232 protein-coding genes, 20 tRNA genes, 4 rRNA genes, 33 pseudogenes, 2 riboswitches and 1 other annotated feature (1 of these 292 cut by a window edge) are annotated in these 230,686 nt (G+C 36.4%); of the genes and pseudogenes, 61 read left to right on the top strand and 228 right to left on the bottom strand.

Annotation, left to right across the window (positions count from 1 at the left end; all coding sequences use genetic code 11):
* The 12 genes and pseudogenes from spoIIAA to H1D32_RS14630 form a co-directional block, all read right to left on the bottom strand.
* On the bottom strand, nt 1-160 hold the start of the coding sequence (gene spoIIAA, locus H1D32_RS14685; RefSeq protein ID WP_261179029.1) for an anti-sigma F factor antagonist. It extends 191 nt beyond the left edge of the window; 160 of the gene's 351 nt are visible here — the first part of the coding sequence; its start codon is at nt 158-160; its stop codon lies off the left edge, out of view.
* Between the two features lie 234 nt (nt 161-394).
* Nucleotides 395-1,558: a D-alanyl-D-alanine carboxypeptidase family protein gene (locus H1D32_RS14680; protein ID WP_261179028.1), complete on the bottom strand. Its 1,164-nt coding sequence runs from the start codon at nt 1,556-1,558 to the stop codon at nt 395-397.
* Nucleotides 1,559-1,906: 348 nt separating this feature from the next.
* Nucleotides 1,907-3,208: a pyrimidine-nucleoside phosphorylase gene (locus tag H1D32_RS14675; protein WP_261179027.1), complete on the bottom strand. Its 1,302-nt coding sequence runs from the start codon at nt 3,206-3,208 to the stop codon at nt 1,907-1,909.
* Between the two features lie 95 nt (nt 3,209-3,303).
* Entirely contained in the window at nt 3,304-4,125 is an 822-nt protein-coding gene (locus H1D32_RS14670; protein WP_261179026.1) for a purine-nucleoside phosphorylase, read from the bottom strand.
* Nucleotides 4,126-4,139: 14 nt separating this feature from the next.
* The gene (locus tag H1D32_RS14665; protein WP_261179025.1) at nt 4,140-4,943 is read right to left on the bottom strand and encodes a purine-nucleoside phosphorylase; all 804 of its coding nucleotides are present in this window, start codon (nt 4,941-4,943) and stop codon (nt 4,140-4,142) included.
* A gap of 1 nt (nt 4,944) precedes the next feature.
* The gene (gene deoB, locus H1D32_RS14660) at nt 4,945-6,141 is read right to left on the bottom strand and encodes a phosphopentomutase (protein ID WP_261179024.1); all 1,197 of its coding nucleotides are present in this window, start codon (nt 6,139-6,141) and stop codon (nt 4,945-4,947) included.
* 207 nt (nt 6,142-6,348) lie between these two features.
* Complete coding sequence (gene xerD / locus H1D32_RS14655; protein ID WP_261179023.1) at nt 6,349-7,239, bottom strand: site-specific tyrosine recombinase XerD; 891 nt, start codon at nt 7,237-7,239, stop codon at nt 6,349-6,351.
* 275 nt (nt 7,240-7,514) lie between these two features.
* Nucleotides 7,515-7,748 carry a YqzK family protein gene (locus tag H1D32_RS14650; RefSeq protein ID WP_261179022.1) on the bottom strand — a complete coding sequence of 78 codons (234 nt, stop codon included), beginning with the start codon at nt 7,746-7,748 and terminating at the stop codon, nt 7,515-7,517.
* Nucleotides 7,749-8,041: 293 nt separating this feature from the next.
* On the bottom strand, nt 8,042-8,491 hold the full coding sequence (fur, locus tag H1D32_RS14645) for a ferric iron uptake transcriptional regulator (protein ID WP_261179021.1): 450 nt from the start codon (nt 8,489-8,491) through the stop codon (nt 8,042-8,044).
* Between the two features lie 127 nt (nt 8,492-8,618).
* Nucleotides 8,619-9,261: pseudogene (spoIIM, locus tag H1D32_RS14640) on the bottom strand (stage II sporulation protein M).
* Nucleotides 9,262-9,842: 581 nt separating this feature from the next.
* The gene (locus H1D32_RS14635) at nt 9,843-11,015 is read right to left on the bottom strand and encodes an endonuclease Q family protein (protein WP_261179020.1); all 1,173 of its coding nucleotides are present in this window, start codon (nt 11,013-11,015) and stop codon (nt 9,843-9,845) included.
* 1 nt (nt 11,016) lies between these two features.
* Nucleotides 11,017-11,534 (bottom strand): annotated as a pseudogene (locus H1D32_RS14630) (NUDIX hydrolase).
* Nucleotides 11,535-12,103: 569 nt separating this feature from the next.
* On the opposite strand from H1D32_RS14630, the gene mciZ reads away from it, so the two are divergent.
* Entirely contained in the window at nt 12,104-12,241 is a 138-nt protein-coding gene (mciZ, locus tag H1D32_RS14625) for a Z-ring formation inhibitor MciZ (RefSeq protein WP_261179019.1), read from the top strand.
* 3 nt (nt 12,242-12,244) lie between these two features.
* Here the strand turns inward: mciZ and H1D32_RS14620 are convergent, their stop codons facing one another.
* Entirely contained in the window at nt 12,245-13,315 is a 1,071-nt protein-coding gene (locus H1D32_RS14620; protein WP_261179018.1) for a DUF3866 family protein, read from the bottom strand.
* Between the two features lie 145 nt (nt 13,316-13,460).
* On the opposite strand from H1D32_RS14620, the gene H1D32_RS14615 reads away from it, so the two are divergent.
* Complete coding sequence (locus H1D32_RS14615; RefSeq protein WP_261179017.1) at nt 13,461-14,375, top strand: aldo/keto reductase; 915 nt, start codon at nt 13,461-13,463, stop codon at nt 14,373-14,375.
* A 246-nt stretch (nt 14,376-14,621) separates the two neighbouring features.
* On the opposite strand, the gene H1D32_RS14610 is transcribed toward H1D32_RS14615, so the two are convergent.
* The 3 genes and pseudogenes from H1D32_RS14610 to H1D32_RS14600 form a co-directional block, all read right to left on the bottom strand.
* Nucleotides 14,622-15,260, bottom strand: a complete 639-nt coding sequence (locus H1D32_RS14610; protein WP_261179015.1) for a TlpA disulfide reductase family protein — start codon at nt 15,258-15,260, stop codon at nt 14,622-14,624.
* The gene (gene crcB / locus H1D32_RS14605) at nt 15,261-15,662 is read right to left on the bottom strand and encodes a fluoride efflux transporter CrcB (RefSeq protein ID WP_261179014.1); all 402 of its coding nucleotides are present in this window, start codon (nt 15,660-15,662) and stop codon (nt 15,261-15,263) included.
* Nucleotides 15,659-16,036: pseudogene (locus H1D32_RS14600) on the bottom strand (fluoride efflux transporter FluC); the annotation flags it as partial. The pseudogene H1D32_RS14600 and the gene crcB, both read right to left, overlap by 4 nt.
* Before the next feature lie 266 nt (nt 16,037-16,302).
* On the opposite strand from H1D32_RS14600, the gene H1D32_RS25030 reads away from it, so the two are divergent.
* Together H1D32_RS25030 and H1D32_RS25450 are read left to right on the top strand one after the other, a co-directional pair.
* Nucleotides 16,303-16,743 carry an undecaprenyl-diphosphate phosphatase gene (locus tag H1D32_RS25030; RefSeq protein ID WP_314733418.1) on the top strand — a complete coding sequence of 147 codons (441 nt, stop codon included), beginning with the start codon at nt 16,303-16,305 and terminating at the stop codon, nt 16,741-16,743.
* Nucleotides 16,740-17,131, top strand: a pseudogene (locus tag H1D32_RS25450) (undecaprenyl-diphosphate phosphatase). The gene H1D32_RS25030 and the pseudogene H1D32_RS25450 overlap by 4 nt, the downstream one beginning before the upstream one ends.
* A gap of 47 nt (nt 17,132-17,178) precedes the next feature.
* Here H1D32_RS25450 and H1D32_RS14590 read toward each other — a convergent pair.
* Nucleotides 17,179-18,171, bottom strand: coding sequence for a CobW family GTP-binding protein (locus H1D32_RS14590; RefSeq protein ID WP_261179013.1), 993 nt, complete (start codon nt 18,169-18,171; stop codon nt 17,179-17,181).
* Nucleotides 18,172-18,401: 230 nt separating this feature from the next.
* On the opposite strand from H1D32_RS14590, the pseudogene H1D32_RS14585 reads away from it, so the two are divergent.
* A pseudogene (locus tag H1D32_RS14585) lies at nt 18,402-19,432 on the top strand (permease).
* Nucleotides 19,433-19,610: 178 nt separating this feature from the next.
* Nucleotides 19,611-20,566 (top strand): annotated as a pseudogene (locus tag H1D32_RS14580) (TIGR03943 family putative permease subunit).
* Nucleotides 20,567-20,683: 117 nt separating this feature from the next.
* On the opposite strand, the gene trpB reads toward H1D32_RS14580, so the two are convergent.
* Nucleotides 20,684-21,856, bottom strand: coding sequence for a tryptophan synthase subunit beta (gene trpB / locus H1D32_RS14570; RefSeq protein WP_261179010.1), 1,173 nt, complete (start codon nt 21,854-21,856; stop codon nt 20,684-20,686).
* A 71-nt stretch (nt 21,857-21,927) separates the two neighbouring features.
* A pseudogene (gene cimA, locus H1D32_RS14565) lies at nt 21,928-23,544 on the bottom strand (citramalate synthase); the annotation flags it as partial.
* Nucleotides 23,545-24,151: 607 nt separating this feature from the next.
* A riboswitch (purine riboswitch) is annotated at nt 24,152-24,253 on the top strand.
* Between the two features lie 128 nt (nt 24,254-24,381).
* Here cimA and H1D32_RS14560 point away from each other — a divergent pair.
* Genes H1D32_RS14560 through H1D32_RS25010 form a run of 3 tightly spaced genes read left to right on the top strand, consistent with a single transcriptional unit; the run spans nt 24,382 to nt 26,516 of the window.
* On the top strand, nt 24,382-24,972 hold the full coding sequence (locus tag H1D32_RS14560; RefSeq protein ID WP_261179009.1) for a xanthine phosphoribosyltransferase: 591 nt from the start codon (nt 24,382-24,384) through the stop codon (nt 24,970-24,972).
* Nucleotides 24,973-24,999: 27 nt separating this feature from the next.
* The gene (locus tag H1D32_RS25015) at nt 25,000-25,641 is read left to right on the top strand and encodes a hypothetical protein (protein WP_314733415.1); all 642 of its coding nucleotides are present in this window, start codon (nt 25,000-25,002) and stop codon (nt 25,639-25,641) included.
* A 56-nt stretch (nt 25,642-25,697) separates the two neighbouring features.
* Nucleotides 25,698-26,516: a hypothetical protein gene (locus H1D32_RS25010; protein ID WP_314733414.1), complete on the top strand. Its 819-nt coding sequence runs from the start codon at nt 25,698-25,700 to the stop codon at nt 26,514-26,516.
* Nucleotides 26,517-26,647: 131 nt separating this feature from the next.
* On the opposite strand, the gene H1D32_RS14550 is transcribed toward H1D32_RS25010, so the two are convergent.
* A complete protein-coding gene (locus tag H1D32_RS14550; RefSeq protein WP_261179008.1) occupies nt 26,648-27,388 on the bottom strand; it encodes an SDR family NAD(P)-dependent oxidoreductase in 741 nt (246 codons plus the stop codon).
* 114 nt (nt 27,389-27,502) lie between these two features.
* Between H1D32_RS14550 and H1D32_RS14545 the strand changes: the two genes are divergently transcribed.
* Entirely contained in the window at nt 27,503-27,778 is a 276-nt protein-coding gene (locus tag H1D32_RS14545) for a ubiquitin-like small modifier protein 1 (protein ID WP_261179007.1), read from the top strand.
* Between the two features lie 3 nt (nt 27,779-27,781).
* Nucleotides 27,782-28,042 carry a MoaD-like domain-containing protein gene (locus tag H1D32_RS14540; protein ID WP_261179005.1) on the top strand — a complete coding sequence of 87 codons (261 nt, stop codon included), beginning with the start codon at nt 27,782-27,784 and terminating at the stop codon, nt 28,040-28,042.
* A 154-nt stretch (nt 28,043-28,196) separates the two neighbouring features.
* Here H1D32_RS14540 and H1D32_RS14535 read toward each other — a convergent pair whose 3' ends face one another.
* Nucleotides 28,197-30,020 carry an aldehyde ferredoxin oxidoreductase family protein gene (locus tag H1D32_RS14535; RefSeq protein WP_261179004.1) on the bottom strand — a complete coding sequence of 608 codons (1,824 nt, stop codon included), beginning with the start codon at nt 30,018-30,020 and terminating at the stop codon, nt 28,197-28,199.
* A gap of 164 nt (nt 30,021-30,184) precedes the next feature.
* Between H1D32_RS14535 and H1D32_RS14530 the strand changes: the two genes are divergently transcribed.
* The 3 genes from H1D32_RS14530 to H1D32_RS14520 all read left to right on the top strand — a co-directional run bounded on the left by H1D32_RS14530 (nt 30,185) and on the right by H1D32_RS14520 (nt 33,161).
* Nucleotides 30,185-31,219, top strand: a complete 1,035-nt coding sequence (locus H1D32_RS14530; protein ID WP_261179003.1) for a ThiF family adenylyltransferase — start codon at nt 30,185-30,187, stop codon at nt 31,217-31,219.
* A gap of 83 nt (nt 31,220-31,302) precedes the next feature.
* Complete coding sequence (locus tag H1D32_RS14525) at nt 31,303-32,010, top strand: class I SAM-dependent methyltransferase (RefSeq protein WP_261179002.1); 708 nt, start codon at nt 31,303-31,305, stop codon at nt 32,008-32,010.
* A gap of 515 nt (nt 32,011-32,525) precedes the next feature.
* Entirely contained in the window at nt 32,526-33,161 is a 636-nt protein-coding gene (locus H1D32_RS14520) for a 3'-5' exonuclease (protein WP_261179001.1), read from the top strand.
* A 463-nt stretch (nt 33,162-33,624) separates the two neighbouring features.
* On the opposite strand, the gene rrf (H1D32_RS14515) is transcribed toward H1D32_RS14520, so the two are convergent.
* The 22 genes from rrf (H1D32_RS14515) to H1D32_RS14410 all read right to left on the bottom strand — a co-directional run bounded on the left by rrf (H1D32_RS14515) (nt 33,625) and on the right by H1D32_RS14410 (nt 41,968).
* Nucleotides 33,625-33,740 (bottom strand): 5S ribosomal RNA (gene rrf / locus H1D32_RS14515).
* 51 nt (nt 33,741-33,791) lie between these two features.
* Nucleotides 33,792-33,875 (bottom strand) — tRNA-Leu (locus H1D32_RS14510).
* A gap of 15 nt (nt 33,876-33,890) precedes the next feature.
* A tRNA-Lys gene (locus H1D32_RS14505) sits at nt 33,891-33,966 on the bottom strand.
* A 19-nt stretch (nt 33,967-33,985) separates the two neighbouring features.
* Nucleotides 33,986-34,058 (bottom strand) — tRNA-Thr (locus H1D32_RS14500).
* Between the two features lie 46 nt (nt 34,059-34,104).
* Nucleotides 34,105-34,180, bottom strand: a tRNA-Val gene (locus H1D32_RS14495).
* 287 nt (nt 34,181-34,467) lie between these two features.
* Nucleotides 34,468-34,542 (bottom strand) — tRNA-Glu (locus H1D32_RS14490).
* Between the two features lie 18 nt (nt 34,543-34,560).
* Nucleotides 34,561-34,651 (bottom strand) — tRNA-Ser (locus tag H1D32_RS14485).
* 79 nt (nt 34,652-34,730) lie between these two features.
* Nucleotides 34,731-34,807 (bottom strand) — tRNA-Ile (locus H1D32_RS14480).
* 137 nt (nt 34,808-34,944) lie between these two features.
* A tRNA-Gly gene (locus H1D32_RS14475) sits at nt 34,945-35,018 on the bottom strand.
* 169 nt (nt 35,019-35,187) lie between these two features.
* Nucleotides 35,188-35,264 (bottom strand) — tRNA-Pro (locus H1D32_RS14470).
* A gap of 100 nt (nt 35,265-35,364) precedes the next feature.
* Nucleotides 35,365-35,441: transfer RNA gene (locus H1D32_RS14465), tRNA-Arg, on the bottom strand.
* Nucleotides 35,442-35,641: 200 nt separating this feature from the next.
* A tRNA-Gly gene (locus H1D32_RS14460) sits at nt 35,642-35,716 on the bottom strand.
* 7 nt (nt 35,717-35,723) lie between these two features.
* Nucleotides 35,724-35,798: transfer RNA gene (locus H1D32_RS14455), tRNA-Gln, on the bottom strand.
* A gap of 18 nt (nt 35,799-35,816) precedes the next feature.
* A tRNA-His gene (locus H1D32_RS14450) sits at nt 35,817-35,892 on the bottom strand.
* Between the two features lie 17 nt (nt 35,893-35,909).
* Nucleotides 35,910-35,983 (bottom strand) — tRNA-Trp (locus H1D32_RS14445).
* 19 nt (nt 35,984-36,002) lie between these two features.
* A tRNA-Tyr gene (locus H1D32_RS14440) sits at nt 36,003-36,087 on the bottom strand.
* 34 nt (nt 36,088-36,121) lie between these two features.
* Nucleotides 36,122-36,212 (bottom strand) — tRNA-Ser (locus H1D32_RS14435).
* A 22-nt stretch (nt 36,213-36,234) separates the two neighbouring features.
* Nucleotides 36,235-36,311: transfer RNA gene (locus H1D32_RS14430), tRNA-Met, on the bottom strand.
* A 29-nt stretch (nt 36,312-36,340) separates the two neighbouring features.
* A tRNA-Ala gene (locus tag H1D32_RS14425) sits at nt 36,341-36,416 on the bottom strand.
* Nucleotides 36,417-36,657: 241 nt separating this feature from the next.
* Nucleotides 36,658-36,773: ribosomal RNA gene (rrf, locus tag H1D32_RS14420) — 5S ribosomal RNA — on the bottom strand.
* 236 nt (nt 36,774-37,009) lie between these two features.
* A 23S ribosomal RNA gene (locus H1D32_RS14415) occupies nt 37,010-39,950 on the bottom strand.
* A gap of 464 nt (nt 39,951-40,414) precedes the next feature.
* Nucleotides 40,415-41,968, bottom strand: a 16S ribosomal RNA gene (locus tag H1D32_RS14410).
* Together the 16S, 23S and 5S rRNA genes with 18 tRNA genes alongside form the textbook arrangement of a ribosomal RNA operon.
* 428 nt (nt 41,969-42,396) lie before the next feature.
* Between H1D32_RS14410 and H1D32_RS14405 the strand changes: the two genes are divergently transcribed.
* The 4 genes from H1D32_RS14405 to H1D32_RS14390 all read left to right on the top strand — a co-directional run bounded on the left by H1D32_RS14405 (nt 42,397) and on the right by H1D32_RS14390 (nt 46,152).
* Nucleotides 42,397-43,449, top strand: coding sequence for a sulfite oxidase (locus tag H1D32_RS14405; RefSeq protein WP_261179000.1), 1,053 nt, complete (start codon nt 42,397-42,399; stop codon nt 43,447-43,449).
* A 422-nt stretch (nt 43,450-43,871) separates the two neighbouring features.
* The gene (locus tag H1D32_RS14400; RefSeq protein WP_261178999.1) at nt 43,872-44,621 is read left to right on the top strand and encodes a hypothetical protein; all 750 of its coding nucleotides are present in this window, start codon (nt 43,872-43,874) and stop codon (nt 44,619-44,621) included.
* A gap of 143 nt (nt 44,622-44,764) precedes the next feature.
* The gene (locus H1D32_RS14395; RefSeq protein WP_261178998.1) at nt 44,765-45,631 is read left to right on the top strand and encodes a CPBP family intramembrane glutamic endopeptidase; all 867 of its coding nucleotides are present in this window, start codon (nt 44,765-44,767) and stop codon (nt 45,629-45,631) included.
* A 125-nt stretch (nt 45,632-45,756) separates the two neighbouring features.
* Nucleotides 45,757-46,152 (top strand): hypothetical protein, encoded by a 396-nt coding sequence (locus tag H1D32_RS14390; RefSeq protein WP_261178997.1) that lies wholly within the window; start codon nt 45,757-45,759, stop codon nt 46,150-46,152.
* Between the two features lie 198 nt (nt 46,153-46,350).
* Here the strand turns inward: H1D32_RS14390 and H1D32_RS14385 are convergent, their stop codons facing one another.
* Together H1D32_RS14385 and H1D32_RS14380 are read right to left on the bottom strand one after the other, a co-directional pair.
* A complete protein-coding gene (locus H1D32_RS14385) occupies nt 46,351-47,283 on the bottom strand; it encodes a manganese-dependent inorganic pyrophosphatase (protein WP_261178996.1) in 933 nt (310 codons plus the stop codon).
* Between the two features lie 128 nt (nt 47,284-47,411).
* On the bottom strand, nt 47,412-48,752 hold the full coding sequence (locus H1D32_RS14380; RefSeq protein ID WP_396126200.1) for a solute carrier family 23 protein: 1,341 nt from the start codon (nt 48,750-48,752) through the stop codon (nt 47,412-47,414).
* Nucleotides 48,753-48,883: 131 nt separating this feature from the next.
* On the opposite strand from H1D32_RS14380, the gene H1D32_RS14375 reads away from it, so the two are divergent.
* Nucleotides 48,884-49,402 carry a BsuPI-related putative proteinase inhibitor gene (locus tag H1D32_RS14375; RefSeq protein WP_261178993.1) on the top strand — a complete coding sequence of 173 codons (519 nt, stop codon included), beginning with the start codon at nt 48,884-48,886 and terminating at the stop codon, nt 49,400-49,402.
* Between the two features lie 42 nt (nt 49,403-49,444).
* Here the strand turns inward: H1D32_RS14375 and H1D32_RS14370 are convergent, their stop codons facing one another.
* Both H1D32_RS14370 and H1D32_RS14365 read right to left on the bottom strand, forming a co-directional pair.
* On the bottom strand, nt 49,445-50,857 hold the full coding sequence (locus tag H1D32_RS14370) for a sigma-54 interaction domain-containing protein (protein ID WP_261178991.1): 1,413 nt from the start codon (nt 50,855-50,857) through the stop codon (nt 49,445-49,447).
* Nucleotides 50,858-51,103: 246 nt separating this feature from the next.
* Nucleotides 51,104-51,226, bottom strand: a complete 123-nt coding sequence (locus H1D32_RS14365; RefSeq protein WP_261178989.1) for a hypothetical protein — start codon at nt 51,224-51,226, stop codon at nt 51,104-51,106.
* A 264-nt stretch (nt 51,227-51,490) separates the two neighbouring features.
* Between H1D32_RS14365 and H1D32_RS14360 the strand changes: the two genes are divergently transcribed.
* Nucleotides 51,491-52,501, top strand: a complete 1,011-nt coding sequence (locus H1D32_RS14360) for a DUF3231 family protein (RefSeq protein ID WP_261178988.1) — start codon at nt 51,491-51,493, stop codon at nt 52,499-52,501.
* 77 nt (nt 52,502-52,578) lie between these two features.
* On the opposite strand, the pseudogene asnB reads toward H1D32_RS14360, so the two are convergent.
* Nucleotides 52,579-54,425, bottom strand: a pseudogene (gene asnB / locus H1D32_RS14355) (asparagine synthase (glutamine-hydrolyzing)).
* 466 nt (nt 54,426-54,891) lie between these two features.
* Between asnB and H1D32_RS14350 the strand changes: the two are divergent.
* The gene (locus tag H1D32_RS14350) at nt 54,892-55,071 is read left to right on the top strand and encodes an H-type small acid-soluble spore protein (RefSeq protein WP_261178987.1); all 180 of its coding nucleotides are present in this window, start codon (nt 54,892-54,894) and stop codon (nt 55,069-55,071) included.
* A 165-nt stretch (nt 55,072-55,236) separates the two neighbouring features.
* Here the strand turns inward: H1D32_RS14350 and H1D32_RS14345 are convergent, their stop codons facing one another.
* From H1D32_RS14345 to H1D32_RS14320, 6 genes and pseudogenes are all read right to left on the bottom strand, one after another.
* The gene (locus H1D32_RS14345) at nt 55,237-55,737 is read right to left on the bottom strand and encodes a low molecular weight protein-tyrosine-phosphatase (protein WP_261178986.1); all 501 of its coding nucleotides are present in this window, start codon (nt 55,735-55,737) and stop codon (nt 55,237-55,239) included.
* Between the two features lie 266 nt (nt 55,738-56,003).
* Nucleotides 56,004-56,291, bottom strand: a complete 288-nt coding sequence (locus tag H1D32_RS14340) for a hypothetical protein (RefSeq protein ID WP_261178985.1) — start codon at nt 56,289-56,291, stop codon at nt 56,004-56,006.
* 132 nt (nt 56,292-56,423) lie between these two features.
* Nucleotides 56,424-56,759 (bottom strand): YolD-like family protein, encoded by a 336-nt coding sequence (locus H1D32_RS14335; protein ID WP_261178984.1) that lies wholly within the window; start codon nt 56,757-56,759, stop codon nt 56,424-56,426.
* Nucleotides 56,760-56,776: 17 nt separating this feature from the next.
* A pseudogene (locus H1D32_RS14330) lies at nt 56,777-58,037 on the bottom strand (Y-family DNA polymerase).
* 130 nt (nt 58,038-58,167) lie between these two features.
* Complete coding sequence (locus H1D32_RS14325) at nt 58,168-58,737, bottom strand: TetR/AcrR family transcriptional regulator (RefSeq protein ID WP_261178983.1); 570 nt, start codon at nt 58,735-58,737, stop codon at nt 58,168-58,170.
* Nucleotides 58,738-58,867: 130 nt separating this feature from the next.
* On the bottom strand, nt 58,868-59,662 hold the full coding sequence (locus H1D32_RS14320; RefSeq protein ID WP_261178982.1) for an SDR family NAD(P)-dependent oxidoreductase: 795 nt from the start codon (nt 59,660-59,662) through the stop codon (nt 58,868-58,870).
* A gap of 171 nt (nt 59,663-59,833) precedes the next feature.
* Nucleotides 59,834-60,046 (top strand) — a binding site (T-box leader).
* Between the two features lie 203 nt (nt 60,047-60,249).
* Between H1D32_RS14320 and proB the strand changes: the two genes are divergently transcribed.
* The 4 genes and pseudogenes from proB to H1D32_RS14300 all read left to right on the top strand — a co-directional run bounded on the left by proB (nt 60,250) and on the right by H1D32_RS14300 (nt 64,574).
* A complete protein-coding gene (proB, locus tag H1D32_RS14315; RefSeq protein ID WP_261178980.1) occupies nt 60,250-61,356 on the top strand; it encodes a glutamate 5-kinase in 1,107 nt (368 codons plus the stop codon).
* Between the two features lie 12 nt (nt 61,357-61,368).
* Nucleotides 61,369-62,615: pseudogene (locus H1D32_RS14310) on the top strand (glutamate-5-semialdehyde dehydrogenase).
* A gap of 62 nt (nt 62,616-62,677) precedes the next feature.
* Nucleotides 62,678-63,529, top strand: a complete 852-nt coding sequence (gene proC, locus H1D32_RS14305) for a pyrroline-5-carboxylate reductase (protein WP_261178979.1) — start codon at nt 62,678-62,680, stop codon at nt 63,527-63,529.
* 232 nt (nt 63,530-63,761) lie between these two features.
* Nucleotides 63,762-64,574: an ion transporter gene (locus H1D32_RS14300; protein WP_261179269.1), complete on the top strand. Its 813-nt coding sequence runs from the start codon at nt 63,762-63,764 to the stop codon at nt 64,572-64,574.
* 67 nt (nt 64,575-64,641) lie between these two features.
* Here the strand turns inward: H1D32_RS14300 and H1D32_RS14295 are convergent, their stop codons facing one another.
* The gene (locus H1D32_RS14295; RefSeq protein WP_261178978.1) at nt 64,642-66,015 is read right to left on the bottom strand and encodes an aspartate kinase; all 1,374 of its coding nucleotides are present in this window, start codon (nt 66,013-66,015) and stop codon (nt 64,642-64,644) included.
* Nucleotides 66,016-66,435: 420 nt separating this feature from the next.
* On the opposite strand from H1D32_RS14295, the gene H1D32_RS14290 reads away from it, so the two are divergent.
* The gene (locus H1D32_RS14290) at nt 66,436-66,741 is read left to right on the top strand and encodes a MerR family transcriptional regulator (RefSeq protein ID WP_261178977.1); all 306 of its coding nucleotides are present in this window, start codon (nt 66,436-66,438) and stop codon (nt 66,739-66,741) included.
* A 108-nt stretch (nt 66,742-66,849) separates the two neighbouring features.
* Entirely contained in the window at nt 66,850-67,680 is an 831-nt protein-coding gene (locus tag H1D32_RS14285; protein WP_261178976.1) for a divergent polysaccharide deacetylase family protein, read from the top strand.
* Nucleotides 67,681-67,940: 260 nt separating this feature from the next.
* On the opposite strand, the gene H1D32_RS14280 is transcribed toward H1D32_RS14285, so the two are convergent.
* Entirely contained in the window at nt 67,941-68,177 is a 237-nt protein-coding gene (locus H1D32_RS14280) for a hypothetical protein (RefSeq protein WP_261178975.1), read from the bottom strand.
* Between the two features lie 161 nt (nt 68,178-68,338).
* Between H1D32_RS14280 and cbpB the strand changes: the two genes are divergently transcribed.
* On the top strand, nt 68,339-68,785 hold the full coding sequence (gene cbpB / locus H1D32_RS14275; protein WP_261179268.1) for a cyclic-di-AMP-binding protein CbpB: 447 nt from the start codon (nt 68,339-68,341) through the stop codon (nt 68,783-68,785).
* A 247-nt stretch (nt 68,786-69,032) separates the two neighbouring features.
* Here cbpB and H1D32_RS14270 read toward each other — a convergent pair whose 3' ends face one another.
* Nucleotides 69,033-69,401 (bottom strand): YndM family protein, encoded by a 369-nt coding sequence (locus H1D32_RS14270; RefSeq protein ID WP_261178974.1) that lies wholly within the window; start codon nt 69,399-69,401, stop codon nt 69,033-69,035.
* A 119-nt stretch (nt 69,402-69,520) separates the two neighbouring features.
* On the opposite strand from H1D32_RS14270, the gene namA reads away from it, so the two are divergent.
* On the top strand, nt 69,521-70,537 hold the full coding sequence (namA, locus tag H1D32_RS14265) for an NADPH dehydrogenase NamA (RefSeq protein WP_261178973.1): 1,017 nt from the start codon (nt 69,521-69,523) through the stop codon (nt 70,535-70,537).
* A gap of 243 nt (nt 70,538-70,780) precedes the next feature.
* Here the strand turns inward: namA and H1D32_RS14260 are convergent, their stop codons facing one another.
* Nucleotides 70,781-71,203 carry an SRPBCC family protein gene (locus H1D32_RS14260; RefSeq protein WP_261178972.1) on the bottom strand — a complete coding sequence of 141 codons (423 nt, stop codon included), beginning with the start codon at nt 71,201-71,203 and terminating at the stop codon, nt 70,781-70,783.
* Between the two features lie 119 nt (nt 71,204-71,322).
* Between H1D32_RS14260 and H1D32_RS14255 the strand changes: the two genes are divergently transcribed.
* Nucleotides 71,323-72,555: a DUF4236 domain-containing protein gene (locus H1D32_RS14255; RefSeq protein ID WP_261178971.1), complete on the top strand. Its 1,233-nt coding sequence runs from the start codon at nt 71,323-71,325 to the stop codon at nt 72,553-72,555.
* 102 nt (nt 72,556-72,657) lie between these two features.
* Here H1D32_RS14255 and H1D32_RS14250 read toward each other — a convergent pair whose 3' ends face one another.
* From H1D32_RS14250 to mce, 10 genes are all read right to left on the bottom strand, one after another.
* Nucleotides 72,658-73,095: a YaaR family protein gene (locus H1D32_RS14250; protein WP_261178969.1), complete on the bottom strand. Its 438-nt coding sequence runs from the start codon at nt 73,093-73,095 to the stop codon at nt 72,658-72,660.
* A gap of 343 nt (nt 73,096-73,438) precedes the next feature.
* Nucleotides 73,439-74,269, bottom strand: coding sequence for a flagellin N-terminal helical domain-containing protein (locus H1D32_RS14245; protein ID WP_261178968.1), 831 nt, complete (start codon nt 74,267-74,269; stop codon nt 73,439-73,441).
* 20 nt (nt 74,270-74,289) lie between these two features.
* Nucleotides 74,290-74,712 carry a flagellar export chaperone FliS gene (gene fliS, locus H1D32_RS14240; RefSeq protein ID WP_261178967.1) on the bottom strand — a complete coding sequence of 141 codons (423 nt, stop codon included), beginning with the start codon at nt 74,710-74,712 and terminating at the stop codon, nt 74,290-74,292.
* A gap of 54 nt (nt 74,713-74,766) precedes the next feature.
* On the bottom strand, nt 74,767-75,063 hold the full coding sequence (locus H1D32_RS14235; protein WP_261178966.1) for an EscU/YscU/HrcU family type III secretion system export apparatus switch protein: 297 nt from the start codon (nt 75,061-75,063) through the stop codon (nt 74,767-74,769).
* Nucleotides 75,060-77,198: a hypothetical protein gene (locus H1D32_RS14230; RefSeq protein WP_261178965.1), complete on the bottom strand. Its 2,139-nt coding sequence runs from the start codon at nt 77,196-77,198 to the stop codon at nt 75,060-75,062. The genes H1D32_RS14235 and H1D32_RS14230 overlap by 4 nt, the downstream gene beginning before the upstream one ends.
* A gap of 263 nt (nt 77,199-77,461) precedes the next feature.
* The gene (locus tag H1D32_RS14225; protein ID WP_261179267.1) at nt 77,462-78,745 is read right to left on the bottom strand and encodes a DNA polymerase IV; all 1,284 of its coding nucleotides are present in this window, start codon (nt 78,743-78,745) and stop codon (nt 77,462-77,464) included.
* Between the two features lie 363 nt (nt 78,746-79,108).
* Nucleotides 79,109-80,572, bottom strand: coding sequence for an NAD(P)/FAD-dependent oxidoreductase (locus H1D32_RS14220; RefSeq protein ID WP_261178964.1), 1,464 nt, complete (start codon nt 80,570-80,572; stop codon nt 79,109-79,111).
* 195 nt (nt 80,573-80,767) lie between these two features.
* Nucleotides 80,768-81,262, bottom strand: coding sequence for a MarR family winged helix-turn-helix transcriptional regulator (locus H1D32_RS14215; RefSeq protein ID WP_261178963.1), 495 nt, complete (start codon nt 81,260-81,262; stop codon nt 80,768-80,770).
* Between the two features lie 412 nt (nt 81,263-81,674).
* On the bottom strand, nt 81,675-82,796 hold the full coding sequence (locus H1D32_RS14210; protein ID WP_261178962.1) for a M20/M25/M40 family metallo-hydrolase: 1,122 nt from the start codon (nt 82,794-82,796) through the stop codon (nt 81,675-81,677).
* A gap of 168 nt (nt 82,797-82,964) precedes the next feature.
* A complete protein-coding gene (gene mce / locus H1D32_RS14205) occupies nt 82,965-83,399 on the bottom strand; it encodes a methylmalonyl-CoA epimerase (protein WP_261179266.1) in 435 nt (144 codons plus the stop codon).
* A 255-nt stretch (nt 83,400-83,654) separates the two neighbouring features.
* Between mce and prli42 the strand changes: the two genes are divergently transcribed.
* Nucleotides 83,655-83,747 carry a stressosome-associated protein Prli42 gene (gene prli42 / locus H1D32_RS14200; RefSeq protein WP_153188176.1) on the top strand — a complete coding sequence of 31 codons (93 nt, stop codon included), beginning with the start codon at nt 83,655-83,657 and terminating at the stop codon, nt 83,745-83,747.
* Nucleotides 83,748-83,798: 51 nt separating this feature from the next.
* Here prli42 and H1D32_RS14195 read toward each other — a convergent pair whose 3' ends face one another.
* From H1D32_RS14195 to H1D32_RS14085, 23 genes and pseudogenes are all read right to left on the bottom strand, one after another.
* Nucleotides 83,799-84,308 carry a L,D-transpeptidase gene (locus H1D32_RS14195; protein ID WP_261178961.1) on the bottom strand — a complete coding sequence of 170 codons (510 nt, stop codon included), beginning with the start codon at nt 84,306-84,308 and terminating at the stop codon, nt 83,799-83,801.
* 49 nt (nt 84,309-84,357) lie between these two features.
* Nucleotides 84,358-85,310 (bottom strand): annotated as a pseudogene (locus H1D32_RS14190) (aromatic acid exporter family protein).
* Nucleotides 85,311-85,466: 156 nt separating this feature from the next.
* Nucleotides 85,467-86,187, bottom strand: a pseudogene (locus H1D32_RS14185) (amino acid ABC transporter ATP-binding protein).
* Nucleotides 86,180-86,839 carry an amino acid ABC transporter permease gene (locus H1D32_RS14180; protein ID WP_261178960.1) on the bottom strand — a complete coding sequence of 220 codons (660 nt, stop codon included), beginning with the start codon at nt 86,837-86,839 and terminating at the stop codon, nt 86,180-86,182. Before H1D32_RS14180 ends, H1D32_RS14185 begins: the two are co-directional and overlap by 8 nt.
* A gap of 29 nt (nt 86,840-86,868) precedes the next feature.
* Nucleotides 86,869-87,666: a transporter substrate-binding domain-containing protein gene (locus tag H1D32_RS14175; protein WP_261178958.1), complete on the bottom strand. Its 798-nt coding sequence runs from the start codon at nt 87,664-87,666 to the stop codon at nt 86,869-86,871.
* 701 nt (nt 87,667-88,367) lie between these two features.
* Entirely contained in the window at nt 88,368-90,305 is a 1,938-nt protein-coding gene (locus tag H1D32_RS14170) for a TRAP transporter permease (RefSeq protein ID WP_261178956.1), read from the bottom strand.
* A 264-nt stretch (nt 90,306-90,569) separates the two neighbouring features.
* Nucleotides 90,570-91,559 (bottom strand): TAXI family TRAP transporter solute-binding subunit, encoded by a 990-nt coding sequence (locus tag H1D32_RS14165; protein ID WP_261178954.1) that lies wholly within the window; start codon nt 91,557-91,559, stop codon nt 90,570-90,572.
* Nucleotides 91,560-91,880: 321 nt separating this feature from the next.
* Entirely contained in the window at nt 91,881-92,939 is a 1,059-nt protein-coding gene (locus H1D32_RS14160; protein ID WP_261178953.1) for a TRAP transporter substrate-binding protein, read from the bottom strand.
* Entirely contained in the window at nt 92,936-94,777 is a 1,842-nt protein-coding gene (locus tag H1D32_RS14155; RefSeq protein ID WP_261178952.1) for a response regulator, read from the bottom strand. Before H1D32_RS14155 ends, H1D32_RS14160 begins: the two co-directional genes overlap by 4 nt.
* Complete coding sequence (locus tag H1D32_RS14150; protein WP_261178951.1) at nt 94,756-95,256, bottom strand: hypothetical protein; 501 nt, start codon at nt 95,254-95,256, stop codon at nt 94,756-94,758. The genes H1D32_RS14155 and H1D32_RS14150 overlap by 22 nt, the downstream gene beginning before the upstream one ends.
* 190 nt (nt 95,257-95,446) lie before the next feature.
* Nucleotides 95,447-95,521: transfer RNA gene (locus H1D32_RS14145), tRNA-Arg, on the bottom strand.
* Nucleotides 95,522-95,821: 300 nt separating this feature from the next.
* Nucleotides 95,822-96,181, bottom strand: a complete 360-nt coding sequence (locus H1D32_RS14140) for a hypothetical protein (protein WP_261178950.1) — start codon at nt 96,179-96,181, stop codon at nt 95,822-95,824.
* Nucleotides 96,182-96,409: 228 nt separating this feature from the next.
* Nucleotides 96,410-96,829 (bottom strand): BrxA/BrxB family bacilliredoxin, encoded by a 420-nt coding sequence (locus tag H1D32_RS14135; RefSeq protein ID WP_261178949.1) that lies wholly within the window; start codon nt 96,827-96,829, stop codon nt 96,410-96,412.
* A gap of 414 nt (nt 96,830-97,243) precedes the next feature.
* On the bottom strand, nt 97,244-98,395 hold the full coding sequence (locus H1D32_RS14130) for a metal ABC transporter solute-binding protein, Zn/Mn family (RefSeq protein ID WP_261178948.1): 1,152 nt from the start codon (nt 98,393-98,395) through the stop codon (nt 97,244-97,246).
* Nucleotides 98,396-98,527: 132 nt separating this feature from the next.
* Nucleotides 98,528-98,998 carry a hypothetical protein gene (locus H1D32_RS14125; RefSeq protein ID WP_261178947.1) on the bottom strand — a complete coding sequence of 157 codons (471 nt, stop codon included), beginning with the start codon at nt 98,996-98,998 and terminating at the stop codon, nt 98,528-98,530.
* Nucleotides 98,999-99,130: 132 nt separating this feature from the next.
* Nucleotides 99,131-100,414 carry a dihydrolipoamide acetyltransferase family protein gene (locus H1D32_RS14120; RefSeq protein WP_261178945.1) on the bottom strand — a complete coding sequence of 428 codons (1,284 nt, stop codon included), beginning with the start codon at nt 100,412-100,414 and terminating at the stop codon, nt 99,131-99,133.
* Nucleotides 100,415-100,431: 17 nt separating this feature from the next.
* Entirely contained in the window at nt 100,432-101,415 is a 984-nt protein-coding gene (locus tag H1D32_RS14115) for an alpha-ketoacid dehydrogenase subunit beta (protein WP_261178944.1), read from the bottom strand.
* Between the two features lie 3 nt (nt 101,416-101,418).
* On the bottom strand, nt 101,419-102,417 hold the full coding sequence (locus H1D32_RS14110; RefSeq protein ID WP_261178943.1) for a thiamine pyrophosphate-dependent dehydrogenase E1 component subunit alpha: 999 nt from the start codon (nt 102,415-102,417) through the stop codon (nt 101,419-101,421).
* A 153-nt stretch (nt 102,418-102,570) separates the two neighbouring features.
* A pseudogene (lpdA, locus tag H1D32_RS14105) lies at nt 102,571-103,991 on the bottom strand (dihydrolipoyl dehydrogenase).
* A gap of 15 nt (nt 103,992-104,006) precedes the next feature.
* Nucleotides 104,007-105,116: a butyrate kinase gene (gene buk / locus H1D32_RS14100; protein WP_396126197.1), complete on the bottom strand. Its 1,110-nt coding sequence runs from the start codon at nt 105,114-105,116 to the stop codon at nt 104,007-104,009.
* Nucleotides 105,117-105,266: 150 nt separating this feature from the next.
* Nucleotides 105,267-106,363, bottom strand: a pseudogene (bcd, locus tag H1D32_RS14095) (branched-chain amino acid dehydrogenase).
* A gap of 30 nt (nt 106,364-106,393) precedes the next feature.
* A complete protein-coding gene (gene yqiS / locus H1D32_RS14090; protein ID WP_396126220.1) occupies nt 106,394-107,278 on the bottom strand; it encodes a phosphate butyryltransferase in 885 nt (294 codons plus the stop codon).
* Between the two features lie 171 nt (nt 107,279-107,449).
* Nucleotides 107,450-109,521, bottom strand: a pseudogene (locus H1D32_RS14085) (sigma-54 interaction domain-containing protein).
* A gap of 171 nt (nt 109,522-109,692) precedes the next feature.
* Here H1D32_RS14085 and H1D32_RS14080 point away from each other — a divergent pair.
* Entirely contained in the window at nt 109,693-109,926 is a 234-nt protein-coding gene (locus tag H1D32_RS14080) for a DUF2627 domain-containing protein (protein ID WP_261178940.1), read from the top strand.
* Nucleotides 109,927-110,294: 368 nt separating this feature from the next.
* On the top strand, nt 110,295-110,783 hold the full coding sequence (locus H1D32_RS14075; RefSeq protein ID WP_261178939.1) for a CBO0543 family protein: 489 nt from the start codon (nt 110,295-110,297) through the stop codon (nt 110,781-110,783).
* A gap of 251 nt (nt 110,784-111,034) precedes the next feature.
* On the opposite strand, the gene H1D32_RS14070 is transcribed toward H1D32_RS14075, so the two are convergent.
* The 23 genes and pseudogenes from H1D32_RS14070 to H1D32_RS13960 all read right to left on the bottom strand — a co-directional run bounded on the left by H1D32_RS14070 (nt 111,035) and on the right by H1D32_RS13960 (nt 134,192).
* Nucleotides 111,035-111,796, bottom strand: coding sequence for a hypothetical protein (locus H1D32_RS14070; protein WP_261178938.1), 762 nt, complete (start codon nt 111,794-111,796; stop codon nt 111,035-111,037).
* Nucleotides 111,790-112,470: a glycosyltransferase family 2 protein gene (locus H1D32_RS14065; RefSeq protein ID WP_261178937.1), complete on the bottom strand. Its 681-nt coding sequence runs from the start codon at nt 112,468-112,470 to the stop codon at nt 111,790-111,792. The genes H1D32_RS14070 and H1D32_RS14065 overlap by 7 nt, the downstream gene beginning before the upstream one ends.
* Complete coding sequence (locus tag H1D32_RS14060; RefSeq protein ID WP_261178935.1) at nt 112,467-112,928, bottom strand: hypothetical protein; 462 nt, start codon at nt 112,926-112,928, stop codon at nt 112,467-112,469. Before H1D32_RS14060 ends, H1D32_RS14065 begins: the two co-directional genes overlap by 4 nt.
* A gap of 4 nt (nt 112,929-112,932) precedes the next feature.
* Nucleotides 112,933-113,808 (bottom strand): putative cytokinetic ring protein SteA, encoded by an 876-nt coding sequence (gene steA, locus H1D32_RS14055; RefSeq protein WP_261178933.1) that lies wholly within the window; start codon nt 113,806-113,808, stop codon nt 112,933-112,935.
* A gap of 8 nt (nt 113,809-113,816) precedes the next feature.
* Entirely contained in the window at nt 113,817-114,062 is a 246-nt protein-coding gene (locus H1D32_RS14050) for a hypothetical protein (protein WP_261178931.1), read from the bottom strand.
* Nucleotides 114,063-114,177: 115 nt separating this feature from the next.
* On the bottom strand, nt 114,178-114,909 hold the full coding sequence (pflA, locus tag H1D32_RS14045) for a pyruvate formate-lyase-activating protein (protein WP_261178930.1): 732 nt from the start codon (nt 114,907-114,909) through the stop codon (nt 114,178-114,180).
* 5 nt (nt 114,910-114,914) lie between these two features.
* Nucleotides 114,915-117,142, bottom strand: a pseudogene (gene pflB / locus H1D32_RS14040) (formate C-acetyltransferase).
* A gap of 447 nt (nt 117,143-117,589) precedes the next feature.
* Entirely contained in the window at nt 117,590-118,384 is a 795-nt protein-coding gene (gene spo0A, locus H1D32_RS14035) for a sporulation transcription factor Spo0A (protein WP_261178929.1), read from the bottom strand.
* Nucleotides 118,385-118,754: 370 nt separating this feature from the next.
* A pseudogene (gene spoIVB / locus H1D32_RS14030) lies at nt 118,755-120,013 on the bottom strand (SpoIVB peptidase); the annotation flags it as partial.
* 112 nt (nt 120,014-120,125) lie between these two features.
* Nucleotides 120,126-121,870: pseudogene (gene recN, locus H1D32_RS14025) on the bottom strand (DNA repair protein RecN).
* A gap of 31 nt (nt 121,871-121,901) precedes the next feature.
* Nucleotides 121,902-122,351 (bottom strand): transcriptional regulator AhrC/ArgR, encoded by a 450-nt coding sequence (gene ahrC, locus H1D32_RS14020; protein WP_261178928.1) that lies wholly within the window; start codon nt 122,349-122,351, stop codon nt 121,902-121,904.
* A gap of 291 nt (nt 122,352-122,642) precedes the next feature.
* Nucleotides 122,643-123,461 carry a TlyA family RNA methyltransferase gene (locus tag H1D32_RS14015; protein ID WP_261178927.1) on the bottom strand — a complete coding sequence of 273 codons (819 nt, stop codon included), beginning with the start codon at nt 123,459-123,461 and terminating at the stop codon, nt 122,643-122,645.
* 3 nt (nt 123,462-123,464) lie between these two features.
* The gene (gene dxs, locus H1D32_RS14010; RefSeq protein ID WP_261178926.1) at nt 123,465-125,354 is read right to left on the bottom strand and encodes a 1-deoxy-D-xylulose-5-phosphate synthase; all 1,890 of its coding nucleotides are present in this window, start codon (nt 125,352-125,354) and stop codon (nt 123,465-123,467) included.
* A gap of 9 nt (nt 125,355-125,363) precedes the next feature.
* Nucleotides 125,364-125,975, bottom strand: coding sequence for a hypothetical protein (locus tag H1D32_RS14005; RefSeq protein WP_261178925.1), 612 nt, complete (start codon nt 125,973-125,975; stop codon nt 125,364-125,366).
* A gap of 908 nt (nt 125,976-126,883) precedes the next feature.
* Complete coding sequence (locus H1D32_RS14000) at nt 126,884-127,777, bottom strand: polyprenyl synthetase family protein (protein WP_396126196.1); 894 nt, start codon at nt 127,775-127,777, stop codon at nt 126,884-126,886.
* A 2-nt stretch (nt 127,778-127,779) separates the two neighbouring features.
* Nucleotides 127,780-128,010, bottom strand: a complete 231-nt coding sequence (locus H1D32_RS13995) for an exodeoxyribonuclease VII small subunit (RefSeq protein ID WP_261178924.1) — start codon at nt 128,008-128,010, stop codon at nt 127,780-127,782.
* 10 nt (nt 128,011-128,020) lie between these two features.
* Nucleotides 128,021-129,364 (bottom strand): exodeoxyribonuclease VII large subunit, encoded by a 1,344-nt coding sequence (gene xseA / locus H1D32_RS13990; protein ID WP_261178923.1) that lies wholly within the window; start codon nt 129,362-129,364, stop codon nt 128,021-128,023.
* Between the two features lie 13 nt (nt 129,365-129,377).
* Nucleotides 129,378-130,237 (bottom strand): annotated as a pseudogene (folD, locus tag H1D32_RS13985) (bifunctional methylenetetrahydrofolate dehydrogenase/methenyltetrahydrofolate cyclohydrolase FolD).
* Between the two features lie 217 nt (nt 130,238-130,454).
* The gene (gene nusB / locus H1D32_RS13980) at nt 130,455-130,850 is read right to left on the bottom strand and encodes a transcription antitermination factor NusB (protein ID WP_261178921.1); all 396 of its coding nucleotides are present in this window, start codon (nt 130,848-130,850) and stop codon (nt 130,455-130,457) included.
* Between the two features lie 343 nt (nt 130,851-131,193).
* Nucleotides 131,194-131,598, bottom strand: coding sequence for an Asp23/Gls24 family envelope stress response protein (locus tag H1D32_RS13975; protein ID WP_261178920.1), 405 nt, complete (start codon nt 131,596-131,598; stop codon nt 131,194-131,196).
* A gap of 54 nt (nt 131,599-131,652) precedes the next feature.
* Nucleotides 131,653-133,005 (bottom strand): acetyl-CoA carboxylase biotin carboxylase subunit, encoded by a 1,353-nt coding sequence (accC, locus tag H1D32_RS13970; protein WP_261178919.1) that lies wholly within the window; start codon nt 133,003-133,005, stop codon nt 131,653-131,655.
* Between the two features lie 12 nt (nt 133,006-133,017).
* Nucleotides 133,018-133,509 (bottom strand): acetyl-CoA carboxylase biotin carboxyl carrier protein, encoded by a 492-nt coding sequence (accB, locus tag H1D32_RS13965; RefSeq protein WP_261179264.1) that lies wholly within the window; start codon nt 133,507-133,509, stop codon nt 133,018-133,020.
* Nucleotides 133,510-133,847: 338 nt separating this feature from the next.
* Complete coding sequence (locus H1D32_RS13960; RefSeq protein WP_261178917.1) at nt 133,848-134,192, bottom strand: hypothetical protein; 345 nt, start codon at nt 134,190-134,192, stop codon at nt 133,848-133,850.
* A 750-nt stretch (nt 134,193-134,942) separates the two neighbouring features.
* On the opposite strand from H1D32_RS13960, the gene H1D32_RS13955 reads away from it, so the two are divergent.
* Nucleotides 134,943-136,175, top strand: a complete 1,233-nt coding sequence (locus tag H1D32_RS13955; RefSeq protein WP_261178915.1) for an IS110 family RNA-guided transposase — start codon at nt 134,943-134,945, stop codon at nt 136,173-136,175.
* Between the two features lie 163 nt (nt 136,176-136,338).
* Here H1D32_RS13955 and H1D32_RS13950 read toward each other — a convergent pair whose 3' ends face one another.
* The 14 genes and pseudogenes from H1D32_RS13950 to H1D32_RS13885 form a co-directional block, all read right to left on the bottom strand.
* A complete protein-coding gene (locus H1D32_RS13950; protein ID WP_261178914.1) occupies nt 136,339-136,911 on the bottom strand; it encodes a SpoIIIAH-like family protein in 573 nt (190 codons plus the stop codon).
* 3 nt (nt 136,912-136,914) lie between these two features.
* Nucleotides 136,915-137,577, bottom strand: a complete 663-nt coding sequence (gene spoIIIAG / locus H1D32_RS13945; RefSeq protein ID WP_261178913.1) for a stage III sporulation protein AG — start codon at nt 137,575-137,577, stop codon at nt 136,915-136,917.
* Complete coding sequence (gene spoIIIAF / locus H1D32_RS13940; RefSeq protein WP_261178912.1) at nt 137,574-138,215, bottom strand: stage III sporulation protein AF; 642 nt, start codon at nt 138,213-138,215, stop codon at nt 137,574-137,576. The genes spoIIIAG and spoIIIAF overlap by 4 nt, the downstream gene beginning before the upstream one ends.
* A 183-nt stretch (nt 138,216-138,398) precedes the next feature.
* A complete protein-coding gene (spoIIIAE, locus tag H1D32_RS13935) occupies nt 138,399-139,553 on the bottom strand; it encodes a stage III sporulation protein AE (protein ID WP_261179263.1) in 1,155 nt (384 codons plus the stop codon).
* A 46-nt stretch (nt 139,554-139,599) separates the two neighbouring features.
* A complete protein-coding gene (gene spoIIIAD / locus H1D32_RS13930; RefSeq protein WP_261179262.1) occupies nt 139,600-139,989 on the bottom strand; it encodes a stage III sporulation protein AD in 390 nt (129 codons plus the stop codon).
* 14 nt (nt 139,990-140,003) lie between these two features.
* The gene (gene spoIIIAC / locus H1D32_RS13925) at nt 140,004-140,207 is read right to left on the bottom strand and encodes a stage III sporulation protein AC (protein WP_129079017.1); all 204 of its coding nucleotides are present in this window, start codon (nt 140,205-140,207) and stop codon (nt 140,004-140,006) included.
* Nucleotides 140,208-140,234: 27 nt separating this feature from the next.
* A complete protein-coding gene (gene spoIIIAB / locus H1D32_RS13920; RefSeq protein WP_261178911.1) occupies nt 140,235-140,747 on the bottom strand; it encodes a stage III sporulation protein SpoIIIAB in 513 nt (170 codons plus the stop codon).
* Nucleotides 140,744-141,670, bottom strand: a complete 927-nt coding sequence (gene spoIIIAA / locus H1D32_RS13915; protein ID WP_261178910.1) for a stage III sporulation protein AA — start codon at nt 141,668-141,670, stop codon at nt 140,744-140,746. Before spoIIIAA ends, spoIIIAB begins: the two co-directional genes overlap by 4 nt.
* A 132-nt stretch (nt 141,671-141,802) precedes the next feature.
* Nucleotides 141,803-142,084, bottom strand: a complete 282-nt coding sequence (locus H1D32_RS13910) for a YqhV family protein (RefSeq protein WP_261178909.1) — start codon at nt 142,082-142,084, stop codon at nt 141,803-141,805.
* A gap of 206 nt (nt 142,085-142,290) precedes the next feature.
* Nucleotides 142,291-142,692 (bottom strand): hypothetical protein, encoded by a 402-nt coding sequence (locus H1D32_RS13905; RefSeq protein ID WP_261178907.1) that lies wholly within the window; start codon nt 142,690-142,692, stop codon nt 142,291-142,293.
* A gap of 222 nt (nt 142,693-142,914) precedes the next feature.
* The gene (gene efp / locus H1D32_RS13900; RefSeq protein ID WP_261178906.1) at nt 142,915-143,472 is read right to left on the bottom strand and encodes an elongation factor P; all 558 of its coding nucleotides are present in this window, start codon (nt 143,470-143,472) and stop codon (nt 142,915-142,917) included.
* Nucleotides 143,473-143,496: 24 nt separating this feature from the next.
* On the bottom strand, nt 143,497-144,567 hold the full coding sequence (locus H1D32_RS13895) for a M24 family metallopeptidase (protein ID WP_261178905.1): 1,071 nt from the start codon (nt 144,565-144,567) through the stop codon (nt 143,497-143,499).
* Nucleotides 144,567-145,004, bottom strand: coding sequence for a type II 3-dehydroquinate dehydratase (aroQ, locus tag H1D32_RS13890; RefSeq protein WP_261179261.1), 438 nt, complete (start codon nt 145,002-145,004; stop codon nt 144,567-144,569). Before aroQ ends, H1D32_RS13895 begins: the two co-directional genes overlap by 1 nt.
* 100 nt (nt 145,005-145,104) lie before the next feature.
* Nucleotides 145,105-145,572: pseudogene (locus tag H1D32_RS13885) on the bottom strand (YqhR family membrane protein); the annotation flags it as partial.
* Nucleotides 145,573-145,872: 300 nt separating this feature from the next.
* Between H1D32_RS13885 and H1D32_RS13880 the strand changes: the two are divergent.
* Nucleotides 145,873-146,190 (top strand): SA1362 family protein, encoded by a 318-nt coding sequence (locus H1D32_RS13880; RefSeq protein WP_261178904.1) that lies wholly within the window; start codon nt 145,873-145,875, stop codon nt 146,188-146,190.
* A gap of 361 nt (nt 146,191-146,551) precedes the next feature.
* Here the strand turns inward: H1D32_RS13880 and H1D32_RS13870 are convergent, their stop codons facing one another.
* The 7 genes and pseudogenes from H1D32_RS13870 to H1D32_RS13840 all read right to left on the bottom strand — a co-directional run.
* Nucleotides 146,552-147,439, bottom strand: a complete 888-nt coding sequence (locus tag H1D32_RS13870; RefSeq protein WP_261178903.1) for a patatin-like phospholipase family protein — start codon at nt 147,437-147,439, stop codon at nt 146,552-146,554.
* Nucleotides 147,440-147,614: 175 nt separating this feature from the next.
* Nucleotides 147,615-148,043 carry a transcriptional regulator MntR gene (gene mntR / locus H1D32_RS13865; RefSeq protein ID WP_261178902.1) on the bottom strand — a complete coding sequence of 143 codons (429 nt, stop codon included), beginning with the start codon at nt 148,041-148,043 and terminating at the stop codon, nt 147,615-147,617.
* 91 nt (nt 148,044-148,134) lie between these two features.
* A pseudogene (gene splB, locus H1D32_RS13860) lies at nt 148,135-149,159 on the bottom strand (spore photoproduct lyase).
* 140 nt (nt 149,160-149,299) lie between these two features.
* Nucleotides 149,300-149,911: pseudogene (locus H1D32_RS13855) on the bottom strand (vitamin B12-dependent ribonucleotide reductase); the annotation flags it as partial.
* 95 nt (nt 149,912-150,006) lie between these two features.
* Entirely contained in the window at nt 150,007-150,816 is an 810-nt protein-coding gene (locus H1D32_RS13850; RefSeq protein WP_261178901.1) for an HNH endonuclease, read from the bottom strand.
* Nucleotides 150,817-151,059: 243 nt separating this feature from the next.
* Nucleotides 151,060-152,229 (bottom strand): annotated as a pseudogene (locus H1D32_RS13845) (vitamin B12-dependent ribonucleotide reductase); the annotation flags it as partial.
* A 372-nt stretch (nt 152,230-152,601) separates the two neighbouring features.
* Nucleotides 152,602-153,384 (bottom strand): annotated as a pseudogene (locus H1D32_RS13840) (ribonucleotide reductase N-terminal alpha domain-containing protein); the annotation flags it as partial.
* Nucleotides 153,385-153,882: 498 nt separating this feature from the next.
* Between H1D32_RS13840 and H1D32_RS13835 the strand changes: the two are divergent.
* Genes H1D32_RS13835 through H1D32_RS25670 form a run of 3 tightly spaced genes read left to right on the top strand, consistent with a single transcriptional unit; the run spans nt 153,883 to nt 154,725 of the window.
* Nucleotides 153,883-154,104, top strand: coding sequence for an aminotransferase class IV (locus tag H1D32_RS13835; protein WP_261178899.1), 222 nt, complete (start codon nt 153,883-153,885; stop codon nt 154,102-154,104).
* Nucleotides 154,105-154,153: 49 nt separating this feature from the next.
* A complete protein-coding gene (locus tag H1D32_RS25675; protein ID WP_261178898.1) occupies nt 154,154-154,477 on the top strand; it encodes an aminotransferase class IV in 324 nt (107 codons plus the stop codon).
* A 26-nt stretch (nt 154,478-154,503) separates the two neighbouring features.
* Nucleotides 154,504-154,725 (top strand): aminotransferase class IV, encoded by a 222-nt coding sequence (locus H1D32_RS25670; protein ID WP_483861131.1) that lies wholly within the window; start codon nt 154,504-154,506, stop codon nt 154,723-154,725.
* Between the two features lie 32 nt (nt 154,726-154,757).
* On the opposite strand, the gene H1D32_RS13820 is transcribed toward H1D32_RS25670, so the two are convergent.
* On the bottom strand, nt 154,758-155,591 hold the full coding sequence (locus H1D32_RS13820) for a lipoate--protein ligase family protein (RefSeq protein ID WP_261178897.1): 834 nt from the start codon (nt 155,589-155,591) through the stop codon (nt 154,758-154,760).
* A 203-nt stretch (nt 155,592-155,794) separates the two neighbouring features.
* On the opposite strand from H1D32_RS13820, the gene H1D32_RS13815 reads away from it, so the two are divergent.
* Nucleotides 155,795-156,166, top strand: a complete 372-nt coding sequence (locus tag H1D32_RS13815) for a rhodanese-like domain-containing protein (RefSeq protein ID WP_261178896.1) — start codon at nt 155,795-155,797, stop codon at nt 156,164-156,166.
* 83 nt (nt 156,167-156,249) lie between these two features.
* Here the strand turns inward: H1D32_RS13815 and gcvPB are convergent.
* From gcvPB to gcvT, 3 pseudogenes are all read right to left on the bottom strand, one after another.
* Nucleotides 156,250-157,700, bottom strand: a pseudogene (gcvPB, locus tag H1D32_RS13810) (aminomethyl-transferring glycine dehydrogenase subunit GcvPB).
* Nucleotides 157,700-159,043: pseudogene (gene gcvPA, locus H1D32_RS13805) on the bottom strand (aminomethyl-transferring glycine dehydrogenase subunit GcvPA). Before gcvPA ends, gcvPB begins: the two co-directional pseudogenes overlap by 1 nt.
* A 26-nt stretch (nt 159,044-159,069) precedes the next feature.
* Nucleotides 159,070-160,166: pseudogene (gcvT, locus tag H1D32_RS13800) on the bottom strand (glycine cleavage system aminomethyltransferase GcvT).
* 266 nt (nt 160,167-160,432) lie between these two features.
* Nucleotides 160,433-160,559, bottom strand: a riboswitch (glycine riboswitch).
* Nucleotides 160,560-160,742: 183 nt separating this feature from the next.
* On the opposite strand from gcvT, the gene H1D32_RS13795 reads away from it, so the two are divergent.
* Both H1D32_RS13795 and H1D32_RS13790 read left to right on the top strand, forming a co-directional pair.
* Nucleotides 160,743-162,434: a DEAD/DEAH box helicase gene (locus H1D32_RS13795; RefSeq protein WP_261178895.1), complete on the top strand. Its 1,692-nt coding sequence runs from the start codon at nt 160,743-160,745 to the stop codon at nt 162,432-162,434.
* On the top strand, nt 162,412-163,203 hold the full coding sequence (locus tag H1D32_RS13790; protein WP_261178894.1) for a YqhG family protein: 792 nt from the start codon (nt 162,412-162,414) through the stop codon (nt 163,201-163,203). Before H1D32_RS13795 ends, H1D32_RS13790 begins: the two co-directional genes overlap by 23 nt.
* Before the next feature lie 228 nt (nt 163,204-163,431).
* On the opposite strand, the gene H1D32_RS13785 is transcribed toward H1D32_RS13790, so the two are convergent.
* The 12 genes from H1D32_RS13785 to H1D32_RS13730 all read right to left on the bottom strand — a co-directional run bounded on the left by H1D32_RS13785 (nt 163,432) and on the right by H1D32_RS13730 (nt 168,224).
* On the bottom strand, nt 163,432-163,611 hold the full coding sequence (locus tag H1D32_RS13785) for a YqzE family protein (RefSeq protein ID WP_261178893.1): 180 nt from the start codon (nt 163,609-163,611) through the stop codon (nt 163,432-163,434).
* 128 nt (nt 163,612-163,739) lie between these two features.
* A complete protein-coding gene (comGG, locus tag H1D32_RS13780) occupies nt 163,740-164,117 on the bottom strand; it encodes a competence type IV pilus minor pilin ComGG (RefSeq protein ID WP_261178892.1) in 378 nt (125 codons plus the stop codon).
* Nucleotides 164,107-164,580 carry a competence type IV pilus minor pilin ComGF gene (gene comGF, locus H1D32_RS13775; protein ID WP_261178891.1) on the bottom strand — a complete coding sequence of 158 codons (474 nt, stop codon included), beginning with the start codon at nt 164,578-164,580 and terminating at the stop codon, nt 164,107-164,109. Before comGF ends, comGG begins: the two co-directional genes overlap by 11 nt.
* A complete protein-coding gene (locus tag H1D32_RS13770) occupies nt 164,540-164,875 on the bottom strand; it encodes a type II secretion system protein (protein ID WP_261178890.1) in 336 nt (111 codons plus the stop codon). The genes comGF and H1D32_RS13770 overlap by 41 nt, the downstream gene beginning before the upstream one ends.
* Entirely contained in the window at nt 164,862-165,314 is a 453-nt protein-coding gene (comGD, locus tag H1D32_RS13765; protein WP_261178888.1) for a competence type IV pilus minor pilin ComGD, read from the bottom strand. The genes H1D32_RS13770 and comGD overlap by 14 nt, the downstream gene beginning before the upstream one ends.
* Entirely contained in the window at nt 165,311-165,559 is a 249-nt protein-coding gene (locus H1D32_RS13760; protein ID WP_261178887.1) for a competence type IV pilus major pilin ComGC, read from the bottom strand. Before H1D32_RS13760 ends, comGD begins: the two co-directional genes overlap by 4 nt.
* Nucleotides 165,560-165,632: 73 nt before the next feature.
* Entirely contained in the window at nt 165,633-166,226 is a 594-nt protein-coding gene (locus H1D32_RS13755; protein ID WP_261178886.1) for a hypothetical protein, read from the bottom strand.
* Nucleotides 166,213-166,623, bottom strand: a complete 411-nt coding sequence (locus H1D32_RS13750; protein ID WP_261178885.1) for a hypothetical protein — start codon at nt 166,621-166,623, stop codon at nt 166,213-166,215. Before H1D32_RS13750 ends, H1D32_RS13755 begins: the two co-directional genes overlap by 14 nt.
* A gap of 98 nt (nt 166,624-166,721) precedes the next feature.
* Nucleotides 166,722-166,949, bottom strand: a complete 228-nt coding sequence (locus H1D32_RS13745; RefSeq protein ID WP_261178883.1) for a hypothetical protein — start codon at nt 166,947-166,949, stop codon at nt 166,722-166,724.
* Nucleotides 166,939-167,199 carry a hypothetical protein gene (locus H1D32_RS13740; RefSeq protein WP_261178882.1) on the bottom strand — a complete coding sequence of 87 codons (261 nt, stop codon included), beginning with the start codon at nt 167,197-167,199 and terminating at the stop codon, nt 166,939-166,941. Before H1D32_RS13740 ends, H1D32_RS13745 begins: the two co-directional genes overlap by 11 nt.
* A gap of 152 nt (nt 167,200-167,351) precedes the next feature.
* Complete coding sequence (locus H1D32_RS13735) at nt 167,352-167,732, bottom strand: ParM/StbA family protein (protein WP_261178881.1); 381 nt, start codon at nt 167,730-167,732, stop codon at nt 167,352-167,354.
* Between the two features lie 144 nt (nt 167,733-167,876).
* Nucleotides 167,877-168,224 carry a hypothetical protein gene (locus H1D32_RS13730; protein ID WP_261178879.1) on the bottom strand — a complete coding sequence of 116 codons (348 nt, stop codon included), beginning with the start codon at nt 168,222-168,224 and terminating at the stop codon, nt 167,877-167,879.
* Between the two features lie 157 nt (nt 168,225-168,381).
* Here H1D32_RS13730 and H1D32_RS13725 point away from each other — a divergent pair, with 157 nt between their 5' ends.
* From H1D32_RS13725 to H1D32_RS13715, 3 genes are all read left to right on the top strand, one after another.
* Complete coding sequence (locus H1D32_RS13725) at nt 168,382-168,522, top strand: hypothetical protein (RefSeq protein WP_261178878.1); 141 nt, start codon at nt 168,382-168,384, stop codon at nt 168,520-168,522.
* Nucleotides 168,523-168,954: 432 nt separating this feature from the next.
* Entirely contained in the window at nt 168,955-169,764 is an 810-nt protein-coding gene (locus H1D32_RS13720; RefSeq protein ID WP_261178877.1) for a replication-relaxation family protein, read from the top strand.
* 2 nt (nt 169,765-169,766) lie between these two features.
* Nucleotides 169,767-170,030 (top strand): hypothetical protein, encoded by a 264-nt coding sequence (locus tag H1D32_RS13715; protein ID WP_261178876.1) that lies wholly within the window; start codon nt 169,767-169,769, stop codon nt 170,028-170,030.
* 44 nt (nt 170,031-170,074) lie between these two features.
* On the opposite strand, the gene H1D32_RS13710 is transcribed toward H1D32_RS13715, so the two are convergent.
* The 11 genes from H1D32_RS13710 to H1D32_RS13660 all read right to left on the bottom strand — a co-directional run bounded on the left by H1D32_RS13710 (nt 170,075) and on the right by H1D32_RS13660 (nt 177,252).
* A complete protein-coding gene (locus H1D32_RS13710) occupies nt 170,075-171,223 on the bottom strand; it encodes a LysM peptidoglycan-binding domain-containing protein (protein ID WP_261178875.1) in 1,149 nt (382 codons plus the stop codon).
* Nucleotides 171,223-171,459, bottom strand: coding sequence for a phage holin (locus H1D32_RS13705; protein WP_261178873.1), 237 nt, complete (start codon nt 171,457-171,459; stop codon nt 171,223-171,225). The genes H1D32_RS13710 and H1D32_RS13705 overlap by 1 nt, the downstream gene beginning before the upstream one ends.
* A 43-nt stretch (nt 171,460-171,502) precedes the next feature.
* Complete coding sequence (locus tag H1D32_RS13700) at nt 171,503-171,784, bottom strand: BhlA/UviB family holin-like peptide (protein ID WP_261178871.1); 282 nt, start codon at nt 171,782-171,784, stop codon at nt 171,503-171,505.
* Between the two features lie 52 nt (nt 171,785-171,836).
* On the bottom strand, nt 171,837-172,130 hold the full coding sequence (locus H1D32_RS13695) for a hypothetical protein (protein WP_261178869.1): 294 nt from the start codon (nt 172,128-172,130) through the stop codon (nt 171,837-171,839).
* Between the two features lie 55 nt (nt 172,131-172,185).
* The gene (locus tag H1D32_RS13690) at nt 172,186-172,353 is read right to left on the bottom strand and encodes a hypothetical protein (protein WP_261178868.1); all 168 of its coding nucleotides are present in this window, start codon (nt 172,351-172,353) and stop codon (nt 172,186-172,188) included.
* On the bottom strand, nt 172,350-172,487 hold the full coding sequence (locus tag H1D32_RS13685; protein ID WP_261178867.1) for a hypothetical protein: 138 nt from the start codon (nt 172,485-172,487) through the stop codon (nt 172,350-172,352). Before H1D32_RS13685 ends, H1D32_RS13690 begins: the two co-directional genes overlap by 4 nt.
* Nucleotide 172,488: 1 nt before the next feature.
* Complete coding sequence (locus H1D32_RS13680; RefSeq protein WP_261178866.1) at nt 172,489-174,432, bottom strand: phage tail spike protein; 1,944 nt, start codon at nt 174,430-174,432, stop codon at nt 172,489-172,491.
* Nucleotides 174,433-174,478: 46 nt separating this feature from the next.
* Nucleotides 174,479-175,474: a site-specific tyrosine recombinase/integron integrase gene (gene xerA, locus H1D32_RS13675; RefSeq protein WP_261178865.1), complete on the bottom strand. Its 996-nt coding sequence runs from the start codon at nt 175,472-175,474 to the stop codon at nt 174,479-174,481.
* A gap of 251 nt (nt 175,475-175,725) precedes the next feature.
* Nucleotides 175,726-175,857: a hypothetical protein gene (locus H1D32_RS13670; protein ID WP_261178864.1), complete on the bottom strand. Its 132-nt coding sequence runs from the start codon at nt 175,855-175,857 to the stop codon at nt 175,726-175,728.
* Between the two features lie 485 nt (nt 175,858-176,342).
* Nucleotides 176,343-176,909: a hypothetical protein gene (locus tag H1D32_RS13665; protein WP_261178863.1), complete on the bottom strand. Its 567-nt coding sequence runs from the start codon at nt 176,907-176,909 to the stop codon at nt 176,343-176,345.
* 178 nt (nt 176,910-177,087) lie between these two features.
* Entirely contained in the window at nt 177,088-177,252 is a 165-nt protein-coding gene (locus H1D32_RS13660) for a hypothetical protein (RefSeq protein ID WP_261178862.1), read from the bottom strand.
* Between the two features lie 56 nt (nt 177,253-177,308).
* On the opposite strand from H1D32_RS13660, the gene H1D32_RS13655 reads away from it, so the two are divergent.
* Nucleotides 177,309-178,031: a hypothetical protein gene (locus H1D32_RS13655; RefSeq protein WP_261178861.1), complete on the top strand. Its 723-nt coding sequence runs from the start codon at nt 177,309-177,311 to the stop codon at nt 178,029-178,031.
* 60 nt (nt 178,032-178,091) lie between these two features.
* Here the strand turns inward: H1D32_RS13655 and H1D32_RS13650 are convergent, their stop codons facing one another.
* From H1D32_RS13650 to H1D32_RS13560, 19 genes and pseudogenes are all read right to left on the bottom strand, one after another.
* A complete protein-coding gene (locus H1D32_RS13650) occupies nt 178,092-179,639 on the bottom strand; it encodes a polysaccharide deacetylase family protein (protein WP_261178860.1) in 1,548 nt (515 codons plus the stop codon).
* 12 nt (nt 179,640-179,651) lie between these two features.
* Complete coding sequence (locus H1D32_RS13645; RefSeq protein WP_261178858.1) at nt 179,652-180,452, bottom strand: phage tail family protein; 801 nt, start codon at nt 180,450-180,452, stop codon at nt 179,652-179,654.
* Nucleotides 180,449-182,293, bottom strand: a complete 1,845-nt coding sequence (locus tag H1D32_RS13640) for a phage tail tape measure protein (RefSeq protein ID WP_261178857.1) — start codon at nt 182,291-182,293, stop codon at nt 180,449-180,451. The genes H1D32_RS13645 and H1D32_RS13640 overlap by 4 nt, the downstream gene beginning before the upstream one ends.
* Nucleotides 182,286-182,915 (bottom strand): Gp15 family bacteriophage protein, encoded by a 630-nt coding sequence (locus tag H1D32_RS13635; protein ID WP_261178856.1) that lies wholly within the window; start codon nt 182,913-182,915, stop codon nt 182,286-182,288. Before H1D32_RS13635 ends, H1D32_RS13640 begins: the two co-directional genes overlap by 8 nt.
* Nucleotides 182,912-183,304 (bottom strand): hypothetical protein, encoded by a 393-nt coding sequence (locus H1D32_RS13630; protein WP_261178855.1) that lies wholly within the window; start codon nt 183,302-183,304, stop codon nt 182,912-182,914. The genes H1D32_RS13635 and H1D32_RS13630 overlap by 4 nt, the downstream gene beginning before the upstream one ends.
* 52 nt (nt 183,305-183,356) lie before the next feature.
* The gene (locus H1D32_RS13625; protein WP_261178854.1) at nt 183,357-183,818 is read right to left on the bottom strand and encodes a phage tail tube protein; all 462 of its coding nucleotides are present in this window, start codon (nt 183,816-183,818) and stop codon (nt 183,357-183,359) included.
* A gap of 14 nt (nt 183,819-183,832) precedes the next feature.
* A complete protein-coding gene (locus tag H1D32_RS13620; protein WP_261178853.1) occupies nt 183,833-184,225 on the bottom strand; it encodes a minor capsid protein in 393 nt (130 codons plus the stop codon).
* A 12-nt stretch (nt 184,226-184,237) separates the two neighbouring features.
* Nucleotides 184,238-184,597 (bottom strand): minor capsid protein, encoded by a 360-nt coding sequence (locus H1D32_RS13615; protein WP_261178852.1) that lies wholly within the window; start codon nt 184,595-184,597, stop codon nt 184,238-184,240.
* Nucleotides 184,598-184,936, bottom strand: a complete 339-nt coding sequence (locus H1D32_RS13610; protein WP_261178851.1) for a minor capsid protein — start codon at nt 184,934-184,936, stop codon at nt 184,598-184,600. It lies immediately after the preceding gene.
* Nucleotides 184,929-185,336, bottom strand: a complete 408-nt coding sequence (locus tag H1D32_RS13605) for a head-tail connector protein (RefSeq protein ID WP_261178850.1) — start codon at nt 185,334-185,336, stop codon at nt 184,929-184,931. The genes H1D32_RS13610 and H1D32_RS13605 overlap by 8 nt, the downstream gene beginning before the upstream one ends.
* A gap of 12 nt (nt 185,337-185,348) precedes the next feature.
* On the bottom strand, nt 185,349-185,645 hold the full coding sequence (locus tag H1D32_RS13600; RefSeq protein WP_261178849.1) for a hypothetical protein: 297 nt from the start codon (nt 185,643-185,645) through the stop codon (nt 185,349-185,351).
* A 76-nt stretch (nt 185,646-185,721) separates the two neighbouring features.
* On the bottom strand, nt 185,722-186,615 hold the full coding sequence (locus tag H1D32_RS13595) for a capsid protein (RefSeq protein ID WP_396126191.1): 894 nt from the start codon (nt 186,613-186,615) through the stop codon (nt 185,722-185,724).
* Nucleotides 186,616-186,662: 47 nt separating this feature from the next.
* Complete coding sequence (locus H1D32_RS13590) at nt 186,663-187,295, bottom strand: hypothetical protein (RefSeq protein WP_261178848.1); 633 nt, start codon at nt 187,293-187,295, stop codon at nt 186,663-186,665.
* Between the two features lie 67 nt (nt 187,296-187,362).
* Nucleotides 187,363-187,620 carry a hypothetical protein gene (locus H1D32_RS13585; RefSeq protein WP_261178847.1) on the bottom strand — a complete coding sequence of 86 codons (258 nt, stop codon included), beginning with the start codon at nt 187,618-187,620 and terminating at the stop codon, nt 187,363-187,365.
* A gap of 12 nt (nt 187,621-187,632) precedes the next feature.
* Nucleotides 187,633-188,742: a phage minor capsid protein gene (locus H1D32_RS13580; RefSeq protein ID WP_261178846.1), complete on the bottom strand. Its 1,110-nt coding sequence runs from the start codon at nt 188,740-188,742 to the stop codon at nt 187,633-187,635.
* A gap of 2 nt (nt 188,743-188,744) precedes the next feature.
* On the bottom strand, nt 188,745-190,229 hold the full coding sequence (locus H1D32_RS13575) for a phage portal protein (protein ID WP_396126190.1): 1,485 nt from the start codon (nt 190,227-190,229) through the stop codon (nt 188,745-188,747).
* A 147-nt stretch (nt 190,230-190,376) separates the two neighbouring features.
* Nucleotides 190,377-191,659: pseudogene (locus H1D32_RS13570) on the bottom strand (PBSX family phage terminase large subunit).
* Entirely contained in the window at nt 191,656-192,255 is a 600-nt protein-coding gene (locus H1D32_RS13565) for a terminase small subunit (protein WP_261178844.1), read from the bottom strand. The pseudogene H1D32_RS13570 and the gene H1D32_RS13565 overlap by 4 nt, the downstream one beginning before the upstream one ends.
* 333 nt (nt 192,256-192,588) lie before the next feature.
* Entirely contained in the window at nt 192,589-192,807 is a 219-nt protein-coding gene (locus H1D32_RS13560) for a hypothetical protein (RefSeq protein WP_261178843.1), read from the bottom strand.
* Between the two features lie 200 nt (nt 192,808-193,007).
* Between H1D32_RS13560 and H1D32_RS13555 the strand changes: the two genes are divergently transcribed.
* Nucleotides 193,008-193,169, top strand: coding sequence for an aspartyl-phosphate phosphatase Spo0E family protein (locus H1D32_RS13555; protein ID WP_261178842.1), 162 nt, complete (start codon nt 193,008-193,010; stop codon nt 193,167-193,169).
* A gap of 72 nt (nt 193,170-193,241) precedes the next feature.
* On the opposite strand, the gene H1D32_RS13550 is transcribed toward H1D32_RS13555, so the two are convergent.
* From H1D32_RS13550 to H1D32_RS13410, 29 genes and pseudogenes are all read right to left on the bottom strand, one after another.
* Entirely contained in the window at nt 193,242-193,715 is a 474-nt protein-coding gene (locus tag H1D32_RS13550) for a sigma-70 family RNA polymerase sigma factor (RefSeq protein WP_261178841.1), read from the bottom strand.
* Nucleotides 193,716-193,735: 20 nt separating this feature from the next.
* Nucleotides 193,736-194,272, bottom strand: coding sequence for a Holliday junction resolvase RecU (gene recU / locus H1D32_RS13545; protein WP_261178840.1), 537 nt, complete (start codon nt 194,270-194,272; stop codon nt 193,736-193,738).
* Between the two features lie 13 nt (nt 194,273-194,285).
* Nucleotides 194,286-194,815 (bottom strand): annotated as a pseudogene (locus H1D32_RS13540) (dUTP diphosphatase).
* 14 nt (nt 194,816-194,829) lie between these two features.
* Nucleotides 194,830-195,315 carry a single-stranded DNA-binding protein gene (gene ssb, locus H1D32_RS13535; RefSeq protein ID WP_261178839.1) on the bottom strand — a complete coding sequence of 162 codons (486 nt, stop codon included), beginning with the start codon at nt 195,313-195,315 and terminating at the stop codon, nt 194,830-194,832.
* Nucleotides 195,316-195,317: 2 nt separating this feature from the next.
* Nucleotides 195,318-195,686 carry a hypothetical protein gene (locus tag H1D32_RS13530; protein WP_261178838.1) on the bottom strand — a complete coding sequence of 123 codons (369 nt, stop codon included), beginning with the start codon at nt 195,684-195,686 and terminating at the stop codon, nt 195,318-195,320.
* Nucleotides 195,687-195,702: 16 nt separating this feature from the next.
* The gene (locus tag H1D32_RS13525) at nt 195,703-196,962 is read right to left on the bottom strand and encodes a DNA cytosine methyltransferase (RefSeq protein ID WP_261178837.1); all 1,260 of its coding nucleotides are present in this window, start codon (nt 196,960-196,962) and stop codon (nt 195,703-195,705) included.
* A gap of 41 nt (nt 196,963-197,003) precedes the next feature.
* On the bottom strand, nt 197,004-197,186 hold the full coding sequence (locus H1D32_RS13520; RefSeq protein WP_261178836.1) for a hypothetical protein: 183 nt from the start codon (nt 197,184-197,186) through the stop codon (nt 197,004-197,006).
* Nucleotides 197,187-197,230: 44 nt separating this feature from the next.
* Complete coding sequence (locus H1D32_RS13515) at nt 197,231-197,497, bottom strand: hypothetical protein (RefSeq protein WP_261178835.1); 267 nt, start codon at nt 197,495-197,497, stop codon at nt 197,231-197,233.
* A gap of 8 nt (nt 197,498-197,505) precedes the next feature.
* Nucleotides 197,506-197,658 (bottom strand): hypothetical protein, encoded by a 153-nt coding sequence (locus H1D32_RS13510; RefSeq protein ID WP_261178834.1) that lies wholly within the window; start codon nt 197,656-197,658, stop codon nt 197,506-197,508.
* Nucleotides 197,655-198,290 carry a GcrA family cell cycle regulator gene (locus H1D32_RS13505; RefSeq protein ID WP_261178833.1) on the bottom strand — a complete coding sequence of 212 codons (636 nt, stop codon included), beginning with the start codon at nt 198,288-198,290 and terminating at the stop codon, nt 197,655-197,657. The genes H1D32_RS13510 and H1D32_RS13505 overlap by 4 nt, the downstream gene beginning before the upstream one ends.
* Nucleotides 198,291-198,438: 148 nt before the next feature.
* Nucleotides 198,439-198,669, bottom strand: coding sequence for a hypothetical protein (locus tag H1D32_RS13500; protein ID WP_261178832.1), 231 nt, complete (start codon nt 198,667-198,669; stop codon nt 198,439-198,441).
* Between the two features lie 18 nt (nt 198,670-198,687).
* Nucleotides 198,688-199,629: a Lin1244/Lin1753 domain-containing protein gene (locus tag H1D32_RS13495; RefSeq protein WP_261178831.1), complete on the bottom strand. Its 942-nt coding sequence runs from the start codon at nt 199,627-199,629 to the stop codon at nt 198,688-198,690.
* Nucleotides 199,630-199,663: 34 nt separating this feature from the next.
* Entirely contained in the window at nt 199,664-200,512 is an 849-nt protein-coding gene (locus H1D32_RS13490) for an ORF6N domain-containing protein (RefSeq protein ID WP_261178830.1), read from the bottom strand.
* Nucleotides 200,513-200,573: 61 nt separating this feature from the next.
* Nucleotides 200,574-201,281: a hypothetical protein gene (locus H1D32_RS13485; protein ID WP_261178829.1), complete on the bottom strand. Its 708-nt coding sequence runs from the start codon at nt 201,279-201,281 to the stop codon at nt 200,574-200,576.
* Entirely contained in the window at nt 201,282-201,665 is a 384-nt protein-coding gene (locus H1D32_RS13480; RefSeq protein WP_261178828.1) for a replication terminator protein, read from the bottom strand. It lies immediately after the preceding gene.
* A 90-nt stretch (nt 201,666-201,755) separates the two neighbouring features.
* Complete coding sequence (locus H1D32_RS13475; RefSeq protein ID WP_261178827.1) at nt 201,756-201,908, bottom strand: DUF6906 family protein; 153 nt, start codon at nt 201,906-201,908, stop codon at nt 201,756-201,758.
* Nucleotides 201,909-202,076: 168 nt separating this feature from the next.
* Nucleotides 202,077-202,778: an MBL fold metallo-hydrolase gene (locus H1D32_RS13470; protein WP_261178826.1), complete on the bottom strand. Its 702-nt coding sequence runs from the start codon at nt 202,776-202,778 to the stop codon at nt 202,077-202,079.
* Complete coding sequence (locus H1D32_RS13465) at nt 202,778-203,662, bottom strand: recombinase RecT (RefSeq protein ID WP_261178824.1); 885 nt, start codon at nt 203,660-203,662, stop codon at nt 202,778-202,780. The genes H1D32_RS13470 and H1D32_RS13465 overlap by 1 nt, the downstream gene beginning before the upstream one ends.
* The gene (locus H1D32_RS13460; RefSeq protein WP_261178823.1) at nt 203,663-205,651 is read right to left on the bottom strand and encodes an AAA family ATPase; all 1,989 of its coding nucleotides are present in this window, start codon (nt 205,649-205,651) and stop codon (nt 203,663-203,665) included. It lies immediately after the preceding gene.
* A gap of 106 nt (nt 205,652-205,757) precedes the next feature.
* Nucleotides 205,758-205,970: a hypothetical protein gene (locus H1D32_RS13455; RefSeq protein ID WP_261178822.1), complete on the bottom strand. Its 213-nt coding sequence runs from the start codon at nt 205,968-205,970 to the stop codon at nt 205,758-205,760.
* A complete protein-coding gene (locus H1D32_RS13450; RefSeq protein WP_261178821.1) occupies nt 205,936-206,187 on the bottom strand; it encodes a DNA-entry nuclease in 252 nt (83 codons plus the stop codon). The genes H1D32_RS13455 and H1D32_RS13450 overlap by 35 nt, the downstream gene beginning before the upstream one ends.
* A 245-nt stretch (nt 206,188-206,432) precedes the next feature.
* Nucleotides 206,433-206,669, bottom strand: a complete 237-nt coding sequence (locus H1D32_RS13445) for a hypothetical protein (RefSeq protein WP_261178820.1) — start codon at nt 206,667-206,669, stop codon at nt 206,433-206,435.
* Entirely contained in the window at nt 206,656-206,913 is a 258-nt protein-coding gene (locus tag H1D32_RS13440) for a hypothetical protein (RefSeq protein WP_261178819.1), read from the bottom strand. Before H1D32_RS13440 ends, H1D32_RS13445 begins: the two co-directional genes overlap by 14 nt.
* Nucleotides 206,900-207,265, bottom strand: coding sequence for a sporulation initiation factor Spo0A C-terminal domain-containing protein (locus H1D32_RS13435; RefSeq protein ID WP_261178817.1), 366 nt, complete (start codon nt 207,263-207,265; stop codon nt 206,900-206,902). The genes H1D32_RS13440 and H1D32_RS13435 overlap by 14 nt, the downstream gene beginning before the upstream one ends.
* Before the next feature lie 88 nt (nt 207,266-207,353).
* Nucleotides 207,354-207,548, bottom strand: coding sequence for a hypothetical protein (locus tag H1D32_RS13430; RefSeq protein ID WP_261178816.1), 195 nt, complete (start codon nt 207,546-207,548; stop codon nt 207,354-207,356).
* Nucleotides 207,545-207,958 carry a hypothetical protein gene (locus tag H1D32_RS13425; RefSeq protein ID WP_261178815.1) on the bottom strand — a complete coding sequence of 138 codons (414 nt, stop codon included), beginning with the start codon at nt 207,956-207,958 and terminating at the stop codon, nt 207,545-207,547. Before H1D32_RS13425 ends, H1D32_RS13430 begins: the two co-directional genes overlap by 4 nt.
* Entirely contained in the window at nt 207,933-208,196 is a 264-nt protein-coding gene (locus H1D32_RS13420; protein WP_261178814.1) for a hypothetical protein, read from the bottom strand. The genes H1D32_RS13425 and H1D32_RS13420 overlap by 26 nt, the downstream gene beginning before the upstream one ends.
* Nucleotides 208,197-208,211: 15 nt before the next feature.
* Nucleotides 208,212-208,391, bottom strand: a complete 180-nt coding sequence (locus H1D32_RS13415; protein WP_261178813.1) for a hypothetical protein — start codon at nt 208,389-208,391, stop codon at nt 208,212-208,214.
* A 15-nt stretch (nt 208,392-208,406) separates the two neighbouring features.
* The gene (locus H1D32_RS13410) at nt 208,407-208,574 is read right to left on the bottom strand and encodes a hypothetical protein (RefSeq protein WP_261178812.1); all 168 of its coding nucleotides are present in this window, start codon (nt 208,572-208,574) and stop codon (nt 208,407-208,409) included.
* A 355-nt stretch (nt 208,575-208,929) separates the two neighbouring features.
* Here H1D32_RS13410 and H1D32_RS13405 point away from each other — a divergent pair, with 355 nt between their 5' ends.
* Complete coding sequence (locus tag H1D32_RS13405; RefSeq protein ID WP_261178811.1) at nt 208,930-209,472, top strand: TIGR02391 family protein; 543 nt, start codon at nt 208,930-208,932, stop codon at nt 209,470-209,472.
* Nucleotide 209,473: 1 nt separating this feature from the next.
* Here H1D32_RS13405 and H1D32_RS13400 read toward each other — a convergent pair whose 3' ends face one another.
* Complete coding sequence (locus H1D32_RS13400; RefSeq protein WP_261178810.1) at nt 209,474-209,752, bottom strand: hypothetical protein; 279 nt, start codon at nt 209,750-209,752, stop codon at nt 209,474-209,476.
* Nucleotides 209,753-209,828: 76 nt separating this feature from the next.
* Here H1D32_RS13400 and H1D32_RS13395 point away from each other — a divergent pair, with 76 nt between their 5' ends.
* On the top strand, nt 209,829-210,008 hold the full coding sequence (locus H1D32_RS13395; RefSeq protein ID WP_261178809.1) for a hypothetical protein: 180 nt from the start codon (nt 209,829-209,831) through the stop codon (nt 210,006-210,008).
* Here the strand turns inward: H1D32_RS13395 and H1D32_RS13390 are convergent.
* Together H1D32_RS13390 and H1D32_RS13385 are read right to left on the bottom strand one after the other, a co-directional pair.
* Nucleotides 210,003-210,281 (bottom strand): hypothetical protein, encoded by a 279-nt coding sequence (locus H1D32_RS13390; protein ID WP_261178808.1) that lies wholly within the window; start codon nt 210,279-210,281, stop codon nt 210,003-210,005. The two genes, H1D32_RS13395 and H1D32_RS13390, sit on opposite strands and share 6 nt — an antisense overlap.
* Nucleotides 210,282-210,346: 65 nt before the next feature.
* Nucleotides 210,347-210,580 carry a helix-turn-helix transcriptional regulator gene (locus H1D32_RS13385; RefSeq protein ID WP_261178807.1) on the bottom strand — a complete coding sequence of 78 codons (234 nt, stop codon included), beginning with the start codon at nt 210,578-210,580 and terminating at the stop codon, nt 210,347-210,349.
* A 261-nt stretch (nt 210,581-210,841) separates the two neighbouring features.
* Between H1D32_RS13385 and H1D32_RS13380 the strand changes: the two genes are divergently transcribed.
* The 3 genes from H1D32_RS13380 to H1D32_RS13370 all read left to right on the top strand — a co-directional run bounded on the left by H1D32_RS13380 (nt 210,842) and on the right by H1D32_RS13370 (nt 212,515).
* Nucleotides 210,842-211,135 (top strand): helix-turn-helix domain-containing protein, encoded by a 294-nt coding sequence (locus tag H1D32_RS13380; protein WP_396126189.1) that lies wholly within the window; start codon nt 210,842-210,844, stop codon nt 211,133-211,135.
* 295 nt (nt 211,136-211,430) lie between these two features.
* A complete protein-coding gene (locus H1D32_RS13375) occupies nt 211,431-211,562 on the top strand; it encodes a hypothetical protein (protein WP_261178806.1) in 132 nt (43 codons plus the stop codon).
* Between the two features lie 80 nt (nt 211,563-211,642).
* Nucleotides 211,643-212,515 carry a hypothetical protein gene (locus H1D32_RS13370; protein WP_261178805.1) on the top strand — a complete coding sequence of 291 codons (873 nt, stop codon included), beginning with the start codon at nt 211,643-211,645 and terminating at the stop codon, nt 212,513-212,515.
* 221 nt (nt 212,516-212,736) lie between these two features.
* On the opposite strand, the gene H1D32_RS13365 is transcribed toward H1D32_RS13370, so the two are convergent.
* On the bottom strand, nt 212,737-214,296 hold the full coding sequence (locus H1D32_RS13365; protein WP_261178804.1) for an SIR2 family NAD-dependent protein deacylase: 1,560 nt from the start codon (nt 214,294-214,296) through the stop codon (nt 212,737-212,739).
* 262 nt (nt 214,297-214,558) lie between these two features.
* Between H1D32_RS13365 and H1D32_RS13360 the strand changes: the two genes are divergently transcribed.
* From H1D32_RS13360 to H1D32_RS13345, 4 genes are all read left to right on the top strand, one after another.
* On the top strand, nt 214,559-215,065 hold the full coding sequence (locus H1D32_RS13360) for an ImmA/IrrE family metallo-endopeptidase (RefSeq protein ID WP_314733425.1): 507 nt from the start codon (nt 214,559-214,561) through the stop codon (nt 215,063-215,065).
* Nucleotides 215,034-215,486 carry a hypothetical protein gene (locus tag H1D32_RS13355; RefSeq protein WP_261178803.1) on the top strand — a complete coding sequence of 151 codons (453 nt, stop codon included), beginning with the start codon at nt 215,034-215,036 and terminating at the stop codon, nt 215,484-215,486. Before H1D32_RS13360 ends, H1D32_RS13355 begins: the two co-directional genes overlap by 32 nt.
* A gap of 110 nt (nt 215,487-215,596) precedes the next feature.
* Complete coding sequence (locus H1D32_RS13350) at nt 215,597-215,842, top strand: recombinase family protein (RefSeq protein WP_261178802.1); 246 nt, start codon at nt 215,597-215,599, stop codon at nt 215,840-215,842.
* A gap of 10 nt (nt 215,843-215,852) precedes the next feature.
* The gene (locus tag H1D32_RS13345) at nt 215,853-217,151 is read left to right on the top strand and encodes a recombinase family protein (protein ID WP_261178801.1); all 1,299 of its coding nucleotides are present in this window, start codon (nt 215,853-215,855) and stop codon (nt 217,149-217,151) included.
* Between the two features lie 397 nt (nt 217,152-217,548).
* Here H1D32_RS13345 and H1D32_RS13340 read toward each other — a convergent pair whose 3' ends face one another.
* From H1D32_RS13340 to comGA, 4 genes and pseudogenes are all read right to left on the bottom strand, one after another.
* On the bottom strand, nt 217,549-219,168 hold the full coding sequence (locus H1D32_RS13340) for an EAL domain-containing protein (protein ID WP_261178800.1): 1,620 nt from the start codon (nt 219,166-219,168) through the stop codon (nt 217,549-217,551).
* Nucleotides 219,169-219,449: 281 nt separating this feature from the next.
* On the bottom strand, nt 219,450-219,776 hold the full coding sequence (locus tag H1D32_RS13335) for a DUF2325 domain-containing protein (RefSeq protein ID WP_261178798.1): 327 nt from the start codon (nt 219,774-219,776) through the stop codon (nt 219,450-219,452).
* 151 nt (nt 219,777-219,927) lie between these two features.
* Nucleotides 219,928-220,887 carry a competence type IV pilus assembly protein ComGB gene (comGB, locus tag H1D32_RS13330; protein ID WP_261179256.1) on the bottom strand — a complete coding sequence of 320 codons (960 nt, stop codon included), beginning with the start codon at nt 220,885-220,887 and terminating at the stop codon, nt 219,928-219,930.
* A 126-nt stretch (nt 220,888-221,013) separates the two neighbouring features.
* Nucleotides 221,014-221,900, bottom strand: a pseudogene (gene comGA / locus H1D32_RS13325) (competence type IV pilus ATPase ComGA); the annotation flags it as partial.
* A 170-nt stretch (nt 221,901-222,070) separates the two neighbouring features.
* On the opposite strand from comGA, the gene H1D32_RS13320 reads away from it, so the two are divergent.
* The 3 genes from H1D32_RS13320 (at nt 222,071) to H1D32_RS13310 (ending at nt 223,612) form a co-directional block, all read left to right on the top strand.
* A tRNA-Gln gene (locus tag H1D32_RS13320) sits at nt 222,071-222,145 on the top strand.
* Between the two features lie 389 nt (nt 222,146-222,534).
* Nucleotides 222,535-223,242, top strand: coding sequence for a helix-turn-helix transcriptional regulator (locus H1D32_RS13315; protein WP_261178796.1), 708 nt, complete (start codon nt 222,535-222,537; stop codon nt 223,240-223,242).
* A 124-nt stretch (nt 223,243-223,366) separates the two neighbouring features.
* A complete protein-coding gene (locus H1D32_RS13310) occupies nt 223,367-223,612 on the top strand; it encodes a DUF2626 domain-containing protein (RefSeq protein WP_261178795.1) in 246 nt (81 codons plus the stop codon).
* A 257-nt stretch (nt 223,613-223,869) separates the two neighbouring features.
* On the opposite strand, the gene H1D32_RS13305 is transcribed toward H1D32_RS13310, so the two are convergent.
* From H1D32_RS13305 to H1D32_RS13295, 3 genes are all read right to left on the bottom strand, one after another.
* On the bottom strand, nt 223,870-224,991 hold the full coding sequence (locus tag H1D32_RS13305; RefSeq protein ID WP_261178794.1) for an SAM-dependent methyltransferase: 1,122 nt from the start codon (nt 224,989-224,991) through the stop codon (nt 223,870-223,872).
* 448 nt (nt 224,992-225,439) lie between these two features.
* The gene (locus tag H1D32_RS13300) at nt 225,440-225,658 is read right to left on the bottom strand and encodes a cbb3-type cytochrome oxidase assembly protein (protein WP_261178793.1); all 219 of its coding nucleotides are present in this window, start codon (nt 225,656-225,658) and stop codon (nt 225,440-225,442) included.
* Nucleotides 225,659-225,781: 123 nt separating this feature from the next.
* Nucleotides 225,782-226,420, bottom strand: coding sequence for an MBL fold metallo-hydrolase (locus H1D32_RS13295; RefSeq protein ID WP_261178792.1), 639 nt, complete (start codon nt 226,418-226,420; stop codon nt 225,782-225,784).
* 87 nt (nt 226,421-226,507) lie between these two features.
* Here H1D32_RS13295 and H1D32_RS13290 point away from each other — a divergent pair, with 87 nt between their 5' ends.
* The 3 genes from H1D32_RS13290 to H1D32_RS13280 all read left to right on the top strand — a co-directional run bounded on the left by H1D32_RS13290 (nt 226,508) and on the right by H1D32_RS13280 (nt 227,298).
* Nucleotides 226,508-226,795, top strand: coding sequence for a hypothetical protein (locus tag H1D32_RS13290; protein WP_261178791.1), 288 nt, complete (start codon nt 226,508-226,510; stop codon nt 226,793-226,795).
* Nucleotides 226,789-226,977 (top strand): hypothetical protein, encoded by a 189-nt coding sequence (locus H1D32_RS13285; protein ID WP_261178790.1) that lies wholly within the window; start codon nt 226,789-226,791, stop codon nt 226,975-226,977. Before H1D32_RS13290 ends, H1D32_RS13285 begins: the two co-directional genes overlap by 7 nt.
* A gap of 147 nt (nt 226,978-227,124) precedes the next feature.
* Nucleotides 227,125-227,298, top strand: a complete 174-nt coding sequence (locus H1D32_RS13280; RefSeq protein WP_261178789.1) for a DUF2759 domain-containing protein — start codon at nt 227,125-227,127, stop codon at nt 227,296-227,298.
* A gap of 208 nt (nt 227,299-227,506) precedes the next feature.
* Here H1D32_RS13280 and H1D32_RS13275 read toward each other — a convergent pair.
* The 7 genes and pseudogenes from H1D32_RS13275 to H1D32_RS13250 all read right to left on the bottom strand — a co-directional run.
* Nucleotides 227,507-227,806, bottom strand: a pseudogene (locus tag H1D32_RS13275) (MTH1187 family thiamine-binding protein); the annotation flags it as partial.
* A 123-nt stretch (nt 227,807-227,929) separates the two neighbouring features.
* Nucleotides 227,930-228,199, bottom strand: a pseudogene (locus H1D32_RS13270) (MTH1187 family thiamine-binding protein); the annotation flags it as partial.
* Nucleotides 228,196-228,558 (bottom strand): hypothetical protein, encoded by a 363-nt coding sequence (locus tag H1D32_RS13265; RefSeq protein ID WP_261178788.1) that lies wholly within the window; start codon nt 228,556-228,558, stop codon nt 228,196-228,198. The pseudogene H1D32_RS13270 and the gene H1D32_RS13265, both read right to left, overlap by 4 nt.
* A gap of 16 nt (nt 228,559-228,574) precedes the next feature.
* Complete coding sequence (locus tag H1D32_RS13260) at nt 228,575-229,159, bottom strand: hypothetical protein (RefSeq protein ID WP_261178787.1); 585 nt, start codon at nt 229,157-229,159, stop codon at nt 228,575-228,577.
* Nucleotides 229,160-229,561: 402 nt separating this feature from the next.
* A pseudogene (thiD, locus tag H1D32_RS13255) lies at nt 229,562-230,151 on the bottom strand (bifunctional hydroxymethylpyrimidine kinase/phosphomethylpyrimidine kinase).
* A 29-nt stretch (nt 230,152-230,180) separates the two neighbouring features.
* Nucleotides 230,181-230,291, bottom strand: a complete 111-nt coding sequence (locus H1D32_RS25440) for a bifunctional hydroxymethylpyrimidine kinase/phosphomethylpyrimidine kinase (RefSeq protein WP_396126219.1) — start codon at nt 230,289-230,291, stop codon at nt 230,181-230,183.
* Nucleotides 230,292-230,433: 142 nt separating this feature from the next.
* Entirely contained in the window at nt 230,434-230,595 is a 162-nt protein-coding gene (locus H1D32_RS13250) for a ubiquitin family protein (RefSeq protein ID WP_261178786.1), read from the bottom strand.
* Between the last annotated feature and the right edge of the window lie 91 nt (nt 230,596-230,686).

The raw sequence follows: 230,686 nt of genomic DNA, 5'->3' as shown, positions 1-230,686 counted from the left end.
TCAGATGTTCTAAATTTAAAATCAAATGCTTATATTTACCTTTTTGTAATTGGTCATCTACTTGGTTACGTAACATTTCACTTGTATGATGATCTAATTCACCATTAATTCTTACACAAAGTATTGAATCTCTTTTCTCCATACTAATGGTCAAACTCACTATTTACTCACTCCTTAAATAAACTTTTCAACCAACAGATTTCATAGAAATAGTTGTGTTAGAAAAGGTTTTCGATAAAGATGAGCCTCAATCCTTCTTCGTGACAAAACTAGTGAGTATTCGGCAAGAAATTTACAAAAGTACCGGAAATTCGCCAAATCATTTATATATAGAAGTTAGGTGGGGGAAGCCCCACCTATGATTACTGTTTATTCAACAAGCGCATTGGCTTTCTTATGGACGGCCACCGAATTTAGTAGTTGTTCGCTTAAATAATTGCCACCATGAAGCCACACCAATTTCTTCGTTTGCAACTAAAGGTACTTCAACTAGAAGTGTTCCTTCTTTTTCTAAGCGCAGAGTTCCAAGCTGATCACCTTTTTTGATTGGAGCTTTCAGATCTTTATCGAGATTAATTACTTCCTCGACGTCATCAATATTTTCACCTTTTTTCGTTAATACAGAAACGCTTTCAGATGTTACAACTTCTACTGTAGGTTTTTGTCCCTTACTTACTTTTGAAGTTGTGATCACGTGACCACGCTCATATAAATTATGGGTAATAAACTGACTGAAAGCATAGTCTAGCATCTCTGTAATTTGGCGATTACGATCTTTAGGAGTTTGTGCTCCCATTACTATTGCAATAACCCGCATATCGTTTTTCTTGGCCGTTACAGTAAGACAGTATTTCGCTTCTCGTGTATAACCTGTTTTTAAGCCGTCAACCCCCGGGTAAAACTTCACTAGTTTATTGGTATTTACTAGCCAAAACTTCTTATCTGTGTCTTGCCGTAGGTAGTCCTCGTACAAACTCGTAAAGGCTAAAATACCCTCATACTTCAATAATTCCTTTGAAATGACAGCGAGGTCATAAGCGGTTGTATAATGATTATCCGCAGGTAACCCGTTAGAATTCATAAAATTAGTATTAGATAAACCTAACGATTTCGCTTTATCATTCATCATTGTAACAAAATTATCCTCAGAACCTGCTAAATGTTCTGCCATTGCAACGGAAGCATCATTTCCCGAAGCAATCGCAATTCCTTTTAGCATTTCCTCTACAGTCATTTCTTCTCCTACCTCTAAGAAAATCTGTGACCCACCCATAGATGCTGCCCGTTCACTAGTTCGAACCTTCTCATCTAGAGTTATTTTCCCTTGATCAAGTGCTTCCATTATTAGAAGCATAGTCATAATTTTCGTCATACTCGCAGGTGGTAGCTGTTCATTACTATTTTTTTCAAACAATATTGTACCAGTGTCTCTCTCCATTAAAATAGCCGATGAAGACTCTTTTGCTAATTGGACCTTTCCTTCTTCAGCAAAGGCAGGTACTTGAAAAGTTGATAATAGTAGTGTAATTGCTAAAAAACGAACAAAAAATCCCCTCATAAACACTATCCCTCCATTCCTATTCCCTAGCATTTTTTCCACTTCCAACTTTTTTATACAAACTTGGAAAAAAATAGTTTATACCTTTGAATCATAAGTAAGCAACGTTAGCACTTACCTGGAATATGGGCTTTTTTATGATTAAAAGAAGAGTGCTAGCGTCCGGAAAAAGTTTATTGTGCTTTTTCCCTGCTTAACCCCGAAAAATATTTTTATTAAATATATTTTCTGTGTTATCAAACCTTTGAATGTTTGAAAAGATGCCCCAAACAACCTTTGAAAATCAGCCTAAAAATGAAAAAAGATGCCCTTCAGCATCTAATATACTGGGCATCTCTAAAAATAAGCTTATCTAATTTCTTTATAAATAAGTGGTGGAGCCGTTACTTTACTTGAAGTAATCGTGTAAGACTCTTCTACCCTTTTACTAACATCATCAACATTCTCTTGGTTACTATGAAGTGTTGCGATTGCTTCTCCAGCTTCTACATAGTCGCCTACTTTTTTCTTAAGCTCAATTCCAACAGCAAGATCGATGACCGATTCTTTTGTGGCACGTCCAGCCCCTAATAGCATTGCTGCAACACCAATTTTATCGGCAATGATACTAGAAATATATCCTGATTGTTTAGCCGGAACATCAATCTGATACCGCGCGGTTGGAAGTTTTGTCACATCATCAACGACTGATGGGTCTCCACCTTGTGCTTGAAGGAATGCTTTTAGAGTTTCAGTACCTTTACCGGAACTTATAGCCTCTTCTAATAGTGTGCGTGCTTCCTCCAAAGTACTAGTTCTTTCAGCAAGAAATACCATTTGGCTTCCAAGACTTAAGCAAAGCTCTAATAAATCCTTTGGTCCTTTTCCATTTAATGTATCAATTGCTTCTTTCACTTCTAGAGCATTTCCGATGGCCAAGCCTAGTGGTTGACTCATATCAGAAATAACAGCAATAGTATTTCTACCTAAATTGTTCCCAATATCGACCATTGCCTTGGCAAGTTCCTCTGCTTGGTCTAAGTCTTTCATAAAAGCCCCAGCACCAGTTTTTACATCAAGTACGATCGCATCAGCACCAGAAGCAATTTTTTTACTCATGATCGAGCTTGCAATTAAAGGGATGGAATTAACAGTTGCGGTAACATCTCTAAGGGCATAGAGCTTTTTGTCGGCTGGAGTTAAATTTCCACTTTGTCCAACGACTGCAACTTTATTTTTATTCACAAGATCAATAAATTGTTGATTTGAGATTTCAACTGAAAAACCATTTACAGCTTCTAGTTTATCGATTGTACCACCTGTATGACCTAAACCACGGCCACTCATTTTAGCAACTGGAACCCCAACACTAGCAACTAGAGGAGCTAGTACAAGTGTTGTTGTATCGCCTACCCCGCCTGTACTGTGCTTATCAACCTTAATCCCCTCAATAGCTGAAAGATCAATTTGATCCCCCGATTCAACCATTGCCATCGTTAAGGCTGCTCGTTCATTTTCTGACATATTTTGAAAGTAAACAGCCATTGCAAAAGCACTCATTTGATAATCAGGTATCACTTCACTTGTATAACCTTTAATAATAAATTCGATTTCAGCTTTAGTTAACTCTTTTCCGTCGCGTTTTTTTTCAATTAAATCAACCATTCTCATAAGTCTCACCCTTTTTTTAGTGTAGAGATTTGAGTTTTGAGTGATGATGCTTCGAAGCCTTTCTTTCATAACTCATAACTCATAATTCATAACTCCTACAGTCTTGGTAATGTCTCTTTAATTAATTTTATGAACTTTGGTTTTGTACGATTTGCTACTTCAACGACCTGTTCATGTGTTACGCCTTCTAACTCTTCACCAATGGCCATATCTGTGATACAGCTTATCCCAACTACTTTCATATCCATATGTCTAGCAACAATTACTTCAGGGACTGTTGACATACCAACAACATCGCCACCAATTTTCCTGAGCATGATTAATTCAGCTGCAGACATATAGGTTGGACCTGACACACTTACATAAACACCTTTTTGTATCTGAATTCCAATTTCTTTTGCGACTTCCTCTAAAACAGGGACATATTCACGAGTGTAAGCTGAACTCATATCAGGGAATCTTGGACCAAACTCACTTTCATTAGGTCCAATTAAAGGGTTCGCTCCAGTCATATTAATATGGTCAGTAATGATCATTAAATCACCAGGGGCAAATGCTGAGTTCATACCACCACATGCATTTGTTACGACAATTGTTTCAACTCCTAATAATTTCATGACACGAACCGGGAAGGTTACTTCCTGCATAGAATACCCTTCATAAAAATGAAATCTTCCTTGCATTGCAATTACTATTTTTTCATTAAGCTTTCCGATGACAAGTTGACCTGCATGCCCCTCTACAGTTGAGACTGGAAAGTTCGGTATTTCATCATAAGGAATGACCACGCTTTCCTCAATTTCATTAGCTAACTCACCTAACCCGGAGCCAAGAATTAGACCGATCGTTGGTTCTGTTTGTATTTTCCCTTGAATAAAACCAGCAGTTTCCTTTGCTTTTTCCAAGACTTGATTCATTTCTCCCACTCCCACTAATTCATTTCTTTAACAATCTCTTTTACAAAACTTAAAAAGTTTGCTTTTACCATTTCTGTTGTTTCGATTACTTCATCATGTGTTAACGGTTGATCTAAAATACCAGCTGCCATATTTGAAATACAAGAAATTCCTAATACTTCTAGACCACTATGTTTTGCAACAATCACTTCTGGTACAGTTGACATTCCAACAGCATCCCCACCTAAAGTACGAAGCATTTTTATCTCAGCAGGTGTCTCATATGATGGGCCTGTATTGCCAACATAAACACCCTCTTTAATAACAATATCCAATGACATAGCTACTTGTTTTGCTAACTTAACAAGTGTTTTGCTATAAGCAGTGGACATATCAGGGAAACGAACTCCTTGTGCAGGGTCATTTGGCCCTATTAGTGGATTATCACCAAAGTTATTAATATGATCAGTTATAATCATCAAATCCCCTGGAGTAAATGTTTCATTAATTCCTCCTGCTGCGTTTGTAACGATCACGCTTTTAACGCCTAACTCTTTCATCACCCGTACAGGAAATGTTACTCTCTCCAACGAATAGCCCTCATAGTAATGAAATCTACCTTGCATCGCAATGACTTGTTTTCCTTCTAATGTACCAATGACAAGTTGACCTGCATGCCCCTCTACAGTCGAAACAGGAAAACCTGGAATTTCATCATAAGGAATTTCAATTGGATTCTCAATTTCATTTGCTAAAATCCCTAGACCTGACCCTAAAATTAAGCCAATCTCTGGTTTTACGGAAACTTTTTTTCTTAAATATTTAACCGCATTATTCATCTTATTCACGTCCCTTTCGTACTTCTTGTAAAAAACTTTTTCCATATTTAGGCATAGGAACTTTGAAGTTCTCTGCAATTGTAGCTCCAATATCTGCAAAAGTACTTCTTGTTCCAAGATCAAAGGCTGTTTTGGCAGCTTTATCATAAACGATCAACGGTACATATTCTCTTGTATGATCAGTCCCTGGATGAACAGGATCATTTCCGTGGTCTGCTGTGATAATTAATAAGTCTTTGTCGGTGAGCTTTTCAAGTACTTCAGGCAGTCGAGCGTCATACTCCTCTAATGCTTTCCCATAACCAATCGGATCCCGACGATGTCCATAAAGTGCGTCAAAATCAACTAAATTTAAGAAACTTAACCCGGTGAAATCCATATCCAATGTCTGAACTAATTTATCCATCCCATCCATATTTGAAATTGTTCTTAATGATTGGGTAATACCCTCACCATCATAAATATCTGAGATTTTTCCAATAGCAATTGAGTCAAAACCTTTATCCTCAAGTTCATTCATAACTGTTCGTCCAAAAGGCTTCAATGCATAATCATGGCGATTCGGTGTCCGTTGCCATGCACCTTGTTGTCCTATAAATGGACGAGCTATTATCCTTCCAACCATGTATTTTTCATCTAACGTTAGTTCTCTAGCGACTTTGCATATGTTGTATAATTCATCAAGAGGAACAACATCTTCATGGGCTGCTATTTGGAGTACAGAATCCGCAGAAGTATATACAATTATTGCTCCTGTTTCCACATGTTCCTGTCCAAGCATATCTAGGATCTCAGTTCCTGAAGCAGGTACATTCCCAATAATCTTTCTTCCTGTTCTTCTTTCAATTTCATCAAGCAGTTCCTTTGGAAACCCATTTGGAAAAGTCCTAAATGGTGTATCAATGAAAAGGCCCATGATTTCCCAATGCCCAGTCATCGTATCTTTCCCATTAGACGCTTCTGCCATCTTTCCAAAGTGAGCTAGTGGTGTTTCCACTTTTTCAATTCCTTGTATTTCTTCAATATTACTTAAGCCTAACTTTGCCATCCTCGGCATATGTAAACCATTCATTTTTTCAGCAATATGTCCTAAAGTATTAGATCCAACATCACCAAAAAGCTCAGCATCTGGTGCCTCACCTATACCTACAGAGTCCATTACAACAAGGAAAATCCTTTTGTAAGAAAAATTGTTCATTAAAAACATCCTTCCTAAAAACATACTTTGATACGAAGAATCTCTATTATTTTTATACTATTCCCGATTATGTATTAAATTAATTTAATGAATAGTATCATAATCATTATATATAGAGGTCAGAAGTCTGACAACATATTTTATGTTGAAGTAGATAATTATTTTAAAGGTTGCTTCAAAAAAACCTTTTTCGATATTATCTACTAACTAAGCTCGTGGATGAAAACTGGCGTACACATCTTTTAACCGCATTTTTGTTACATGAGTGTAGATTTGAGTCGTTGATATATCGGCGTGGCCTAACATCTCTTGAACGGCACGAAGATCAGCACCATTTTCTAACAAATGAGTTGCAAAAGAATGACGTAGAGTATGTGGTGTGAGTTCCTTACTAATGTTTGCTTCTTTACTAACTTTTTTTAAGATCTTCCAAAAACCTTGCCTAGATAAACACTCTCCATGATGGTTCACAAACACAAAGTCATGTTGCTTATTTTTCAGTATACTTGGTCTAGAAGATTTCAAGTATTTGTTTAGAGCTTCTGTTGCTAGCTTTCCTATGGGAATTATTCTTTCCTTATTACCTTTGCCAACGCAACGAATAAAACCCATTGTTAAATGAAGGTCTGAAAGCCTTAATGAACAAAGTTCAGAAACACGCATTCCTGTCGCATAAAGCAACTCTAGCATTGCTTTATTTCGATCATCAAATGGTGATGTTGAATTTGATGATGATAAGAGAGCCTCTACTTCTGCTGACGATAATACTTTTGGCAATTTTCGTTCGCGTTTAGGCGTTTCAATATGAATTGAAGGATCACTTGTTGTTACATGCTCTCGTAACAAAAATTGATGAAAGGAACGTATCGATGCTATCGTTCTAGCAATTGTAGTTGACGCTCTCCCTTGTTCTTTTAAGAAGAATAGGTAGTTCATAATAATAATACGACTTACATCATTAATCGAGGTCATTTGCTCGACATTTAGTAAGTATTGAGTGTATTTTGTAAGATCTCTTCGATAAGATTCAATTGTATTCGCTGCTAAACCCTTTTCAACAATAATAAAATGAAGAAAATCCTCTATTTGGTTTTTCATCGTAACTCCTTTTCCCCAGGCTTCTTGTTTTCAAGTGTAATTAATGTATTCCAAGGACTGAAGCGTTCTCTCCTTTAACTCTACAATAATAATTCGTAGACATTGTAGATCTATGGACAATAATTCAATAAACGTTCCATTTTTTCTGATTACACCCTTAGCAAAGATCCCCCGTCGCTTAGATAATTGGGAACATATCTAAAGAAAGTAAAACCTCGTCTTTCAATCTGGCATTTAGAATAGTTACAAGAAAATGAATTTATGTTTTTTAAATATCATTCACCAAAATGGTAGAAAAACATTAGTCGATCTAAGAAACCGTTTCTATCAACCGGTTCGTTCATTTGCACAACTTTAACCGCTCTACCTTTTGGTTCATCATAACGATGATAACTCTCATATTCTTGACTTACCCATAGAATACCATAATAAAACAATACCGTGCACCCCATAAATAAGAGAAACACTCGAATTGTATCCCAGGCAACTGTAAAAAAATCTCTTATCATTGGTAGCCCTCCTAAGTGCTAAAAATATCTTTAGTACAAGATATGCCAAAAACGAGAGGCTCTATACCTTTATTTAAGAGATAAAATAAAAAATGTAATTTTGTCTTGTGTTTACAAACCTTAAATAAAGGCTCTTTTCGTAAAACATTGTGGCTTTATGGGAATTCATGTTTCTGCGTTAACAACCTTCGAATCTCAGAAAAGATGCCCCCGAGACCTTGATATATCTTGTCATAACTAGCTATTTAAATGAGAAAACAACCTAAATAAAAAACCTTCCAAAATTCGGAAGGTTACTCTGGTTTATTCTCTTGACACCGACTACAAATTCCGTGAAAGGTTAGACGATGATCTTTTACTTGAAAATTCCAATTTTCTTCAACGATTTTTTCAACATCCCCTAATAAGTCCTCTTGAATTTCATCTACTGCACCACATTCAATACAAACTAAATGGTGGTGAAAATGAGCTGCACCTTCTTGACGTAAATCATACCGAGAAACACCGTCACCAAAGTTTATTTTATCTACAACCTTTAACTCACTAAGTAATTCTAGTGTACGATATACTGTAGCTAAACCAATTTCTGGAGATTTCTCTTTTACTAAGAGATAAACATCTTCAGCGCTTAAATGATCTTCCTCGTGCTCTAATAGCACTCGAACTGTCGCCTCTCGTTGCGGAGTAAGCTTGTAGCTTTGAGAATGCAACTGTTTTTTGATACGCTCTATTCTTTTTTCCATACTCTGTGCCCCTCCCGAAAAGCCGATTACCTAGATCAATTATACTCAATAATCGAAAAGGGGTCAAATTAAAATCATTATAAAAAATAGTTTAAAATAAATACCTTTTTATAATGATTACAATATATCACATCCAGTTTACCACCATTCTCAGTAAGTTTGGAGATATATAAGCTTCAAAAGCTGATGCGACAGCTAAAATTGCCCCAACGCAAAGAACTAAGGCAGAATATCGTAAAAACTGCTGAAAAATCGGTTCGTGACTTCTTTTGATAAATTGATGACGGATCATTTTTAGTGAAAACGAAACAGAGGCAGTTGCAATGACAATAAAAGCTGGAACCAGTATAAAGTTTTGAGGCATCACCGATGCGAACGCTAAAAGAAAACCGTTCATCCCCAATTGATTACTAAAAGCCGACCGTAAAACCTACTACTACACCTTTAATAAATAATAATATCAAACTGATCGGTAATCCGATAATTGAAAGTCCGAGCACCCACATTAAGCCGATGTATTTCAAATAGTGAGCAAAACTTTGTGAGAACATAGCTGCTGAGTCTGCTAGTTGCCCTTCTGCTACTTGTCCAAAAAACTGGCTTAAATATATATGTAAGTCATGTCTTTGATTTAGGCTTAAACTATTTACAATTATTGCTCCAAAAATAATTCCCATTAAAAATAAAACAATTGTAAAGATATAAATTGAACGATTTTCTTCTATATGATAAGCAACCATTTGCCCAACTCCGTTTGCCTTCCTCCTCATCGTTCTCCTCCTCAATAATCTAATTAAGTTCTTTCTACTTCACTCTATAAAAGATTTGAATTCTATGACAAATTAATAGAAAAGGTTTTTTGTGTTAGCTGTTTTCTCTAAGATTGTTGCTTTTAAAATAGCTAGTAATGACAAGAATATATCAAGGTTTCGGGGCATCTTTTCTCATATTTAGAAGGTTTAAAAGCAGAAACATGGAGTATTTATTGAATTATTGTCCATAAAACCACAAAGTTTACGAATGGCTGTTTTCGTAAACTTGTGGCTTTTAGGTCGTCTTTTGAGAATAAATAAGCTTTTTGGGACAAATTTATTTGTCCCAATGGCTTATTTATTCTCAAAAGCTTCACGCAAAGCGTGAAGAACCAAGCATTCGCTTGGTTACGACCTAAAAGCTAATAGCAAAAATCTTTTAGAAAAGAGCGTTACGAAAAGAGCCTTGATGTTAACAGTTTTCTAAAAGATTATTATTTTGTGTCGTATCCAATACTTTCCTAGCTTAGATCCGGGAGCTAAGTAAAAAAGGGACTCTTGGAATTTTTTCTTCCGAGAGTCCCTTTTTTTAGCCTACATTACTTTACCTTTCCATACTTCCCACCACCACCAGTTTTGAACGTTAGTTCCCCAGCTCTTGCTTTAAGAATATAATCAGCTATCTTCTTTGAAACAACCATCTCTAGCTGCTCTTTTGTGGCATTATGGATAATATTCATTTCATGTTCAAAATGCTGTCTAAGTTTTTCTAATGTTTTTGGACCTAATGTAGGTATAAATTGTAATGGAATTTGATGGATATATGGTGGACGTTTTCTTTTTGGTATAGCGTTTCCTTGGTTAGCTAGTTCCTTAATTCTTACCGCTACCCCTTTTGTAAATTGACCATGACCACAATTTTGGCACGCTTGGAATTCCCCCTCCGTAACTGGCTCAAAACACCGTTCGCATGTCGTCTGATAATATTTACCAAGCAAAGGGTTTAAACCAAAATTACTCTCAATCTCACGACCAGCTTCACCCTTTAATGCTTTTACTAATTCGTAAAAGCTTGGTTGTTTCATTTTTATTTTTTGATATTCACGTGCTATATTTCCTAATGAGTGAGCATCTGAATTCGTTAAAAATGTATAGTTCTGTAACTCTATGACTTGGTTTGCCATCGTTGTATCTGAACTAAGACCTAACTCTATTCCATCAATCATCCTTGAGTCAAAAACTTCTTCTATGCTATGTTCTACCCCTTTACCGTAGAGACTTTTAAACGGGGTGAAAACATGGGCAGGAATGAATAATCCCCCTTGCTGTTTCACTTGTTCTTGAAGGACCACACCATCCTCATAAATTCTCTGGGTACTTAAGTTAACATTTGTGACTCTTTCGGTTAGCCATAATGAAAAGCGTTCCATTGAATTTAGATATGGAAAAAAAGCGAGAACATGGATCGGACCTTTGCTTCGGCTATCATATACTTCTAATTCTGATCCTAAAATTAAGGTGATTTTTTCTTTATAACAAAGTCCACCCTCTTCTCTTTCATAGATATCACCAGCAACAAGAAGTTGGTTTAGTTGCTGTAAAACTTCTGGTACATGACAATCTATAATCCCAATTAATCCTAAACCTTTTTGATCTGCTGCTACATTTAGGACATTTTCTAGCGTCATTGATTTAGAGGCAGTTATTTTCACTGGTTTTCCTGTTGCGGTTGCTCCTAAATGAATATGTAAATCTACAAAGTATGATTTCAACTTAAACTAAGCCACCTTTAAGTTTTAAGAATTGGATTGCATAAATTGTTTTTGCATCATGAATAATCTGTTGCTCAATTAACTGGTCTGCTTCTTGTATAGAGAGCTCCATTACATCCAAAAATTCATCTTCGTCCCGATTAACTTCGCCAACTTCAATCATATCTGTAAAGTAAACATATACTAGCTCATTAGCAAATCCAGGCGATGTGTAAAAAGAAGTTAGAAGCTTCATGTCAATGGCTCTATAACCAGTTTCCTCTTCTAGTTCTCGCTTTGCGCACGCTAATGGATCCTCATCTTTTTCAAGTTTCCCTGCTGGTATTTCAACAATTGTCTTTTCTAATGGTTTACGAAACTGTTTCACTAACAATACTTTGTTTCCTTTGTTACTGCAATGACTGCTACAGCACCTGGATGATGGACAATTTCCCTTTTACTCGTTTTACCATCAGGAAGCTCAACATCTTTGACAACCAACTCTATAACCTTACCCTTAAAAATAGATTGCGTTGCCAATGTTTTTCATAAAATTCATTGTTCATTATTCTCTCTCCTTTGTTCGCTTTTTATATTTGGCTGTTTTTGCATAGAATGTTGTTTTCAATGGCTATTCTCGTAAAATTTGTTGCTTTTAGATCGTCTTTTGAGAATAAATAAGCTTTTTTGGGACAAATTTATTGTCCCAATGGCTTATTTATTCTCAAAATCTTCACGCAAAGCGTGAAGAATTCGCTTGGTTACGACCTAAAAGCTAATAGCAACAATCATTTTTCAATTACATATAAACCTTAAACATTAAGGTCTCGGGGTATCTTTTCTAATAGTTGTTTTCGCAAAGTTTGTTGCTTAAGTACATACTAAGATTTCACTACTTATTTAGTAAGTAGTGCTCTTTTCTTACTCAATTTATTAGGTAATATCTTCATCCAAGGAATTTCCCCAATTATTTTAGGTTAAAAGCAACACTGTTTACGAGAATAGCCTTATATTTTTGTATCAACTATTCTAAAAAACAAAACTACTTCATACAGTTTACCATAGCTTTCCACCAAAATTGGACAAGCGGATGGAAGGGAGTAGATTATATGAAAATATATGTTCAAGAACAAAAAGTCACATTAGTAGGTAAAGCTTGGCAGATAAAATATATGTTAAAGAAATATATGAAAGAATATACTACTGTTCAAGAATGGATTAATAGCCAAGGAAGATCAAATAAATAAATTTCAAGGATGATCTATAACCCAGTATAAAGCTGCAGCGACACCAAGGAAAAAAATCGGGTCATCCTCATATCGCCTACCCATCGTTTTGATCGGAAATGGGCTCGAGGTATTGCAATGGCTAATCACTTTTTCAAGAGTCTCAAATTCCACCCAATAGGATTGATGTAATTGAGGGAGATCAGCTAGTTGCTTTTCAATTCTTTCTCTCATAGCCTTTTTTACAGCTGGAATAGGTAAAACGCTACTAACATATGTAAATCTTTTCAAAGGTGTTAATGTATGATGGCTAATACCAAGATGTCGTTCCCGACCATCTTTTTCAGATATTCGTGGGATCCAAACCGGTACACCACCTAAACTACCAATTGTATTTGCCCAATTAGCTTGTTCAATCCCGCTAAACCCATAAAGCGTATTGGTTCCTACAACACCTGGACCTAGGGTCACTAAGATAACATCACCCTTTAGAACTTCCGTGGCAAACTGTAATCCCGTATGGAGATTTACAGCTTCATATGTACCTCCGAAAGCCTGACCGATTGTAATTGTAACAAACCGATCATCACTTTTTAGAGTTCTGATATGATGGCTAAAAGTTAACGGAATACTCGCCTCATCACTAATGATAACTACCATTTTGCCATCATTCTTTAGAAAATCCATTCCCCAAAAACAAACTGGTATCATACTATGAAGCTCACCGATTAAGATTTTTTTCCCCTTTAGGCTAAACGGTCGCTTAAATAGATGATGATATGTACTTTCTTGAGCCTCTACTGCAAGGACCGTTTGCTGATTAGGAAGATAACGAGCTTTCATGATATGCCCTTGTGGAAACAATTCTTCCTTCGGGGTAGCCCCATATACAAAAGTAACGATATCCATTCCACCAGTTCCTAAGTTTAGCGCGGTTGAAGTAACATTAACATTTACCTCATCAGCTATTTTTGCCCTTGGAGTTATTGAGAGATATAAAAGTGCTTTCTTTGCTTCTGCAGAAGTTTTTAAGATTTGTATCTCATCATCTTCGTACAAGATCTCTTCCACAGTCACTTTTTTTTCTATATACATAAAACAAAAACTCCTCTTTTTTGATTTATCACAGCCCTGAAAAACATTATTACCTATCCACAGCTAATTAACCTTCCAGGATTTGAAATTCCGTTTAGTCATTGCTATCTTTGAGGGAGTACAAAGATTTAAGGGGGATAAGAAGATGCAAAAAAGAAGCATTGGTAACTCAAAGTTACTCGCATCAACAATAGGCTTAGGTTGCATGTCACTCAGTACAACTAGCCAAGAAAGTGAATATATATTACATAAAGCAATTGATATGGGTGTGAACTATTTTGACACAGCCGATCTATACGATTATGGGCAAAATGAAACATTAATCGGAAAAAGCTTAAAGAAAAAACGCCAAGACATATTAATTGCTACAAAGGTTGGAAATGAGTGGAAGGACCAGAAAGAAGGCTGGACTTGGAATCCAACTAAGAAATATATTAAACAGGCTGTAAAATCTAGCTTAAAAAGATTACAAACAGATTATATCGATTTATATCAACTTCACGGTGGTACCATAGATGATCCAATTGAAGAAACAATTGAGGCATTTGAGGAACTCATTCAAGAAGGCTGGATTCGCTATTACGGTATATCCTCAATTCGCCCTAACGTAATAAAAGAATATGTCAATAAATCAAACATTAGTAGTGTAATGATGCAGTATAGTTTGCTGGACAGAAGACCTGAAGAGGAAATCATGCCTTTATTAGCCGAAAAAAATATTAGTCTGATTGCACGTGGACCAGTAGCCAAAGGACTTTTGAGCGAAGCTTTTTTGACAAAATTGAACGAGGACGGTTACTTAGATTACTCTCAAGAAGAATTATCGCAAGTACTTCCCCGTTTACAACACTTGGCTCACCAACATAATTATGAATTGCAGCAACTTGCGCTTCATTATTGCTTAGGAAATAAGCCTACTGCTACTGTTGTGCCTGGTGCTAGGACATTGCAACAACTTCTAAATAACCTTTCAACTCAAGAAATTGATGGTCTTTCAAATGAATTGCTAAGCAAATTAGAAACGCTTGTCAAAAGAAGCCTTTATACCTTGCATCGCTAAACTAACAAAGGGAAAGCACTAACAATTTAAATAATCTATCCATTAAAGCAGTCGATATTCGAAAAAGTCCTAAAAAGTTAGAATAGATGCCCCTGACATTGATCTATCTTGTGATTACTAGCTAATATAAAAGTGACAATCTTTGAGTAAACCGCCTTATAGAAAAAACAAGCCTTCATTGAATGCTTGTTTTTTCTCGTTTCATATAATATTTTATTACCACAATTTCGAATGAAGTTTTGATAGTTACTCGTACTCTAGTAACTTTTTCACTTCTGTTTCTAACATCGTATAATTCACTTTGCCGCGGATTGGGATAAATATTCGACCTTCCTTATCTAAAATATAGGTGGCAGGTATTGCCCTGACTTGGTACAACGCTTCTACAATTCCTCTTTGATTTAAAGTGTCAATGGGCTGATCAACAAACGTAGGAAAGGTCACATTAAACTCATCCATAAACTCTTCTATTGCCTCTTCATTTCTTTCTAGCGTCTTCATATTAATCCCGACAACAGCCACTCCCTGATCTTGATACTTTTCATGTAATTCTATTAAATCTGGCATTTCGTCTCGACAAGGCGGACACCATGATGCCCAAAGATTTAGAACAACAATCTGACCTCGAAAGTCAGATAAAGCTTTTTCTTCTTTTGTATCCCATAATGGCAAGGTGAAATCTGGGGCAAACATCCCACGTAATAAACCAATTTCATCCTTAGCAATATAAGGTGAGCTTACTGTAGCCTCTTCATCTACATTTTCTTCTTCATTTGGAACTGTCATTTGATCATCTTCTTGTTTCAGATTATCAACCACCACAAATACGATAAAAGCCACAGCGACAATCGTAATCATAAAACTTATAAAACGATTTTTTGCCATTTAATACCCTCCAAAGTAATTACTTGTTAACAACAAAATTGCACCGCTAAAAAAGATAATCGACAAGGCCATTGAAAGCAATACGTAAATAAAAGCTACTATCACCTTGCCTTGTCGTAAAAGGAGCATTGTTTCAACACTAAAAGTAGAAAAAGTTGTGAAAGCTCCAAAAAAACCAAGACCAACGAATAAATAAAGCGGTGCTTCATAAAGGACTGTTACTTCGAGTTCAGCATAATTAGTACCTATAAAAATCCCTAGCCCTAATGAGCCAATTACATTAACAACGAGCATCGCAAGTGGAAACGGTGGCTGTGGAACCTTTCTCATTATATAAAGCCCCACCCCATAACGAGTCATCGCACCAATAGCTCCTCCTGCCATCACGAAAACGAGATTCAATTTGTCTCACCTGCTTTTTTAGTAGAATGGAGACGAGAACTTTGCTTTTCACCAAGTAAATACCCTATAAATGCTAGGAAAACTCCTCCAACTATAGAAGCCAAGAGATAAATAATTGAGTTAAAAACTTCCGGAGCTTGTAAAAGACCATAAAAATCGGCCGCTAATGTAGACATCGTTGTAAATCCACCGCAAAAACCTACTCCAAGACCTACTTTCCAAGTCTCTGAAAATTTCATATGAACGAGCAACCCTGTTAAAAACCCTAATATTAGGCTTCCTATAAGATTTTCCAATAACGTGCCAAGAGGGAATAAGACTGAAACTGTTTGGATATTGATAAAATACCGAAATAACGTACCGAATGCGCCTCCTAGCCCTACCGCAAAAAGGTTTTTACTATCTTACGATTCATGTAATCTCTTCTCTCTACTGTATTTATGCAACTTAAAGTATAAAGAACCTTTATAGAAGTTTCAATGGCGTTTCTAGTTCATGAATTTCATTATTCACTCGATTAAGGTAATTATGAGATTCACACAGTTAAATATGACAAAACAAATAATAAAACACCTTTATTTAAATCACTTTATTTGCTAGAATGGTTATCAGTGATTTTGTTACATAGGAAGGAGACATTATGTCTATATTAGATGCTATCATTTTTGGAATTATTCAAGGTTTAACGGAATTCTTACCTATTTCTAGTACAGCCCATATCGTAATTACACAACTTATTTTAGGAACCACCTTTCCAGGGTTAGCGTTTGAAATTTATTTACATTTAGCTTCTGTATTAGCTGTTATAATTTATTTCCGGAAAGATCTAGTTGCTGTGATTATTGGGTTTTTCAGCTTTTTTAAAACAAGATCAGCTGAAAATCGCGTTCATTTCCTGTTTGCCATTTATATTATTATTGCAACGATCATTACAGGTGTCTTAGGGATCCTACTTGGAGACTTTGTCGGGGAAACAATGAAAACTCCGACTTTTATAGCAGTAACTTTATTTATTACTGGGCTAGGGTTAGTATTCATTGAAAATTTCATCGGTACGGTAACCGTTCAGAAAAAGAAATGACATTCCTTGATTCCATTATCGTTGGAATTGCGCAAACATTGGCTGTTTTACCTGGTATATCTCGTTCCGGTGCAACCCTAATTGCAGCGTTAATGGCCGGTTTAGAGCGTGATACAGCAGTTAGATATTCATTTTACTTGTTATTCCTGTTATCTTAGGTTCAACAGTGTTAGCAGTAGGAGATGTTAGTAGGGATATCTTTACTGCGATTGGAACACCAGCTCTAATCGTTTCATTTATTACAACTTTTTTCTGCTCTTGGTTAGGAATTATTTGGCTAATTGATTTCCTTAAAAGAAGTAAGTTGATTTATTTTGCTATTTATTGTTTCGTAGTAGCAATTCTAGTTTTCCTATTTGTTGAACCATCAACAGTTATGGATGTTTAAGCGACATTAAACAAGGGAGGCCCTCATCTGAGTGGCCTCCCTTATCATTATCTACTGAACGTTTCTGTATATGAACCTTCAATCTTTTTACTGTCAAGATCGACGCCTATTAATATTAAACAAGGATTAATTTTATTTCCTTCCTTCATTCGCGTCAACTTTAATTGCTTTGAAGCATATTGGAATTGGAACAAACCTTCAGTCTCTGTCAATTGAACAATCCCTTTTCCACGGACCAACGTTTCTGGTAGTTGCATTAGCCATTTCTCAAACTGAATCCGATCGACAGGATTAGTCACAGCAATTTTAATTGCTTGAAATGAGTGGTTATTCACAGGGCTGTGAGTCGTACAATGATGTTCATCTGTACAACCGCATTTCCCTAATGGTAATTTCTCAGTACGATGGGTCGTAATTCTTTTTTCCAGTACTTCCTGAATATCCACTTCCCCATAACTTGTTTCTACCAAAAGAGCTTCGTCTTTCTTTAAAGCGCTAATTTTACGTTTTACTTTCTCCGCTAATTTTTCTGATATTAAATCCATTTTATTTAAAATAATGTATGTGCTTGTAGTAACTTGGGATTTTAGGAGAGCACGAACGTCTTTTGAGCTTGAAAAAATACTTTGATATTCAATGTATTTACTTCCATCTATTAGATTAATAATTGAAAATAAATCTACCATATCAATTAAGAGTGGATCCGTTAAACCATCGACAATCTCTATTGGATTAGCGATACCTGTCCCCTCAATAAATAAAAGATCCGGAACATCTTCTTCCTTTAATGACATTAAAAACGAATGAAGCTCTTGCGTAAAGTCACCTTGAATTGAACAGCAAATACACCCATTTAGCATTTCTAGTACATGATCGTCGCGAAACAAATCTTGCTCTACATTAGTGTCTCCGATTTCATTTAAGACGATTGCAGGCTTACGATTGTTATCTTTACAATAGGTAAGTAGATTTTGTAAAACCGTCGTCTTCCCACTACCTAGAAAACCTGTGATAATATAAGTAGGAACTCTTTTTCTCATAATCTCCTCCACTACATGAATTAAACTAAACTTAGCATAAGTTATAAAAAAAACAAATAGGAATCATTACTATTTAAACAAAAGGAATATTAAGGTTCGTTCATAAAAGAGGGATTTTATGATAGAATACTAGATGGTATGAAAAAATGCAGATTTTTTTAGGATTGCTTCGATGCAATCCTAAATCATAAGTCTATATAATCTTATAATCTAAATAGGAGTAGATCCGTATGAACATAAAAGAATCAGTATCATCTTTGGCAAAAGATTTACTCGGTGTTGCCTTATTACTAGTTTTCTTATTGCTCTTTTTTAACATTGAAAAAGTAAAAGGTTCTATTACCTTTTCTAACTTACCTGATAGTATCGTTAATGTTAATACCATTTTTATAAGTATTATCATTGAAGCTTTTCCCTTTATATTATTAGGTGTATTTGTATCCGCGTTAATTCAAATCTATGTTTCCGAAGATACCATTCAACGGTACTTACCGAAAAATGCTCTCGGAGCTTTAATACCTGCCGCAATACTTGGCGCCATCTTTCCGATTTGTGAATGTGCGATTGTACCTGTTGTAAGAAGGTTAATTAAAAGGGTATGCCTTTGCATGTTGGCGTCGTCTTTTTAGTAGGTGCACCGATCCTTAATCCCGTTGTTTTTGCTTCGACATTCTATGCATTTAGGTCTAATCCTACCGTTCTTTATTCTAGAATGGGACTAGCCTTCATCCTAGCAATCCTTATCGGGGCAATCATTTACTTTATTTTCCGTAAAAATAATGACCAGTTAAAATGGACCAAAGAAGAACTAATTGGTAAACAAGTCATTACAAATGTTACACCAGCTAAAAGGGTAAATCGTTTAAAGCAAACAATGTATCATGCTGCGGATGAATTTTTTATGATGGGAAAATATTTGATCGCTGGTGCTTTTATCGCAGCTTTATTCCAAACCTTTTTGGACAGAAGTATCCTCCAAGCACTTGGTTCAAATGATTATTCAGCAACGTTTGTGATGATGGCTTTCGCCTATGTTTTATCCCTTTGCTCTGAAGCCGATGCATTTGTAGCTGCATCTTTTGCAAACAATTTTACAACAAGTTCAATTATCGCCTTTTTAGTTTACGGTCCAATGCTTGATCTAAAAAATACAATTATGCTCCTAGCCTTCTTTAAAACTAAGTTTGTCTTAGTGTTTATGGCAACTGTTACAATTGTAGTATTCATCTCTGTCTTATTGTTAAACTTTTTTATCTTATAATGACACCTTACCAAAGCCGTTTTCTCATAGCTTGTTGTGTTTCCATTTAGAAGTATCTACGAATTTTTGATCCTTTATTATACGCTCTTTTCTAAAAGCAACAAAGTTTACGAAAACAGCCTTATAAAAAAACTGATTTGACCATCAATCTTAAATTTGTCAGAAAGGAAGTGTTCATGTGAATAATAACGGTGACCTTGGTTTCCATGCTTATCTTCGAGGAATTATCCTTTTTGGTTTCGCACTGCTGATTTTAGGGCTAATTATTTCGGATAATATGAAATATTATATTGCACCAAAAATGATGCCTTTCATTTATTTCTCTATCATTGTATTTTTCCTTCTAGGGATCATTCAAATTTTTCGTAGTACAAGGAAAGGACAAGCCGAAGAGGATATCGATTGTGATTGTGGACTAGATCATCAAGTTGCAGGTCCTGTTTGGGCAAAACTACTTATCTACTCAATTTTTATCTTGCCTCTTCTTATGGGGTTCATCATACCAGATCAGGCACTGAACAGTTCAATCGCCGCAAACCGCGGTATCATATATGGTTCAGGAATGAATTTATCGAAACCTGTAGAAGAGCCATCTTCTTCTACACCAAGGACTGATCAATTTTTGAATGATCCTGAAGGATATCTGGCTAGCCTTGATGCCAATGACATCGATGAAGAAATAGAACATTTTCAAATTGAAGATTTCTATGAAGAAGATTGGTTTAGCGAGTATTATGATGAACTAATGTCCGAATTACTTAAGGAATCGGTCATTCAAGTAACAGACCAAAACTATTTAGATGTTATGACTCTCCTTGACTTACACTTAGAAAAATTTATCGGTAAGAAATGGAAATTACTGGATTTGTGTTTCGCGAACAGGATTTTGAAGAAAATAGACTCGTCGTAGCCAGATTTTCAATGACATGTTGTACTGCTGATGCAGGTGTATATGGGACATTAATTGAAACCGAGGATGCTTATCTCTTTGAAAATGATATGTGGATCAAAGTTCGTGGGACTATTCATAAAACTGAGTATCACGGTTATCAATTGCCTGTCATACACTTAAGGGAAGTAACTGTTGTAGCTGAGCCACAATCACCATATGTATACCCGAGCTTTAATAATTAAGGCTATTTTCTCCAAGAACCTCTTAAAAAAGCTAGTAATGTCACGATATCAAGATCTCGGGGCAGGTTTTCTAACATCATAAATGGGATGACTCATTCGTAGTCATCCCATTTGTTTTTACATTTGTTTGAGCAATAAAGCAACCTCATTTACATCTTTATCTCCACGACCAGATATATTTACAATAATGATTTGGTCCTCACCAAGTAGTGGCGCTTCCTTCAACGCAAAAGCAACTGCATGTGCACTTTCTAATGCTGGAATTATTCCTTCAATACGTGCTAACTCCTGAAATGCGTGAAGAACTTCTTCCTTAGAGACGGTATAATACTCGGCGCGTCCACTGACCTTTAAATGGCTATGTTCTGGGCCAATTCCAGGGTAATCCAAACCTGCAGAAATAGAATGTGTTGGTAACGGATTCCCCTCTTCATCCTGTAAAACTAAACATTTAAAGCCGTGTAACACACCTGGAGTTCCTTTTGTAAGGCTTGCAGCTTCTTCAGGCTCTATTCCTATTAAGCGTACATCTTCGTCACCAATATACTCCGCAAAAGCTCCAATCGCGTTACTTCCCCCACCGGCGCAAGCAATGACTAAATTAGGTAAGCGGCCTTCCTTCTCTAAAATTTGACGCTTCGATTCTTTACTAATAATCGCTTGAAAGTGCCTGACAATTGAAGGAAACGGATGTGGTCCAACTGCAGAACCTAGTAAATAAAACGTATTTTCATAGTTTTTGATTAAATCGTTCAGTGCTTCGTCTACAGCATCTTTTAGACGCCCTTGACCTTTATGAACTGCTTCAACTTTTGCACCTAAAAGCTCCATGCGAAACACATTAAGAGCTTGGCGCCGGATATCCTCTGCTCCCATATAAATAATACATTCTAAGCCCAACATTGCACATGCTGTGGCAGTAGCCACACCGTGTTGACCTGCACCTGTTTCTGCAATAATACGGCGGGCCCCCATTCGTTTTGCTAATAATATTTGTCCTATAACATTATTGATTTTGTGTGCTCCGGTATGATTTAAGTCTTCTCGCTTCAAATAAATTTTTGCCCCACCTAGCTTATCCGTAAGCCGCTTTGCAAATGTAAGTGGGTTCTCTCGACCAACGTACTCTTTAAGGTAATAGAGGTACTCATCATTAAAATCTGGGTCATCTTTATATAATATAAAAGCCTCTTCTAATCGATCTAACACTGGTTGTAACTGTGGTGGAACAAAACTTCCTCCAAACTCTCCAAAATAGCCCTTGTTATTAACTGCCTCAACTTTGCTCATCTCGTCTCATCCTTTCTAAATAACTGTGCTTCTCATACTTTCATAAATTCCAAATCATAAACTTCGCATGACTAGTGATTACTTACACCAAGACAGGGTTCTTCCTTCATTGGAGAAACTAATTTAATCTCACTTTCATGCTTCATTAAATAGTATTGAACACTATCAACTAATGCTAGCCAACTCGCTTTAATGATATTACCAGAAACACCAATTGTACTCCATTTTTCTTTTCCATCAGATGATTCTATAAGAACACGAACTTTCGATGCCGTTGCTTCTGTTTCATCAAGAACTCGCACTTTGTAATCAGATAAATACATCTTTTTAATGATTGGATAAAATTGCTCTAACCCTTTCCGTAAAGCATGGTCAAGAGCATTGACAGGTCCATTCCCTTCTGCAGCTGATAAAACTAGCTCACTTTGAACTGCAAGTTTCACAACAGCTTCTGTTGAGAATACATCATCACCATTTTTTTCAATAAATATTTTATAACTATCTAATAAAAAGTAATCTTTCCAGTCATTAAAGCTTTTTCTTACTAGTAATTCAAACGAAGCCTCTGCGGCCTCATATTGATAACCATCATGCTCTTTTTCTTTGATTGTTTCTAACAATTGTTTTGACGTAGGGTCCTGTTTGTTAAGCTTAAAATTCCATTCCTTAGCTTTGAACATAAGATTGCTTTGTCCTGAAAGCTCAGAAACAAGAACCCGACGTTTATTACCTACTAATTCAGGCATTACATGCTCATATGTTTGTGGATGCTTTAGGACTGCATTAACATGCATTCCTCCTTTATGGGCAAACGCACTTTTCCCAACAAATGGCTGATTACTTGGAGTAACCTGATTTGCTATTTCATGAACATACTTGGATATTGAGGTTAAAGTCTTTAACTTAGCAGCTTCAATGCACTGATAGTTAAGTTTCAATTGTAAATTAGCGATAACCGAAATTAAATTAGCATTACCACAACGTTCACCATAACCATTCATAGTGCCTTGGATTTGCCTTGCTCCTGCTTGAACTGCAGCAAGAGAGTTAGCAACAGCTACTTCACTATCATTATGACAATGAATTCCTACTTGGATACTGACCTTGCTACAAACATCTCTTACAATCTCGGTAATCTCATGAGGTAATGTACCACCATTTGTATCACATAACGCAATACAATCAGCACCTGCCAATTCTGCTGTAGAAACTGCTTTTAAAGCATAATGTTTATTTTGTTTATAACCATCAAAGAAATGTTCGGCATCAAATGTTACATGAAGGTTCTTATTTTTAAAAAACTGACCGTTTCTGCAATCATTTGTAAATTTTCTTCTAGGGTCGTTTGTAATGCTTTTTCAACTTGAAAGTCCCATGACTTGCCAAAAATTGCTACCGCTTTAACCGCACTCTCTACGAGTTTTAGGAGGTTTTCATCCTCCTCTACCTTCACTCCGATTCTTCTAGTACTTCCAAGGCGGTGATTTGTTGCGTGGGTGAGTTGAGCTCTTTAGGCCCTTTTAAAAAATTCCATATCTTTTGGATTACTCCCCTGGCCAACCACCTTCAATATAATGGATCCCAAGCTCATCTAGTTTTTTTACAATTTTCAATTTATCATCTACTGACAAACTTACCCCTTCACCTTGGGTACCATCACGTAAGGTAGTGTCATAGAGAAAAACTTTTCTTTCAAACTAACCCCCCCCAATTCAAGCCGATTCGCTTTAACGGTTTTACTCGCTAAAATCTCGTTGATAATGGATAAAAGTATATCACAGCTTTTTTATAATTTCCATGTATTTTCAAACAAATTAAAATATATTGAATATTTACTTTTATATTTGGATTTTTCAATTTAATGGACTATTTTCTAAAACATTGTTACTTTTTAACCTAATTTTATTGGAGAAATTCTTTAGGTGGAAATATCGCCCAATAAATTCAGTTAGAAAAGAGCAATACTTTACTAAATAAGTAGTGAATTCTAGTATGTATGTGTAAAATTCGGATTTTTGGATTTTTACGAAACAAACAAACTTTTCGAAAACAGCCTTTTAATTAGAGGATAATTTACCTGAAACACTAATTTCTCTTCTAATTTATGATTTGTATAACGGGAAAAAATTTATATTTATAAAACTAATTTGTATTAACTAGCAACAATGTTTACGTAAAAAGACTTATTTGAAACCTACGCAAACCAAGAAAACACGTACAAAAATAAATTTTATTTAAAAAATATTCGTAAATTGGTACTTTCCCCGAGAAAATTATGCTATAATCCATACTACAAACAATAAATAAGTTAGATCTCGTATAATAGCAGGAATATGGCCTGCGAGTCTCTACCGAATTACCGTAAATAATTCGACTACGAGTGGATGTAGCAGTAGCTGTATTTTATAAATATAGTTATTTACTATTTTATTCGAGAACTCAAAGCTCGGATTCTTTCATTCACTCCTAGTGGGTAATGATAGAGTCTGAGCTTTTTATTTTTTATCAACTGGAGGAACGCAAATATGAAAGAGTTAAAAGAAGCAATTATTAACAAAGGAGTTGTACTTTCAAAAGGTGTACTTAAAGTAGACTCATTTTTAAATCATCAAATTGATCCAATGCTTGTCATGCAAATTGGCAAACAGTTTGCAAAAAGATTTAAACAAACAAAAATTACCAAGATACTTACCATTGAGTCATCGGGTATTGCACCATCTCTAACAACAGCTTTAGAGTTAAACATTCCCCTTGTATTCGCAAGAAAAAAGAAGTCCCTAACATTAAGTTCAAATCTGTTAACTGCAAAGGTTTACTCCTACACAAAAAATGAAACAAATGAAATTACAGTTTCAAAAGACTTTATTTCTTGCGATGATCATGTATTAATCATTGATGACTTCTTGGCAAATGGCGAAGCTGCTCTTGGACTAGCCACTTTAGTAGAACAAGCTGGTGCAACTATAGCTGGTATTGGCATTGTCATTGAAAAATCATTTCAGCCCGGTCGTGAAAAATTAGAAGCTGCAGGCTACAACGTAGAAGCGCTAGCAAGGTTAGCTTCTCTTGAAAATAATAGAGTTCAATTTCTTGAAGAAAATCTAATAAATAACTAAAAAAGCTAAATTAAAGGAGAGAAAAAAATGTCTACAAAACAAATTCATTATCCATGGTACAAAAAAGAAGATACAGACGCATTCTTCGCCCTTTTTCAGAACAATCTTGCTAACTTTGTCATTATCGCGGTAACAATGTTAGGAATGGGTTTTCCAGCTAGCATTGTATTTGGAAAAGTAATACCTGGTGCCGCTGTTGCAGTAATGGTAGGTAACTTATATTACGCTTATTCGGCAAATAAACTAGCAATTAAAGAAGGTAGATCAAATGTTACAGCACTTTCTTACGGGATAAGTACTCCTGTCATGTTTGTATTCCTATTTGGAGTTTTGGCCCCGGCCAATGTTTTAACAGGTGATCCTGAGTTAGCCTGGAAGATTGCTCTTGCTGCCTGCATGTTAAGTGGCGTGATTGAAATTTTATTAAGTGCTACTGGAAATTGGGTTCGAAACAATATCCCACGTGCAGCTATGCTTGGAGCACTGGCTGGTGTCGCATTAACATTTATTGCTGGTGAAATGTTGTTTCGTACATTCCAAATGCCAGTAGTCGGCCTAGTTGTATTAGCCGTAATACTAGTAGGGTTAATTGGGAAAGTAGCTTTACCTTTTAAAATTCCCGCTTCTCTATTTGCCATTATAATAGGGACTGTACTAGCATTACATTAGGTTATTCTGAGCCAGCTAAAATCTCTGAAGGACTTGCAAACTTTGGTTTTTATCCAATGCTCCCGACGTTTGCCGCTTTTGAAGGCATGGGGCTTCTATTTGGAACGATGATTGCTCTACTAGCTGTTATCTTACCTATTACGATTTATAACGCTGTTGAAACGATGAACAATGTTGAAGCAATGGCGGCTGAAGGAGATAGCTACGACGTAAGAGAATGTCAAGCTGTAGACGGAGCAGGGACAGTTATTGGTGCTTTATTCGGGGGGATGTTCCCAACTACAGTTTACATCGCTTCAGTAGGTTCCAAGTGGATGGGGGCTGGTCGCGGCTATAGTATTCTTAATGCAGTCGTTTTTGGAATTACAGCGATGTTTGGTGTCATCGCTGCTTTATCGGCAATTATACCAATTTCAGTAGTTGCACCTATTCTTGTCTTTGTTGGTATTTCAATGGTTTCAACTGCCTTTGGGACAAATGAGGGAAAATACTACCCGGCAGTTGTTTTAGCTATGCTACCATATTTGGCAAACTTTATTATGTCTCGTTTCAATAATACAGCTGGTGAAGCTGTAGCTAACTTTTCAACTGCCATTGTTCCACTCGGTCAGGGTGCAATGTTCTCAGGGATTATTTTAGGTGCAATTACAGTCTTCATTATTGATAATAACTTTAAAAAAGCAGCTCTATTCTCCTTTATCGGTGCAGGATTATCATTCGTTGGGTTAATGCATGCACCAAAACTAGAGCTAGGTGCTGCTCAGGATTTCATGCTTGGATACATTCTAATTGGCGTTTTCTTTAGCATTTATGCTCTTAAACAAGTTACCGCTTCTGATTCTACTAATTTGAGTTCAGAGAAACGAGCTGCATAACAAAATGAAGTGGCTGTCCAAAACAAAGTGTCAGACACCACTAGGAACCGAAATTAGACATATGATATATCTGTACGTCTATATATAGTAGGATCCGCGTGGTGTCAGACACTTTTGGGACAGCCACCTTACTATTCCTCATATATCATCTTTTTGGTCATACCTCCGTCAATGACCAAATTTGCTCCCGTAATGAAATCATTTTCTTCAGCCGTTATATATAGGCAAGCATTTGCAATATCGCTCGGTTTACCAACCCTTGCTGAAAAGTGTTGTTTATGATCTATCTCTCGTAACTCCTGATAATCCCCCGTTTCAATCCACCCAGGACTAATCGCGTTTACTTTGATATTGTCTATGCTAAGTGACGCCGCTAAAGCGTGAGTCAACGCTAAAATTCCACCTTTTGACGCTGCATAGGCTTCTGAATTCGGCTCTGACATTAATGCTCTCGTCGACGATATATTTACAATCGACCCACCGCCACCATCTTTCATCATCCTAGCCGCTTCTCTAGAGCATAAAAATACACTTCTTAAATTAATATTGATGATTTCATCCCAATCATCAACCGATAATTCATAGGGTGACACCCATTTAGAAACACCTGCATTATTAATTAAAATATGAAGCTGCCCAAAGTTTTCTTTTATTTTTTGAAAAAGTTCCTTAATTTGCTCTGGTACTGCGACATCTGTATTTATGTAGATCGCTTGTCCTCCATTTGCATTAATTTTTTTTGTTACTGCCTCCCCTTCCTCGCGATCTATATCGACAACAACGACTTTATAGTGCCTTTTCCCATAGCTTAATGCAATTTCCCTGCCAATCCCTTTAGCTGCCCCTGTTACAATTACCACTTTCTGCTTCATATGTTCATCCCTTTTCTAAAAATTCGTTACTAGTATGACTCTATTATTTTTACATAATCATTTTTATTGTCAAAAATTACTTTCTCTATAATAATAAGAGAAAGGGGTGATAGAATGGTTATAAAAGTTTTTGCTAATTTCCGAGAAATTTGTGGTGGAAAAACTGTTACTTTGCCTATAGAAGATGGCCAAGCTATTTTTTTAGTATTAACTAAGCTAATTGAACGCTTTCCTTTAATGGCTGAAGAATTATTTACTGAAGATAATAAATTAAAACCGCTCGTTCACGTGTTTATTAACGGAAGAAATATTATTCATTTAGACGGCTTAACAACACTTGTAAGAGAAACAGATCAAATTGCATTATTCCCTCCTGTTGCAGGTGGCTAAATAATGGTAGAGGAAAAATTAGAAATTCGTGGGATATCTAGAAAAGAGCTAATCATTTATTTACTTCAATTAGGGGCGATTGAAAGTGATAACCACCTTTATAGGGCAAATAATTGGACTTGTTATATTTCCGACGAGGATCGGTTTCATATGTTTCAATCTTGGATTCCGAGGGTTGAACTAGTGTTTAGTTCAACAGATCTAGATAGTTTGAAAGAAGTTCTCAAAAACTTTAGAAAAAAAACTTTTCGAGCTGGTGGTTAAAAGCTGACACTTGATCCAGAAAAAATTTGCAATTCATTCCTCGTAACACCCTTAATGAAAAGAGCCCTACATAATTAAATAAAGCTATCTTCAAAGTGTCAGTTCACTAATTAGTAACTGACACTTTGCTTTTGGATAGCTTTATTTCCTGAGATTATGCTTCTACACTTAACTCAATTTCTAACTCTTTAAGTTTTTCTGGAGTTACAACACCATCATTCCAGCCACGTACTTCATTGTATTCTTTCAGCATTTCCGCTAAGTGGCTAACTGCCCCTGCTGAATTGCCCGTTGCAGGCTCGGTTAAGAAACGTTGAGGTAACGTATCGTCTTTCCCATCAAAACCAGCTTGATTGTTAAAATATCTTTCAATATTGTAAACCCTTTCACCAATTCGCAAAATGTCGTCGCCTGTTAGTTCAATTCCGACAACTGCAGAGTATTGTTGCGCATAAAGATCTGCATTTTCAGAGAATGATGAGAATTTACATAGGTCAAGAGAATCAGAGAATGCATGTAGGTCTTGGAATATTTTTAATAATGCGCCTTTTCCTTCTACTTGGAAACGGTCAACAGCTTCAGGGATCCCTGCGATTTCAGCTGCAATCGTGTATCCTCTTAAGTGACAGGCACCACGGTTACTAGTCGCATAAGCCAAACCAATTCCTTGTACACCACGTGGGTCATATGCCGGAATAGCTTGATTTTTAACTACCATCGCTAAATCTGCATTTCCGAATTGCGCGGCAGCTCTACCTGGACCTTCCGCTAAGATGTCACCAATTCCGTCGCGGCTGATAATTTTATCAACCCAAGCGATCATCGTATCAACATCTCCCCACTCAATTTTGTCTTCAATTAATCCTTTTTCATATGCTTCCATAGCCACTGAGAAGATATGACCTAATTCAATTGTATCGATTCCATAATCGTTACATTGATTTATTAAGTAGGCAATAGCTTCTTTATTAGAAGTACCACAGTTAGCCCCTAATGCCCAAGCTGATTCATATTCATAACTTTCAGTTCTTGTTTGGTATTTACCTTCTTTTACTTCAACTTCTTTCTTACAGGCTACTGGACATGCATGACATGTTGGCTCAGCAACTAAAAGTTCATCACGAATGGCTTCACCACTAATTAAATCTGCCTCTTCGAAATAAGTTTCTTGTGAGTTTTTGTAAGGAAGAGCACCAACTTCATTCATAATATTCATAAGTACGTTTGTACCGTATACTGATAAACCACCTTTGTTCGGTGCCGTTAAAGCGCCTTCATTAATAGCAGTTAAACCCGCCTTAATCGCAGCAGGGTACTTTTCCGGTAGAGCAGGTTCTGGCATATTTCCTCTTTGAGATCCTTTAATTACAATAGCCTTTAAGTTTTTTGAACCAGCTACTGCACCAGTTCCACCACGCCCAGCTGCACGATCATCTTCGTTCATCCAACCCGCATAGCGCACCAGCTTTTCTCCACCTTGGCCAATAGCCATCACACTAGTATCTTTTTTACCATAAAGCTCTTGTAAAGCATTTATTGTTTCACGTGTTGTTTTTCCCCAAAGATTAGAAGCATCTCTCAATTCAGCTTTTCCATCTTCTACATATAAATAAACTGGATTTTCGCTTTTTCCTGTAAAGATTAAATTGTCAAAGCCTGCCCACTTTAAACGAGCTGCTGTCCAACCACCTAAATGGGAATCAGTTACAGTACCCGTTAACGGAGAACGCGTAACTGTACAAAGACGGCCACTCATATGAATTCTTGTACCTGTTAGTGGACCAGTCATAACTGCAAGGATGTTATCAGGTGAAAATGGTTCAGCATTGTAAACTTGGTTGTCAACCATATACTTTACACCTAAGCCCCTTGCTCCTACATACTTCTTCACATCAGCTTCATTAAGTTTGCGATACTCAATCTTACCATCGGTTAAATTTACCCACGCTTCGTGATTGCGATAACCACCTAGTTGCATGAAAAAACCTCCTAAAAAAATAATGTGTGAATCAATTAACTAATTCTCCAACTTATACAAAAAATCCTCTTTATCCTACAAAAATTATAAGATAAACTAGTTTTAAATCTATGATTATATGTACGAAAATTTCAATACTAATAGACCAATAGGGAGACTAATAAATGGACAATATTTTTACTAGATATTCGCGTCAATTACTATTTTGGCCTGAAGGGAAAGTTAGTCAGGAACAACTAAGCAAAAAAACCGTAACCATCATCGGAATCGGTGCACTAGGAACTGCACTTGCTAACCATCTTGTTCGTGCAGGCATTAAAGAGCTAAGAATTGTTGATCGCGATATCGTTGAAGAAAGTAATCTCCAGCGCCAAATGCTCTTTGATGAACAAGATGCCCGTAACCATATTCCTAAAGCAATCGCTGCTAAGCAAAAATTATCAGCTATTAATTCTGCTGTAAAAATCGTTGACTATATTGAAGACGTAAATACTAATAATATAGAAGCAATTGTATCCGGTTCAGATTTAATCTTAGATGGCACTGATAATATGAGAATTCGATACCTCATAAATGACATAAGTATTAAATTAGCCATCCCTTGGATATACGGTGGCGTTGTTCATTCCCGCGGAATGACAACGACAATCATTCCTAACAAAACCCCTTGCTTTCGTTGCTTATTCCCCAATATCGAAACTGGCCATGCAGAAACATGTGATACAGTTGGGGTATTAAGTACGGTTGTTCATATCATCGCTTCTTATCAAGCAACTGAAGCATTAAAGCTCTTAATCGAAGATACTGAAGCATTACGTGAAGAAATGATCCAGCTAGATGTTTGGAAGAATGACTTTGATGAATTCCCATTTCAGAACTCCTTAAACAAAGAATGCCCGTGTTGTCAAAAAAGAAATTTTGATTTTTTAAATATGAAGCATTCAGCCCAACTTATTTCTTCCCTGTGTGGACGGGATTCAATTCAAATAGCACCCATGAATGAAGCGATAACATTAAACTTTGACGATATTATTACAAGATGGTCAAACATAGGTAAAATTGAAAAAACTCCCTATCTATTACGAATGAAATACGACGATTATCAGCTTTCACTATTTAAAAATGGGAGACTCTTGATTCACGGGACCACAGATACGATGATCGCTAAACGACTCTACTCTACTTTAGTAGGAGAATAGCTTACTTTTTATGTTTACCTTTGTTCCCTTTCTAAGTCCTACAGCATAGATTAAAGCAAACGTTTTTGAAAGGGTTTGAAAACATGAGGAAATTCACTTACACTGATATGATTGCCCATCTTGGTATTAGCAGTGCTCATCCAGGTGGGTCCATGTTAACGAGGAAAATTTTTGCTTCTGAAAATATTATGCCAGACATGAAGCTTCTGGATATTGGATGTGGAACGGGGGAAACTGCCACTTTCCTAGCAAAAGAATATAATTGTGAAATTATAGCAATTGATACGCATAGTACGATGATAAATAAAGCTAAGAAACGCTTCGATAACGCTGGTCTAGCTATAAAGTTAATTAAGGCTAATGCTGAAAAGCTTCCTTTTAGCGATGGAATTTTTGACTATATTATTGCAGAATCTGTAATTACCTTTACACATTCAAACCTTTCTCTTCCAGAATTCGCTCGCGTCCTAAAAAAGTCAGGAAAGCTACTTGCAATCGAAATGACTGCCGAGGAAAAACTTTCTGCTACCGAGAAAAAAGAAATTTCCCAAGTGTACGGTGTAAAGCAAGTATTATTAGAAACTGAGTGGAAAGAAAAATTCGCTAATGCAGGTTTTTCAGAGGTCATAATTGAGCAAGATAACGAACGAAGCAACCAAATTGTTTCCGATAATAACGATCCCTCTGATTTTATTGATCCAAAATTATTCGGAATTCTACAGTCACATACCGAGCTATTACAAAAATACTCTGGACGATTAGGCTACCGAGTTTTTCGATGTATTAAATAATATGTTTTTCAAAGTGTAAAGCAACTAATCAAACATTAATAACGTTTTTTCATGGGGCTTTATCACGGATATGTAACTACTAAAAACACATCCTCATTTGGATGTGTTTTCTTACCTAGAAAAGCAACTGATCCCATTCACATCTTGAAATACTCCTTTGATTTACTACGTGCTGCTTTACGACGAGGAAGTCCTCTGCGGAGCTTAGCTTGTAGACGAAGGAGCACACACCCAAGTAACCAATCTAAAACCTCATTTAATTTGAACAGTATCCAACTCCTCTGCAAAAACCAAAAATCTTTCTCCAACTGAAAGATTACCTTATGCCATCTTTTTGTACCGCATTATTTTAAACCCTTCCCCTTTAGAAAATATGTGATATATTATATTATTAACACTGACACACTTCCATTAAAGAGCTTCTTGACATGCACACTGAACTGAAATTTAAATACTGATACTTATTTTGGGAAGTATAACAAATAGAATTTTGTAGCGGAAGGAAGGATTTTATTTTGAATGCCATTGTTTTTGATTTGGAGTTAATAAAACGATTTAGAAAAGGACAACTTAGTGAAATTGTTGAGATCGGGGCATGTAAGGTAAGTTTAAATGAAAAAAAAATTATAGACCAATTCCAAATTTATATTACACCTAAAAGCGGGTACGTTTCAAAAAGTACAAGAAAGTTTATTAAGATGACCAAAGAAGACCTAAAAAATGCCGTTACTTTTCACCAAGGAATTCATCAATTTGCTAACTGGCTTGGTGATGATTACTTCTTATGCGCTTGGGGAAAAGACGACAAAGCTCATATAATCAATCAATGTGTCCGAAATAAAATAAATTTAGATTGGTTTAAAAACTATAATGATATCCAAAAACAAATTGGAGAACTATTAGTTGTTGATAATAATAGCCAAATAGGGTTAAAAAATGCATTGAACATAGCTGGAATTGAACCAGTAGGTAAAGCACATAGAGGAATTGACGATGCTATAAATACCGCTCATTTATTATTAAAATTCATTGATACGCTGAAATTCAACAAAAATAATGTAACTAATAAGGAAATATCTCAGCAATTTATTAAAAATAAGCAAACGATCCAACAAAATAAAATTTATCAGGCAAGCGTCTCAAAACAATAATAAAGCGCACTATTCGCCCAAAGGAAAATGACCTTAAAATTGATGTGCTTTTCTTACTAGCACGTCCTACTCTAACAGGGTAGCAGCTGACCTCAATTACATCGTGCAAAACTGTATTGAGCTTCTTCATACAGCTTTGCATCGAGGAAGCCACTTCGAACAAAGCTTGTAGACAAGCAACTGACCTCGTTTACATCGTGAGCTTACCTCTTTGATTAACTACATGCAGCTTTGCGACGAGGATACGACGCTAGGAGTACCGCAGAAGCACACTAGCAAAGAAGCAACTGACCTCGTTCACATCGTGAGTTACTTCTTTGATTAAACTACATGCAGCTTTGCATCGAGGAATTCCGCTTCGGAGCTTAGCTTGTAGACGCAGATGCACATTACCAAGTAATTTATCTCTACTTTTTATATTTAATTAACAAAAAAAACATCCTCATTTGGATGTCTTTTTTTTACCTAGCAACGTCCTACTCTCACAGGGGGAAACCCCCAACTACCATCGGCGCTGAAGAGCTTAACGGTCGTGTTCGGCATGGGAACGAGTGTGACCTCTTCGCTATCGCTACTAGATTATATTTCATTCAAGAAACTTTCATTCCCTGAAAACTATATGTTTTTTCATGGTGCGGGTGAAGGGACTCGAACCCCCACGTCAAAGACACTAGATCCTAAGTCTAGCGCGTCTGCCAATTCCGCCACACCCGCAAATTCAAAAAACTTTGGTGAGCCATGAAGGATTCGAACCTTCGACCCTCTGATTAAAAGTCAGATGCTCTACCAACTGAGCTAATGGCTCTTAGTAAAAAGACTACGAGTGCCGGCCAGAGGACTTGAACCCCCAACCTACTGATTACAAGTCAGTTGCTCTACCAATTGAGCTAGGCCGGCATAATAATGTAAGTTATTTTGCTCTACTTTATTGCGCAAAAAATTTTGGTGGAGGATGACGGGTTCGAACCGCCGACCCCCTGCTTGTAAGGCAGGTGCTCTCCCAGCTGAGCTAATCCTCCGATGTATTGATGATGTCTATTCTACGAAGCCCCTGTTTCTTCCTCTTCAAGTAACTCAAAGATGTGTATGCGTCGAACCAACTCGCAGTTTATTCACAGATGATTTTGCTCGTAGCTGAGCTAATCCTCCGATGTATTGATGATGTCTATTCTACGAAGTCCCTGTTTCTTCCTCTTCAAGTAACTCAAAGATGTGTATGCGTCGAAACAACTCGTAGTTCATTCACAGATGACTTTGCTCGTCGCTGAGCTAATCCTCCGATGTATTGATGATATTTTAAGTTAAATGGTGACCCGTACGGGATTCGAACCCGTGTTACCGCCGTGAAAGGGCGGTGTCTTAACCGCTTGACCAACGGGCCATTTTCTTATTATTCACCTGGCGGAGAAGGAGGGATTTGAACCCTCGCGCCGCTCACACGACCTACACCCTTAGCAGGGGCGCCTCTTCAGCCTCTTGAGTACTTCCCCAAATAAAAATACTTTTAACGACAAGATTTAAGTACTGCCGACTGAAGGATAATTAGTGTCCCCTAAGCAGTATTTAGTATGGTGGGCCTAAGTGGACTCGAACCACCGACCTCACGCTTATCAGGCGTGCGCTCTAACCAGCTGAGCTATAGGCCCATACATTGATTTAATCAAATCCTTGTTCAATATAATACATCTACTCTGTTTAGTACAATATACTGAGTAGTGTGCTCTTGTTCAACCAAAATTGCTCGTCGCTAATCTGCGAAGAAGCTTATTCGACGTAGTAGATTTGGAGCGGGTGATGAGAATCGAACTCACAACATCAGCTTGGAAGGCTGAGGTTTTACCACTAAACTACACCCGCATTCTCTAAATAAAGTTAATTAAAAATTAAACGCCTTCTTGTCATGCCTCTTCCTCTTCTAGATTGTTCAAAGAAGTGTATCCGTCGAGGCAACTCGTAGTATTTTCTGAGATGCTTCGCTCGTGGCTGAGGTTTTACCACTAAACTACACCCGCATGATTAAAATAAATGGTCGGGAAGACAGGATTTGAACCTGCGACCCCCTGGTCCCAAACCAGGTGCTCTACCAAGCTGAGCCACTTCCCGAGATAAAAAATTAGTTTTTACTAACCAACCAAACATGCTCCTGCGCCACTTCGTTTACTCGTCGCAAACCTGCAGTGAAGTTTATTCGAGGTAGTTGGTTTGGTGCGCCCTGAGAGATTCGAACTCCCGACCTTTTGATTCGTAGTCAAACACTCTATCCAGCTGAGCTAAGGGCGCATGTTGTTATTTCATTGTAGTATACTCACGGTGCTTACGGACGATGTAACGCTTTGTAGCATCCTGTTTCTTCCTCTACTCGCCATGCTTCGAAGCTTGATACGTCGAAACAATCGGGGGATAAGGGTTTTGCAGACCCGTGTCTTACCACTTGGCTATGCCGCCAAGCACTCTATTACTCAATATAAAATTGATAATATTGGAGCGGAAGACGAGGTTCGAACTCGCGACCCCCACCTTGGCAAGGTGGTGTTCTACCACTGAACTACTTCCGCATATAAATGGCTGGGCTATCTGGATTCGAACCAGAGAATGACGGAGTCAAAGTCCGTTGCCTTACCGCTTGGCTATAGCCCAATATTTTAAAGATAATTATGGGGCGATCGAAGGGAATCGAACCCTCGAATGCCGGAGCCACAATCCGGTGCGTTCACCACTTCGCCACGACCGCCATAATTTTATTTTTTTTGGCAGGGGCAGTAGGAATCGAACCCACACTGGAGGTTTTGGAGACCTCTGTTCTACCGTTAAACTATGCCCCTAAAGGCAGTTAATTATAAATGGTGGAGGGGGACGGATTCGAACCGCCGAACCCGGAGGGAGCGGATTTACAGTCCGCCGCGTTTAGCCCCTTCGCTACCCCTCCACATATAGTTAGTATTGATATAAGTTCATAAAAATGGAGGAGGAAGAGGGATTCGAACCCCCGCGCCGCTTTCACGACCTATCGGTTTTCAAGACCGAACTCTTCAACCACTTGAGTATTCCTCCATGTCATATATAAAAATTAAATTGGTAGCGGCGGAGGGAGTCGAACCCCCGACCTCACGGGTATGAACCGTACGCTCTAGCCAGCTGAGCCACGCCGCCATGAAAAAGAAATTTACAATCAATTAATATGGTGGAGCCTAGCGGGATCGAACCGCTGACCTCCTGCGTGCAAGGCAGGCGCTCTCCCAGCTGAGCTAAGGCCCCAAATTCTTTCGAAGTTTTTATTATACCACTATAATTTCGACTCTTCAACCTTTTTTGAAGGTTTTAATTTCAAGTATTATAATGTGTGTTGTTACAAATTAACAGATTATTATTCAGTAACAAACGACTAGGAGTTTAATTATATTACAATAATAAATGCATTGCAATACTACTTTTTACTTCTTTATCTCAAAGTTGCTGTCGCAAACAAAAAACACACCCTCAATCGGATATGTTTCTTACCTAGCAACGTCCTACTCTCACAGGGGGAAACCCCCAACTACCATCGGCGCTGAAGAGCTTAACGGTCGTGTTCGGCATGGGAACGAGTGTGACCTCTTCGCTATCGCTACTAGATTTATGAAGTTTTAAGTGTTGAGTTAAGAGTTTTGAGTTTTTTAGGTTTCTCTATAGACGCCCTTTAAACTTTTCACTTAAACTCTGCACTCTCAAGGAAATCATTCCCTGAAAACTAGATAACACACATTTAAGACTTGAGTAAAATTCAATCCGTTTATTTAGAATTTGGTATTTACTGCTTCGAGCTACTTACTCAACTCAAAACTCTACACTCATCACTCTAAACTTTATTATAGGATAAGTCCTCGACCGATTAGTATCTCTCAGCTCCACACGTCGCCGTGCTTCCACCCGAGACCTATCAACCTCATCATCTTTAAGGGGTCTTACTGGATTAACTCCAAGGGAAATCTCATCTCGAGGGGGGCTTCATGCTTAGATGCTTTCAGCACTTATCCCTTCCACACGTAGCTACCCAGCTATGCTCCTGGCGGAACAACTGGTACACCAGCGGTGTGTCCATCCCGGTCCTCTCGTACTAAGGACAGCTCCTCTCAAATTTCCTACGCCCGCGACGGATAGGGACCGAACTGTCTCACGACGTTCTGAACCCAGCTCGCGTACCGCTTTAATGGGCGAACAGCCCAACCCTTGGGACCTACTTCAGCCCCAGGATGCGATGAGCCGACATCGAGGTGCCAAACCTCCCCGTCGATGTGGACTCTTGGGGGAGATAAGCCTGTTATCCCCAGGGTAGCTTTTATCCGTTGAGCGATGGCCCTTCCATGCGGAACCACCGGATCACTAAGCCCGACTTTCGTCCCTGCTCGACTTGTAGGTCTCGCAGTCAAGCTCCCTTTTGCCTTTGCACTCTACGAATGATTTCCAACCATTCTGAGGGAACCTTTGGGCGCCTCCGTTACTGTTTAGGAGGCGACCGCCCCAGTCAAACTGCCCACCTGACACTGTCCCCGAACCGGATCACGGTCCTAGGTTAGAATTTCAATACAATCAGGGTAGTATCCCACCGACGCCTCCACCGAAGCTGGCGCTCCGGGTTCTCAGGCTCCTACCTATCCTGTACAAATTGTACCAAAATCCAATATCAAGCTACAGTAAAGCTCCATGGGGTCTTTCCGTCCTGTCGCGGGTAACCTGCATCTTCACAGGTAATATAATTTCACCGGGTCTCTCGTTGAGACAGTATCCAAATCGTTACACCATTCGTGCGGGTCGGAACTTACCCGACAAGGAATTTCGCTACCTTAGGACCGTTATAGTTACGGCCGCCGTTTACTGGGGCTTCAATTCAGAGCTTCTCCTTACGGATAACCCCTCCTCTTAACCTTCCAGCACCGGGCAGGTGTCAGCCCCTATACTTCGCCTTGCGGCTTCGCAGAGACCTGTGTTTTTGCTAAACAGTCGCTTGGATCTATTCACTGCGGCTCTCTCGGGCTTTAACACCCTATCAGAGCACCCCTTCTCCCGAAGTTACGGGGTCATTTTGCCGAGTTCCTTAACGAGAGTTCTCCCGAGCGTCTTAGAATTCTCTTCTCGCCTACCTGTGTCGGTTTGCGGTACGGGCACCTCTCACCTCGCTAGAGGCTTTTCTTGGCAGTGTAGGATCAGGAACTTCGCTACTTAAATTTCGCTCGCCATCACAGCTCAGCCTTCGCGAGAAGCGGATTTGCCTACTTCTCAGCCTAACTGCTTGGACGCACATATCCATCAGTGCGCTTACCCTACCTTTCTGCGTCCCCCCATTGCTCAAACGGTGAGGAGGTGGTACAGGAATTTCAACCTGTTGTCCATCGCCTACGCTTTTCAGCCTCGGCTTAGGTCCCGACTTACCCTGAGCGGACGAGCCTTCCTCAGGAAACCTTGGGCTTTCGACGGAGGGGATTCTCACCCCTCTTTTCGCTACTCATACCGGCATTCTCACTTCTAAGCGCTCCACCAGTCCTTCCGGTCTGACTTCGCTGCACTTAGAACGCTCCCCTACCACTGACACCTAAGGTGTCAATCCATAGCTTCGGTGATACGTTTAGCCCCGGTACATTTTCGGCGCAGAGTCACTCGACCAGTGAGCTATTACGCACTCTTTAAATGGTGGCTGCTTCTAAGCCAACATCCTGGTTGTCTGGGCAACTCCACATCCTTCTCCACTTAACGTATACTTTGGGACCTTAGCTGATGGTCTGGGCTGTTTCCCTCTTGACTACGGATCTTAGCACTCGCAGTCTGACTCCCGAGGATAAGTATTTGGCATTCGGAGTTTGACTGAATTCGGTAATCCTGTGGGGACCCCTAGTCCAATCAGTGCTCTACCTCCAATACTCTTCCCTCGAGGCTAGCCCTAAAGCTATTTCGGGGAGAACCAGCTATCTCCGAGTTCGATTGGCATTTCACCCCTACCCACACCTCATCCCCGCACTTTTCAACGTGCGTGGGTTCGGGCCTCCATTCAGTGTTACCTGAACTTCACCCTGGACATGGGTAGATCACACGGTTTCGGGTCTACGACCACGTACTCATTCGCCCTATTCAGACTCGCTTTCGCTGCGGCTCCGCCTCTTCAGCTTAACCTTGCACGTAATCGTAACTCGCCGGTTCATTCTACAAAAGGCACGCTGTCACCCGTAAATGGGCTCCAACTACTTGTAGGCACACGGTTTCAGGATCTCTTTCACTCCCCTCCCGGGGTGCTTTTCACCTTTCCCTCACGGTACTGGTTCACTATCGGTCACTAGGAAGTATTTAGCCTTGGGAGATGGTCCTCCCGGATTCCGACGGGGTTTCACGTGTCCCGCCGTACTCAGGATACACTCTGGAGGAAACGAAGTTTCGATTACAGGGCTGTTACCTTGTTTCGCGGACCTTTCCAGATCGCTTCGTCTACTTCGTTTCTTTGTAACTCCGTGTAGAGTGTCCTACAACCCCAAGGGGCAAGCCCCTTGGTTTGGGCTGTTTCCGTTTCGCTCGCCGCTACTCAGGAAATCGATAATTTCTTTCTCTTCCTCTGGGTACTTAGATGTTTCAGTTCCCCAGGTCTGCCTCCTCATAGCCTATGTATTCAGCTATGGGTACCATCCCATTACGGATGGTGGGTTCCCCCATTCGGAAATCCCCGGATCAAAGCTTACTTACAGCTCCCCGAGGCATATCGTTGTTCGTCACGTCCTTCTTCGGCTCCTAGTGCCAAGGCATCCACCGTGCGCCCTTTCTAACTTAACCTAAATTTTTCGCAATAAGCGGCGAATATCTTCGTCGCCTTCATTCCTCAATCATCCTCATGTACGGTTTATGTACACTCCGGTGATTGACTCAATCGGCTCCTCGATCTTCTTGCTTCTTTCGAAAAATTACCTGTTAAAAGGATTTTACGTCGAATTGAATTCTTGACTACTCAAGTTTACTCATAAAGTTTTTACAAACTTTCCGGTAAAACTTAAATGTGTTAGTTGTTATCTAGTTTTCAAGGAACAAAGCAACTGACCTCAATCACATCGTGTGATGCTTCATTGATTAGCTTCATGCAGCTTTGCGACGAGGATACGACGCAAGGAGTACCGCAGGAGCACAATAATGAATATTGAGCAGTTAACTATTTAATTGAGAGATCATTCTCTCAAAACTGAAACACAGCGTCAGCGTACTTTTCTAAAAGAAAAGCATCGACTAGAGTTTTAACTCCATAGAAAGGAGGTGATCCAGCCGCACCTTCCGATACGGCTACCTTGTTACGACTTCACCCCAATCATCTGTCCCACCTTAGGCGGCTGGCTCGCATATTGCGTTACCCCACCGACTTCGGGTGTTACAAACTCTCGTGGTGTGACGGGCGGTGTGTACAAGGCCCGGGAACGTATTCACCGCGGCATGCTGATCCGCGATTACTAGCAATTCCGGCTTCATGTAGGCGAGTTGCAGCCTACAATCCGAACTGAGAATGACTTTATGGGATTGGCTCAACCTCGCGGTTTTGCTGCCCTTTGTACCATCCATTGTAGCACGTGTGTAGCCCAGGTCATAAGGGGCATGATGATTTGACGTCATCCCCACCTTCCTCCGGTTTGTCACCGGCAGTCACCTTAGAGTGCCCAACTGAATGCTGGCAACTAAGATCAAGGGTTGCGCTCGTTGCGGGACTTAACCCAACATCTCACGACACGAGCTGACGACAACCATGCACCACCTGTCACTTTGTCCCCCGAAGGGGAAAGCCCTATCTCTAGGGTTGTCAAAGGATGTCAAGACCTGGTAAGGTTCTTCGCGTTGCTTCGAATTAAACCACATGCTCCACTGCTTGTGCGGGCCCCCGTCAATTCCTTTGAGTTTCAACCTTGCGGTCGTACTCCCCAGGCGGAGTGCTTAATGTGTTAACTTCGGCACTAAGGGCATCGAAACCCCTAACACCTAGCACTCATCGTTTACGGCGTGGACTACCAGGGTATCTAATCCTGTTTGCTCCCCACGCTTTCGCGCCTCAGCGTCAGTTACAGACCAGAGAGTCGCCTTCGCCACTGGTGTTCCTCCATATATCTACGCATTTCACCGCTACACATGGAATTCCACTCTCCTCTTCTGCACTCAAGTCTCCCAGTTTCCAATGACCCTCCACGGTTGAGCCGTGGGCTTTCACATCAGACTTAAGAGACCGCCTGCGCGCGCTTTACGCCCAATAATTCCGGACAACGCTTGCCACCTACGTATTACCGCGGCTGCTGGCACGTAGTTAGCCGTGGCTTTCTGGTTAGGTACCGTCAAGGTACCGCCCTATTTGAACGGTACTTGTTCTTCCCTAACAACAGAACTTTACGACCCGAAGGCCTTCATCGTTCACGCGGCGTTGCTCCGTCAGACTTTCGTCCATTGCGGAAGATTCCCTACTGCTGCCTCCCGTAGGAGTCTGGGCCGTGTCTCAGTCCCAGTGTGGCCGATCACCCTCTCAGGTCGGCTACGCATCGTCGCCTTGGTAAGCCGTTACCTTACCAACTAGCTAATGCGCCGCGGGCCCATCCTGTAGTGTTAGGTAAACCCAACTTTTACTTTCGAGCCATGTGACTCAAAAGATTATCCGGTATTAGCTTCGGTTTCCCGAAGTTATCCCAGTCTACAGGGCAGGTTGCCCACGTGTTACTCACCCGTCCGCCGCTAAGATTTAAAAGCAAGCTTTTAAATCTCCGCTCGACTTGCATGTATTAGGCACGCCGCCAGCGTTCGTCCTGAGCCAGGATCAAACTCTCCATAAAAGTGTTTGATATAGCTCAAAAAATTTTGTTACATTGACGAGATATTTTACTACCTCTTTAATTCGCTTGGCTGTGTGTTCAGTTTTCAAAGAACAATAATACTACCTGGAAGTACATCGTGCAATTTTGCGACGAGTAACCGCAGGAACATGTCATTTTAGCGACAAAATTCATTATATCATATTATAAATTGTTGCGCAACCTTTTTTAAAAAGAAAGTGAAGCGACAAGAAATAAAATTATAACACAATAACAAATTCAATTCAACCACTTTTTTATTAAAACAAGCTTAATAAGTGGCGGATATTTAATATACCAAAATAATTTTGTTTATGCAATAGATTAGCATCTCTTTCTTATTAACACATTTTTCCACTAATCTTCTATATCCTTGATTAAATTCATATTAAATATAGAGAAGAAAAGAGGTGGCACATGAAAATCAGAATAAGCCGTTTTTAACAACAAGAAGTTTAACACCTGAGAACCAAGAAACCCCGATTGAATTTTTAAGAAGTGAACTTATACCTTCAAAGTATTTCTTTAGAAGAAACCACTTTCTATATCCTAAACTTGTTACACAAAACTTTATTTTACCTATTACCGGGAAGGTTATTAATCCATTCACCTTCTATTATCAACATTTACTCAATATGACTCCCACTACAATTACCGGGTTACTTGAATGTGCAGGAAATAAACGTTCTAAGTTTGAACCAAAAGTATTCGGAGAACAGTGGGAGGAAGGTGCTATTAGTCAAGGGCAATGGAGAGGTGTCGCATTGCGTGACTTACTTGCAATAACTGGACTTTTAGATACCGCCAAGGAGGTTTTATTTGAAGGTTACGATTACGGAACACACGAAGGAACAGAGAAAAATGTAAGATATGCAAGGAGCCTCCCTATTGAGAAAGCACTTCATCTAGACACTATTATCGCTTATGAATATAATGGAAGACCACTTACTTATAAGCACGGGTTTCCATTACGATTATTTGTTCCGGGTTGGTACGGAATGGCTTCGGTTAAGTGGCTTAAAAAAATTACGGTTATTGACTACCATTTCAAAGGTCCTTTTCAGGCAAATGATTATGTTTACTATCCAAAAGACAATAGCCCCTCCTTCCCAGTAACAACAGTAAATGTTAATTCTATCATTCAAAACCCTTTAGACCTTGCAATCCTTACTACTGGTAACCATACAATTGAAGGTCTCGCTTGGAGTGGAGAAGGTATCATCACAAAAGTCGAAATTAGTTTTGATGGTCAAAATTGGGTAGATACCCTCTTAACAAAAAGACATGAAGAAAATTACACATGGAGTCAGTGGCATTTTCATTGGAACGCAACAGAAGGCGAGCATACGATTTTGTGCAGAGCCACTGACTCTAAAGGTCGAAGCCAACCAACAGAACCCATGTGGAATAAAAAAGGCTATGGCTATAACGCAATCTCAAAAGCTCGCGTAAAAGTGAAATAAATGAAAAACCAGCTATAAATATAACGGGTTCAGTTTTGGGAGAGAAAATGACAAATAACATTAGAAATAGCGTACAAATTAGCAATGACTTTGTACGCTTATTTTTTATTGAAACATCAACGTTTTGTTAGAATTAACACCTAAATTAGCGGTTGTTTTAGCATACCTTTTGGTAAGAGCCCATAAACTTATGTTCCCCTTCTATTTTATATGCTAAAAGCTGTGCTGATTACTTTGTTAATTTAAGAACACATTAATTTTTGTAGGAATTATGGGATTAAATGTTAAAATAAGAATAAGGAAATTCTTTATTCAACGAGCAGGATAGTTGAATAGGCAACACAAATTTTGAGATTAAAGGTGAAATGGTTTTATCTTAGGGAGGGTGTTATGAGAAAACTGTTATTCTTTTAGTGTTAAGTATGACCGTTCTTTTCGGTTGTGCAACTAATTTAGATAATAACGAAGACGTGGTTGAAAAAAAAGAAAATGAAAGCTCGACAAATGAGAAAAAGAGAGCAACTTATGCAACTAAAACTTACGATTTAAAAATGGGAGCCTCGATAGACTTAATAAATAATCAAGGTATTATGATAGAGGATTATCAAACAGAGTATTCGGAGATTGGTTATAATGCAGGGCGCTTAATTTCAACCGAAGCATTTTCCAATTGCCCTGAAGGACAAAATAAACAATTATATTTACCAACTAAACTTGATATTAACGCAAACTATGCTGAACCTATTTCAGACTCTTGTTACGAACAAATGACAAATCATAGATTTGGAGAAGTAGAGTTTTGGATTAATAAGTTGATTGTAGAAGAAGACATTTATCCGAATCCAGCAGAAGATTTTAAAGAAACACAACTACTTGCTATGCAAAGTGGCAACACAGCACCCGATAAGCCTTATATCGTAACAGACGTTGATTTGACTGACTATCCTGAACTTGCGAAAACGTTTGATTATTACTTGAAGAGTGTAGGAACTCATGGGGAAGATGGATTTGAAAATGAGAGGCTTATCGGCAGAGAATATATTGGTCATTCACTCAATGCTTTTATAGGAAATGTTAGGTATCATGTGAGGATTAATTATCCTCGTAACATTGAAACCGATGAACTAAGAGAGTTGCTATTATTTATGGCGAGTACCTTAACTGTTGAATAATGTCCTTAATCATTTTAAATTAGACAATCTTTATTGTGCTAACGGATGCGATAATTCAAGAAGGGATTAACGTTCTTTATGTGGAATTTATTTACAAATGAGCAGTTTAGGAAAATTACTTAAATTTAAAGGTAGGAGATATTTTGGGACAATATAATAATTTTCGTGGAATAAAAACATGGGTTTTAGTACTTAAAACCTTTGTTTTGTTTATTGTTACATTTATTGTATTTGCTATTATTCAGTTAGCAACTGGGACTGATATGAACAACTTGTTCAATATTACGATACATATACTTCTTATCATTCTGTTCATCCATTCATTAAAGAAGCACAATATATCTATTAAACAAGTCTTAGGAAATTTAAGTATAAATAGTCAACCTTGGTTGCAATTAATCAGTATTAAAGTATTATTAATTATCTTTTCCCTTTTGTCTGTGGTCGCAATTTTTTTCATAATAGGACTAGTTGATTCTAACTTTTTTAAAGAGATGCTAATTGAAGACATTGAAGAAAACCTTGGAATTGTTGGGTTAAACCGAATTATTGTTTTATTTTTATTAGGTATTACATTAGTTCCGATTATGGAAGAACTGTTATTTAGAGGCTATTTGTTGAATAAATGGGGGGAAAGCATAGGTGTCACAAAGGCGGTGATATTCAGTTCTTTTTTATTTGGACTCCTCCATCTCGACACTGGATTTATTGCCCATTTCGTTAGTGCGATTTTTTATAGTTTTGCTTATATAAAAACAAAAAGCTTACTCGTACCTATTATTCTACATGCATTTAATAATTTTGTAGCTGGGAGTATACAATTTATTCCCGATACAGGGCTTCCCTTAATTTATGAAGATATATCCCAGTCAATAAAAGAGATACAAATAGTAATTAGTATAGGAACCATTTTGTTCATCATTCTAACTCCAATTGTTTCTTATGTTTTATACCGTTACATTAAAGGTACACCAAGTGTAACGCCTTATCAAAATAACAAAGCTATGTAAGGTCCTAAGGTATAAAAAATAATATGTAATTTATTCAATTAACGGGAGCATTAGTTTAACAAGCTGTTGCTGCCGTTATGGTGCTAACGAAGCAGAATACTTTAATAAGAGAAAGGTTTGATAAGATGAAAAAAACAACAGTCTTTTCAAGTATAATTGGCATTGTAATTTTAACGCTAATAGCACTAATTCTTCCAAAATATGAGCAAACGGTTGTTTTTTTCAATATCAGGTGGGTTTTAATTTATTCATTTTTATTAAGTGTTTTGTATTTATTATTTGGTATTTTAATTGAGACTAAAAGGTTAATTAAGGTGTTTGCTGAGAGAGTAAGAGTTAATTGTTTACTACTTAGTTTTGTAGTTATTTTATTTTTATTGTTTTTCATTCCTGCTCCATATTGGTTAACACTTCTTCCTAACAATTTTTTCTTTAGTTTTATCTTCAGAATTGAAATTCAAGTTATTTTGAACGTTCTTGCAGGAATATTATTTATCCGTTCATTTGATAAAGAGAATTAATTTGGTACTAACGAATGCGTTCAACAAGGGAAAAAATATGAGTAAAAACGCACAGATGAATATCTGTGCGTTTTCGTTTGCTAATTGTAGTGTAAATTCCTTTGAAATTCGAATGTTAAATCTAATGCTATTTAACCTGTGAATTAACGTATTCCCTCCCAAAACTGAACCCGTTACTATAAATAGCTGGTTTTAACATTACATTTTAGCAAAAATATCAGTTAATACCGGAACAATTTGCTTTTTGCGAGAAACTACACCTTTTAGTAGCGCAGTATTATTGGCTAATGTCACATCATACGCTTGCTCTACAGCCTTAGTTTCATTTCCTAATGCCAGCGCAACGGAATTGCTGTTTAAAATATCAGTGACAACTAATAAAAATAAATCTAGTTCTTTCTCTTTAATTACATTTGTAAGAACCTCTTCTAGCTCCTGTTGACGAACAAGAACATCATTTGTATCAATCGCATTTACTTGGGCGATCTCTACTTTATAATTACCCATTTGAAATTCTTTCGCATCTAATGAAATCAACTGTTCGATTGTTTTATCCCCTAAATTAGCACCCGCCTTCAACATTTCTAAACCGTAAGCCTCAGCATCAACCTCTGCTAGTATCGCTAATTCACGAGCTGCTCTTACATCTTCATCTGTACATGTTGGCGATTTAAATAATAACGAATCAGAGATAATAGCCGATACCATTAATCCAGCAATTTGCTTTTCTATCTTAACTCCATTTTCTTTATACATTTTATTTAGAATTGTAGCTGTACACCCTACCGGCTCACAGCGGTAATATAAAGGATCGCTCGTTTGAAAGTTAGCGATACGATGGTGGTCAATCACTTCCAAAACACGAACTGATTCAATATCATCAGCGCTTTGTTGGCGCTCATTATGGTCTACTAAAATTACACTATTAACCTCATTCGAAACTGTTTGAACCAAACGCGGTGTTTCTACTTGGAAATAATCTAAGGCAAATTGAGTTTCTCCGCTAACTTCACCTAAACGTATAGGTTCAACATCCATTCCTAATTTAGTTTTTAAGTCAGCATATGCAATTGCTGAACAAATTGTATCTGTGTCAGGGTTTTTATGACCAAAAATAAGTACTTTTTCCATATTTCTTCTCCTTTATTATATACTATGGAACAATTTTACCGAAAAAAAGCAGATTTGTCTAAACTCTATTTAGGGCACTAGAAGAAAACATCAAAAAGTAGTCGTAAAATGTTACGACTACTTTCTTTTTAATCTCTCTCTCTTTCAGTTTCTTCCAAACCTGCAAACAAAGCATAATTACCGTAACTTTGCTCCTTGCCTGACAACAATAGGTGTAGGGCAATACCAATAATAGTTGCCAATGCCATTCCAGCAATCTGAACGTTTTCGGTTAACTCAATAAAAGCTCCACCTATGCCCACTACTAAAATCACTGAAGAAATAATCAGATTTCGCTTTTGCCCTAAATCTACCTGGTTGTCAATTAGCATCCTTAATCCAGAAGAAGCAATGATACCGAAAAGTAAAATTGATACTCCCCCCATCACCGCTGTAGGAATTGTTGCTATTAACGCCTCAACTTTACCCATAAATCCAAATAAAATCGCCATTACTGCTGCTCCTGCAATAACAAATACACTGAATACCCTCGTAATCGCTAATACCCCAATATTCTCTCCATAAGTCGTATTGGGTGGGCCCCCAAGAAATGAAGCAATTATCGTTGCAACCCCATCACCTAGAATAGAACGGTGAAGTCCAGGTTTTTTTATAAAATTTTCACCGACTACTTTACTTAGTACCATCTGATCTCCAATATGTTCAGAAATTGTTACAATTGAAATAGGAACCATTAACGCAATAATTGTCCAAGAAAATTTTGGCGTATAAGTAACAAAAGGAACAATAAAATTAGGAACGCGAAACCACGCCGCTTCCTGCACTGCACTAAAATCGACCATTCCAAAAAAGTAGGCTAATACATACCCTCCGACAATCCCAAATAGGATAGGGACCAAGCTAAAAAAGCCTCTAAAAAAGATAGAACTAAAAATAGTAATAGACAATGTCGCGAGTGCAACAGTGAAATGTAACATTGGGTCTACAAAAGCTCCTACCCCGTAATCGTAATTCATTGCCATATTGATCGCTACACTCGCTAACCCAAGTCCAATTACCATAATGACAGGACCAACAACAATTGGTGGTAGTAATTTCATTAGCCAGTTGATACCCGTACTTTTAATAACTAAAGCTACTACTCCATAAACAACACCAGCCATGAATGAGCCAATCATAACACCTTCGACTCCACCGATAGCAGTTGCAGCAATAATAGGTGCAATAAAGGCGAACGAAGACCCTAAGTAAGCCGGAACATTCCCTTTAGTAATTACTATATAGGTCAGTGTCCCTAAGCCACTTGAAACTAAGGCTACAGCTGGACTTAAACCCGTTAAATAAGGAACAAGGATTGTTGCCCCAAACATCGCAAACAGATGTTGAATGCTTAAAATGATCCATTTATTCCATTTTGGCATCTCAGCTATACCAACTTCTCTATGCTTTTCCAAACTATTCCCTCCCATATTTCTTCTAATTTTCCTGTAGCTTTTGTTGTAGTTATAAAATCCATGCAATATTAATAATTAATTTTTATGAAACGAATGCCGCTAACTAAACGTCAAATAGATAGAAAGAAATTGAGGAGTGATAAACAGTGAAAAAAGTTATAAATGTATTAGTAATCCTGTTTGTATGTAGTCTTGTCACTTTTGCCTTAAATGGTTGTTCTTTGTCTGGGGAGGCTATGAATAAAACGAATTTACCAGGCGAGTTTGATTTCCCGCAAAAGAACGAGGAAAATTTTCCAAAGGGGATTATTGCAGGAGCGATTGAGTCTACTCTTACGGAAGCAAAGACTTCTAACACGAATGATAACACCTTATCATTTTTGTATTCATTAATAAATCAAACCGGAAATGAAGTATCCTTCTCTTTCACTAGTGAATTAATGTTCGATTACCAATTATTAAACGCTACTAGTGATATAATCTCACATTATTCTGAAGATCAAAATTCCCTCAAGGAAAAACGCTCTGTATTTATGATTCAAGGAGAGTCACTACAAACCGAAATCAATTTCCACGGACTTGAAAAAGGAACATACACTTTAGAAGTTTGGTTAGTCGATCAAGATGAAGATTATAAAAAATCAATTTTCTTTACCGTTAACTAAGACAAAAACGCAACTATAAAACAGTTGCGTTTTGTTTTTAAATTATAGACTTTCTTTTATATTATATTTACGTAATCGGTATTGTAAGCTTTGTCGGCTTATTCCGAGTATGTTAGCAGTATGCGTAATATTATTGCGGTTATTTTCAAGAACATTTTTAATATATTCCGCCTCTGCTTGCTCCATTTGATCTTTTAATTTTACGGTTAAATCTTCTGGTTTTATAGAACTTTCAGAAGTACTCTGTATTGAACTATGTCCCTGTCTGGTTTTGTTTAAAAAATGATAGGACAAATGACGGTAACTAATTTCGGTTTCATTCGTAATGAGATTCATTGCACCCTCTATAGCATGCTCAAGTTCACGAATATTTCCAGGCCAATCGTATTCTAAAAATAATTGATAAACAGTATCACTAACCTTCCGGACATCTAATTGAAACAAATAATTATATTTTTCGATGAATTTTTGGGTCAATAAAGGAATATCCTCTACACGCTCCCTGAGCGGTGGAATGACTAAGGAGACGACGCTTAAGCGATAATACAAATCTTTACGGAGCCTATTGTTGGCGATCGCTTCAATCGGATCTTCATTAATGGTAGCAATAATTCTTACATCAATGTCTTTGTCTTTTGTATCACCAACTCTTCTTATCGACTTTTCTTGAATGGCTCTTAGTAACTTCGCCTGTAACGCAGGGTTAAGAGAATTTATTTCATCAAGAAGAATTGTTCCCCCCTCAGCCTGTTCGAGCAAACCAGGGTGATCTATTGCTCCGGTAAAAGCTCCCTTTTTTGTACCAAATAACAAACTTTCTATCAGGTTATCTGGCAAAGCTGCACAGTTTTGTGAAATGAAAGGCTTATTAGAACGGTCACTTCCATGATGGATACTTTGAGAAAACAACTCTTTCCCTGTTCCAGTTTCTCCGATAATCAATACCGAAGAAGAAGTCCTCGTCGCCCTTTTACTGTTTTCAATGACTTCTTTTATTGCTTTACTTTCTCCAATAATACTTTCAAAGGTATATCTTGTGTTTCCACCTTTGAGTACATTTTGTTTTAAGCGTTCAAATTTGGTAATATCACTAGCTATTTCAACAGCCGCAATGGTCTTACCATTTTTTACAATTGGATATGTATTGTTAATTGTTGTAATTTCTTTTCCTTTATTCGTAAAATATGTTTGCTTTGCATTTTGAGTAACAGTTCCATGCTCTAAAGCTTGCAGTAAACGACTGTCTTTGCGATTTTTAAACGAAAAAATTTCTAACAAATTTTTATTTAAAACATCCTCTAATTGCATCGATTCTAACTGCATTTTTTTCTGATTATAAATAATCGTATTTCCTTCATTATTGATAACTTGGACCCCTACGTTGATCTCATTAAGGACATTTTCATATATATAAACCAAGTTTTTCAAGTGGGATAAATCTTCTTTACCGTTCATCTCAAAACTTCACCTCCCTTAGATTATATGTAAAAAACATTTTTGATACAAAATGATTTTGCTGTTAACTAGACTAAGGTTTGCTATACAAAAGTACAAAAGTACTTTGGCTTTTTCAATAATTTAAAGTGATGCTTGGGATAATTACTAAAAATATTAGGTAATAATATAGTTGATGTACAACACCCAATCTCACTTCAATGCATAAGGTTTCGAGGAATGAATTTCCATGACTTACTACATGGTTCATGAAACATGTCCATCGAGTGTTTCTCTATATCTTGAGATGGTCATTTTCTTTTTCATTGTAGTTAGAGTAAAAGCAGGCTCAGCACTATGCCCTCTTTTTTGTAGGCTTATTCTAAGCATTAAGCACTCTCCTTTTTATTACCAACAAAGTTCTCGAAAACAGCCTTTTATTATCTTAGTATAATCACATACTTGATTTTGAACAATAAGCTAAAATGGGAACATAAAAGTTTTACTACATAAGTGAATTTCATAATCACCTTACCCGAGCTATATCAATCTAAAATGTAGTTGCAAATGATTTCTACGCACTACATTTGAACTTAGTAGCCGAAAATAATGAATTAAGAAATTTAACATACGTTTCTAAAGGAGGGTATTTTCATGGAAAACAAAAAGCATAACGTAGGACTTACTTCGGCAGAATTAGCAAACCTTTGGTCACAGTATATGAATGACTCCTTAGCTATTTGTTTTTTTACCCATTCAATTGAAAAAGTAGAAGATGAAGCCATTAGGAACATTCTTACTTCTGCTAGAAGCATAGCTGAAAGTCATATTAGTAAAGTCAAAGAATTTCTAACTCAAGAAAAAGTCCCTATACCAAAGGGATTTTCAATAGAGGATGATGTTAACAATAACGCTCCACTGTTATTTACTGATACTTTCCTACTAGTTTATATGCATGTGATGACCTTACACGGAATGACAGGCTATGCTGGTGCTGTCGGCTCATCCGTCCGTTCCGACCAAATAGCTTATTTCGTTCAATGCAATAAAGAAGCAATGGAATTATATGAACGGGTTGTTCAGTTAATGTTAAATAAAGGGATTTACAGTAGAGCTCCACATATTAACCCACCTAGTCAACTTGACTTTGTAAACGATCAAAGCTACTTAACAGGCTGGTTTGGTAAAAAACGCCCCTTAAACGCGATGGAAATTAGTGGGATCAGTTATAACATGCAAAAAACGGTTGTGAAAGTGGTCTTAGAAATTGGGTTTGCTCAAGTTTGCAAGTCTGATGAAGTTAAAAAGTATTTTGAAAAAGGAAAAAACATTTGTAAAAAACAATTTGATACTTTGAGTGCAATGTTATCCACTGAGGATTTAACTTCCCCTACTTCATGGGTATCTGAAATTACAAATTCAACGATTTCGCCCTTTTCAGATAAACTAATGCTCAATCACGTCGTCTCATTATGTTCTGCAGCAGTAGGGTTTTATGGAGCTGGGTTAGCCATCTCTCAACGACGTGACTTAGCAGTGGCATACACAAAACTTATTACAGAGATTGGGCTTTATGCAGAGGATGGAGCTAAACTATTAATCAGTAAAGGATGGCTTGAACAACCACCATTAGCCGCTGACCGAAAGGATTTGGCAAAAAAATAATCTCCCTTTCTTTCTAGATCCTAAACAGAAAATGAAGCAAGCGGCTATCAAATCATCAGCCGCTTGCTTCATACTTTCTATTCTTTTATTTCTACTTTATATTCTTTCAACCACGTGTCAATCTGCGCTAAATGGGCCATTAGCTGTGGACCAGTCATAAGTTGCCCGAACCACGGCTTCTTAAAGGCTGCACCGTCTGTATCAATAATATCTCTAACTTTCTTTTCGTCAACAAATTGTAATAGAGGCGAAGAAGTATCATCGACGATATCTTTCAACCAGTTTTTTACAGCCTTTGTATAGTGTGGATTATGAGTTTTGGGATACGGACTCTTCTTACGATAAAGAACATCGTGTGGCAAGAAACCCTCTAGTGCTTTTCGTAAAATACCCTTTTCTCGCCCTTCTAGGTTTTTCATCTCCCAAGGGATATTCCAGACGTACTCAACAAGACGATGATCTGCAAACGGAACTCTTACTTCAAGGCTTGCCCCCATACTCATACGATCTTTGCGATCTAACAACGTCGTCATAAACCAGACCATGTTTAAATAAAATAATTCTCTACGACGGGCATCCGCAGGGCTTTCCCCTTCAAGGCGTGGTGTTTCAGCTATTGTATCCGAGTAACGATTATTAACATAGTCTTGTAGTTGAAGTTTCTCCCGCCACTCATTTTTAAGGAGCGCTTCACGCTCTAATGTCGAGTGCATCCACGGAAACCCATCACGGTTCATCAAATCTTCACGATGAAACCACGGATATCCACCAAAAATTTCATCCGCACACTCACCTGACAAACCAACAGTTACATCTTTTTTATTTGTTTACAAAACCATAATAAGGATGAATCAATATCAGCCATACCCGGTAAATCTCGGACAAGGACGGCCTCTTTTAAATACCCTGCTAAATCTTCATTTGTAATGACGCATGAATGATGTTTTGTCCCTAGATATTCAGACACTCTTTTAATCCAAGGCCCATCTGCATTTGGTTGAAAATCATTAGCTTTGAAGTATTTATCATTGTCAATATAATCTACGGAATACGTGTGAAGTGGACCTCTACCTTCTTTTTCGAAATATTTTGCAGCAAAAGCTGTTAAAGCACTTGAATCGACACCACCCGAGAGAAATGTGCTGACTGGAACATCTGCTACAAGTTGTCTTTCTACAGTATCTTGTAATAACCATTGAATTTTCTCAGCAGTTTGTTCGACAGTGCCTTCATGCCGCTCACTTTTCAAACTCCAATAACGATAAACTCTTAATCCACCTCTACCATACTTTAACGCGTGCCCTGGGCGTAATTCCTTCATATTATGAAAAACACCGTGACCAGGAGTTCGTGAAGGACCTAATCCAAAAACTTCAGCTAAGCCTTCACGTGTTACCTCTGGCTTTACATCCGGATGAGCCAATATAGCTTTTAACTCCGAACCGAATAAAAAAGAACCGTTTATTTCCTGATAAAATAGTGGTTTCACACCTAGTCGGTCCCTAGCAATGAACAATTCTTCTTTTTGTGCGTCCCAAATTGCAAATGCAAAAATACCATTCAAGCGATCAACACACTCTGGTCCCCACTCGATAAATGAAGTTAGCAAAACCTCTGTATCCGAATGTGACTTAAACTTGTGTCCCCTTTGTAATAATTCTTTGCGTAGATCCTCTGTATTGTATAATTCGCCGTTATAGGCTATTGTGAACACTCTGTTTTCTGCTGACTTTGTCATCGGCTGTTTCCCGCCTTCAGGATCAACCACAACTAATCTTGTATGGCCTAAAGCAGCATGAAGTGTACTCCAAACCCGATAATCATCTGGCCCTCGTCTGCTTAACGTTGCGGCCATTTGTTCTACCGTCTTTACTTCCTTTGTTAAATCCTTATTCCAATCTATCCAACCTGTAATACCGCACATCTATATCAACCCCTCCTAGGGAATGTTGTTTATTAGAAAAGCACAGAGCGCCCGCCTGACGGCGACAAGCAAATGTTCTGACAGTAAAAAAGTGGGTTTTTCACTTTTTTATTTGGCAGGTTATTTGACTCGAGCCAAGGACTTCAATGAGTTACACCTTTGCACCTTTGCGACGAGTAACCGCAGGAGCAGTTGGCGCTCGGAGCTAGACATTCAAATGGACTGAACCTGCCCATACATCAACATATTCACAGATAGGGTTAATCGTTCTTTCGATTATACGATTGGCATGTATTCTTACATAATTTTTCTTACGAATAGTTTTTTCTTTTATTGAGATATTATGGATAGACACAATGAAAGTTCGCTTCACCAACATGATGGTAATTTGACTGGAGTTTTATTTAGATTTGTGAACTTTTGAGGTGAGATTTAGTTACATGCTAAAAAAAAGGAGGATTTATCTATGAATGTAAATCGCGCCAAACAAATTTTAGATTCTGCAAAAGAAATTGAAGTACAGTACAACGGCACTTCTATCTGGATTCAAAATGTTAATAATGAAGACGGTACCGCTCGTGTATACCCACGAAAAAATCCTGAGAATGAAATGACAGTAAGTGTACAAGAGCTTCAAGAACTATAATACCTACGTAAGAAAAGCGCAAGCGTCCTGGGAGCCCCGACAAGCAAATGTTCTTCGAGAAAAAGTGTGCTCTTTCACTTTTATTCTCGAAGGTTATTTGACCTCGAGGGGCTGGACGGTGGAGCTAGACAGTTATTACTTTGAAATTTTATACATTCTTATCTTTTAAAAAAGCTGACCTGAGTCAGCTTTTTTATTAAATCTTTTCTCTTTTCTTATATATGTAAGTAGTTCGGTGCATGCCTGTTCTAGCAAATCATACACTTCTTCAAAATTCCCTGTAAAATAGGGATCCGGTACATCAGAGACCTCTATTTCGGGAATGAAATCAAGTAATCTGCAAATTTCTCCAGATTCCTCTCTTCCTTTTAAGCGATGGAGGTTACCTAAATTTTCTGCATCCATTGCAAGGATATAATCAAATATTTTTAAGTCATCTTGCTGCAATTGCCTAGCAGTAATTTCGGAACTATCGATATTATACGTTGTTAAGATTTCCAACGTACCTTCATGTGGACGTTTACCAATATGCCAACTACCTGTTCCTGCTGAATCTATTAGAAATTTCTCCTCAAGTCCGGCCCTTATTACCTTTTGTCTAAAAATCGCTTCCGCCATTGGCGAACGACATATATTCCCTAAGCAAACAAATAACACTTTTATCATTTTTTTGCCCCTTTATTATTTTTTTCGCATAAAGCCTTTTCTTTTATTATAGCTTTTCCCTATTTTTCTGCAATAACAGTAGAGTGTAAGTGTTTTGCTTCGTTACATGTTAATTATATATTGTGTATTTTATAAATTTTCAACTTTGTGATTTTTCTGTCTTTTAACCCAAAAGGAAATCCCCCCAGCAGAGTGGGAGGATGTGTGAAAAACGTAGTATATATAATAAGTTAATTATTGGATGATCAATTGCTACGTACCTTTTTTTACTTGAAGATTTCTTTATGCTCTTTTTTAATCGTCGCAAGAATAGCCTCTACATTCTTATATTCTTGCCCGACGCGATAGCTCTTAATGTTTCGTAATGAACAGCTGCACTCAGGATTTCCTTGAAGAATTTGAATAATTTCCTCATCATCACATTCTATTTCTTCTAACATGTTTCCTTCGCAGTTACAATCACTGTTTGCGAATTTTTCATAAATAACAAAAAAGTCGTCTTTTGTTTCCTCAGTGAAATACTCTGTTGTTTCGATTAAATCTTGAACGATCACGCCTTCACTTCCCATTCTTATTTTTTAAAATTAACCTTTTGGCACTATTACTATACCACCTTTTCGTGCGAATAGAAGTAACCAAATTGTGAAAGATATATTACAAATTCTTGAACGGAAATGAATGATTATTCAACTAACTTTAATGTCAATTATAGCTTCAAGATAAATTGTAATTCTTTCATCTTTCGTAGCAATTCGAATGCAACGTGACGTAGCGTCAAAATATTCAATCATTCCTACAACATCTATGTAATCATAGGCTTTATAGTATGTGACCGTCACCTTATTTTTCTCTTCCATAGCAAAACAAATGGTTTCATTCATTTCTTCTAATCGTTGTTCATCTATGAAAGGTTTTGTTTTATTATTTTCACTCGTCTTTAAATCTCGAAGCATCGCTACGTGCTCAGGGAGCATCATTGCTGTCCACTTTATATTACCCCGATCTCTAATTATTTTCCTCACCTCTTCTTTACCTGTTTTTAAGCTTTATGGCCACCAACAAGCTTACTACGATGCTTAGTAGTGCCTGCTTTTGTATAGGAAACTGCTCGCAGTAGTTTATCTGAGCCATACTTTTCTCTATTGAATCCATTACATAACCAAGTTCTCTTTGACGAGGCTTGTTAGGCTCGAACAAATTCAATTGAATTTCGTTATCGTTCATTACATTAGAAAGCGCGATAGAAATACTTCGCACAGTTTCATTATGATAGTGCTTATCAAAAAGCAGTAGGCACGCTTTATATATTTCTAATGTAATATTTGTCGCTCCTTGTAGTGTAATTGATCTGTGAAAGCCCCCCCTCCTTCATCTTTACTATAGCCAATACCTAAAGTAACTGTCCTCCCTGCTTTTCTCGCTGTTCTCGCTCTTCTTGCAACTTCTTCACACATTTCTAAAATGACATGTCTAACTTCTTCTCGATCACAATAATCGCGGAGTAAAATTTGACTTTTTCCAAAGCTGATTTGCCCTTCCATAATTGGTGCTCCTAAATCGGAAAGATCAACACCGTTGGCATGATAATATAGCTGGTTTCCCATAATTCCAAAGTTTTTTTCAAGGAGTGCTAGTGGAGCATTGGCTAATTGCCCAATAGAGAAAATCCCTAATCTATTTAATCGCTTCTCGATTTTTGAACCAATTCCCCACATCTCACGTAAAGGCGCAACATTCCAAAGCTTTCTTTTCACATCAGCATATGTCCACTTGGCAATCCCTACCTTTTTTGCTTCTAAATCAAGGCAAACTTTTGCAAGGAGCATGTTTGGGCCGATCCCAATTGAACAACTTAACCCAAACTCCGCTAACATTTCTTTTTTAATCCGTTCGGCAAGAGTCCACTCAGATCCCCAAAGTCGCGTCGTTCCCTTAACGTCAAGAAAGCTTTCATCAACGCTATACGTGTGAATGGCTTCTAAAGGGACATATCGATTAAAAAATTTCGTCAACTTGGTAGAAACCTGAAGATAGGTTGACATTTGTGCATTAACAATTTTAATTCTTGGATCATTTGGAATTTCAAAAAGACGATTCCCAGTTTTAATTCCAAAATCAGCTTTTAAACGTGGAGTTGCCGCTAAAACGATACTTCCATCCCTCTGGGTATCACCTACCACAGCTAAATAGCATGTCAGTGGATCAAGACCTAGAACAATAGCCGAGCAGCTTGCATAAAAGCTTTTCATATCAACACAAAATATTGTTCGCATTGGCAATGAGTGATAGTCGATGTTCATATTTCCGCTCCTTTCTATAAAACTAACTACAAAACAGAACATACATTCTTATTATACTATTCATTATAAACGAATATACGTTCTGTTTTCAATGTGAAAAAATGGTTGCTCCTAGGTAGCAACCATTTACTCACTTATTCGACCCAATTCCAGTAAATAAAATTTCTAGAACCTTTTCACTCCATTTTTCCTCATTTATCTTTAGCGAATTGGGAACTTGGATGGCATTAAAAATCATACTAGCAATAACCGCTGTTTCAATATCACTACGAATCGTCTTTTCACTCTTACCTACTTCTATAAGACTGCTAATTTTGTCATATAAAAGGTCATGATCTCGCTTTAAGTTGGCAAGTGCCATCTCGACTTGTGATGAATGATGTGGATCAATAAAAGGAATGACTAGGACAATTTGATGTAATTGTGAATACTTTAAAAGGATTTTTAAAATCTCTTTTAGTTGACCTACAGCATCCGTTTTCGAAATTTCGCTACATTCCTCAATAATCCCATCCAACATGTGCACTAGGTAATCAGTAATTAATTCTTCTTTACTTGTGTAATATTCATATAAGGTGCTTCTGCCAATTTTCAGCCGCTCAGATAAAGACTTAAAGTGAAATCCCCGGTAACCTTGTTCAATTAGCAATGATTCAGTAGCTGAAAAAAGCGTTGTTTTTTCAACCTTTCTTCTAGCCATTAGCGCTCTCCTTTTTCAAACGATTTTGGTTTCATTATATAACATCGTTTCTCGCAATAACAAAAGATGTGCTTCACCGTATTGTAGAATTCATTCAATTTTTAAAGATCTAGCTGAAAAGTTTTTCAGTTTATTTTTGGTTCAATTTTTTCCCTGCAATTTTTTCAACTAAGCTTGGAAATAGTTGATAAATGGTAGTACCTAATCCCATCCAACCTGGCAAATTTATTTCTCGCTTAGGCTTATCAATTAATTGAAGAATTTTTTCTGAAACATAGCTAGGCTCTAGCATAAATTTCTCAACATTTTTGGCATAGTTTCCGCTGCTATCAGCCCTATCAAAAAATGGAGTTTTAATTGGCCCTGGATTGACTGCACTTACAAAGATGTTTGTATTAATTAATTCCATCCGAAGGCTGTTTGTGATTGCTAAAACCGCGTGTTTAGTCGCTGAGTAGACACTAGATTTAGGCGTCGCAAGCTTTCCAGCCTGTGAGGCAATATTGATAATATGACCTTGGTTTTCCTTCAGCATCGCCGGAAGTACTGCTTTCGTACATGTAATTACTCCGAAAACATTTACTGCAAACATCTCTTCAATGTCAGCTACTTTTGAATCTAAAAACGTATCAAAGATAGCAAAACCAGCATTATTTATTAAAACATCAATCTTTTGATGGTTTTTGAGGATATCATGAAAAGTTTGAGAGACCATAGCATGATTGCTAACATCAAGTGTGAAGTATGGGGCTCTGATGCCTGTTGTTTTTAGAATTTCTGCACTTGCCGATTGTAATTTTTCCGTAGAACGTGCCAGAAGCACTGGTATTCCACCCTTTTGTGCCACATCAATCGCTAATCTCAAACCAATTCCACTTGAGGCCCCAGTAATAACAATGATTTTATTATGTAACGTATGTTTCAATTGCTCCACCTCTAGATCATTATTTTTCCCTACTTTACATCCATAGTAAAATTTATTATAATTCATATCCAAGTAAATTTCATTGTTCTAATAAATGATATTGGTTTAATTCACACAGAAAAAACTATTGACAGCAATAAATAAATGTCAGATAATTAGAAAAACTTAAAATGTAAAGTGTTGAAAGGGACTAGTAAATAAATGCTTTGGCGAAAGAGATTGGGGTTCAGCGGCTGAAAGATCCCATCGTACAAAGTTTATTGAACCTACCCTCGAGTGTTAGGGAAAATCTAACCGTGACCAGCGTTAATGGAATTAAGAGGACATCACGAACTGATGTCAATTAAGGTGGTACCGCGGATGAAAAACTCTTCCGTCCTTATTTTTATAAGGATGGTGGAGTTTTTTATTTGCAGTGAAATAAATTTAACCCGAAATATCAAGCTCTCATGGGAAAGCCCCGAGACCGTGATATATCTTGTCTCTATTTTTAAAGCAACAATTTTTGATAAAACACAACCTAAACGAAAGAGCCATAGAAAAAATATCCAAAAGAAAATATATTGTTCTTAAAAGAGGGGTCTAGGATGAGGAAGCAACGCATTGTCGTAAAAATTGGCAGTAGTTCATTAACATGCAGTAATGGTGGTCTTTCAATTGAAAAGCTTACTGAACACGCCAACGCTTTGGCAAGTCTAAAAAAACTAGGACATGAAGTGATCTTAATTTCATCAGGAGCAGTTGCCGCTGGCTTTACTAAGCTTGGGTATCCAACAAGACCAGTGACAATTGCAGGGAAACAAGCAGCAGCAGCAGTTGGGCAAGGTCTACTCATGCAAGGCTATGAAGAAGTATTCGGACACCATGATATAGTTGTTGCCCAACTTCTATTAACAAGAAATGACTTTGTTAGCCAAGAACAATATAACAATGCCTACGCTGTTCTAACAGAGCTACTCGTGCGTGGTGTCGTACCGATTATCAACGAGAACGATTCTACCTCTGTAGCAGAACTTACATTCGGTGACAATGACATGCTTTCTGCATTAGTAAGTGGCCTTGTTCATGCAGATTTTTTAGCTGTTTTAACAGATATAAACGGCCTGTACGATGAGGACCCTCGTAAAAATCCGGAGGCAAAAAAATATCATTACCTCCCTTCCATAGGAGACGAACTACTAGATCAAGCTAAATCAACTGGCTCAAAAGTAGGTACAGGAGGAATGAAATCAAAAATATTAGCTGCCAAAACGGCAAATTCTCTCGGTGTAAACGTCTTTATTGGAACTGGCCAAGGAACTGAAAAATTAGTGGATATCCTCCTTGGCAAAGGGGACGGCACATATATTGGTTCCACTACGAAAAAATCAGTCAAAAACAAAAAACAGTGGATCGCTTTTCACTCAACAGCAACTGGTAAACTTGTCATTGATGATGGTGCGGCTCAGGCAATCATGACAAAAGGAAAAAGCTTACTACCAGTCGGCATTCAAGAAGTATCTGGAACCTTTCAAAAAGGTGATGTCGTAGAGGTCATCAGTAGTCGTGGAAAAGTAATTGGTAAAGGCCAAGTTAACTACTCTTCCCAAGAGTTACTAACAATTAAAGGAAAAGGAAGCTCTGAGGTTAAAAAAACAACAAACTCTCAAGATGCTGAAGCAATTCATCGCGATTATTGGATCACATTTTCATAGCGGAGGGATAAAATGAATGAGTTAATTCAAAAGGCAAAAAAAGCAAAAGAAGTAACCGGAGCATTGGCGGCGGCTTCCACAGCGCAAAAAAATGAAGCATTAACATATATCAGTCGGGCACTACTCGATAAAATGAATTTTATTTTGCAAGAAAATGAAAAAGATATCGGAGTTGGAAAAGACGCTGGCCTTTCTGAGGGATTACTAGATCGGTTAAGATTAACGGAAGAAAGACTAAAAGACATCGCCACAGCCATCAACCAATTACTTGAACTCGAAGATCCTGTTGGGAACGTTACGTTTGAAGCCATCCGCCCCAATGGCCTGCAATTAAAAAAGTCCGCGTTCCTTTAGGTGTCGTCGGAATGATTTATGAAGCAAGACCGAATGTAACGGTTGACGCCGCTAGCCTTTGTTTAAAAACTGGGAATGCAGTAATCTTACGTGGAAGTTCTACTGCCATTCATTCAAATAAAGCATTAGTTCTAGCCATTCGTCACGGACTTGAGCAAAGTTCACTACCAGTTGAAGCCGTCCAGCTTATTGAAGACACATCACGAGAAACAGCAGAAAAAATGTTTAAGTTAAATGAATATTTAGATGTTCTTATTCCACGGGGTGGTGCCTCCCTTATCCGTTCCGTTGTTGAAAAGGCTTCTGTTCCTGTTTTAGAAACTGGTGTGGGTAACTGTCATATTTTTATCGACGAAACGGCACAAAATCAAATGGCAGTAGATATTGTGGTAAATGCAAAAGCACAACGACCTTCTGTTTGTAATGCTTGTGAAACCGTACTTGTTCATAAAGATTGGGCGAAGCTACACTTTACAGACTTAGTAGATGCTCTTATCAATAAAGGTGTTGAACTACGAGGGGATGAATTAGCAAAGCAATTAGACAAACGCGTGAACTGCGCATCAGACGATGATTGGAAGACCGAATTTTTAAATTTAACGTTAGCTGTTAAGGTTGTTTCATCCGTCGATGAAGCCATAAAACATATTGCCACTTATGGTTCAAAACATTCGGAAGCGATCATCACCGAAACTAACAAACATGTTGAACAATTCTTCACTTATGTAGATGCAGCTGCACTTTATCATAATGCTTCGACTCGTTTTACTGATGGCTATGAATTTGGCTTTGGTGCAGAAATTGGTATTAGTACCCAAAAGCTACATGCTAGAGGACCAATGGGGTTAGAAGCCTTAACCTCTTCAAAATATCTCATTTTAGGAAACGGACAAATTCGTTCGTAATGGGGAATGTGTAATCAATGACCAATAAAGACTTTAATTAAGTAGCACTGTAAATAAACAAAGTGAAGGAGAGGACCCATATGTTAGCGAATAAAAAGGTTGCTTTTATCGGTGCTGGAAGTATGGCTGAGGCAATGATCTCTGGTATTTTAACAAAAAAAATATTACTGCCACAGCAAATTAATGTGACAAACCGAAGTAACAAAGAAAAACTTCTCCTTTTACAGGAACAATACCATGTAAATACTTTTTATAACTATCAAGAAGTACTCCCAAAGATGGATATTATTATTTTTGCAATCAAACCGAAGGATATCGCTGAGACGATCGGTAAAATTAAAGAGTTCACAACAAACAAGCAAATATTCATCTCGATACTTGCAGGTGTATCGACATCATGTATCTCCCAATTACTTTGTCATGAGGCACCGATTATTAGAACAATGCCTAATACTTCGGCTGCTGTCGGCCAATCAATTACCGCCATTTCAGGTGGCAGTTCTGCAAAAGAAGAACATACTATGCTAGCGGAAACATTATTTAAAGCGATAGGCGAAGTCGTGACTGTCGAAGAACAAAAATTGGATGCAATAACTGGTTTATCAGGGTCCGGCCCTGCGTATATTTACTATTTAATCGAGGCCATGGAAATAGGTGCAAAAGAAATCGGATTAGATGAGGAGCTAGCAAAACAATTAATCGCACAAGTGCTTATCGGCGCAGCTGAAAGAATAAAGTCTACAACTCTTTCTTCCAAAACATTATATAAACAAGTAATGAGTCCAGGTGGGACTACTGAGGCTGGCTTTAAAGTTCTTGAAAGCTTTCAATACCAAGAAGCAATGGTGGAATGCATTAAAAGAGCTGCCCAGCGCTCTACGGAACTCGGCAAACAATATTCCGTCGTGAAGTAGCAGTAAATAGTAGATATCAACATTTCTTTCTGTATGTAACGGCCTAGTTCTTAGCTAGGCTATTTTTATTTTCCCAGGAGTATTTGTATGAGTAATTCTAGTATTCTGACCGCTACAACCTTGAACTTATTTCTAAAATGCAATTAAACTGTTTCATCGAGCTCAAATATTTAGTAGAATAAAAGTTAGTGCTAAAAGAAGATTTTATTATCGGAGGAACATTATGTCTGAAATGCCCAACACAGAAACAAAAATGCCTAATTTGCGACGTCAGATACATCAGCTCGTCAATCATAAGTATTTTACCGGAACAATTCTTGGCCTCATTATGTTTAATGCAATAATTGTTGGCCTCGAAACATACCCATCAATTTACGAATCTTACAAAGAATTATTTTACCTAATGGATAGAGCTCTTATCTGGATTTTCACCGTTGAGATCGTCTTACGAATGATTGCTGAAAAAAAATTCATCCATTTTTTCAAAAATAGTTGGAATTGGTTTGACTTTTTAATCGTTGCTGCTGGCCACATTTTTGTTGGCGCACACTTTGTTACGGTATTACGGATTTTACGTGTACTTCGTGTATTCAGGGCCATTTCCATTTTGCCTTCTTTACGTAAGCTAGTCGATGCATTATTGTTAACGATACCTGCTCTAGGAAACATAATGCTTCTAATGAGCATTATTTTCTATATTTTTGCTGTGACTGGAACCATGCTCTTTGCTGAAGTCGCACCAGAGTATTTTGGCTCGCTCCAGTTGTCTTTATTGACATTATTCCAAGTCGTTACATTAGAATCTTGGGCTAGTGGCGTCATGTGGCCAATTTTTCACGAATTGCCATGGGCATGGATTTACTTTGTTTTGTTTGTCCTTGTAGGGACGTTTGTCATATTTAACTTGTTTATCGGGGTTATTGTAAGTAATGTCGAGAAAGCAGATGCGGCGGATAAATTAGAAGAACCTGACCAATTAGCTGAGTTAAGAAACGAAGTAAAGGAATTAAAACAGTTAATTATTAATATGTCACGAGATAAGTAGAAAGTGTAAAATCTAGAGTTGTTTAGCTAAGCTTCGAGGTCTTAAAGGATGAAGAAAAACCCAGTTCTTAAAGAACTGGGCTTTTTGTTTCTACGAAGAAATCGTTATATAATTCTCTGACAGCCTTGTCAGCATCTACAGACTTAACTCCAAATACCATACTGACCTCAGATGAGCCTTGATTAATCATATGGAGATTTACTCCTGCTCTGGCTAATCCCGTTGTCGCTTTAGCTGTAATTCCAACCATTTTTTTCATACCTTCACCGACAATCATCACCATTGCAAAGTCGTGCTCAACGTGAACATCATCGACGTCAAGTTCATTCTCAATGCGAGAAACAATTCTCGCTTCTATCTCTGGTGATAACTGAGAATCTCTAAGGATGATCGATGTATCATCAATACCTGATGGCATATGCTCGTAGGAGAGACCCTGATCCTCTAAAATCTCTAAAAGCTTTCGTCCAAAGCCAATTTCTCTGTTCATTAAGTATTTCCTTACATAGATGGTGCTAAACCCAGTATCGCTTGCTATCCCGACAATTGGGTTGATCATAAAATTCCGCTCGTTTACGACCATCGTTCCTCTAGCAGCTGGGTTATTTGTGTTTTTAATACAAACAGGAACTCCTTTTTTAAAAGCTGGTATTAGCGCTTCATCATGAAACACTGAAAAACCTGCGTAAGAAAGTTCTCGCATTTCGCGATAGGTTAATTCTTTAATTTCCACTGGGTTTTGTACGACATTTGGGTTAGCAGCAAAAACGGAATCTACATCAGTGAAATTTTCGTATAGCTCTGCTTCCACGGCAGCAGCCACAATCGAACCAGTAATATCTGAGCCACCACGGGGAAAAGTTACAAGCGTCCCCTCTTCTGTGTAGCCAAAAAATCCAGGGAAAATTAATACACCCTCTTTGTTTCTCATTCTAGCGTATAAATTCTCATAAGCTTCAGGAAGAACTTGAGCATTTCCATACTCTTTACTTACTAACAAACCTACTTCCTTTGGATCTACATAATGAGCATTCACCCCTAATGATTGTAGATAAAAAGAAAATAGTTTTGCACAATTATCTTCACCACTAGCTTTCATTAGGTCGGTAAACTCCTGATCACCTTCATCTTTTGCAGCTAATCGTGACTCTAAATCATCTGTAATGATCCTAACAATATCCTCTGATAAGTTTAATGCCAACGCAATTTGCTCATAACGACTGACAACTAAACGTAAAGCCTCGTCGACATCACCATTAGTTAATGCCTCATCTGCTAAAGAAATTAATAAATCAGTTACTTTCGTATCTTCCTTAAATCTCTTTCCTGGTGCTGAAACAACGACAATTTTTCTTTCGGTATCTGCCATAACGATATTCGCTACTTTTTTCATCTGTTCAGCGCTTGCTAACGATGTTCCACCAAACTTACAAACCTTCATAATTTCATAGTCACCTCATAATTGTAGTTTTTTCAGTACCAGTAAATTGTTTGTTGAATTGATTAATAATTTAAAATTTTATCACTATAGTCTTTTGGTAGCAAGCAGCGAGATTCTTGCAAAAAAAGCGCCCACTTCCCATATACTCTAGAAGAGACGCCTATCCTTTATTATTTCCATTTTTTAAAAATACTTGTTTTTAGTCTTAACCTTAAAACAGAAAGAACGTTCCTTGATAGATTTTCTTACAAATTCCCTTACCGATTTCTAAAAAGTGGTATAGTGTTATTATTATAAAAGGATCTTTCGTAAACGTACTTCAGTAAAGATCTGTAAGTTTTAATTAAGGAAAAGCAATTGGTTTGTTAAACATCCGAATTTAGCCTAAATGAAATATTTTATAGACAGGAGTTGATAAACTTGTCTTCCTATAAAAATAAAAAAGTTATTACAATTGGCGTCGTGAGCGAGTTAACAGGTTTATCAGAGAGACAAATTCGTTATTACGAAGAACGCAAGCTTATTTTTCCTGATCGATCAAAAGGTGGAACCAGAAAATTCTCTTTTTCCGATGTAGAGCGCTTAGTTGACATTGCCAATAAAATGGAGGATGGTATGCAAACATTTGAAATTAGAAAAATGGAGCAAAAGAAACTACGTGAAAATGAACTTAGAGAGCGCATGCTCCGCGGTCAATTAAATGCAGCTTTTAATATGAGAAAATAATTATGAGGGATCTTTCTTTAGATCTCCTTTTTTTTTGCATCGTTAATAGGCTAAAACTGTTATGAGATGGACAAATTATGTAAGAAATCAGTAATGGAGGAAAGAAAAATGAAACCAACACATATGATTTTATTGTTACTTTGTCTGTTTACGATGGTTATTCCACCAACAATTAATGCTGAAAGTTTAGAAGATGTAAAGGTTGCGATTATTATTGATGATTTTGGTGGTGATGTCAAAGGTGTTCATGACTTTTTTCAAACAAAAATCCCAATAACAGTAGCCGTAATGCCCTTTTTAGAACAATCTAAAAAACAGGCTGAACTCGCCCATAGTTTAGGATTAGAGGTCATGATTCACTTACCACTACAACCTAAAAAAGGAAAGTCTTCTTGGTTAGGTCCAAACCCTATTACAAAGGATTTATCTTTAACTGAGGTAAAAAAGCGAGTGGTTCAAGCGATCGAGAGTGTCCCACATGCAAAAGGTATGAACAATCATATGGGATCACTTATTGTCGAGGATGAAGCAATTATGAGGGTAATACTAGAAACGGCTAAGGAATACAACTTATACTTTATTGACAGTGGCACAGCCCCTAATTCAGTCATACCTAGATTAGCTGAAGAACTTGGTGTTCCTTGGGGAATGCGTGATATTTTTTTAGATGATACTCATTCGTCAAGTAGTCATGTTTATAAGCAAATGAATAAACTTGTAAAAGTAGCTGAGCGCAAAGGCCATGCGATTGGTATTGGTCATGTAGGTGTAAAAGGGGATGCAACGGTAAAGGGTGTCACTGAGGCTGTAAAAAGCCTTAAACAAAAAAATGTTAAAATTGTACCTGCGTCACATCTTTTACAAAGTAAGATTGATAAAAGCCCTGAAAATTTTTGGCATGGCTATCTTCTCATAGATTCTTGCTTAAAAAATAGCTAGTAATGACAAGATATATCAAGGTCTCGGGGCAAACACAAAAGCAAGATTAAACTAATAGCCTATAAAACGTAAGAAAAGCGCAAGGCGCCCGCCTATCGGCGACAAGCAAATGTTCTGTCAGATTAAAAGTGCGCTTTTCACTTTTATATCTGGCAGGTTATTTGACCTCGAGCCGATGGCGCCTGAAGCTAGACACCAAGTACTAAAAACGCATATACATTCTTATCTTTTGAAAAAAACCCTCAATTCTAAGGGTTTTTTCACGTTTGAAATTGAATAATTTTTGCCGGTTGTTTGTTGATGTAATTAATTTCTGTTTTAAATCCTAATTGTTTTTGCTTTAAAAATGTTTCTTTAGTAATAGGTCGAGGCGCTGACCATGCTAAAGAATCGAGATTCTCCCAACTATCATGTGTAATAATTTCCTGCTTATAGTAATAACAATTACCAGAAGGATATTTATCACAGGTATACTTAACCGTTTGCTTCGAATGCATTTCTTCACCTCTAACGTTTTATGAATTCTGTCCAAATAGTCTAGATTTATTCTCTTTTATATGAAGGAGCTTCCAGTTGACAAAAAAATCAATGACTCCTAGTATTAGAGAGTGGAATGTTTATTACTTTTACAACTCTAGATGAAAAGAACGTGATAAAAATGATTCAAGAAACCTTAAAAAATTGTACGTTTTTGGAAGAAAATATTAAGAGCTTAATCATCCCTATCGAGAAAGTAGCACATGTTCAACAAAACAACAGTCTTGAGCACGCCTTATTAGTTCTAGTTAAATCTGGTTACACCGCCATTCCTGTATTAGACAAAGAATCAAAATTAAACGGTATTATTAGTAAAGCGTTAATTCTAGATTCAATCCTTGGACTCGAACGAATTGAGCTTGATCGCCTCCACAACTTTAAAGTTTCAGATGTAATGAGCTCAAAACTTGCTACCATGAAAATGAGTGACACTTTTGCTAAAGCTTTAGCACTTTCGATTAATAACCCATTTATTTGCATGACAGACGCTGACGGAGCGCTTAAAGGAATACTGACACGAAGCTCAATACTAATATATCTAAATCAAGAAATGTTTCAGAAGAAATAGAAGGCCAAGTGGCCTTCTATTTTTAATGCTCTTTTCGTAACGCTCTTTCCTAAAAGATTGTTGCTCAAATTATTATAATCAATGAACCATATTTCTGCGATTAAAACAAGTTCAATGTTAGAAGAGATACCCGAGACCTTAATATAGCTAATCGTTATTAGTTATTTTAAAAGCAACAATTTTTGACCTTTCTTTAACAAAGACTCTCTTTGTAAACTTTGTTGCTTTTCAGTCGTCCTATGACACCCTAATCATAAATTGGTTCACGGTCCTCTCTATCTAGCCTGCCAATTACGTAAATGTGTAGAAACCACTCGCAAACCGCCACAAGAAATGCAACAAATAATGCACCTCCAATAGTGGAAAAATAAAAACCATAAGTAGGTACAATCCAAATCAATACACCCAGAAAAACCGTTGCTCCATCAGTAAGTGTAGCAACCCAATTGCCTTTCAATGGTAAAGTAAACATATCACCAAGAACGTAGGTAACAACAGCTAATATTGCTGACAATGTAACTAATGATAGAAAAGAAAATCCATAAAATAGTAACACCATTGTGATAAGAATACAATAAATGATAAATTTGATAATGATCGGTTTGATGTGATTCATAAACCTTCTCCTTTTTACTCTAGCTTTTTTTTAGTATGGATTAAAGTACCTATTTTCATTAGTGAGTTGGGAAGATTTGTGATAACATTTAAGTAAACGAATAAAAGGAGGGTTCATCCGTGTCTTCACTGCTTTTTTCACCTTATGAACTTAAAAACATCACTTTAAAAAATCGCCTAGTAATGGCTCCTATGTGTATGTATATGGCTGATAATAAGAAGGGATTCGTTACAGATTGGCATGTTACTCACTATGGAAGTCGTGCAATAGGACAAGTAGGTTTAATTATTATTGAAGCAACAGCGGTAACACCGCAAGGAAGAATTTCAGATCAAGACCTGGGTATTTGGGATGATGCCCACATTGAAGGTTTGAAGCGCTTGGTGGATCATGTACACGAACTAGGTGGGAAGATTGGTATTCAGTTAGCGCATGCCGGTAGAAAAGCAATGGTAAAAGGTCCAATTTTTGCTCCATCTCCCATTCCATTTAACGAAACGATGCAAACCCCTGAAGAAATGACGGAAGAGCAAATTTTTGAGACGGTCGAGGCCTTTAAAAAAGGGGCAGAACGAGCTAAGCAAGCTGGTTTCGATGTAATTGAGATCCATGCTGCACACGGGTATTTACTCAATGAATTCTTATCTCCATTAACTAATCACCGTGATGATGCCTTTGGAGGCACTCCCGAGAGACGTTATGAGATATTAAAACATGTAATTAACAATATAAAAACAGTCTGGGAAGGTCCACTTTTCGTTCGCATTTCCGCAAATGAATATGCAAAGGAAGGAAATAGCTTAGATGTCTTTGTTGAATATGGCAAAAAAATGAAAGCACAAGGCATAGACCTAATTGATTGTAGCTCGGGAGCCGTTGTTCCCGCAGCAATTGATGCTTACCCTGGCTATCAAGTTCGCTATGCAGAAACCATTCGTCACCAAGCTACTATTCCTACTGGCGCAGTAGGCCTGATAACAACAGGAAATCAAGCAGAAGAAATTTTACGAAATGAAAGAGCTGACCTTATTTTCATCGCTCGACCATTTTTACGAGACCCCTACTTACCAAGAACATTTGCTAAAGAACTTAATACTTCTATTGAAGTACCTAAATCGTATGAACGTGGCTGGTAGTTAAATATCATTATTTGCAGAAAACACCTTCTCTTATTTTAGAAGGTGTTTTCTTATTGAGCGTTGCCGACCTCTAAACATAAAATAAGGCTGTTTTCCAAAGTTTGTTGCTTTCGTAAAAATCCCAAAAGCCGGATTTTTACACAATAACACTAAAAATTCACAACTTATTTAGTAAGTAGTGCTCTTTTCTTACTCAATTTATTGAGTGATATCTTCATCTATGAAATTTTTCCAATTATTTTACGTTAAAAAGCCACAATGTTTACGAAAAGAGCCTAAATAAAGACCAATCTTTGTAATAAATCCTGGAAGATATGATTCAAACCTAACCTTATCGGTCATTATCGTTACTTTCCCATCTTCTTCTTCAAAGGAATGAGTATGCTCCCAACTTTTAAAAGGGAATGGTAAAGACGTACTTTTATCGATGAAATAATGACCTTTATCAACCTCAACATAGGTTAACAGCCATTTTGTTTTGAAGAGATAAAAGTTTAAGTCAAGTTCAGTTTTGCTACCCTTCTTCACTCCCTCATAAAGGATAATCGTAATTTTCGGGAAAGCAATGATCCGAACTAAATTATTAATATCATTAAAAAAATTCCATGCTATGTTTTTATCTATAGGCAATTTCGTCTTAAAAACAAATTCTCCTTTAGCCAATTTAGTCCCACCTTTTGCTTATCATAGCGCATTTTTTGAACAAATTGTGAAATATTGCTTTATAATTATGTAAAAGTTTAGTACGATATAACTGACATCAAATTTAGGAGTGTTTTATCATGAGCTTTCGATTTCAAAAACGAGTGAAGATAGCACCAGGTCTACGATTAAATATAAGTAAGCGTGGAGTTAGTACCTCGGTTGGAAGACGTGGCAGTAGTATTACATTGGGACGTAGCGGACTTTATGGCAACATCGGTATCCCAGGCAGTGGCCTCTCTTATCGAACAAAATTAGATAAAGCAATTGGACACTCTTCAAGCCAAAAAAACGGAAAACAGGATATTTCTGGAGCAGTCACATTAAATTTCGATAAAGAATCTCAATCCCTCGTTTTTGTTGATGAAGAAGGCCAAAGAGTACCACCAGCAATTGAAAGAGAAATCAAACGCGATTTTCAAGATGATATTCAAAGAATATATGACCAAAAAGAAGAAGAGATAAATTCACATACAAAACAGCTGCTTAATCTCCACAAAGAAATTTTACATGAAAGATCACCAGACGAACTTAGAGAATTAGCACGGAAAACAGTGACTCTTGATGTACAAAAGCCAAATAACAAGGAAATCTATGAAGAATTAAAAGTTGAATTTGAGGAAAATTTAAGTTTCCTTGAGAGGCTCAGTTTACTGCTCCCTAAAAAGCGAAACCTTTTTATAGAAAAGGTGAAAAGTGAAGCTAACCAACAATACGAGCATGAATTAAAATTATATGAGCAAGCAAAAGAAGAATACGAAGAAGCAAAACTCAAACGATCAGCAAAAGTAGAGAGGGTTATTAGCGGTGATATTGGTGGGATGGAACTTTGGCTAGAAAGCTTCCTAGCTATGCTAGATTTTCCATTAGACACAAATGTTTCTTTTGAAATCATTACGCCCAATACTGTCTACCTGGATGTAGATTTACCACAAATGGAAGAAATCCCATTAACAAAAGCAGAAATACTAAAGTCTGGAAAAGTAAAGATACAAAAAAAATCACAACGCGAACTGCGTGAACACTACGCGATCATGGTTGGTGGCACCGCCCTTTACTTATGTTCCTATGTCTTTTCACTTTTACCTACTTGTGAAACCATTATCATATCAGGCTATACTCAAGTCAAAAACAAGACTACTGGCCATTTAGATGACTATTATCTTTATAGTTTAAAAGTTGATAAATCTGTCTTTTATTCCCTAAATATTAGCGAAGTGCATCCAATATCTGCTTTTGAAAACTTCCAACCAATTATGAATACAACAAAAACGTTTATTTTTAGAGAAATTACACCATATGAACCGGTTTAGAATCAAAAAAGGGATCAATATCCCTTTTTTGATTTAGTATCGTTTTAGTCCCAAACCCATTGTCTCTGATTTTAGAAACTTTCCACAATCAACTCTACACTCCTATGCGTAGACATTAACAATTAACCCTTTAATTTCACCAACCATATCAAGTATTTCTAAACCACTTTTCTCCTTTTTTAGAACAGCATCAGTTAATTCTAGTAGTTTCCGATCTACTTCTTTGACGATTTTGTAGACTTTCGTTCGACCACGACGATTAAACCCTCGACGTTCCTCAAGGCTTAAGCCAAGTTTTACTGCATCCTCCATAAATTCTTTTACAAGAGCTTTATATTTGCGGAGTTCGTCAACCGAGCGAAAATCCGCCAAGACTTTTCCTTGATCATCAATATCTCTCATTAATTTATCAAGCTTTGCATAGGCTTGTTCGTCTCGACCTCTTTGCATGACTTCTGTAAATGAAGTACTTGCTTGTGGAGCCGCTTTTTTTGCTTCGGGTTTATTTATACCTGTCCGTCCGACTCTTTGTACGTCCATTTTTTTCACCACTTTAGCGTTAAGATATAAATGATTATAGCATACGTAAACAAAATAACATTTCATTTTTTTTTAGAAGCTCTAATCGTATAGATTGTTGTTTTTTAATCGCTCTTTTCTAAAAGATTGTTGCTATTAGCTTTTAGGTCGTAACCAAGCGAATGCTTGGTTCTTCACGCAAAGCGTGAAGCTTTTGAGAATAAATAAGCATTTCCTTTTCTAACTTACAACTTGATTTTTACTTTGCGCAAGGAATATGTTTTAGAAAGCCACAATGTAAGAATTGGCCTTTAGTAAAAAGAAGCAAGATCATTAAAGACCTTACTTCCTAGTAAACTGATGATTATTGCAATAATTGAAGCACACCTTGTGGTAATTGGTTTGCTTGAGCAAGCATTGCAGTTGCGGCTTGATTAATAATATTGTTACGTGTAAACTCAGTCATTTCAAGCGCCATATCAGCGTCACGAATTCGCGATTCAGATGCAGTTAAATTTTCATGAGTCACTTGTAAATTGTTAATTGTGTGCTCTAGTCGATTTTGAATCGCACCTAGTTTCGAACGACTTTCAGAAACTTTCGTAATTGCCGCATCGATACTAGTTATAGACGTATTAGCTGCTGCATGCGAATTCACAAGAATTGCTGCCTTAGAAACATTTAACCCAGTATTGTCAGAAGTCATTTTTGCAATAGTAAGAGTAACCTTTTGATTGGCGTTTGCACCAATTTGGAAGTCTAACCCTGCCGTCGCAAACGTTCCATTTAATAATTTCTTTTGGTTAAATTCTGTTCTCTGTGAAATTGCCTCGATTTCATCAACCAATTGATCAATCTCACCTTTTATCGCTTGTCTGTCTACTGCTTCATTTGTATCGTTAGCTGCTTGTACTGTTAATTCACGCATCCTCTGAAGCATCGCATGGATTTCTTGCATCGCACCCTCTGCAGTTTGAATTAATGAAATTCCGTCTAATGCATTTCTTTCAGCTTGTTTAAGTCCGCGGATTTGGGAACGCATTTTTTCGGAAATTGCAAGACCTGCTGCATCATCCGCAGCACGGTTAATACGTAGACCTGATGATAGCTTCTCAAGGTTTTTTGATGTTTTAAATTGGTTTCCCGACAAATTCCGATATGCGTTCAACGCTTGAATATTATTATTAATTTTCATTTTACATAACTCCCTTTAACTTAATTATCGTAGAGTGAATGTTGTTCATATGCACTCGTTTTTTGTTTGCTAGTTTTAACTTGAGTATCTTTATTAACAACCAGTGCCTTATTCCAAGCGGATGAAAGCTCTTTTAAGAGGATTAATAGTTCATCAATGATGATTATATCCTTGTTAAGATTGGCTTTTATTAGGCGATCTGCCATGTAGTTATATACTGCATCTAATTGATCTGCAACTATACCAGCTTCATAGTTGAGTCCAGCACCCAAACGTTCCAATATATCGTTGGCTTTTTGAAGTTTTTCATTTGCTGAATTATAATTCTTTTGAGCAATAGCGCTTTTTGCGTCTTCTAGATTTTTCATACAAGCCTCGTATAGAAGTGCAGTAATCTCTTGTGGTGATTTCTTATGAAGCGCCTCTTTTGTTATGAGTGTCATTTGTTCCCCTCCAAAACCTGTCTACTTATTGTATCGGTAGAAAAATGTCGAAGTTTAATAGTTATTCTCCATTTCTTCAATTAATAATAAGATTTCTGCCATAACTGCGTATAGTTGAGGCGGAATATTATCCCCTAAATCCATGTCTAGGAGATTTTCAACAAGCATTGCATCTTCTTGCAAATAAATATTATTTTTATTAGCAAGTTCAATTATTTGATTTGCAACATAACCTTTCCCATGTGCAACTACTTGGGGGCCAAAAGAATTCTCATCATAGCGAATGACCGCTGCACTTCGACCATTCACCATTTTTCTTTGTTTATTATTAAAGTGTTTTGAAACCATCATATTTTGTAATCAAATCCCTTCTCAGTAAAAGTTGCTGTAGTTCTTTCCGTAATCTCTTTATCCAGCTTTGACTCTTGTTGTTTATTTTCTAAGGCATGTAATTTCGTAAAGGTAAGGTTTGCAATGTTAAACCCGACGTACTTTAATTTTTCTTTACAAGCTTCTGCTAATGGCTCGATCCTCTCCTTGAATGAAGGCTGATCATTTTTTATTGTTAAGGAAAGGTTCCGTTCTATAGCTGTAACTAAAATACCGACTTCCCCTAACTTCTTAGTTTCAATTAAAAAATATAGGCTACAATTTTCCCAATCAACTTGCTGACCTTCATTTCTTGAATTGACGAATACTTGTAAATTCTTCACCTCGTCTTGTAATAAAAGAGGCAAGTTAAAAAACATACTTTGAAGATTACTAGTATCTGACTTGCTAAGGAGTTGTTGACCTGTGATGTTTAAAAGTGCTTGACTAGTTTGCTGAGAAACACGACCTTGCTCTGCTTCTTGTTTCATTAACTGCATGAGAGCTTGTTTCATATTTTGATTTAGATCGCCATCACCATGTTTTCCACTAGCCAACAGTTGTGCTACCTCAGTATCCCTGTTTAACCCAAGTCCACGGATAAGTTCAAAGGTTTGTCTAGCTGATGCCTCTTGCATTGTTGCTCTTTGAGTTAATTCATCTATTTGTTTGACTATTTGCTGTGATCCCGTACGAACTATAAGGTTTTGCTCTTCCTTAGAGATAAAGTGTTTAACCTTTACTTCAGAAGGTTTAAACTCTAGTCTTTCAATCATACTTTTTACTTCTTGGACGATTTTATTTGCTTCCTGAAAGTTTCCTTTATTTAATAGTTTTTTAGCTTCAGCCAACTGACTACTTGCCTGCATTAAGCTTTTTTCTGTTTTCATATCCGTTAAAAGCATCATTTCACTTTTTAAAATGGCATGATCTAGCTTCTTAATCGTAGTTTCAAGCAAAGGCTTAACTTGAGGGACTGCTTGACTTTTGAAGCTTTCGCTCAAACGTTGTATATTATCTAGATTTCTCATCATTTCTCTTTGCAGTGATTTGAATTCCCCTCGAGCTCTTGCTAACTTTTCAGTAATCGTTTGAACGATAAAATCTTTACTACTTACCTGCTGAGTTTGAAAAGCTTCATTTAACATGTACTGTTGTACTTCTGGTTTTGGAGCGGCTTGATCTAATTTAGACACCGAATGTTCAACAGCTGTAAAAGCTTGCATCATTAGTTCCCTTGCTGCAAGTTCTCGCCCTTCTTCTTTTAGTTTCATCGCAGCTTCTATCGCTTCGTTTAACTTTTCGTTGATCGGACGTGCAAACACATCTTGCACAATTTGATTTTGAAGGAGACTTACAGCATTTAGGAAATTAGCTTCTCTTTGCACAGTCACTTGCATTTGTTTTAATAACTCAGACGGTTTGTTTCTCTCTTGCTCTTGAAGATTAGCACTGATCTGCTCTCGTACTTCAAGCACCTGTTCACTAATTGTTCTTCCTGGCACTGTAACAATTTCCTTTTGTTCTTTGTTAATTTGAAAATTTTGATCATGAACCTTTGCAATATTTGTTAAAACCTCATGTAACGGGCGACCATTAAGGGCTTCATGAACAGAACGTAAATGACTCGTCGTTATCTCTAAGCGTTTATTTACAACTGCTTGAACAGTGCTTAATCGTTGTTCACTAGTTCCTTTTTCTTTATCTACAAATTCCCTTAGATTGTGAACAGACTCTCGATTTAATGGCATATCTTTATCTAGAATCATTTGAGTTGCCTGCCTCAATTCAGCCGAAGGGTTGGCAACACCAAGGTTGCGTAAAACTTGATTTATGTTCGATCCCTCTGCATGTTGGCTCGCAGCGGGTGCTGTGACAATAGCTTTCACCTGAATATATTGATCTAATTGCCCGTTTATTTGAACTGTCACTCTATCGTGCATAGGGCGATGTCCTTCAAATTTGACCTGAATTTCTCGTCCACGTATTTGTAATATCGCTTCGTTTTCTGGACCTCTTTCTTTAATGGTTGCTCTATATATTTCACCTTGCTTAAATTCAAGGTTTTTTTCATGGGCTATGACGGGGTTGCTGCTAGCCTGATTGGTAATTTGCATTTTTACACTCTCCCACGTTATTGCTTCTAACAATTTTATCGGTTCAATGGCATACATTGTTTAGTACAAGAGTTTGCTTTTCCCTAGGAAAAAGTTGCGCTTTTCCCTACTTAGCCCAAACAAAAGCTACTGACCTCGTTGACAACATGTGTTATATCTTGAGTTACTACATACAGCTTTTCCTCGAGGAGCTGGACGGCAAGAGCTAGAGATCACGTACTAAAAACGAAAAAATAAACGGAAGAACTTCTCAGCTCATCCGTTTATTGACTATCATCATCTCGGTTCTCAAAGAAAAAATCTTTTTCTAGACTCGTCCCCCGCTTGCTTTTATCCGTTAACCGGTCTTCTTTCGTTACTCTTAATTGAGAACCTTTAAGTAATGCTTCTTCACCAAAGCGATCTCTAAGCTTATCAACAATTTTTGTCAGTTCATATTTTTTTACATCTTTTTCATAGTTAAATAAATCTAATTGTTTAAAAGCGTGCTTTTTTTCTACTAGTTGCTGGGCCGTAATTCCTAAAAGGCGGATCGGTTCACCATTCCAATGTTTTGTAAAAAGTAACAATGCTACCTTATAAATATCTTCGTGATTATCAAGAGGATTTACAACTGTTTGGCTTCTAGTCACTGTTTTTCGATCAAAATAGCGAATCGTTATTTGGATCGTTTCTGCGCAAACCTCTTTTCTAGCCATTCTTCTTGCGACTGAATCTGCTAAATTAGTTAAAATTAGCTTTATTTTATCTAAATTTGTGGTATCCCTTGGAAGTGTTGTTGAATTACCGATACTTTTAAAGTCATACACAGCATCTGGATCTACAAGGCGGTTGTCAATTCCATTTGCACGAGCATGAATTTTTTCACCATTGATCCCCAAACTATGTTTTAACTTATTGACATCACTTTTTGCCAAGTCACCAATGGTGAAAATTCCAATTTTGTTTAACTTTTCAGCCGTCTTATTGCCGATACCATGCATTTCCCCCACCTTCAAAGGCCATAGTACCTTTTCCACTTCCCGTTTTCGTAATACCGTTATTCCTAAAGGTTTTTTCATATCACTAGCCATCTTAGCCAAAAATTTATTAGGGGCAATTCCGATGCTACTAGGTAAATTCAACTCCGTTAATAGTCGTTGTTGGATCGCTTGAGCTATGAATAATGGTGATCCTAAGTGATGACATGCAGAAATGTCCATATAGCCTTCATCAATAGACACCGGTTCTACTAAAGGTGTATATTCTTTTAATAACTGAAAAATTTGCAATGATGCCTTTCGATATCGGTCAAAGTTTGGTGTCATTACGATTAATTCTGGACAATGCTTTTTGGCTTCCCAAATAGGCATTGTTGTCTTAACCCCTTTCGCCCTGGCTTCGTAACTACTTGTTACGATAATGCCACGCCGTTCTTTTGCATTTCCAGCTATAGCCACAGGCTTCCCTTTTAGCGAGGGGTCAAAAGCCATTTCCACTGACGCATAAAAACTATTCATATCAACATGAAAAATAACACGTCCATCTTTTGGGTAGAACTTTTTCATCATAAACACCTTTTTTAGTTTATAGTTTTGAGTTTTGAGTTTTGAGTTTTGAGTTTATAGTTTTGAGTTTTGAGTTTTGAGTTTTGAGTTTTTTGGGGAAACTCAATGATGTTTCATAAGTAATAAATCTTTCTACAATTGAGTGAATTTCATATTAACTTAATCGAACTATATCATTCTAAATATAGTTGCAAATGGGTTCTACGCAATTGCATTTAGAAATTAGTAGCGAAAAAAATGAATGATGAAATTCATTGAATTGAATCTACTCACAATTATTGTTTACTTTTAGTTTATACATAAAAAAGGACCCGCACAAGATGTGCGGGATTAGTGTTAATTCTGTATGTAAGAGAAGCAAACTTACACTTTTAACTGAGGTTGTAGTTGTTCAGCGCGTTTTTTTATTATTGCTCGGGCAATATGGACACCATTGGCCCCTGCTTGCGCTAAACCACGTGTTACTCCACCACCATCGCCTCCTGCATAAAGGCCTGAAATTTGTGTTTCGAAGTCGTTTGTTAAAATCGGTCTAGCTGAGTAAAACTTAGCTTCCACTCCGTAAAATAAAGTATGCTCTGATGCAATTCCCGGAGTAACATGATCAAGTGCTTCCATCATTTCAATCAAACTTTTCATCGTATTATATGGAAGAACTAGACCTAAGTCTCCTGGGACAGCTTCTTTTAATGTTGGCTCTAAAAAGCCTTCTTGGATCCTTTTTTCTGTTGAACGTCTGCCTTTTAGAATATCCCCATATTTCTGGACGATAACAGAACCATCAGATAAATCATTCGCTCGTTTAGATACTTCCTTTGCAAACGAAATTGGTTCATCGAAAGGTTCTGTAAATGTGTGAGATACAAGTAAAGCAAAGTTTGTATTTTCACTTCCTAGCTTAGGGTCCTTATATGCATGACCGTTAGCTGTCATGATTCCACTATGATTTTCGACAACTACATGACCAGATGGGTTTGAACAAAATGTTCTTACAGTAGTTCCAACTGACGTATTATAAACAAATTTCGCTTCATATAAATGATGATTAATTTCTTCCATGATGACATCTGAAGTTTCGACGCGCACCCCAATATCTACTTGATTGTTAATCATTCTATAATCACGCTTTTTCAACAGGTTACCTAACCATTCTGAACCGTCTCGCCCTGGTACGATGACAACTTGGTCTGCTGCAATTTCTTCACCATTTTTCAGCACAATACCTGTCACTTTAAAACTATCATTCACCTTTTCTGTCATAATATCCTCGACTTCAGTTCTAAAGCGCATCTCTACTTTGTCCTTTAAAAATTCATAAATACTAGTTAAGATTTCTAGATTCTTCTCAGTACCTAAATGCCTAACGATCGCACGCAGAAGTTTTAGCCCTGCCCCCATTGCCTTACGTTCAATTTCCCGAACTGCTAATGTTGTAGGATCAGTACTTTCCTCTGGTGCTCCATGTTTTAAGTTGATAGCATCAACATATTTTATTAATTCAAGAACTTCTGATGGTGCTAAATATTCTTGCATCCAACCACCAAAAGCAGTAGTAATATTAAATTTTCCATCAGAATAAGCACCTGCCCCACCAAAGCCAGCGGTGATCGAACATGCTGGCAGACATCCAGCAAAGTCCTTTCTCCCTTTTGGTGGCGGGCATTTATCTATTTTTTTTTCATTTATAGGACATCGACGATTGTAAATAGAGTGCCCTTTATCAATAAAAAGTACATTTAAATCGGCTTTCTGCTCTAACAATTCATATACAGTAAAAATTCCGGCCGGACCCGCCCCAACAACTACTACGTCATATTTCTTCATCATATGTCCCCCTTGTGCTATAAACCTATCAGTCTTTTTCTGAAAACTTTTAACCTTTACTATCTTACAAAACAAAATAAAAAAAAGCAAGAGAAAGACGAATATATTATAACGACATACGCATTATAGTTCGTGTTTTTCTCTTACCTCTATATTATCAATAATAATTTATATACTTTTTTATATTATATACGAACGCTACAAGAATTTCTCCTGATAAATCTTAGTTGTCTTTTCCACCCACTGAACATATTCTTCACCATGATAGTTTCTATTAAAATCAATGATAATACTCATTAACTTATTAAACCCCTCTTCATCTTCCTGGCGAATTTGGTTTATATAGTTTAAAAATTGAAATTCAGCAGTGGCAGTTGACGATTGTCGTTTCTTTCCTTCTTCTGTAAGAATTACATATGAAACTCGTAAATCATGATCATCTTTTTCTACGGTAACTAAACCTTTCTCCTTAAGTCTTTTTACGACTTGCATAACTGTCGAGCGGTCCCATAAGCCATTAGTTGCAATCGTTGTAATTGAAGCTCGTCCTTCAAAATAAATCATCCATAGCGTATGTAGCTCAGCTTGAGTCAGTCCAACTGACTTTGCGGCTTTTTGCCAATCAATTTCAATTACTTTAGTAGCTCCCCTAAAATGATTAAGCATTGTGTGTAGGTTCGTCAAATTTTCCATAGAATTCCTCTTTCTCTATTCTAATATAATGCTGTTTATTCAATATTTTACCATAAAAAACGATAATTGGAATAGTATAATTTAAGTGTTATTTAGTAGTTCATAAGTTTTGATTTTTATAGAATGGCTCTTTTCGTAAACTTTGTTGCTTTTAGGTCGTCTTTTGAGAATAAATAAGCTTCACGCAAAACGTGAAGAACCAAGCATTCGCATGGTTACGAACTAACAGCTAATAGCAACAATCTTTTAGAAAAGAAGACCCTGAGACCTTGATATATCTTGTTGTTTAAAACAACACTCTTTTGGAAAACAGCCTTATATAAATAGGCTGACCTAAAGCCGTTGTTTTCCCATTTTCAAAAAAGGGAAAAATAACCAGCTTAAAGTCAGCCTAAGTAACTGTGATATGATGTTATTTTTTAGCTACCTCTTTAACAATAGCTACTACTAGTTCAGCAGTTTTTTCTAGCTCTTCAATTGGCATCTTCTCATTTGTTGTATGAATTTCTTCGTAGCCTACAGCTAAATTAACAGTAGGGATACCGAAGCCTGCAATGACGTTTGCATCACTTCCTCCTCCACTAGTTTCGAGTTTTGCTACTCGATTGATTGAGGTTACCGCTCTCTTGGCTACTTCTACAACATGGTCTCCATCGCCATATTTAAAACCAGGGTACATAACGTCAATTACGACTTCTGCTTTACCACCCATTTCTAACGCAACAGACTCGAAAGCATTCTTCATTTTTTGAACCTGAGCTTCCATTTTTTCAGGAACTAAAGAACGAGCTTCGGCTAAGATACTCACGTGATCACAAACGATATTCGTTTGTGTGCCACCTTCAAATCGACCGATATTCGCGGTTGTTTCAAAGTCAATCCTGCCTAGTGGCATTTTAGCAATTGCTTTGGCTGCTATCGTAATTGCAGATACCCCTTTCTCCGGAGCAACGCCAGCGTGAGCAGTTTTACCTAAAACTGTTGCTTGCACCTTTGCTTGGGTTGGTGCGGCTATAATGATATTCCCTACTTTTCCATCACTATCTAAAGCATAGCCATATTTCGCGTGAATTAATGAAGGATCTAGTTCTTTTGCGCCCTTTAATCCCGATTCCTCACCGACTGTGATTATGAATTGAATTAAGCCATGTTGAATATTTTCTTCTTTTAAAACTTTGACTGCTTCGAGCATAGCTGCTAAGCCAGCTTTATCATCAGCTCCTAGAATTGTTGTACCATCCGTTTTAATATAACCATCTTCAATGATTGGGGTTACACCATTTCCGGGAACAACTGTATCCATATGAGAAGTAAAATAAATTGGATCAATTCCCACTTCTGTTTCTTTTAACGTACAAATTAAATTCCCAGCTCCATGCCCGGATTTTGCGGTTGTGTCGTCTTCAAAGACATCAACACCTAGTTCAGAAAACTTGGCTTTTAATACATCAGCAATTTCTCGTTCGTATTTTGTTTCTGAATCAACTTGCACTAACTCTAAAAATTCATTAACTAAACGCTCTTTATTAATCATATGTAGAACCTCCAAGTAAAGCTTTTTGTCATTTTGAGTGGCGAGGGTTAGGTCATTTCGATAATGTCTCAAAACATTAATTACATTCAATCCTCATCCTCAAAACTGTTGCTTCTATTTGTATTTATTTTATCATTGAATGCTTTTCTCGTAAAATATTGGAGTTACTTACTTTTTCTCACAAAATTCATACAAAACACCTAGAGCAGACTTTGGATGTAAGAAGGCAACTTGCGCATTTGCAGCACCTGGCACAGGCTTCTCGTTTATTAGTCGCACTCCATTTTGCTTCAATTCGTTAAGCCGATCCTCAATATCATCTACCGCTAAGGCAACGTGATGGATCCCAGCCCCTCTTTTATTAATAAACTGTGCAATGGGGCTTTCTTCACTTAAGGGTTCTAACAGTTCTAGCTTTGCTTCACCAATTTTTAAAAAAGCAACACGAACTTTTTGAGTGGAAACTTCTTCAATTCCAAGCAGTTTTAGCTGCAATTGATCCACATAAAAAGGTAGTGCCTCATCAATAGAATTCACAGCGATACCTATATGGTCAATTTTTTTGGGAACTTTTACTTGTTCAACGACAACCGTTTCGAGTATTTCCTCCAATGTTTTCTGTTTCCAATCTGGATGTATCTTAATTAATGCTTTTGTTGCTTCTAACCATTGATTAACAATAACTTCATCTCCCATAGTTTCATCCCCCATTAAATGATTTTGTTATCACTTCTCTAGAATTTAATAAAAATCCTGCTTCCTATACTAATTAGGTAAATCTATTTAGATAATAGGCTTGTTTTATTTTCAATTTCACAGTAAAATATGATTGTAAAATTCATTTGGGAGGTAATAATAATGCCCCGAAAATATCGTAAAATTATCATTTATATTATGATTGCTACAATGCTTATTGGAACGCTCTTTACAGGAGCAGCAATGTTTTTCTAACACGAATTAGGACAAAGTCAAAGAGATACAACAATTGTATCTCTTTTTTTGTTACTCAATGGCACCTTGTTCTTGCCCAAGGCTGACAAAGTCCTTTTCTGAACTTGTAATAAAAATTTTTGTTCCATAGGGAATTTTTTGAAAAAGCTCTTCTATTTCTTCATTAAACATTCGAACACAACCACCGGTAATATAGTGACCAATGGAGTTGGGATCATTATTACCGTGGATCCCATAAATTCTTCCATCCGTTTCTTCTGCATTAAATCCAATCCACCTGGTACCTAATGGATTTTCTTTCGTACCACCTTCAATATTCTTCCTTCGGTAATAAGGATTAACCGCTTTAACAACAACAGAAAATTCGCCTTCTGGGGTTAACTCGTCCGTTTTACCTGTTGAAACTTGATAAACTTTTTCCACTTCTCCCCCAACAATATAAGCCATTTCGTTAGTTCTTTTATTAACAATAAGATAAGGATCTCCAACCAAAGGATTTTGACCAAGTGGCCAAATCGGCGAAATCACTAATAAGAGTATGACTAAAAGTTTGGAAGCCATAGATAAACCTCCTAGTTTTTCTCCTTATTTTACGTTAAATAGCTTTAGGCTATGCTTTTTCAATACGAAATTGCCTTTTAATTATTAAATATTGTTCAATTTCTTTGATAAAAGAATACAAGGCAGAACGAATCTCAAACTCCTGCCGGTCTTTTGGAAGTTCCATTTCTTTCAACTCATTCTGAAGCTCGTTTAGTTTTTGTAAAAAGTCAATTGAGCTTACTTTTGGATTCACTTCCTTACTTAACTCTTCAAGAAATTCGGCAATTTTTTTCCCCTTGGCAACAGTTTGATCTAAAGATGAAATTAACGGCATCACTCGTTCAATGATTTCAAATTGCTTTTCACGCATCTTAAAATAATGGTAGTATTGATCTTCATAACGAAGTAAATGATTTTCAATATTTTGTAAGGCGATGCCTTTGCCTTCATCTAATATTTGTGCTGTCTCGGTAATTTCTTTCCCATCCCAATTGCTTTCACCCTCTTTAAGGTAAATCGCAAATTGAAAAAGATTTCTTTAAAATTATTTTCAATTCTCATTTGAACCTTTTTTAAATTTTTTTCAACACTTGGCATATAAGCATTCATTAACAGAGCTATACCCACTCCATATAATTATTAGGCCAAATTCATTGATGATAATCGGAATTGTTACTTCCCCAAGAGTATATAAATGAAAGATAATGACTGAGCTAGTGGCAATACCTTCTTGAGCCTTCAAATATACAACACTTGGGATAAAGGACACTAATAAGATTGCCACTGCTAGGGGTTATAACCAATAACCTCAAATAAAATAGCCCCATAAAGCATACCAATGCAACAGGCTAAAAAACGTTGCCATGATATTTGTAAGGATTGACGCCTCGTTTTCTGAATACACAGGATCGTAATAATTCCAGCTGACGCATAAAAGGTCAAGCCAAATGCTTGTGCGAGAGCAATTGAAAGTGATGCCCCAGTAGCTGTTTTTAAGGTTCGATATCCAATTTTAAACATGGTGGTGTCCTTTCTAGACAAAATTGTTTGCTCTTATTATACAGTGAAATTTCCTTATTGGTAAGAAAAGGCTGGCCGCCTGAATCTAGACATCAAGTACTATAAACGTTATCTAACAAAAAAACAGGGGTGACAAAGTCATCCCCTTAAGAGTAATTATAATATTTTATCTAAAAACGCCTTTGCACGATCTGTTTTTGGATTAGCAAAAAATTCCTCTGGTGGCGTATCCTCTAAAAGCCTGCCTTCTTCTAAGAAGAATACACGATCGGCAACTTCACGAGCAAAACCCATCTCATGCGTAACGATCGCCATTGTCATCCCACTTTTAGCTAAAGACTTCATAACATCTAATACTTCTTTTACCATTTCAGGATCAAGGGCAGATGTAGGTTCATCGAATAGCATAATTTCTGGTTCCATTGCTAATGCCCTAGCAATGGCGACACGTTGTTTCTGACCACCTGAAGTCTTACGGGATACTCGTTAGCTTTTTCTTCTAGTCCAACTCGTCTTAATAATTCTAGGGCTTTCTCGTTTGCTTCTGCTTCCTTAAGACCTTTTACTTTCATTGGTGCATACGTAATATTTCGAATCGTATTCATATGAGGGAATAAGTGAAAATGTTGAAAAACCATCCCTATTTTTTGACGCACTTTCATAATATTTATCTTTGGGTTCGTAATCTCTTGGTCACCAATCCAGATTTGACCTGATGTAGGTGTTTCCAGTAAATTTAGGCAACGTAACAAGGTTGATTTACCTGACCCAGACGGTCCAATAATGGCAACCACATCACCTTTTTCAATGTCGGTACTAATATCTTTAGTACGTTTAACTTCCCGAATGATTTATGAAGATTTCTAACTTTAATCACTACGTCTTAGCCTCCTCTCAAGAACTCTACCTAAGAGAGTCAATACCATTACGAGAATATAGTATAATAACGCAGCAAATATCAACGGTTCGAAGGCGATATATTTTTCAGCTGAGACAATTTGGGATCTTCTCATGATATCTAAAACACCAATTGTAGAAATAATGGCAGATTCTTTTGTTAACGTAATAAATTCATTTACTAAGGCTGGTAAAATATTCTTGATGGCTTGAGGTAAGATAATGTTTGTTAGCATTGGTCGATACGGTATACCTAATGCCTCCGCTGCCTCTTTTTGCCCTTTATCGACAGCTTGAATTCCAGCGCGAATGATCTCAGATATATATGCAGCTGAGTTTAATCCGAAGGTTAACACCGCTGCTTGATAAGGAGTAATATCATATCCAATCACCTGTGGTGTTGCAAAATAAATTAAAAATAATTGCAAAATCAATGGTGTTCCTCGAAAAACAGATGTATAAGCATCTGCAATCCATCTCAGAATAGCAAATTTACCGATCTTAAGTATCGATAAAATAGTTCCTAAGATAAATCCAAATATAAGTGAAACACTAACTATTTGTAACGTGACCCATATCCCTTTCAGTATAAAAGGGATAGAAGGCACGATTTGGGAAAAATCCAAATTCATGCCTATCTCATTCCTCTCTATTTATAAAATTATTCTTGTCGGAACCATTTAATAATTAGCTTTTCCATTTCTCCGTTTTCTATCATTTCACGAAGTACTTCATTAAACTGATCCTTTAATTCACTACCTTTAGGGAAAGCAATAGCTGAACCTGCTTCGCCTTCTTCTTCAATAAGAAATGCAGCTAAGTCAGTATTTGCTTTTAAGTGTCCTTCGGCAACTTTGTCTTCAATAATTGCTGCATGGATACGATTTGACTTTAGCTCTTGGATTAAATCAGTAATCTTATTTCTTTCTAATACTTCTACATCTCCAACTTCATCAGCAATATCATTAGCTAATTCAACTTGAATTGACCCTAACTGAACTCCTAGTTTTTTCCCAGCAAGATCTTCAAGACTAGTAAGCCCACTATCAGCCTTACTTACAATCATTTGTTCAGCTACATAATAAATATCAGAGAAATCTACGTTTTTAAGACGGTCTGCAGTTGGCGTCATTCCCGCTAAAACAAAATCAACTCGGTTATTTGTAAGTGCTGGAATTAAACCATTAAAATCCATATCTTGTATTTTTAGCTCAAAGCCAAGTTGTTCAGCAATATACATTGCAATATCTACGTCAAAACCAATAATATCATCACTTACTGCAGTATCGATGAATTCGTATGGAGGATAATCAGCAGATGTCCCCATTACTAACGTTACCTTTTCCTGTGGTGCTTCCCCACCAGTTCCCTGTTGCTCCTTGTTTTCATCACCTGTTCCACACGCCGCCAATAACCCAACTGTTAATACACATGATAATGCAAATTTTAAAATCTTCATCTTTCGTACCTCCTATGTTTCTAAGTAATTATAGTAGTTTTCATTAATGATTATTCATACTTATGTATAATAACACGTTCTATTAAAATGTCAATAATGTTTTTTTATATCGTTCTTTTCTAAAAGATCGTTACTATTTGCTTTTAGGTCGTAACCAAGCGAATGCTTGGTACTTCAAACTTTGCGTGAAGCTTTTGAGAAAATATAAGCCATTGGGGCAAATAAATTTGTCCCAAAAAACTTATTTTTTCTCAAAAGACGACCTAATGCAACAAAGTTTATGAAAACAGCCTTTTATATTTAATTTTGTTAAATTACCAGAAAGAAAGAATTCCTGCCTTACTACTTCGGTTAAATGTCGATTACTGTTTGGATTTCTATTCCTTATCTCATTCATGGTGATTTAGTTACAGAATAATAAATATCAATATGCTAAGAAAAGCGCAAGCGCCCTGTTAAGCCCCGACTAGCAAATGTTCTTCGAGAAAAAAAGTGTGCTCTTTCACTTTTATTCTCGAAGGTTATTTGACCTCGAGGGGCTGGGCGGTGGAGCTAGACAGTTATTACGTTGAAATTTTATACATTCTTATCTTTAAAAAAAGTGTCAGGTACCACAGTAGTTAGATGTAAGAGTTTACACGTATCTAACTACTTGGTAACTGACACTTATGGATTTTAATTTTATGCGATACTTTCCTTATTCAATGGATTTGTTTGTCTTTTTGGATAAATCTTTGATAAACAATCGCAACAACAACAATTGCAACTGCAACAATATCCATGATTAAACCAGCATTAATGAGACATAAAGAGCCTGCAATGAGTAGTATCCTCACTATAATTCCAGTTTCTTTTTTAGCAAACCACCCTTGAACACATGCAGCTAATAAGTAAATTCCTACGGAAGCGGTGACAAATGACCAACCGATACTTACACCACTACCTTCCATCATTAGCTGTGGCGAATAATAAAACATAAACGGTACAATAAAGGCGGCTATCCCTAGCTTAAAGGCAGTAATTCCGGTTTTAAAAGGGTCTGTTCCAGCCACTCCAGCTGCCGCATAGGCTGCTAAGGCTACTGGAGGTGTGATAGCTGACATTACCGCAAAATAAAATACAAACATATGGGCTGTCAATAATGGAATTCCGATTGAAATTAAACCAGGTGCAACTACTGATGCTGCTACTGCATAGGCTGCAGTTGTCGGCATCCCCATACCAAGAATAATAGAGATTAGCATCGCAAAAATTAACGCAAGTAAGATATTTGTATCAGCAACTCCTAGTAACATTGAACTAAACCTTTGGCCGACACCAGTTAGGGCAATTACACCAACAATTACACCCGCTGTTGCACAAACCGCTAATAGCTGGATCGTATTTTTCATCCCAAGAACTAACGCTTCGATTACCTCTTTTGGTCCCATTTTATTATTGGGTGTTATCCAACTAATAAGTAGACAGGCAAGGATAGATATTGTTCCCGAACGAATAACACTATAACCACTTAATAGACTTCCGATTAGTAGAATAATGGGAATGAATAAATATGCCTGTTTGAATATTCCTTTTAGAGAAGGTAAATCCTTTCTAGGTATTCCTTTCATCCCATTCTTTATCGCTTGAAAATCGACCATAAAATAAACAGATATGAAGTAAAGCAAGGCTGGTATTGTAGCAGCAATGATAATTTCTGAATACCTAATCCCCGTTAATTCTGCCATAATGAAGGCACCTGCCCCCATGATTGGGATCATGATTTGGCCACCAGCAGATGCGGTCGCTTCGGTCGCAGCAGCAAACCTACCTGTATACCCGACTTTTTTCATTAATGGGATTGTTAATGAACCCGTGGCAACTGCGTTACCTGCCGATGTTCCGTTCATCATACCCATTAATCCACTAGAGATTACAGACACCTTTGCTGGTCCGCCACGCATTCCTCCAGCTAAAGAGAATGAAAAATCGATAAAATAACGGCCTACCCCTGACAATTGTAGAAAAGCTCCAAAAATAATGAACAATAAAATATATTTTGAAGAGACATCTAAGGTAACACCGAAAACACCATCTAAACCAAATATATACGTAACAAATCGATCCCAAGCATAACCGCGGTGCTTTAAAATCCCTGGTAACCAAGGACCTAGAAAGGCGTATAGCACAAAGATACTTGCCAAAATCGGTAATGTCCAACCACTCGTTCTTCTAGTAATCTCAAAAACAATGGCCAATCCAATTAATGCTACAATTGAATCCATAAACGTTGGCATGACACCGAAGCGGAAGAGCAGCGTTGATAAGTTCATATAAATATAACTAGTAATAAAAATGATAGCCAGAATAAGTACCCAATCAATCAACGCAATTTTATTAGACCCGTTTTTACGAGGTTTAAATAACATTAACGCTAGTACCGCACCAAAAGCTAAATGGACACTACGGAACACCCACGGATCAAGTGGATAAAAATTTAAAACAAATAGATGAAAAAGTGCACCAACTACTGCGATCACTGTGAAAATCATTTTCATGTTTCCCGTTAAGTCTCTAGAGTTATTTCCTACGTCTTCCATCTTTTCGATCTCTTTCGCCTGCTCTTCAGTTAAAATCGATTTTCTCTCTTCAGTTGTCACAATTAACGCCTCCTTTTTTAGCCAATTCCCTTTATTCCAATATTCTTTAAAAGAATTGTTACTTACTTTTTAATTCGCTCTTTTCAGAAGAAAGAGCGAACTATTAGACTAATAGTTTCTCTTAACTCATATTGCTCATTAACTAAGCTCATTTTTAGTCATAAGCAACAATTTTTTTAAATAACGAAGAACAGTTATTGGCTATTAGTAAACTTGGCTTTCCACCAATCAAATGACGAAAAGCCTTGTTCTACTAAACTAGAATTATTTTTTTACAGAGTCCGGAATTTTAATGCCGATTTCCTCATAATAACGGATTGCTCCAGGATGTAGAGGAACTACAGTATTATTTAGAATCGCTTCAGGAACGGCTTCTAAAGCTGCTTTTGCTGTTGTTACCATATACTCATTATTTTCATGGTATGTCTTTACAAGATCATAAACAAATTGCTCGTCAGCATCTTTATGAACAATACCGAAGTTAAACATTGCAATTGTTTCAATATCTTCTAAAACTTGCTCATATGTTCCACCAGGAATTGTGTACTTATCGAAATAAGGTAGTCTTTCAATGACTTGATCGCGTTGGGTTCCTGTGATACCAAATAAATTAACTTCTTTTTGTGCAAGGACTTCTTGTACAGCTGGGATAGGAACACCTGCTGCAAATCCGATGACATCTAATTGACCGTCCATTTGCTGACTGACCATATCACTTGCCCCTGCTTGAACAGGTCTTGCATCAATTCCTAATGCATCATGAATAATTGGGAGATATGTTCCTGAAGTACCACCAGATGGTCCTACCCCAACATTACGCTTAGTTTTTATATCATCAATTGATTTCACGTTAAGGTCGACAGACCACCAATGGAATGGTGTTGTATACATTGGAAAAGCAATTCGAACATCATCAAGCTTTTGTCCATTTGTCCAGTCGCCTTCCCCCATATATCCTTCGTACGCTGGACCTAATGTTACTAATCCAATATCATAATCCTTGTTCTGAACCAATTGCATGTTATGAACAGGTCCCCCACTTACTTCTACATTAGACGTAATTCCAAGTTCTTTATTAAGTAACTCACCTAGCCCCGAACCGTAAATGTAGTACAAACCACCTTGGGAAGCGGTACCAATTACTACTGTTGTTGGATAGCTTGCTGCTTTATCAGCACCCCCACCACAAGCTGCAACGAACAATAATGATATTCCAGCTAATGCAGTTAATAAAGTACGTTTAAACTTTTTCATTGTTATCCCCCTTTATATTCGTTATTTTCTAACTATTCAAAATTATACAACGTAGTCATAAATTCGTCATAATTTGAACATAAAGGTCTTTTTGTTCTTTTTGTTCATGAAAGCGCTTACTATTTATATAAGGCTCTTATCGTAAACTTAGTGGCTTTGTGGGCAATAATTAAATAAAATATTCGATGTCATTCTAGCTATATTAACAGCAATAACTTTAGAGAAAACAGCACTATAAAAAAATAAGACTACTCCAATAAATATCACTTTTGCTCATTTAAGGTTCACCTAAATGCGATAGTAATAATTCGTTGGATAGTCTTATAGTTCTTTATCAATTTGTAACCTTTTTAATTCATCCATTAGCTCTTTACCAATGATCGTTTCATATTCGTCATAGAGTGGTTTTAATACTTTTCTCCATTGATCCTTTTCCTCTTCTGATTGTTCATGGATTTCAGTGATCCCGGTACTAGAAATTCTTTGCAACATATCATTATTTAGTTCCATAGCATGTTTACGAAGCCACATCGTTACTTCATCCATTGCCTCTTGAATACTTGATTGGTGCCTCTCGGGAAGGGTACTCCAAAATTCTGGCTCTACTAAGACAACATAACCCAAATAATTGTGATTGGATATCGTCATATATCTTTGCTGTTGATAAAACCCTTTCGAATAGATATTTGAAAGCGTATTTTCTTGACCATCAACAATCCCATCACGTAAGACATTATAAACGTCATTAAACGGGTATGTCACTGCCCGAGCTCCAAGGATACGATATGTTTTAAAAAGAGCTTCACTAGGCATTACTCTAAATGAGAGCCCAGTAATATCCTCTGGATAAATAATCGGTTTCACATTATTTGTTAACTGTTTAAATCCGTTATCCCAAAAAGCAATTCCCATAAACCCTTTTTTGGCAAAACTCTCAAGTAAAAGCTCTCCAATTCTACCTTCAAAAGCTTGTTCAACCATTATTTCATTATCAAAGAGGTAGGGTAAATCTAGAGCTGTCCACTTCCGATCATGAATGGTTACTTCTGAGAACGCTGGAGCAATAATATGAACATCACCTTTTTTGAGCGCTTCAAACTCCTCTTGAGCATCATAGAGGACTCCATTTGGAAAAAGTTGAATCTCTACCCAGCCATCGGTCTTTTCTTTAACCAACTCGGCAAAATATGCTGCTGCATGTCCCTTAGGGGTATTCTTAGCAACAACATGACTAAACTTCAACGTATATTTTTCATTAAGACCCACTAACTCTTCATCTACGGCTACAATTCTTGAGGAGTCAGGAAGACCAAATCCAATATAAAAAGCAGTAAGAATTCCTACGAAAAGAAATGTAATAATGGTAGCTAATCCCCTCATGAAGAACCCTCTTTAACCTTTTTTATTAGTTGATACAGCTGGATTGGTCTCCCTATCGTTCCATAGGTTAATTCCATTTCCACCTTTTGGGCATTTTCTAAATAATTCAAGTACCTGCGAACAGTAACTCTTGCTAACCCTATTTCTGATCCTATTTCTTCTGCAGATTTTGGACACTCAATTTGCTCTAAATAATCGATGATTTGTTTTAAAGTCATCGCATGTAACCCTTTTGGTAATTCACTTTGTTTAGTATTTTCTTTTTGTTGCATCACTTCATCTAGTTTATCCTGAGAAAATTTCTCGTTTTGTTTTAATTGATGATACATATCATGATACTGTTGTAACGCCTGCTTCAACCGATCAAATGTAAATGGTTTAACAATGTAGTCTACCACACCATGCCTTAACAACTTCTTTACTGTTTCTGTATCATTTGCTGCTGTAACAGCAATAATATCAACATCTAGTTGTTCATGTCTTAATTTAGCAATCGTTTTTAAGCCGTCTTCTTTAGGCATAAATATATCTAATAAAACTAAATCTGGGTTTAGTTCTTTGACCTTTTTTCGTCCCTCTGTGCCATTTAGAGCTACGCCTATGACTTTAAATCCTTTTACTTTTTCAATAAACATTCGATTAACTTCTTGAACCATAGGATCATCTTCAATTAACAATATTCGAATTGTTTTTTCTTCATTACTTTGCCGCTTCATATCGAACCCCCACTTCCTTTTCATTGGAATATGTAGCGTAAAGACTGTCCCTTTTCCCTGCTTACTATCAATATCAATAATACCGTCTACCCGATCAATAATAGCATGAACAAGGAAGAGGCCTATTCCTCTGCCTTCTTTTTGTTTTGTCGAGAATCCTCTTTTAAACATCTTTTCCTGTATGTCTTCTAGGATACCGTCTCCACTATCACCTACTTCGATAGTTAAGAATTCTCCTGTCTCTTTGATAGAAAAACTGATTTGTTTTAGTTCCTTATTTGTTTCTATTAACTCATCGATACTATTATCTATTAAGTTACCACATATGATAACAAGGTCATGGATGGTCGTTCCTTCTGGGTAATTTATAAAGTTGCTTTCATGATTAAACTTTAGTTTTATCCCTAATTCTTTACACCTGCTATGTTTACCTAGCAATAACCCAGCAAGACTATCATCATGTATTTGATGCGTAATTAACGATGTTAGTTCAGCTTGTTCTTCAGAAAGCTCAAATATATAATCTAAGGCTTTCTTACCCTGATCAAGTTGTATTAATCCTGCTACTGTGTGAAGCTTATTAGAATATTCATGCGCTTGAACTCTTAAAGCATCAACAAAAGCTTGTACTCCTGTTAGCTCTTGAGCAAGTCTTGTTACCTCCGTTTTATCTTGAAAAATTGCCAAGGCACCAATTGTTTTCCCTTGAACAGTAATTGGAATTCGATTGCTCAATATTGCCCGATCATTAATAAAAAACTCTCGCTGTAATAAAGGTTTTCCAAGCCTTAATACTTCCGGGAGTCTCGTGTCGGGTATCACGTTCTGAATTTTCTCTCCAACTACGTCTCCATTTACATTCACTATTTCTTTTGCTGCTTGATTAATTACAGTAATCCTTTCGTTTTGATCAATAGCAATGACACCGTCCCGAATTGCGTTGAATGTCGCTGTTCTTTCTACTAACAATCTCGCTAATTGGTCAGGTTCGATCTGGAAGGTTTGTTTTTTGATATGATTTGCTAGTAACCACGCACCCCACATCCCAAATATTACGGCAAATAAAAAAACGTAGGACATTGACTTTCCAATTTCCTTAATTAGTTGACTATGACTAGGCAAAACATTACCAGCAACAACAACACCAACTTGTTCACTCTTTTCATTGATAATCGGTACAAAAGATCGAACTGTAATTCCATGATCTCCTGAAGCAATAGAGGTATATATGTGTTCAGAAAATGCGGGTCTTCATCTCCACCAAAAAATTTTGTACCTATCCGCTCCTTAATTGGGTGAGTTAATCTAACTCGATCCATGTTTAAGATAATAATATAATCAGCATTATTTATAACTCTAAACCTTTCAGCGATTGGTTGGAGAATGTCAGAAGCATCTTTACTATTAATTTCATCTTGAATAAGCTTATATTGAGAGACTAATTGTGCGGTAATTAATGTTCTCTTTGATAACTCTTCTTCCTTTGTTTTCGCCATATAACCTAATAGAATAATACCACCAATTAATAACGAAAAGATAACGACACCTAAGGATAGAAAAGTTATTTTCCAGCGTATTGGTAAATGTTTAAATCCTAACATTACTGCCTCCCAATTCTTTACCTAGACCTGAATTTAATAGCGCTTTCAATTTTATTTAAATATACCACAATATAATTTAATTAACTTAAAATTAAAAAAATTTCTCTAAAAGTTTTGAAGTTAAAGTTCTCTAAACAAACAAAAAAGACTTCAAGAAAATATTTTCCTTGAAGTCTTTATAAGTTATGTATGGCGCGCCTACCAGGATTCGAACCCAGAATCCGAGAGCCGAAATCTCGTGTGATATCCATTTCACTATAGACGCAATTTATTAAGGGACAATAAAAAATATACCATATATAATAGTTGTGTGTCAACAATTTCATTTTAAGGCTCTTTTCTAAAACATTGTTGCATATTAACCTAATAAATTGAAAAATTCCTTCGATGAAGATATTACCCAATAAATTTAGTAAGAAAAGAGCAATACATACTAAATAAGTAGTGAAATTTTAGTATGTATGTGTAAAAATCCGACTTTTGGGATTTTTACGAAAGCAACAATTCTTGCGAAAACAGCCAATTTTAAAGAGCGGAGTGAGATACATTCACTTCCGCTCACTATTTAGGCCTTTAGCTTTTCATGGTCTTGGAACATAGTTTCAAAACGCTCATTTAACTGTTCTTCAGTATAGCCAAGTCTGTATAATCTTGCAGCAAAATTTTGTGCCCATAAGGATGAGCGTTCTGCTATCTTTTTGTATTTCTTCTGCTTGGCAGCCTTTGATTCTTTCGCACGGCTTTCAGCGTTTGACATTAAGTTTTCAATAATAAATAAACCCTTCCAAACATCTTCTTCTGCTAAGTCATCAGAAGCCTCACTAAAATGCTTAATTACAGTCTTATAATACTGATCGAATTCTTCAAAAGGGATTTCTTCATCCATATTTAAGTATTCATGAATTTTTACATATAACTCTTGCACTGTTGCACTCTCCTTTTAATAACTACTTAGAAATTGTTGCGCTTTTTCCAAGTGAAAGACGGTAGCTTGTATAAACTACACATATACAAGTTTAAATTATAGCACTAGAAAAACTTGACTTCAAGGTAATTCTCGATCAATAAAAATGAGGCTGACCCTTAGCTAGTATTAGTCTCCACTACAATCTAAAACGTAGTGAGCTAAACTTTGGACAGCCCCATTTGTTACTTATAGATATTCGTCAAAATACTTCTCAAGTTTTTGAACAACTTGAACAGGCTCGTGACCTTCAATTTCATGTCTTTCGATCATTGCTTTAATTTCACCATCTTTAATAATTGCAAACGATGGTGACGATGGGGCAAAGCCTTTAAAGTAGGTTCTGGCTCTTTCAGTTGCGTCTTTATCTTGCCCTGCAAAAACAGTAACAAAGTGATCTGGTTTTTTCTCGTAATTAGCCATATATGCAGCTGATGGACGAGCAATTCCACCTGCACAACCACAAACTGAATTAATGTAAACCAAAGCTGTTCCTTCTTTTCCTAAAACAGCATCCACTTCTTCTGGAGTAGTTAATTCTTTATAACCTGCATCAACCATTTCTTTTCTTGCGCCATTAATAACATCATTGTAAAAACTAAATTCCATGTAGTTCACCTCTTTTTTATATTAACACTATAGCTATATTGTACACGTAAGATCTAGATTTACAAAGCAATATGTATTATTAATATAAGCAAATTCATGTTTTGAAATACACTTCATAGAAAAAAGTGGCTTAGCTTACTGTCAATACTAACAAATATAGCTCTTCTCTTTATTAGATTTTTCTACAAATACTAATACCAAGGAAGAATTATAGAAAGGCTGTTTTCGCAAAGTTTGTTGCTTAAGTAAATACTAAGATTTCCCTACTTATTTAGTAAGTAGTGCTCTTTTCTTACTCAATTTATTTGGGGATATCTTTATCTAAGGAATTTTCACAAAAAAAGCAACAATGTTTTAGAAATGAACCTATAGAAAAAAGTCCGTCATGAATTGACGAACTTTTCTTATACAAATCTATCTTAATGCGGTTCTTAAAGTTTCAATATTATTAGCCATGAGACTGAAATAATCGGCACCATTTTCTACGTCCTCTTCAGTTAGCGCCTCTAGATTGTGTAACCATAGAACTTCAGCACCAACTTGTGAACGAACAGTCTCAGCGATGTTCATCGGAATATTTTGCTCAAATATTATAAAGTTAATTTCGTTATGTTCTACAAATTCAATAACCTTGGTTATTTGTCTAATTGACGGTTCATTTGTAGGTGAGATCCCCGAAATACCTACTTGTTTAATTCCGTAGCGCTCAGTCCAATAGCCATAACCGGCGTGAGAAACGACAATGGTATCTTTTGAAACCTCTTCAACCATCTTCTTAAATTCTCCATCTAAGGCTTCTAATTGTTCCTTTAAAGAAAGGAAATTACTTTCGAAATCTTCACTAGCTTCAGGTAATAACTCTACTAGTGCATTTTTGATATTCTCTGCAATTTGAATCGAACGAATTGGATCTAACCAAATATGAGGATCTTCTTCTCCATGTTGATGATTGTGATCATCATCAGAGTGATCTTCGTCATGGTCATCTCCGTGATCATCGTGACCGTGATCGTCATGATCGTGTCCGTCATCCTCGTGACCGTGATCATCATGATCGTGTCCGTGATCGTCATGATCATGTGCGTCATCCTCGTGTCCGTGATCGTCATGATCATGTCCGTGATCATCGTGACCGTGATCGTCATGATCATGGTTGTGTTCGTCAAATTTTAATAAATCTACATTTTCTGACGCCATTAAAATTTTTACATTTCCAGATTTTAAAACTTCAGCTGCAGCATCAGCAAAACCCTCAATTCCTGCTCCATTGTATATGTACAAATGAGCATTCGAAACGTCTACCATTGTTTTCGGAGATGGTTCAAATGTATGAGCGTCTGCTCCTAAAGGAATTATACTTTTGACATCAACATATTCTCCCCCAATTTTTTGCGTGAAATCCATCAGTGGAAAAATAGTAGTATAGACTTGTAAAACTTGCATTTCATCGGCAACATCTGGATCAACTAACGTATGATCTGTGGGTTCTTCCTCTTTAGCTCCACACGCTGATAAAAATGTCGTAAGTACTAATATGATTGCAAAACTTATTGATCGAAATTTCATTTTAATCCCCTTTCGAAACGATTACGTTTTATCTACAAAAAGAATTATATCGTAACAATTACGATTTGTAAACAAAAATACCTCTCCAGAAAAAGACAAAAGGAGACAATATCTATTGTCTCCTCAAATCACCTACTTAAGTTCTTTTAGTCGTTTTTTTAATAGTACATTTAATTCTTTTTGGTGCTCAATTACTTGTGGGACAATCTTCTTTAAGGCAGCATCATCCCTTTTTTCTACAGCATCTAAAAATTGTGTTTGAATTTCATCATGTTTCTTTAACCAAGCTTCATCGTAGAAATCTCCGACGTCTTTACCCGATTTTACAAGTTCACGATATTTTTTAAATAGGGCCTCTCGTTCAGTGATGACATCCTTCAATACTTTGACATGCTTAGGTGCATACTTTTCGGCTAATAACTGATAATAAAAATTAAAATGTGGTTTAATGGCTTTGTGCTGATATTTCACTTGCTCCATATGTGTACAAGCTTCACCCTCTGTTTCATCCTCAGCATAGACATTTAAGCTATTGATGCTAGTTAATAATAGAGTAGCAACGATAACTACATAGAGTAGTTTGCTTTGTTTTATTCTCTCCATTACAAATCCACCTTTCTAAATTATATGTAACAGTCTCTAGCATTCCCAATTCAGTTCAAACCATGTATTACTATTCAATTCAAAAAAGGCTTTATTAAGTGAGAAACACTCACATAATAAAGCCTAAGTTATTTAATAAAGCTGTGTATTCTCTTTCGTAATAGACTGCAAATTTTCTTTTACTCTTGCTAAAAATCTCCCACAAACTAAACCATCTAAGACACGATGATCTAACGATAAGCATAAATTTACCATATGGCGAATTGCTATTGCATCATTATCTAATACCACTGGACGTTTTACAATTGATTCAACTGACAAAATAGCGGCCTGAGGGTGGTTAATAATAGGAGTTGAAAGAATTGAACCAAATGATCCTGTATTATTAACTGTAAATGTTCCACCTTGCATATCACTACTAGAAATCGTTTTGTTTCTTACTTTCCCAGCAAGTTCGTTGATTTCTCGAGCAATTCCCTTAATCGTCTTTTCATCCGCATGTTTAATTACTGGTACGTACAGGGCATCTTCCGTTGCAACTGCAAGAGAAATGTTGATGTCCTTTTTCTGAATAATTTTATCACCAGCCCACATTGAATTAAGTTGTGGAAACTCTTTTAACGCCTCAACAACAGCCTTAATAAAGAAAGGTAAAAATGTTAAATTATATCCCTCTTTTTGTTTAAAGCCCTCTTTCACACTGTTTCGATAATGAACAAGGTTTGTTACGTCTACTTCTACCATTGTCCATGCATGTGGTGCCTCGTGCTTACTTTTCACCATGTTTGCAGCAATAGCTTTCCGAACACCTGAAACTGGAATTTCTATATCTCCCGGTGCAGAAGCAGGGATTGATGAAGATACTGGATCTTTTGCCACTTTTGCAGTGACTATTGGTGCTTGTTCCATAGGTTTAACAGCTACTGGCTTCTCTTCTATAACTGCGTTAACTTTCGGTTCTGGAATAATTCCACCTTCAATCATTAATTGAAGATCTTTCCTAGTTATACGTCCACCTCGACCTGTCCCTTGAACTTGACTTAAATCGATGTTGTGTTCCCCAGCTAATCGAAGTACCGCTGGAGAAAAACGTTTTTTCTCACTTGTATCCTCAGAAACACTAATAGCCTTTTTTGAAACTTCTGGTGCTGACGAAGGTGGTGGTTCAACTGCTTCACCTTCTACAGTTATCGTACAAATAACACCACCAACTTCAATTGTTTCATCTTCACCGGCAATTAGCTCTTTAACTGTTCCAGTAAAAGAGGAAGGAACTTCAGCATTAACTTTGTCAGTCATTACTTCAGCAATCGGATCGTATTTATTTACTTTATCTCCAGGCTTTACAAGCCACTTACTAATCGTACCTTCTGTAACACTTTCGCCAAGTTGAGGCATTTTAATTTCTGTTGCCATGCTTTTACCTCCCTCTCTTAAAATTCCGCTAAATCTCGCATCGCTTTTTCGACTTTATCAGGATTGATCATAAAGAATTTTTCCATTGTTGGTGCATAAGGCATTGCTGGTACATCTGGACCAGCTAAACGCTGAATTGGTGCATCGAGATCAAATAAACAATGTTCAGCAATAATTGCTGCAACTTCACTCATGATGCTACCCTCTTTATTATCTTCAGTTACAAGAAGTACTTTTCCAGTTTTCTTAGCAGCGTCAATAATTGCTTCTTTATCTAATGGATAAACCGTACGTAAATCAAGGATATGCGCTGAAAAACCATCTTTTGCTAACCGTTCCGCTGCTTGTAAAGCAAAATGAACAGCTAAACCATAGGTAATGACCGTAATATCATCACCTTCTCGTTTTACATCTGCTTTTCCAATTGGAATCGTGTAATCCTCTGTAGGTACCTCTCCTTTAATTAAACGATAAGCTCGTTTATGCTCAAAGAAAAGTACAGGATCGTTATCACGAATTGCTGCTTTAAGTAACCCTTTTACGTCGTATGGAGTCGAAGGCATGACAATTTTCAATCCAGGGATACCAGCAAACATTGCTTCTACTGATTGGGAATGATAAAGAGCACCATGAACACCACCGCCATAAGGAGCACGGATAACAATTGGACAATTCCAGTCATTATTAGAACGATAGCGAATTCTTGCTGCTTCTGAGACGATTTGATTTACTGCTGGCATGATAAAATCAGCAAATTGTATTTCAGCAATTGGTCTCATGCCATACATGGCTGCACCAATTCCTACACCTGCAATCGCAGACTCGGCTAGAGGTGCATCAATCACACGTTCTTCACCAAACTGGTCATGCAATCCATTTGTTGCTCTAAACACACCACCGCGAGTACCAACATCTTCTCCTAGAACGAATACTTTATCATCTCGTTCCATTTCCTCTTTTATCGCTAAAGTAACGGCATCAATATAAGAAATAATCGGCATCCCTTATTCCCCCTCTCCATAAACATATTTTAACGCTGATTCTGCATCCGCATACGGTGCTGCTTCTGCATATTCAGTTGCATCATTTACCGCTTTGGCAATACGCTCATTAATCTCTAGCTCGTTAGTTTCTGTTAGGATATTTAACTGTTGTAAATATGCCTTAAAGGTAAAGATAGAATCCTTTTTCTTTGCTTCTTCAACTTCTTCTCTAGAACGGTATGCTCGATCATCGTCATCACTCGAGTGAGGTGTTAAACGATAAGAAACTGTTTCAACTAAAGTAGGACCTTCACCTCTACGACCACGGTCTGCTGCTTCTTTAACAGCTTCGTAAACAGCAATTGGATCATTTCCATCAACTGTAACACCTGGCATACCATAGCCAATTGCACGATCTGATACTTTCTCACAAGCTAATTGCTTATGGATCGGTACTGAAATCGCATATTTGTTATTTTCACACATTAAGATAACCGGAAGCTTATGAACCGCTGCAAAGTTTGCGCCTTCATGGAAATCACCTTGGTTTGAAGAACCTTCTCCAAATGTCGTAAAAGTAACAAAATCTTTGCCTTGCATTTTGCCTGCTAAAGCAATTCCAACCGCATGAGGAACCTGTGTAGTAACAGGAGAAGATCCAGTTACAATTCTATTTTTCTTCTGACCAAAGTGACCAGGCATTTGTCTACCACCCGAGTTTGGATCCTCTGCCTTTGCAAATGCTGACAACATTAAATCACGTGCAGTCATTCCAAAGCGTAATACAACCCCCATATCACGATAGTACGGTAAAATATAATCTTTTGCTTTGTCTAAAGCAAATGCCGCACCAACTTGTGCCGCTTCTTGTCCTTGACAAGAAATAACAAATGGAATTTTCCCAGCACGATTAAGCAGCCACATTCTTTCATCTATTTTTCTTGCAAGTAACATTGTTTCATACATTTCAAGCACATCATTGTCAGTTAAACCTACTGCTGCATGACGGTTTTCTGTCATTATAAGACCCCCTTTTATTATGTAAATCAAGTTGTGAAACGACGCCCAAATCGTATTTAACACAACTTCATTGTTTGTAGTTTTGAGTTTTGAAATTAATCGAAAGCTTCAAAGACTTGCTTTTACAACTCAACACTCTTAACTCATAACTTTTTAACCGTGAATTGCTTTTCCATCTACTGCCAATGCCGCTTCACCAATGGCTTCTGATAGCGTAGGATGTGGATGAATTGTATTTGCAACTTCCCAATGAGTTGCATCAAGTACTTTTGCTAAAGCTGCTTCAGAAATCATATCGGTCACATGAGGCCCAATCATGTGAACTCCTAATAAATCTTCTGTTTCTTCATCAACTACAAGTTTCACAAATCCATCTGTTTCACCAAATACTAAGGCTTTACCTATCGCTTTAAATAGGAATTTTCCTGTCTTGACTTTGAAACCCTTATCTTTCGCTTCGTTCTCTGTGTATCCGACACTTGCAATTTCAGGTGCACTGTATACACATTTGGCAATCAAAGAATAATCCAAATGATGTGGATTTTGATTCGCCATATGTTCTACTGCAATAATACCTTCATGAGAAGCAACATGAGCTAATTGTAAGCCACCAATTACGTCACCAATTGCATAAATATGCGATTCATTTGTTTGGTAAAACTCATTCGTTTAATAACCCCATTCTCAATTCGGATGTCCGTGTTTTCAAGGCCAATTCCCTCAATATTTGCTTGCCTACCAACAGAAACAAGTAACTTTTGTCCAGTGAACGTTTTGGTTTCACCTTTGTGTTCTGCTTGGATCGAGACTCCTTCACCTTTTACAAGCGTTTCTGGAAGAACTTTGGCACTTGTTACAATCTTTACGCCTTTTTTCTTCAGAGACCGTTGTGCCTCTTTGGAAATTTCGTGATCTTCGGTAGGTAATATACGATCTGCATATTCAAGTACCGTTACCTTTACCCCAAAGTCGACTAGCATTGAAGCCCACTCTATCCCGATTACTCCACCACCAACAATTACAATTGTTTCTGGTAAGGATTCCATTTGCAAAGCCTCGTCACTAGAAAGTACGTATTGCCCATCAATTTCAAGACCTGGTAATGACCTTGGTCTTGAACCAGTAGCAATTAGAACATTCTTCGGTATAAGCATTTCATTTTCTTGACCATTATTCATCTCGACTGAAATTGTTCCTGGTGTAGGTGAAAAAATAGAAGGTCCTAAAATACGACCTAGTCCCTCGTATACATCAATTTTCCCTTTTTTCATGAGGTGTTGTACACCCTTATGAAGAGTATCAATAATATGTTGCTTTCGTTGCTGTACTTTATCAAAGTGTAAGGTTACGTCATTTGCACTGACTCCAAATTCGAGGGAATTCTTCATCGTTGAATATACTTCTGCACTTCGAAGTAGCGCCTTGCTTGGAATACACCCTTGATGTAAGCATGTTCCACCTAATTTACCTTTTTCTACAACGGCGACTTTCAACCCTAACTGCGATGCTTTAATTGCAGCCACATAGCCTCCAGTACCAGCTCCTAGGATAACCAGATCATATTCTTGAGCCATTTTTACCACCTCATATTACTTATTTTGCCTCTCTTTTATCACTGTTAAATTGGGATAAGTCTTTGCAATTTCTTCCCCTCGTAAAACTCGAAGTGAGCCTTCTACTAATGCTTGCAATTCATTCTCACCAGGATGTACGATAACATCTGCGATCCAGCTTATTCGATCCGTAATGGTTCTCACAAACTCTTTCCCATAAGCGAGACCTCCTGTTAACACAATCGCATCCACTTCTCCGTTTAAGACAGCACTTGCTGCTCCAATTTCTTTCGCTACCTGATAAGCCATCGCATCATATACTAATTTCGCCTTCTCATCGCCAGTCGCAATCATCTTTTCAACTTGAATGGCGTCATTTGTTCCTAAATACCCAACAAGTCCACCTTGACCAACTATTTTCTTCATTATTTCTGCTGCGTAATACTGCCCTGAAAAGCACAATGAAACTAAATCCCCTGCAGGGACTGTTCCAGCTCGCTCTGGAGAAAATGGGCCTTCACCATGTAAACCATTGTTAACATCGATTACGCGGCCATTCTTATGAACACCCACAGTAATACCGCCACCCATATGAGTAACAATCAAGTTCAGGTCTTGATAATTTTTATTTAGATCTTTCGCAATTCTTCTAGCAACTGCTTTTTGATTTAAGGCATGAAAGATACTTTTCCTTTCGAAATCTACAAGACCAGAGATTTTTGCAATTGGCTCCATTTCATCCACAACGACTGGATCGACGATATATGAAGGGATATTTAACTGTGTAGCAATTTCGTACGCTAAAATCCCACCTAAATTTGATGCATGTTCTCCTGCAAAACCCATACGTAAATCTTTTAACATTTTTTCATTAACCTCGTAAGTACCACCTTCAATAGGGCGGAGTAATCCACCTCTTCCGACAACGGCACTTAATTTCGAAATGTTAATCCCCTCTTCGTGAAGAGTTGCTAGAATGGTCTCTTTACGAAATGAGTATTGATCAATAATTTTTTCATAAGACTGAATCTTTTCAGCATCATGACGGATTGTTTTTTCCATTAAAGAACGTTCATTATCGTAGACCCCAATCTTCGTTGATGTTGAACCTGGGTTTATAGCGAGTATTCGATATTCATGTTGCAAAAAACTTACCTCCAACTAATTAAATTTCTCCCCATTTAAAGCGATAGAGGCTAACTTATTAGCCTCAAAAGAAAAACATAAGTCCTGTTTAAATATACTTATCTTTTCAAAACTCCTCTAAAGTCAACCTCTATCTATTTCATCTGGGAACTAACGACGTCTACTTAAAATGCTGTGCTCATTGACTAAAAATTGTTTACGTGACTGACGCATCGTTGCAATTCTTTCTTCAGCCATACGATCAGCAGCTAAATAAGTAGGGATACCATCACGTTTTGAGATTTCAAAAATTGTTTCAATTTTATCATAAATTGTTTCAACTCTCTTTAGTGCACGTTCACGGTTATATCCGTATAATTCATCCGCTACGTTAATAACACCACCCGCATTTATTACATAGTCAGGTGCATAAACAATTCCTAATTCAGCAATTTGGTCACCATGTCTTGTCTCTTTCAGCTGATTGTTAGCAGCACCAGCGATAACCTTTGCTTTTAATTGCGGGATTGTTTCATCATTAATAATAGCTCCTAGAGCACAAGGAGAGAAAATATCACATTCAACACTGTAAATATCATTAATATCAACAGCTTTCGCATCGAAATCTTCAACCGCTCTTGCAACAGCCTCTTTATTAATATCAGTTACGATCAGCTTAGCTCCTTCTTCGTGCAGATGCTTACAAAGTGTATAAGATACATTTCCTACACCTTGAACAGCAACTGTAAGTCCCTCTAATGAATCAGAACCAAAAGCTTCTTTTGCAGCCGCTTTCATACCAACGTATACGCCATAGGCAGTTACTGGTGAAGGGTTACCTGAAGAACCAAAAGCAGGAGAAATCCCTGTTACATAATCAGTTTCTTCATGAATTAAATCCATGTCAGCGACTGTAGTCCCAACGTCTTCGGCTGTAATATAACGACCATTTAAACCTTGAACGTAACGACCAAAAGCTCGGAACATCGCTTCATTTTTATCTTTACGAGGATCACCAATAATTACAGTTTTCCCCCACCGAGGTTTAATCCTGCTGCTGCATTCTTATAAGTCATTCCTTTAGCTAAACGAAGAGCGTCCTCAAATGCTTCTGCTTCAGAATTGTATGTCCACATTCTTGTTCCGCCTAATGCAGGTCCAAGTGTTGTATCGTGAATAGCAATTATTGCTTTAAGACCTGATTGTTTGTCCTGACAAACAACCACTTGCTCGTAATCATACATTTCCATATACTTAAATAATTCCATCGTTTTTTCCTCCCTATTTCCACTCTTTTTTTAGCTAACTGAACGAACTGCCAACGCTAATGAATACAGCTTACTTTCTGCAGAATCAGCTCTTGATGTCAATACAATTGGCGCCTTTGCTCCGGTAATCACTGCTCCTACTTTTGCCTTAGCAAAATAAACTAACGACTTGTAAAGGGCATTACCTACCTCAATGGTAGGCACCATGATGATGTCTGCATTCCCCGCAACTTCCCCTTTAATTCCCTTTAACTCTGCTGCTTGCATTGAAATGGCATTATCTAACGCTAGAGGGCCATCAACAATGCAATTCTTTATTTGCCCTCTTACATTCATCTGCGAAAGTATTGCACCATCAACAGTAGCACCCATATTTGGATTTACCGTTTCTACTGCCGAAATAACAGCTACCTTAGGCAATGATAAACCTAACCTATTTGCCAAACCCACCGCATTGTTAATAATTTCAACTTTTTGATTTAAATCTGGTGCAATATTCATAGCAGCATCTGTTACAAAGATAAGACGATCGAAGCCCTGAATTTGAAAAGCGGCTACATGCGATAATACACTTCCTGTTCTTAACCCGTATTCTTTGTTAAGAACTTCCTTTAGAATCACTGAGGTTGACACCATTCCTTTCATCAATACATCAGCGATACCAGCGTTTACACCTTGGACAGCAAATTTTGCAGCCTCTTTTTCATTTTTCGCGTCAACAATTTTAACGAATTGATTAACTTCATAACCTGCAATCCTTTTTGTAAGGAGAGATTTAATCTTTTCTTCGTTTCCGTATAAGATGAAGGTTGCGATCCTTTTTTCAACTGCTTTTACTACAGCTTCAATTACCTCTTCATCTTCTGCAGCTGCAACAGCTACAACCTTCTCAGGAAGTTGAATTGCATCTTCCATAAATTGATCTAAACTCACTAAATCTCCGCCTTTCATAATCGTTACCACGGGTTACACTTTTTCAATGCAATATTCATGCCATTTTCGCAAATAACGATAGTCAGCGTCCTTTGTACACTTTTTGTTCACAAATCCATATGTAACCGTGCAACTTTTATCATACCATGCAAATTATTGCATGTCATTTATTTCAATGTTGTATTTCTCCATTTTATAATAAAGATTTCTAATCGATAATTCCAAACTCTTAGCAGTTGCCGTTTTATTTCCCTTATGGTTTTGTAAAGCTCGAATAATTTGTTCTTTTTCAAACTCTTGAACTTTTTGAGCTAATGAAAAAGATTTTGAACTCTGTTTCACTTCCTCTACGTACTGACTATTTTCTTTAGGATCAACATCGAGTGGAGGTATATGAAAATCATCGATCTCAATTTCATTAAAACGCATAAAGATCATTGCTCTTCCCAGTACATTCTCAAGTTCACGAACATTACCAGGCCAGTCATAAGCCATCAGTAGTTTTTCCGCCCTTTTGGTAAGACCGGTTACTTTTCTTCCATAATCCTGATTTATTTTTGATATTAAATGATTAGATAATGCAGGAATATCCTGTTTACGCTTCCTAAGAGAAGGAATATAAATAGGTAATCTATTGAGCCTATAGTATAAATCTTCCCGAAAGGTATTTTTGTTTATACCTTTTCTAAATTTACATTTGTAGCAGCAATTACTCTAACTTTAATTGAAATTGGTTTTGTACCACCGACTCTAAGAATTTCCCCTTCTTGCAACACCCTGAGTAGTTTCGCTTGAGTGTTAACGCTAAGCTCACCAATTTCATCTAAGAAAATACTACCACCATTAGCCTCTTCAAAAAGGCCACGCTTCCCTCCTCTTTTTGCACCTGAGAATGCACCTTCTTCGTACCCAAACAATTCACTTTCTAATAAAGTCTCAGAAATCGCAGCACAATTTACTCGGACAAATTTATTATACTTCCGATCGCTTTCATTATGGATTGCATGAGCAAATAATTCTTTCCCAGTTCCCGATTCACCTCTTAGCAAAATCGTAGCTGGAGTTGAAGCCGCAAGTTTCGCTTGCTGGATTGCAAACATCATCTCTTCAGAAGCACCAATAATATCATCAAAAGAATATTTCGCTTCTAATGTACGAATAATTTGTCGCGCCCTTTCCAATTCATCAGTCAGCGACTTGATCTCCGACATATCATGAAGAACTCCGACACTCCCCTTTAACTTTCCATCCACTATTACTGGAGCAACATTGACGACCACGTCTTTTTTCTTTGGTCCTACTTTCATCCTCGTTCCGCGGACCGCTTTCCGGTTTTTTAATACATGCATATGCATGCTTTCACCCTCTGATATATCTGCTGTAGCAGGCATGCCGATTACTTGTTCTGCAGTTAAACCAGTTAAACGAGTATAGGCTGGATTAATCATTAAACCTTTCCCTTTTTCATCGACTACAGAAATAGCATCATCCGAAGAAGAGAATATCGCTTCTAACATTGTCTGAATACTTTTTAAGTTTGTTACCTCTTCTGCCATTTGCACAATCTCAGTAATATCTTTAAAGACTGCGAGGGCACCAACAATTTCTCCATTATGTAACATTGGCACTCGAGTGGTTACAATCGTTAGCCCATTGCTTATTTCCTGCATCCTATTCATTTCCACTACACCAGTGTGGAGGACTCGGTCCAACTCACTGGTGGGTAAAATATCATGAATGTTCTTTCCAACCGCCTCTCCATCCGCTAGGCCCAACATTTGTTCAGCGCTACGATTAATTAACGTTACACGGGAACTATTATCAATAGCAAGCATTCCATCATGGGTAGAATTTAAAATAATTTCTTGTTTTGAGTAATAATTTTTCAATTCATCTATTAATAATTCTTTTTCTTCAATTAAATTAAAGATTAATGTCGCTACTGAACTAGGAATTAAAACAATACCAGTCTTTTCACAAGCAAGTTTTAATTCTAAAAAAAAGTCTTCATCACCTGTAGCTTCAACAACCACATCAACTTCTTCCGTTAATAGCGTCCTCCAGTCCTGACTTGTCCTAATTCCAAGCTTCTCAGCTATCACTACCCCAGGGCTACTAATGTTCTTATCAGCAACACCTATAACTTTCATCATATCCGCTTCAACCAAAATATTAAGTAATGCCGTTCCACCTTTGCCCGCACCAACAATTAAACATTTTTTCATTAACACACCTTCTCGTTAAGCATGATTTAGCGAGTTATCCCTACCATAACTATACACTATGGAGCTAACAACAACCAAAGGATTCTCATTTGGACAACAGACAATAGTTTTAGTAAAATAAAACAGTATTAGTTTTCACCAATTATCTTATACTTGTGAGGTTTTCAAATTATGCAAAGGTTTCTTGCACTTATGATTTTAGTTATCCCCGGCTTACTAGCTGGATATGGAATTAAATTAATGAGGGATATCTTTTTTAAGATCCTCCATCAACCTTTCCCTTCATTGTGGCTTCAATTTTTCAGCGGACTTCTTTTTATGATCATTGGCATCGGCTTCATTGCTGGTTTTGTACTTTACCGAGACCGTAAAAACAACAAAGTAGCTCCAAGATTTAAAAAGTAAATTCATTGAGTTAAGAGTTTTGAATTATGAGTTTTGAGTTGATTGAAAGTATTACTTCGAAGCAAACACTCACAGATAACTCTACACTCTACACTATTTTTCATCTATATCTGTAACAAATAAGCTCTTCGTTTTAATGTAGAAGAGGCAAAAAGGAGGATGGGCATATGCCCATCCTCCCTTTTTGTGTATTTTAAAAGTACTTTTAAAGTTCAAATTTTTAATGGAGCTAAGCGTATAACAGTGCTAAGAATTATACCCGAGATGTATTTTCACACAAATCTAGTTTAATTAGATAAGTTTAAATCAAGATTACACTTCGCATAAAAAAACTATATTTCAACAAAATATTAGAGGAGGTGTAAAAAATGAAGAAAAAAAGGATACCATATTACTTTTTAACCCTAACTACTATTGTTGGACTAGCTTTATTACCGTTCGCGATCGTGAAACGTTCATTTAAAGATTGGATGATCGTTTACCTCGTAAGTTTCATTGGTAATTATTTCTCAGATAAATATTTGGTAACCAAAGGATATCTAAAATACCCAAAAAAACTGTTTCCCAAGTACAAAATCCATCTCCCCTTTGACTTTATACATTACCCTTTAATGTTACTTTATTATAATCAATGGACACTAAACAGCAAACCAATTGGAAATTTCACGAAACTATTTCCTCTTATTATACCGCAAGTAATTATAGAGACGATTGCCGAGAAAAAAACCAAGCTAATTACATGGAAAAAGGGTTGGTCTTGGTATCATTCATTCATAAGTCTTATGCTAAAAATGTTAATATGCAGAAATATCATTTCAGTAATTAGAATAATAAACAAAGGTAAATTTTCTGTATAGTAAAACTAGGTTTAGAAGAAAGAAAGCAGTCCGAACCTAGGTTAAGTTCGGACTGGAGCTGGTTAAAATATAGAAAAGAAGTTCGGACTCGAGCTGGCTTAGAAGAAGGAAAACCAAAATCCTAGAACCCAACGGGATGCTAAACTGGTTTTATACATCTCATCTATGTATTAATCGAATGGGATAAATTTTTTAGATTTTGACCGTTTCGTAAGCTTTGCTCAGCTTTTATAATCCAAATGGTAAATAAACTACGATATACCCCAGCGATCAATCTTCCTTAATAACGGTCTTTCTTCAATCCACTTTGATAACGAAATTTTCTCGGTTACTATGATAATAAACAAATAAAAACAAATCAAAAGCCCTTGTGCAAAAAACGGAAGCTGGTAAACGGCGATGACACCCATAATCCCACCTAGTAAAGTTGCACCATTATCACCTAACATCCCTCGACGAGTCCCTTCAATATAAACCAATGCTGAGAGGATGAAACCAACTGTAAATAATAACGAAAAAGACATTTGTAAAATAAACGGAATATACAATAGCGCGTGAATAGCAATAACCTTCCATACTCGCAACGGCCTTGTATCAAATAAATTCATCACATGCGGTGGTAAAATCAAAAGTAATAAAATAACAAACTGCTCTAGAAATCTAAGTTCAATCACACTGACAAAGACCATTGAAACAGCTAATGTACTCGTTAATTTAAGCAAACCTGTTGTCATTTTTCCAGTCTTTAAAAATAAAGAAATGTGCCCTTTCAATCCCTTTGGATATTTCGTCCCATATCTGTCATCGATAAATCCAGTTACCCATAAGACAGTTAAATAGATAAGTACTAGAACGTTATTTACGATATATGCGTAGCCTAACACTAGTAAAAAAATACAAAAACCTAAGTGGTAGGGAATTTCATCACCTTGGTAATTTGTAACTTTCCACCCCACTCTTTTAAAATAAGCTCCACATACCCACAAAATGATCGGAACTAATAAAACTACCATGTCGCCCTCATCTTTCTGAGCGTTTTCTCCATATCTAACCACTGCTTGCCACGGTGAAGAAACCCTTGAAAGTCCTTACCAGTTGCACGGTGATAAAAACTCACCTCTACTTCATCAATACTCGCTCCAGCTTTTAATAAATCTATTGTCATCGCCATTTCAACACCAAAACCAACATAGTCTTTCTCAATTAAAATTGGCAACCATTTTTTCTTTAAGGCCCTTTGACCTGATAACGGGGAATCAAACCATTTTCCTGTTCTTGAAAAAATTAATTTTTGCGCTCGATGTTTCATGATTCCAAATCCACTTTTATTTTGTGTTGGCAATTTAGCAATCACACAATCTAGATCTTCATAGTAGAGCTTATCAATGAGACGTTCTCCTTCTCTTGCAGTCATCCCTAAATCAGCATCAAGGCAGACTACTGCTTCTCCCTCCACTAATTTCCATCCCTCTTTTAAAGCATGGGCTTTTCCTCTATTCCGATTTAGGCGTATGACCTGATCACAATATTTCATAGCAATCGTAGCCGTTTCATCACTGCTCCCATCATCTACAACAATCAATTGATTAACCCAGGGACATCTATTTAATGTAACTAACGTCATTTTTATTGTATCTTCTTCGTTGTATGCAGGTATCACAACGCTAATTGATGCTTTTTGTGTCATTGCAGTAACTCCTCTTTCATCCTCAATAAGGATAAGTACATTAAATTAAACTCAACCTCCTGAGAGGGGATAGCCTGTAACTTCAAGTGTGGTAAACCATATGTTTCTTCAAGTTCTTCTCCTATTGAGATAATGATCCCTTGTTGCTGATATACCCCCATTGTTTCTGGTAATTTCTCTAAAGTTACACCTATACTTGTTAAGACCTGGTTAAGACTCTGAAACTGTTCGTCGTTTTCTGCTGTTGTATAGAATTTTATTTGGTTAAATTCATCTTCAACATAACGGACCCACGCTTGTTTAGCTTGAACTAATTGCTCATTTTCTGCCTCTAATTTTTGCACGTACCTGATTTGCTCATTATTAAGCCAATCTTTATCGATAATGAAACCAAGGACTATCCCTAGCATTAAGTAAATAGATATCGTCAAAAAGTTAACAATATTTTTCCTCATCAAACGATTACCTCCCACCCCACCATTGGAATATTAACGAAATAAATAAGTTAAACTTATCATTACTGCTAATTAAAGCAACAACGATTACAGCAGGGATCAATGCCCAGCCACTAAATTCTTTTTCAACTGAACCGTTATCAAATAAATGATGAACACCTTTTAAGTCCACTAAAGCATGGCTAACCTTCATCCTTGTTAACAAGCTTGAACCCATCCCAATCCTGCCTTTTTCTAAAAACTCATTCATTCCAATACGTGTACCAACGGTGTATAACTTTTTTGCTCCCGAGCAATACGCAAAGGTAATCGCTGCATCTTCACTAGTACCCAATAAAGCAATCCGCTTAAAAGGAAGCTTCAACGAAACAATTCTCCCCTCCCCTGGTGAGCGCCCGTCATGATAAGTATGCACAAGCAGTTGAGCACCGCTTTTTAAAGACCTTTCTGAGACTGAATCCATATCACCAATGATAAAGTCTGGTTTTATACCAATCTTTATTAGTCCATCAGCACCACCATCAACTGCAATTGTCAGTAGTTTCTTTTTTTTAATGGCCGATTTCAAAAATTTTAAATCCTTTTCATAATTCGCCCCTCTAGCTACAATTAATACTTCCCTACCAAGAAACTGTCGCAAAACCGGTAAGTTCTGAACTTCTTGAATAAATAAATCAAGCTCCTTTTTACCATAAAATAAGGAGTTGCCCACAAAGGCTTTAAATTGTTCAGGGAATCGAGAGTTTGCTACGACCTTTAATTGTCTTACTTTAGAATAGCTATAGCGCGATAATTGGGTGACCTCCACCCAAGAACCATTCACAGATCGGTATAAATAACTGTCTTTAATAAGTACTAATTGGTTATCTAAATTTATCGGCAACTCTTCTTCTATATCAAAAACAGGGATTTTGCATCTAATAGTACCTCAACACCATTGTGGAAAAATAAACCACTCATTGATGCCTTAAGGTTTATTACAGCCTTTACTCCACATTTAATAAGCATTTCAGCAGCTACCATATCAATATCTTGATGAATTAACACAGCTATACTCCTAATTGGCAAACGCTCAACCAGCCGTTTTGTCTTTTCATCTTGATAGGCATAGCCTTTAATTTTGTCAATTGATAACATTAAAGCCACCACTTTTTTTAAAAATATAGATTCCATATTTAGTATGAGTCATTTCTTCCTTTTTCATCCACCTAAATAAAAAGGAGCATAGCTGATTCGCTATGCTCCAAAATTATTATTTATTGTTTATTAATTTACATTGTTTTGTTAATAATTCGTATGCACGTTCCACTTCGTCTGACTTTGGTGGCATAACGTTAACAAGCGTATTATCTAACCCTAGCTGTTCCCATTTGTATTCACCCATTTTATGGTAAGGAAGGATTTCCACTTTTTCAACATTAGAAAGTGTTGCTAAGAATTCACCCAGATCACTTAAATCTTTTTCTTCAGTTGAGAGACCAGGGACAAGGACATGTCTAATCCAAACCGGAATTCCCTTTTGGTCTAAAAGTTTTGCAAATTTTAGTGTATTCTTGTTCGACACCCCTGTAATCTTTTTATGTTGCTCTTCTCTAATATGCTTGATATCTAAAAGAACAAGGTCTGTCACTTCCAGTATTTCTTCAAGATTAGCTGGTTGAACAAAACCCGATGAGTCAAGGGTTGTATGAATCCCAGCTTCTTTACACTTTTTGAAAAACTCTAGAACAAAATCAGGTTGCAAAAGTGGTTCTCCACCACTCAATGTAACACCACCGTTAGAAAATTTCATATAAGGCAGGTACCCTTTTGCTTCTTCCAGTAATTCATCTACACTCTTTTCAATTCCACCACTAACCTTCCACGTATCAGGATTATGACAGTAAGCACAACGCATCGCACACCCTTGAAGGAAAATGATAAATCGCAAACCAGGACCATCTACTGTTCCACAAGATTCAACTGAATGGATTCTTCCTAACATTTAGATCACATACTTTCGTGGAAAGTACGGTTAATAACATCAATTTGCTGTTCTCTTGTTAATTTAATAAAGTTTACAGCATAACCAGAGACACGGATTGTTAACTGTGGATATTTTTCCGGATGCTCCATTGCATCTAATAATTGCTCACGGTCAAACACGTTAACATTAATATGGTGTCCTGTTTGTGATGCGTAACCGTCTAGTATTGCCGACAAGTTAGAAACACGAGACTCTTCATCTTTACCAAGAGCTTTTGGTACGATTGAGAAGGTACACGAGATACCATCTTGACAATCTTCATAAGGAATTTTGCTACTGAGTTCAAGGAAGCTAATGCACCTTTTTTATCTCGACCATGCATTGGATTAGCCCCTGGAGCAAATGGCTCTCCTGCTTTTCTTCCGTCTGGTGTATTACCTGTTTTCTTACCATAAACCACATTTGATGTAATTGTCAGTACAGATTGCGTTGGTACTGCGTTACGATACGTATGTTGTTTACGTAATTTGTTCATAAAGTTTTTCACAAGATGAGCTGCGATGTCATCTACACGTGCATCATTATTCCCATATTGAGGGAATTCACCTTCAATTTCAAAGTCTGTAGCAATTCCATCTTCATCACGGATCACTTTTACTTTTGCGTACTTAATTGCACTTAACGCATCAGCCACTACTGACAATCCTGCAATCCCACACGCCATTGTACGGAGCACTTCTTGGTCATGAAGAGCCATTTCAATTCTTTCGTAGCTATACTTGTCGTGCATATAGTGAATAACATTTAATGAATTCATGTAAAGTTCAGCTAACCAGTCTTGGAACTTTTCAAACTTCTCAACAACTTCCTCGTAATCAAGATATTCCGAAGTAATCGCTTCAAATTTCGGTCCAACTTGCATTTTTAACTTTTCATCTACACCACCGTTAATTGTGTAAAGTAAAGCTTTAGCTAAATTGGCACGAGCACCAAAGAACTGCATTTGCTTACCAATGCGCATTGCCGATACACAACAAGCAATTCCATAATCATCACCGTAGTCCGGTCTCATGATGTCATCATTTTCATATTGAATAGAACTCGTTTCAATTGATAATTTTGCACAAAACTTTTTAAACGCTTCAGGTAAACCAGTTGACCAAAGTACAGTCAAGTTTGGTTCTGGTGCTGGACCTAAGTTAACAAGTGTGTATAAGAAACGGAAAGAGTTTTTCGTTACTAACGGACGTCCGTCTAATGACATACCACCTAATGATTCAGTAACCCAAGTTGGGTCTCCACTGAATAACTCATCATAATCAGGAGTTCTTAAGAATTTGACTAAACGAAGCTTCATAACAAAATGGTCGACAATTTCTTGTGCTTCTTCTTCAGTTAATATTCCAGCTTTTAAGTCTCTTTCAATATAAATATCTAAAAACGTTGAAACACGTCCTAAGCTCATCGCAGCACCGTTTTGCTCTTTAATAGCTGCTAAATACCCAAAGTATAACCATTGGAACGCTTCTTTGGCAGTTGTTGCAGGTTTAGAAATATCATGGCCATATGAAGCTGCCATTTCTTTTAATTCTTGAAGTGAACGAATTTGCTCTGAAATTTCTTCACGATCACGAATTACCTCTTCTGTCATTGCAACTTTTTCTAAACTCTTCTTCACTGCTTTTTTATCTGCAATTAAAAAATCTACCCCGTATAAAGCGACACGTCGATAATCTCCAATAATACGACCTCGGCCATACGCATCTGGTAAACCAGTAATAATCCCAGCTTTACGAGCAGCAAGCATTTCACTTGTATAGGCATCAAATACACCGGAATTATGAGTTTTGCGATAATCTGTATAAATTTTTTCAATTTCTGGATCTAATTTAAAACCATAAGCTTCACAACCTGATGCCATCATACGAATACCACCAGTTGGTTGAATCGAGCGCTTTAACGGAGCATCTGTTTGTAAACCTACAACTTGCTCTTTACCTTTATTAATGTACCCTGGTGCATGAGAAGTAATTGTTGAAATAGTTTTAGTATCAACGTCTAATACTCCACCATTTTCACGCTCTTTTTTCATCAATTCTAATACTTGCTCCCAAAGCTCCTTCGTTGTTGCTGTAGGACCAACTAAAAATTTATCGTCACCTGTATATGGATCCCAGTTTTTATTAATAAAATCTCTAACATCAATTTTTTCTGTCCATTCCCCAGTGTTAAATTCTTTCCAAGCTTCCATTTAACATCTCCCTCTCTGCCATTAATATGAAAGTGTGATTTTATTCACATTGCATATTAAATTTTTTTAGTAAACTAAGATTAATTTGGTTATTTCTAAAGGCACTACATTAACCTCTTTATTATCTGTATTATGAGATTTTTTTATGCTGTATTACCTTGTTTCGTATCTTCATTATATAATTATTTTCACCATTTGTATATGACAAAACAGTGAACTATCTTAAAACTATAAGAAATAACCTTTTTCACTAAATAATTTTTCTTAAGCCAAAAATTAACTGTTATATATATAGCAACACTCTGTTATATAATTACTTAAACATAATATTACCAAGTTAACCTCTTTGCGCAAATTCTTTGTAGTCAGGCCATTTCAATTACTTGGTTGAGTATGACCACAAAAAAAGCCCCCCATAGATCAAATGGGGGAGCCAAAATTATACTATTATGATACTTTATGTTCAATTCGAAGTTTATCAGCTACCATAGCGATGAATTCACTATTCGTCGGCTTCGCCTTCGTATGACTGACCGTGTAGCCAAATAAACTTGAAATTGACTCAATATTTCCACGACTCCATGCTACTTCGATCGCATGACGTATCGCACGTTCTACTCTGCTTGATGTTGTGTTAAACTTTTTGGCGATATCAGGATAAAGTACCTTCGTAATTGAACCCAATAATTCAATATCATTATAGACCATCGTTATCGCTTCTCTAAGGTACATATATCCTTTAATATGAGCCGGTACACCTATTTCATGAATAATGCTAGTGATACTTGCATCTAAATTAAATTGTTTTGGTTCTTTTCTTGTAAAATGCATTGAAGAAGTGTTTTTATGTTGGATCATTGGTTGCGACTTTCCACTTACCTCTTTTACTTTATTAATTAAAGTCTCCATGTCAAAAGGTTTCAATATATAATAAGACGCACCTAACTCGACCGCTTTCTTCGTCACATCTTCTTGCCCAAATGCTGTTAACATAATAATATTTGGTCTTTTAGATAAATTTTGTTGTGTTAATCTTTCTAACACTGCTAATCCATCAAGATGAGGCATGATAATATCTAAAATTAATACATCAGGTTGCTCTTCTTGGACCAAGGATAAACATTCTTGCCCGTTATATGCAACACCTGCTATTTCCATATCATTTTGGCTTGAAATGTATTCTTCAAGCAAACTTACTAGTTCTCGATTATCATCTGCAATACAAACTTTAATTTTTTGCACCGATTGTTCCTCCCTGATATATTAAATTTTACTTTTATTGCATCCATCAAAACAAATTCGACAATCGGATCAAAATTCCTTTAATTTTTTTAAAAAATATTAAAAATCTTTATTTTTTTAACGAAATATACGTTTTCCTTCTATTTTCGACTACATTCGATACTTGACAACACTACAACAGTATATTTGTCGAAAAATCTTTGTCTTTATGTATATAATAACATGTATTTGAAATTATTTGAATGTATTTTACAAAATTTTGGTGTTTCACAGAAAATCCAAGAAGCCTGAAAGCAGTTTTTCGTAAACTTTGTTGTTTTTTCAAAATAGCATAAAAAAAGGCGAAGGCCGAGTTATTAACTCGCCTTAGCCTTTTCTTTTTATAGATATCAATTCCAGCTTCTTGGAGCATCCACTCAATGTGACATGCATAACCACTTGTTGGATCATTAACAAATACGTGAGTAACAGCACCAATCACCTTGCCATCTTGAATGATCGGACTTCCACTCATCCCTTGAATGATCCCACCAGTCGCTTCTAGTAGCTCAGGGTCGGTTACTTTTATAACCATTCCTTTTGTTGCTGGAAACTTTTGTGGGACTGAGCTAACTATTTCGATATCATATTCCTTAACTTCTTCTCCTTCAACAACCGTTAAAATCTTTGCTGGTCCTTCTTTAACTTGATGTGATAGGGTTATTGGCAATGCCTCATCTGCAACATTATTTTTGATTGGATCATGTAGCTTTCCAAATATCCCAAATGAGCTATTTTTCGTTATTGTTCCTAAAATTTTGCGATCATTAGTAAAACGAGCAAGTTTTTCACCAGGATCACCATTACTGCCTTTTTCGATTGAAGTTACCAAAGAACTAACAATTTGACCATCATTCACACGTATTGCTTTTGAGTATCCATATCGGATATAACGTGACCTAACGCTCCATAATTTTTTGAAAGTGGTTCAAAAAACGTCAAAGTTCCCACACCAGCTGCAGAATCCCTGATATATAGGCCTAAACGATAAGAACTTTCCCCTTTAGCTTTTAGTGGTGTTAACTTTTTTTGTAGCACTTCATCATCTCTTATTACTTCAAGTTTTAAGCTATCCTTTTTCTCTCCAGCTTCTTGAACTAATGGAGTCACTTCACTCATATTTTCAATTTTCTTACCATTAATCTTGGTAATAATGTCGCCTACCTCAATTTCAGCAAGCTCTCCAGGAGACTTTTCTCCATCCTCACTATCGACCAAATGGTGCCCGACCACTAATACACCAAGAGTGTTCAATTTTACTCCAATGGATTGTCCACCGGGGATTACTTTTATATCTTTTAATACACGTACATCGACATTTTTTACAGGAGCCCCTCCCACTGTAACTGTCACGTTTGCATCTCCTTGGCTATTTGCATTCACTGTAAATTGATCCTCATCTACTGTAACAATTTCATTGTTTGAGGACATCTTAAATACAGGTAAAGCTTTTTGCAAAGATTGTTGTTGGCCTTCAATTAGAACCAACTCCTTCGGGATACTTACGTACTCTTGGACCGGCTTTACAAAGCCGATACTGATTATAAAAACAAGGAGAATTACACCTATAATTTTTCTAGTTTCTATCATGAATTTTTCTTCACTCTCCTCGCTCCTAACCTACACCTCCATGTTTGGCTGTAATATTAATGTTGCCTCTAAGCACTGTATTTATAACTCCTAAACAAGAAAAAAGCTAACCTTAATTGGTTAGCTTTACATATACATCTTTAATATTTTCAGCTTGTGCCAATAATTCCTTGGCATTTTCGCGGGTTAAGTTTGTTGTTTCAGCTCCAGATAGCATTCTGGCTAATTCTTCAACTTGTTCATTTTGTGTCAATGTTGACACTTTTGTAACCGTTTTATTTTCAAATTGCTCTTTAGAAATATAAAGATGAGTCGTCGCCATAGCAGCAACTTGAGGTAAGTGGGTGATACATAGCACTTGCGAATTTGTAGAAATAGTATAAATTTTTTCAGCTATTGCTTGTGCAACTCGTCCACTAACTCCTGTATCGACTTCATCAAATATTAAAGATGTTACACCGTGATGAGCAGAAAAAATTGATTTTAATGCAAGCATGATACGTGAAATCTCACCACCAGAAGCGATTTTCGCTAACGGCTTTAGTGGTTCTCCTGGATTAGTTGAAAGTAAAAACTCTACTTTATCAATACCATCTGCCTGAAAATGTACATGATTACCATCTATCAAAGGATCTCTAAGTGAAGCAGGTTTATCACTAATTTCAATATGGAATTTAGTTTTCTCCATATATAGCTCTTTTAGTTGTTGATGGATTTTAGCGACTAATCCTTCAGCTGCATTTACCCTAAGTTGCGTTAAGTTCTTCGCTTCTAGGTATAGATCATGGCATATATCGTCTAGTTGATTTTCAAGCTCTTTAATCTTTTCTTCGCGGTTAAGTAAATGGTCAATCTCTTCTTCAATCTGTGCAGAGTACTCTAAAATATCATTAACATCCGCGCCATATTTACGTTTTAACTGTGTTATTTCATTCAGTCTTGACTCAATTAAATTTAAACGATTAGGGTCAAATTCAATTTGTTCATAGTAATCCCGCAATGAAAATGTCGCTTCCTCTAGCAGAAAATAACAATTACTAATTGTTTCTTTAGGGTAATTAGCTGTTTGTCAATCGCGGCCGCTTCTTCTACATCATTCATAGCTGACATTATCCACTCTAACCCCTTGCCATCTCCATAGAGAGCCTGGTAACAGTCATGAATGGTTTTATATAATTTCTCGCCATTTGCTAACTTCATTCTTTCTTCAGCTAGGTGAATATCTTCTTCTGGCTTTAACTTTGACTTTTCAATTTCCTTTAATTGATATTGAAGGAGGTCTAAACGATGAGCAAGTTTTTGCTCATTCTCAGAAAATTGTTTCACACGATTTGTTAACTCAACAAATTTCTTATAGATATTCCGGTATTCACTAATTGAGTCCCTCATTTTTTCCCCTACAAATTGGTCAAGAAGAGAGAGATGGCGTTCCACCTGCAGCAAGTGTTGATGCTCATGTTGACCGTGAATATCAACTAGGGACTCACCTAACTCCCTAAGAATACCTAAAGTCACAAGCTTTCCATTTACTCTACAAATACTTTTGCCTTGTGAAGTAATATCCCTTTGTAAAACGACCATCTGATCATCATTTATTTCAATCCCTAACTGAAGTGCTTTTTCATATATATCATGCGCAGTATTTTCAATAAAAAATAAGCCTTGGATTTCAGAACGGTTCGCTCCGTAACGGACAAATTCAGCAGATCCTCTTCCACCTATTAGTAAACTAAGTGCGTCAATAATAATCGATTTACCAGCCCCTGTTTCTCCAGTTAATACTGTTAAACCTTTATCAAAGGGGACAGTTAAATTTTCAATAATGGCAAAGTTTTTTATGGATAGTTCAATTAACACGGTATTTCACTTCCTTCTTATAATGCTTTGCCTAAAGCATTTCTAAAAAACGTTCACTTAATATCGGGCTATCCTCAGTTGTACGACAAATAATTAATATCGTATCATCACCACAAATAGTTCCTAATATCTCATTCCAATCAAGGTTATCAATTAAAGCACCAACCGCATTGGCATTTCCAGGTAACGTTTTCATAACAATTAAATTGTTTGCCCGATCAATACTGACAAAGCTATCCATAAGAGAGCGTTTTAACTTTTGCAAAGGATTAAAACGCTGATCAGCCGGTAAGCTATATTTGTACCTTCCATCTTGCATAGGAACCTTCACAAGATGAAGTTCCTTAATATCTCTAGAGACAGTGGCTTGCGTAACATTAAATCCTGCACTTTTTAAATGATCAACCAGTTCATCTTGAGTTTCAATTTCTCTATTAGCAATGATCTCACGAATTTTAATATGACGTTGTCCTTTATTCAATTCTATCTCCTCCAATTGGCCTGTATATCCTTTTTAGGTAGGTATATACAAGCTTCTAATTGTATATTAACTTATTTTTATACATAATACAACGAGGTAATTGTATATTATCCATGAAGAAATCAGATTTTAATTAGTCTTCTCATGAGGAATTTCATAATTACCTTTACCGTTCAATATCAAGGCTAAACGTAGTAGCGAAAATAATTAATTACGTAATTCATTACCGTATTTAGATAAAAATAGACAAAGAAAAGACAGTATTTACTAGTAAATACTGTCCGTAAAGCCTTACTGTTTTAATTTATGGTGTGCTTCTGAGACTAACTCAGTAATTGAAGCAATATTATTATCTCCAGGTTCAGTAGTGCCTGTCCAATAAAGATGTAGTAAAAACTCTATATTTCCTTCTCCACCTTTAATAGGTGAATAAGACAATCCACGTACATCAAACCCTAGGTTTAAAGAAAAACTCACGATCTCTTCTAAAACTTTTCGATGAACTCGTTCATCTCTAACAATGCCTTTTTTCCCAACTTCCTCACGACCGGCTTCAAATTGGGGCTTTACTAGCGCAGACACATGACTACCTTTTTCCAAAACATTAGCCAATGCTGGTAAAATAATACGTAAGGAAATAAAAGAGACGTCAATAGTAGCAAAGTTAGGAAGCCCCTTGGTGAAGTTGTCTTTTGTTACATAGCGGAAATTTGTTCTTTCCATAACCACGACACGTTCATCTTGCCTTAATTTCCAAGCTAATTGATTATACCCTACATCCACAGCATAGACGAGCTTAGCACCATTTTGAAGAGCACAATCTGTGAAACCACCTGTAGAGGAGCCAATATCCAAGACAATTTTTTCTTTTAGGTCAAATTGAAACTCTTCTATTGCCTTTTCAAGCTTTAGGCCACCTCTACTGACATAAGGGAGTAGGTCTCCCTTCACTAATAATTCCGCATCTTGGTCTACTTTTGCTCCTGGCTTATCAACTCGTTCATTATTACAAAACACAAGGCCTGCCATAACAGACCTCTTTGCTTTTTCTCTCGTTTCAATTAATCCACGATCAACTAAGAGAACATCAATTCTTTCTTTTTTTGCCATAGCTTATGCCCTCTGTTGTTTTCTAGGGATCATCTTTTGAACGTTAGTAACAACATCTTTTGTTGTCATGCCAATTTCAGCTAAAAGCTTATTGACACTACCATGTTCGATAAATTGATCCGGAATTCCCATTCTTTCTACAATCATATTATGATAAGAATGATCATGATAATATTCTAATACCGCACTTCCAAATCCACCTTGAAGCGCCGCCTCTTCAATCGTTAAAATTGAATAATTCTTACTAGCTAAATCTAGAAGCATTTCCTCATCTAATGGCTTAATACATCTAGCATTAATCACTTTAACTGAAATTCCTTCTTTTGCTAATATCTCCGCTGCTTCTTCGGCCATTGGGACTGTAGTTCCAAATGTTAATATCGCTAAATCATTTCCTTCTCGGAGGACTTCCCATTTACCAATCGGGATTTGTTTTAGCTCTTCATCCATTTTAATCCCATAACCATTCCCACGTGGGTATCTAACAGCAATTGGTCCGTCATTATACTGAGTAGCTGTATAAACCATATGCTGTAATTCATTTTCATCCTTAGCAGAAAGAATTGTCATATTTGGGATGTGGCGTAAGAAAGAAATGTCAAACACCCCTTGGTGAGTTTCACCATCCGCACCAACTAAGCCAGCGCGATCAATTGCAAAAAAGACATTCAGATTTTGTCTACAAATATCATGTACAACTTGGTCGTAACCACGCTGTAAAAACGTCGAATAAACTGCAAAAACAGGTTTTAAACCTTGAGTAGCTAAGCCACCAGCCATGGTTGTAGCATGTTGTTCTGCTATTCCAACATCAAACATCCTATCAGGAAATTCTTTTGCAAAAATATCTAACCTAGTTCCACCTGGCATTGCAGCAGTAATTGCGACAAGTCTGTTATCGGTTTTAGCTGCCTTTACTAACGTATTGGCAAAAACTGCACTGTAGCTTGGCGGTCCAGGATTTTTAACTACTTCACCTGATTCAATTTTATAGGGTCCTAAACCATGCCACGTTCCTAAAGCATCATTCTCAGCAGGGGCATAGCCTTTTCCTTTTTTCGTTAAAACATGAATAATCACAGGTCCTTTTGTTTTTTTCGCATATTTAATATTTTCTAATAAATCATCTAAATTATGACCGTCAACTGGACCTAAATAGGTAAAGCCCATTTCTTCAAAGAACATTCCTGAAACAAATAAATACTTCAAGCTATCTTTTAAGCGTTCTGCAGTTGCAGCAATTTTCCCGCCAAATGTAGGGATTTTCTTCAATAATTGCTCAAGTTCATCCTTCGCTTTTTGATACTTTCCTGCAGTTCTAAGTCTTCCTAAAACATTATGAAGAGCACCTACGTTAGGAGCAATCGACATTTCGTTATCATTTAAAATAACGATCAGATCTTTTTGTTCATGACCAATATGATTTAAAGCTTCTAAAGCCATTCCACCTGTTAAGGCACCATCACCAATAATTGCGACGATTTTTTCATCAGTCCCTTTGATGTCTCTTGCTACAGCCATTCCCATTGCAGCCGATAACGAGGTAGAACTATGTCCAGTTTCCCAAACATCATGCTCGCTTTCTGAGCGCTTCGGAAAGCCGCAAAGTCCTTTATATTGACGCAGCTCATCAAATCGATTAGCACGTCCAGTTAAGATTTTATGAACATAGGCTTGATGACCAACATCCCAGATAAATTTATCCTTCGGACTGTTAAACTCCTTATGCAAAGCAAGGGTTAGCTCAACCACTCCCAAATTCGGGCCTAAATGTCCTCCAGTGACTGAAAGCTTCTCGACAAGAAAACCTCTAATGTCAACAGCTAACGCTTCTAATTGCTCTTTACTATACTTATTTAAAAAATTTGGATCTGTTATTTTTGTTAAATCCAAGAAAAACCCTCACTTTCTTTTGGCTTTCTTTTTCCTCTTCTCTCTGTCTTTCCCATTTTTTAAAATATTTATTTTCAATTTTACCTCTAATAAATAAAATAATCTACCTACCTGAAAAATAATCGGTGTTGCATACTGCAACGCAATCGTTTTTCCTAATGATTTCCCACCTACAGTAAGACTTGCAACTACGCTAGTAAATATAACTGAAATCCAAAACTGATAAGTAGAATTATCCCCTTGACCAATTTGCATCGCTAATTGCATGACAACAAAAGCCGATGCAGTTCCACTTATAATCCCCGCAATATCGCCAATTACATCGTTACACAAATTTGCAAATCGATCTGCATTTCTAGTTATTAAAACTGCCGCTTTTGCGCCAGGGACACGCTCTGCAGCCATCGCGTGAAAAGGAGCTTCATCGGCAGCTGTTGCTGCTACACCTATCGTATCAAATACTACACCAACTAGGACGATTACTAGGACGATTAGCAATCCGACTCCCCAAGTTACCCCACTTAGAATAAAGGTTGAGACGATTGAAAAAAGAGCCGCTAACACAAGAGTGATAACGGCAATCGCTAGCGTCCAATTTAGTGAATTTCTAATTTTATTCATTGTCGATGATTACACACCAATCTATATAGTTTTGAGTGTTGAGTTTTGAGTTTAAAGCTTTTAGGGTTTCGCTTCGAAGCAATTCCCTAAAGTACCTCAAAACTCAACACTCACAACTCATAACTGAATATGTATTTGTGAGTGGTCATTTAAAGAGTAAAGACTGCGTCTTAGGTCCAGTAGGTTTTCCCAAGCAAATACCGACGTGTCGCCACATTGGCGGTTTCCCTTTAAATCTGCCTTAACGCTGTTGCCAAACGCTAGACTGGATTACCACTTAGCACGCACTATAATCCCCTATAAATGTCTTACGAACAGTCTAGGAGTTTTCCTCAACAGCCCTTAACCATCCTCTATCCTCTTTTGCAGAGTAGATTTCATGTGGATTACTAATTAACATACAGTGTATACAATTTAGTATCCATAATCCCCTCTAACTCCACTCAAGGCAGGCTACGCTGCAAACAAGGGGAAACTTGCTAAGCAGGTTCATACCGAAAACCGTAGCGTACTCATTCCCAAGAGATTGCCACGAGATTTGGCCTCCGCGGAAAGAGGGTCAACGCCCACATGCCATTGTGGATCGCCCTAATTCCTTTACTCCCAGCAATGACCCAAGGCTGGGCGCCTCAAGCCAATACTAGGAACTTCATCGATGTGCCCTTTAGCGGATTTTTAGGCCCGCCTTCGAGAAAGGAGGACTGACTAGAATACTGCACCACTCACTTTTCAACATTATACATGATAAATACTCCAGCAACAATTAGAAAATACTAGCTTTATAAGTTTTGAGTTTTGAGTTTTGAGTTTTGAGTTTTGAGTTTTTGGTTTTGCTACGAAGCTTTACTTACACTAACTCAACACTCTACACTCTACACTCTACACTTTAAACTTTACACTCTAAACTACTAGCGGTCACGCTCCATTATATAGTTGACTAACAATTCTAATTTTTCACTATTTATACTTACATTATATAAGTATTCCTTAGATTTAAGAATATGATCATCCAATTTACACTTTGCTCCGTCAAGGCCGAGAAGTTTTGGGTAGGTGCTTTTTTCATTATTAATGTCACTGCCCACTCGTTTACCTAGATTTTCTTCTGCGCCTTCAATGTCCAAGATATCATCTTTTATTTGAAAGGCTAACCCTAAATGTTTGGCAAATTCCCGTAAATTCTCTACATCACGTTCAGAAGCATTAGCTAAAATGGCACCTGCGATAATTGAATAACTTAATAGATCTCCAGTTTTGTGGTGGTGAATATACTCGAGTTCAGCAAGTGATAACTGTTTATTCTCAGCTTCCATATCAGCTACTTGGCCGCCAACCATTCCTTCTGGCCCTGCTGCTTTTGCAAGCTCAGTAATTAGGTTAACTTTTTGTATATCGCTAACTAAATTCTGGTCTATTGTGGCAATCACTTGGAAAGCAAATGTTAAAAGGGCATCTCCTGCTAATATAGCTGTAGCCTCACCAAAAACTTTATGGTTTGTTGGTTTCCCTCGACGTAAATCATCATTATCCATCGCTGGTAGATCGTCATGAATTAAAGAATAGGTATGTATCATTTCAATCGCACTTGCTACAAAAATGCCTTTTTCAAAGTTTTCTCCAAACCCTTCTATAGTGGCAAATAATAACATTGGGCGCAGACGTTTGCCACCAGCTTGTAAGGAATATAACATGGCTTGTTTGAGATGCACCGGTACATCCAAACGTTCCACGGAATCAAGCATCATTTGTTCTAGTGGGCCTTTCCTTTCGTCAAGATAAGAAGATAAAGTTAACTTTGTCACTGTTAGTCCTCCTGAAAAGTTGTTTGCTCAACTTTCCCGTCCTCGTGTAAGATCCGATCCATACTTTGTTCAACTGTTTTTAATTTATCATGACATAACTTTGATAAAGTCATTCCTTCTTGAAACATCGAAATTGCTTTTTCTAACGGCACGTCACCTTGTTCAAGTTTCTCAACGACTTCCTCTAACTTTTCCATTGCTTCTTCAAATGATAAATTTAATTTTTCACTCATTATTTACACCTCAGTTCTTCTCAATGTTGTCAACCTGGCATAACACTGATCCATCTTTTAACTTAATTTTCACTGCGTCACCAACAGCGACATTCGAAACACTTTTAATTAACTCGCCATCTTCCTTATATGCTAAGCTATAGCCTCTTGTCATAATTTTCAATGGGCTAAGAGCTTCTAATTTCGTTAACAAATGTTTAAATTCAAACTCCTTCTCTTTTTTTAGGTTTCCTAAATGTTGCTGGAGAAGTGCATGGTTTTTTTCAAGCTGCTCTTTTGCTTTAGAAACTTGGGTTTTAGGATGATTCATTTGAACATCTTTTTCTAAGTTTACTATTGCCGTTCTTTTCTTTTCAATTAAATACTTCATGCTTCGCTGTAATTTATCAATTGTACGATCTAATTGTTGTTCTTTTTGCTTAACTAACTGTTCTGGATAGCGAAATGCATAAGATTTTTGTAGATTCGTCAATTTCTTTCGCTCGGCTTCCAATTTCTTAGCTACAGAGGATTGCAATCTAATTTTCCTTTGACTGATTTTATCATAAAGATCTTCCCAATGAGGAACAGCTAATTCTGCAGCAGCAGTTGGTGTCGCTGCCCTTTTATCAGCGATAAAATCAGCAATTGTAACATCAGTTTCATGTCCGACTGCACTGATTATTGGAATATTCGAGTGGAAAATTGCATTAGCTACAATCTCCTCATTAAATGCCCACAGTTCCTCTATCGAACCGCCACCTCTACCAACAATCAAGACTTCAATTCCTGGGGTTTCATTCGCTAGCTGTATTGCTTTTACAATTGAGGCTGGAGCTTCTGTACCCTGAACCAAGACAGGCAAGAGGGTAATTCTAACCTGCGGAAAACGCCTTTTTAGAGTTGTAATAATATCACGTACTGCAGCACCCGTCGGCGAGGTAATAATTCCTATTTCCTTAGGAATTTTAGGAAGGGGCTTTTTATACATTTCGTGAAAATAACCTGCTGTTTCAAGCTTCTTTTTAAGTTGTTCAAAAGCCAAATATAAATTTCCTACACCATCTGGCTGCATTTCATTTACATATATTTGATATTGACCTGTCGCTTCATATACTGTGACACTGCCACGAACAATTATATTCATCCCATCCTCTGGAATGAACTTCAAGAAGCGGTTATTGCCAGCAAACATAACCGCTTGAATTCTTGAATGATCATCTTTAATTGTAAAATACATATGCCCACGGCTATGCTTTTTAAAATTAGAGATCTCGCCTTTTATCCATATATTAGATAGGATTTCATCATTGTCAAATGTTCGTTTTATATACTTTGTTAATGCTGAAATGGTAAAAATTTGATCATTTGACATTGAAACATCTCCCTTACTTTACACTAACGATTAATTTTTTTGCCGATTCAATTGTATTAAATAAAAGCATAGTAATCGTCATCGGTCCTACTCCACCAGGAACTGGTGTAATGTATGACGCAACTTCCTTTGCATCCTCAAAAACAACATCACCGACTAATTTACCAGTGTCCAACCGGTTGACACCAACATCAATTACGACACAACCTTCTTTCATATAGCTTGCATCAATGAAGTTTGCTTTCCAACCGCGACAATTAGAATGTCTGCTTGCTTTGTAATAGACTTCATATCCTTTGTTCGAGAATGACAATATGTAACCGTAGCATTCTCATTAAGAAGCAATTGTCCTACTGGTTTACCAACGATATTACTACGACCAATAACTACAACATGCTTCCCTTCAATAGCTATTTCTTGAGATTTAATCATCTCAACGATTCCAAACGGGGTACATGGTAAAAATGTGTCTTCACCAATCATCATTTTCCCTACACTAATTGGGTGGAAGCCGTCTACGTCTTTAGCGGGGCTGATACTTTCAATTACAGCCTTCTCAGAGATATGAGCCGGTAATGGTAACTGAACTAAGATCCCATGAATACGATCATCATTATTTAACGATTGAATTGCATCTAATAGTTGTGTTTCTGTAACAGAGTCAGCTAATTTATGAAGAACAGAATAAATACCAATTTCTTCACAAGCTTTTTGCTTAGCTTTTACATATGATTGACTTGCGGGATCTTCTCCTACTAAAATCACTGCTAAACCTGGTTGTACTCCTTCTTTCGCAAGTAACTCAACTTCCTTCTTCATGCTTTCCCTTTTTTCTTTCGCTAAATCTTTCCCACTAATAATTTTTGCAGACATCCTCATTTCCCCCTTAGCATTACGCTTTTTTATAGAAAAATTTGGCTTGACACCTGGCAAAAGCCTAAGCATTCCAAAATAAATAATGTATTAGAAGAGCCTTAGAAAAGCCAAATCATTTCCCCAATTCTGTCTAACATTAATGAATTTCATATTATTTTCGCTTTTAAGTTCTATATGTAGCTGATTAAGGGAATTATGAAATTCACTCAACATACTAAGCTTTTAGAGTTTCGGCTACCTTCGATAAAACTCCGTTAACAAAACGTCCGCTTTCATCCCCGCCAAAACTTTTTGCTACATCAACCGCTTCATTTAAAGAAACATTTAGTGGAATATCTTCTAAAAACTTCATTTCGAATATTGCCATCCGAATTACAGCTCGGTCAACATTTCCAACACGGTCAATTTTCCAATTTTCTAAATGACTTTTGAAAAGTTGATCAATCTCTTCTAAATTTTCTAACGTACCTGAGACTAGCTGATCAAGAAATGTATCTTTTACTTCATCTTCCTCTAGTACATTACTTATTGCTTCCTCTTTATCGGTTCCACTCATATCAACTTGAAAAAGTGACTGAACGGCTTTAACTCTGGCAAGACGTCTCTTCATATGTAAAATTCTCCTTTAAAATACATTAATGAATTTCATAAATATACCAACTTCATAATTGCAGTGGCTTTTTATGTATCATTCATACCATTTTCCTAAAATTGATCATACCATATTCTTGTCCGTCATTACAGGACTCTATTGTTATTTAGTATTTTAAAAACATACTAAATTTATTAAGAAAAAGCAAAAGGAGCCTATTGAACCAAGTATTCCTTGGATTATTTCATAAGCACATCCCAAAAATTCAGCCAAATAAAAAGACGACTAAAGAAGGGCGTACCTCTTTCTCGTAGAAATAATACGAAAGAAGTAGACTTTCTAAAGTCATCTTTAGGTTTACTTATTCTTGATTATCAACAATCACTTGTTGTGATTCAAGCTGAATACCTACAACGTGTACATTAACAGCACTTAAGTCAATTGCAGTCATAGTGATTAACGTTTGATGAATATTATCTTGAACTTTCTTAGCTACATCAGGAATAGATACCCCATAATTCATTACAACATACACATCAACCGAAATCCCATCTTGACCTAAATCTACTTTTACGCCTTTACCGTGGCTTTTTCTACCTAGCTTCTCTGCTACTCCAGTTGCAAAATTCCCTCTCATGGTAGCAATACCTTCAACTTCGGCTGCCGCTAAGCTTGTAATAACTTCAATTACTTCAGGAGAAATTTCAACTTTTCCTAGCTTCGTCTGTTGCTCTTCCATATCAATTACATGATTTTTTTCAGTCATAATATTAACCTCCTACGAATCATCGTTCTTCGTACAAACCAATTTTACCATTATTTATTTACCAGTTAAATTGTGCAGTTCCAAAAATTTTGTATTAAAGTCTCCACTAACAAATGTTTCATTTTCTAATAATCTTAGATGAAATGGAATTGTCGTATCAATACCTTCAATAACAAATTCATGTAGAGCTCGTTTCATTTTCGCAATTGCTTCTGCTCTAGTCTCTCCATAAGTAATTACCTTTGCAATCATAGAATCGTAAAACGGTGGGATCGTGTAACCAGGATATGCTGCTGAATCTACCCTAACACCTAACCCACCTGGTGGCAAGTACATTGTTATCTTACCAGGTGAAGGCATGAAGTTTCTGTCTGGATTTTCAGCATTAATACGGCATTCAATCGACCAACCGTTAAAGGTTATATCCTCCTGCCTGAAAGCAAGCTCTTCCCCTGAAGCAACGAGGATTTGTTGCTTAATGAGGTCTATCCCAGTAACCATTTCTGTCACAGGATGCTCAACTTGAATTCGCGTATTCATCTCCATAAAGTAAAAATCACCAGTATTATGATCAAATATAAATTCTACCGTTCCTGCACCAGAATAGTTTACCGCTTGAGCGGCAGCTACAGCAGCATCGCCCATCTCTATTCGTTTAAGCTCCGTGATCGCTGGTGAAGGTGTTTCTTCTAATAGTTTTTGGAGACGGCGTTGGATACTACAATCTCTCTCACCCAAATGTACAACATTACCATAGTTGTCCGCTAATACTTGAATTTCAACGTGTCGGAAATCTTCAATAAATTTTTCAATATAAACTCCCGGATTGCCAAATGCGGTTTGGGCTTCTTGCTGCGTGATTGATACACCTTTAATTAACTCTTCCTGAGTTCTTGCAACACGAATTCCCTTTCCGCCGCCACCAGCTGTTGCTTTGATGATAACTGGGTATGTGATTTCATTTGCGATCGCTATTGCCTCATCTATATTTTTAATAATTCCATTTGATCCAGGCACAATCGGGACCCCAGCTTGCTTCATCGTTTCCCTAGCAACGTCCTTTGTTCCCATCTTATTAATTGCTTCTGGACTTGGTCCAACAAACGTGATATTGCACTCAGCACAAATCTCAGCAAAATCTGCATTCTCTGCTAAAAATCCATAACCTGGGTGAATCGCATCGACTTCAGTTAGTGTAGCAACACTCATAATATTAGTAAAATCTAGGTAGCTTTTTGCAGAAGCTGTCGGCCCAATACAATAAGCCTCATCTGCTAGCCTTACATGTAATGATTCCTTATCAGCTTCTGAATAAACAGCAACTGTTTCAATCCCCATCTCGCGACAAGCTCGAATAATCCGAACTGCAATTTCCCCTCGATTTGCTATTAGTAGTTTTTTTATCATCAAGCTTCTCTCCTATTCTGCTTTCACTAAAAATAGCTCTTGACCGTACTCAACTAGTTGTCCATTCTCAACTAAAATTTCTACAATTTCCCCTTTAATCTCTGCTTCAATTTCATTCATTAGTTTCATCGCCTCTACGATACAAACAACAGAATCTTGAGTCACTTTGCTTCCTACTTTGACATACGAGTCTGAATCTGGTGATGGCGCTGCATAAAATGTACCAACCATTGGTGACGTTATCTTATGTAAATTAGCAGCTGGGGCAATTGGTGTTTCCGATTTCGATTCGCTTTCTACCACTTGTTCAACTTGCTGCGGTATAGAAGTAACCACTTGTTGCGGGATTGGTGCCGGTTGTTGAACGAACTGCTGTACTTGTTCAAGCTGCTTTCTTTCTTTTCTTAGGGTGATTTTTGTTCCCTCTTGCTCGTATTTAAACTCTTCAATACTTGATTGATCAATAGCCTTAATTAGTTCGCGAATATCTTGAATTTTAATCATCATTCGTCACTCCTCGTTTATTTTCCATCATTTCTTTTTCAACATTTTTTTATACTTTGGAACTTTATTCGACATTTTTTGTTTACTTTGTCTTATGACTTACTACTAATTTGTTGCTATATCAAATTTACCATTATCATAAAGATTTTTCTACTAAAAAATAATCTTCCATTTTTTAGCTGTCGTTTCAAAAAAAACGCTCTTTTCTAAAAAGATTGTTACTATTAGCTTTTAGGTCATAACCAAGCGAATGCTTGGTTATGACCTAAAAGCAACAAAGTTACGAAAACAGCCAAACAAAAAAAGATGACCTATCCATTTAGGTCATCCAGAAACGTTTACTGCTCTTCAGTCACTGCAGCAACGTCTTTCTTATATTGTTTAAAAACTGGAAACTCTGAAAGATTTTCCGGAATTTTCCCATTTTCTAATAAGATTATTTTGACAATATTCTTATTTCTTGCCATATGGAATTTATCACCATACTCATTTTCCTGTGTGTATTTTTTCAACGACTGATAATCTTCTTCCTGGATTGATACTCCACTTGTAGCATCATCAGTTGATTCAAGCTCTTGTACAAAGCCTACTTCGAACTCAACGATTTGAATTTGATCGTTCTTCATATTTCGTGTTTGTTCTAAGACAGCTTTGGCTCCTTCTGTTAAGTCATTCCATTGCATGATGATCTCTCCCTTACCTAAGTAAAATGAATTAGAAACTTAGCTTAAAAAACTAAGTAAAAAATGTTATATTTCCTTTACTTTACCAAAGTCGTATTATACCACTATAAAATAAGAATTGCATCTATAGCAAGGTTCTGATCGTAATTTAGTTCTTAAGATTACTCGACGCTCAACTATATCATGTAAATTCTACCTATTTTAAAAGCAACAAACTTTGAGGAAACTGAGTTCTAAAACAAGAATTGGTGTGAAAAGTGTAATTTCTTTTTAAAATAAGCGTAAAAGCACCACACTACACATCAATAGCTTATTCCAAATTAGAGTTAATTATAAACAACTTATATATCGCTAATTCTTTAAGTTTTTTTTTCGTAACGATCTTTTCAAAAGATGGTTGCTATTAGCTTTTAGGTCGTAACCAAGCGAATGCTTGGTTACGACCTAAAAGCTACAAAGTTTACGAAAAACTCCCATGGCGGCGCTTCTCGCCGCCACCATCTATCATTAAAATAGCTGTTGCCCCAATTTAAAGGTCTAGCCCCATTATTGTCTGACCATAATGACTCTAACAATACTGCCAGTCCGGAGACTGTTTGGTGGATCTTCCCTTCAGAAGATACCCTGTACGAAAAACTGGTTGTGACAGATTTGAAGAACCATCTAATGTGCCTGGAGTACGAATACAAAAATTTTGTATTGAATCGACTGTCACTTGTATTGTTAATAATTTTATGAGGTGACGCTTAAATGGAAGCAATGATTGAGCGGTGTGCAGGCCTAGATGTACACCAAGAAACAGTAGTAGCTTGTGTTTTGTTCGGTCCTTTGGATAAGAGACCTAAAAAAGAAATTCAAACCTTTCCAACCACCACGTCCGGTCTTCTAGCTTTAAGTGATTGGTTAACTTCACATGAAGTAACGGATGCGGTAATGGAAAGCACAGGAGTTTATTGGAAGCCAGTCTGGAATATACTCGAACATAATGTGCAGCTGGTACTTGCCAATGCTCAACATGTCAAAAATGTTCCAGGACGGAAAACAGACGTTAAAGATGCCGAATGGTTGGCAAAATTATTGCGTTCTGGGTTAATCGAAAGTAGTTTTGTTCCCCCTGAAGATATTCGTGATTTACGTGATTTAACTCGGTATCGAAAAAAGCTAATTAATTCTCGTACTTCCGAGCGTAATCGAATACACAAAATACTTCAAGACGCGAACATTAAGCTAACCTCTGTTTTTTCAGACATATTCGGTGTTACCGGATGTCGCATTCTCGAAGCTCTTATTAACGGAGAAAAGATTGAAATTCAATCACTTCAACAAATGGTGGATCCAAGAGTTAAGGCTTCCCTAACAGAAATTTACGAAGCCCTAAATGGACGTATACGTAAACATCATTGTGATATGCTTCGTTTCCATTGGGAACATATTGCCTACCTGGATGAGACCATTGATAAAATAGTCGAACAGATTGATCAGGTACTCATTCCTTATCGAGAAGAATGTGAACTGTTAGATACGATACCTGGTGTGAATAAAGACTCAGTCGCTATTTTCATAGCCGAAATGGGAGTGGACATGTCTGTCTTTGGATCAGCAAAGCGTCTGGCCTCATGGGCTGGTGTAAGTCCAGGAAACTATGAGAGTGCTGGTATTAAAAAAAAAAGTAAAACTACCTATGGGAACAAAGCCCTGCGAACGGCTGCCGTAGAATGTTCATTTGCCACAGATAGGCAGGTTAACCGTATCTCTGCACACCGCAAAAGAATTATGAAACGACAAGGGATAGCAAAAGCTCGTATTGCATCTGCTCATTTACTTTTGACCATTGCTTACAACATACTAAAAACAAAAGAACCCTATCAGGAACTAGGCCCTGATTATTACCAGCAGAAAGAACAAAACAAAGAACTTAAGATGGTTCAATATCTAAAGAGGAAAGGCTACAGTATTGAATTGACTGAAGACAAGACTGCTTAACAATAAAAAATAAACAATAGATAAAGGAACCTCAGCCCCCAAAAAAAATGGAAATGTGGAGGGCTTAGTTTAGTGTTGCCTTCTGGCCAAAAAGAGTTTTCATACAAACAGCCTTATAAATAAAAGGGATTGGCCGTCTTAGACCAATCCCAGTTTTTGTTATTTACTTAGTGCTTGGTTGGAAGGCAACAGCGATATTGTTAATTCCAAGTTGTTCACGAGCCATTAAATTGATTTTAACAGCCTCTTCCTTAGAAAGTTCATTAGCCTTAACGATGATCTTTACTTCATCACCTTCAGCAATAACTAATACATCTTCGTAACCCTTTGTTTTAATTAACGTTTCAAGCATTTCTTCCTTTTGAGCTAACACTCGTAAACTTTCAATGTTATCCATAGCTCGGCTCTGCACATCTGCAGATGCATCAACCGAAGCAACTACAGCGACATAATCTGCACTTAAGCGGTCTCTTGCAATTTGGCGTTCTAAACGAATTGTGTTAAATACTTCGTCGTTTGTAAAGCTAGTTAAAATATTGTCATCTAACAGGTTTTCCATTTCTTCTTTTGTTAGTTCTCCAATTTCTACAAACGTATCATCCTTTTGGCTTTCTGCCTCATCGCCTACAAACGCTAATTGATCATTTGGAATTGGTGATGTGATGTAGTACACCGATAACACAATAATTAAACTAAGCATTGTTAATAACCAAACTGTTTGTCTTTTTAATACCATTTTTTATTCCCCCTTTGATTTCTTAGGTAATACTGAAACTCGGTGTGTAGGTACATCTAATACTCTACTCACTGCTTCTACTACCCATGTTTTGACTTGGATATTTTCTACTCCTCTAGCGACCACAAGAACGCCTCTAATAGTTGGCTTTTCTATTTTCGCTACGAGTGGCTCTTCTTTATCACCAGTTCGAATGATAACAACTTCATCTTCTCTAGTAGTATCTTCGACGTTACGCTTGCCACCTTCGCGATCCGTCTCATCTGTCTTTTGTTCCTTAATACTTTTATTTCTTTCAAAAATCTTTGTTTCAGTTTCTTGTAGATTGATCATGACTGTAACATCAGATACTCCTACAATCTCCTCTAGCGCGTCTCTAAGTTGCTTTTCATAAGTATATTCATAGTCTTGCATTGTTACTGGATCTTCCCCAGTTTTACTTGTGAAGACAGTTACAGCTTCGCCTGTATCTTTCGTCTCCTCTTTAAATACTGGGACACTGTCTTGTAAACTACTTGGTTTTGAGAAGTTACTAAAAATCATGAGCGCTAGACCAACACATAGTACGATAGCTAAATATTGAAGGGGACTACTTCTTTTTTTCTTTTCGTCCTTGTTTGTAAAAAGTTTTTTGATCCATTGTCCATTATCATCTTTTTTGGTCATTGATCTAAACTCCCTCCTTCCATTAAAACTTCAATTTTTTCTACTGGTATCAACCAAGAAGCTGCTAAATATTGAAGAACCTCTTTTGTATTTGTCGTTTGCTCAGTGGTTGGCTCTACACGATTGGTTGTATCTATTTTGACGAGGGCTACAGCTGGTACAATGTCACTTACGATCTCTTCCTCGTCTTCAATACTTTTGAGTCGTATCGATACTTTCGTAATACTATTTAGGTAATCATCTTCTTCTAAAAAATCTTCTAAGGCTACATCTACTTCTACTATCTCTTTTTCAAACTTTGTAATCATCCCCTCTTCTACTTGTCTCTTAAGTTGGACAGCCACTTGTTCTGAAATATATGCAAGAGTTACCTCTTGTATTTCTCTTTTCTTATTTTCTAGAGAAATTTGTACATTATTTTCCTCTAATTGGTTTGAAAAGCCTAAGGATGATACCCAGCTATCAACATCTTTAGAAAAAATTGATAATAGTGGCGTTAAAATAATGACTAACAGAAGCAAACCAACAACCATCTTTACATACCTTTGCAAGCTTGAGTTAGGCAAGAGGAGTTCTAAAATAGTTGCTAGTAGGATAAGTAGAATGATGTTGCTAATCCATTCTGTTAAAAACTGCATCGTTCCTCGCCTCCCTTCTAATGTAAAGCGTAAATTCTAGGTTGGAATATAGTTCTATAGAAAAATGAAGAAATACATTAACCCGATAACAAATAGAGATAAAGCTATCGTTGAACCTACTTCTTTCATTGTTTCTTGCTTATCCATTTGTTCATCCTCCTATCAGTGCTTCGACCGAAATTCTTACCTCATCATTAGTGATAAATTCCCTGCAGCCACCATAATCGTGATTGCCAGGAAGAACATGAGACAAACCGTTGCTAGAGCTGCGAAGATAAAGATCACTGCTTTCCCAATAATTGATAAACTATTGATGATCGCGCCACCGCCGATGGGTTGTAGAACCGCTGCGGCTAGATTAAAAATGATCGCTAACGTTAAAACTTTAATTGCAGGAAATGCGCATATGAGCAGTAGAATTGCCAAACCAACTATACCCACGGTGTTTTTTAATAGAATTGATGCCCCCATAACAGTATCAGCTGCATCTGTAAAAACGCGCCCTACAACAGGTACAAAGTTGCCAGTAACAAACTTTGCTGTCCTAATGGTAATGCCATCGGCAACAGCGGTAACAGCTCCTTGTACGGAAATGACCCCCAAAAATATTGTCAGGAAAATACCAAGAGTACCTACACTAATATTGCGCAATAAATTTGCTAGCTTTGTAACTTTATAATGATCTGTTAGCGTACTAACAAGGCTTAATAATGCTGATAAGAACAACAAAGGTAAAACAAAGTGCTGGATTAACAATCCACTTGAATTTACGAGCAAAATGATAAGTGGATGAAACAAAGCGACTGAAGTTAGGCTTCCAATAGAGGCCAGGAGTGCCAATAACAATGGTAACAACGCAATCATAAAATTAATCATCATTGAAATAGCAGATTGCGCATAATTGACTGCTATATAAAAACTATTAATCGCAATAATCATTAACACCATATAAACAATCGCATTCGCTACTTTACTGACTGCATTTCTTTCAAAAGCTGTTTGTAAATTTTGGAGTATTACACTAAAAACAGTTAATAAGATTAATGTTCCAAGTAACTTACCATTCACAATCAGCTCATGAAAAAAATAGCGGACGAACCCAAGCAGCCACTCTTTTATTGAGAATTGTTTGTCCCCTCGGACAAATTCCATAAATGAGCCTTTTTGATTTTCTGGTAAAAAACCGCCATATTCTGTAACGATTTGTTCCCAATACTCTCTAATTTCATCGACTCCTAATTGAGAAAGCTGTTGTTCTACAAGATTTTCTTGGGGTGGTGGTTCTGCAAGTGCAACAATAGGTAGAAGAAAGAACATTAAGACTGCTATTATAATTATTTTTTCATGATTTAATCCCCTAACTTAGAAATCCTGAGAATTTTCGTTAGTATGGTAGAAGCCCAATAACTGTTTCAATGATTGCTGTGATGATGGGAATTGCCATGACTAAAATAAATACTTTACCAGCTAATTCAATTTTTGAAGCAATGGCACCTTGACCCGCATCCTTAGCAATTTGTGCTCCGAATTCTGCAATATAGGCGATCCCAATAATTTTTAAGATTGTTTGGACATACACCATATTAATATTTGCATTTACGGCAATCTTTTGAAGCATTGTTACAATCATATAAATTTGATCAATTAGGAAAATAAAGATTAGCACGCCTACGAAAACTGTTAATAAAAATGCAAAGATTGGTTTTTGTTCTTTTACTACTAGGGCTAAAAATGTTGTGATTAACCCTAAGCCGACTATCTGTATAATTTCAATGGCGAACACCTCCCTTATTGAAAGAGAAAGACACCCTTTATTTTTTGAAACAAGTTATCAACGATTGAAGCAACCATATAAAGGACAACTACAAAACCTATTAATGTTACCCAGTGAGCCCAGTCTTCTTTACCCATCTGCTTCAAAACGGTATGGATCATTGCAACAACAATCCCAATTCCTGCTATTTGAAATATTGTGTTAACATCGTAGCCCATGATTCTCTCCCTCCTCAGCCTAAAAGCCTACATCATCAAAATAACAATCAATAATCCTGATAAAAAACCAAGGCTTTTCAGCATTTTTTCATAACGGTTTTGTGATTCAATGGCGTCTCCTTCTTCCCTTTCTAAATGATTTAAAGTTAAGCGAATTTGCTTTTGTTGATGCTCACGATCATGTTGACCTAACGTTGCACCAAACTGGCTCATCACTTCTAGCTCCCCATTTCCTAATGCAGTTAAATGCCAGGTATCCTTTAAACTTTCCTCCCAAGCTTTATGTACACTTACCTCACCCATATTTAACCTTTCGGAAAAACATGTGAAAAAGTACGATAGCGGCTTTGGAAGTTGTTTGGCAATATGTTCGCAAGCCTCAGCTAACGGCGTAAGCCCGTACATGATCTCGGACTCAAGAGATTGCAAGGCAACTTTTAAGTGTCTTAGTTGTCTTGGTCGTTCCGTTAACCTTCTAGCAAACTCAAAACCTACCCAAGTTGTAGCGATTAAAATTAAAATAGCTCCTAGTATTTTCACTGTATCCTCACCACGTCTTTTCCGTTTTCATCCCTAATTCGCTTCACTTTACCAGGCTGAAAGCCCCTCGTTAACTCTATGCATCGCGTAAAGACATTCATATTCAACAATGGTCTTAAGGTTGGTCGATCCATAACATCTTCCAACTTATTTCCATGCACAGTTGTTATAATTTTCACACCGGAATGAATGGCTTCCATAATCGCCTCACTATCCTCTTTTCTGCCAATTTCATCTACTATCAGAACTTGAGGACTCATTGATCTAATCAGCATCATCATTCCTTCAGCTTTGGGACAAGCATCGAGAACATCAACTCTATGACCTAAGCGGTGTTGAGGAATTCCTTTTACAGAACCTGCAATTTCAGAACGTTCATCTACAACCCCAATTTTCATCGAAGGAATAACTCCTTTTCCTTCACTGATAATCCGTGCTAAATCTCTTAGCAATGTTGTTTTCCCTGTTTGAGGCGGACCAACGATTAATGTATTATGCCATTCATCATTGTTATATAAATAATTGATATAGGTTTCAGCGACGCCAATCTTTTGTCTAGCAACCCGAATATTAAACGAGCTAATATCGCGAATTGCCTTCACTTGTCCTTTTTCTGTGATCACTTTTCCAGCAAGCCCGACACGGTGCCCCCCGCGGATGGTTATATACCCTCTTTTTAATTCTTCTTCTAAGGCGTATAAAGAATAATCACTTAACTGATTAAGTAAATGTATTGCGTCACTAGCTGAAATAAGATATTGGTTATCGAACTGACTTGGAAAAACAGGTTTGCCATCAACCACAATTTCAAGCGGTCGAGAAATCCGAATTCTTATTTCTTCAATCCGTTCCCTGATGGTAGCAGGTAAGTTCATCACAATTTCTTTGATTTTTTCTGGTAAAACAGCTAAAATCTCATTCATCTCAAACCCAACTTCCATTTAGACTTGTATAAAATAATTAGCCAGTCAAAACTAGTAATGAAGTTCATTAACTTGTCTTACTATTGAAAATGTATGCAGGCTTGACCATAATATGACTATCAATTGAATGGTTTACCGTCGAACTCCAATTAGAATAAGTAAAACTCCTAAACCAATTAAAAAGAGTTTACTAAAGGAGAGCTTATCCGCCATTCCAACTAAGCCAATACTCATTGTTAAAATTAAAATAATTGGACCAACGATTGCTAACGATGCATTAATCATGACCGCTTTATCAACTGCATTAAATCTCAGCATTAGAGTTGCAGCGGTAATTTCAATTAACCCAGAAATCATTCTTAAAATAACCATTCCGAGAACAGCTGTTTCTACAGCAGCAAGCCAGTTTTTCATTTACTCCACCCCAAATGCGTAATTAACAGTTTTGTTTTTTCACGTGTAGTACAAGCTTATGAATACGAATTAATTTTAGAACAGCAAAAAAAACACCTACCTACAATTAATGTAAGTACGTGCTTTAGTCTTTAGTTTATAGTTGAAAGTGTAGAGTCTTTGATAGAGTTTTGCTTTCGAAAACTCTACACTCTACACTCTACACTTCATCTAATTTGCCCCTGGATCACACTTAATAATGCTGCTTCTTCTTCCATCCACTCTTCGAAAGAATGTTTATCCGAACAAAAGGCACAAACTTGGTTATCATCCTTATAAACATCGACACAGAACATCCCATCAAAATATGAGTAATATTCAATTTCGTATTGGTCAATTTTCTTGCGGTTTTTATTTTTAGAGTTCCCCGAATTTTTCACTTGCTTAATATGCGTTTCGGTTAATTGGAGTAGATCGTTCTCATCCCACTCTTCGAAGTATGATACATCTGAACAAAATTGACCCATGTTCTTCCCGTGCTGGTTTACCTCTACACAAACAATATCTTTAGAGAATTCGTAATATGAAATTTGCAGTCCGTCCTTGAATTTCTTCACTTTTTTGTCCATAATAAACACCCCTTTATTATTTAATAACACCTTACAACCATACATACCCGTTATTAAAGAAAACAATGCTTGTTTTTTGAAAATTCTTAAAACCTTTTTCTCGACAAAAAAGATCGACAGTTGTCGACCTATGCAAGTCACTTTACTTGAGAGAGGTAGTCCCTCTAAGTCAAAAAACCTTTCATTTAATGAAAGGTTTTTTGCGTGATTAACCAGTTTTATTTAAGCTCTTGACATATAAGCTGCATTACGAGTATCAATTAAAAGTAACTCACCCTCATTAATAAAGAATGGTACTTGTACAACTAAGCCTGTTTCTAGAACAGCTGTCTTAGTACCACCTGAAGAAGTATCACCTTTAATACCAGGCTCTGTCTCAGCAACTTTTAGCTCAACTGTATTAGGTAATTCAACACCAAGAGTTTCACCTTGGAATGTCATGACTTGTACGACCATGTTTTCTTTTAAGAACTTTAATTCATATTGTAATTGTGCTGAAGATAATTCAAGTTGCTCATAAGACTCATTATCCATAAATGTATGAACATCACCGCTTGCATAAAGATATGCCATACGACGATTTTCGATATGTGCTTTAGAAACTTTTTCTCCTGCACGGAATGTTTTTTCTTGGATCGCACCTGTGCGAAGATTGCGAAGTTTCGAACGTACAAAAGCTGCACCTTTTCCTGGCTTTACGTGTTGAAAATCAACAACCTGCCATAAACCTCCATCAACCTCTATTGTTAAACCTGTTTTAAAATCATTTACTGAAATCATAGCTTTTCCTCCTAATTTTTCCCCTTATTCGCCTACTATTAATAATTCTTTTGTAGAATAAGTTAATGTTTCGTTTCCATTTTCCGTAATAACTGTGTCATCTTCAATACGAGTGCCACCTACTCCAGAAATATAAATTCCAGGTTCAACAGTAACAACCATTCCTGGTCGTAGAATTGTATCTGACTTCATAGAAAGGCCGGGACCTTCATGGACTTCCATTCCTAGACCGTGACCAGTTGAATGTCCAAAATACTCGCCATAACCTTGTTCTGTAATATAATCTCTAGTGAGGGCATCTGCTTCTTTACCAGTCATTCCCGGTCTAATACCATTCATTCCTCTAAGTTGCGCTTCTAGGACTGTTTGATATATTTTTTCTAGCTCATTTGATGGTTTTCCGACGGCAACTGTTCGGGTAATATCTGAACAATATCCTTTATAGTATGCGCCAAAATCTAAGGTTACAAGCTCACCCGTTTTAATTACCTTATTTGTTGCAACACCGTGCGGCAACGCTGAGCGCAGCCCTGAAGCAACAATAATATCAAATGATGATGAAACTGCTCCCTGTTTTCTCATGAAAAACTCTAATTCATTCGACACATCTAATTCTGTAAGCCCTGGTTTTATGTACGTAATAATATGCTCAAAGGCAGCGTCAGCAATTTTTGCAGCTTCCTTTAGTATCTTAATCTCTTGTTCATCTTTAAGCAAGCGTAAATTTTCAATCAATCCACTAATAGGCACAAGGGTTGTATTCGTGAAAGCAGCTTGATACTCCTCATATTGAGCAAAGGATACGTGTGATTTCTCAAAGCCAAGTTTTTTAATACCTAACTCGTTAAGCTGATTTGCGATCTCCTCTACTAACGACGCTTTGTGTTGAACAATTTCAAAGTGAACAGCTTGCTCAGCCGCTTGGTCAACATAACGAAAATCAGTAATAAATTTTGCTTCTTTTTCAGTAATAAGAGCAACCCCAGCTGTTCCTGTAAAGCCTGTGATGTAACGGCGATTATAGCCACTCGTGACTAAAACCCCATCGATTCCATTCTCTTTTAAACTTTCGCGGAGCCTTACTAATCTTTCCATCAAAAATCCTCCTTTACTAATGACAATAGGGCAAGTTTATAACCTTTAGTTCCTAAACCTACAATTTGACCTATAGTAACTGGTGATACAACAGATTGGTGTCTAAACGATTCTCTAGCATGAACATTTGAGATATGAACTTCAACTGTAGGAAATGACACACTTGCAATAGCATCCCTAATTGCATAACTATAGTGTGTAAATGCACCTGGATTTATTATTAATCCTTCATATCCTTTATCTTCAGCTTTGTGGATTAAGTCAATAATCTCACCTTCATGATTAGACTGTTTAAAGGCAATTTCACAAGCTAATTGTTTAGCAAGCTTTTCAAGACTAACTTGTAAATCTGCTAATGTTTCTGAACCATAAATATGTGGTTCCCGCTTGCCAAGCCTGTTTAAGTTTGGTCCATTCAAAATTAATATCTTTTTCATCATTTCACCGCCACAAGTGGTAATTAAAGTCAAAACGAAAAGAATGCCCTATTGGACATTCTATCATATGCTGAACCTTTTTGAATAGGTTAACCTCTTGCTACTTCTGCTGTTCACTAAACTCATAAGAAATCGAGTAGCCAATAAAAAGGCCATAAAGTATGTAAATACAAAAACTAGTGACTATCGTATTTAAATCCAAATTAGCAAGTGATTTTAAACCTGGGAAAATGGGATTTAAGAAGTAAAACACGAGTAGCCATAACCCAGCGCCAAAGGCAAGTCCAGGCCAAATACTATTAAATCTCGCCAATATAAATCGGTACAAGAACGCAACAGCAATCGATAGGATTGCAATAACAACAATCCCTACTAATTGGCCGATATAACCGTTCTTCCAATCTCCCAAGGCCCAAGGCATTAATACTAAAGCTGGACCAACCCGAATAAAATTAAAGAAAAAAGCCAAATAGCCAACAAAACTCCAGATTAAGCCACCGAAAAATCCAATAGAAGCAACCGTTGCATTGAAACTCATCGGTTCTTCATGTTTATTCTGTTCAAGCTTTCCATTTTTTTATCACCTCATCGAATAGTATGACCGTTCTTAATCGAAACTATAGCAATTAAAATTCACTCAAAAAAGAAGTGTAAATGCTGATAAAAATGGGAATATTATATAGTAGAAAGTTTATTTTCCTAGAGGGAAATGCTTCTTTAATGTAGAATATAATTATAAGTTGTTCCATTTAACCCAGGTTATGCATAATATAAGAAACATACTAAAAGCTAAAATGCGCAAGGTTTTTTCAATGTTCTTTATACTTTGTATTTTTCATTTTGTAAAATTAACATGGAGGTGAGCAAAATGACTCGATATTCTTTTCATCCACTTATTTTATGTGTTTTAGGTTTATCTATCATTGGATTATTTTATCGGCTTTATACGGAGCCAGTAGCATTATTTCAACAAGCATTATTCATGATCGTCTTCGTAGCTATCATTTTCTTCTTAGTAAAGAAATTTTTAGCACATAAACTTAGTTCTGGTAATTATTATAGCTCACAGCCTCAGCCAAAAAGAGTCAAGGTTTCATCTAAAAGCAATGTCATTCCTCATAAAAAGAAAAAAGAAACGAAAAATTTTCCCGTCCTCTTATTAAGAAGCGTACGGACGTTACATTAACTGTGATTGAAGGAAAGAAAAATAAAAGGAAAAATCGAGCACTTTTTTAAATGCTCGATTTTTTCTTTGGCTGTTTTCGTAAACTCCGTTGCTTTTTAGGTCGTCTTTTGAGAATAAATAAGCCCGTTGGACCAATTCATTTGTCCCATGGGCTAATTTATTCTCAAAAGCTTCACGCAAAGCGTGAAGAACCAAGCATTCGCTTGGTTATAACCTAAAAGCTAATAGCAACAATCTTTTGAAAGGCTGTTTCTCAAAGATTGTTGCTTATAAAATAGCGATGAAAGATATGATATATCTAGGTCTCAAGATAATAATAAAATTTTTTCGCAGAAAACTATCTAACTGCCTTACGCTTTTCTTAGTGCCATGTTTTGAAAAAAGTCTCTGTTTTTTCTCTTCCTAATGTAATTAACGCCTCTTTTTCCTCTTTCTTTAAATCAAAGTCAATCGTACTTACGTTATCTACCGGAATAAACACGATATTTTTTGCATGTTCTTCAGAAATATAACGCATATCATGAGCAGTTCGCATCGTTTTAAATAAAGAGGTGAACATTTCAACCGCGTTCGTTATTTTATTCGGAGGCAATTTGTCTAGATTTGGCGTTAAATTAAAGCCGATTACAGGTCGATCTAACCTCATAGCTTTCTTTTTCATAAATAACCAGATCGGAAAATTACTTAAGACACCCCCATCAACGAATATTGACGGTTGTCCTTTCCCATCATAAATTTTTATTGGTTCAAAGAAATAAGGTAAGCTACTACTCATTCTAACTGCACGGGCAATTGAAAATTTTTCTGGTACCATCCCATATTGAGGAAGATCATCAGGTAAAATAGCTAGACGACCTCTTGTTAAGTCCGAAGCTATTAATCGGAGGGAACCTGGCTCTATATCTCCAAAGGTTGAAATCCCCTTTTTCTGTAACATCTCTGTTAGCCACTCTTCAAACTCTAATCCTTTGTAAAGGCCAAGTCGCTTATATAATCCAAGCCATTTCATAAAAGAGAATGGCAAAATTGACGCTTTTGGATCTAAAAAATGTTGAAAATCTACCTTGTCGAGTTCTTCGTATATTTCTTTACTCGTATATCCTGCTATTATTAAAGCAGAAAAAATACCACCTGCACTTGTACCTGCTAAACGCTTAAATTTCGCACCTTTTTTCTCCATTGCTTCCAAAGCACCTACAAAAGCAATCGCTTTTATTCCACCACCAGCAAAAACACCATCAAAATCCAATCAACACACCTCCTACCCTTTCTTACTACCATATGCATTAATGTAGGCTAAGTGATTAATTAGACAATATAATCCCATTCATAATTCAATTTTCGCTATTAAATTGGATTTGGCTTATATTTTATTCTCTTACGAGAAACAAAAAAATCTATCCAGATTAGATAGATTTTTGGTGTTATTTTGGTTCGGTTTCATTTTTCTTTTGAACTTGTCTAAGCAATTCAATTCGCTTGGTATCTTCTTCAAAAAATTGAACGAGATCGCCAATTCGGTCTATCGCATCCCAACTTAAGTGATGTTCAATCCCTTCGACATCTCGGTAAATATTATCAGTACTTACACCGATAATTTTTAAGAATTCCTCTAGTAGTTCATGGCGCAGAACTAACCGTTTGCCAATTTTCTTCCCTTTTGGAGTTAAGATTAAGCCACGATATTTTTCATATATGAGATATTCAGCCTGATCTAATTTTTGAACCATTTTCGTAACAGAGGAAGGGTGGACATCTAGCGCCTCGGCTATATCCGAAACCCTGGCATATCCTTTATCTTCTATTAGTAAATAAATTCTCTCTAAATAATCTTCCATACTTGGTGTAGGCATCGTTTCCCCTCCGATTTCCGCTCCAGCCCATTTGTTACCTTCAATTGAAAATTATACTATAATCATATTGCTTGGACAACTACGGTAAACATCAAGTAAAGTATTCTATTTTCGCGGATGGGAAGAATTTATGGATATACCCTTCAATTGTTCCCTTTAGCTCATCGGCTTCTTCTGTTTGGTAAACATATTTCCCACGCCCATATTTTCCCCATTTATATTTTCTCTCTTCTTCATTCATTTCTAGTTTTGATTTTGGATAACGTTTTAAAATCGTTCGTTTGGCAGTCTTCGTAAAACGGTGTTGAATTAATTCAAACGTTAAATCTTTTGTTGCATAGCTTGGCAGTGTTGCTTCAAGTTTTTCAAATAGCTCTAGGTACCCTTCCTTCCAGTTTTCATGCCGATATAGAGGGGCTAGAATAAATCCAAGTGGGTAATGGGCTTTCGCTACCTTACCTGCTGCTTCAATTCGTTTTTCAAAGGGAGAAGTGCCTGGTTCAAAATTCTTAATGACATAATTTGAATTCAAGCTAAAGCGAAAGCGTGAATTCCCATTGTGTTTAGCATCTAAAAGGTGATCTACATGATGATACTTCGTTACAAAACGAAGTCTTCCAAGGTCTGTTTGACCGATAAATTCTATCGTCTTTTTAACGTATGTGTCAAATGATCAAGACCGACAATGTCAGAGGTACATGCCGCTTCAAACCTTGTTATTTCAGGTTCTCTCTCTTTTATATATTTAGTAGCTGCATCAAAAATATCTTCTAAATTAACATATGTGCGAAGATAAGGTTTATCTCCCATCGTTGTTTGTAAATAACAATAATGACAGTGTCCCATACAACCTGTAGCTAAGGGAATTGCATACTCAGCAGATGGCTTTGAGGTATCGAACTTCAATGTTTTTCTGACCCCAACAACAAGGGTAGACTTAGCGTTTCGATAAACCTGATTTTCGTTATCACCAGGAATGTTCCGAACCTGGTTATGTGATGTAGTTTCCCTTATTTCAATCCCCATTTTTTCAAACTTTTCTTTCAACTCACGTCCTAATGGATAATCGAGTGCTCTTGGTTCTATATATACCAACTGAGGAATAAATGGTTCCATATTTCACCCACCTTAAAATAGTTTGCATCCCTAAGTATAAGATGTACAAAAACAGCTGTTTATAGAGATTAAAAACGTACCAATAATGGGAAAAGGAGAGAGCGAAAATCGCCCTCTCCCATTTTGAAATATTATGCTTATTATAAACCACACTTTAATTGTGCATTACAATTCGTACAAGTGTTACAACCACCAATATCTTCTACCGTTCCTGTACGGCAAACTGGACAAGTATTACCGACCTCAGAACCAATTGTTACTGATGTAGAGCGAAGATCTGCAATTGTATCTAGGAGCACCACTTGCTGTTTTTTATGCTTTGGCTTTTCTGTGGCTACCATATCAGTATCTAGATTATTTTCCTCTGCAGTTAAGGACAATACTTGAGCGTCACGACTTCCGTCGACATATACTGTACCGCCTTTTGCACCACCTCGGTAAAGTCTTTCATAAACAGCTTGAACTTGATCAACTGAATAGCCTCGTGGCGCATTTACCGTTTTTGATAATGAGCTGTCTACCCAACGTTGAATAATACACTGTACATCAGCATGAGCTTCAGGAGAAAGATCCATTGTTGAAATAAACCACTCAGGCAAATTATTTGGATCTGCATCAGGATGCTGATTTAGATATTCTTGTACTATTTCTGCTTTCACTTCAATAAATTTCCCTAAACGTCCACTACGATAGTAAGAAAACGAATAGTAAGGCTCAAGGCCTGTTGAAACACCAACCATTGTTCCAGTACTCACTTTTGTTACATCTTAAATTCAGATGGTGGGATTTTTACCCACTCCATATGTCGCCATATGGGTCAGACTATATCATCAACCAAATTTTTATATTAATTAGAATTACGATGTCTATTTCTATGGCACGGGTATTCACAGAGAGAAATTAAATTAGATAGTTGATTTGCCTTTTTCCAGTCACCACCAAACTCTCTAAAAGGAATTTTATGATGAACTGATAACTCTTGGCCGTATTCATCCTCTGTTTTACCGCATTCTTGACAAGTAAAGTGATCTCTACTTCTAGCCATTCTCCTTTGTTCTCTCCAATTAGGTCCATAATAATCAATATCTCCACCTTGCCATGTCCCACTATTTTCACCAGAAAACATACCAGACTTCGCGTAGTATTCTCCCATACACTTCTCAGAGCAAAAGTTTCGTTTTCTAACTACGGAAGGTTTCTTTTCAATTTGTTTTATGCAATTTACACAATGGACAATAGTTCTTTTACGATACGCTATCTTTGCTCTTTGTCCGTTAGCTTTGCCTAAGCAATTTTTAGAACAATATTTTGCAGTATCTTTTCTTGAGTAAATTACGTAAAAATCATTTTGGCAGTAGTGACATGTAAGTTTAATTTTTTTAACTAAGTGTTGGTTTCCTTTTTCTTTTCTAAAATGCTCATACATACATTCTATCGAGCAAAAGTTATTTTTTTTTATAGTGGATCGCTTTTTACTGAAAGCTTTACCACAATTCGAACACTTAGTTTTTATTTTTAAACTCATTTCCTCCCAAGATAAAGGTGGGTGTTTTTTTTGGTAATTGGATTTACAAATACGAGAACAATATTTTTTACGGTCATAATGGCTAGGCTTTACTTTTATCATTTTTCCACAATCGAGACATCGTTTTTCCATTTGATCACCTCTACATCTATTATAAGAACATACATTCTCATTGCAAAGGTGAAACATTAATATTTCTTCTGGTGCCCGGCGTGTAGTCGTTGAGGGGTCAGCCACGACTTCCCTGCGGATTGACTGCACCTTTAAATTTTTACCTTATCGTGTTGGCAGCACAGGTATTAAAGGATGCTCAGTGTTTCCCGCATATAGCCAAGTTTACGCTACATTTTTGCAAATGTAGGGGGCAATTACTTTACCCGTAGGAGCAACAGTTAAAAGGTGTGAATTTCTAATTCCATATTGTAAGATATCTTCGCGGATATCTTCAGGCATCTTTTTCATATAACCGCTATTAATGAATTTTTCACGAAGTAATTGTGTTTCTGCCTCTGACTCGCCAAGTAAGAAAGGAAAACTTCCTTTTTCTTTTGCAAGTTCGATACTTGTACGATATGCAGTAGTTGCAATTGTTTCAAAGATTTGATCAACCAGCTTATTGCCTTGTTCAGATCCATAAACCGTTTCTGTATAGATTAACAAGTCATGTAAGCCCATCACACCTAGTCCAATTCGTCTTTCTCCCTTGGCCATTTTTGTATTATCATCTAAGAAATACGGTGTGGCGTCGATAACATTATCCTGCATGCGAATTCCAACTTCAACAGTTCGCTTAAGCTTATCAAAATCTACTTCTTTTGTTTGTTTGTTAGCCATTGCACCTAAATTAATAGCTGCTAAGTTACAAACACTGTATGGTGCGAGAGGTTGTTCCCCACACGGGTTTGTCGCAACGACCTTTTGTCCATAAGCTACAGCATTTGTCATGTCATTGGCATTATCAATAAAGAAAATACCTGGTTCTGCTGAATACGTTGCACAAATATTAACCAATTTCCACAACTCACGTGCCTTTATTGTACGATAGGTTCTTACTTTAAAGCCTAGAGCTTCCCATTCACGAACATCTCCGTATTTTTGCCACTCACGGTTGTACGCGTCCATTTCTTCTTTAGAGTAATTTTCTACATCTGGAAAACGAAGTGGGTAGTCAGTGTCATTTTCCACAGCTGCCATAAATTCTTTCGTCAAGCAGATTGAAATGTTAGCTCCTGTTAAGAATTCTGGATTGTTAACGCTATACGTTCCACCAACTTTAAGCTTATCTTCAGCTTCCTTTATTATTTTTTCATCAAAGCCGCCTAGACCTGGGATCGTTTGATAGTTAAGTATTCCTTGGTACATCGCTTTTTCAACTTCTGTTAAAGGGGTAAATTTCAATTTTTCCTTTACAAGTTGTTTAATTTGAGTATCATTACTGCTTTCTAAGAGGAAACGTAATATTCTTGGGTTTTGCATTTTAGAGATAATGAACTCTAAAATATCAGGGTGCCAATCTGAAAGCATAATCATTTGTGCGCCACGCTTTTTGTTACTCCTCATATTGAGGGGAGTGGACATTTCTGCCACTCTCTTACACTCTCATGTAAGATCAGACTATATCATCAAAGAAGAAAATTTATTATATTATCTCTGCTTTGTCTCGCGCCTCATAACCACGTTGCCGTTTGTTATGATTTACTCCTTCCTTTGCACCCAATATAAATTTGGTTTAGGAAGTTTCAATAGTCGTTGAACGTCCATCTCAGTTTCCCGAGATGTTTCGCTGCTGATTGCCCAATCCTTTACATTTTTATACCTTCACGCTCATTGTTACCAATCACGTTGTGGTTGTAGAGGCTCTAAGGGTGTTCCAGCAATTCACGAGATTTTATTCCCGCCGTGTGGTCTTTTTTATTAACGGGATCCACCTTGCTCAACTAAATGGGTCAATTTTGCAATATCATCTAACCAAGAAACCGATCCAGATGATTTACCATTTACTCCTCTTGCTAATGTATTACGCGGTCTTAATGTTGAGCCGTTCGTTCCAACTCCACCACCGCGACTCATAATTTCCATCACCTGTGTCCGGTGTTCTGAGATACCACCTCTTGAGTCTTTGACAAAAGGCATGACATAACAATTAAAGTATGTCACATCAGTATCAGATCCAGCTCCATAAAGAACACGGCCTGCAGGAATAAAATTTAAATTTGCTAATTCTTCATAGAAGTCATTAAAGGATTTTTGTCTTCGTTCTTCTGATGTTTCAACAGAAGCTAAGCCAGTGGCATTACGTTTCGCGATTTGTTCATAATAGATTTCTAAAGGCTTTTCGATAGCATCTAAAGATCTCGTAACAATGCCTGTACTCATTTCCTCTGGATTTTCTAGAACTCCTTGAAATTCTTCATCAACATAGATTTTTACTTCATTTTTTCCCCAGTCAATATTTTGTATATAGCCATAGCCGCGTGCCGGGAATTTCGGATCTTGTTTTACTGTTAAGACAACAAAATCGCCTTCTTTTAGAGTCTTTTTCTCAGTATCCTTAAAAGTATAACGGTCTAACATAACTAGACGAGATACACCCTTTTTTTGAATTTTCATGTCTGGTGTGATTTCATGAACTTGTGGAAAAAGCTTTATGTCCTCATTCAACCTTTCCACATTAATCTTCATCACTTTTGACATTGTCATCGCCACACGCACTCTCTCCTTTATAGATATTTAGACAAATGAGTTCTCCTCTAGATGTTATTTATGCAAATGTTGTTTACCACTTTTAGAAAATGATGCCAAATTTCATAGTTTGTTAACTTGTCTTAGCTTACCACAGAAATAACTGACAATCAATATATAGTGTTTAAATATCTTACTTTAATACTATATATTGTTTTTCAGTAAGAGAAAAACTTTTTTGTCAACTTTAAAAGAAATACAATAAGTTAGAAAATGCTAGATAAATCGAATTTTTTATGGAAAAAACTCGAATTATGGATTTTTTTCTCGTTTGCAAAAATAGAAAAAACTAGAACCCCTTAAGAATCAAGGGATCAAACTATTGTAGATAATTTTCAAAAGATTTTTGTTACAATAGACACATATCTTGTTAGCGAAAAAAATTACTTTCTTCATCGGTGCATACTATATATAGTAGTTACTAATTTAGAAATTAAATTAAATGGGGGAGATAACATGTCTTACGTTTTACTAAACAATCAAATTACAAATCGCGCAAATGTAAAAATTGATATGGAGGATCGAGGCTATAATTTTGGAGATGGAGTATATGAAGTGATCCCGATTTATGAAACAAAAACATTAGCTATGAAAGAACATCTAGAAAGATTTGCCCAAAGTGCTGCAAAGCTAGAAATAAGCCTTCCATATGATCAATCGACATTAACGCAGTTTTAACGGATCTTAAAATAAAAATGATATTAAGGATGGCATTATCTACATACAAATGACCAGGGGCGTTTCACCTCGTGCTCACCTATATGAACGTAATGTTGAAGGACTAATAACAGCCTTTTGCCGTGAAATGCCTTTTCCTGTAGAAACAAAAAAAACTGGAATAAATGTATTCGTGACAGAGGATATTCGTTGGCTTCGTTGTGATATCAAAACCATTAATTTGTTAGGAAATACAATGGTAAAAAGAAAAGCGACTGACAATCAGTGTCACGAGGCTATTATGCACCGCAATGGTACGATGACTGAAGGTTCTTCTTCAAATTTATTTATTGTAAAAGACAAAACGATTATACACATCCAGCAACCAACTTAATTTTAAATGGGATTACAAGACAAATTGTGATAAAGTTAGCCAAAAATAATGGTTTTACTGTAATTGAAGAAGCCTTCACTTTAGAACAACTTAGTACCGCGGACGAAGCCTTTATTACCAGTACAACTCAAGAAATTACCCCAGTTATCGGGGCAATTGGCGATCAAGAGGCTACCTACTCTGTTGGGCCCATCACACAAAAATTACAAGCACTGTTCAAAGCGTATGTTGAAAAAGAAGTTATATAAAATAGAAGGTTTGGCTAAGTAGCCAAACCTTCTTATTTTCGAAAATTCCACTCATCGTTTGCATACCTTTTTTCAGCAAGTTCATGAACATAGCTTATTTGCTCATCAGAAAGTACATACGGCTTAAGATCGATTTCTAACCCCTTTTCAAAGCCATGTTTAAATGCAAACTCTGCTTCTTCAATTGTTACATTTTTTTCTCTTAATTGGTTTATCGCAACTGCCTTTTTGCTAAAACCTTTTAACATCCGTTCACGTACTCTTTCATTTGGAAATTTAAATAACTCAAATAACTTATTTTCATCAAGGTCTAAAATGATTGACCCATGCTGTAAGATCACGTTTTTTTGCCTTGTTTGGGCACTTCCTGCTACTTTTCGACCTTCAACAACTAATTCGTACCAAGACGGCGCATCAAAACAAACAGCTGAGCGCGGGCTCTTTAATAGATCTTGCTCTTCTTTCGTTTTTGGAACTGCAAAATATGCGTCCAATCCTAAATTTCTAAATCCTTCTAATACTCCTTCAGAGATAACTCGATAAGACTCGGTAACACCCTTAGGCATTTTCGGATGATTTTCCGAGACGATAACACTATATGTAAGTTCATGTTCATGAAGAACACCTCTGCCACCCGTAGGTCTGCGGACAAAACCTAATCCGAATTTTTGAACAGCCTCTAAGTTAATTTCTTTTTCTACCTTTTGGAAATAACCAATTGATAAGGTCGGCGGATCCCAACCATAAAAACGAATAGTCGGTTCAATTTCGCCTGCACTATGCCATTCTAGTAAAGCTTCGTCTAAAGCCATATTAAAAGCTGCTGAACATTTTTCTGAGTTAATATAATTCCAAGTTTCTTTCATGAGTATCCTCTTTCGTCATAGAATTGATATATTTAATCTATAGCACAAGAAGCATACCTGTCAAACAACGTGAATTACCATTACTGCTTGAATATTGAGGTGGTTTCATTTATATTTGATATTATATATAATAAATTTGTGTGGTTTAAGCTAGAATATGCACAAGTAACTAGCAAAGAGTCTTAAAGGAGTTGGAGTAAGGAATGAATTGGGTTTTAGGTATCATGACTGCAGTACTTGTATTTCTTATTGTAAAAAGATTTATTAAGCCAAAGTATTTAAAAGAAGTTCCAGAAGAAGAATTCCGCCAAGGTTACAGAAAAGCACAACTAATTGATGTGAGGGAACAGAGAGAATTTGAAACAGGACACATTTTAGGTGCTAGAAACATCCCATTATCACAAATGCGCCAAAGATCAGCTGAAATTAGACCAGACAAACCAGTTTACTTATACTGTCAAACTGGCTCAAGAAGTATCCGAGCAGCTGAGTTTTTAAAGAAGAAACATGGTTGTGAAGATTTAACTCACCTTAAAGGTGGCTTCCGCAAATGGACAGGCAAGGTTAAAAAGTAACTTAGTTAACATAAAAAATGAAGCTTCGTAAATGAAGCTTCATTTTTGTTTTTTTATGATAAATTCTTTTTGTAAATACCTTTTTATTGCTTTTGATATTTTAAGATTGGTTTTCTTGCTGCTGTTGTTTCATCGAGTCGTCCAATAACAGTATGGTGTGGCGCTTCTTGAACGATTTCTGGATTTTCCTCAGCTTCTTTAGCAATTTGGATCATTACCTCGATGAATTCATCTAGAGTTTCCTTTGTTTCTGTTTCTGTCGGTTCAATCATTAAACATTCTTCAACGTTTAACGGGAAGTAGATTGTTGGTGGATGATAGCCAAAGTCTAAGAGACGTTTAGCCATATCTAACGTTCTTACTCCTAATTTCTTTTGACGTCTACCAGAAAGAACAAACTCATGCTTACAATGCTGCGTATATGGAGCATCAAAATAAGGCTGTAAGCGTCTGAACATGTAGTTAGCATTTAATACAGCATCTTCTGATACTTTACGAAGCCCATCAGGTCCCATCGTACGAATATACGTATAAGCACGAACATTAATTCCAAAGTTTCCATAGAATGGTTTTACACGTCCAATAGAAAGCGGAATGTTGTAATCAAAGAAATAGCGATCTCCATCTTTTTAATAACTGGTTTTGGTAAAAATGGGATTAAATCCTTTTTACTCCAACTGGTCCAGAACCTGGTCCGCCGCCTCCGTGTGGTCCTGTAAAGGTTTTGTGAAGGTTTAAATGAACTACATCAAGCCCATATCCCCTGGTCTTGCAATACCTAAAATTGCATTTGAGTTTGCTCCATCATAATAAAGCTTTCCACCTGCATTGTGGATAATTTCAGCCATTTCAACGATATTTTCTTCAAATAAGCCGAGTGTATTTGGATTTGTTAACATTAAAGCAGCTGTATCTCACCAACGACTTCGCGAAGGTGCTCTAGATCAACTAAGCCTTTTTCATTAGATCGTACAGTAATCGTTTCAAAGCCTGCTACTGTTGCAGATGCTGGGTTTGTACCGTGGGCAGAGTCTGGAACAATGACTTTCGTACGGTGATAGTGACCATTTTGTTCGTGATACGCACGGATTAACATTAGTCCAGTCCACTCACCGTGAGCACCAGCCGCAGGTTGTAGAGTTACTTCATCCATTCCTGTAATTTCTTCTAATGAGACTTGTAAATCGTATAATAATTCAAGCGCACCTTGAACCGTATTTTCATCTTGTAATGGGTGAATATGAGAAAAGCCTGCTAATCTTGCTATATCTTCATTAATTTTCGGATTATACTTCATCGTACATGATCCTAGTGGGTAAAAACCAGAATCAACCCCATGGTTACGATTGGAAAGTGCAGTATAATGGCGAATTAATTGAAGCTCAGAAACCTCTGGTAATTCAGGCTCTTCCTCTCTAATAAACTCAGACGGGAGTAGGCTAGTAAGATCCATTTCTGGAACATCTAACGCAGGTAAACTGTAGCTAATTCTTCCGAATTTACTTTGTTCAAAAATTAACGGTTGATTTTTCATTATTTTACTCCCTCCAATACTTAAGAAGACGATCAATTTCGGCTTTTGTTCTAAGTTCTGTAACCACTACTAACATGTGATTTTCTAATTCCGAATAATCTCTACCTAAATCATACCCTCCAATGATACCTTGTTGAAATAACAGCTCATTTACTTCTTTCACTGGCTTTGAAAGCTAACAACAAACTCATTAAAAATCGTATTTTCAGGGTCTAAGACCGTAAACCCTTGATCGACGAATGATTTTTTTGCATAGTTAGCCTTTTGAATATTTTGTAGTGCCATTTCTTTTACTCCAGTTTTTCCTAAAGCCGTCATCGCAACAGATGCTGCAAGTGCATTAAGCGCTTGGTTAGAGCAAATGTTTGACGTCGCTTTGTCACGACGAATATGTTGCTCACGTGCTTGAAGAGTTAATACAAACCCACGCTGTCCTTTATCATCTGTTGTTTGTCCTACAAGTCTTCCCGGAACTTTACGCATAAGTTTATTAGTCGTAGCAAAATAACCACAATGAGGACCGCCAAATTGTTGTGGAATTCCAAATGGTTGCGCGTCTCCGACTACGATATCAGCACCAAATTTTCCTGGTGGCGTTAATGCACCTAAAGCTAAAGGATTACTTGATACGACAAAAAGACCTTTACCAGAATGGGCAATCTTTTCGATTTCTCCTAAATTTTCAATGTTTCCAAAGAAGTTAGGATATTGGACAATGACACATGCCGTATCATCGTTGTATTTCTCTTGCAGGTCATGTACGTTTGTAACACCATTTTCTATTTCAATCTCAATCACAGTCAGGTTTTGACCTTTAGCGTTTGTTTTCAATACATCTCTTGCTTCAGGATGAACTGCCTTAGATACAAGAATCGTTTTCTTTTTGTTTGTCCAGCACTCATCATTGCTGCCTCGGCAAGGGATGTATGCCCATCATACATTGATGAGTTGGCCAGATCCATTCCTGTTAATTCACTAATCATTGTTTGAAATTCAAAAATGGCTTGCAGTTCACCTTGAGAGATTTCCGGCTGATATGGAGTATAAGCCGTATAAAACTCAGAACGCGAAATAATATGATCAACGACTGATGGTATGTAATGCCCATACACACCAGCCCCTAAAAATGATGTGTACTCTTTGCTATTAGCATTTTTACTCGCCATTCTTGATAGCTCTTTTACTGTGTCAGGCTCAGAAAGTGCTTCTTTTAAATTCATCTCCCCTTTAAAGCGGACCTTCTCAGGAATATCAGCAAATAACTCTTCAACAGACTTAACACCGATAGTCTCCATCATTTCTTGCTTATCTTGCTCGGTTACTGGCAAATAACGAAATTTCAATTTACTTCCCCCTTAAATGTAATGGATTAGCCTCGTTTATAGAATGGTGTTTTCACAACTTGTGCTTTTAAGCGCTTTTTCCTTACTTGAACCTCAACAACAGTATTTAGTGGAGCAAACTCAATATCTAGAAGAGCTAAACCAATATTTTTCTTAAGTGTTGGTGATTGCGTACCGCTAGTAATTACCCCTACTTGAGTATCGCCTACAAAGACTTCATAACCTGTTCTTGGTATTCCTTTATCAACCATTTCCAAACCGACAATCTTTTTATGTAAACCTTTTCTTTTTGAAGCTTTAATGTTTCTTTTCCGAAAAAGTCACTTTCTTTATCGACCTTTACGGCAAAACCAATTCCCGCTTCAAGAGGAGTAATCTCCTTCGTTAATTCTTGACCGTATAAAGCTAAGCGTGCTTCAAAGCGTAGCGTATCTCTTGCACCTAGTCCACAAGGTAGGATTTCTTCATCTTTACCAGCCTCTAAGATTGTTTTCCATAAGAAAGCAGCATCCTTTTGCTGACAATAAATCTCAAATCCATCTTCACCAGTATAGCCAGTTCTTGATACTAATGCTTTAGCACCTTGAAGATCTACTTCATCTTGAAACTTAAAAAAAGTTATCTCAGAAAGGTTTGTCGTCGTTAGCTTTTGTAATACTTGCTCTGCAAGTGGCCCCTGTATCGCTAGCTGCGCAACCTCATCAGATATATTGGTAAGTTCAACATTTTCAAGTAAATGTGAAGCCATCCACTCAAAATCTTTCTCAATGTTAGAAGCATTGACAACAATTAAGTAATCAGTATCAGATTTTTTATAGATGATTAAATCATCGACTGTTCCACCGTCAGCATAACACATAGCTGTGTACTGAGCCCCACCAACCTTTAGCTTGGACACATCGTTCGTTACTAAACGTTGTAAATATTGTTCCGCTGCCTCTCCAGTAACTGTAAACTCGCCCATATGTGAAACGTCAAATAGACCGACTCTTTCCCTAACTGCTTCATGCTCTTCTTTGATACTACTAAATTGAACAGGAAGATCCCAACCGCCAAAATCAATCGTTTTGCCACCATACTCTCCGCAAACTTCAAAAAGTGGTGTTCTTTTTAAGACACTCATTAGACTAACCTCCATCTGTTTTATTAGCTTTAGTTTTTATAATTATTTGTAGCTTACTCCCTAAATGTCGAACTCTTTCAATAAAAATAAATGGCTTAAAATTATGAATTTTTCGCTTAAAAGTTAAAAAAAGGACAGAGAAATACACAGTACGTGTATTTCTCTGTCCTTAAACCAGAAAGTTTATTCCATAAAATTATATAGGAATTATCCTCGTGGGTGGTCAAATAAGCCAATAGTAAGATTACTGACACTCTCCAGAGTTGCGTCAAACAAGAGTCTTTTTGCCTGAGAGATTCACGTTTCCGTTTGCTCCTTCGGCGCTGCAGCGAAGCTTTTTATAGCTTTAAATCTCGCTTTTAGAAATATTGCAGTCTCTCCCCATGTTTTCATTCGCCATTATTCTATTAGTAAGAGTTACTCATGTTTTTCGACTTCTTTGTCCATACTAAATCATATGACTATTTAGATAGACTTGAATGTGAGTGTAATTAGCACGCCCATAAACCTATCCTATCATTACCTAAGTTTGATTGGCAATCATTATTTTTAATTACCAAGAAAGGATCGGTGTCCATGAATATTACGATTAATTTTGATCCTTCATGGAAAGAAGGATTGCTAAAAAAAATGGAAGATGATGGCCCTTGGTCAAGTTGGGAGTTATATAAACTAGCCCTCGAAGCTGAAAAAAACCTAGTAATAAATGAATTTTTTGGACTTGTGGCACCTACGCATCTTCCAAACTTAACGATATTTCCCCACCAACTAGAGGTGGCAAAAAAAGTCATCGAAGAAATGAATGGCAAGGCTATTTTAGCTGATGAGGTTGGCTTAGGAAAAACAATCGAAGCTGGCTTGATCTTAAAAGAATACATGATCAGAGGCTTGGTAAAAAAAGCTTTAATATTAGTTCCAGCTTCACTTGTTTCCCAATGGGCACAGGAGCTAAATCAAAAGTTTTTTATTCCTGCAGTCCCACAACGAAAAACTTATGTCTGGGAACAATGTGATGTCGTTGTTGCATCTATTGATACCGCAAAACGTAACCCACACCGTGATATTGTCCTAAAGCAAAACTATGATTTAATCATCATTGATGAAGCTCATAAACTAAAAAACAAAAAAACAAAAAACTATGAATTCATTCAAAGTTTAAAGAAAAAGTTCTGTTTACTATTAACGGCAACTCCGGTTCAAAACAAGCTAGAAGAAATCTTTAATTTAGTCTCACTATTAAAACCAGGGCATCTTGGTGATGAGGCAAGTTTCGATGATGCCTTCCGGACGAATTCACGATCACCTAAAAACGATGAAAAACTACGTGAGCTTGTTAACAAAGTAATGGTCAGAAACCGTCGTGAAGATACGGGAATTGAGTGGACAAAACGGATTGTCGAAACGATTACGATTCCTTTTTCAAAAGAAGAACAAGAATTGTATGATGCTGTAACAGCTTTAAAAGAAATCGGAACGAACGAAGATGATACAATTATTAAAAGTCACTTTTCTCTATTAACACTGCAACGGGAAGTTTGTAGTAGTCGTGAAGCTGCTTTTTTAACTTTAAAAAACCTGATTGAAAAGCTTCCTAATACACCAGAAATTAGTGAAGTTATTCAACCACTCTTCAAAAAAATCGAACAAGTGAAAAGAAATTCTAAAGCTGAAAAAGCATTAGAGCTGATCCAAAAGATTAATGATAAAGTAATCATTTTTACTGAATATCGAGCTACCCAACTTTATTTACAATGGTTCCTAAATCAACATGGGATTAGTTCCGTACCATTTCGTGGTGGCTTTAAGCGTGGAAAAAAAGATTGGATGAAGCAACTTTTTAAAGATCGGGCTCAGGTCTTAATTGCTACTGAAGCCGGTGGCGAGGGGATAAACCTTCAATTTTGTCACCATATCATCAACTACGATCTCCCATGGAATCCCATGCGAATTGAACAAAGAATTGGACGTATTCACCGTTTGGGGCAAGAAAAAGATGTTCATATTTATAACTTTGCGACTGAGAACACCGTCGAGCAGCATATCTTGTCGTTACTTTATGATAAGATCCGCCTGTTTGAACGTGTGATAGGCGAATTAGATGATATCTTAACGAAACTAGACTTAGACAATATCGAGGATCACATCTCTGATATTCTCACTAAATCGAAAAGTGATGGTGAAATTCGCGTGAAAATGAATCACCTTAGTGAGTTAATTAAATTAAATGAAGGAGCGAATCATAGCAATGCAGCAGCAGGACATTCATAATTTTTTAGAACGCTATTTTAGAGCAAATGAAAGTCCCATTCTTGAAAATAGTAATGGCTATCTTCACGTTCAGCTATCAATAGAATTAGATAAATTGCTCATGAACCGTCCCTTTTACTGGCATTACTTAGAAAAAACAGGTGGGACGCCTAACCCAATGGAGATGACGTTGATCACTAATCCAGAAAACTGCAGTGAAGATAAAAAAGGAGAACAAATTCATTTTGGTTCACCTAGGTTGCATCAAATTTTTCAATCTGTACAACAGTTAGGTTCCTACATTCGATTATTCGAACAAATCCCTATCGAAAATCGGATGAACTCAACCGCTTTACATCCTTGGCTCTGTTTAAATGCCAAAGTTTCCTATCAATGTGACCGAAAAAAAGACATGCTGTTTTCTTTAGGGCTTAATCTAATTACCGGAGCAGTGAAAGATCAATTTCATGATTTATTGTTAACGAAAACACTTACCCCAAAAATACCAGATTTCTGCTTTACATTATCGCCTCTAATTACGATAACTAGCGGTCTAACAAGACTTGAAAATGTCATACGGACAATTATCGCTGATGACAATCACGAATGGGCGGAAGAAGCCCACGGGCGTTGGGACGATGATTTAAGGCTACTAGAAACTTTTTATGAGGAATTAGAAACAAAGCCAGAAAGCTACTATTTAGAAATCGAAGCTTTAAAAGAGCAATATGAACCTAAAATTAATATTAACATTATTAACGGTGGTGTATTTTACCTAAGTAATCAATAAGAAAGGGGCAAGCGCCCATTTAAGCCCCGACATGCAAATGTTCTTTGAGAAAAAAAGTGTGCTCTTTCACTTTTATTCTCGAAGGTTTTTGACCTCGAGGGGCTGATCGGTGGAGCTAGACAGTTATTACGTTGAAATTTTATAAATTCTTATCTTTTAAAAAATGAGGCTGTTTACTCAAAGGACAGTGTGGTAGTTGTCACTTTAGAAAACAGCCTCATTTTCTACTTATTTACTTCTTTTAAACAATTGTGCTAACGCGTAAGGAATTAAGCCAAAATAACGATACGCAAATGGATCCTTATTGGCTTTTCGCTCTTCCTTCATCGCTTTGCGCTTCTCACTTGGAGTATCGACATAGCTGACAAATTGCTGTGTCACATATTTCACGTAATCATTCGTTTTCATTTTCATTCACCAGCTTAGTTTTTTCATTAGTATTGCCAATTTGTGCAGTCATTATTCTAAGTAATGACAGATGTCTTTACCATACCTCTCAAGCTACCTAAGATTGTTTTGCTTATCCTATACCTTTGCTACTCTAACCATGGTAAAACAGTCTTCTTATTTTCATAATAGTAAAATAGCACTTGTTTCGAGTAGTTTTCTTTTGTTTTACTTATTAGGTGGATCGATTTAATTCCGGTCTTTACTTTATTGACAACAAACGTAACTTCTCCTTCTCCATAGTGAAATTTCCCTGTAAAATGATCTCTACTATCAGAATGTAACATCTTAGAAATATCAACAACACCCATTTGTAATAGGGTTTCAGCTGTATAAAGGTCACCTTCTTCTTTAAGGAGATATTTTTCTTGGCTGTATTGAGCCAATTGAAAAGCAACAAAGCTACAAACCAGAAAGAGGATGACCATAGTGGTTGGTAAGATAACACCTCTTTGATCAGCCATCATGCATAGCCTCTAAAGGCAGAACATGTGATAGTCTTCTCTCATGGGTTTGCTGATAAAGATCCTTAACGATCACATCTATTCCATTTTTCCACTTTAAAAATGTCACCTCAGATACGTTTTGTAAGACGATTTCTTGCCCTTTATTGTTTACTTGCCTCCTAATTCGTTGTTGAAACATGGAGTACGTGACTTGTTCATTATTTGCTTGGTTTAAATACAATGTATTATTTACCACGAAAACCGTAGCTGCTCTATCAACATCACTAGCCAACTGTTGAAAAAATAATGAAACCTCCATATGATGCAAAAGCTTTGGTTCATGAGAAATTAATTTCATAAATTGAGGAATTAGTGAGCAGATAACGAGGAAAATCGAGAAGGAAATTAATACTTCAATTAGGGTAAAGCCCATGTTTTTTTGATTATCTTTTTCCACTTGCGCATTTTTCATATTGTCGGTCATTGGCAGCCCTCCAAGCAATACATGCTTTAAGCTCTTGACTCTCTTCTTTTACAGTTGTGGTGATTTTGTAGATTGTATCAAGGTCAGTAACCTCCGTTTCAAGATTACCGTTTTCCTCATAAATCCATCCTGTTATCGTCTTTGAAAGTAGATTCATTGCCTTTTTTTCTTGCTGGATGGCCATCCGCTCTTCGTAAACAATTGCTAAGGTTGGTATTAAAATCAGTGTAATGACGATTACTACCATTAAAGCTGTCATTACTTCGATCAAAGAAAATCCTTTACAATTCCTCAATGTAAAATCTTCCCCTTCCTAGTAACATCACTAGGCGGAAGCGTTGTTCTCCCATTCGTATCGTTAAGCTTCCAGATTTCTGAGCGTTACCATTTGGAAGAAATGCAATGTCTGTTAAGGTCAACGTTCCTTGGACGAAAACAACATCCTCAGGTTTGTATGGCCTCCTGAAAATAACGACTCCTCCTTGGCGGATGACATATTCTTTACTTCCATTTAAAAAGACAACGGTTGTCGTTAATTGTTTACTCATTGCCAGTTGTTGCGCATAGTAAAGATCCTGTTGCAGTTGGTACATAAACTGCTTTTGATCACTAGCTTTCATCGTGGATTCAAATTGAACAAGTGGAATTGCTGAAACAACAGCAAACATAAATAAAACGAGGGTCATTTCAAGTAAGGAGTGGCCTTTTTCATTGCGAAGAAGGTGTTTCATCATTTCACTTCAACAGCTCTAGTCACAGTATTGAGTGTCAGCTCAGTACCGTTTGGACAGACGATCGTATCAACATACTTCCCTTTTAAATCTTCCAGAGATTTTGGGTACTCTTTTTTCTCTACATAATAAGCTCCAACCTGTGCTTGCAATAAATCAATTGTCGCCTCGCAGCCACGCTGACTAGCAATATCATTGTTATTTGTCATGTTTGGGATCGCTACTAGAAGGAGGATTGAGATAATCATCAAGACAATCATCATTTCAATGAAAGGGTTCGATAACATATGTTTTTTTATGGAGATTATAGGGGTTTTTACTTCACTCTATACTTTCTACAATCTGTTCTACAACTTTTTCTGACTCTCCTTGTTTATACTTTTCAATAAAGTCACAATAAATGATCTCTAATACACGCTCGAGTGTAAAATGATGATCTGGGTGGATTTCAGCAATATCAGCTAGCATTACCTCTCCACGAAGAGCTTGCTTTCTATTCATCCTGTATTGAAATGTTGCTGATATGATCTCATTCTTTTTTAACTTTCTAACTGGTATCACCTTTTCTGTTTCAAAGAAAGCAAAAGAGTTTTTCCTTTCCTCCAAGAGAACCTCTTTTGTGGTAACAATCATTTTTGTCTCTCGTTCCAATAGGAGACTATAAACCATTTCAAAATTGGGTACCTTCTTCACCTGGTTAATGAAATCATTCCACAGAAGTTCAATCATTTTCTGCTGAGTGAAGAGAGCTCCACTTAATTCGGATATATCCTCACATAGTACTTTCATTCTAAAATAGTGGCTTCTTGGAACATTTAAATCAAGAAATACACTCGAGTAATTAACAATGTTTAGCCATGTAGTTTTCATTTCTGTTGACTTCTGGAGTAAGTTCTTCTTGCTATAGGCCTTCAATGATGATCTCCCCACTTTCTATTCTTAATGCTTCCATAAATATTCTGTACGCTGCCATCCGAATACTTTCATAACACCAATCCACAGACTTATTAACAATCAGTGAATAAAGTTCTTTATCCGGATTAATATGAACCATTAAATTACTCGTTTGATAATCTATTTCTGGAAGTTCGTAATTCAATTCAAACGCCTTCTTAATTAGACCTGTACAGTATTTCTTTTCAGACAATCCTGATAATCTTGAATACAATAATACTTTTTGTTTATCAAGCTTTGAAACTGGTATTTTAATATCATGTTTTTTATCAGAGCGTTTTTTTCTAGGTTTAGAGATTTTTAGTTTTTCTTTTTGTGGTTCGGCTGCCCTTGGGCTAAACATTGGATTTAAATTCAAGTCCTCTCTTCCCCCTCTCTCGTACTTTTATCTCAAATATCTCTGGGTCGATGGGTCAGTGGGTCACATTTTGACTTTTTCCAATAGGGTAGAAGAGGCTAAAGTAAGTCAGCTACTAAACTCATATCGTTATTGGTGTGTATCTCTTCGACTATTATGGGCTGTTCTGGTATTTGTGAAAAATTATTATTTTGAGAATGTAAATAATGAAATAAAACCGACTTTACATACCCAGAGAAATTTGGATGATTTGCACAATGTTCATATAGTTCTTTTTGATTAGGACAATCTAAATTAAAGCTAATGGCCTTACGTTTAAACACCATGAATAATCCTCCCTATAGCATGAAACCCCATAGCATTAGCATAAAGCGCATTTGGCATAGGCGCGACACACTTGAAATATGGCTGTAAATAGTCAGCAATTACTGAAGCTTTCCCACCAGCAGTCCAAATCATATCATCTGAGCCCCATTTTTTGCCTAACTCCCCTGCTATCCTTGCGACAAGTTGCTTATCGTTTATTGATTTATTCGTTTCAAAACCGAAAGGTAATGTTCCACTTTCGCGATCCACATATCGACGATCTTTTAGCGTTACGTAATTAATTGTTTTACTACCACCATCAATAACCCTGACAACTCCATCTATTGGTTTTGACCAAAAAGCGGCCCCACCTTCAGCTGCAACATCTACCGATCTAATAACAACTTCCTTGCGTTCCCCATTTACTGTAATTTCCCATCTTCCCTGGAGTAACTGCTTAAGTCTCTTTTATTTTCTTCATTGTGATTTACTATTGGTAGGCCTGTGATAAGTCTAATCTCTTTAACGTTAGCTTGGTGTAGTGCTGTTAAAGCTAAGATCCTAGTATCTTCATGGTCCTTCTGTTCAGTCATCATTGACCTATAGAATTCACTTTCTCTCTCAGCTAAATCTCCTACATAATATTTTTCCCCCTCAAACTCGACTTCCAGATCGTTATTCGAATGGCGATTTTTTAAATTCCTTTCCCTCGCTTCACCAACAAATGAAGCAAAATGAAACATTTTTTGCCCCGTGAAAATTTTTACATTTCTTCTACCAAAATCTCCTCCTACAATATCCATTAACATCCACTCTCCTTTTATGTTAAACCTACATCAAACCTTATCGTGAAATTTACCCTATTGGTTTGATGCAGGTTTTAACCTTGATGATAATGAATATGAGAGTATGGTTGTCCAATATGACAATCTAAAGGGCAGTTATTTTTAATTTTTCCTCTTAGTTATCGGCTGCCTTTTTACTAGTCGATAGCATTTGGTTAAATGATTAAATTCATTATCAGTGAGCATATGTGAGTGGGCTATTTTGTTTCTAATTGGAGTTAATTTTGATAGGAGACTTAACTGTTTGGCATCGAAGTGGGGTAGCACATGGGGCAAAGCTTGGAAGTATTCGATCAAGTTCCTATAGAGCTGATTTTCCGCTAAATAGCGCTTAACAAGATGAGTATAACCATAGTTGTTAATCAAGTTAGTCAAGATGATTTGCCTCAATTTACTTTCAATAACAAAGAACATACCATAGGCTTCTTTCATTTTTTCGAGGTCATTCATAATTGGAGCTCCCTTCGAGGATTAAAGTGGTTGAGGATAATTGTTAATTTTCTACATTTTTTGATAAAATCCTTCTATGTAAAACAAATAATTTCGAGACGATTTCATGGGCAACTATTATTTTATGTACTATCGATACATTCGTGGAGAAAAGATCATGATAGTTATGGATTTTAATAACGGGAGATTAAGGCATTTTGATTTGAAGTTTTTAAAAACAGATGAGGCTGATGAAGAGTTAAAAGGTTATATGAGAAGTATCTGGAAGTCGCATGTTGAAAATATTCGGTTTGGATAAAAAGATAAAAGATAAAAAAACCGTCTTGCCCAATAAGAGGCATTTTGCTATTATGAAATTATCAAGATGGAGTTTACAGATTGATAGATATTTTACTAAAACAGCGTGAGCTGATTGATGATTTTTAACCAAATGCCGGACCGTTGGTTCGAAAGTGATTTTAATACTAAGTTACCTAGGTGAGGTCTGTTCAATACAACAATTTATGAGACAAGTGTCTGTTTTTATAGACACTCAAAATAGGAGATTAGCAAGCTACAGTATTTTACTAGTAGGTTGCTTTTTTATGTTTTCTTCACCGTGACTCCCAGCTATATTGTCACACGAAAGTTTGTCCCTATCATAATTTGTTGTTTAAGGTTTTTACTAGTTTTTCCGCTATACATAGCAGTTGTATAGCAATTATGTACACTAATCTTAGGGGGTTTTGTTATGAATACTTGGAACGGAACATTAATCAGAAAAAAAATGCACGAAATTTTATTAGTACTTTATTTATTGCGTGGGATTACCAATGAACAATTGCGTAGATATTTCAACCCACATCTTCAATCTAACGTGCGAGGACAACTAGCAAACATCTCACGCAATGTTTCTGTATTAAAAGAATTGAAATTAATTTCATCGGTTTCTTGTCATCCGCACAGCAAAGAAGAGCTCAATTTCTTAACTAGAAAAGGCATTGAATATATTCATAAAAATTGCATTATAGAGCATGAAGGCAACGATGACGTTGTAGGGTTTCTAGAAGGGCCACTCAGATCCTTTGAATATGAAATATTGAAACCACCGACTCGATATATTGAACATCATCATATGCTGATTGATACGATTGTTGATTATTCGCACTTTGGTCGTTTTCGAAACAACCTTTATTGTGTCAAACAATACGACTTGTTAGATCGCAGTTACGGGTATAAAAAAAAGGCGAAAGTTAAACCAGATGCGGAGTTGAAAACTATAAAAGGACTAATATTAGCTGTTGAGATCGATACCGGTACGGAGAGGACAGAAAAACTTATTCAAAAATTTTCAAACTACAGACGATATTTAGACTATTGTCTACAGAACGACATAAAAATACCGTGGGTAGGTATTTTGTTCCAAACTCAGCGTGGAAATGAGATCTTAAACATCAAGGATGACCAGCGTTGGCAGACCATTTTAAAAGCTGCAGTGGATGGGTTATCATATTATTGTTGGAATATCCATGTTTTGGGTTTCAAAGACCTTCACTTATAAAAATGATGAAAGAAGAACCTCACATCTTACGTGATTTAGGTATCGAATTGCCAACAAAAATAAATCCTATTCTAAAGAAGAAAGTTGAAGAAAAAAAGCGTAAAGAGGAGTTGCGTTTTAAAAAAGAATTAGAAGAAAATAAACGTAGGGATGAAGAAAGCGCTCGTATACGCGAAAAGCAAGAGGAACTAAAACGTATTGAAGAAGAACAACGACTTGAAGACGAAAAAAGAGGAAAAGTAAGTTTTTTGGCTTGTTTTAATTGATTTAGAAATCCCTCACGTTAATAAAACGTGAGGGATTTTATTTACTATAATAATCTAACCAAATCTTTCCGCGATGTAATGTAGTAAATGTTACCACGGCTATTTTTTACTTTGTATTGAGGAGAGCCATTTGTTGTTACCTGCTCAATTACAATCCACCCCTGTCCGCGAGTAAACTGTCCGCTTGGTCGATCCCATCGAGGAGTATCATAAAAGTTAACCGCTACTGCAATGGCTTCGACTCTACGCCCCGCTAATGGATGTTTACTTTGCTTTTTATCTACGTATGCACCTTTGACATTGGATACAAATTGACCGTTGCCTATATCTAGCCATCCATTTTGGTGCTCTTTATACACAGTTACTTCGTCTCCCTTTTTAAGCTGTGATGCTGCTGGATGAGCAACAGATGGACCTTTGCGTACATTTATGGCGGCAACTTTCACTGTACCCACCCATAGGACTTTTGGAGATGCTTTCTTAGATGCTGTTTCGGCTGGCACTTTAAAATGTAGTTTTTGCCCGACTTGTAATCTACTAGGATCCTTGATGTCGTTCCACTTTATCAGATCCTCAACAGTAAATCGCTCATCACCGTTAGCAATGCCCCATAATGTATCGCCTTGTTGGACTGTATAAACATCCGGAATATCTGTAACTGGTGTATGAGCCAAAAACGTAAATGTTTTGTTGTAATCAAAAACACAACATTGTTTCCAACTATAACCGGAAAACTCATGGTGCGATTTATCCTCATTACCAATTCCATCCTTAACAAGTGCTGCTTGTAATTCGGCAATTGTCACTTTTGTTGCCTCGTCCAATTCATCAGTTCGGTAATCTCCAGCTACACATATACCAATGGCAAAATCATTAGAATTTCCTACATGGTAGGTTCGTAAAGAAATATCATTAGCGTATACAATACGAGCGCGCTTACCTTGTGGTGTATTCACAATATTTTGAGGTTCGATGATTAATGCATAAGCAGGACCTGGCCAACCTAGTGTGTTAACGTGATAGTTTGCAAACCCAAGCGCATTTGAACCTGGTAAGTGTTTTCTGGTTAAACTGTGATGCCATGCCCTCACACAATTTTTTAAACTAGTATTTCGTCTTGTGTAGCTACCTCTAGATGGTAATAAACCTCTTTGATCTATCAATTGGGGTAATTTTTGAAATGAATAGGTCATTATTTCTCATCTCCCTTTAATTCTATTTTTTCGATTAGTTCTTTTCTTTCAATTGCATTTTTTGTGATATCGTTGTCTTTCCAAGCTGTCCAAACAGATACAACAGCTGCAATTGCAATAGCTATAAACTCCTCACCAATATAAGGAAACTCATAACCCCAGTTTGATAACAATGCATTCAGCCAAGCTAATAAGAATATTACAATCCTAGTCCATACTACTTTACTAATTCTCATGTTTACTCCACCTTTCTTATACATAAAAAGCCGTAGCACTTAGCTACGACCTTTCGTAATTAATTTTCTTTTCAACTTTATCCATTCGATTTTCTAATGACGTTAACGCCCCTTGTATTTGTTGCAAAGCTTCAACGGTTCTTTCGTGGCTATCATTTGAGCGCGTTAGGTGGTTCATTAATTCCCTTTCGCGCTGCCTCGAGTCTTCACGGTGTACTTGATTTTCTTTTCTGGTTTCTCTGATAAAATAGGCTGCGAGCATGATACAAAGAATTGCCCACACTGCTTGACTTTGTGCTAGTTCATTTGCTACGTTGTATTCCACCGATTAACCCCCTTGCCCAAAATAAAAAAGTCCACATTATACTTGAGGACTTTTACTCATTTATTAATCTTGTGACCTCATATCTATAAATCTCTACATCTTCAGCGTCGTTACTAAATGCTTCATACATTTTAAGCACGTTTATAAATAGTGGATCATCTAACCTATTATATTTTTGAAAATCTTCATAAACTTTATCAAGCTCTTCAGTCTGTTCGCCATTTTGTAACATTAATACATAAAAATCAATGGCATCATCTAAATAAAAATCGTAATTTACAGATTTCGAACAACCAAGGAGTAATATTAATGAACTAACAATAAAAATAATTTTCACAATGAACACCCTCCCTCCAGCATCCATTATATACCATAATTGTTATAAATTCCGAGTAATATTACTATTTAGGTCCAATATATTTAATATCAATTTTTGAAAAAATCCGATTACCTATGCAAACTGTGTTGATTTCATTGTTGTTCAATTGTTCATTCAAACTTGGTGCATCGTAACTGTCTACTTCAAATTCTAGACTTGAACCACTGTGTGTAATAATCTCTAATATCATTGTCTCACCCCTTTCACCAATGATTTGTAAAGCAAAACTTTTGGTTCTGATGCTTTAATTTCTACGATACTTAGCGTTACATTAGCAATAACTGGTTTGTTACCTATCAATTTCTTAATTAACCATTCTCTCATTTTAAAAGTTTCCTCCTATATGCGATTGAATAAATACCCGTAAAATTAAATTTGCATTAATTCGCCCTAAGCCATTTGGAGTTATTGTTATTTGGTGCCTACCCCTTACTATTTTCCCATTTTCTTTTTGTAAATAAGGTTCTATATTCACTCTATTTCCGATAATAGCTGTATGCGAAACTAAATTACCATCTACCCGGATTGTGACTTGTGTAGGAACTTGAGCTAGTTTGAAAATCCCATGCTTAATGTTATGTGTATGGTTAGGTAACGTAATATTATGGGAATGGTTAGGTACGTCGATCTCGTGTGTATGGTTTGGAATTGTTACACTGTGAGAGTGATTAGGTATGCTAAAATCGTGAGAATGATTAGGAACACTAATTGTATGACTGTGGTCTCCAGATGCATATAATGTTTCTATTTGTGACATTGTAGGCGTATTACCGTCCAAGTAAATAGTACCATTGTATACAGTTGCCGCAGTTGCTTCTGAAGGATCTCTTGCAACGGTCCCGGTAGTTTGGAACATTACATGTCTATGATTACCACCACTTGAAGATGTTTGACTAGTACCGCCACCACTTGATGTGGATGTACTAGTTCCACCACCACTAGAACTAGTTTGCGTAGTTCCACCACCACTTGATGTTGATTTCACTACCCCGCCACCACTACCTGTTGACTGAACAGTTGCTCCACCACCTTCAGTAGCTTGAGAATACGCTCTAAACTCCTCTGTATCAAAGGTTAGTTCACAAGTGTTAATGTTAACAACATCATTATCAATAAAGAACTTGATTGTTGCGGGATTATTTTGATCACAATTGTCTTGATAGTCATAGTTAAGAATGTTTGTTGCACCCTGACTATATGCTTCATTCACTCGTTGCTTTCGTTCCAGATCGGCTTGAGTGGTTGCAATATCATCTATGCCATTATTGATCTCATATTTAGCATCGTATTCTTTTGATAGGTCAGGGATATGTTCAACCAATATACGTCCTTCGTACTGTTTTTCATCACCAACAATCACTTTTGTAACTGTGCCTAGTTTCCTTCGACCCTCGTATCCAGGTAAAACTGAAAGGTCAGCCGCTTCACATTCAAAAGAAAACTTAGGGTCTTTCCATTGATTAATTAAACTTTGACCACTCGCTTTTAGTGACTCTGCATCTTCAAAGCGTCGATCAATCCAAACATACGGACGTTTCCCCCATTTCGATATTGACTCATCATCCTTAAGATATCTAATCCCATTATTTACACTTTCGATAGTTAATTGATTTACTCCCTCACCAGCACCTTTTGGAATAATAAAATTTACTATCTTACTGGGATCAGAAACATCTTCAAAGTTGATCATGTCTTTTCCCCATCTGATTTCTGATTGTACTTCATTTGATGGCCTAACTAAGTTAATTGTCCACGGATAATTTTTTGTATCAAACGTAAACTCATAGGGTTCATTAAAAGGTTTTGGAACGCTTAGTATTGGTACTAATAGTCCGTTTTCGTTCTCAAATTTATAATGAAAATATCGTGTGAATGAAACGGTACCTAACTTCCAATGTTTTATTTCTTGTATATCTAAAATTGCTTGAAGTACCGTTTCCGTCGTCTGATTAGTTAATTGCATATATCCTTCAATTACGTCATCTAAAAGTGTCGATAGTACATGTTCACACATATAAGTTATTGAATTTGTTGTTTCGTTCTTCTTTGTTTTTGTCGGCATAATACGGTATAAACCATGATAACGACCTGTTTGTTTTGATGTGATTTCTATAAAGTTAAAATGTTGGCATAATGTATTTTTAAAATCACTAGCAGGTAAAGTAAACGATGCTTCCCATACCTCGTTTACGTATTTATCTACTGAAACACTATAGGCGTTTTCGAGTATGCCTATGGGTTCCAATCCTTTCGAAAATACTTTAATCAAATTATCACCACCAAAAAAGAGTCCCAAAAGGGACTCTCTAAATTTATTACATTACTAAATATTTTTTGTGCTGCTCACGTTTCTTTTCTTCCGATAACACCGCATAGGTCATTGTAGTCTCTGGACTCGTATGGCCTAGTAAGTGTTGTACTGCTACTATATCAGCACCATTATTTAACGTTAAAGTGGCAAAAGTGTGCCTCATAACATGTGGACTTACTCTCTTTTTCACATCTGATTGGTCCGCTATAACACGAATTTCACGCTGTATTCCCCGGTTTGATAATCGTCTATGAGGTTTTCTTTCTGTCACGAATAAAGCTGGATCTTCATCGTTTCTTAGCTTCAAATATTTCTCAAGATGATGCTTTGCTTTAAATGATAGAAACACTTCGCGTTCTTTATTGCCTTTGCCGACAACCTTAAACGACATTGATTGAAAGTTAACGTCAGAAATATTTAATGCTGAAACCTCGCTCAATCGACAACCAGTAGCATACATCACTTCAATAAACGCTCGTTGTCTAAGAGTCTTACACGCTTCTCTTAACATTTCTAATTCCTCTACACTCAATGCTTTAGGCGCACGTTTGGGTGTCTTTGGCGGCTTCAATTTGGCTGTTGGATCACGTTGGATGATTTCCTCACCTGCTAACCAAGAAAAGAAACTTTTTAACACTGATAACTTTTTCCCAACAGTGCTCATTTTCAGGTGTTCAAATTGCGATAGAAACACGCGAATGTCAGCTGCAGAAATCTCACTAGTACGCTTTTTCACACATTCAGCAAATTTTTTTAACTCCATTTGATAGCCTTCTAGAGTTCGTGGGCTATGGCCCTCCAACTTCTTTGACGCTAAGAATAGTTTAATATTATCAGTTAAATCTGGATGGATTTCATCTGTTTCTGGCAACAATACGTGATACTTCGTGATGATCTTCGAGAGATTACTTTTTACTTCATCGACATAGATTGGTACCAGCTCCGAAATGTAACCAGTGATTTCTGAAATGAGTAGCTCTCCAGCAGTTTTGTTATTCATTTTTCATTCCCCCTGAGAAGGTTAATCGCTTCGAGAGTCACACCTACAACAAAAGAAGTAGGTACGCATCTCAGGTGCGTTTAAGTCGGGGAGCTACCCCAACTAACCTACTTCAATGTTAACATAACATTTACTACAAGTGATAATCAATAAGAACAAATGTTTGTAAAATTATTCGACAGGCATATTAAGTTCTTTTGCGTTGTCGATATGATACTCGATATGGTCATAAAGAGAAATATAATCGCCGTTCACATCTTCAAACATTCATCGTAACTGATGGCCAATTGCATTTTAACAATGTCGTTTTTAAGCCATAAATGAGCTATTTTGTTGTTGTTCATTTCAGTAAGTACCGCTTCTACGTCTTTGATTGTTGTCATTAATACAGTCCTCCAAAATATTGCTTATAAAAAAGGAAAATAACTCCTTTTGTCGAATGATAGTTTGTCCACACTATTTTTCATGAAAGGAGAAATTAACATGGGTGAAAAAGAAAAACTATACCTTTAACTGAATCGGTTAACAAGTTTTCAGCTAGAGTTGATTTACCAAGAGAAACTAGATCTATTAATAAACAAAGCGCTAGAATAACGCCGAGTACTACGACACCAGCAAAGAAAGGATGAACGTTATGTCAAAAGTAAATAATCAAGGAAATTCAAACAATGTAAAATCTGACACTGCACGTAGAACTCAGGCTTCAGTTAATAAAAATTCAGCTCGAATTATTACTCCAAAGAAGAAGTAGTATTTTCAATATCCTTTAGTTGAGCAAGCTTTATTTCTTCTGGATCAAACACATTTACAAAGATATTTGTTTTTATATCAATAAAAGACCTTTTAATAGGTATTTCGTGTCTTTTAACTAAATCAGTAAAAAATCAACATCTTCTAAAACTAAATGGCGTTCAGGTTCAAATGGTCTGGACGCTTTCATAATGCATCCAATTTGACTTTTATCTTCCGAGTCTATTTTCCCAATTTCAACGACCATAGTATCATTTTTCAAAAAGATTTCTTCCCATACAGAAGACGTATTTGAGAGATCAGCAACGCCTCTCCAATTTCTCACTTTATTTATTACCTTTAATTGAAACTTAAAAATATACTTAGTATAAAAAACACTTACAACAAAACTCACAAGTACACTTAGTGATAGAAAAATCAAAAGAAAAATCAGATTGCCTGATAATCTTTGTAAATCCTCTAAAGTCCATATTAATTCTAAAACTGGAATATTATTAATAACCAAAATTGATAGGTTTAATAAAGTTAGTGTTGCAACTGTTACTGGTAACCATAACAACGCTGAAATTGCTGTCAACTCTATGGAAGAATGTTTTACGACTGGATTAACACCAAATGATTGAATCCAAAAATACATTAAAAACCCAGGCAGTAAGAAAACTACTGTGGCTAAAAAATTTTCCATTTAATCACCTCATTCCTCATAAATTTTATATTCAACATTTGTATCAAAAATCCTCTTTCTAAATTAATCCTTGTTACACCGTTCATCGTGTGAAGGATTAACAAACTATCACCTTCTTTCAAAATAAAAGAGCCCCGAAGGACTCTTACATAATTTTATGTTGCTCGCGTTATAGACGCTAGTCATTAAGTGCTTCTTCAAATCTTCTTCTAAAGTTCTTTATTTCTTCCTCTAGGTAAGAATGATCTAAATTACCCATATTATCGATAACTGTTTCAGTGCTTAAACGATATTCTTCTAACAATTCATTGAAAATTTGAGTTATTTCTATTTTATTCATCATTCTACACCTCTTTTCCGTTATGATAATTATATCATTTTAGAATGGAGGTGAGAAGAATGGTACTAGAAGATTCAAAAATATTAATTGACCAATCAAAACAATTACTTCATGAAATTGAACACATTTATGAACAGGACATTAGGATAGGAGTAGACTCTCCTTTGCTCAGGGTTAAAATTAAACTGTATCTCGAAAATATTAATTCAGCTCTTGATTATACAGCTTATAAAATTTTCTTAGAATATTGTGCCAACGCAATAAAGGAAAGAGAACCCGACAAATATTCATTTAGAGAAGGACGTGTATATTTTCCTTGTTTAGAGGAAAAGAGCAAATTTGATAACTACATTAACGATCGCTTTAAGTATTTAAGTGCAGAAAAAGAAGAAATAATTGATATTCTCGCAAAATATCAGCCATTTCCTCTAAGGTCTAAATGGTTAAAATACTTAAAAGAATTAGTAAATAATAACAAGCACCGTTATTTGAGTGTTCATTCATGTCAAACTCATACTCATTTTGATAACTTGATCATGCCTGGAGGTGCACAATTTCGTAATTTAACTATAGTTACGGAAGGTGATTCCGTTCCAATAGCATATGGAGATCAACCAATAGATTTCCAAAACCCTAATACTATACCAGAAGGTACTGTATTTAAAGGTAGTGTTGAAAAGGATTTTTATTTTAAAGAAATAGACCAGCCTGTTCTTAAAACTTTAAAACGTATTTATCGAAGTGCACCCACTGTAATAAATGATATTGAAAAACTACTTTGAGGGTAAAACTTACCCTCTTTTTTTATTTTCAATTAATGAACTGTATCCTCCTACTGTTTATTAAACAGGGGTATTGCCGACCAAAACAGTCCAATCCCTATCTGGCATTTCTATCGGATTAGATGTGATGTTAGTAAGTCTCAACCTAACTGTGGTGGAATTTGCATACATTACATTGTAAACAATACCTGATTGTAGTGAACCATGCGGGTAAGCGCTAATCTCATACCCATGACCTAATTGCGGTACAGTAATCAAAACATCTGATGTGCTTTGTGCATTAATATTCCTCGCTGTTACTGTGTGTGTTAATGTTACTAAATCTCTTCTTCTAAAACGGTTAAATGTACTCCACGAACTACCACTAAACCTTCTTATATAAAAATCACGTTGGTTTATATCCCTCCAAATTTGATAGGAAAATTGGTCATCTTGCCCTCTAAATGTTTCCAGTACGCCAGACGAAGTTGGAAATGCAGCAGAGTCCGAATTGTATATAGTTGTGACAGTCAGTTTATCTTTAGGAAACTCAGAGATAGGAGTATTCACCGTATAACCTGTCGAGTAATCTATTGATATTGAATTTTTTATATTATCAGAGTAAACCCCTCCGACTTTTGGCACAACATAGAATTGACCTGTTTCATCATTATAATTCTCTATAGCATTTCCAAAAACCTTGTAACCTTCAGACGGTGTAACAATCTCTATTCCTTTGGATTTAATATAATCAATAACATTCGATGCCATTTGATACTCTGCTTCCGTCCATGTTCCACAATGTGTGCATATAACCAACCAAGCGTTATCTTTTTGAGATTGGTCTATGTGATTTTTAAAATAGTCGAATGTCAAGTCTCTATTATCACCAAGAACAATCCGTACTATCGCTGTACTTCTTACAGGAACATTAGCCCTGCCAAAACCACCATAAGCATGATCGTAATTTTCTTTTGTATATTTGTGTATGATTGGCTTGGTCATAGAACCATATGGATAAACAAATCCCTTAACATCAAAATCTTCTCTCAATATTCTTGCTGATTCTTCTATTTCGAATTTTATATCCTCTTCTGTCATTGTATCAAGATGTGTATGAGTAACTGAATGTGATAAAATTTCCCATCCTGCGTTCGCTAATTGTTGTACTTCGCTTTTTCGCATATATGTCGAACTAGTTCCATTCATGTACTTGGTGACAATAGCAACAGAACCTACAACCCCTTTACTATCAAATAACGGTTTCAGACTAGTATAAGCAGGCGATCTTCCGTCATCGTCAATAAAGCTCACTAAAGGTCGTTTGATAATCTGATGATTGAACTCGACACTTTTAGGTCTTAAAAACGTAGTCCTCTGTTCTAGTTCGGTTTGTTGTGCTGTTTGTGCCAACGATGTATCACTGGCATCTAGTCTAGACTTTAAAGTTGGGAATGTTTGACCACTTTCATTGACCCTTGCTTGTGCTGCTTCAACACTCGAATCCCCTTCAACGACAATTTGATCTATCTGTTTTTGAAAATAATTTACTTCATCAATAACCATATTAATCTTTGGATATCCTTGTTTCAGGGTATCCTTAGGTAGTAATTTTGGTACGTTTTTCACATCTTCACCACCCTATAAATATTTCGCATGAAACTTGAATGTAATTTTTATATTTAAATTCGATCCAGAAACAATGACGTCGTTTGTTCCTGGCATTAAAATTAATTTATCGATGTTCCCTTCCATCAAAGAGAATTGATAATCTCCATCTTTATAAACGTTGAATTTTTCTGATACGATTTCTATCGTCGAATTGCTAAATGAACCAAAAGAAAAACTCTCCCCATTTAAGGAAAGAGCGAGAGAGGTTGCTGACCCTTCGATCACAACCGTCGGTTTTACAACCATTGTACCGAAGTTATGGATTACGATTGTTTGGTTACTATTTATATCGAACTCATAATCGGAACCTAGAGTTACATCTGACATGAACGGAACGTCGCTATCCCATGTAATCTCTTCAGTGCTTACTACGAATTTAGCGTTTGGATCGTACGCCACAAACGGCAAAGTGAATGATCCTTTTACTGCTAATCTAGAGATTGGCAATTCGCCAGAATACCTAACAAAATAAAATTTATCTGGTTCAAAACCATATCTTAATTTTACTGTTTTAGGGTTTCCGTATGGATCTAAAAGTAGTTGATTTAATTCCCTTACAACATTTTGCACTTCCGTCATGTTTCTTTTTCGAATATCACAAGGAATAGGATGATATCCTTCACTAAGGTCAGCTCCGAAATCTATTGCTCCATGTCTGCCAGGTATAACGACTATACGATCACGAGTAGAGGATAGTCCAGGGGCATCGACATTCAGTCTGACATCTAATAAATCATTCATTTTAAAATCATTAATTGCTACATATGTCATCTTACATGCCCCTTCCTACGTCCTGCACCATTCGATTGCTCGTCAATATATCTCATCATTGGTTTTCCAGTTGCTTGAATTATTTCATGACCGTCAATTTCAATCCGATTATCCAAAACAATTTTGTCTAATACTTTATTTATAAGTGCATTTACATCAAATCCGGCTTGTCCACCACCATGACGAGACAATTCACTAGAAAATATATCGCGCAGCATTCGCTCTGGCGCGACTACCTCTGGGTTTCCTACTCCGGCATCTCCAATCATGGCAAGCATTGGATGTTCAGCGACACCACCAGTCGCTAAAGATGGGATTTTAGGTAATTTTATTTCTGGGATGTTAGGAATTCCAAACGATTTCCCGCCTAACCCTGGCACCCATGATGGGATGTCAATTGAAGGAATTCTATTAATGGCTCCAGCTACACCGTTAATCATTCTTTCATAAGCACTGATAATCCCATTTGCAAATCCAATTAACCCATTAGCTGGTCCTCTAACTGCATTTTTTATGCCGTTCCATAATTGAACAGATTTACTTTTTACCGTATCCCAGTTACGCCATAACGCAACTCCCGCGGCAATTAATAAAGTGATCCCAGCGATAACACCTAATACCGGCATAGAAATACCACCAATCGCCACACCTACTATCTTCGCAATTGGTGCTAATGTAGTAAAAATACTTACAACTTTAGCGAATAACGATAACATTGGTCCTACTGCTGCAACGATAGCACCAATGATGACAACAACCTTTTGACCTTCGGGCGAAAGATTATCAAACCACTCAGCTAATCTCGTAATCGCATCGATGGCAGGTGGTAAGTATTTTTCTGCTAAGTCTAAAAAAATACGACCTAAAGGCTCCAACCCTATGGTCGCTTGATTTTTCAAATTAGCCATTCTTTCCCCAAATGTTAGTGTATCTTGTCCCGCGGCTTCAATCGTTTCTCCACTTGCAGATACAGCATCAATTAATTCATCAATCTCAAAACGTCCTTCGCGTACTGCCATAGCCATATCTGGGCCAGCTCGAGCACCAAACACTTCCATTGCTAAACTCACAGCTTCAGTATCTGTTTTGGCATTTCTCATCGCTTCAATAATGTCTTCTAATCCTTCTTTTGCATCAATACCCTCTCTCGCAAAATGCCCTAGTCCTTGTTTTAAAGAACCCATGATCAGTTCAAGGTTAACCCCTTCTTTTTCCCATTTCCCCATCATGATTGCTGACTCTTCCATGCTATATCCAAAAGCACGTAAAGGAGCACCGTAGGATACTAAGTTGTCTGCTAACTTATTTACTCCTATCCCAGTGTTTTGAGAAACTTTCCAAAGCATATCTAATGAGCCACTTGTATCTTCAATAGCTACATCCCAATCGCCAAACATTCGAGTCGTTGAAGCAATGATCCCGCCAACGTCTTCTTTTGCTACTCTACTCAAAGTTAACATTTGTTCGGTCATATCTTGTAATGGTTTGCCGGTCAATCCGAGCCTTGTATTAATGTCTGCTAATGCATTACTTACTTTATCAGCATCATCAGGAACATTCTTAAATACTTCTTTAAAATCAGCTTTTAATTCCTCTAATGCGTCACCAGTAGCTCCAGTACCAGCACGGATATTTTTATATGCTTTATCCAGATCATTAGCGGCCGCAAATCCTGCGGCACCTATAGCTAGTAAAGGTAAAGTTAAATATTTGGTCATTTCTTTACCAACTGTTTTCGCTTTAGAGCTAATATTTCCGATGGATTTCTGAAAATCTTTAATGTCCTTATCGGTTTTTTCTTTTTTTAGTATCGTATCAATGATTATTCTGCCATCAGACATTTACATCGCCTCCAAAAGGCCTTAAAGTAGCTGCAAAACTATCTAACTTCGCATCTAACCCTTCGACAGTTTCATCTTTTGCGATTCGATAAAGTTGTTTAAGTTTGATTATACGATCTCGTTCTTTTTGGTTATGCTTAGTTGGAGCCGGAATTTCCGTTGTACGTATTGATAACACTTGTTTAAATGGGGTTTTATCTGTTAATCCATTAAATAAAGCTAAAAATTTATACCAATGCAATTGACCCTGCTGATCAATTAGATCCATACCATAATCCATAAAAAAAGATGCATAAATTAACTCTGCATCAATTTGAAAATCATATAGTTTTTCGTCGGACTTTATTTCTTTGTTTGTTTCTTTAGGATTTATAAACTGATCGAAAATGATTGTAATTAATTTGTTTTTTTCAAATATATTTATGCCTTTAATATCTTCGTAATTTAATACGAACATCCTTAAGTAAATATCGGCTTTGTCATATTCATTGAAAAAATCATCTTTCATCAGTTCATATGACCTTAACACAACATCAAAATAAAGATTTAATTTTAATTCAATGCCGTTATATGTTAAAACATCACCATTGAAATGATCTGTTAATTTAAACACCGTTATCACTTCTTAATCGCTGTGTAATAGTCTTTTTTAATTTGTTCAAGATTTCCAATCTTCGTGTTAACCCAATCAAACATAAACCGAAGTAAATTCGATACGTTAATATAAGATCTTCCAGACACTTCATAAATTTCGTTAAACGTCCCTTTACCAAAGAACATTTCAATTAAATCAGTTGTCAGTTTTTCTGCATTTTCTTTTAATTCCTCTTGTTCCTCTGCGGAAATTTGATCAAGATCTACTGTAATGAACTGTTCTACTCCATTTTTGTAAACTAATGCTTGTTTACGATAGCTCTCCATGCTGTCATCATCATAATGAACTTGATATACTTTTCCGTTAACTTCAAACTCTTCATATGGTTTTTCAAAAGTAAAAACATGTCTTGCCATTATCAATTCCCCTTTCAATACAAATAAAAAGCAGTAAGCGTTAGCCTACTGCTTATGGTGCTGGTACCGGAGTTGGCGAATATTCAGGCTTACCATTAAAGTGAATTGCCACAGTAATTGAACCTTTGTTATTGGCATCGCCACTTGGTCCAGTGATTTCTGCCATGGTAACCGGCCCTTCAAAAGTCTCGCCAGTAGGGAGCTCCCAGCGAAAAGTAGTCTCTCTTTCTAATCCGTTTTCATTTTGCTTAGAAAAAATGAAATCTTGAACTGGATCACCGTAAAAACGATGGCCAGAAAAGGATAATGTTGTTTGACCGCCAGTAACTGTCGTTGTCAAATCACCTTCTCCATCTAAATATGCCGTTTGATCGCTCTCTTCATTTCTAGATGGTTCAAACCCAGAAAAACCTCTTGCTAATCTTTTGTAATCAGCCGTTTCAGTTGCAGGAGCAACATTTAGAAAAAATTTATGTTTAGACTGAAGCAATAAGCCTTCTTTTTGTGGTTCCATTTAGCAAACCTCCTTCAATTTGTATACAGTTGCGCTACAAATAGCGCAGTATATATTTCTTCGTTACGGTCATTGGTTTCTACGTGATTTGGATTGGTGTAAACTTCAATTTGCACCAATTCGAAAGAATTATTTTCGCTTTTTATATCATCGCCATTTAACCCATCTACCGCTTTTGTAATTGCGTAAATAGTATCAGTCGCTTTTTGAACATCATTATGCCTAACAAGTACTTGAAATCCAAAGTTATCAAGCTTCGAACCATCCATATAACGAGTGCTTGGTGGTGTTGGTGTTTGCCTTATCGCGATAGCTGGACCTTTATTTCTCATGCGAGATTTTTCAATCAATGTAAATAATTCTACATTTCCCTCAATCCAATCTATCAACCTATCTAAGAAGTCCAATGTTATCACCACCTATGAATTAAAATTATTCCCGAATGTATGCTGAGCTAAGGTCAGCCAATGTCTAAATTGAAGCGATTTTGCTCGTTCAAACCATAGTCCGCTAGCATTAGGATTTTTATCTTTAGAAAAATTGTATTGAGGATTATAATAAAGCCTTTTAGCATATTCGGTATCCCAAATAATTTTGCCACTACCTGGATCGGTATTACGGACACCACTTTCAATTAAATTAGCTTTGTCTTGTGGCGCATGAAAATTACTGTCCTTTAAAATTTGGTTATCAAGCGCCTTTTGTGTAACTTCAAAAGCTTCATTTAACCTTTTTCGAATTAAACCCCAATCAATATCTTCTTTGACATCTACCTGCATTTAGATCAGCTCCACTTCGTAATGATGAGGCGTAGTTGAAAATGCGTAGATAGGAGCGCATGCATTCACGATCCAATCTTTCCCTTTGAAATGCACTTTCGATTTAGGTTTCATTTCAGCAAATGGTTTTGAATGTTTATGATCAATAAAAATTACTGCTTTTATTTGTCGATCGTCACCCATTATAGTACGTTTTACTTGAAATGACGGATGTATTAACACATGATTTACCGTGATTTCATCAGCATAGATATCTCCATTTCGACTTGATCCCAGGTACTCTTCATATTTCACAGTGTGTATAAGCAGTTTTTTGGGAATTGGTTTTAATCTAGACATGATAAGCACCTACTGTTGCTACACCTGAATACAGTAATCCTGTCGGTTTTAAATAATTAATTACTGTAGTTGATATAATATTTGAATTTTGATTGTTCGAAGGTACGGTACCTTTCCCGTAAGAAAACTTTCCTAGAGAAACATTATTAAGAGTGTTTCCGATAGTCGCCATCTCTGGTCCGCCTTCTAATTCAAAAAATTCAACTTGTGCTGCAGTCGCTTTTTTCACTTGCTCTTGAATAAACGGATGAAGTTCATTGAAATCTTTGATCTTATAATTCGTTACTTGATCAATGATATCTGAAGCTCGTTTGATATAACGTAGTAATTGGTTATTATCATCAATTTCCACACCCATGTATTCACTACGATAATATTCGTTATCGATATAGGTAGGCATTGTTTAGCCTCCTTACTTAGCTTCTAATTCCTTTTTAAGCTTTGTGTTTTCTGATTTAATCTTTTTAATCTCTGCTTTTAGTTCCTCTACTTCGCGTTGCATTTTATCGTTATCTGCTGCTTGTTTAAGTTTTTTAATTTCCGCTAAAGCCTTGTTATATTCTCCAATTGATACTGCTTTGCCGCCAGTAGCATGTTGGATCACTTCTCCAGACTCTTCGTTAATTTGGTCATAACCTTGCTTTAAATATGACTTTAAACGACCGTCTGCTACATTTAAAATTCTATTGCCTTTTTTAATTTTTGGCATGGTGTTCACTCCTCAAATTAATGATTTTTTATAGATAGAAAAGAGGAAGCTAGAGCTCCCCCTTCTAAATTATTTACTATACTGCAGGTGTTACGTTAAATTTTACACCCTTAACCTTTTGTTCAATTAAGAAAACATCCCAGTATTTACGCTCGTAGTAAAGGTTTTTACCACCCGTTTTTGCACTAGGCTCATCAAGAGATACAAACTCATACTTCTGAGGTGCAATTACTGTTAATGGATGAATTAAAATCATATTGATTTGAGCTGATGCTTCGTCAGCTACTGCTCCGTCAGTGAAATCATATAATGTTTTCATTCGGCTTGAAGGTACAGAAATGATTGTAACTTCATCAAGTGATCGAATGTTACGGTTGACGTTGCTAGCATCGCCTTTCACTTCTAAAGTCCGCTGAATTTTTTCAGCATTTTTAAGTACTTTCTTAACGGCAGGAGTTACATAGAGAATACGCCCCTCTTGAGGAACCTCAGCTTCGTCCATTTCTTCCATCATATCATCGAAAATACTTAATGCTGTTTCAACGGTAATAGCTTCAGTGTTTGCAGTTTCACCAAATGAAGCATACTCAGCATACAATTTTGAAGCCATGTACTTATCCATTTCAGGGAGCTTATGCTCATCGTTAAAGACACGAGTGATGTTTGCAATTGTTGTAGCCATGTTTGTTTCATCAACGTCCATTGGATCAACCAATGTCGAGAATTCACGGTCGTGTTCTAACGTCTTCGGAATCCATTGGTTATCAAAACGACGAGTATAGCCGCCAACAACATCACGATCGACATCAACAAAACCACCAGTCGTGATATTAGGGATTTGGATTGTCTTTGCATTCACCCAACGAATTACAGCGTTGTTTGGTGTTTGATATAAAGCGTTAAACATTAATCCTTGTGAAAATTTTTGTTGTAAAGCTTGTAAATATAATTCAGCATAGTTTACTGGCATTATAAATTCCTCCTAAAGATAATTTTTTATTTAAAAATGAGTGCAACTTACTTAAAAGCATCTTTCCACTTATCCAAATCTGTTTGTTCAGTTCGTTGATGTTGTGGATTGGCCACAAAGTTTGGTTTCGGCTTGTCTTGTTTTGTCTCTTTAAATTGAGGATACTTTTCCACCACTCTACCGATTGCCACTTGAATATCTACCTCGTCAGACACTAAACCTTTAGCTAATGTAATGACATCTTCTAAAGCATCGGCTTGTACACCGTTAGACATTGCTGCCACCTTTGCATTAAGAGTAAATACTTCACTGTCTTTGCTTTGAAGCGTTTGTTCTAACTCTTGCATGCGTTCGTTTTGTTTTTGTTTCTCGGTTTTTAGTGAGTCTTGATACTCTTTGTAATCACTTAAAGATTTTTTTAAGTTATCGAAGTTATCTACTCCTAAATCTTTGAGTAGTTTTGCTTCGTGTAATTTTCTGATTTCCTCTTCGTTTAACTGATCATTTTTTTCACCTCCTTCTCCTAATGGTGGGTCTTGACTTGGTGGATCGGCAGGCGGTGTTTGTATAGCCGGTGGGTCTTGTGGTGGTGTAGCACCCTCACCACCATCTCCCTCAGAGAAAAATTGTAAATTTATCGGAATTAACGGATTAACAAACTTCTTTTTTAATGGTTTCATTTTTAAAATTGCTCCTCTCATTTTTTGGACATAGGAAAAACACCCAACATTGTATGCTAGGTGTTAATTAATCAACTTTTTCATAAGTTTTTTCAAATATGTCTGGTTTACAAGGGTAAAACTCTCCATTCACACCTTTAATGATGTAATCATTCATATTTGCAGTCATTTCGCCTTCTAAAGTTTTAATTTTAATTAGCATTTCTTCACCTTCTAAGTGACCTACAGCTGCGTCAGGTACCGGAATAAAATCACACATCTCATTCCAATTGTGACCTAACCACTGTAACGCTTCAATGACGACTGGTTTTTTTCGATATTTCAACTTTTTCACCTCCTATCCAATTAGTTCTCGATCATATTTTCTCGTGCGATCGGTATCATTGATAAACAGACGCATACGTGCTTGACGATCACTAACAAGATTTTTTGCACGTTGAGCACCTACCTCATCACCTGCTGCACTAAGTACACTCACTCTTCGTTTTGCAGTTCGGATGTCTCGCTCATATTGACGTTGTTTTTGGCTTAACTCATAAACACGAGCATTTTCTTTTTCATCATAAGGCTCAAATGTCGGTCTACTCATCCCTTCCCAGAACGGGTATTGTTGATGTCCGCAATTGATCCCGAATAAACCAGCTGGCTCTCCGTAGCTTGTGGTCGAAAACGCTGGATATTTCGGATGCCAGCCACTTAACGAATAAATACGCCCCTGATAAAGCGCGCATCTCGGTCTAGCTCCTACGTGACTGGATATTTCAATTAAGTCTACTCCGTATTCTTGGATCCGTTTATTCTGCATTTCGTTTGTCACTTGATTGGTCATAGTTCGAGTAATCATACTTACATATGCCTCTGAGCTCCATTGTCTCCCTTTAGCATCAACGAGTGCTGGGATACCTTTCTCGCTCCATTCAGATAATGTCCTTCTTAATGCAACCTGAGGTGTACTAACACCAGCTAAGACGTTTGCTGTGGTGCGATTAATAATGTCTCTTGCCACTTGATCTGATTGCGATAGAATTGTTGAATTAATTAAATTAAACTTATCTTTGGCCTGATCGGTATAGGTTTGTAAAATACCTAATAACGCAGTAGATTTTTGAGGAGTACCTGGTCTAATTGTCAACTCTCCTAGTTCAAGGCCTTTTCTAAGGATTTTTTCTTGTTCCTCTAATCCTTCAAACCCTGCTTTTGAGAGTAAACTAATTAATTCGCTCTCTGCTCTACCTGCATTTTTAGCAATTGTACGAATGTTTTCTCGGTTCAAAGCGTTTAGTTCACTTAGCTTTAAAAATTGCCATTCACTGATATTACTTTCAAAAACATCTTGATCTTTTGCTAGTTTTTTAGCGATATTGATGAGCAATTGTTCTTCTACTTCGGAATAAATAGCTGCAACTGGAGATGAAAGTCGTTGTAACTTATCTGGTGGTAAACCCATGATTATTCACCACCAAACATATCAATTTCCATTGCTCCAACAGTTTGATTTTCAGATTGAATTTGTTTAAGGATTTCTTTGGCATCCTCTTCGGTGACCTTATGAACTTTTTGAATGGCCATAAGTTTTGACGCCACTTGGTTTTGTACAAGGGTTATCCAATATTTCGCATTCGTATCTCGATCTTCTGCTATGGAATCATCAAAATTGACCTTTGTATCAAACTTATCTGGAGTATTGAACAAACTATAAAGTTCTGCTAAATCACCGATAACTTCAATTAGGTCTTTTAACCCTTCTTCTATAATCGTGATGTGACCACTTCTAGAACGATACGTTTTACTGTTTTGACTAACTACCTCAGTGGCTGTTTTCAATCCTTCTGAGTCAAATGTAAAAGCTCCAGCACTAAATCCCGTTTGCATGGCTAATATATTTAGTAACGCATTAATTGACGAGATATGTTCCTCAACTCGTAATGTGGTTGAATGCTCTTTGATATCGTTGTTTTCTTGTTCGAAGTTAAAAGCTTCATATACTTCATCGTCCGCATCAAAGTATCGATGCAGAGCTCCGGATTGAGGATCCACTACTGTTTTCACTGCTGAAGCTGGTACAGTAATCCTCTTTTTACCTAAACGAAATTCACGATTGAAACTATCAAAGGCTACATCTAAAGAATATAGTGTGTCTAGTGCTTCAGCGTAAATAGAGACACCTAATTTACTGTTCAAATCTATGTTGTTAGCTATATTCGGTTTAAAGTAGACAAATAAAGATCTCTTTAACCCGGTGATTATCACTTCTTCTTCCATATCCTGATATAAAGTGGTTAGAGGGACCTTGATACCCATGTCCCCTTTTTGATGAGACTCATATAATTCATTTCGAACGATATATGCGCCTTGCTCCCAGATATGCCATTCCAAATTAGTGTAATATTTATCACCTTTACGACTTTCATTAACAAAAATACCCTCAGTAATTTCTTTCCCATCATCAGCAATTGGGATAAAACAATCAGCTGTAACGTAAGAAAGTTTGACCTTATCATCCAGAACATAAGCTTTAATGACCATGCCACCCATTGCAAACATATACTCTAAGTAATCCTGGAAGTTTTGGTTAAAGGCGTTGTTGGACAGTATATTTAACACATTACTTTGAAACTCTTCAGTTTTATTATCTTCGCTACCGATGCTAATGGAGCATTTTTCATTAAATACAAGATTAGCCATTTCTTGAGAAACGACTTTTGACATACGCATCGATCTCATGCGACGTTTTTTTTCACCATTAATTGTGGTGTACTTTAAATCATGCCAGTCTTTGTAATATCCTTTGTAAATCGCAAGCCATTTGCTAAGATGCTGATAAAATTCATCAGTTGTTATGACTTCTTTACGATCAGTAATTTTCTTAATGCCTTTTATTAACCCCATACGGTACAACACCCCCTTTATTCTCGAGATGAGGTTGTTAAACATTTAATCACCGCCTTATAGATAGACATCCTTTTTACCACATCGGGTACATGTGCCCTCTGCTCTGTGGGGATGCCAAACAAACTTATAATTTTTGAAATTATGAAACCCAACCAAACATAATATATTTTTAAACATAAGAACCCCCAGCTATAAAACATAGCGTCTATAGAAATAATTATTGGCATAACGTGTCTCATCCATTGCGTGGTTATTATCATCAATCGGATTTCCATTTGCATCACGACAATACATTCCAACCTCTTTAATGAAGTTGTAATGATCATATTCATTAGTTTCAATGAGAATAAACTGTTCATTCGTCATAGCGCTTTGTAGACGTTCGATCCCTACTTCAATTCCTTTTGACGACCCTTTGATGTCTTTCGAATTATTGTTAGCCGGTCGAGTAGAAACACCTAACAAATGTAATTCTTCTCTAAGAGATTTACACGCTGGGTCGATGAACACTTCAGAACGATGCATAACAAACTTCTCTTGACACCACAAAATGAATTTTTTAATTTCTTTAGCGTAAGTGCTCATGGCTTTCACGTCACCCGATTCAGACCCACTATGATAATAGTGAGCTACTCGGTTCAATTTATAATCGTAAGCTCGCATTGTTCCTTTATGCTTTGTTACAATATTACAGCTCACACTCGTCGCATCACTTTGACCACCATCACCACTAAAAAACATTTCAATTTTTTGACCAACAATTTTTTGTTTTACATTTTTCTTAAGGTCAAACATGCTATAGATAACCCCTGAAGGGATAACACGATTCCCATACCAGTCACGTTGTAGTAAATAAGGATTTTTACTTAAGGTTTCGAAGATTTCTTGTTTCGTTCCTCAGTGATAATTGGATTATCGTCGATGGTCCAATGTACCCAACGTGTCTTTTGTACTTCAAACACTTCTTTTATGACCGGATGATTAGGAGCTGGTGGATTTAAATCCGCGAGATGATATCTGTCTTTTGCTGCAAAGGTACGACGAAAACATTCTTGAATCATATCCATATGAAGTAAATCAATCTCACAAAAGGCGACTGATCCAAGCGACATACCGGTGATTGCTTTCTTACTATCTGCCTTACCTCCACCTTTGTAATAGACCTTTTTCTGGCCATTAGGTGTGTCCAATAGCAGGTGATCTCCGTGTTCATCGTGCTTAATTTCTGCTAAATCTCCAAAAATGTGAATTAAGCCAAAACCATCACATTCCATAAACAGTCGGTAAGCTTGTTCTTGGTTGTAAGCAACGACTAGGTGATTTTGATCTCTAGTTAAAGTTAAATAATCAGCATAACGAAAAACACCCGCAGTCGTTTTGGATGACCGGGGAGTGCCTTCATTTACTTCTAATGTGTGATCATATGGAGCTTGAATAATTTGTAGCTGCTTAAGTGAAAAAACAATACTCATGATTGACCACCTTTTTTAGCAGAAATAAGGGCTTCAAGAAGTGATGTGTCTTTTTTCTTCCCTTTCATTGCTTCTGCTCTAGCTTTGACCAATTCTGTTTCAGCCTTTAATTTTTCAACCTTTAACTGATCTTGAATATTCTCAGGCATCATATCAAAATAATCCCATAGCTTTTCTAGTGCTTTCATTTTATCAGCAAGCTTAATGGATACACCTTCTTTTCCTTTTTTCACTTCCGTAACGATTGTCCCGTCAATCTCTGAAGACTCTTTGAAGTCAACATAATTCGTTTCGATCATCACTGGATTGCCTTCATCATCTTCAATAGGTCCAAATGCACCCATTGCTTGAACTTCCTTTTTTCCGAAAGTTGCAAAGTCGGTTATATCAGCAAAGGCTATGTCAATGTATTTTTGAAGAACGAATTGAGCATCTAACAAAATACCGTTAGCTTGTTCCGATTTTAATCGGTCAATCTCCGTCTTAATCTTAGTATTTCCTAGTAATCGACTACTGTTGACCATTGCTGTTGAATATGCACATTGATATGCCTTTTGATAAGCTTTAGTAGCATTAAAATACTTAAGATAATGCATACAAAAAAGCCTTTGCTTATCAGTGAGGTCATCACTTTGCAAAGACTCTTCAATATCACTTTTTTCTTACTATTTTGGGTTGCATCCCTTATTCGGTTGGTTGCATCCTTTTGGGTTTTGGTTGCACTTTTTTTGGATACATCTTTTGACCAATTTTCACGACTTTTTCTACTTTTTAAAGTTCCTAATTTATATCATTTTTTTCAGCAAGTGCCTTTAATGTAGTGTCAGTTGACTCATATTCAGCTCTAATCTTCTTCCAATCCATTTATATTGCACCTACCTCCGATTCCAAAATAAAAAAGCACCTAGACAGGTGCAAGTACTTATTAGTTATCTTGGCGAGACCCCGCCACCTCTGTATATTTTTACTCTTTTAGATGTGAAAGATTTACACGTTTCATTTTTTTTCACCTTAATATGATACTTTGAACAAATTGAACCAGGATTATAATTATAACAGGATAAACATGCTTTTTTGTTGTTTGCAGAATGAATACCGTATTGATTTTTAAGTGCTATTCTTGCATCTTCAGTTAATTTTTTCCCCATAATTACCTCCTAATGTTAAGTTAATATAAAAGGAGGTATTTTCCAAATGTATTCCTTCGTCAATTATCGACAAAATATCTTTTCATTAACAGTCCGATAACCCTACCATTTGTTCACAATTCCGACATATTTATCAGTGTTCTATGCTTTGAATTTATAAGATAATAGTCCTACATGTTTTTTTTTAGGAGTGAGTACATATGTCTAGTCTTGTAGAATTAATTTCAAAAATAGAGACAAAACGTCAAGAAATGTATAGATTATCTTTAAAATATGGCTTATCGGCGAAGGAAACGCTTAAATCCAGTCAGGAATTAGATGGTTTATTGTTTCAGTATGAAGATAGCAAATCTAAGTTATAAACTCTTTATACTGTAATTTTAATAATAAAGAGCACCGGAGGTGGTTAAAACCTCTCCGACCTCCCTTCCATCTTACACGGTTTGTTTTTTGTATTTCAAGTATTGCCAACTATGGCAGAAGTGACAATTTTGGCATAATTGGTTTATAACCTCATCTCGGAGTTGCCTGACTTTTTCTCTAGAAACTCCAACATGCTTACCAATAGCCCTATAACTCATGCCTGCCATCATACAACTATACACAGTTTGTTGAATTGGATCTTCAAGACTTTCTTCGCCTAACTCTACAAATTCAATCATATTTTTGTATTTTTCAATCCTCGTTAAAATCTTTTTTTCTCTGCGGTCTAGCTTATCTAACTCAGCTTTACTAATTCCCTTGGAACCTTTTGGCATAGCCGCTTCAATTCCATACTGAGCAACCCCTATACTTTTAGACCCTCCAGAAACACCACCAATTCCCCATAGTAATTCTTCTAACCTTGCAACCTCTCTTTTTAACCACTGATAATCGCTTATAACATTTTCTAACTCTTTATGGTCCACAATATATCACCCTTCACGCTTTACAAAATCATAACTTTTTGATCGTTAAGCTTGTCCACTATACTTAAATAATCTACTGGGACACCGCGACCACGTTCAACTAGGTATCCGTATACCGTAAAATCATCGTAAGGAATACTTTTTCTACCGCCCTTTTTCTTAGATTGCATCACATAGGTCTCGATAAAGTTTAACGAAACGAGAAATACTTCTTTGGTCGCTCGGAATTCTATGAGGAAAAATGAAATAGCGCCGTGTTTTTCAGCCTTTTGCAAATACTCAAGTTGGTGCTTATGAATATTCTTGAGGTCAAAACGCTTTTCCCCTACTGACTTCGCTTCAAAAGCAATGGATTTCCCGTTATACGTTCCATCATAATCTACAGTTGATTTTTCTTCGAAGTAGCCTTTAATAACTTGAGTTCCTTTTGATTTAAGTACTTTTACTGGGGTGGGCCTTTTGTTTATAAGAGCTAGTCCTTTGGTATTATATTGAGCATTCACAAGATTTAATAACATTTCAAAAGCCATACCTCTGTTTCCTTGACCTTGAAACATGCTTTAACCCCCTTTAATAACTGTTGTCCTGCCGAATGTGGTTTACTTCATTCTTTTCTAAGTATGCTTTTTCGATCTGCGCCCAGGTTAAGCCTAAGAATTTTTCTCCTAATCCTACATAACAAGAAAAAGCTTCGTGTAACGTTGAGTGTAAATCCTCACCGGTTATGGTGGCCGGAATGTTAACATCAAAAAGTACATGCAAACTAGATACGTATGCAAATACCTCGGTTAATGTTTCCGTTAATGTACCTTTCGTATAATCACATGTAACGATGAAATTCTCAGGATTTATTTTAAAATCATTAGCTAAACTTATAAAAAGTGAATACCATCAACAAATTCCTCAATTACGATATCAGGTGCACTCGGTGGTTTGTCGCTCCAAAACTTAAAACATCTTGTTTCATTAGCTAACTCTCCTAATTCAACCAATAAAGCTAAAATTTTATCTGAGAGTAAATATTGTCCTTCCAGATTATGCTCCTTAACAATCCGATCATCTAATTCTTTTTGCTTTTTAAAGAGTTTTATTAAATTCATAGTGTTCCCCTTTCTCAAAATGGGAGTTCATCATCAGATATATCAATTGGTTTTCCGTCGCTAGCAAATGGATCGTCACCAAATTGATTGTTTTGCCCACTATTAGCGTTTTGATTGCTATTGTACCCATTATTTGTATTACCTTGATGGTTCTGTTGATCACTTCCGCTATTCTGGCTGTTTTTCGAGTCTAAAAATTGAACACTGTCTGCTACAACTTCAGTTATAAAAACTTTTTTCCCATCATTATTTTCATAATTACGAGTTTGTAGTCGACCATCAACACCTGCTAAACTACCCTTTCTTAAGTAATTTGCTACATTCTCCGCTGCTTTTCTCCACACTATAATGTTTATAAAATCAGCTTCTCGATTTCCCTGTTGATTTGAAAATGGTCTGTTTACTGCAAGGGTAAATTTACCTACCGCAATTCCATTAGGTGTGTATTTTAGTTCTGGATCACGTGTGAGGCGTCCCACTAACACTACTCGATTTAACATTATTAACCTCCTAAATATTCAACAATCTGAGTAACTTCGAAACATTTAATATCTCTTTCTGAAATTCTCATTTTGATTGGCTCTTTCGCTTTTCTATGCTTTGAAAGTAAATCCGTAGCCGTTCCCCACTTGCCATCGATGCCTAGATAATTCCAGATTGCAATTGCGTGATCTCCCCAGAGTTTATGACGGTATTCTTTCAGTGGGTTTCCTGATCCGCTATACCCCTGCTCTAGTGGACATAAAGCATCATCTGGAATGATAGCTAACACTTCACAATATTTATGGTTATCTACACCTTTTTTCCAGTTAGCTTTTTCTGGATTAAAGGCCGGACTAAAATCAAAAAGTGAAAGTTCTTCAATAATCATTGTTTAATCTCCAATCTCAGTTAGCTACTGCTTGTATATATCTCGATGTTTCACTACACATTTCAGGCAAATTAACTCTTACTAAAGCCTCTGAAAATTGCGGTGGAACTGCATTCCCACAGCGAGCTACTTGGTAGGTTTTAGGATAACTTTTACCAAAAAAGTCACGGTCAATGATGTAGTTGTTAGGAAATCCATTCCCGTTAAATAACTCTCTAGGTTGAAGCATTCTCATTCCTACATCGACGATTTTGTAATCCTCACCTTTTACTGTCACTAATCCAAATCTGTCTTTTGTTGTGATAGTATGAAGTGGTTCATTTATTGATTGGCCTATATCAGATCCATAATATTTTGTGAGAAATGCTGTCACTAATCCAAAACGATTTGCAGTTGGTATAGTTGCAATTGGCTCATAAAGGCTACTTGCTCTTGTTTCATTCCCCTGATGTGTATAGTAATGTTGTAAAAAGCTAGCCTTATTGTATATGATATAAGGTGTTTTTGCTTCAACTACAAACTTTTGAATACCTCTTGTAATTCTTAGCATCGTATTATTTGCTAAAGGTTTTTCTCTTGAAAATATTGATGGTGTTCCGATATTCCAATCTATTATTTCGCTTGCAGTTCTCCAAGCTTTTAACTTACCTACTTTAACCTCCGAGCTATTCGGATCAGCATGCGTTGGTTTGGGCCAGATTATTTCTTTACCATCACATCTAGCAATCATGAAAAATCTTTTTCTAGTTGTTGGAGCTCCATAATCACATGCCTTTAATTCTTTGAATGAAACTTCATATCCCAATGACTCGAGAGATTTTACAAATGATTGAAACGTAATCCCCTTTGATTTTTCAACAGGATACCCCTCTTCATTTAGCGGACCCCATGTTTTAAACTCCTCTACATTTTCTAACATGATAACTCTTGGTTTTACTGCTATGGCCCATTTAACAGCTATCCATGCTAAGCCACGGATGTTATTGCTTTTAGGTTTACCGCCTTTAGCTTTAGAGAAGTGTTTACAATCAGGAGAAAACCACGCTAATCCTACCTTTCTACCTCTAACAGCTTTTACTGGATCTACATCCCAAACCGACTCACAATAATGCTCTGTATCTGGATGGTTAGCTTTATGCATTGCTATTGCGGCTGGATCATGATTGATAGCGATATCTACTGATATTCCAGTTGCAAACTCTATTCCAGTTGAAGCACCTCCACCACCGGCAAAGTTATCGACAACAATTTCACGAAAAAGGTCTAATTGCTTCAAGTTTTCGCTCTCCAATCCTTCGCTTAATCGACGAACCGACACTATATCTCGACTTCACATGTAGCGCCTTTAAATACAGTTACAGTTTCTTCTGCATAACCATAACCTCTTGACTGTTTGCCTATCTCTAACTTAACTTCTCCTACTGTTTTAAACTTTGTAAACAAATGCTCTTTAACGATTTGTTCAACTTCCTTTGGCGACAATGTGACTTGCATTTTCATTTCACAAATTCCTTTCTGTCACTTTTTTGACGAACTGCGAAATATTAATCAATGACTTTACCGTTATCGTCTAAGTTGTAATAGGCATTTTCGTGAATTGAATATTGAATTTCCTTATCATTACTTTTAATTATTTCTCCGCTTTCATAATTATAAGATTTGCCTCTCATTACAATTACACCGCTCTTAATTAATGACATATCTATTTCTGTTACAATCACAAACCCATATTCACCATCTAATTCAACTAACTGAGGATTTTCTAATTTTTGAAATTCATCCATTGTTTCATCATCCTTTCGATATGCCACCGTTTTCCTCAACGGTTCCCCTTCCCCATCTTCACCCGGAGCTCCGTTACCCATTGCAATTGTTCCTGCAGATCAGCTTCTAATTGCAGTAATTCCTCAAACTTTAATCCGTGACCGTTATGCAAACGACTTAGTAAATTAGCCATTCTTAGTAAACTCATTTAGGATCCACCTTCTTCTGTCTAAACTTATAACCCATTCGTTCCAACTTACCTCTAACACCATTAGCGCTTTTGTCTAGACGTTCAGCTATGGTTTCCAGAGAATAACCTTTCTCAAACAAATCAATAAGCTGCTCAGTTTGAGCATTTGTCCATTTGATGTGGTTATTCATTCTAACTGGTTTAGCCTTAACACCAAGTTCCCACAGTCTTCTTTTGATCGCCGCTTCTGTTCTTTTCAATTCTCTTGAAATATCCGGGTAAGAGTAACGAAAAGCGTTAACCATGCTAATTAATCGCTTGTCATCTTTTTCTGACCAAGGTTCGTTATGTGGTTTTTTATGATATCTAATCTTGTCAGCTCCACGTTTGATCTTGACCCAGTCAGGTTCAGCACCTAAAATATTTTCCTCAACCTCCGCAAAATCTATGAGTCTTTTATTTTCTTCTGCCCATTTCCACCAAGTTGGATAGCTAACAACCATCACTTTCATTTCTTCAGCGAAAACTTTATATTTTACAGGAAAACCCTTGTGCTTAATCCAGTATTTAATTGTTCGATAAGGAATATTCGTCGCTGTACAAAGTTGATTAACTGTAATTCCATCATAGCTTAGCGTTGGATCTCCCATGCCTGCCCTTACTGCTTTAATTTTTACGGCATTTACAGATCGACCTAATTTTTCAGCAATTACTTAAGTGCTCATTGAACCCCATTTTTCTTCTAGATAAGTAATTTCATCATTAGTCCACGTTCGCCCGTTTCCCAATTTATTTCACCTACCAAATTCCATTTTTACGCTTTTCTACTTCGCCTGTTCTTGAAAGTTCGAAAAGCAATAAGCATACCTCGTCATATGTTCTTTGCCAATCTTTCCTACGTAAATATTTCCATATGTCTTCTAACGTATGCCCTTCATTCCACAAGAACTTGAAATCTTGGATTTCCTTCTCGCTAAATGTTAAATCACAATCCGTTAGAATAAATCGATCAGTTGTTTTATTACTCACGTTATAAACCTCATTCACTTAAGTTTCATTGAGTTTTTGGGTTGATTTTAGCTCTGCTATCATTTTCTGAAGTCTTTGTTTTTCAGACTCCGATACTTCTGGTATATTAATAGATTTTTCAGGCTTATCCATGCATTTAGGGAGTTTGTCTACTCTATTTTTTTGTTTTTTAGTATCTTGTCTTTTCTGAAATTGAACATCCTCGGCCTTTACATCTTGTATTGATTTAACGTTAGTCGAGTGCCAGCTTTTAAGAATACTTTTTACATAGCCCCAATTACGTTTATTTTGTTCAAGACCCCGTTTCATTGCTTCTATGACTAATTCTTCTGATAGATCGTCTATCCACAAACTAATTTCTTCGGACAAAAAGCTGTTTATTATTCCGAAATTTTGCTGGTAAAATTCAAATGCATTAGTATTATTAGATTCTTTATTTACTTTTACTTTTACTTTACTTTTACTTTGTGTACTTTCGCCATCAGAAACCGTACTTGTTTCTTCGTTTCCGTCGTCAGAAACTCCATTACAAACACCCTTCTCACCACTGATTTTATAAACCTCAATATTTTTCTTATCAGACACATCAACCAATAAATATTCTTCAATCATTTGTACATTAACTCTCTTGTAAATTGCTGTAATATAGTGATTTTGCGCCCTTTTAGATGTGAGAATACTGTACTTTTCGTATAAATCCTTATTGAATATCCCCCACCTTACGCAGTCCTCAATTACTGATACAACTAAGTTTCTGTCAGAAGAAACTTTATTACTGAACAATATCTTCTGTTTCTCATCCCATTCATAGTAGTATCCTTGTGAATATATTTTTTGAAACATTTTGATCAAAATAGCAAAGCCTTCTAATCCGTGTTCAGCTTCGATCAACTCAACCTCATCACTTAAAACAACATCTAGTGCAAAATACTCTAATCCATTCTTCTGTGGCCTTGCCATTAGCTCCACCTACTTAAATTAATATTTCTTGATGTTATGTTATAATTGTTTGGTAACTTTGGAGGTTGAAGCTTAGCGTGGTCCAGACGCTAGGCTTCTTTTTTATTGCAATTGAACTAATTGAAAACTCTTTAACGATCGTAGTATAGATCTCTTTAAGGCGTGGATCTTGTTCAATTACATCCATTTTCGTAGCCTGGTTGATTTTCGTTTTTGTAGCTCCACTTTCTTCAAGACGAAACTTGTAGTTTTGAAGTCTACGATTAAGGTCACACCGCGCTCTATCCTCTAATAATTGATAGCTATCCACTCTTAGTTGTCGATAATCACCATATATTTTCCTAGCTGCACTATTAAGCATGGTGTTAATTGACTTTCTCCAGTCATCATCTTTCTTCAAGAAAGTTTCTTTGATTGTTTCAATGCCAGTTTCAAGCTGAGTAAGCTTTTCGTCACGTTTAGCATCTTCAAGCTGTTTTTGAGCGACTGTATCAAAGATCTGTTTAAACATTTGAAGTTCTGGGCTTAACTTCGCCGTATCAATTATTTGTTGCTTGTGCTTGTAATAATCATCTACTAACATTTCGTAAGCATCCCAAGCCTCATCTGTATTTAACGATTTCGCATGAAGCCAAGCGCCTTTTTCAGTCCATAGATACAGAATTGAAGTGAATTTTAGGCTGTCGTCAAATTGACGTGACCCTTTAAAATTTCTTAAATCCTCACCGGATAGTGCAAGAAAATGTTTTCCTTGAACATATCGATCAGTATTTCTTTGAAAATTCCGATTGATAATCTTAGTATCAGTCCCATACGCTTCCGCTAACTGAGCAGTTGTTAATACTCTTTGATTGTTCTGTTCAATAATTTTCAAGTCTTTCATCAAATCACTCCTTTTTACATAAGCCCCTCACCCTTACAAGTAAGGGGCTTAATTAAATTTACTAAGCTATGATAATCACTTTCTCAGACTCTAGTTCACTAGCTAACTCTTTTTCTAAGTAATTCTTAATATTTTGCATGGCTACTAGCCTCCAAGCTCCACCATCAGCTTCAAACAATGCGCATCTAGGACCATCTTTCATGCGGAAAATAAATTCACTTTCAGGTTGATCTACCTCGATGAATGTACGATAAGGTTTTAATGTAACCGGATTTGGTACTTTTACATTTCCTACAGTAGCTACACCTGTTTTTGCTACTACGGATTGTGAAACCCCATCATCACCAATTGTATTTACAGACTCTTCTTTAATGTTTCCGACTACTTTAAGCATGATTTCTTTATCCCCTGTGGTTTTAAAGCACGATTGAAGTTTAATATTGAATTCTTCTGATCCATAAAACTCACCATATCGAACATGTGGAAGATCTGGAGAAGCTTCGATGTATTGATTACGACGCTTATCTTGATTAACAGCGTCAACTACAACCACTTTTTCATGATTAACGATATGAATTAATAACTTTTCTTTTGAGTCATAGCTGCTTTTAACGTAGTCTACTAGGCCAGTTAAACTCTGAACCTGGAATGAACTTTGTGTAGGTGCTTTGACTAAATCTAGATTTCTAGTTGCATAAGATTGTCCATTAATATCAATTGTTTCTACATTTCCCAAACCAACAATGTATTGAATAGCCTCTTTTATCATCTATTTACCCTCCGCTTTCTTTGCTCTAAAATCATAAACTTTTTCGCCAGTATCCGAATAAACGCCATCTTCTTGCATATATGTTTGACCTTTGATGCCACTTTTTAATTCAGCACCTGTAATTTGACCGTTACTATCCCAATCAAGGACAATTTTTGTTTCAATATCCCTAGCTGGGGCTAATGTTGTTTTAGCTTGTACTCCTACAGCTGCAATATCACGCTGGTCATCCGCTTTGAAAGAAACGGTTAAAGTCAACTTCCTAACTTTCTTTGCATCTGTGTTGGGATCTGAAATATTTTCTAAGATTTTTCTTAATTCTTGGTTAAACCTTTCCGCTACTGCACCATCCGCTAAATTATTTAGATCTAAAATGTTTGACATACTTTTTCCCCTTTCAAATTTTAAAAGTCGTTGGTTTAAACTTGCGTTACACATAATAATCATTCCTACTAAAAATCCTTAGATAATCTCTTAAAATACTATTCTTTTAATTGTTCCCGACTCTCGATGAACGATATGTAGGCAATCAGGAAGGTTCTTAACGATTAACCAGTTATCAGGATTTAGCCTTGCTTCTTTTATTGCTATTTTTTGTCTTTTGGTTGGCTTCTTTCCACTCTTCATAGCCTTCTCTCCTCTCACAAATAGCTTTCATACCTTCAATACGAAGGAGCTGCATGTCGGGGTATGACCTTTTTAGATAGCCTTCTACATACTTTCTGAAAAGTACCCCTCTATTACTGGACCCCTCGGTCATCCAAACGTAAAAATCTGGAATACAAATTTCATATTTCAAAGCACATACACCAATTTCCCCGTAAGTGCTTGAATTTCTTGTTTGAAACGTTGTTCATCGCTGTTGTTATCCGACAAGTGAAGTAAGTGGATTTCTTGCACTTTGCTAAGATCATTAGCTTTTAAAAATTCCTTAACGTTCTCCAAACTAAAATGTGATCTTAATAAGCGTTTTTTCATTATCTTAGGTACTCGACCAACTTCAATGTTTTGATTTAGAATGTCTAAACTGTAATTACACTCAATCATGATGTGACTTAAGCCTTTAAATTTGTACTTGATATAATAGGTGTCCGTAGCAAATAGGAGCTTGTCCCCTACTTCATTAGCAAATAAAAATCCCATAGGTTCAGATACATCGTGTTCAACTTCAAAAGGTAAAATCGTCCAGGTACCTAACTTGAATTGTTTTTTAGCTTCAATGTTATGAACTCTATGGTGATGTATATTTAAAGCTTCTGCAGTACCTTTTGACATATAACAGTCAATTCCGCTTTTCAATACCTCTGCGATTGATTTTGAATGATCCTTGTGTTCATGGGTGACAAAACACCCTGCTATACTTGTCGTTTTGAAATTTAGTTGTTTCTGAATGCTTTTGAATGATATACCTGCTTCAAGTAGCAGGGGAGTATGGCCATCTGTGATGTAATAACAGTTCCCCTTACTACCGCTTGCAAGTGCTTTAATATTAATCATTAGAAAAGAGGTCCTTCTGTTCCAGTAGCTTTTATTTCTGGTTCAGTTTGTGCTTGTTGCTCCTGAATAGGCGTTTCATCGTATTCAATATCAATAATTTCTTTGTTTGCATTTTGTTGAAGTTCTTCTTCAAGTAATGCTTCCTCTTTCACTTCGTCAGCACGGTTAATACGCGACATAACTAAGCTGCTGTCATCACTTGAGTTTAAGAACTTTTTGCAGGCACGATTAATGACCGATTTCTTAGCCATTTCTTGCTTAAACTCTTCATGAGTACTTCCTTTTTTCTCAACGTCTTGGTCTTTGCCCCAAAATTGAGCTTTACTCCATGCTTGTCTGAGTTCATCAATTGTCATTAATTCCGTATAAACGTTGTCGTTATCTAAGGTGATCGTGCAATATGCACCTATGATATTTTCCTTATTGATGTTTGCGAACTTTTGTTTATGAGTAAGGTTTTTAATACGACCGTTGACCATTTCGTAATCAACTTCGTCACCTTCATAAATGACTGCTGCATCAATTTCTTTTGCTCCAGATACTCTTTTTGTGACACTCATGGTCCCAAAATACGACCTCATACAAACTAGTTGAGTTCCATAAACGATGAAATAACACTGTTTTTTAGAAGGATTTAAACCTTGAACAACCATATCAAGTAATGCATTTGCTACACTGTCGCGTGTACAAACATCTAGCGCTGGTCTTTTGTTTCGATCTACCGTACTTTGTAGAATTAACCATGCTGACTTCATAGCATTTTCAGGACTATAGTTCGCTGGAAAGTGAAGCTCGCCTTTCTCTTGAAACTCTTTTACTTTGGATGCAACTACATCCACCGTATCTTTTTTGATAATGGCTAATTGGTTACCGTTTTGACTCATTTACACTGCCTCCTCAAATTTGTTTTCATTACGTTCAATTCGTAACTCTTTATCTTTTTCTGAAACTATTAGGGAAATAATCTGCGTATTAATATCAATCAACTTAGTAACAGCTTCAGCATTATCCACAAAGATCGGTGCTGAAAAATTGTAATGCTCTGATAGAGTTTGGATAATATCTAAGCCGACATTGATTTTAGCTGCATTGTTTAATCCAGACCCGTAAGGGACTCCCTTGTAAGTCGTCTCACATATTTCCTCTAACCCACCGTTGATTTGAGTTCTAAACAGCTTAAAACGAGCAAATTTGAACTTCGAATTAATTTTTCCCTCAAGAAGATTTACCTTTGTTCGGATAAACTCTTCTGTTAAATGCAATTCACGCTCAAGTTTTTCAAATTGAAAAGCTAGCTTTCGTTCTTGTTCTTTTAACTCAGTATTTCGTGTTAAAGAGCGCTCATGTACATCAAACTTTGAAAGGTCAATATCCAGTAAGGCAACCTTTTCACGATACTGATTAATTTGGTTTTGAATGGAGTCAATTGAACTTTGAGCATTCATTCTTAATTGTTGAATATCTGCATTAAGTAATTCGATGCGTTGTGATTTCTCTTGATACTCAGGCAAAGATGTAACGTCCTGGACGTTTTCTTTAAGGCCTTTGATTTCAGTTAATAAACCATCTAAATGCGATTGCTTGTGGTCTATTTTTTGTTCTAGTTCTGTCACTTCAAGGCGCAACCTTTCATTTTGTTGCTTTAATTCTTCAATTTTTTCTTTTATGGAAGAACCACTTTTATTGATCCTCTCTAGGTCCTCAGACTTTTTGAGATTAAAATTAGATCTAGCCTTTTCATGAGCCGCTTCAATTTGATCCTCTGGTAGCGATTGGCCACAAGTCGGACAGTTTTCATCATGTTCAAATTCAAAACTTTTTTCGTTAATTTGATACCATTCCTGACGTAACCGAGACGTATCTTGTTCATAGCGGTTGATTAATTCCTGATTACCTTCAATTTTTTGATTTTGGTTGTTGATAGAATATTTAAGCGACTCGATCTCTGACTTTAACTTGTAATACGCTTGTTGCTGGACATTAACCTTGTCATGATTTGCTGAGCTATGTTTATTTTTAATATCAAGGAGTTCTCCTTCGATCTCTCGAAGTTGTTTTTGTTTTTCGACTATCTCAGCACCATGACGAATGCGATTTATTTCTAACTCTTTTTCATCTATATTTTTTCTTAGGTTAGCTATCGAATTTCTTAAATCCTCAAAATTCAATGAAGAAATGTCAGGTAAATTATGATTAACCTCACTAATTCGAACTGGGATTTTATCAAGTTCATCATTGATTTCTTTGCGCTTTGAAGCGATAATCAACCGATAATCTTCAATTTTTCTCCCATTCAAAATCCCAGGGAGATCTGCTAATGCTTGATTAGTAGAAATCACATCCTGATCCGTGATATCACCGCAAATCTTCATAAGAACATTTCGACGATCATCCTTTTTTAATTGTTCATTAAAGTAGCTTGGAGACGTTAAAAGTTTGAAAATGTCCTCATCAACTATTTCATCTACTTTAGCTTTAAATATTTTTTGACTTACAGGAACACTGTCTACAAAGTGGTCGGTTGTATGACCTGAAAATTCACTCAATGCAGATCCCCGTTTTTTCGTCCACTTTTCTTTATATGACTTTTTGAGTGTTAGAACATTACCGTTAAGCAAAAACTCCGCTTCGACATCATGGTCTAAACCATTAACTACACTCCCAGCTTCATCTACAGTTTTAATTTGAAAGTCCTTTTTGTTATGGCTGTCCTTATCAAATAGAAGCCAAATGAATGCATCAAACAATGTTGTTTTCCCAACTGCATTATCACCGAAAACTCGTACCGACTCACCGTTAGTATCTAAAACGAAATTCTTAATCCCTTTAAAATTTTGTAATGTTAGCTTTAACAGCTTCATACTTCTTTTCAAATTTATCCCTCCAATTGATAATTATCCGAGTGTTGCGTATAATAGAGATAATCAATTTCTTTTAGCAACAACCTGTTAAGTCATTCACGCCGCAAACGTGAGTGACTTATTTACTTGCGTTTGTTTTTTCAATCAGCTCAAAATTCAGTAATACATCAATGAACTCTCTAGGATGTTTTCTTATGAACACAGCAAGGCAGTTATCGTCACAAAACATAACGCCACCTTCTTTGTCATAAATAATTTCTTGACCTTCATAAATCTCCTTCTCACATTGGCAACATTCACCAGTGCTTATTAAGGTTTTTGTAGTAGTCATACAAACCTTCCTTTCTTAACCTTGATACAGTATTAGATAATGTTTTTTCAGTTCTTCCAAGAGCGAACCCCATTGTTCTCCAATCATCGATTTCCCAATACTTACACAGGTACTCAAGATCAGACTCTGAATATCGTTTTCCGTTGTTGGGGTGAAAAATAGGGTTATACATCATACGACCACTTTGATCAACTTCAACACTAACTTCGACTGTCATTGAATACACTCAACTCCTACTGTAAAATTGGTATCCGGATATAGTTAACAAACAATGAATGGTGGCAAAATTCAATGTATCCTATCAATTTTTGTACTCACCTCCTTCCTTGGTGACGGATACCGACTCACCTTTCAACCTACGCTAAAAGCTTTCATAGGTTCAAAGGCAAAAGCCTGTACGCTATTGCCCACCACATATAATAGTGGTAAAATAATGGTTATACGAACATCACTTGGCTTAAGTTAAGCCGTAGCAGTAACTGTTCCAGCAGTTGCTGCTTTTCTTTTTGCTCTTTCTAATCTAAGCACTCCTCGTACACATTGTTTTTCAATGTAAACTCTGCGCTTATGTCCTAAATACTCCAAATACCTGTCCTGATCACCTTGCAATTGAAACTCTAAAGCTAACTTTGAATACAAGTTTTCATAGCGTGATAATCTTAAATATCTCAACAACGTTGCATTTTCAAATCTTGGCATAATCCTTCCTCCTCCCACTTTCCTTCTTTTTAAACTTAAAGTATTTAATTTCATTAACTGCTCTCTGATACTCCCTTAGCCATTTTTCAGCTTCTTCAAATTCAAGATGGTACGTATATGCCGTTACTCTTGCTGAGCAGTCTATCGCATAATTGTGGAGTAATTGAGACTCTTTAATGTCCTCTGGCAATACCTGATCTTCTAATTTAACGAGTGTACAAACTTCTTTTTTAATAAATTCCATTTTCTACCCTCATTGAGTCAGCAACCATTGCAATGAATTCACTGTTTTTTGGTTTAGGAAATTCTTGATTTACATTTTTGTAGTACCCGCATTCGATAGCGTGCCTCATAGCTCTTTCAACTCTACTCGGAGTATCTTGGTATGTGTTTGCAATTGACGGGTAAATTGTTTTTGTGACACTGTTTACCATCTCGAAGTTATGATAGGTAATTAAGATTGCTTTGCGAAGATATCGATACCCTTTCAGATTTCTTGGAATTCCAAACTCACATAACTTGTTAGAAATTCTAATTACTAATTCATTTTCTGACACGATTTCGACTTTACTTTCGACTTTTGTTGCACTGTTCATTGATAATTCCCCTTCCCTATGTACCATTCTTTATTTTTCGACTTAATGTGATAGACAATTTTCGCAACAGCGGTAAAAAAGATAGGGGTTATTTCCCCTTAAGCGCAGTACTTATGCAATTATGGTGATCATTGATCTGCTTATGCATCGACTCTTTATAAGCCATTAATCTTTGCTGGCGATACTTGTACGATCTAGGTTGTTTTTCAGCTGGGTGTATAGCTCCCTTTTCTGCTATTTTTCTAACGTAATATGCGACACGATCAGCTACGGTTTTTCTCATTCGAACAAACTCATATCCTCTGCTTTAACGTTGTCAACCATAATAGATATACCACCGAATTTTAATCCTTTGAGGAAACTTAATAACATTTCTTGCGCCATAAATAATCTATCTTTCTGGTGATCAGTCCCTTTCTCCTCACACAAACCTTTCCAATAACTTATGCCGTTTGCCAGCATGGAAAATTCACTGATTATGGATTGAGAGTGATTTCGTTTCTCCCAATCAAATTCCGGTTCATATCTAAATGAAACTTCGATATTAGGAGGGTTTACTGGCGTAATGTAGCAACCCTTTACTTCTACACACTTTAGTTTTGCTTTCCATAGAAGTCGGAAACTTTGTTTTTCTTGATCTGTTAACACACAATGCTTTTCTAAGGCCTCAATAAGAGTTTCTTTTGTCCACATTAGTACCAGCACCCCCTTGTATCATAATGAAACCAATCAGTTTTCCCTTTCCAGAAAACATGAAGACAGTTTTCGTCAGGGATCCACTTAATTTCTTTAATTGTTCAGGTAAGTACTTTTTTCGAAACTCAGTTCCCATCATTTTTAGATGGCTGTTATAAACCCTTCTGAAGAGTTTTTGTTGTTCCACTGTTAGCTTCGAAAATCCTTTTACGTTATTAAAATCATTTTTCTCCATACTTAAGCCCCCTTTCTAAGCATCAAAATGAGATAGAATTTCTTCGAACAACGGGGTTATTGGTTTTTGTTTCTCTCCCCAAACACGGAGAAGTTTTAAAGCTATTTCAGGTTTGCTATAAGATAACTCCGCCAACTTAATTGGGATCATCTTGCGCTTTTGTAGAATGTCTACATCGATTGGTAAGTTCCCCATTCTCTAATCCTCCTTTCAGAAAAGAGTCTTAACGGCTGCCTCGTCACTGAAATCTAATTTTGATTTGCAAGAAATCAAATTGAGCGCTTCCAGTAACTCTTTATCTTCCCAGCCGTTAATTTCTGCTAACTTAATAATTTCTTGTGAGATTTCAAGGACACGCTTTACTTGTTTTATCTGCAATTCATATTCCCCCTTAATTTTGTAGGAATTCACTCACTTTCTGTCGAACAATAGTAATATTCCGGAAGAAAGAAGTGTTTAAATGAAAACAATTAACAACGATATAATTGAAGAAGTATCAAAAACAATTTCTGAATATACTACTGGTTCTAAAATTACTACTATCCTTGCTCAACTGAATTATTATGATCACGACACACAAAATTCTATTTTAAAGTTAAGTACTAAATGGAAAGATTAAATCTTGCTATTGTTTTGGAATGCAATAAACTAAAATCTGCAAAACCTTTCTTACTGTTATTCAACACATATTAAATCCCATGCTTTTCCGAGATAATCCTGAAGGATGGAACAAGTGAAGCAAAAAGTAAATTTCCAATTAAGGTTTTATGGGTTTGAACTTAATGATGCCGGTAAAGTTGTAACAACCACTGAAACTAACACATTTTCAGAGGCTTTAGAAAGAAGTCAAAGTCTAATTGAAAAATTAGAACCTTATAATATTCATCCGACAGTAATCGAATATTGTAAGCCTGAACTACTTCAAAAAAATTATTTTCATGCAATCCATGAAGCTAGTAAGAGCACCCTTAGTAGAATAAGACAAATGAACCACTCAACTGCAGATGGGGCTAAACTTATTGAAAAAACATTCAGTACTAAAACCCCTTCTTTAATAATTAACGGAAACATACTTCAATCTGATAGTGAAAAAAACGAATATAATGCATTAAAGCATCTGTTACTGACAATTAATTTTTCTTATCGAAACTCAACATCACACCAAGTCAAAATCTACAATCCGAAGAGCGAACTTGATGCTACAACTGCTTTGATCTTAATTTCAAAAGCTCATCACTTACTTGATAAATGTGAATGCGTGATGTTTATCGATTAAGTCATTTGCTTGTTTCTAAGTAAAGGCGAATAAATTTTTCGGTTACTGTAGCAAGCTCGATACAGTCTTTGTCAACAACTACATCTTTATTGTTATGAATTTCCCTTAAGCGAATCTCTAAAGCATCGCTTAATAAAATGCATGTTTGTGAAATTGTTTTATTAAGGCTTAATAATTGTGAAATTGGAAGTTTCAGACGAATTTCATCGTTTTCATCGAGATTTATCTGTTTCTTCTCAACCTCTGTGCCAGCAGAGGTATCTTTTTTGTTTTCACTCATACATTTTCCGCTCCTTTCTAAAAAGGTTTTCCTTCAACTTCTGTCGAATATTGGTAATTGAAGGGAGGTGTTACCTATGTCTACTCCAAGTGATATCGCAAAAGAATTGACACTAGCTGCAATTGAAAAAATGGATTTCGATAAGGCTACATCGAAAGATTATGTTGAACATAATGATAGAATAGCAACAGAAGTGTCTAAGTTATTTAAATCGATTTATAAAGCTGTTGATGACGCAAGAAACGGTAAGTTATAACACTTTGTATAAGTCCACTAATGATTTCACTAGCTCCGGTAAGAGTTGCCGCTCGTTATCGGGGCCATTCTTAATTATTTCTTGAATATAATTAGCAAGATCAGCTAATGTTTTGGTCATTATTTGTCTAGGGCACTCTCTTCTGTCTTCATCTTCTTTTTCTGCTAACTCCTTTAAATCTATAAATGCTTGACTGTTTTTTAGCGGTCCTGCTTCACACGAAAATTTACATTGTTCAAGTTCTTCCACAATTTGCTTTAGTTTTACAGACACTTTCCTTCCCCCCTCATCATTTCATCTAACTTTGCATAAGCTAAGAAGCGCTAGGCAGAGTTAGCTTAACTACACAATTCGTGAAGTCTATTATCAAAAAAAATTTCTTGAACAGACACACCGAAGTAATTTGCTAATTTTACTTTTATTTCATCTTTAGGTACTCTTTGTGCGTTCTCATACATTTGTAACGCACTTACACTTATACCTACTGAAGCAGCAATTTCTTCTCTAGATCTATCTGCTCGAAGCCTTTTTAAGTTATCTGCTATAGTCTGTTTGTTATTAGTATTATTCAAGTTTAAACACCCCCTTATTCATAATAAAACACGTTTTGTGAAGTTCTTGTTTTCATAATAATACACACGTTATGTGAAGTCAACACGTTTTGTGAAATAAATTTAAAAAAAATATTTTAGAGACACGTTTTGTGTTAAAATTTAGCTAGGTGATGACTAATGATTACTTTCGGTAATAGATTAAAAATCTAAGGAAATCTAAGAAGTTGACCCAAAAAGGGTTAGCAGATTTATTTTTCCCTAGGAGAAAGTACTATAAGTATGTATGAACGTGATGAGAGAGAGCCTTCTTTCGCCATAACGAAAAAGCTCGCTGATTTTTTTGAAGTGGATACTGACTACCTACTTGGAAGAACAGACAAACCAACAAATAAAACTGTTGACCTGGCAAAAGACCCACTAGACGAAAAAGTAGACGAGCTCCTAAAAGATCCGGAAACTCAAGTATTTTTTAAAGACTACTTGTCAGCTCCAGAAGAAAAGAAAGCAGAAATGCGAAGGTTCATGAAGTTTTTGATTGAGGAAGAGGAAAAAAGAAAAACAATTAAGAACTAAATTTAAAATGTTCACATTTTGGACTGTTATTATTATTATATTTTTTATTTTACTTTACTATTACTTTTACTTTACTTACTTTGTGTACTTTCACCATCAGAAACCGTACTCGTTTCTTCGTTTCCGTCGTCAGAAACTCAGTTACATAAGATTTTATTACGCTTTAATAGAGCTAAATCTTAAATGGAAAAGGTGATCTAGATGGAATATTCAGTTGAACAATTATTAAAAAGATCGAAGAAATGGAACAAAAGCATTTTCTTTTAAACAAGAAATGCGACAACAGATTTCAAAATTGGATCAACGGATCCACGAGGTAGAGGCTTCTTTTACGCTGCTGGGGCTGAAAGATGTTGAGAGCAAAGTTGATGTATTAAATAAGCGGGTGTTAGAGGTTTCGGCTGCTGTAGAGCAATTGAAAAAGTAAGAAGTAAATTATATAAAACGACTCAACGAGACCTCTATTTTTAAAATTTACTTCTAAACCAACTAAGACACGCTATCGCAATGGAGAGGCGTGTCTTAGTTTTATTAGGGAGATATATTAATGGACATTTTATTATCTTATTATCACAAATCGAACTTCCATCACCGCTTAAAATTGTGGTTTGGATAATTGGTTTTGGGGCTTTAATCTGGACAATATATTCATTTGCAGTAAAGGTATTTAATACTTCAAGGTTTGAGAAGTTATTTTTCTCAAAATCACAACTAATAGTTCATAACGCTACAAGTTTTGTGTTGGAAATGTTAATATTCATGTTCATTATTGTTTCTCTTTCAGTTATGCTTCACTTTTCAGAATCACCATTTAACCAAAATATCGAAGCAATATTAACTATTTCTTATTTTGTATCTTTTGCTTTTATTTGGCTTATTATTGGTTGCCATACAATCAAAGACATTTTTACTCTCGTTTCAAAATTAAAATTTAAAAATAAGCAAATTAATTTATTAAAATTTACAATCAAGGATGACCTAAAGTTTTTCTACTTTGCAGTTTTCCTGTTAAATATTATTAGTGGAGTTTTAATTTATTTAATATATGTTAATAGATTAATTAGTTTAATTTTAATTAATGGTATTCAGGTCCTTTCTTTTAATGAGAACTCAATTTTCTATATAACATTGTTACTCTTTATTCTCCCTTTTGGAATGTCAATTTTCTATAGGTTTTTTATTAAAAGTACTTTTAATAAAAACAATTCCAAACCAACCCAATACTCTATAAAGAAACATGATAGTAATTATATTAATGAAAAAGATCTTATTACCTATCATTCAATTAGTAAAAATACAGTCATACTCGTAAGGAAAGAGGATAATCATAAATCTGATTATCTAATTGAAAATTTCTTCCTTTATGATTTTTTCAAATGAAACATTGTATGAGTTTAAGGAGTATGATGAGAGTAAAATAGAAATCACAAAAATGTTTTCAGAATGAAATAAAAACAAGACACATATCGTTGTCGATATGTGTCGATAAATTTAATAATATGAAAAAGAATATATTTATGTTAAACTCATATTATAAATAATATGAAGCACTCCTAGGAAAGTATTAGTCGGACTAATACGAATCCTAACGGGGTGCTTTTCTATTTATTTTCAAGCATATCCAAGATCATAATCATTTTCTTAATAATTGTATCATCTGGTTTACTTTTCATCATTGTGAAATAATGTTCTTCTATAAATTGACGGAGTTCATGAGTTTCAACTTCGCCAAAAATACATCTTAGAACTAAATAGTGCAATTTTTTTGTTTTGGGTAGATCCGCCTCATATATCTCATTTAAACTCAAATATTCCGTTTGAATATAATGGTCTAAATCCTTAGTTATTGTGTTTGTTAATAGTTTTTCAGAGGTCATCTCTTTAATGAGTAAAGTTCTTTCATCACTTATCGAGTTAATATCAGACCCTTTAATATATTTATTTATTGGTAAATAACTATTAGCTTTTAAGAGGGAAGGTATTGATAACATTAATATTTTTTCTTTTTTAATTGTTAAATTATTGAAAACAATGTCTTCGTAAATATCCTCAGCTGCAATTCCTTTAGCCCCTATATCACCTACATGCTCTTCTTTACCAATAATTACAACCACTTCATCACCATCATATTCTTCATCTTCACTCATAAGATTAACTAGCTTTCTTTTCTCTCCCTCACTGGACTCAACTATTTCATATACTAGGTCTTTGATGTGCTGAATGTCTCTTAGCCTGGTTATTCTCCGTAACTTATTCATCTCTTCAAGTAGGGGTGCAAAGTCTGAAATTGTTACTTTGGTCATTGAAATACTAACTCCATCAATTTGCATGCTATGTGTACCCACTACTGGATCATTAACCTCATTATCATATATGATAATGACTAATCTTTCTTGGAAACTTTTAAAATCTTCCTCTGTTTCAAGACACTCAAATATATCCATAAGAATTGATTTTATATTCTCATCAGAAACAGAATATCCCATGAAAATAACTGGATTCTCTGTGAATAAGTTAATTATTTTCGCTGACAAAACTTTTCGCCTTTTCTTAAACTTCTCATAATCTCTTCCAGTTAAAATTAGTGTTTCAGGTCTTGTTACACATCCGTGTATTTTCATCAAAGTCCCAAGTTCAGACTTTTTAAAAATATTTTGGCCAATTATTTTTTCGTGTTTAATAAAAATAATATCCTCAAAAAATGTATCATAATTTGTAGTTATGACTGTAAGCATCTTTTGGTTTAACTGTTTGAAAAGTTCTATTTCATAGTTCATATCTTTATTTAATTGATAATCACTTAATAATTTTGAGATATAAACTTTAAGCGGAGACTGATTTTCTTCAACAGTAAATGAACTAATTTCTTTGCGGTAATATGCTTTATTAAAATCTTTCTCAACAAATGTACCAATCTTTTCATTAACTGAAAACTTGTTAACTTCTTGAAAGGTCATGCTGTGTTCAACATCTTCTTTATATTCTTTATACTTGTTGATAGGGTCATCACAATACTCAGAAATACATTTAATTAATAACTCTTTCCAATCAAAGCTATTGGTTGTATATCTTTTGGCTAGTCCAGAACCAGCGAATATGACCGGTAACCTTAAAGACTTTGTAATTTTTTCAAAAACATCCGATAATTCATCGCGCCCCAATAGTAATTCCCCCTATTTTTATTATTGCTCTTGTAAATATTTTACCATAATCATTTAATATAAGCTTTTTCTTTTTATTTACAAAGCGAACAAACATTCGTATAATTAGTGTAGAAACTTGTCAAACTTTGAGGTGATTTGATGATTAAATATACCCCTTCTACACTTGAAAACTATGTTGAGAACCTTATAAGTACTTAAGAATCAACTACCCATACCAATTAGATATTATGGCCATATCTGAAAAACTTGAAATCCCTACATATTTCTTCCAACTAGTAGTCAGATAACATTTGTATTCGGTGGACCAAAAATTAATATTAATCCTAAATTAACACCACAAGAACAATGGGAAGACTTCGGTCATGAACTATGCCATGCGTTAAGACAGTACGGATCGCAGTTAAGCATGCCTGATGATTACATCTTTTATCAAGAAGAAAAAGCAGATAATTTTGCTTTGCATTTTTGTGTTCCAACTTTCATGTTAGAAAGGATAGATCTCCCACAATATCGAACAAAAGCGATTGAAGTCATTGCAGAAACTTTTCATGTGACTTTTGAATTTGCAAAAAAACGCCTAGAAAAACACGAACAACAATTACTGGGTACACAATATTCCCTTCATATCAAATCACAATTCGAGGCTGTTAAACAATTTAAGAAGAATATAGGCTGCGACTATATTTTAAAAGATAAAAAGAAAACCTACTTTATGAATAATAATAAGGGTCTTGTTGGAACTATTGAAAATTGGAGGGCTGAATAATGCCAAAATGATACCAATCGTAGGTATTGGACTTACAAAGGATTTTTTCGAAGTAGATTTTAATGATGAAATGACTTGGAATAAATTTCTTCAACTAGAAAATTACCATTCAGCACAGTTTGCTATCGAATTAGGTGATAATGGATTTTCCGAACTTGGAATTTCCCAAGGGGACTACCTCTTATTTCAAAACTATTCCTATGACTCAGTAAGAGAAAAGATAATAACTGTACGCTCAGAAGAGCGATATATTATCAGATTAGCAACAAACGTCACGCCTGATACTTCTATTCTTACAGTTCCAGCAAATGTCTATCCACCATTGGAACTAATGAGCGAAAATATCCGCATAATCGGGGTAGAGTGCGGTTTTATAAAGCCTCATGATGATATGGTTATTATTGACACAAATGACCTCTGATAAGGCTATCAGGGGGTTTTACTGTGTTTACATTTTATTTGCAATATGTACCACAATCTATGCAGAGAAATTACCTCTATAATAAAAGAATTGGAAAGGAGATGAATGCATTGCGCTGTGCAATATATATTCGCGTTAGTACAAAATTACAAGAAGACCGTTTTTCTCTTGGTGCTCAAAGTTCTGAATTAAATACCTATGCAGTAAAACAAGGATGGAATATTATTGGTCAGTATAAAGATGTGGAGTCAGGCGGTAAATTAAATAAACAAGGTCTTAACCAGCTACTTGACCTTGTCGAAGATGGAGCCATTGACGTTGTACTAGTTATTGACCAGGACCGTCTTTCCGTTTAGATACAGTTGCTTGGGAATATCTCAAAGTACTTTACGAGAAAATAATGTTAGGATTGCTGAGCCAGGATCCCTTACCGATCTTGCTAACGAAGATCAGGAGTTTATTTCTGATATTAAAAACCTCATTGCTAAACGTGAGAAAAAAGCAATAGTAAAACGCATGATGCGAGGTAAACGTCAACGTATGAGAGAAGGTAAACCATGGGGAAAAGCTCCAATTGGATACATTTACAACAAAGCTGAAGAACGTTACGAACTTGATGATAAATGGTCTTGGGTAATACCGTATATCGATAAACTTTATTTAGAAGAACAATTAGGGATGAAATTAATTGCTGATAAGCTAAACGAAATTTCGCGAACACCAAACGGTACTCTATGGAATGAAACACTAGTTTATAGACGACTAGTCTCTAAAGCTTTCCACGGTGTGATGGAAAAGAATTTTTCAAATGGTGAAATAATAACTATCGAAGGAATTTATCCACAATTAAGGACATTAGAAACCTATGAAAAAATCCAAGAAGAACGGAATAAACGAGGTATAGTTTATAAAGCTACTAGTCGCCGAAAAGACAACATTCATATTTTAAGACGGACAGTTTCTACTTGTGGAATTTGCGGGAGAAAAGTGTCCTTGCATCAAAACGGTAAAGCCGATAAACCAACATATTATCTTAAACACGGAAGAAAAATGAAGTTAAAAGATGAGACTACTTGCGACATATCTATTAATACCAAACGATTTGAACACAACCTAATTCAGGCCATAAAAGATATTTTATCAGGTGAAGAACAGGCAAAAAATTATATTAAATTAGAAGTAAGCAGGGACGATATTAAAGACTTAGAAAGTCAAATTAGTAACTTAGATAAAATAACTTCTGACCGCAAAGAAAAGTTAGACCGGTTACTGGATTTATATTTAGATGGGGCTTTCAAAAAAGAAGTCCTTCAGCAAAAACAGAAAGATATCGAAAAAGAGTACGAAATTCACTCAAAAGAAAAACAACAATTGGTCGCGAAATACGAAGCTTTGAAAAAGAAAGAATGGAATTATGAAATGGTTTATAACTACTTAGAATTTGCTGAAGACTTTGATACAGAACTAACACACCTTGAACAAACTAAATTAGTCGGTGATTTATTCCCAGGCGCTACTTTATTTCAAGATAAGATAGTGTTGAAAGCAGAAATAAACGGTGAAATACCTGTAGATATAACAATACCTATTGACCCTGATCTAAATGGTTGGCACCATACGAAGCAAAAATGGTATAAAGATAAATACGCAGGGAGCATTAAATAAATTACATATGTTATCGCCCCCCATTATCTCGATTAGGGTAAAACCGTGCTTATTGTTTAGAAATTTGAACATTTTCATTTCGCACCTCTCAATTTTAGATTCAATTGAGACTGTTTCACGCATAGTTGTGGTAGTGGAATTACTGGAATGAATAAGAAGTAGGTAAGTGGTAGGTAAACTAAAACAATGGTTTTTGATTTCACCTCTTTCTACTTTTGTTAAAATTTGGATAAGGAGTTTTAGACTCTTAGCCACAAAGGAATAATTTGACATCGACCTCCAAAATTCCTGCTTTTTTTCTAGCCATTTTAATTTTTTTTAAGTCTTTTCGTCGCTTTTAGAAAAGAGAATTTAAACCACTATAAACAGAAAAAAACTGTCCCAACTGGAACAGCTTTTAACTACATTTGGTTAATTGTAACCGTTTATCCATCTCTTCTATTGGAAGTGGTCTTGAAAAGTAAAATCCCTGCATGGCATCACAATTCAATTTTTTTAATAGGAGGTACTGGTTTTCGTTTTCAATTCCTTCGGCAAGTACGGTTAATCCTAGTGCTTTCGACATTTTGATAATTGCTTCGGTGATTACCTTTTCTTTTGGATCAAACTCAATATTTTGAATAAAGGATTTATCTACTTTTAACGTATCAATCGGTAGCATTTTCAGATAATTCAATGAAGAATATCCTTTTCCAAAATCATCGAGGGAAATTCTTACACCGATCCTCTTTAGTTCATTTAGCTTCATAATATTATCAATTGAATTCTCCATGATACTGCTTTCTGTTATTTCTAACTCAATGAACCCCGGATCAATATCCGCCTCTTTGATGATCGAAGCTACTGTACTCACAAAATCATCAGCTTTAATTTGTAATGCGGAAACATTTACGGAAACACAGAGATTTGCAAATCCAGTGAGGTTCCATTTCTTCACTTGTTGGCAGGCTGTCTTTAAAACCCAATTTCCAATAGGGATGATTAACCCTGTTTTTTCTGCGATTGGGATAAATACCCCTGGAGCGATAATCCCTTCCGCAGGTCTTCTCCACCGTACCAATGCTTCTACACCATAGATTTTTGCGTCTTTACATTCTACCTTAGGTTGATAGTAAAGTTCGAGCTGCCCTGTTTCTAGTGCTTTGTGCAAACTAGCTTCTAATACCTTTTCCTCTAGACAGTTTCGTTTTATTTCTTCCGTATAAAACTTATAGCCATTTTTTCCGAGCCCTTTAACAAATCGCATCGCTGTTTCGGCCTCTTTGACCAAGACTTCATTAGACTTATGTTCATGAGAACTTGAACTAACTCCAATACTTGCTTTGATAAAGAAGTTCTGACCATTTATGTCGTGTGGATGCTGTAATGTTCGAACGATACAGTTACAAACGGATGTTAGCTCTTCTAAATTATTTCTGTATACGATAATAGAAAATTCATCTCCGGACCATCTGGCTAATAGATCATTTTTCTTTAAACAATTTTTTATCCGTGTTTTAATCGATATTAACAATAAGTCTCCAGAAACATGACCAATACTATCATTAATATTTTTAAAATCATCGATATTGACTAGGATAATATAAAATTTCGAAGCTTGTATTTTTTGTTTTTGCAGTTCTGTCGTTAAATAATCATAAAAATGATTTCGGTTAGGAATTCCCATCAATCCATCATATTCCGCTTGTTGCTTAAGTCGAAGGATAAAGGTTCCTATCGCAAACCCATAAATAGAAAAAAAGATGCTACGTAAGATCCAATTAAAGGTAGGCTGTACTTGTTGCTCTAAGACATCTAAAGGCATGAAAGGCCCAAGCAATAATCCAGAAATAATTCCAACTAGTAATCCCCCTTTTGCACCAAATCCCCTAGCAGCAAAGGTGATCGGGATGAAAAATAAAAATGGCAGCACGGATGATGTTCCGTTACCAATATAAACAATGATTGTGTTCATTACTAACAAAATGGTCATAATTCCAATCATCTTTATTTTTTTCGTTAAAGTAACGTTTGCCAAGCTTAATGCACCATCCTCAATCCAAAGAGTTTATCATTATTGTATTAATTAGAAACTACGATAATAATAGTTTTATAACTACATAATAACTGCTTAATGGAAGTGACAGATTGCCTAATTATGAACTTTTATGTAATATCGTGAAAAACGTTACTTTTTGACTATTTTTTCTCCAAAGCGAATGGTTTTTACGCAACTAATTAGTAGCGAAAATAATGAATTCTGAAATTCATTCATAAAAAAGAGTTTAGCAGCATCAGTCATGTACTAAACCCTTACTTTCAATGTTTCATAGTTTGTTTACATTCATTATGCAACGGGCATAATAATTCGCACTTCGATAAGGCTTGGTAAATAGAACACCAAGAACGTTTGGCATAATAGATAGGAACTGATTGATCTTGGGCTTTTTTCTTTAACGTCTTTGCGAGATTATGATTGATAAAGTCCGTTAAAACAAGGATTGAGTCAATGTTCTCAGGAATATCACGCTTAACCATTTGAACCTTTCTTCCACACAGATGTGTTACCTGTGAAAATCCTAATTCTTGAAGCTTCTGAGGAATTGAACCTAGATGATCAGCACCTACTATTAATAAAGAACTCATTTTTCACCACTCCTTTACTCGGGTTTAATGTTATAATCATTATAAATGATAATGATTATCAATGTCAAACTAATCTTCTATAACCCATTAATGATCGAGAACACTGGTAACAAGATTGAAGCAAACATGATTAAAATAATTACACCGATAACTAAAATAGAATAGGTTGAATGATCATAAATAGTTTTTTTAGTTTTTCTTCTAAATCAAGTAACAACCACTCACTGTAATAGCTCAACTCATCATCAAGACGTCCATTCGCTTGACCATGTTCAACGATATATGCTAAGCCTTGCAAATAGAGGGTGTTATTAATGATTACTTGGTCTAACTTTTCACCAGATTCTAAGTGAGCAATCATTTGCTCCGCTTCTTTACTAATATATCCTAAACCTTCCATGTTTTTAAAAATTGCCAGTGAATCGTATATAGCAAGGCCGCTCTTAATTAAACAACTCAAATTTGCAGCAAAAAAATAGGTTAGCATTACCTTGTAATAGGTACCAGCAACAGGAACTTTCGAATAAAATTTTGCTTTTTGTAAGGGGTCTTTTTTTCGAAATAAATAGTAGTAATAAACATACAAGAACAAAGAGGATCCTAAAAAAAGAGGAATGACCAATGGAGAATATTCAATAAATGCTAGAAGCATTCTCGTAACGAGGGGGAGCTCGACGTTTATTGTTGAGAATAATTGCGTAAATTGCGGAAAAACATTTCGATACATAATAATTAAAAATAGACCTAAAATCCAAAATAACAGTAGAGGATATTTGATTAGCTTTTGGAACTTCGCTTTGGTTTCTTGTGTTTTTCTTAATAATTGCCCACCATCTATTAGCCCTCGCGCCAAATCACCATAATACTCGGAAAAATAAACAAAATTTATAATATTTTTCGGGAGCTGCAACACCGATAGCGCTTCACTAACTGAACTTCCTTTGCGGAACTTTTCGAGCATGATTCGTAGTGCCTGATCATTCGTTTCTTTTTCATACTTTAGAAATAACTCAAATGCATCCGCTATCGGGTATCCTTGTTCTAAGAGAGTACCAAGTCTGATTAAAAACTCTGCCTTTCTTACGTAACTTTTTTTATGTCTTATCTTCATTTTAACAAAGCCACCTTTCAATTCGGATTCCTGAATATAACCTAAGGCAATCCCTTTGTTGATTGACTGGGCTAAGCTTTGATAGTTCGAGTTTATCGCACCATTTTTGATTACCTCTTCTAACGAAGGCTCGGCCAATATTTCGTAAATGGCTAAACGCCTATTTTTACCTAGTCCACAATAATTAGAACAAGAAGTACCACAGGAAGGACAAATTAAACTAACGAGCCTTTGTGAGACTAAACCAATGACAGTTTCCCTTATGTCTAGCTCGTTACAGCCAAATTCCCTTAACCTAGAAATGCACCCTGCTGCATGATTAGCGTGAATCGTACTTACTACTAGATGGCCTGTCATGGAAGCACGAATTGCAATTTTCGCTGTTTTTTCATCACGTATTTCGCCAATCATAATAATATCAGGATCATGTCTTAGGGCTGCCTTAAGTGCCTCGGGATAGGTTAGGCCTGCTTTCTCGTTATTTCAACTTGAATAAAGGCATTTGTCTTTTTTTCAATTGGATCTTCAATGGTAATAATTCTTTTATCCTTTAAACATTCGTCGAATAATAACGAGTAAATCGTCGTTGTTTTACCAGAACTTGTTGGACCCGAAATTAATAGTAACCCATGGGCTTTTCTTATTAGTTTTCGTAGTTGGTGAGTTTGTTTTGGATACAGTGACAGTTGATTTAGGCTTGAAACTTTAGTTTGGGGTAAAATTCGAATGGCCAAACTTTCATGAGGGGTTGTTGGTAGGGTAGAAATTCGTAAATTAATTTGCTCATTTTCAATGGTTACGGTTAAGGACCCGTTTTGTGGTCTTCTTCGCTCGCCAATATCCATCTTTGACCGAAACTTATAATGGGAGATAAGTTTTTCGGCATCGCTATTCGTTAGTTTCTGAAATAAAGTTAACTGATGTCCGATTCTAAACTGGATGAGTGAGTGGGGAGTTGCAGGAATGATATGAATATCTGATGCTTTTTCCAGAACAGCTCGCGAGATGATCACTTCGCTTTTCCGTTCAATTGTAGACAATAAAACCACCTTCCTTGGCTTAATAAAAGCAGGGGATGCTTGTGGAGGAACTACAGATAAAGATATTCGCCATTTCTTTTAGATTTCCTCTTTTTTCATGAATATTTTTGGAGAATTTCTTTATACTAATGAATGTAAATCGATGGGATATAGCCAAGCGGTAAGGCACCGGACTTTGACTCCGTCATTCGAAGGTTCGAATCCTTCTATCCCAGCCATTTGAAATTATTTATATCTCTTAAAAAGATGACTTGTAATAAGTCATCTTTTTATTAGGCTGTTTTCTCAATAATTGTTGTTTTTAAATTAGCTAGAAATTGATAAGATATATGAAGGTCTTAGGGACATCTTTTCTAACATTCGAAGGATATAAACGGAAAAATATCGATTATTCTATAGAATTAATGCTCATAAAGCCAATGATTACGAAAAGAGCCTTTATTATTAAACATCTTCAGAAAATTACAATAGAAACCAATTCGGTGAAAATGTTCAAAAAAGGTTCATATAATTATCACTATTAGTCACATAATTAGATTGAAAATACATTTATTTATATTTGATACTGTATTATAATTAGGTGAGATTGTCATAGGGAGTGAAAAAGATGGAGCATCAAACTCTAAAAATAACTGGCGTGCTTTCAGACCCAACGCGTTTTTCTATATATCAATATGTAACAAAGCAACATCGTGATGTTACAGTACAAGAAATTGCGGACTCATTTGAAATTCACGCAAATGTTGCACGACTTCATTTAACCAAATTAGAAGATGTAAATATGTTAGTTTCTGAAACAAAGAAGACCGGTAAGGGCGGACGCCCTAGTAGATTTTACCGTCTTTCTGATGAAGTAGTCAGTTTACAATTTCCATATCGCGACTATCAAAAGTTATCAGAAATTGCTATTGATACACTTTTAAGCTTAGGCGATATCGGTGAAGAAGCATTAATGAAGACAGGTCGAAAGTTTGGATATGAGACATCTAGAACATATTTACAGGGCCTTGACTTATCTCTTAATCAGCTTTCAAGTGAAGAAAAGCTAAATCACATCAAAATAGTCGCTCTTCAGCAAGGATTAAATCCTGAAATGCACTACGACCCGGAAACACATGAGGTAAACTTTAGAATCTACAATTGTACGTTCAAAGAACTAGTTCCTGATCGAATACCAATTTGTAGAATGCATCAAGCGTTAATTAATGGTTTTTTTGATTTCTTCTTTGGCGAAATTAATTTAGACAAAAATGCTAATATGTCAGATACAAAAGAATATAGCTTTTGTTCTTATAAAACGTTAGTGTTACCTTAAGATTTACAAGTTGTTTACTAATCGTATATAATAATGATTATTAAACTCATACACATTTAAATTTCTTTACTTATGATAAAATCATTTAAATGTGTATATCCTATACATAAAAGGGGGGAATAACGTGGAGCGTATGTATCGTGTTATGAGTTTCTGGACAGGTATTTTTGCAATTTTGTTTATGATTGGCGATATGCATAGTACAGCAATATTATTTTTTGGTATTACTGGAGCATTCCTAGCATTAAGTTACTTAAATCTTTCAGAACGAATGTACTTATACATTTTTGGTGCTTTCCTAACATTATTCTTTGTTGGATTTACTTATTATGCTACATTTATAATGGTACCTGGAATTGGTGGTCATTAAATAATAAAAGCGAAAGGCGCACATTAAAAGTGCGCTTTCACTTTTATATCTAAGAAAAAGCGAAATCCTTTTTCCTAGGCAGGTTATTTGACCTCGAGCCAAGAACATCCTCGAAGCAACTTCATCGCACCTTTGCGACGAGTAACCGCAGGAGCAGATGGCGCCTGGAGCTAGACATCAACTACTAAAAACGCATATATCTTCATATCATTCTTTAGAAAAGGCGACTCTAGGAGTCGCCTTTTTATATTGGACTTTTAAATCTGATATGGATCATCATTGAAAATTCGATATGCTTTTGAGTTTGTTACGTTTTTACCATGAAGAAACACATGAAATGCCGCACTCATTCCCGTGTCAGTGATTAATGTCTTTACTGCTCGATTTAATTTGCTTTTTTCTGAAAAAGGATTCGAATCATAGTTTTCTTGAACGAATTTAAGCATTCCAATCATTAGCAAAAAACGATTTTGTTTAATTGCAACTAGTTTTTCTAGTCCGATTTCCTCCATCATCATTTCATAGGCGTCTAAGTGGATATGGGTCGTTAAATCCATTTCTGTGGGATGTTCTAATGGATTATTAATCATTTGATGCTTGAAATACCCTCTAAGGCTCCCATCTTTTCTTTGCGGCATCGACCAATCCTCTTTTGTATATCCATAATCAATGGTGAGAATATGACCTCGTTTCAAGAAGTTATCAACACTTGTAATCCACGAATTCATATAAATTGGAACTTCAATTCTTTGCCCTTCTTTTAACGTAGGTCCATATACTCTTAGCCAGTCATTAATTTGCTCATTTGAACATATCTCTTTTATTTCTACTAGATTTCCAACATCATCAATAGTTACAAAAACTTCAAACAAGTTTGATTGCTGTTTTTCAACAACATGAACAGGAAATGCATCGAGTAGTTCATTTGAAAAAATTATTCCTTCAAAATCATTTGAATCACTTTCTTGTAACTCTTCTAAGCTAGCAAATTGTCTAAAATCTACTTTTCCGCTTAAAAGTTTTTTTTGCTCTTTACGATGATAAGGGCTCGTTTCAATCATTGTATAGTGTAAAGGTCTATTGTTTGTAATTAGCTCCCACTCATCAAATACAGCTTTAGCGAATCGTCCATCTCCACCACCAAATTCACAAATCGAAGCAGGAAGCTGTTCTTTTTCAATTAGATCAAGAAAAAAATGAGCAAATGCTCGACCAAATACTGAATGCACACCACTACTTGTATAAAAATCTCCTTCTGTACCTAATTTTTTCTTATCTTTCATATAATACCCTACTTCTTGATCATAAAGAACGATATTCATATACTCAGCATAGGTAATCCTATGTTTTTCTGTACCTTTTATTTTCGAAACAACCAAGCCCTTCAGAAAAATCTCCCCCATCAATTACTAGTATCTTCGTGTTCTCTACTATATTTGCATATTATCCACTTAGTATCTTAGTTATGTACCATGACTATATTATACATATAATTTTAATGAATTTCATAATTCCTTATTCTCAACTAGGTAATTATGATATTCACTCGTCCTATATAATTTACAAAAAAAAAAAATAATTAACACTATTGACACGTTGTTTATACCATTATATAATAAATTTGTAAGTTAGCAATGATCTTCGGGAGTTCCCCCTCCCCTCAAAAGTTCATTTATGATAACTAAGATTAACTCCCCATTTGAGGCTGACTCTCGTAGAGTCAGCCTCCTTTTTTTGCTTTTAAAATTATTTCCCCATAGTTTATTAAATAATTTGGAAGGTTCAAGATCACTAACACAAAGCAAAAATTTTCGAAAAGAACTATTACTAGTCAAACACTTCCCATTCGTCTTCTTCCTCGATCAACATCCGATACTTAATTCCTTCAACGTCCTCAAATTGGCCAGTTTTTTTTGCTCCATAATAAATAAAAAAAGCTCCACCTGATAAGCTTGTCATGATAATAATTAATATCCAACCATTCATAGAAAGTCCCAACAGACTTTGAAGAAAGTAAAATTGATGAAGAAAAGTAAAAACACTCAAACGAAAAACCTCCTTGTTTTTCATAGTGTTCCACTTTTTTCCTTTTTTATTATACTCTTTCAATACGGGGCTTTAGAAAAGAGCCTCTGCTTTATGTTGCTAAGACCCTATTCTAAAAACTAATTACGCTAATCCCGATAAGAAGGGATTTGAATCCATTTCAATACCAATTCTCGTTAGTGGGCCATGACCGCTTGCAACAATCGTATTCTCTGGTAACTCCATTAATTTTTGGTTTATACTTTGCATTAATACTTCATAATTTCCACCCGGTAAATCAGTTCTTCCGATCCCCCCAGCAAATAAGGCGTCTCCAGAAAAAACAATCCCTAGTTTCTTGAAATAATACGAAATACTTCCTGGCGAATGACCTGGCGTTTCTAATACTTCGAAGCTAAAAGTAGAAATATCAAGTGTTCCTTCTACTTTAATGAAGAAATCAGCGCCTTTTACCTTTACAGCATTTGTGCCCATAAATAACGCTGAGCCATTTTTTTTCGGATCACTTAACCAGTCTTTTTCTTTTTTATGTATATAAACCGGGATCTCCCATTGATCACGAACCTCATCCACAGCACCAATGTGATCAAAATGGGCATGAGTTAGTAAGATCGCCTTTGGTTGTAACCCTTCTGATTTAAGCCAATTATTTAATTTTTCTCCTTCGCCACCTGGATCAAAGATTACTGCTTCTTTGTTTTCGTTTGATAGAACATAGGCATTTGTTTGTAAAGGTCCTAAAGGGATTTGTTTCCATTCCAAATAAATCGTCTCCTTTGCATATGGTTATCTTTTATTTTACACTTAAATAAACAAGCTTACAAAATATCTTAATATATGGAGGGTAATATGAAGAAATTAAAGGGGTTAGAACTAACTAATGAAACTGCAAGTATACTCTTAGAAAACAATAAATTTCTACAGTATATTAACGAACATTGCTTAGACTATTATCAATTTGGGGTTGTGGCTAGTGACGAAGAAGCGGTTCATTTAGAGAGTTTTTTAAAAGAGAATGGTATTTTTGAAACTACCTTACCCCTTATCAGTTTGAAAATCCGGAGCTTAAACAAACATTCACCGATTTTGGCTTTATATCCACCAAAAATAATTCTTATTTATATGAAGAATTGGTAATTCATTTTTCAATTTCAGGATATAATGAAAGAGACGTACGTACGGCCTTAGAGCAAATGGACGAACATTTAGTAGCGATTGACATGACTCCGAATAAAACGTTTTATTTTGTAGAACGTTATCATCAAGAGTTAATTGAAGGAATTGCCGATGCTTATAAGGTTGTCGTGACATTTTATTAATAAATACTATTTTCACTTTAGCTTTCTTATAAAGTACTACTCGACAAACGTTTTGAAAACAATTAAAATAATAGAGTGTACTCATACTACGTAAATTGATAATAACTCAACTATACACTACATAGTTAATTTAGGAGGTTTTACAGAATGGTTTTAGGTATTATTACATTATTGGTAGCTATTCTTAGCGGCTTTGGCATTCTTCGTGAATTCCGTCGTAAAAATCTTTTTGGTGCAGCATTTGCTTTTCTTTCTTTTGCTGTATTCGGATGGTTTTCTGTCATGACAATTTTATCTTCTTTCACAGGAAGTGGCGCGTAACAAGAAAAGCGTAAAGCGCCCGCCTATCGACGACAAGCAAATAACCTGTCAAAGAAAAAGTGGATTACTTTTTCTTTGGCAGGTTATTTTACCTCGAGGGGCTAGGTGCTGAAGTTAGACATTTATTATTAAAATCGCACATACTTTCTTGCATCACACAAAAAGAGTGGAATTCTTTAGAAATTCCACTCTTTTTCTTATTCTTTTTTAATTTTTCATCCACACTTGCGAGCTTTCCAGACATTGTCTGTGCCTTATCACGGCGATCATCAATTCGGATATTTGTCGCAACTCTATGTACTCCCTTTGCAAACGGTACTTCATGAAGAGCTTGAAATCACTTCAAATAAAACTGGTAATTCACCTTCAATAATTGTACTCATCGGAGTAAGCTGATAGTATACTTTTCAGCGTATGTTTCCAAGACTTTGTGGATTTCAGCTACATATTCACTTACACTTGGCCCATCAGTTCCGATTGGAATAATTGTAATATCAACAATTGCCATCTTTTTCTCCTCCTTTTTTGGTTTTTCTTGTTCTCTTAGCTCACTTGGAAATTCCTTTAAGGCAAGCCTTCGATACGATCGAATTGCGGTACGAATATGAAAAGCATCTGGTTCTGCCGTCGTTATTTTTTCTTGGAGATAATAGGAGATTTTCAAGACTACTTCTCGAACAAACTTCATCCCCTGACGGTTTAACTGTGTATTTACTATTGGTGCAAGTACTAAAGAACCATATGACGCTATCGCGAGCGCTTCATCTAAAGAATAAAAGAATAGTAATAATAATGTTAGTAGTATGATACTGCTGAAATAAACAACGACCAAATTCGTCGAACAGTACCGATTGGTTATTTTTGCTTGTTTAATTTTTCGAGCATTATACATTGCTTTCACACCACGAAAACTAAAAACTTTATGCTCTGCACCGTGATATTTCCGTAAATCTTTAGGAATATAAAATGCGTTCCAAACAAGAAGTAAAAAATAGAATACACCGGAAGGCCATGCCAACCAACTTCAATTCCTGTAACACTAAGTATCCTAGGAACGACAATTAACGAGACAAAAATAAATGCTACAAGCTTAAACCAGTGCGGCATTGTTTGTAAAACTTGTCTACTTGCCAAAAGTAGTGACTTACTGTTTAATGGCTTTACCCAATCGACAATTTGACCTTGATGTTGATAAGCACAAGAAATATGTTTTTTACCAATAAAGAAGATTCCATTTTGGTATGACATACCTTTAATCAATGTTACGTCACACTCCCTAAAACTGTATAAAACGATTTATCGACCAGTATTTGTTTGTTAAGATATCTGGAAGACCTGCATCTAAAGAGTGAAACAAATCAAATTTCACAAGTTCATGGTCGACCCACGTGTGTACATAGGTAAAAGTAGCAATATATTCTTGTTCCTCATCTAACTGATAGCTAACCTCTATTTCACCTCTGTTGCCATAGCTTACGTGATCAATGATTTGATTAGGAAAAGTAAAAACAACGCCATCATCCTCTAGTTCACCAGTAATCGTTACTAGTAACTCCTTGCCATTAAATAGGAATAGCTCCGCCTCTACTAACTCTTCCATCGAGACCGGTGTTCCCTCTTCTGTTTTTAGAGAGATCATAATATAGTCATCACCAACGAGTCCATCAACAGGCATTTGTGTCCAATCCCATTTCCCTGTTAACCTTACGTCATTTCCATTCCTAGTGGTTTCTAAGGAAATAGTAATATCGTTTTGTAACGACTCATTTGTTGCTGTCTCCATATTATTAACATATTGGTACCCAAAATAAAATAATAACACCATTACACTTACAGGTAGTAAAAATACAATTTTATTCACAGTTCCTCCCTAAATTCATCAGTTGTAGTAGTTACTTTACTAGCATAGCATGGAATGACAAACATGTAAAAATACGATAATTTAATGAACTTCATAGGCTCTTTTCGTAAACTTTGTTGCTTTTGGTCGTCTTTTGAGAATTTTTGTGACAAATTTATTTGTCCCAATGGCTTATTTATTCTCAAAAGCTTCACGCACAGCGTGAAGAACCAAGCATTCGCTTGGTTACGACCTAAAAGCTAATAGCAACAATCTTTTAGAAAAGAGCGATTTCATAATACTTTATTATCGCTATTAAGGTATTATAAAACTCACTCAATCAATACCTTTTGGTTATGAAGTGTAAGGAAAGGGGGCTGTTTATAGGTTCGAAAACCGTTAACAGCCCCTTTTTACGGATATTTATTTCATTCGATATGCACTATGGTTTGTTGGCCCAATACCTTTGCCAATACAGAGAGAATGTTCAATCGCTGCTTGAATAAAATCCTTTGCTAATCTGACTGCAGCGATAATATCCTGACCTTTCGCTAATTCAGCTGTTATTGCTGCGGCAAATGTACATCCGGTTCCATGCGTATGGATCGTCTTTATCCTTTTTGATTCAAAAAAATGATAGTTACTACCATCATATAATACATCAACTGCTGCGTGTTCAGCTTCTAATGGCCACCCTTTAATACAACATATTTCGGACCAAGTTCGAGGAGAGCCTTAGCTACTGCTTTCATTTCATCAATCGTCTCAATAGAAGGCAAACCAAGAATTTCACAGGCTTCAGGAATATTAGGCGTTATCACTGTTGCCAAAGGAAGTAACCTTGTTTTTAATGCTTCCATTGCTTGCTTTTGTAGGAGTGGAGCGCCTCCCTTGGCGATCATCACTGGATCAACGACAACATTCTGTGCTTGGTAATGTTCTAATTTATCAGCTACTAGATTAATAATCTCTTCTGAAAAAAGCATTCCTGTTTTTACGGCATTAGCACCAATATCCTCAAAAACAGCATTTAATTGTCCTTCTATCGCGTCAAGTGTTTGCGGAAATCCACCAGAACCCCTAGAGTATTCTGGGCTGTTAATACTGTTATTACACTCATGCCAAATATCATACGCTCTTGAAAGGTTTTTATATCTGCTTGAATGCCAGCACCACCACCACAATCAGAACGGCAATTGTTACGCTTTGGCTATTGTCCATGTTTTTTCACCTCATTTATATTTATGGGAAGTTTAATTATCACCCACCACCAACAAATTGGACGATTTCAAGTTTCATTCCCTCATAAAGTTTGTATGGGGACGATCTTCAACTCCGATAATGGCGCCATCTACTTCTGTTACTACTAAATTTTCATCTAAATGATAATGGATCACAACTTCTGCCACAGTATCGAGATCAAGTTCAGTTTGTTCACCGTTAACAACGATAATCATCGATTTTCACTCCTTCCTCCATTTTTATTAATGAATAATTGACACGTTTTGGTTACATCGTCACACTCGACAATTTCACTTACCACACATA

Source organism: Anaerobacillus sp. CMMVII, assembly GCF_025377685.1.
GTDB lineage: Bacteria > Bacillota > Bacilli > Bacillales > Anaerobacillaceae > Anaerobacillus.
The sequence above is the reverse complement of the archived record's forward strand: the minus strand, read 5'-3'. Positions and strand labels throughout refer to the sequence as shown.

Excerpts from the sequence above, each read along its gene's own strand:
- H1D32_RS14130 (WP_261178948.1), bottom strand. The coding sequence starts at position 98,395 with ATGAAATTTCGATCAATAAGTTTTGCAATCATATTAGTACTTACGACA.
- H1D32_RS13485 (WP_261178829.1), bottom strand. The coding sequence starts at position 201,281 with ATGATAAAAGAGGCTATTCAATACATTGTTGGTTTGGGAAATGTAGAA.
- H1D32_RS13420 (WP_261178814.1), bottom strand. The coding sequence starts at position 208,196 with ATGGAGAAAAATGATTTTAATAACGTAAAAGGATTTTCGAAGCTAACA.
- xseA (WP_261178923.1), bottom strand. The coding sequence starts at position 129,364 with ATGTCAAATGATCAAATTTTTACCATTTCAGCATTAACAAAGTATATA.
- cbpB (WP_261179268.1), top strand. The coding sequence starts at position 68,339 with ATGATTCAAGAAACCTTAAAAAATTGTACGTTTTTGGAAGAAAATATT.
- H1D32_RS13600 (WP_261178849.1), bottom strand. The coding sequence starts at position 185,645 with ATGCCAAAAATTAAAAAAGGCAATAGAATTTTAAATGTAGCAGACGGT.
- H1D32_RS14650 (WP_261179022.1), bottom strand. The coding sequence starts at position 7,748 with ATGATAAGAGATTTTTTTACAGTTGCCTGGGATACAATTCGAGTGTTT.
- H1D32_RS13565 (WP_261178844.1), bottom strand. The coding sequence starts at position 192,255 with ATGCATTATCTTAAGTATTTTAATGCTACTAAAGCTTATCAAAAGGCA.
- H1D32_RS14670 (WP_261179026.1), bottom strand. The coding sequence starts at position 4,125 with ATGAATCAAGTCTTGGAAAAAGCAAAGGAAACTGCTGGTTTTATTCAA.
- H1D32_RS13380 (WP_396126189.1), top strand. The coding sequence starts at position 210,842 with ATGTATGAACGTGATGAGAGAGAGCCTTCTTTCGCCATAACGAAAAAG.
- H1D32_RS14285 (WP_261178976.1), top strand. The coding sequence starts at position 66,850 with ATGAAACCAACACATATGATTTTATTGTTACTTTGTCTGTTTACGATG.
- H1D32_RS13435 (WP_261178817.1), bottom strand. The coding sequence starts at position 207,265 with ATGAACAGTGCAACAAAAGTCGAAAGTAAAGTCGAAATCGTGTCAGAA.
- H1D32_RS13575 (WP_396126190.1), bottom strand. The coding sequence starts at position 190,229 with ATGTTTAACAACCTCATCTCGAGAATAAAGGGGGTGTTGTACCGTATG.
- H1D32_RS14135 (WP_261178949.1), bottom strand. The coding sequence starts at position 96,829 with ATGGAATTTAGTTTTTACAATGATGTTATTAATGGCGCAAGAAAAGAA.
- efp (WP_261178906.1), bottom strand. The coding sequence starts at position 143,472 with ATGATTTCAGTAAATGATTTTAAAACAGGTTTAACAATAGAGGTTGAT.
- H1D32_RS25030 (WP_314733418.1), top strand. The coding sequence starts at position 16,303 with ATGTCTATATTAGATGCTATCATTTTTGGAATTATTCAAGGTTTAACG.
- H1D32_RS14050 (WP_261178931.1), bottom strand. The coding sequence starts at position 114,062 with ATGTTATCAATTGACAAAATTAAAGGCTATGCCTATCAAGATGAAAAG.
- H1D32_RS13735 (WP_261178881.1), bottom strand. The coding sequence starts at position 167,732 with ATGGATATTGTAGGAGGAGATTTTGGTAGAAGAAATGTAAAAATTTTC.
- H1D32_RS14560 (WP_261179009.1), top strand. The coding sequence starts at position 24,382 with ATGAAAGAGTTAAAAGAAGCAATTATTAACAAAGGAGTTGTACTTTCA.
- H1D32_RS13905 (WP_261178907.1), bottom strand. The coding sequence starts at position 142,692 with ATGGACAAAAAAGTGAAGAAATTCAAGGACGGACTGCAAATTTCATAT.
- H1D32_RS14245 (WP_261178968.1), bottom strand. The coding sequence starts at position 74,269 with ATGAAAATTAATAATAATATTCAAGCGTTGAACGCATATCGGAATTTG.
- H1D32_RS14175 (WP_261178958.1), bottom strand. The coding sequence starts at position 87,666 with ATGAAGATTTTAAAATTTGCATTATCATGTGTATTAACAGTTGGGTTA.
- H1D32_RS14075 (WP_261178939.1), top strand. The coding sequence starts at position 110,295 with ATGAAGAAAAAAAGGATACCATATTACTTTTTAACCCTAACTACTATT.
- H1D32_RS14345 (WP_261178986.1), bottom strand. The coding sequence starts at position 55,737 with ATGATAAAAGTGTTATTTGTTTGCTTAGGGAATATATGTCGTTCGCCA.
- ssb (WP_261178839.1), bottom strand. The coding sequence starts at position 195,315 with ATGTTAAATCGAGTAGTGTTAGTGGGACGCCTCACACGTGATCCAGAA.
- H1D32_RS14005 (WP_261178925.1), bottom strand. The coding sequence starts at position 125,975 with ATGAATAAAATTAGAAATTCACTAAATTGGACGCTAGCGATTGCCGTT.
- H1D32_RS13595 (WP_396126191.1), bottom strand. The coding sequence starts at position 186,615 with ATGCCAGTAAACTATGCTGAATTATATTTACAAGCTTTACAACAAAAA.
- H1D32_RS14195 (WP_261178961.1), bottom strand. The coding sequence starts at position 84,308 with ATGGCTTCCAAACTTTTAGTCATACTCTTATTAGTGATTTCGCCGATT.
- H1D32_RS13475 (WP_261178827.1), bottom strand. The coding sequence starts at position 201,908 with ATGAAGAGTGGAAAGAAGCCAACCAAAAGACAAAAAATAGCAATAAAA.
- trpB (WP_261179010.1), bottom strand. The coding sequence starts at position 21,856 with ATGAGCAAAGTTGAGGCAGTTAATAACAAGGGCTATTTTGGAGAGTTT.
- H1D32_RS14120 (WP_261178945.1), bottom strand. The coding sequence starts at position 100,414 with ATGGCAACAGAAATTAAAATGCCTCAACTTGGCGAAAGTGTTACAGAA.
- H1D32_RS14550 (WP_261179008.1), bottom strand. The coding sequence starts at position 27,388 with ATGAAGCAGAAAGTGGTAATTGTAACAGGGGCAGCTAAAGGGATTGGC.
- proB (WP_261178980.1), top strand. The coding sequence starts at position 60,250 with ATGAGGAAGCAACGCATTGTCGTAAAAATTGGCAGTAGTTCATTAACA.
- mntR (WP_261178902.1), bottom strand. The coding sequence starts at position 148,043 with ATGCCTACACCAAGTATGGAAGATTATTTAGAGAGAATTTATTTACTA.
- fliS (WP_261178967.1), bottom strand. The coding sequence starts at position 74,712 with ATGACACTCATAACAAAAGAGGCGCTTCATAAGAAATCACCACAAGAG.
- H1D32_RS13895 (WP_261178905.1), bottom strand. The coding sequence starts at position 144,567 with ATGGAAAGATTAGTAAGGCTCCGCGAAAGTTTAAAAGAGAATGGAATC.
- H1D32_RS25010 (WP_314733414.1), top strand. The coding sequence starts at position 25,698 with ATGCTCCCGACGTTTGCCGCTTTTGAAGGCATGGGGCTTCTATTTGGA.
- H1D32_RS13625 (WP_261178854.1), bottom strand. The coding sequence starts at position 183,818 with ATGGAACCACAAAAAGAAGGCTTATTGCTTCAGTCTAAACATAAATTT.
- comGB (WP_261179256.1), bottom strand. The coding sequence starts at position 220,887 with ATGAAGATAAGACATAAAAAAAGTTACGTAAGAAAGGCAGAGTTTTTA.
- H1D32_RS13445 (WP_261178820.1), bottom strand. The coding sequence starts at position 206,669 with ATGCCAAGATTTGAAAATGCAACGTTGTTGAGATATTTAAGATTATCA.
- H1D32_RS14350 (WP_261178987.1), top strand. The coding sequence starts at position 54,892 with ATGAATGTAAATCGCGCCAAACAAATTTTAGATTCTGCAAAAGAAATT.
- H1D32_RS13690 (WP_261178868.1), bottom strand. The coding sequence starts at position 172,353 with ATGATATTAGAGATTATTACACACAGTGGTTCAAGTCTAGAATTTGAA.
- H1D32_RS14080 (WP_261178940.1), top strand. The coding sequence starts at position 109,693 with ATGCAAAGGTTTCTTGCACTTATGATTTTAGTTATCCCCGGCTTACTA.
- H1D32_RS14230 (WP_261178965.1), bottom strand. The coding sequence starts at position 77,198 with ATGCAAATTACCAATCAGGCTAGCAGCAACCCCGTCATAGCCCATGAA.
- H1D32_RS13725 (WP_261178878.1), top strand. The coding sequence starts at position 168,382 with ATGATAGTTATGGATTTTAATAACGGGAGATTAAGGCATTTTGATTTG.
- H1D32_RS13715 (WP_261178876.1), top strand. The coding sequence starts at position 169,767 with ATGATGAAAGAAGAACCTCACATCTTACGTGATTTAGGTATCGAATTG.
- H1D32_RS13530 (WP_261178838.1), bottom strand. The coding sequence starts at position 195,686 with ATGATTATTGAAGAACTTTCACTTTTTGATTTTAGTCCGGCCTTTAAT.
- H1D32_RS25015 (WP_314733415.1), top strand. The coding sequence starts at position 25,000 with ATGTCTACAAAACAAATTCATTATCCATGGTACAAAAAAGAAGATACA.
- H1D32_RS13490 (WP_261178830.1), bottom strand. The coding sequence starts at position 200,512 with ATGAAAGACTTGAAAATTATTGAACAGAACAATCAAAGAGTATTAACA.
- H1D32_RS14590 (WP_261179013.1), bottom strand. The coding sequence starts at position 18,171 with ATGAGAAAAAGAGTTCCTACTTATATTATCACAGGTTTTCTAGGTAGT.
- H1D32_RS14110 (WP_261178943.1), bottom strand. The coding sequence starts at position 102,417 with ATGACAGAAAACCGTCATGCAGCAGTAGGTTTAACTGACAATGATGTG.
- H1D32_RS13590 (WP_261178848.1), bottom strand. The coding sequence starts at position 187,295 with ATGAAACCATTAAAAAAGAAGTTTGTTAATCCGTTAATTCCGATAAAT.
- H1D32_RS14680 (WP_261179028.1), bottom strand. The coding sequence starts at position 1,558 with ATGAGGGGATTTTTTGTTCGTTTTTTAGCAATTACACTACTATTATCA.
- prli42 (WP_153188176.1), top strand. The coding sequence starts at position 83,655 with ATGCCCCGAAAATATCGTAAAATTATCATTTATATTATGATTGCTACA.
- H1D32_RS14665 (WP_261179025.1), bottom strand. The coding sequence starts at position 4,943 with ATGAATAATGCGGTTAAATATTTAAGAAAAAAAGTTTCCGTAAAACCA.
- H1D32_RS13950 (WP_261178914.1), bottom strand. The coding sequence starts at position 136,911 with ATGGTATTAAAAAGACAAACAGTTTGGTTATTAACAATGCTTAGTTTA.
- H1D32_RS13790 (WP_261178894.1), top strand. The coding sequence starts at position 162,412 with ATGCAGCAGCAGGACATTCATAATTTTTTAGAACGCTATTTTAGAGCA.
- H1D32_RS14610 (WP_261179015.1), bottom strand. The coding sequence starts at position 15,260 with ATGGCAAAAAATCGTTTTATAAGTTTTATGATTACGATTGTCGCTGTG.
- xerD (WP_261179023.1), bottom strand. The coding sequence starts at position 7,239 with ATGAAAAACCAAATAGAGGATTTTCTTCATTTTATTATTGTTGAAAAG.
- H1D32_RS14615 (WP_261179017.1), top strand. The coding sequence starts at position 13,461 with ATGCAAAAAAGAAGCATTGGTAACTCAAAGTTACTCGCATCAACAATA.
- H1D32_RS13610 (WP_261178851.1), bottom strand. The coding sequence starts at position 184,936 with ATGTCTAGATTAAAACCAATTCCCAAAAAACTGCTTATACACACTGTG.
- H1D32_RS13975 (WP_261178920.1), bottom strand. The coding sequence starts at position 131,598 with ATGACTGAAAAAAATCATGTAATTGATATGGAAGAGCAACAGACGAAG.
- H1D32_RS13955 (WP_261178915.1), top strand. The coding sequence starts at position 134,943 with ATGGAAGCAATGATTGAGCGGTGTGCAGGCCTAGATGTACACCAAGAA.
- H1D32_RS14400 (WP_261178999.1), top strand. The coding sequence starts at position 43,872 with ATGACCGTTCTTTTCGGTTGTGCAACTAATTTAGATAATAACGAAGAC.
- H1D32_RS25675 (WP_261178898.1), top strand. The coding sequence starts at position 154,154 with ATGACCAGGGGCGTTTCACCTCGTGCTCACCTATATGAACGTAATGTT.
- H1D32_RS13615 (WP_261178852.1), bottom strand. The coding sequence starts at position 184,597 with ATGCAGGTAGATGTCAAAGAAGATATTGATTGGGGTTTAATTCGAAAA.
- H1D32_RS13880 (WP_261178904.1), top strand. The coding sequence starts at position 145,873 with ATGACTCGATATTCTTTTCATCCACTTATTTTATGTGTTTTAGGTTTA.
- H1D32_RS13280 (WP_261178789.1), top strand. The coding sequence starts at position 227,125 with ATGGTTTTAGGTATTATTACATTATTGGTAGCTATTCTTAGCGGCTTT.
- H1D32_RS13960 (WP_261178917.1), bottom strand. The coding sequence starts at position 134,192 with ATGCAATGGAATGACTTAACAGAAGGAGCCAAAGCTGTCTTAGAACAA.
- H1D32_RS13655 (WP_261178861.1), top strand. The coding sequence starts at position 177,309 with ATGGTACTAGAAGATTCAAAAATATTAATTGACCAATCAAAACAATTA.
- H1D32_RS14210 (WP_261178962.1), bottom strand. The coding sequence starts at position 82,796 with ATGATTAATAAAGAGCGTTTAGTTAATGAATTTTTAGAGTTAGTGCAA.
- H1D32_RS13555 (WP_261178842.1), top strand. The coding sequence starts at position 193,008 with ATGTCTAGTCTTGTAGAATTAATTTCAAAAATAGAGACAAAACGTCAA.
- H1D32_RS13315 (WP_261178796.1), top strand. The coding sequence starts at position 222,535 with ATGGAGCATCAAACTCTAAAAATAACTGGCGTGCTTTCAGACCCAACG.
- H1D32_RS13665 (WP_261178863.1), bottom strand. The coding sequence starts at position 176,909 with ATGGAAAATTTTTTAGCCACAGTAGTTTTCTTACTGCCTGGGTTTTTA.
- H1D32_RS13250 (WP_261178786.1), bottom strand. The coding sequence starts at position 230,595 with ATGATTATCGTTGTTAACGGTGAACAAACTGAACTTGATCTCGATACT.
- H1D32_RS13745 (WP_261178883.1), bottom strand. The coding sequence starts at position 166,949 with ATGGTGTTTAAACGTAAGGCCATTAGCTTTAATTTAGATTGTCCTAAT.
- H1D32_RS14390 (WP_261178997.1), top strand. The coding sequence starts at position 45,757 with ATGAAAAAAACAACAGTCTTTTCAAGTATAATTGGCATTGTAATTTTA.
- H1D32_RS14365 (WP_261178989.1), bottom strand. The coding sequence starts at position 51,226 with ATGCTTAGAATAAGCCTACAAAAAAGAGGGCATAGTGCTGAGCCTGCT.
- H1D32_RS13645 (WP_261178858.1), bottom strand. The coding sequence starts at position 180,452 with ATGACATATGTAGCAATTAATGATTTTAAAATGAATGATTTATTAGAT.
- H1D32_RS14115 (WP_261178944.1), bottom strand. The coding sequence starts at position 101,415 with ATGCCGATTATTTCTTATATTGATGCCGTTACTTTAGCGATAAAAGAG.
- comGD (WP_261178888.1), bottom strand. The coding sequence starts at position 165,314 with ATGATGAAACACCTTCTTCGCAATGAAAAAGGCCACTCCTTACTTGAA.
- H1D32_RS13425 (WP_261178815.1), bottom strand. The coding sequence starts at position 207,958 with ATGTGGACAAAAGAAACTCTTATTGAGGCCTTAGAAAAGCATTGTGTG.
- H1D32_RS14125 (WP_261178947.1), bottom strand. The coding sequence starts at position 98,998 with ATGGAGAGAATAAAACAAAGCAAACTACTCTATGTAGTTATCGTTGCT.
- fur (WP_261179021.1), bottom strand. The coding sequence starts at position 8,491 with ATGGAAAAAAGAATAGAGCGTATCAAAAAACAGTTGCATTCTCAAAGC.
- H1D32_RS13760 (WP_261178887.1), bottom strand. The coding sequence starts at position 165,559 with ATGATTATCTCAATCCTCCTTCTAGTAGCGATCCCAAACATGACAAAT.
- xerA (WP_261178865.1), bottom strand. The coding sequence starts at position 175,474 with ATGAATAACAAAACTGCTGGAGAGCTACTCATTTCAGAAATCACTGGT.
- H1D32_RS14620 (WP_261179018.1), bottom strand. The coding sequence starts at position 13,315 with ATGTATATAGAAAAAAAAGTGACTGTGGAAGAGATCTTGTACGAAGAT.
- H1D32_RS14150 (WP_261178951.1), bottom strand. The coding sequence starts at position 95,256 with ATGTTAGGATTTAAACATTTACCAATACGCTGGAAAATAACTTTTCTA.
- comGG (WP_261178892.1), bottom strand. The coding sequence starts at position 164,117 with ATGATGGCTGATCAAAGAGGTGTTATCTTACCAACCACTATGGTCATC.
- H1D32_RS13580 (WP_261178846.1), bottom strand. The coding sequence starts at position 188,742 with ATGGGTTTACCACCAGATAAGTTACAACGACTTTCATCTCCAGTTGCA.
- H1D32_RS13415 (WP_261178813.1), bottom strand. The coding sequence starts at position 208,391 with ATGGGGAACTTACCAATCGATGTAGACATTCTACAAAAGCGCAAGATG.
- H1D32_RS13605 (WP_261178850.1), bottom strand. The coding sequence starts at position 185,336 with ATGCCTACCTATATCGATAACGAATATTATCGTAGTGAATACATGGGT.
- aroQ (WP_261179261.1), bottom strand. The coding sequence starts at position 145,004 with ATGAAAAAGATATTAATTTTGAATGGACCAAACTTAAACAGGCTTGGC.
- H1D32_RS13290 (WP_261178791.1), top strand. The coding sequence starts at position 226,508 with ATGAAGAAATTAAAGGGGTTAGAACTAACTAATGAAACTGCAAGTATA.
- H1D32_RS13720 (WP_261178877.1), top strand. The coding sequence starts at position 168,955 with ATGAATACTTGGAACGGAACATTAATCAGAAAAAAAATGCACGAAATT.
- H1D32_RS14675 (WP_261179027.1), bottom strand. The coding sequence starts at position 3,208 with ATGAGAATGGTTGATTTAATTGAAAAAAAACGCGACGGAAAAGAGTTA.
- H1D32_RS14235 (WP_261178966.1), bottom strand. The coding sequence starts at position 75,063 with ATGATGGTTTCAAAACACTTTAATAATAAACAAAGAAAAATGGTGAAT.
- H1D32_RS13370 (WP_261178805.1), top strand. The coding sequence starts at position 211,643 with ATGGAGAGGCGTGTCTTAGTTTTATTAGGGAGATATATTAATGGACAT.
- H1D32_RS14535 (WP_261179004.1), bottom strand. The coding sequence starts at position 30,020 with ATGCAACTAGGTGGTTATCGCAATCACGAAGCGTGGGTAAATTTAACC.
- H1D32_RS13480 (WP_261178828.1), bottom strand. The coding sequence starts at position 201,665 with ATGTCAAACATTTTAGATCTAAATAATTTAGCGGATGGTGCAGTAGCG.
- spoIIIAC (WP_129079017.1), bottom strand. The coding sequence starts at position 140,207 with ATGGGCTACGATGTTAACACAATATTTCAAATAGCAGGAATTGGGATT.
- nusB (WP_261178921.1), bottom strand. The coding sequence starts at position 130,850 with ATGAAGAGACGTCTTGCCAGAGTTAAAGCCGTTCAGTCACTTTTTCAA.
- mciZ (WP_261179019.1), top strand. The coding sequence starts at position 12,104 with ATGAAAATATATGTTCAAGAACAAAAAGTCACATTAGTAGGTAAAGCT.
- H1D32_RS13995 (WP_261178924.1), bottom strand. The coding sequence starts at position 128,010 with ATGAGTGAAAAATTAAATTTATCATTTGAAGAAGCAATGGAAAAGTTA.
- H1D32_RS14295 (WP_261178978.1), bottom strand. The coding sequence starts at position 66,015 with ATGAAGGTTTGTAAGTTTGGTGGAACATCGTTAGCAAGCGCTGAACAG.
- H1D32_RS13510 (WP_261178834.1), bottom strand. The coding sequence starts at position 197,658 with ATGAGTTTACTAAGAATGGCTAATTTACTAAGTCGTTTGCATAACGGT.
- H1D32_RS13910 (WP_261178909.1), bottom strand. The coding sequence starts at position 142,084 with ATGAAAAACTGGCTTGCTGCTGTAGAAACAGCTGTTCTCGGAATGGTT.
- accC (WP_261178919.1), bottom strand. The coding sequence starts at position 133,005 with ATGATAAAAAAACTACTAATAGCAAATCGAGGGGAAATTGCAGTTCGG.
- H1D32_RS13560 (WP_261178843.1), bottom strand. The coding sequence starts at position 192,807 with ATGGGGAAAAAATTAACTGAAGATGCAAGAATAGCACTTAAAAATCAA.
- H1D32_RS14370 (WP_261178991.1), bottom strand. The coding sequence starts at position 50,857 with ATGAACGGTAAAGAAGATTTATCCCACTTGAAAAACTTGGTTTATATA.
- H1D32_RS14225 (WP_261179267.1), bottom strand. The coding sequence starts at position 78,745 with ATGAAAAAGTTCTACCCAAAAGATGGACGTGTTATTTTTCATGTTGAT.
- H1D32_RS13450 (WP_261178821.1), bottom strand. The coding sequence starts at position 206,187 with ATGACAGTCGAAGTTAGTGTTGAAGTTGATCAAAGTGGTCGTATGATG.
- H1D32_RS14525 (WP_261179002.1), top strand. The coding sequence starts at position 31,303 with ATGAGGAAATTCACTTACACTGATATGATTGCCCATCTTGGTATTAGC.
- H1D32_RS14540 (WP_261179005.1), top strand. The coding sequence starts at position 27,782 with ATGGTAGAGGAAAAATTAGAAATTCGTGGGATATCTAGAAAAGAGCTA.
- H1D32_RS14385 (WP_261178996.1), bottom strand. The coding sequence starts at position 47,283 with ATGGAAAAAGTACTTATTTTTGGTCATAAAAACCCTGACACAGATACA.
- spoIIIAG (WP_261178913.1), bottom strand. The coding sequence starts at position 137,577 with ATGACCAAAAAAGATGATAATGGACAATGGATCAAAAAACTTTTTACA.
- comGF (WP_261178891.1), bottom strand. The coding sequence starts at position 164,580 with ATGACCGACAATATGAAAAATGCGCAAGTGGAAAAAGATAATCAAAAA.
- spoIIIAA (WP_261178910.1), bottom strand. The coding sequence starts at position 141,670 with ATGAATGAGATTTTAGCTGTTTTACCAGAAAAAATCAAAGAAATTGTG.
- H1D32_RS13335 (WP_261178798.1), bottom strand. The coding sequence starts at position 219,776 with ATGAGTTCTTTATTAATAGTAGGTGCTGATCATCTAGGTTCAATTCCT.
- H1D32_RS14165 (WP_261178954.1), bottom strand. The coding sequence starts at position 91,559 with ATGAAAAAGTTTAAACGTACTTTATTAACTGCATTAGCTGGAATATCA.
- H1D32_RS13820 (WP_261178897.1), bottom strand. The coding sequence starts at position 155,591 with ATGAAAGAAACTTGGAATTATATTAACTCAGAAAAATGTTCAGCAGCT.
- H1D32_RS13710 (WP_261178875.1), bottom strand. The coding sequence starts at position 171,223 with ATGACCTATTCATTTCAAAAATTACCCCAATTGATAGATCAAAGAGGT.
- H1D32_RS13850 (WP_261178901.1), bottom strand. The coding sequence starts at position 150,816 with ATGGAAAAACGATGTCTCGATTGTGGAAAAATGATAAAAGTAAAGCCT.
- H1D32_RS14280 (WP_261178975.1), bottom strand. The coding sequence starts at position 68,177 with ATGCATTCGAAGCAAACGGTTAAGTATACCTGTGATAAATATCCTTCT.
- H1D32_RS13705 (WP_261178873.1), bottom strand. The coding sequence starts at position 171,459 with ATGAGAATTAGTAAAGTAGTATGGACTAGGATTGTAATATTCTTATTA.
- H1D32_RS14160 (WP_261178953.1), bottom strand. The coding sequence starts at position 92,939 with ATGAGGGGATTAGCTACCATTATTACATTTCTTTTCGTAGGAATTCTT.
- H1D32_RS13630 (WP_261178855.1), bottom strand. The coding sequence starts at position 183,304 with ATGGCAAGACATGTTTTTACTTTTGAAAAACCATATGAAGAGTTTGAA.
- H1D32_RS13465 (WP_261178824.1), bottom strand. The coding sequence starts at position 203,662 with ATGAGTCAAAACGGTAACCAATTAGCCATTATCAAAAAAGATACGGTG.
- H1D32_RS13835 (WP_261178899.1), top strand. The coding sequence starts at position 153,883 with ATGTCTTACGTTTTACTAAACAATCAAATTACAAATCGCGCAAATGTA.
- H1D32_RS14270 (WP_261178974.1), bottom strand. The coding sequence starts at position 69,401 with ATGAATCACATCAAACCGATCATTATCAAATTTATCATTTATTGTATT.
- H1D32_RS14380 (WP_396126200.1), bottom strand. The coding sequence starts at position 48,752 with ATGGGAGGGAATAGTTTGGAAAAGCATAGAGAAGTTGGTATAGCTGAG.
- H1D32_RS13395 (WP_261178809.1), top strand. The coding sequence starts at position 209,829 with ATGTCTACTCCAAGTGATATCGCAAAAGAATTGACACTAGCTGCAATT.
- H1D32_RS14325 (WP_261178983.1), bottom strand. The coding sequence starts at position 58,737 with ATGGCTAGAAGAAAGGTTGAAAAAACAACGCTTTTTTCAGCTACTGAA.
- H1D32_RS14300 (WP_261179269.1), top strand. The coding sequence starts at position 63,762 with ATGCCCAACACAGAAACAAAAATGCCTAATTTGCGACGTCAGATACAT.
- H1D32_RS13440 (WP_261178819.1), bottom strand. The coding sequence starts at position 206,913 with ATGGAATTTATTAAAAAAGAAGTTTGTACACTCGTTAAATTAGAAGAT.
- H1D32_RS13660 (WP_261178862.1), bottom strand. The coding sequence starts at position 177,252 with ATGATGAATAAAATAGAAATAACTCAAATTTTCAATGAATTGTTAGAA.
- H1D32_RS13495 (WP_261178831.1), bottom strand. The coding sequence starts at position 199,629 with ATGGCAAGGCCACAGAAGAATGGATTAGAGTATTTTGCACTAGATGTT.
- deoB (WP_261179024.1), bottom strand. The coding sequence starts at position 6,141 with ATGAACAATTTTTCTTACAAAAGGATTTTCCTTGTTGTAATGGACTCT.
- accB (WP_261179264.1), bottom strand. The coding sequence starts at position 133,509 with ATGATTAAAATTCAAGATATTCGCGAACTAATTAAGGCTATTGATCAA.
- H1D32_RS14015 (WP_261178927.1), bottom strand. The coding sequence starts at position 123,461 with ATGGCAAAAAAAGAAAGAATTGATGTTCTCTTAGTTGATCGTGGATTA.
- H1D32_RS14255 (WP_261178971.1), top strand. The coding sequence starts at position 71,323 with ATGAGCTTTCGATTTCAAAAACGAGTGAAGATAGCACCAGGTCTACGA.
- recU (WP_261178840.1), bottom strand. The coding sequence starts at position 194,272 with ATGTTTCAAGGTCAAGGAAACAGAGGTATGGCTTTTGAAATGTTATTA.
- H1D32_RS13730 (WP_261178879.1), bottom strand. The coding sequence starts at position 168,224 with ATGAATGACCTCGAAAAAATGAAAGAAGCCTATGGTATGTTCTTTGTT.
- H1D32_RS14250 (WP_261178969.1), bottom strand. The coding sequence starts at position 73,095 with ATGGACGTACAAAGAGTCGGACGGACAGGTATAAATAAACCCGAAGCA.
- H1D32_RS14180 (WP_261178960.1), bottom strand. The coding sequence starts at position 86,839 with ATGAATTTGGATTTTTCCCAAATCGTGCCTTCTATCCCTTTTATACTG.
- pflA (WP_261178930.1), bottom strand. The coding sequence starts at position 114,909 with ATGTTAGGAAGAATCCATTCAGTTGAATCTTGTGGAACAGTAGATGGT.
- H1D32_RS14545 (WP_261179007.1), top strand. The coding sequence starts at position 27,503 with ATGGTTATAAAAGTTTTTGCTAATTTCCGAGAAATTTGTGGTGGAAAA.
- H1D32_RS14070 (WP_261178938.1), bottom strand. The coding sequence starts at position 111,796 with ATGGTAGTTTTATTAGTTCCGATCATTTTGTGGGTATGTGGAGCTTAT.
- H1D32_RS13670 (WP_261178864.1), bottom strand. The coding sequence starts at position 175,857 with ATGACAACAATCAAAGACGTAGAAGCGGTACTTACTGAAATGAACAAC.
- H1D32_RS14360 (WP_261178988.1), top strand. The coding sequence starts at position 51,491 with ATGGAAAACAAAAAGCATAACGTAGGACTTACTTCGGCAGAATTAGCA.
- H1D32_RS14065 (WP_261178937.1), bottom strand. The coding sequence starts at position 112,470 with ATGACACAAAAAGCATCAATTAGCGTTGTGATACCTGCATACAACGAA.
- H1D32_RS13795 (WP_261178895.1), top strand. The coding sequence starts at position 160,743 with ATGAATATTACGATTAATTTTGATCCTTCATGGAAAGAAGGATTGCTA.
- H1D32_RS13520 (WP_261178836.1), bottom strand. The coding sequence starts at position 197,186 with ATGAAAATGCAAGTCACATTGTCGCCAAAGGAAGTTGAACAAATCGTT.
- H1D32_RS14530 (WP_261179003.1), top strand. The coding sequence starts at position 30,185 with ATGGACAATATTTTTACTAGATATTCGCGTCAATTACTATTTTGGCCT.
- H1D32_RS13470 (WP_261178826.1), bottom strand. The coding sequence starts at position 202,778 with ATGATTAATATTAAAGCACTTGCAAGCGGTAGTAAGGGGAACTGTTAT.
- H1D32_RS13815 (WP_261178896.1), top strand. The coding sequence starts at position 155,795 with ATGAATTGGGTTTTAGGTATCATGACTGCAGTACTTGTATTTCTTATT.
- H1D32_RS13685 (WP_261178867.1), bottom strand. The coding sequence starts at position 172,487 with ATGAGAGAATGGTTAATTAAGAAATTGATAGGTAACAAACCAGTTATT.
- H1D32_RS13505 (WP_261178833.1), bottom strand. The coding sequence starts at position 198,290 with ATGGGAGATCCAACGCTAAGCTATGATGGAATTACAGTTAATCAACTT.
- H1D32_RS14215 (WP_261178963.1), bottom strand. The coding sequence starts at position 81,262 with ATGGAAAATTTGACGAACCTACACACAATGCTTAATCATTTTAGGGGA.
- H1D32_RS13640 (WP_261178857.1), bottom strand. The coding sequence starts at position 182,293 with ATGTCTGATGGCAGAATAATCATTGATACGATACTAAAAAAAGAAAAA.
- H1D32_RS13785 (WP_261178893.1), bottom strand. The coding sequence starts at position 163,611 with ATGAAAACGAATGATTACGTGAAATATGTGACACAGCAATTTGTCAGC.
- H1D32_RS13400 (WP_261178810.1), bottom strand. The coding sequence starts at position 209,752 with ATGAGTGAAAACAAAAAAGATACCTCTGCTGGCACAGAGGTTGAGAAG.
- H1D32_RS13455 (WP_261178822.1), bottom strand. The coding sequence starts at position 205,970 with ATGACTACTACAAAAACCTTAATAAGCACTGGTGAATGTTGCCAATGT.
- H1D32_RS14220 (WP_261178964.1), bottom strand. The coding sequence starts at position 80,572 with ATGATGAAGAAATATGACGTAGTAGTTGTTGGGGCGGGTCCGGCCGGA.
- yqiS (WP_396126220.1), bottom strand. The coding sequence starts at position 107,278 with ATGGAAGATGCAATTCAACTTCCTGAGAAGGTTGTAGCTGTTGCAGCT.
- H1D32_RS13430 (WP_261178816.1), bottom strand. The coding sequence starts at position 207,548 with ATGAGAAAAACCGTAGCTGATCGTGTCGCATATTACGTTAGAAAAATA.
- spoIIIAF (WP_261178912.1), bottom strand. The coding sequence starts at position 138,215 with ATGCAGTTTTTAACAGAATGGATTAGCAACATCATTCTACTTATCCTA.